218 protein-coding genes, 5 tRNA genes, 1 pseudogene and 1 riboswitch (1 of these 225 only partly in view) are annotated in these 225,281 nt (G+C 69.0%); of the genes and pseudogenes, 56 read left to right on the top strand and 168 right to left on the bottom strand.

Annotation, left to right across the window (positions count from 1 at the left end):
- Window positions 1–260 precede the first annotated feature (260 nt).
- Both flhA and Q9R27_RS02400 read left to right on the top strand, forming a co-directional pair.
- Complete coding sequence (gene flhA / locus Q9R27_RS02405; protein WP_311250720.1) at window positions 261–2,321, top strand: flagellar biosynthesis protein FlhA; 2,061 nt, start codon at window positions 261–263, stop codon at window positions 2,319–2,321.
- Window positions 2,318–2,584 (top strand): hypothetical protein, encoded by a 267-nt coding sequence (locus Q9R27_RS02400; RefSeq protein ID WP_311250719.1) that lies wholly within the window; start codon window positions 2,318–2,320, stop codon window positions 2,582–2,584. The genes flhA and Q9R27_RS02400 overlap by 4 nt, the downstream gene beginning before the upstream one ends.
- Window positions 2,585–2,898: 314 nt before the next feature.
- Here Q9R27_RS02400 and Q9R27_RS02395 read toward each other — a convergent pair whose 3' ends face one another.
- From Q9R27_RS02395 to Q9R27_RS02380, 4 genes are read right to left on the bottom strand one after another with little or no spacing between them, the layout of a single operon-like run.
- Complete coding sequence (locus Q9R27_RS02395; RefSeq protein WP_311250718.1) at window positions 2,899–4,014, bottom strand: histidine kinase; 1,116 nt, start codon at window positions 4,012–4,014, stop codon at window positions 2,899–2,901.
- A gap of 9 nt (window positions 4,015–4,023) precedes the next feature.
- Window positions 4,024–4,416 carry a type II toxin-antitoxin system ParD family antitoxin gene (locus Q9R27_RS02390; RefSeq protein ID WP_311250717.1) on the bottom strand — a complete coding sequence of 131 codons (393 nt, stop codon included), beginning with the start codon at window positions 4,414–4,416 and terminating at the stop codon, window positions 4,024–4,026.
- A gap of 53 nt (window positions 4,417–4,469) precedes the next feature.
- Window positions 4,470–5,099 carry a pyridoxamine 5'-phosphate oxidase gene (gene pdxH, locus Q9R27_RS02385; protein WP_311250716.1) on the bottom strand — a complete coding sequence of 210 codons (630 nt, stop codon included), beginning with the start codon at window positions 5,097–5,099 and terminating at the stop codon, window positions 4,470–4,472.
- Window positions 5,100–5,141: 42 nt separating this feature from the next.
- A complete protein-coding gene (locus Q9R27_RS02380) occupies window positions 5,142–6,806 on the bottom strand; it encodes an AMP-binding protein (RefSeq protein ID WP_311250715.1) in 1,665 nt (554 codons plus the stop codon).
- Window positions 6,807–6,997: 191 nt separating this feature from the next.
- Here Q9R27_RS02380 and Q9R27_RS02375 point away from each other — a divergent pair, with 191 nt between their 5' ends.
- On the top strand, window positions 6,998–8,104 hold the full coding sequence (locus Q9R27_RS02375) for a citrate synthase 2 (RefSeq protein WP_311250714.1): 1,107 nt from the start codon (window positions 6,998–7,000) through the stop codon (window positions 8,102–8,104).
- Between the two features lie 148 nt (window positions 8,105–8,252).
- Window positions 8,253–8,381, top strand: a pseudogene (locus tag Q9R27_RS02370) (SDR family NAD(P)-dependent oxidoreductase); the annotation flags it as partial.
- A 559-nt stretch (window positions 8,382–8,940) separates the two neighbouring features.
- Here the strand turns inward: Q9R27_RS02370 and Q9R27_RS02365 are convergent.
- The gene (locus Q9R27_RS02365) at window positions 8,941–9,519 is read right to left on the bottom strand and encodes a GNAT family N-acetyltransferase (protein ID WP_311250713.1); all 579 of its coding nucleotides are present in this window, start codon (window positions 9,517–9,519) and stop codon (window positions 8,941–8,943) included.
- Between the two features lie 57 nt (window positions 9,520–9,576).
- Between Q9R27_RS02365 and serC the strand changes: the two genes are divergently transcribed.
- The gene (gene serC / locus Q9R27_RS02360; protein ID WP_311250712.1) at window positions 9,577–10,695 is read left to right on the top strand and encodes a phosphoserine transaminase; all 1,119 of its coding nucleotides are present in this window, start codon (window positions 9,577–9,579) and stop codon (window positions 10,693–10,695) included.
- A gap of 62 nt (window positions 10,696–10,757) precedes the next feature.
- On the opposite strand, the gene Q9R27_RS02355 is transcribed toward serC, so the two are convergent.
- Complete coding sequence (locus Q9R27_RS02355; protein ID WP_311250711.1) at window positions 10,758–11,003, bottom strand: hypothetical protein; 246 nt, start codon at window positions 11,001–11,003, stop codon at window positions 10,758–10,760.
- Window positions 11,004–11,009: 6 nt separating this feature from the next.
- On the opposite strand from Q9R27_RS02355, the gene Q9R27_RS02350 reads away from it, so the two are divergent.
- Entirely contained in the window at window positions 11,010–12,287 is a 1,278-nt protein-coding gene (locus Q9R27_RS02350; RefSeq protein ID WP_311250710.1) for an ATP-binding protein, read from the top strand.
- A 40-nt stretch (window positions 12,288–12,327) separates the two neighbouring features.
- Here the strand turns inward: Q9R27_RS02350 and Q9R27_RS02345 are convergent, their stop codons facing one another.
- The 9 genes from Q9R27_RS02345 to Q9R27_RS02305 form a co-directional block, all read right to left on the bottom strand.
- Window positions 12,328–12,825, bottom strand: a complete 498-nt coding sequence (locus Q9R27_RS02345; protein WP_311250709.1) for an O-acetyl-ADP-ribose deacetylase — start codon at window positions 12,823–12,825, stop codon at window positions 12,328–12,330.
- Between the two features lie 37 nt (window positions 12,826–12,862).
- Complete coding sequence (locus Q9R27_RS02340; protein ID WP_311250708.1) at window positions 12,863–13,858, bottom strand: hypothetical protein; 996 nt, start codon at window positions 13,856–13,858, stop codon at window positions 12,863–12,865.
- Window positions 13,858–15,072: an SAM-dependent methyltransferase gene (locus tag Q9R27_RS02335; protein WP_311250707.1), complete on the bottom strand. Its 1,215-nt coding sequence runs from the start codon at window positions 15,070–15,072 to the stop codon at window positions 13,858–13,860. Before Q9R27_RS02335 ends, Q9R27_RS02340 begins: the two co-directional genes overlap by 1 nt.
- Window positions 15,073–15,136: 64 nt before the next feature.
- The gene (locus tag Q9R27_RS02330; protein ID WP_311250706.1) at window positions 15,137–15,532 is read right to left on the bottom strand and encodes a hypothetical protein; all 396 of its coding nucleotides are present in this window, start codon (window positions 15,530–15,532) and stop codon (window positions 15,137–15,139) included.
- Window positions 15,533–15,779: 247 nt separating this feature from the next.
- Entirely contained in the window at window positions 15,780–18,590 is a 2,811-nt protein-coding gene (locus tag Q9R27_RS02325) for an FAD-binding and (Fe-S)-binding domain-containing protein (RefSeq protein ID WP_311250705.1), read from the bottom strand.
- Window positions 18,590–19,093, bottom strand: a complete 504-nt coding sequence (locus tag Q9R27_RS02320) for a DUF1648 domain-containing protein (protein ID WP_311250704.1) — start codon at window positions 19,091–19,093, stop codon at window positions 18,590–18,592. The genes Q9R27_RS02325 and Q9R27_RS02320 overlap by 1 nt, the downstream gene beginning before the upstream one ends.
- Window positions 19,093–19,581, bottom strand: coding sequence for a DUF1648 domain-containing protein (locus tag Q9R27_RS02315; protein WP_311250703.1), 489 nt, complete (start codon window positions 19,579–19,581; stop codon window positions 19,093–19,095). The genes Q9R27_RS02320 and Q9R27_RS02315 overlap by 1 nt, the downstream gene beginning before the upstream one ends.
- Window positions 19,578–20,843, bottom strand: a complete 1,266-nt coding sequence (locus tag Q9R27_RS02310) for a hydroxyacid-oxoacid transhydrogenase (protein WP_311250702.1) — start codon at window positions 20,841–20,843, stop codon at window positions 19,578–19,580. Before Q9R27_RS02310 ends, Q9R27_RS02315 begins: the two co-directional genes overlap by 4 nt.
- Window positions 20,844–20,865: 22 nt before the next feature.
- Window positions 20,866–21,744 (bottom strand): NUDIX domain-containing protein, encoded by an 879-nt coding sequence (locus Q9R27_RS02305; protein WP_311250701.1) that lies wholly within the window; start codon window positions 21,742–21,744, stop codon window positions 20,866–20,868.
- Between the two features lie 182 nt (window positions 21,745–21,926).
- Here Q9R27_RS02305 and Q9R27_RS02300 point away from each other — a divergent pair, with 182 nt between their 5' ends.
- Window positions 21,927–22,412, top strand: coding sequence for a hypothetical protein (locus Q9R27_RS02300; RefSeq protein ID WP_311250700.1), 486 nt, complete (start codon window positions 21,927–21,929; stop codon window positions 22,410–22,412).
- A gap of 166 nt (window positions 22,413–22,578) precedes the next feature.
- Here the strand turns inward: Q9R27_RS02300 and Q9R27_RS02295 are convergent, their stop codons facing one another.
- The 21 genes from Q9R27_RS02295 to Q9R27_RS02195 form a co-directional block, all read right to left on the bottom strand.
- The gene (locus Q9R27_RS02295) at window positions 22,579–26,403 is read right to left on the bottom strand and encodes a DNA-directed RNA polymerase subunit beta' (protein ID WP_311250699.1); all 3,825 of its coding nucleotides are present in this window, start codon (window positions 26,401–26,403) and stop codon (window positions 22,579–22,581) included.
- 97 nt (window positions 26,404–26,500) lie between these two features.
- Window positions 26,501–30,043: a DNA-directed RNA polymerase subunit beta gene (gene rpoB / locus Q9R27_RS02290; protein ID WP_311250698.1), complete on the bottom strand. Its 3,543-nt coding sequence runs from the start codon at window positions 30,041–30,043 to the stop codon at window positions 26,501–26,503.
- A 237-nt stretch (window positions 30,044–30,280) separates the two neighbouring features.
- Complete coding sequence (locus tag Q9R27_RS02285) at window positions 30,281–31,240, bottom strand: DnaJ domain-containing protein (RefSeq protein WP_311250697.1); 960 nt, start codon at window positions 31,238–31,240, stop codon at window positions 30,281–30,283.
- Window positions 31,237–31,782 carry a hypothetical protein gene (locus Q9R27_RS02280; protein WP_311250696.1) on the bottom strand — a complete coding sequence of 182 codons (546 nt, stop codon included), beginning with the start codon at window positions 31,780–31,782 and terminating at the stop codon, window positions 31,237–31,239. The genes Q9R27_RS02285 and Q9R27_RS02280 overlap by 4 nt, the downstream gene beginning before the upstream one ends.
- Entirely contained in the window at window positions 31,782–33,122 is a 1,341-nt protein-coding gene (locus tag Q9R27_RS02275; protein ID WP_311250695.1) for an MlaD family protein, read from the bottom strand. The genes Q9R27_RS02280 and Q9R27_RS02275 overlap by 1 nt, the downstream gene beginning before the upstream one ends.
- On the bottom strand, window positions 33,119–34,627 hold the full coding sequence (locus tag Q9R27_RS02270; protein ID WP_311250694.1) for an MCE family protein: 1,509 nt from the start codon (window positions 34,625–34,627) through the stop codon (window positions 33,119–33,121). The genes Q9R27_RS02275 and Q9R27_RS02270 overlap by 4 nt, the downstream gene beginning before the upstream one ends.
- Window positions 34,624–35,748, bottom strand: a complete 1,125-nt coding sequence (locus tag Q9R27_RS02265; RefSeq protein WP_311250693.1) for an MCE family protein — start codon at window positions 35,746–35,748, stop codon at window positions 34,624–34,626. Before Q9R27_RS02265 ends, Q9R27_RS02270 begins: the two co-directional genes overlap by 4 nt.
- Before the next feature lie 2 nt (window positions 35,749–35,750).
- Window positions 35,751–36,743 (bottom strand): MCE family protein, encoded by a 993-nt coding sequence (locus Q9R27_RS02260; protein WP_311250692.1) that lies wholly within the window; start codon window positions 36,741–36,743, stop codon window positions 35,751–35,753.
- On the bottom strand, window positions 36,740–37,771 hold the full coding sequence (locus tag Q9R27_RS02255; protein WP_311250691.1) for an MlaD family protein: 1,032 nt from the start codon (window positions 37,769–37,771) through the stop codon (window positions 36,740–36,742). Before Q9R27_RS02255 ends, Q9R27_RS02260 begins: the two co-directional genes overlap by 4 nt.
- Window positions 37,768–39,036 carry an MCE family protein gene (locus Q9R27_RS02250; protein WP_311250690.1) on the bottom strand — a complete coding sequence of 423 codons (1,269 nt, stop codon included), beginning with the start codon at window positions 39,034–39,036 and terminating at the stop codon, window positions 37,768–37,770. The genes Q9R27_RS02255 and Q9R27_RS02250 overlap by 4 nt, the downstream gene beginning before the upstream one ends.
- 1 nt (window position 39,037) lies before the next feature.
- Window positions 39,038–39,865: an ABC transporter permease gene (locus Q9R27_RS02245; RefSeq protein ID WP_311250689.1), complete on the bottom strand. Its 828-nt coding sequence runs from the start codon at window positions 39,863–39,865 to the stop codon at window positions 39,038–39,040.
- Window positions 39,866–39,869: 4 nt separating this feature from the next.
- Complete coding sequence (locus Q9R27_RS02240) at window positions 39,870–40,655, bottom strand: ABC transporter permease (RefSeq protein ID WP_311250688.1); 786 nt, start codon at window positions 40,653–40,655, stop codon at window positions 39,870–39,872.
- Window positions 40,656–40,668: 13 nt separating this feature from the next.
- On the bottom strand, window positions 40,669–41,625 hold the full coding sequence (locus tag Q9R27_RS02235; RefSeq protein ID WP_311250687.1) for an ABC transporter ATP-binding protein: 957 nt from the start codon (window positions 41,623–41,625) through the stop codon (window positions 40,669–40,671).
- A gap of 345 nt (window positions 41,626–41,970) precedes the next feature.
- A complete protein-coding gene (gene rplL / locus Q9R27_RS02230; RefSeq protein WP_311250686.1) occupies window positions 41,971–42,363 on the bottom strand; it encodes a 50S ribosomal protein L7/L12 in 393 nt (130 codons plus the stop codon).
- 94 nt (window positions 42,364–42,457) lie between these two features.
- Entirely contained in the window at window positions 42,458–43,120 is a 663-nt protein-coding gene (gene rplJ, locus Q9R27_RS02225; RefSeq protein ID WP_311250685.1) for a 50S ribosomal protein L10, read from the bottom strand.
- A gap of 260 nt (window positions 43,121–43,380) precedes the next feature.
- Window positions 43,381–44,226: a hypothetical protein gene (locus tag Q9R27_RS02220; protein ID WP_311250684.1), complete on the bottom strand. Its 846-nt coding sequence runs from the start codon at window positions 44,224–44,226 to the stop codon at window positions 43,381–43,383.
- Between the two features lie 746 nt (window positions 44,227–44,972).
- Window positions 44,973–45,686: a 50S ribosomal protein L1 gene (gene rplA / locus Q9R27_RS02215; RefSeq protein WP_311250683.1), complete on the bottom strand. Its 714-nt coding sequence runs from the start codon at window positions 45,684–45,686 to the stop codon at window positions 44,973–44,975.
- Between the two features lie 94 nt (window positions 45,687–45,780).
- Window positions 45,781–46,209 carry a 50S ribosomal protein L11 gene (gene rplK, locus Q9R27_RS02210; protein WP_311250682.1) on the bottom strand — a complete coding sequence of 143 codons (429 nt, stop codon included), beginning with the start codon at window positions 46,207–46,209 and terminating at the stop codon, window positions 45,781–45,783.
- A 118-nt stretch (window positions 46,210–46,327) separates the two neighbouring features.
- Window positions 46,328–47,131, bottom strand: coding sequence for a transcription termination/antitermination protein NusG (gene nusG / locus Q9R27_RS02205; protein WP_311250681.1), 804 nt, complete (start codon window positions 47,129–47,131; stop codon window positions 46,328–46,330).
- A 94-nt stretch (window positions 47,132–47,225) separates the two neighbouring features.
- Complete coding sequence (secE, locus tag Q9R27_RS02200) at window positions 47,226–47,474, bottom strand: preprotein translocase subunit SecE (protein ID WP_311250680.1); 249 nt, start codon at window positions 47,472–47,474, stop codon at window positions 47,226–47,228.
- 57 nt (window positions 47,475–47,531) lie between these two features.
- Window positions 47,532–47,604: transfer RNA gene (locus tag Q9R27_RS02195), tRNA-Trp, on the bottom strand.
- 187 nt (window positions 47,605–47,791) lie between these two features.
- Here Q9R27_RS02195 and Q9R27_RS02190 point away from each other — a divergent pair.
- The 4 genes from Q9R27_RS02190 to Q9R27_RS02175 all read left to right on the top strand — a co-directional run bounded on the left by Q9R27_RS02190 (window position 47,792) and on the right by Q9R27_RS02175 (window position 51,026).
- Entirely contained in the window at window positions 47,792–49,084 is a 1,293-nt protein-coding gene (locus Q9R27_RS02190; RefSeq protein WP_311250679.1) for an aminotransferase, read from the top strand.
- Window positions 49,085–49,174: 90 nt separating this feature from the next.
- Window positions 49,175–50,218: an adenosine deaminase gene (locus Q9R27_RS02185; protein WP_311250678.1), complete on the top strand. Its 1,044-nt coding sequence runs from the start codon at window positions 49,175–49,177 to the stop codon at window positions 50,216–50,218.
- Window positions 50,215–50,622: a DUF4190 domain-containing protein gene (locus Q9R27_RS02180; RefSeq protein ID WP_311250677.1), complete on the top strand. Its 408-nt coding sequence runs from the start codon at window positions 50,215–50,217 to the stop codon at window positions 50,620–50,622. The genes Q9R27_RS02185 and Q9R27_RS02180 overlap by 4 nt, the downstream gene beginning before the upstream one ends.
- Window positions 50,619–51,026 carry a DUF4190 domain-containing protein gene (locus Q9R27_RS02175; RefSeq protein WP_311250676.1) on the top strand — a complete coding sequence of 136 codons (408 nt, stop codon included), beginning with the start codon at window positions 50,619–50,621 and terminating at the stop codon, window positions 51,024–51,026. The genes Q9R27_RS02180 and Q9R27_RS02175 overlap by 4 nt, the downstream gene beginning before the upstream one ends.
- A 3-nt stretch (window positions 51,027–51,029) precedes the next feature.
- On the opposite strand, the gene Q9R27_RS02170 is transcribed toward Q9R27_RS02175, so the two are convergent.
- The 10 genes from Q9R27_RS02170 to Q9R27_RS02125 form a co-directional block, all read right to left on the bottom strand.
- A complete protein-coding gene (locus Q9R27_RS02170; protein WP_311250675.1) occupies window positions 51,030–52,058 on the bottom strand; it encodes a UDP-N-acetylmuramate dehydrogenase in 1,029 nt (342 codons plus the stop codon).
- Window positions 52,051–52,452, bottom strand: a complete 402-nt coding sequence (locus Q9R27_RS02165; RefSeq protein ID WP_311250674.1) for a MaoC/PaaZ C-terminal domain-containing protein — start codon at window positions 52,450–52,452, stop codon at window positions 52,051–52,053. The genes Q9R27_RS02170 and Q9R27_RS02165 overlap by 8 nt, the downstream gene beginning before the upstream one ends.
- The gene (locus Q9R27_RS02160) at window positions 52,449–52,856 is read right to left on the bottom strand and encodes a MaoC family dehydratase N-terminal domain-containing protein (protein WP_311250673.1); all 408 of its coding nucleotides are present in this window, start codon (window positions 52,854–52,856) and stop codon (window positions 52,449–52,451) included. The genes Q9R27_RS02165 and Q9R27_RS02160 overlap by 4 nt, the downstream gene beginning before the upstream one ends.
- A 181-nt stretch (window positions 52,857–53,037) precedes the next feature.
- A complete protein-coding gene (gene rpmG / locus Q9R27_RS02155; protein WP_109510176.1) occupies window positions 53,038–53,208 on the bottom strand; it encodes a 50S ribosomal protein L33 in 171 nt (56 codons plus the stop codon).
- A 38-nt stretch (window positions 53,209–53,246) separates the two neighbouring features.
- Window positions 53,247–53,320: transfer RNA gene (locus Q9R27_RS02150), tRNA-Met, on the bottom strand.
- A gap of 49 nt (window positions 53,321–53,369) precedes the next feature.
- Window positions 53,370–53,442, bottom strand: a tRNA-Thr gene (locus Q9R27_RS02145).
- A 98-nt stretch (window positions 53,443–53,540) separates the two neighbouring features.
- Entirely contained in the window at window positions 53,541–54,944 is a 1,404-nt protein-coding gene (locus Q9R27_RS02140) for an amidase (protein WP_311250672.1), read from the bottom strand.
- A 181-nt stretch (window positions 54,945–55,125) separates the two neighbouring features.
- Window positions 55,126–55,833, bottom strand: coding sequence for an LrgB family protein (locus Q9R27_RS02135; RefSeq protein ID WP_311250671.1), 708 nt, complete (start codon window positions 55,831–55,833; stop codon window positions 55,126–55,128).
- The gene (locus Q9R27_RS02130; protein ID WP_311250670.1) at window positions 55,830–56,183 is read right to left on the bottom strand and encodes a CidA/LrgA family protein; all 354 of its coding nucleotides are present in this window, start codon (window positions 56,181–56,183) and stop codon (window positions 55,830–55,832) included. Before Q9R27_RS02130 ends, Q9R27_RS02135 begins: the two co-directional genes overlap by 4 nt.
- 24 nt (window positions 56,184–56,207) lie before the next feature.
- Window positions 56,208–56,426: a flavin reductase gene (locus Q9R27_RS02125; protein WP_311250669.1), complete on the bottom strand. Its 219-nt coding sequence runs from the start codon at window positions 56,424–56,426 to the stop codon at window positions 56,208–56,210.
- Between the two features lie 30 nt (window positions 56,427–56,456).
- On the opposite strand from Q9R27_RS02125, the gene Q9R27_RS02120 reads away from it, so the two are divergent.
- The 3 genes from Q9R27_RS02120 to Q9R27_RS02110 all read left to right on the top strand — a co-directional run bounded on the left by Q9R27_RS02120 (window position 56,457) and on the right by Q9R27_RS02110 (window position 58,979).
- Window positions 56,457–56,648, top strand: coding sequence for a hypothetical protein (locus Q9R27_RS02120; RefSeq protein ID WP_311250668.1), 192 nt, complete (start codon window positions 56,457–56,459; stop codon window positions 56,646–56,648).
- Between the two features lie 119 nt (window positions 56,649–56,767).
- A complete protein-coding gene (locus Q9R27_RS02115) occupies window positions 56,768–57,763 on the top strand; it encodes a pirin family protein (RefSeq protein WP_311250667.1) in 996 nt (331 codons plus the stop codon).
- A 121-nt stretch (window positions 57,764–57,884) separates the two neighbouring features.
- Entirely contained in the window at window positions 57,885–58,979 is a 1,095-nt protein-coding gene (locus Q9R27_RS02110) for an alkene reductase (protein WP_311250666.1), read from the top strand.
- A gap of 30 nt (window positions 58,980–59,009) precedes the next feature.
- On the opposite strand, the gene Q9R27_RS02105 is transcribed toward Q9R27_RS02110, so the two are convergent.
- Together Q9R27_RS02105 and Q9R27_RS02100 are read right to left on the bottom strand one after the other, a co-directional pair.
- Window positions 59,010–59,552 carry a hypothetical protein gene (locus Q9R27_RS02105; RefSeq protein WP_311250665.1) on the bottom strand — a complete coding sequence of 181 codons (543 nt, stop codon included), beginning with the start codon at window positions 59,550–59,552 and terminating at the stop codon, window positions 59,010–59,012.
- Window positions 59,553–59,583: 31 nt separating this feature from the next.
- Window positions 59,584–60,780, bottom strand: coding sequence for a homogentisate 1,2-dioxygenase domain-containing protein (locus Q9R27_RS02100; protein ID WP_311250664.1), 1,197 nt, complete (start codon window positions 60,778–60,780; stop codon window positions 59,584–59,586).
- 73 nt (window positions 60,781–60,853) lie between these two features.
- On the opposite strand from Q9R27_RS02100, the gene Q9R27_RS02095 reads away from it, so the two are divergent.
- From Q9R27_RS02095 to Q9R27_RS02075, 5 genes are all read left to right on the top strand, one after another.
- Window positions 60,854–61,756: a hypothetical protein gene (locus Q9R27_RS02095; RefSeq protein ID WP_311250663.1), complete on the top strand. Its 903-nt coding sequence runs from the start codon at window positions 60,854–60,856 to the stop codon at window positions 61,754–61,756.
- Entirely contained in the window at window positions 61,753–62,967 is a 1,215-nt protein-coding gene (gene fahA, locus Q9R27_RS02090) for a fumarylacetoacetase (RefSeq protein WP_311250662.1), read from the top strand. The genes Q9R27_RS02095 and fahA overlap by 4 nt, the downstream gene beginning before the upstream one ends.
- A gap of 56 nt (window positions 62,968–63,023) precedes the next feature.
- Window positions 63,024–65,432: an AfsR/SARP family transcriptional regulator gene (locus tag Q9R27_RS02085; RefSeq protein WP_311250661.1), complete on the top strand. Its 2,409-nt coding sequence runs from the start codon at window positions 63,024–63,026 to the stop codon at window positions 65,430–65,432.
- A complete protein-coding gene (locus tag Q9R27_RS02080) occupies window positions 65,429–66,127 on the top strand; it encodes a maleylpyruvate isomerase family mycothiol-dependent enzyme (RefSeq protein WP_311250660.1) in 699 nt (232 codons plus the stop codon). Before Q9R27_RS02085 ends, Q9R27_RS02080 begins: the two co-directional genes overlap by 4 nt.
- Window positions 66,128–66,238: 111 nt before the next feature.
- On the top strand, window positions 66,239–67,459 hold the full coding sequence (locus Q9R27_RS02075) for a DUF1524 domain-containing protein (protein ID WP_311250659.1): 1,221 nt from the start codon (window positions 66,239–66,241) through the stop codon (window positions 67,457–67,459).
- On the opposite strand, the gene Q9R27_RS02070 is transcribed toward Q9R27_RS02075, so the two are convergent.
- The 4 genes from Q9R27_RS02070 to Q9R27_RS02055 all read right to left on the bottom strand — a co-directional run bounded on the left by Q9R27_RS02070 (window position 67,350) and on the right by Q9R27_RS02055 (window position 71,707).
- Window positions 67,350–68,642 carry a glycosyltransferase 87 family protein gene (locus Q9R27_RS02070; RefSeq protein ID WP_311250658.1) on the bottom strand — a complete coding sequence of 431 codons (1,293 nt, stop codon included), beginning with the start codon at window positions 68,640–68,642 and terminating at the stop codon, window positions 67,350–67,352. The genes Q9R27_RS02075 and Q9R27_RS02070 overlap by 110 nt on opposite strands.
- Complete coding sequence (gene mptB / locus Q9R27_RS02065; protein ID WP_311250657.1) at window positions 68,639–70,120, bottom strand: polyprenol phosphomannose-dependent alpha 1,6 mannosyltransferase MptB; 1,482 nt, start codon at window positions 70,118–70,120, stop codon at window positions 68,639–68,641. The genes Q9R27_RS02070 and mptB overlap by 4 nt, the downstream gene beginning before the upstream one ends.
- 29 nt (window positions 70,121–70,149) lie before the next feature.
- On the bottom strand, window positions 70,150–71,499 hold the full coding sequence (locus tag Q9R27_RS02060; protein WP_311250656.1) for an MFS transporter: 1,350 nt from the start codon (window positions 71,497–71,499) through the stop codon (window positions 70,150–70,152).
- A 127-nt stretch (window positions 71,500–71,626) separates the two neighbouring features.
- Window positions 71,627–71,707 (bottom strand) — tRNA-Tyr (locus tag Q9R27_RS02055).
- 111 nt (window positions 71,708–71,818) lie between these two features.
- Here Q9R27_RS02055 and Q9R27_RS02050 point away from each other — a divergent pair.
- The 3 genes from Q9R27_RS02050 to Q9R27_RS02040 all read left to right on the top strand — a co-directional run bounded on the left by Q9R27_RS02050 (window position 71,819) and on the right by Q9R27_RS02040 (window position 73,267).
- Window positions 71,819–72,310 carry a YajQ family cyclic di-GMP-binding protein gene (locus Q9R27_RS02050; protein WP_311250655.1) on the top strand — a complete coding sequence of 164 codons (492 nt, stop codon included), beginning with the start codon at window positions 71,819–71,821 and terminating at the stop codon, window positions 72,308–72,310.
- Between the two features lie 125 nt (window positions 72,311–72,435).
- Window positions 72,436–72,786, top strand: coding sequence for a VOC family protein (locus Q9R27_RS02045; RefSeq protein ID WP_311250654.1), 351 nt, complete (start codon window positions 72,436–72,438; stop codon window positions 72,784–72,786).
- A 4-nt stretch (window positions 72,787–72,790) separates the two neighbouring features.
- Entirely contained in the window at window positions 72,791–73,267 is a 477-nt protein-coding gene (locus tag Q9R27_RS02040; RefSeq protein ID WP_311250653.1) for an SRPBCC domain-containing protein, read from the top strand.
- Here the strand turns inward: Q9R27_RS02040 and Q9R27_RS02035 are convergent.
- The 4 genes from Q9R27_RS02035 to Q9R27_RS02020 all read right to left on the bottom strand — a co-directional run bounded on the left by Q9R27_RS02035 (window position 73,236) and on the right by Q9R27_RS02020 (window position 77,067).
- Window positions 73,236–74,237, bottom strand: coding sequence for a sulfate ABC transporter ATP-binding protein (locus tag Q9R27_RS02035; RefSeq protein WP_311250652.1), 1,002 nt, complete (start codon window positions 74,235–74,237; stop codon window positions 73,236–73,238). The two genes, Q9R27_RS02040 and Q9R27_RS02035, sit on opposite strands and share 32 nt — an antisense overlap.
- Before the next feature lie 70 nt (window positions 74,238–74,307).
- Window positions 74,308–75,204: a sulfate ABC transporter permease subunit gene (locus Q9R27_RS02030; protein WP_311250651.1), complete on the bottom strand. Its 897-nt coding sequence runs from the start codon at window positions 75,202–75,204 to the stop codon at window positions 74,308–74,310.
- On the bottom strand, window positions 75,197–76,042 hold the full coding sequence (gene cysT / locus Q9R27_RS02025; RefSeq protein WP_311250650.1) for a sulfate ABC transporter permease subunit CysT: 846 nt from the start codon (window positions 76,040–76,042) through the stop codon (window positions 75,197–75,199). The genes Q9R27_RS02030 and cysT overlap by 8 nt, the downstream gene beginning before the upstream one ends.
- Complete coding sequence (locus Q9R27_RS02020; protein WP_311250649.1) at window positions 76,039–77,067, bottom strand: sulfate ABC transporter substrate-binding protein; 1,029 nt, start codon at window positions 77,065–77,067, stop codon at window positions 76,039–76,041. The genes cysT and Q9R27_RS02020 overlap by 4 nt, the downstream gene beginning before the upstream one ends.
- A 388-nt stretch (window positions 77,068–77,455) precedes the next feature.
- Here Q9R27_RS02020 and Q9R27_RS02015 point away from each other — a divergent pair, with 388 nt between their 5' ends.
- The 3 genes from Q9R27_RS02015 to rarD are packed head-to-tail and all read left to right on the top strand — an operon-like array spanning window position 77,456 to window position 81,384.
- Entirely contained in the window at window positions 77,456–79,315 is a 1,860-nt protein-coding gene (locus Q9R27_RS02015) for a 2-oxoacid:acceptor oxidoreductase subunit alpha (protein ID WP_397219638.1), read from the top strand.
- A gap of 1 nt (window position 79,316) precedes the next feature.
- On the top strand, window positions 79,317–80,420 hold the full coding sequence (locus Q9R27_RS02010) for a 2-oxoacid:ferredoxin oxidoreductase subunit beta (protein ID WP_311250647.1): 1,104 nt from the start codon (window positions 79,317–79,319) through the stop codon (window positions 80,418–80,420).
- Between the two features lie 37 nt (window positions 80,421–80,457).
- The gene (gene rarD / locus Q9R27_RS02005) at window positions 80,458–81,384 is read left to right on the top strand and encodes an EamA family transporter RarD (RefSeq protein WP_311250646.1); all 927 of its coding nucleotides are present in this window, start codon (window positions 80,458–80,460) and stop codon (window positions 81,382–81,384) included.
- 208 nt (window positions 81,385–81,592) lie between these two features.
- Here rarD and npdG read toward each other — a convergent pair whose 3' ends face one another.
- The 18 genes from npdG to Q9R27_RS01915 all read right to left on the bottom strand — a co-directional run bounded on the left by npdG (window position 81,593) and on the right by Q9R27_RS01915 (window position 101,388).
- Window positions 81,593–82,270: an NADPH-dependent F420 reductase gene (npdG, locus tag Q9R27_RS02000; protein WP_311250645.1), complete on the bottom strand. Its 678-nt coding sequence runs from the start codon at window positions 82,268–82,270 to the stop codon at window positions 81,593–81,595.
- Between the two features lie 191 nt (window positions 82,271–82,461).
- Window positions 82,462–83,472 (bottom strand): polyprenyl synthetase family protein, encoded by a 1,011-nt coding sequence (locus Q9R27_RS01995; RefSeq protein WP_311250644.1) that lies wholly within the window; start codon window positions 83,470–83,472, stop codon window positions 82,462–82,464.
- Window positions 83,469–85,052 (bottom strand): NADH-quinone oxidoreductase subunit NuoN, encoded by a 1,584-nt coding sequence (gene nuoN / locus Q9R27_RS01990; RefSeq protein ID WP_311250643.1) that lies wholly within the window; start codon window positions 85,050–85,052, stop codon window positions 83,469–83,471. Before nuoN ends, Q9R27_RS01995 begins: the two co-directional genes overlap by 4 nt.
- On the bottom strand, window positions 85,052–86,602 hold the full coding sequence (locus Q9R27_RS01985) for an NADH-quinone oxidoreductase subunit M (protein WP_311250642.1): 1,551 nt from the start codon (window positions 86,600–86,602) through the stop codon (window positions 85,052–85,054). The genes nuoN and Q9R27_RS01985 overlap by 1 nt, the downstream gene beginning before the upstream one ends.
- A complete protein-coding gene (gene nuoL / locus Q9R27_RS01980; RefSeq protein WP_311250852.1) occupies window positions 86,599–88,497 on the bottom strand; it encodes an NADH-quinone oxidoreductase subunit L in 1,899 nt (632 codons plus the stop codon). The genes Q9R27_RS01985 and nuoL overlap by 4 nt, the downstream gene beginning before the upstream one ends.
- 52 nt (window positions 88,498–88,549) lie before the next feature.
- Complete coding sequence (gene nuoK / locus Q9R27_RS01975) at window positions 88,550–88,849, bottom strand: NADH-quinone oxidoreductase subunit NuoK (protein ID WP_311250641.1); 300 nt, start codon at window positions 88,847–88,849, stop codon at window positions 88,550–88,552.
- Complete coding sequence (locus Q9R27_RS01970; protein ID WP_311250640.1) at window positions 88,849–89,673, bottom strand: NADH-quinone oxidoreductase subunit J; 825 nt, start codon at window positions 89,671–89,673, stop codon at window positions 88,849–88,851. Before Q9R27_RS01970 ends, nuoK begins: the two co-directional genes overlap by 1 nt.
- Complete coding sequence (gene nuoI / locus Q9R27_RS01965; RefSeq protein ID WP_311250639.1) at window positions 89,670–90,263, bottom strand: NADH-quinone oxidoreductase subunit NuoI; 594 nt, start codon at window positions 90,261–90,263, stop codon at window positions 89,670–89,672. Before nuoI ends, Q9R27_RS01970 begins: the two co-directional genes overlap by 4 nt.
- On the bottom strand, window positions 90,260–91,519 hold the full coding sequence (nuoH, locus tag Q9R27_RS01960; RefSeq protein ID WP_311250638.1) for an NADH-quinone oxidoreductase subunit NuoH: 1,260 nt from the start codon (window positions 91,517–91,519) through the stop codon (window positions 90,260–90,262). Before nuoH ends, nuoI begins: the two co-directional genes overlap by 4 nt.
- A complete protein-coding gene (locus Q9R27_RS01955; protein ID WP_311250637.1) occupies window positions 91,516–93,978 on the bottom strand; it encodes an NADH-quinone oxidoreductase subunit G in 2,463 nt (820 codons plus the stop codon). Before Q9R27_RS01955 ends, nuoH begins: the two co-directional genes overlap by 4 nt.
- Entirely contained in the window at window positions 93,975–95,285 is a 1,311-nt protein-coding gene (gene nuoF / locus Q9R27_RS01950; protein ID WP_311250636.1) for an NADH-quinone oxidoreductase subunit NuoF, read from the bottom strand. Before nuoF ends, Q9R27_RS01955 begins: the two co-directional genes overlap by 4 nt.
- Window positions 95,282–96,001, bottom strand: a complete 720-nt coding sequence (gene nuoE, locus Q9R27_RS01945; RefSeq protein ID WP_311250635.1) for an NADH-quinone oxidoreductase subunit NuoE — start codon at window positions 95,999–96,001, stop codon at window positions 95,282–95,284. The genes nuoF and nuoE overlap by 4 nt, the downstream gene beginning before the upstream one ends.
- Window positions 95,998–97,320: an NADH-quinone oxidoreductase subunit D gene (locus Q9R27_RS01940; protein WP_311250851.1), complete on the bottom strand. Its 1,323-nt coding sequence runs from the start codon at window positions 97,318–97,320 to the stop codon at window positions 95,998–96,000. Before Q9R27_RS01940 ends, nuoE begins: the two co-directional genes overlap by 4 nt.
- A gap of 17 nt (window positions 97,321–97,337) precedes the next feature.
- Window positions 97,338–98,021 (bottom strand): NADH-quinone oxidoreductase subunit C, encoded by a 684-nt coding sequence (locus Q9R27_RS01935; RefSeq protein WP_311250634.1) that lies wholly within the window; start codon window positions 98,019–98,021, stop codon window positions 97,338–97,340.
- An 85-nt stretch (window positions 98,022–98,106) separates the two neighbouring features.
- The gene (locus tag Q9R27_RS01930; RefSeq protein WP_311250633.1) at window positions 98,107–98,661 is read right to left on the bottom strand and encodes an NADH-quinone oxidoreductase subunit B family protein; all 555 of its coding nucleotides are present in this window, start codon (window positions 98,659–98,661) and stop codon (window positions 98,107–98,109) included.
- A 3-nt stretch (window positions 98,662–98,664) separates the two neighbouring features.
- Window positions 98,665–99,024, bottom strand: a complete 360-nt coding sequence (locus Q9R27_RS01925) for an NADH-quinone oxidoreductase subunit A (RefSeq protein ID WP_311250632.1) — start codon at window positions 99,022–99,024, stop codon at window positions 98,665–98,667.
- A 30-nt stretch (window positions 99,025–99,054) separates the two neighbouring features.
- Window positions 99,055–100,347: a geranylgeranyl reductase family protein gene (locus Q9R27_RS01920; protein ID WP_311250850.1), complete on the bottom strand. Its 1,293-nt coding sequence runs from the start codon at window positions 100,345–100,347 to the stop codon at window positions 99,055–99,057.
- A 351-nt stretch (window positions 100,348–100,698) separates the two neighbouring features.
- Complete coding sequence (locus Q9R27_RS01915) at window positions 100,699–101,388, bottom strand: demethylmenaquinone methyltransferase (protein ID WP_311250631.1); 690 nt, start codon at window positions 101,386–101,388, stop codon at window positions 100,699–100,701.
- 123 nt (window positions 101,389–101,511) lie between these two features.
- Between Q9R27_RS01915 and Q9R27_RS01910 the strand changes: the two genes are divergently transcribed.
- Together Q9R27_RS01910 and Q9R27_RS01905 are read left to right on the top strand one after the other, a co-directional pair.
- Window positions 101,512–102,642: a peptidoglycan-binding protein gene (locus Q9R27_RS01910; protein WP_311250630.1), complete on the top strand. Its 1,131-nt coding sequence runs from the start codon at window positions 101,512–101,514 to the stop codon at window positions 102,640–102,642.
- 91 nt (window positions 102,643–102,733) lie between these two features.
- The gene (locus Q9R27_RS01905; RefSeq protein ID WP_397219636.1) at window positions 102,734–103,981 is read left to right on the top strand and encodes an isochorismate synthase MenF; all 1,248 of its coding nucleotides are present in this window, start codon (window positions 102,734–102,736) and stop codon (window positions 103,979–103,981) included.
- A gap of 146 nt (window positions 103,982–104,127) precedes the next feature.
- On the opposite strand, the gene Q9R27_RS01900 is transcribed toward Q9R27_RS01905, so the two are convergent.
- On the bottom strand, window positions 104,128–105,030 hold the full coding sequence (locus Q9R27_RS01900) for an NAD(P)/FAD-dependent oxidoreductase (protein ID WP_311250629.1): 903 nt from the start codon (window positions 105,028–105,030) through the stop codon (window positions 104,128–104,130).
- Between the two features lie 76 nt (window positions 105,031–105,106).
- Between Q9R27_RS01900 and Q9R27_RS01895 the strand changes: the two genes are divergently transcribed.
- Together Q9R27_RS01895 and Q9R27_RS01890 are read left to right on the top strand one after the other, a co-directional pair.
- Window positions 105,107–105,508 carry a MerR family transcriptional regulator gene (locus Q9R27_RS01895; RefSeq protein WP_311250628.1) on the top strand — a complete coding sequence of 134 codons (402 nt, stop codon included), beginning with the start codon at window positions 105,107–105,109 and terminating at the stop codon, window positions 105,506–105,508.
- The gene (locus tag Q9R27_RS01890) at window positions 105,505–106,983 is read left to right on the top strand and encodes an NAD(P)/FAD-dependent oxidoreductase (RefSeq protein ID WP_311250627.1); all 1,479 of its coding nucleotides are present in this window, start codon (window positions 105,505–105,507) and stop codon (window positions 106,981–106,983) included. Before Q9R27_RS01895 ends, Q9R27_RS01890 begins: the two co-directional genes overlap by 4 nt.
- A gap of 28 nt (window positions 106,984–107,011) precedes the next feature.
- On the opposite strand, the gene Q9R27_RS01885 is transcribed toward Q9R27_RS01890, so the two are convergent.
- From Q9R27_RS01885 to Q9R27_RS01785, 21 genes are all read right to left on the bottom strand, one after another.
- Window positions 107,012–107,650 (bottom strand): MBL fold metallo-hydrolase, encoded by a 639-nt coding sequence (locus Q9R27_RS01885; protein ID WP_311250626.1) that lies wholly within the window; start codon window positions 107,648–107,650, stop codon window positions 107,012–107,014.
- Between the two features lie 199 nt (window positions 107,651–107,849).
- Window positions 107,850–108,500: a helix-turn-helix domain-containing protein gene (locus Q9R27_RS01880; RefSeq protein ID WP_311250625.1), complete on the bottom strand. Its 651-nt coding sequence runs from the start codon at window positions 108,498–108,500 to the stop codon at window positions 107,850–107,852.
- A 59-nt stretch (window positions 108,501–108,559) separates the two neighbouring features.
- Window positions 108,560–110,137 (bottom strand): AMP-binding protein, encoded by a 1,578-nt coding sequence (locus Q9R27_RS01875; RefSeq protein ID WP_311250624.1) that lies wholly within the window; start codon window positions 110,135–110,137, stop codon window positions 108,560–108,562.
- Window positions 110,138–110,219: 82 nt separating this feature from the next.
- Entirely contained in the window at window positions 110,220–110,753 is a 534-nt protein-coding gene (locus Q9R27_RS01870) for a PaaI family thioesterase (RefSeq protein ID WP_311250623.1), read from the bottom strand.
- 116 nt (window positions 110,754–110,869) lie between these two features.
- Entirely contained in the window at window positions 110,870–111,625 is a 756-nt protein-coding gene (locus Q9R27_RS01865; RefSeq protein ID WP_311250622.1) for an SDR family NAD(P)-dependent oxidoreductase, read from the bottom strand.
- A gap of 39 nt (window positions 111,626–111,664) precedes the next feature.
- Window positions 111,665–113,209, bottom strand: coding sequence for a long-chain-fatty-acid--CoA ligase (locus Q9R27_RS01860; RefSeq protein WP_311250621.1), 1,545 nt, complete (start codon window positions 113,207–113,209; stop codon window positions 111,665–111,667).
- 127 nt (window positions 113,210–113,336) lie between these two features.
- The gene (locus Q9R27_RS01855) at window positions 113,337–114,506 is read right to left on the bottom strand and encodes a helix-turn-helix domain-containing protein (RefSeq protein WP_311250620.1); all 1,170 of its coding nucleotides are present in this window, start codon (window positions 114,504–114,506) and stop codon (window positions 113,337–113,339) included.
- Between the two features lie 52 nt (window positions 114,507–114,558).
- Complete coding sequence (locus tag Q9R27_RS01850) at window positions 114,559–115,407, bottom strand: enoyl-CoA hydratase (RefSeq protein ID WP_311250619.1); 849 nt, start codon at window positions 115,405–115,407, stop codon at window positions 114,559–114,561.
- Window positions 115,404–116,231 (bottom strand): SDR family NAD(P)-dependent oxidoreductase, encoded by an 828-nt coding sequence (locus Q9R27_RS01845; protein WP_311250618.1) that lies wholly within the window; start codon window positions 116,229–116,231, stop codon window positions 115,404–115,406. The genes Q9R27_RS01850 and Q9R27_RS01845 overlap by 4 nt, the downstream gene beginning before the upstream one ends.
- Window positions 116,232–116,306: 75 nt before the next feature.
- On the bottom strand, window positions 116,307–116,717 hold the full coding sequence (locus Q9R27_RS01840) for a MaoC/PaaZ C-terminal domain-containing protein (protein WP_311250617.1): 411 nt from the start codon (window positions 116,715–116,717) through the stop codon (window positions 116,307–116,309).
- Window positions 116,714–117,175, bottom strand: coding sequence for a MaoC family dehydratase N-terminal domain-containing protein (locus Q9R27_RS01835; RefSeq protein WP_311250616.1), 462 nt, complete (start codon window positions 117,173–117,175; stop codon window positions 116,714–116,716). Before Q9R27_RS01835 ends, Q9R27_RS01840 begins: the two co-directional genes overlap by 4 nt.
- A 1-nt stretch (window position 117,176) precedes the next feature.
- Window positions 117,177–118,370, bottom strand: coding sequence for a lipid-transfer protein (locus tag Q9R27_RS01830; protein WP_311250615.1), 1,194 nt, complete (start codon window positions 118,368–118,370; stop codon window positions 117,177–117,179).
- A 59-nt stretch (window positions 118,371–118,429) separates the two neighbouring features.
- The gene (locus Q9R27_RS01825; protein WP_311250614.1) at window positions 118,430–119,515 is read right to left on the bottom strand and encodes a CaiB/BaiF CoA-transferase family protein; all 1,086 of its coding nucleotides are present in this window, start codon (window positions 119,513–119,515) and stop codon (window positions 118,430–118,432) included.
- Window positions 119,512–120,318 (bottom strand): enoyl-CoA hydratase/isomerase family protein, encoded by an 807-nt coding sequence (locus Q9R27_RS01820; RefSeq protein ID WP_311250613.1) that lies wholly within the window; start codon window positions 120,316–120,318, stop codon window positions 119,512–119,514. Before Q9R27_RS01820 ends, Q9R27_RS01825 begins: the two co-directional genes overlap by 4 nt.
- A gap of 7 nt (window positions 120,319–120,325) precedes the next feature.
- Window positions 120,326–121,852, bottom strand: a complete 1,527-nt coding sequence (locus Q9R27_RS01815) for an AMP-binding protein (RefSeq protein ID WP_311250612.1) — start codon at window positions 121,850–121,852, stop codon at window positions 120,326–120,328.
- 48 nt (window positions 121,853–121,900) lie between these two features.
- Window positions 121,901–123,055 carry an acyl-CoA dehydrogenase family protein gene (locus Q9R27_RS01810; protein WP_311250611.1) on the bottom strand — a complete coding sequence of 385 codons (1,155 nt, stop codon included), beginning with the start codon at window positions 123,053–123,055 and terminating at the stop codon, window positions 121,901–121,903.
- Between the two features lie 123 nt (window positions 123,056–123,178).
- Window positions 123,179–124,234, bottom strand: a complete 1,056-nt coding sequence (locus tag Q9R27_RS01805; protein WP_311250610.1) for a branched-chain amino acid ABC transporter permease — start codon at window positions 124,232–124,234, stop codon at window positions 123,179–123,181.
- Window positions 124,231–125,115: a branched-chain amino acid ABC transporter permease gene (locus Q9R27_RS01800; RefSeq protein ID WP_311250609.1), complete on the bottom strand. Its 885-nt coding sequence runs from the start codon at window positions 125,113–125,115 to the stop codon at window positions 124,231–124,233. The genes Q9R27_RS01805 and Q9R27_RS01800 overlap by 4 nt, the downstream gene beginning before the upstream one ends.
- 9 nt (window positions 125,116–125,124) lie before the next feature.
- Window positions 125,125–125,829: an ABC transporter ATP-binding protein gene (locus Q9R27_RS01795; RefSeq protein WP_311250608.1), complete on the bottom strand. Its 705-nt coding sequence runs from the start codon at window positions 125,827–125,829 to the stop codon at window positions 125,125–125,127.
- Window positions 125,826–126,647, bottom strand: coding sequence for an ABC transporter ATP-binding protein (locus Q9R27_RS01790; RefSeq protein ID WP_311250607.1), 822 nt, complete (start codon window positions 126,645–126,647; stop codon window positions 125,826–125,828). The genes Q9R27_RS01795 and Q9R27_RS01790 overlap by 4 nt, the downstream gene beginning before the upstream one ends.
- 4 nt (window positions 126,648–126,651) lie before the next feature.
- Window positions 126,652–127,863, bottom strand: coding sequence for an ABC transporter substrate-binding protein (locus Q9R27_RS01785; protein WP_311250606.1), 1,212 nt, complete (start codon window positions 127,861–127,863; stop codon window positions 126,652–126,654).
- Between the two features lie 458 nt (window positions 127,864–128,321).
- Between Q9R27_RS01785 and Q9R27_RS01780 the strand changes: the two genes are divergently transcribed.
- Window positions 128,322–129,389, top strand: coding sequence for an oxygenase MpaB family protein (locus tag Q9R27_RS01780; protein WP_311250605.1), 1,068 nt, complete (start codon window positions 128,322–128,324; stop codon window positions 129,387–129,389).
- On the opposite strand, the gene menD is transcribed toward Q9R27_RS01780, so the two are convergent.
- From menD to Q9R27_RS01765, 3 genes are read right to left on the bottom strand one after another with little or no spacing between them, the layout of a single operon-like run.
- Entirely contained in the window at window positions 129,382–131,019 is a 1,638-nt protein-coding gene (gene menD, locus Q9R27_RS01775) for a 2-succinyl-5-enolpyruvyl-6-hydroxy-3-cyclohexene-1-carboxylic-acid synthase (RefSeq protein WP_311250604.1), read from the bottom strand. The two genes, Q9R27_RS01780 and menD, sit on opposite strands and share 8 nt — an antisense overlap.
- A complete protein-coding gene (locus Q9R27_RS01770; RefSeq protein ID WP_311250603.1) occupies window positions 131,016–131,975 on the bottom strand; it encodes an o-succinylbenzoate synthase in 960 nt (319 codons plus the stop codon). The genes menD and Q9R27_RS01770 overlap by 4 nt, the downstream gene beginning before the upstream one ends.
- 7 nt (window positions 131,976–131,982) lie before the next feature.
- On the bottom strand, window positions 131,983–133,041 hold the full coding sequence (locus Q9R27_RS01765) for an AMP-binding protein (RefSeq protein WP_311250602.1): 1,059 nt from the start codon (window positions 133,039–133,041) through the stop codon (window positions 131,983–131,985).
- Window positions 133,042–133,077: 36 nt separating this feature from the next.
- On the opposite strand from Q9R27_RS01765, the gene Q9R27_RS01760 reads away from it, so the two are divergent.
- From Q9R27_RS01760 to Q9R27_RS01745, 4 genes are read left to right on the top strand one after another with little or no spacing between them, the layout of a single operon-like run.
- On the top strand, window positions 133,078–133,566 hold the full coding sequence (locus tag Q9R27_RS01760; protein WP_311250601.1) for a GNAT family N-acetyltransferase: 489 nt from the start codon (window positions 133,078–133,080) through the stop codon (window positions 133,564–133,566).
- A gap of 10 nt (window positions 133,567–133,576) precedes the next feature.
- Window positions 133,577–134,452, top strand: coding sequence for a 1,4-dihydroxy-2-naphthoate polyprenyltransferase (locus Q9R27_RS01755; RefSeq protein ID WP_311250600.1), 876 nt, complete (start codon window positions 133,577–133,579; stop codon window positions 134,450–134,452).
- 34 nt (window positions 134,453–134,486) lie between these two features.
- Complete coding sequence (locus Q9R27_RS01750) at window positions 134,487–135,332, top strand: acyl-CoA thioesterase domain-containing protein (RefSeq protein WP_311250599.1); 846 nt, start codon at window positions 134,487–134,489, stop codon at window positions 135,330–135,332.
- A gap of 12 nt (window positions 135,333–135,344) precedes the next feature.
- Complete coding sequence (locus tag Q9R27_RS01745; protein WP_311250598.1) at window positions 135,345–135,479, top strand: hypothetical protein; 135 nt, start codon at window positions 135,345–135,347, stop codon at window positions 135,477–135,479.
- A gap of 6 nt (window positions 135,480–135,485) precedes the next feature.
- Here the strand turns inward: Q9R27_RS01745 and Q9R27_RS01740 are convergent, their stop codons facing one another.
- Window positions 135,486–136,571: a PLP-dependent cysteine synthase family protein gene (locus tag Q9R27_RS01740; protein WP_311250597.1), complete on the bottom strand. Its 1,086-nt coding sequence runs from the start codon at window positions 136,569–136,571 to the stop codon at window positions 135,486–135,488.
- Window positions 136,568–136,840: a DUF4229 domain-containing protein gene (locus Q9R27_RS01735; protein ID WP_311250596.1), complete on the bottom strand. Its 273-nt coding sequence runs from the start codon at window positions 136,838–136,840 to the stop codon at window positions 136,568–136,570. Before Q9R27_RS01735 ends, Q9R27_RS01740 begins: the two co-directional genes overlap by 4 nt.
- Window positions 136,841–136,903: 63 nt before the next feature.
- Here Q9R27_RS01735 and Q9R27_RS01730 point away from each other — a divergent pair, with 63 nt between their 5' ends.
- The gene (locus tag Q9R27_RS01730; RefSeq protein WP_311250595.1) at window positions 136,904–137,155 is read left to right on the top strand and encodes a hypothetical protein; all 252 of its coding nucleotides are present in this window, start codon (window positions 136,904–136,906) and stop codon (window positions 137,153–137,155) included.
- A gap of 6 nt (window positions 137,156–137,161) precedes the next feature.
- Here Q9R27_RS01730 and Q9R27_RS01725 read toward each other — a convergent pair whose 3' ends face one another.
- The 7 genes from Q9R27_RS01725 to hemL all read right to left on the bottom strand — a co-directional run bounded on the left by Q9R27_RS01725 (window position 137,162) and on the right by hemL (window position 143,474).
- Complete coding sequence (locus Q9R27_RS01725; protein ID WP_311250848.1) at window positions 137,162–137,434, bottom strand: hypothetical protein; 273 nt, start codon at window positions 137,432–137,434, stop codon at window positions 137,162–137,164.
- 91 nt (window positions 137,435–137,525) lie between these two features.
- Entirely contained in the window at window positions 137,526–138,578 is a 1,053-nt protein-coding gene (ccsB, locus tag Q9R27_RS01720) for a c-type cytochrome biogenesis protein CcsB (RefSeq protein ID WP_311250594.1), read from the bottom strand.
- Window positions 138,575–140,122, bottom strand: a complete 1,548-nt coding sequence (locus Q9R27_RS01715; protein WP_311250593.1) for a cytochrome c biogenesis protein ResB — start codon at window positions 140,120–140,122, stop codon at window positions 138,575–138,577. The genes ccsB and Q9R27_RS01715 overlap by 4 nt, the downstream gene beginning before the upstream one ends.
- A complete protein-coding gene (locus tag Q9R27_RS01710; RefSeq protein WP_311250592.1) occupies window positions 140,122–140,871 on the bottom strand; it encodes a cytochrome c biogenesis protein CcdA in 750 nt (249 codons plus the stop codon). Before Q9R27_RS01710 ends, Q9R27_RS01715 begins: the two co-directional genes overlap by 1 nt.
- Window positions 140,864–141,466, bottom strand: coding sequence for a TlpA disulfide reductase family protein (locus Q9R27_RS01705; RefSeq protein WP_311250591.1), 603 nt, complete (start codon window positions 141,464–141,466; stop codon window positions 140,864–140,866). Before Q9R27_RS01705 ends, Q9R27_RS01710 begins: the two co-directional genes overlap by 8 nt.
- Complete coding sequence (locus Q9R27_RS01700; RefSeq protein ID WP_311250590.1) at window positions 141,463–142,143, bottom strand: histidine phosphatase family protein; 681 nt, start codon at window positions 142,141–142,143, stop codon at window positions 141,463–141,465. Before Q9R27_RS01700 ends, Q9R27_RS01705 begins: the two co-directional genes overlap by 4 nt.
- The gene (hemL, locus tag Q9R27_RS01695; RefSeq protein ID WP_311250589.1) at window positions 142,143–143,474 is read right to left on the bottom strand and encodes a glutamate-1-semialdehyde 2,1-aminomutase; all 1,332 of its coding nucleotides are present in this window, start codon (window positions 143,472–143,474) and stop codon (window positions 142,143–142,145) included. Before hemL ends, Q9R27_RS01700 begins: the two co-directional genes overlap by 1 nt.
- A 252-nt stretch (window positions 143,475–143,726) precedes the next feature.
- Between hemL and Q9R27_RS01690 the strand changes: the two genes are divergently transcribed.
- On the top strand, window positions 143,727–145,007 hold the full coding sequence (locus Q9R27_RS01690; protein WP_311250588.1) for a lytic transglycosylase domain-containing protein: 1,281 nt from the start codon (window positions 143,727–143,729) through the stop codon (window positions 145,005–145,007).
- 149 nt (window positions 145,008–145,156) lie between these two features.
- On the opposite strand, the gene hemB is transcribed toward Q9R27_RS01690, so the two are convergent.
- The 8 genes from hemB to Q9R27_RS01650 form a co-directional block, all read right to left on the bottom strand.
- The gene (hemB, locus tag Q9R27_RS01685) at window positions 145,157–146,131 is read right to left on the bottom strand and encodes a porphobilinogen synthase (RefSeq protein WP_311250587.1); all 975 of its coding nucleotides are present in this window, start codon (window positions 146,129–146,131) and stop codon (window positions 145,157–145,159) included.
- 3 nt (window positions 146,132–146,134) lie between these two features.
- Window positions 146,135–147,826, bottom strand: coding sequence for a uroporphyrinogen-III synthase (locus Q9R27_RS01680; RefSeq protein ID WP_311250586.1), 1,692 nt, complete (start codon window positions 147,824–147,826; stop codon window positions 146,135–146,137).
- Window positions 147,823–148,776, bottom strand: coding sequence for a hydroxymethylbilane synthase (gene hemC, locus Q9R27_RS01675; protein WP_311250585.1), 954 nt, complete (start codon window positions 148,774–148,776; stop codon window positions 147,823–147,825). The genes Q9R27_RS01680 and hemC overlap by 4 nt, the downstream gene beginning before the upstream one ends.
- Complete coding sequence (locus Q9R27_RS01670) at window positions 148,773–150,071, bottom strand: glutamyl-tRNA reductase (RefSeq protein ID WP_311250584.1); 1,299 nt, start codon at window positions 150,069–150,071, stop codon at window positions 148,773–148,775. Before Q9R27_RS01670 ends, hemC begins: the two co-directional genes overlap by 4 nt.
- A gap of 85 nt (window positions 150,072–150,156) precedes the next feature.
- Window positions 150,157–150,870, bottom strand: a complete 714-nt coding sequence (locus Q9R27_RS01665; protein ID WP_311250583.1) for a redox-sensing transcriptional repressor Rex — start codon at window positions 150,868–150,870, stop codon at window positions 150,157–150,159.
- A 163-nt stretch (window positions 150,871–151,033) separates the two neighbouring features.
- Window positions 151,034–151,276, bottom strand: coding sequence for a glutaredoxin family protein (locus tag Q9R27_RS01660; protein ID WP_311250582.1), 243 nt, complete (start codon window positions 151,274–151,276; stop codon window positions 151,034–151,036).
- Window positions 151,273–152,829, bottom strand: coding sequence for an AMP-binding protein (locus tag Q9R27_RS01655; RefSeq protein WP_311250581.1), 1,557 nt, complete (start codon window positions 152,827–152,829; stop codon window positions 151,273–151,275). Before Q9R27_RS01655 ends, Q9R27_RS01660 begins: the two co-directional genes overlap by 4 nt.
- 185 nt (window positions 152,830–153,014) lie before the next feature.
- Window positions 153,015–153,560: a hypothetical protein gene (locus Q9R27_RS01650; RefSeq protein ID WP_311250580.1), complete on the bottom strand. Its 546-nt coding sequence runs from the start codon at window positions 153,558–153,560 to the stop codon at window positions 153,015–153,017.
- 345 nt (window positions 153,561–153,905) lie between these two features.
- Between Q9R27_RS01650 and Q9R27_RS01645 the strand changes: the two genes are divergently transcribed.
- The 3 genes from Q9R27_RS01645 to Q9R27_RS01635 all read left to right on the top strand — a co-directional run bounded on the left by Q9R27_RS01645 (window position 153,906) and on the right by Q9R27_RS01635 (window position 157,008).
- Complete coding sequence (locus Q9R27_RS01645; RefSeq protein ID WP_311250579.1) at window positions 153,906–154,793, top strand: HAD-IB family hydrolase; 888 nt, start codon at window positions 153,906–153,908, stop codon at window positions 154,791–154,793.
- A gap of 282 nt (window positions 154,794–155,075) precedes the next feature.
- A complete protein-coding gene (locus Q9R27_RS01640; RefSeq protein WP_311250578.1) occupies window positions 155,076–155,729 on the top strand; it encodes a sigma-70 family RNA polymerase sigma factor in 654 nt (217 codons plus the stop codon).
- Between the two features lie 94 nt (window positions 155,730–155,823).
- Window positions 155,824–157,008, top strand: coding sequence for a DUF5667 domain-containing protein (locus tag Q9R27_RS01635; RefSeq protein ID WP_311250577.1), 1,185 nt, complete (start codon window positions 155,824–155,826; stop codon window positions 157,006–157,008).
- 81 nt (window positions 157,009–157,089) lie between these two features.
- Here Q9R27_RS01635 and Q9R27_RS01630 read toward each other — a convergent pair whose 3' ends face one another.
- From Q9R27_RS01630 to Q9R27_RS01610, 5 genes are all read right to left on the bottom strand, one after another.
- Complete coding sequence (locus Q9R27_RS01630) at window positions 157,090–158,229, bottom strand: lysophospholipid acyltransferase family protein (RefSeq protein WP_311250576.1); 1,140 nt, start codon at window positions 158,227–158,229, stop codon at window positions 157,090–157,092.
- A complete protein-coding gene (locus tag Q9R27_RS01625) occupies window positions 158,222–159,259 on the bottom strand; it encodes an NAD-dependent epimerase/dehydratase family protein (RefSeq protein ID WP_311250575.1) in 1,038 nt (345 codons plus the stop codon). Before Q9R27_RS01625 ends, Q9R27_RS01630 begins: the two co-directional genes overlap by 8 nt.
- A gap of 21 nt (window positions 159,260–159,280) precedes the next feature.
- Window positions 159,281–159,382 carry a 30S ribosomal protein bS22 gene (locus Q9R27_RS01620; RefSeq protein ID WP_008356322.1) on the bottom strand — a complete coding sequence of 34 codons (102 nt, stop codon included), beginning with the start codon at window positions 159,380–159,382 and terminating at the stop codon, window positions 159,281–159,283.
- Window positions 159,383–159,736: 354 nt separating this feature from the next.
- Window positions 159,737–159,937, bottom strand: coding sequence for a helix-turn-helix domain-containing protein (locus Q9R27_RS01615; RefSeq protein WP_311250574.1), 201 nt, complete (start codon window positions 159,935–159,937; stop codon window positions 159,737–159,739).
- A gap of 148 nt (window positions 159,938–160,085) precedes the next feature.
- Window positions 160,086–161,288 carry an acetoin utilization protein AcuC gene (locus Q9R27_RS01610; protein ID WP_311250573.1) on the bottom strand — a complete coding sequence of 401 codons (1,203 nt, stop codon included), beginning with the start codon at window positions 161,286–161,288 and terminating at the stop codon, window positions 160,086–160,088.
- Window positions 161,289–161,511: 223 nt separating this feature from the next.
- Here Q9R27_RS01610 and trpS point away from each other — a divergent pair, with 223 nt between their 5' ends.
- Window positions 161,512–162,465, top strand: coding sequence for a tryptophan--tRNA ligase (trpS, locus tag Q9R27_RS01605; RefSeq protein WP_311250572.1), 954 nt, complete (start codon window positions 161,512–161,514; stop codon window positions 162,463–162,465).
- A gap of 95 nt (window positions 162,466–162,560) precedes the next feature.
- Window positions 162,561–163,301 (top strand): lipoyl protein ligase domain-containing protein, encoded by a 741-nt coding sequence (locus tag Q9R27_RS01600; protein WP_311250571.1) that lies wholly within the window; start codon window positions 162,561–162,563, stop codon window positions 163,299–163,301.
- A gap of 31 nt (window positions 163,302–163,332) precedes the next feature.
- On the opposite strand, the gene proC is transcribed toward Q9R27_RS01600, so the two are convergent.
- From proC to Q9R27_RS01575, 5 genes are read right to left on the bottom strand one after another with little or no spacing between them, the layout of a single operon-like run.
- Complete coding sequence (gene proC, locus Q9R27_RS01595) at window positions 163,333–164,136, bottom strand: pyrroline-5-carboxylate reductase (protein WP_311250570.1); 804 nt, start codon at window positions 164,134–164,136, stop codon at window positions 163,333–163,335.
- Window positions 164,137–164,145: 9 nt separating this feature from the next.
- Window positions 164,146–165,090, bottom strand: a complete 945-nt coding sequence (locus Q9R27_RS01590; protein ID WP_311250847.1) for a proline dehydrogenase family protein — start codon at window positions 165,088–165,090, stop codon at window positions 164,146–164,148.
- A 52-nt stretch (window positions 165,091–165,142) separates the two neighbouring features.
- Window positions 165,143–166,792, bottom strand: coding sequence for a fatty acid--CoA ligase (locus Q9R27_RS01585; protein WP_311250569.1), 1,650 nt, complete (start codon window positions 166,790–166,792; stop codon window positions 165,143–165,145).
- Window positions 166,793–166,839: 47 nt separating this feature from the next.
- Window positions 166,840–167,646 carry a sugar phosphate isomerase/epimerase gene (locus tag Q9R27_RS01580; protein WP_311250568.1) on the bottom strand — a complete coding sequence of 269 codons (807 nt, stop codon included), beginning with the start codon at window positions 167,644–167,646 and terminating at the stop codon, window positions 166,840–166,842.
- A gap of 1 nt (window position 167,647) precedes the next feature.
- Complete coding sequence (locus Q9R27_RS01575) at window positions 167,648–168,622, bottom strand: Ppx/GppA phosphatase family protein (protein ID WP_311250567.1); 975 nt, start codon at window positions 168,620–168,622, stop codon at window positions 167,648–167,650.
- A gap of 45 nt (window positions 168,623–168,667) precedes the next feature.
- Here Q9R27_RS01575 and Q9R27_RS01570 point away from each other — a divergent pair, with 45 nt between their 5' ends.
- The 4 genes from Q9R27_RS01570 to Q9R27_RS01555 all read left to right on the top strand — a co-directional run bounded on the left by Q9R27_RS01570 (window position 168,668) and on the right by Q9R27_RS01555 (window position 172,173).
- A complete protein-coding gene (locus tag Q9R27_RS01570) occupies window positions 168,668–169,429 on the top strand; it encodes a hypothetical protein (protein WP_311250566.1) in 762 nt (253 codons plus the stop codon).
- A 100-nt stretch (window positions 169,430–169,529) separates the two neighbouring features.
- A complete protein-coding gene (locus Q9R27_RS01565) occupies window positions 169,530–170,168 on the top strand; it encodes a VOC family protein (RefSeq protein ID WP_311250565.1) in 639 nt (212 codons plus the stop codon).
- 20 nt (window positions 170,169–170,188) lie between these two features.
- Entirely contained in the window at window positions 170,189–170,896 is a 708-nt protein-coding gene (locus tag Q9R27_RS01560; protein WP_311250564.1) for a class I SAM-dependent methyltransferase, read from the top strand.
- A gap of 206 nt (window positions 170,897–171,102) precedes the next feature.
- Window positions 171,103–172,173: a 3-deoxy-7-phosphoheptulonate synthase gene (locus Q9R27_RS01555; protein WP_311250563.1), complete on the top strand. Its 1,071-nt coding sequence runs from the start codon at window positions 171,103–171,105 to the stop codon at window positions 172,171–172,173.
- A 57-nt stretch (window positions 172,174–172,230) separates the two neighbouring features.
- Here Q9R27_RS01555 and Q9R27_RS01550 read toward each other — a convergent pair whose 3' ends face one another.
- Both Q9R27_RS01550 and Q9R27_RS01545 read right to left on the bottom strand, forming a co-directional pair.
- The gene (locus Q9R27_RS01550; RefSeq protein ID WP_311250562.1) at window positions 172,231–172,548 is read right to left on the bottom strand and encodes a type II toxin-antitoxin system RelE/ParE family toxin; all 318 of its coding nucleotides are present in this window, start codon (window positions 172,546–172,548) and stop codon (window positions 172,231–172,233) included.
- A complete protein-coding gene (locus tag Q9R27_RS01545; RefSeq protein WP_311250561.1) occupies window positions 172,545–172,781 on the bottom strand; it encodes an addiction module protein in 237 nt (78 codons plus the stop codon). Before Q9R27_RS01545 ends, Q9R27_RS01550 begins: the two co-directional genes overlap by 4 nt.
- A gap of 175 nt (window positions 172,782–172,956) precedes the next feature.
- On the opposite strand from Q9R27_RS01545, the gene radA reads away from it, so the two are divergent.
- Entirely contained in the window at window positions 172,957–174,378 is a 1,422-nt protein-coding gene (gene radA, locus Q9R27_RS01540; protein ID WP_311250560.1) for a DNA repair protein RadA, read from the top strand.
- A gap of 57 nt (window positions 174,379–174,435) precedes the next feature.
- Window positions 174,436–175,494, top strand: a complete 1,059-nt coding sequence (disA, locus tag Q9R27_RS01535; RefSeq protein ID WP_311250846.1) for a DNA integrity scanning diadenylate cyclase DisA — start codon at window positions 174,436–174,438, stop codon at window positions 175,492–175,494.
- A gap of 195 nt (window positions 175,495–175,689) precedes the next feature.
- On the opposite strand, the gene Q9R27_RS01530 is transcribed toward disA, so the two are convergent.
- The gene (locus tag Q9R27_RS01530) at window positions 175,690–176,439 is read right to left on the bottom strand and encodes a hypothetical protein (RefSeq protein ID WP_311250559.1); all 750 of its coding nucleotides are present in this window, start codon (window positions 176,437–176,439) and stop codon (window positions 175,690–175,692) included.
- Between the two features lie 91 nt (window positions 176,440–176,530).
- Between Q9R27_RS01530 and Q9R27_RS01525 the strand changes: the two genes are divergently transcribed.
- A complete protein-coding gene (locus Q9R27_RS01525) occupies window positions 176,531–177,418 on the top strand; it encodes an A/G-specific adenine glycosylase (RefSeq protein WP_311250558.1) in 888 nt (295 codons plus the stop codon).
- A 215-nt stretch (window positions 177,419–177,633) separates the two neighbouring features.
- Here the strand turns inward: Q9R27_RS01525 and Q9R27_RS01520 are convergent, their stop codons facing one another.
- From Q9R27_RS01520 to Q9R27_RS01485, 8 genes are all read right to left on the bottom strand, one after another.
- Complete coding sequence (locus Q9R27_RS01520) at window positions 177,634–180,219, bottom strand: ATP-dependent Clp protease ATP-binding subunit (RefSeq protein ID WP_311250557.1); 2,586 nt, start codon at window positions 180,217–180,219, stop codon at window positions 177,634–177,636.
- A 246-nt stretch (window positions 180,220–180,465) separates the two neighbouring features.
- Complete coding sequence (locus tag Q9R27_RS01515; RefSeq protein WP_311250556.1) at window positions 180,466–180,792, bottom strand: Lsr2 family protein; 327 nt, start codon at window positions 180,790–180,792, stop codon at window positions 180,466–180,468.
- Window positions 180,793–180,867: 75 nt separating this feature from the next.
- Entirely contained in the window at window positions 180,868–181,656 is a 789-nt protein-coding gene (locus Q9R27_RS01510; RefSeq protein WP_311250555.1) for a type III pantothenate kinase, read from the bottom strand.
- The gene (gene nadC / locus Q9R27_RS01505) at window positions 181,653–182,567 is read right to left on the bottom strand and encodes a carboxylating nicotinate-nucleotide diphosphorylase (RefSeq protein ID WP_311250554.1); all 915 of its coding nucleotides are present in this window, start codon (window positions 182,565–182,567) and stop codon (window positions 181,653–181,655) included. The genes Q9R27_RS01510 and nadC overlap by 4 nt, the downstream gene beginning before the upstream one ends.
- Complete coding sequence (locus tag Q9R27_RS01500; RefSeq protein WP_311250553.1) at window positions 182,564–184,282, bottom strand: L-aspartate oxidase; 1,719 nt, start codon at window positions 184,280–184,282, stop codon at window positions 182,564–182,566. The genes nadC and Q9R27_RS01500 overlap by 4 nt, the downstream gene beginning before the upstream one ends.
- A gap of 9 nt (window positions 184,283–184,291) precedes the next feature.
- Window positions 184,292–184,711 carry an aspartate 1-decarboxylase gene (panD, locus tag Q9R27_RS01495; RefSeq protein ID WP_311250552.1) on the bottom strand — a complete coding sequence of 140 codons (420 nt, stop codon included), beginning with the start codon at window positions 184,709–184,711 and terminating at the stop codon, window positions 184,292–184,294.
- Window positions 184,711–185,595, bottom strand: a complete 885-nt coding sequence (panC, locus tag Q9R27_RS01490) for a pantoate--beta-alanine ligase (RefSeq protein ID WP_311250551.1) — start codon at window positions 185,593–185,595, stop codon at window positions 184,711–184,713. Before panC ends, panD begins: the two co-directional genes overlap by 1 nt.
- Window positions 185,595–186,536, bottom strand: coding sequence for a DUF2520 domain-containing protein (locus Q9R27_RS01485; protein ID WP_311250550.1), 942 nt, complete (start codon window positions 186,534–186,536; stop codon window positions 185,595–185,597). The genes panC and Q9R27_RS01485 overlap by 1 nt, the downstream gene beginning before the upstream one ends.
- Window positions 186,537–186,718: 182 nt before the next feature.
- On the opposite strand from Q9R27_RS01485, the gene Q9R27_RS01480 reads away from it, so the two are divergent.
- Both Q9R27_RS01480 and ispD read left to right on the top strand, forming a co-directional pair.
- On the top strand, window positions 186,719–187,462 hold the full coding sequence (locus tag Q9R27_RS01480) for a hypothetical protein (protein ID WP_311250549.1): 744 nt from the start codon (window positions 186,719–186,721) through the stop codon (window positions 187,460–187,462).
- A complete protein-coding gene (gene ispD / locus Q9R27_RS01475) occupies window positions 187,459–188,157 on the top strand; it encodes a 2-C-methyl-D-erythritol 4-phosphate cytidylyltransferase (protein WP_311250548.1) in 699 nt (232 codons plus the stop codon). Before Q9R27_RS01480 ends, ispD begins: the two co-directional genes overlap by 4 nt.
- A 188-nt stretch (window positions 188,158–188,345) precedes the next feature.
- Here the strand turns inward: ispD and Q9R27_RS01470 are convergent, their stop codons facing one another.
- The 12 genes from Q9R27_RS01470 to dacB form a co-directional block, all read right to left on the bottom strand.
- Entirely contained in the window at window positions 188,346–188,936 is a 591-nt protein-coding gene (locus Q9R27_RS01470; protein WP_311250547.1) for a hypothetical protein, read from the bottom strand.
- Between the two features lie 80 nt (window positions 188,937–189,016).
- Window positions 189,017–189,544, bottom strand: coding sequence for a DUF3180 domain-containing protein (locus Q9R27_RS01465; protein WP_311250546.1), 528 nt, complete (start codon window positions 189,542–189,544; stop codon window positions 189,017–189,019).
- On the bottom strand, window positions 189,541–190,110 hold the full coding sequence (gene folK, locus Q9R27_RS01460; RefSeq protein WP_311250545.1) for a 2-amino-4-hydroxy-6-hydroxymethyldihydropteridine diphosphokinase: 570 nt from the start codon (window positions 190,108–190,110) through the stop codon (window positions 189,541–189,543). Before folK ends, Q9R27_RS01465 begins: the two co-directional genes overlap by 4 nt.
- Window positions 190,107–190,478, bottom strand: a complete 372-nt coding sequence (folB, locus tag Q9R27_RS01455) for a dihydroneopterin aldolase (protein ID WP_311250544.1) — start codon at window positions 190,476–190,478, stop codon at window positions 190,107–190,109. Before folB ends, folK begins: the two co-directional genes overlap by 4 nt.
- Window positions 190,478–190,909 (bottom strand): nuclear transport factor 2 family protein, encoded by a 432-nt coding sequence (locus tag Q9R27_RS01450; RefSeq protein WP_311250543.1) that lies wholly within the window; start codon window positions 190,907–190,909, stop codon window positions 190,478–190,480. Before Q9R27_RS01450 ends, folB begins: the two co-directional genes overlap by 1 nt.
- Before the next feature lie 5 nt (window positions 190,910–190,914).
- The gene (gene folP / locus Q9R27_RS01445) at window positions 190,915–191,733 is read right to left on the bottom strand and encodes a dihydropteroate synthase (protein WP_311250845.1); all 819 of its coding nucleotides are present in this window, start codon (window positions 191,731–191,733) and stop codon (window positions 190,915–190,917) included.
- Window positions 191,734–191,759: 26 nt separating this feature from the next.
- Window positions 191,760–192,374, bottom strand: a complete 615-nt coding sequence (gene folE, locus Q9R27_RS01440; protein ID WP_311250542.1) for a GTP cyclohydrolase I FolE — start codon at window positions 192,372–192,374, stop codon at window positions 191,760–191,762.
- A complete protein-coding gene (ftsH, locus tag Q9R27_RS01435; protein WP_311250541.1) occupies window positions 192,371–194,413 on the bottom strand; it encodes an ATP-dependent zinc metalloprotease FtsH in 2,043 nt (680 codons plus the stop codon). The genes folE and ftsH overlap by 4 nt, the downstream gene beginning before the upstream one ends.
- Window positions 194,414–194,506: 93 nt before the next feature.
- The gene (gene hpt, locus Q9R27_RS01430) at window positions 194,507–195,058 is read right to left on the bottom strand and encodes a hypoxanthine phosphoribosyltransferase (protein WP_311250540.1); all 552 of its coding nucleotides are present in this window, start codon (window positions 195,056–195,058) and stop codon (window positions 194,507–194,509) included.
- 117 nt (window positions 195,059–195,175) lie between these two features.
- The gene (gene tilS, locus Q9R27_RS01425; RefSeq protein ID WP_311250539.1) at window positions 195,176–196,153 is read right to left on the bottom strand and encodes a tRNA lysidine(34) synthetase TilS; all 978 of its coding nucleotides are present in this window, start codon (window positions 196,151–196,153) and stop codon (window positions 195,176–195,178) included.
- Entirely contained in the window at window positions 196,150–197,268 is a 1,119-nt protein-coding gene (locus Q9R27_RS01420; RefSeq protein WP_311250538.1) for a zinc-dependent metalloprotease, read from the bottom strand. Before Q9R27_RS01420 ends, tilS begins: the two co-directional genes overlap by 4 nt.
- A gap of 36 nt (window positions 197,269–197,304) precedes the next feature.
- Window positions 197,305–198,837, bottom strand: a complete 1,533-nt coding sequence (gene dacB, locus Q9R27_RS01415; protein ID WP_311250537.1) for a D-alanyl-D-alanine carboxypeptidase/D-alanyl-D-alanine-endopeptidase — start codon at window positions 198,835–198,837, stop codon at window positions 197,305–197,307.
- 121 nt (window positions 198,838–198,958) lie between these two features.
- On the opposite strand from dacB, the gene Q9R27_RS01410 reads away from it, so the two are divergent.
- Window positions 198,959–199,459, top strand: a complete 501-nt coding sequence (locus Q9R27_RS01410; RefSeq protein ID WP_311250536.1) for an inorganic diphosphatase — start codon at window positions 198,959–198,961, stop codon at window positions 199,457–199,459.
- 79 nt (window positions 199,460–199,538) lie between these two features.
- On the opposite strand, the gene Q9R27_RS01405 is transcribed toward Q9R27_RS01410, so the two are convergent.
- The 6 genes from Q9R27_RS01405 to Q9R27_RS01380 form a co-directional block, all read right to left on the bottom strand.
- Window positions 199,539–201,542, bottom strand: coding sequence for an acyl-CoA dehydrogenase (locus tag Q9R27_RS01405; RefSeq protein WP_311250535.1), 2,004 nt, complete (start codon window positions 201,540–201,542; stop codon window positions 199,539–199,541).
- A 46-nt stretch (window positions 201,543–201,588) separates the two neighbouring features.
- Window positions 201,589–202,926 (bottom strand): C40 family peptidase, encoded by a 1,338-nt coding sequence (locus Q9R27_RS01400; protein ID WP_311250534.1) that lies wholly within the window; start codon window positions 202,924–202,926, stop codon window positions 201,589–201,591.
- A gap of 316 nt (window positions 202,927–203,242) precedes the next feature.
- Window positions 203,243–204,286, bottom strand: a complete 1,044-nt coding sequence (locus tag Q9R27_RS01395) for a phosphatase PAP2 family protein (protein ID WP_311250533.1) — start codon at window positions 204,284–204,286, stop codon at window positions 203,243–203,245.
- 57 nt (window positions 204,287–204,343) lie between these two features.
- A complete protein-coding gene (locus Q9R27_RS01390) occupies window positions 204,344–205,342 on the bottom strand; it encodes an ABC transporter ATP-binding protein (RefSeq protein WP_311250532.1) in 999 nt (332 codons plus the stop codon).
- 18 nt (window positions 205,343–205,360) lie between these two features.
- Entirely contained in the window at window positions 205,361–206,989 is a 1,629-nt protein-coding gene (locus tag Q9R27_RS01385; protein ID WP_311250531.1) for an ABC transporter permease subunit, read from the bottom strand.
- Between the two features lie 10 nt (window positions 206,990–206,999).
- Window positions 207,000–208,052, bottom strand: a complete 1,053-nt coding sequence (locus Q9R27_RS01380; RefSeq protein ID WP_311250530.1) for a thiamine ABC transporter substrate-binding protein — start codon at window positions 208,050–208,052, stop codon at window positions 207,000–207,002.
- Window positions 208,043–208,153, bottom strand: a riboswitch (TPP riboswitch). (Overlaps the previous gene by 10 nt.)
- A gap of 360 nt (window positions 208,154–208,513) precedes the next feature.
- On the opposite strand from Q9R27_RS01380, the gene Q9R27_RS01375 reads away from it, so the two are divergent.
- The 3 genes from Q9R27_RS01375 to Q9R27_RS01365 are packed head-to-tail and all read left to right on the top strand — an operon-like array spanning window position 208,514 to window position 210,512.
- Window positions 208,514–209,227: a DUF6801 domain-containing protein gene (locus Q9R27_RS01375; RefSeq protein ID WP_311250529.1), complete on the top strand. Its 714-nt coding sequence runs from the start codon at window positions 208,514–208,516 to the stop codon at window positions 209,225–209,227.
- A 9-nt stretch (window positions 209,228–209,236) separates the two neighbouring features.
- Window positions 209,237–209,863, top strand: a complete 627-nt coding sequence (locus Q9R27_RS01370) for a class F sortase (RefSeq protein WP_311250528.1) — start codon at window positions 209,237–209,239, stop codon at window positions 209,861–209,863.
- A gap of 28 nt (window positions 209,864–209,891) precedes the next feature.
- A complete protein-coding gene (locus Q9R27_RS01365; RefSeq protein WP_311250527.1) occupies window positions 209,892–210,512 on the top strand; it encodes a class F sortase in 621 nt (206 codons plus the stop codon).
- On the opposite strand, the gene Q9R27_RS01360 is transcribed toward Q9R27_RS01365, so the two are convergent.
- Window positions 210,513–211,688 carry an NADH:flavin oxidoreductase gene (locus Q9R27_RS01360; RefSeq protein ID WP_311250526.1) on the bottom strand — a complete coding sequence of 392 codons (1,176 nt, stop codon included), beginning with the start codon at window positions 211,686–211,688 and terminating at the stop codon, window positions 210,513–210,515. It abuts the gene before it with no gap.
- A 94-nt stretch (window positions 211,689–211,782) separates the two neighbouring features.
- Here Q9R27_RS01360 and Q9R27_RS01355 point away from each other — a divergent pair, with 94 nt between their 5' ends.
- A complete protein-coding gene (locus Q9R27_RS01355; RefSeq protein ID WP_311250525.1) occupies window positions 211,783–212,445 on the top strand; it encodes a hypothetical protein in 663 nt (220 codons plus the stop codon).
- Between the two features lie 5 nt (window positions 212,446–212,450).
- On the opposite strand, the gene Q9R27_RS01350 is transcribed toward Q9R27_RS01355, so the two are convergent.
- From Q9R27_RS01350 to Q9R27_RS01315, 8 genes are all read right to left on the bottom strand, one after another.
- On the bottom strand, window positions 212,451–213,461 hold the full coding sequence (locus Q9R27_RS01350) for an MBL fold metallo-hydrolase (RefSeq protein ID WP_311250524.1): 1,011 nt from the start codon (window positions 213,459–213,461) through the stop codon (window positions 212,451–212,453).
- Window positions 213,462–213,473: 12 nt separating this feature from the next.
- Window positions 213,474–214,271 carry an SDR family oxidoreductase gene (locus Q9R27_RS01345; protein WP_311250523.1) on the bottom strand — a complete coding sequence of 266 codons (798 nt, stop codon included), beginning with the start codon at window positions 214,269–214,271 and terminating at the stop codon, window positions 213,474–213,476.
- Window positions 214,268–215,368 carry a diacylglycerol kinase gene (locus Q9R27_RS01340; RefSeq protein WP_311250522.1) on the bottom strand — a complete coding sequence of 367 codons (1,101 nt, stop codon included), beginning with the start codon at window positions 215,366–215,368 and terminating at the stop codon, window positions 214,268–214,270. The genes Q9R27_RS01345 and Q9R27_RS01340 overlap by 4 nt, the downstream gene beginning before the upstream one ends.
- A 107-nt stretch (window positions 215,369–215,475) precedes the next feature.
- Window positions 215,476–216,720 carry a threonine ammonia-lyase IlvA gene (ilvA, locus tag Q9R27_RS01335; RefSeq protein WP_311250521.1) on the bottom strand — a complete coding sequence of 415 codons (1,245 nt, stop codon included), beginning with the start codon at window positions 216,718–216,720 and terminating at the stop codon, window positions 215,476–215,478.
- Window positions 216,721–216,739: 19 nt separating this feature from the next.
- The gene (locus Q9R27_RS01330; protein ID WP_311250520.1) at window positions 216,740–218,005 is read right to left on the bottom strand and encodes an FAD-dependent oxidoreductase; all 1,266 of its coding nucleotides are present in this window, start codon (window positions 218,003–218,005) and stop codon (window positions 216,740–216,742) included.
- Window positions 218,006–218,161: 156 nt separating this feature from the next.
- The gene (locus tag Q9R27_RS01325; RefSeq protein WP_311250519.1) at window positions 218,162–219,310 is read right to left on the bottom strand and encodes a helix-turn-helix domain-containing protein; all 1,149 of its coding nucleotides are present in this window, start codon (window positions 219,308–219,310) and stop codon (window positions 218,162–218,164) included.
- Window positions 219,311–219,444: 134 nt separating this feature from the next.
- A tRNA-Thr gene (locus Q9R27_RS01320) sits at window positions 219,445–219,517 on the bottom strand.
- 68 nt (window positions 219,518–219,585) lie between these two features.
- Complete coding sequence (locus Q9R27_RS01315) at window positions 219,586–219,759, bottom strand: hypothetical protein (protein WP_311250518.1); 174 nt, start codon at window positions 219,757–219,759, stop codon at window positions 219,586–219,588.
- 100 nt (window positions 219,760–219,859) lie between these two features.
- Between Q9R27_RS01315 and Q9R27_RS01310 the strand changes: the two genes are divergently transcribed.
- On the top strand, window positions 219,860–220,807 hold the full coding sequence (locus Q9R27_RS01310; protein ID WP_311250517.1) for a LysR family transcriptional regulator: 948 nt from the start codon (window positions 219,860–219,862) through the stop codon (window positions 220,805–220,807).
- 84 nt (window positions 220,808–220,891) lie between these two features.
- On the opposite strand, the gene Q9R27_RS01305 is transcribed toward Q9R27_RS01310, so the two are convergent.
- The 4 genes in view from Q9R27_RS01305 to topA are tightly spaced (at most 37 nt apart) and all read right to left on the bottom strand, a layout consistent with a single transcriptional unit that may run on beyond the window.
- The gene (locus Q9R27_RS01305; protein ID WP_311250516.1) at window positions 220,892–222,475 is read right to left on the bottom strand and encodes an alpha/beta hydrolase; all 1,584 of its coding nucleotides are present in this window, start codon (window positions 222,473–222,475) and stop codon (window positions 220,892–220,894) included.
- 34 nt (window positions 222,476–222,509) lie between these two features.
- The gene (locus Q9R27_RS01300) at window positions 222,510–223,658 is read right to left on the bottom strand and encodes a DNA polymerase III subunit delta' (RefSeq protein WP_311250515.1); all 1,149 of its coding nucleotides are present in this window, start codon (window positions 223,656–223,658) and stop codon (window positions 222,510–222,512) included.
- On the bottom strand, window positions 223,655–224,314 hold the full coding sequence (tmk, locus tag Q9R27_RS01295) for a dTMP kinase (RefSeq protein ID WP_311250514.1): 660 nt from the start codon (window positions 224,312–224,314) through the stop codon (window positions 223,655–223,657). The genes Q9R27_RS01300 and tmk overlap by 4 nt, the downstream gene beginning before the upstream one ends.
- Before the next feature lie 37 nt (window positions 224,315–224,351).
- Window positions 224,352–225,281: the final stretch of a type I DNA topoisomerase gene (gene topA, locus Q9R27_RS01290; RefSeq protein ID WP_311250513.1), read on the bottom strand. 1,809 nt of this gene lie beyond the right edge of the window; the window shows 930 of its 2,739 coding nt (coding positions 1,810–2,739); its start codon lies beyond the right edge, outside the window; its stop codon occupies window positions 224,352–224,354.

The following is a 225,281-nucleotide window of genomic DNA, read 5'->3' as shown; positions in this document are numbered from 1 at the left end:
CCGTACGACGCCGCGACGGCACGCTTCGGCGCACATGCACCGTTCCGGCCCCGAATCCCCGGAATCCGGGGCGCCTCGGGCGCACATGCACCACTTCCGCCCCCGCCCGCCACGTCAACACGTGCCGCCTCGACGCAAATCCCTCAGATACGCCGCGACCCGGCCGATGGACCGGGTGACGCCAGGACGGCGTCACCCGCAGGTGCCACGGACGGCACGACTCGATCGAGTCGCATCGACCCGTCCGGAAGGCAGCATCCATGAAGCGGATCACCCAGCTCGCGGTGCCGGTAGGCATCGTGTTCATCGTGGTGATGCTGGTGGTCCCGCTGCCGCCCATGGTCCTGGACCTGCTGATCGCGCTGAACATCACCGGCGCCCTGCTCATCCTGCTGACCGCGATGTTCGTCAACAAGCCGCTCGAGTTCGCCGCGTTCCCCGCGGTGATCCTGGTGATGACGCTCTTCCGGCTCGCGCTGAACGTGAGCGCCACCCGGCTGGTGCTCCTGGACGGTTATGCCGGCAAGGTGATCGACACCTTCGGCCACTTCGTGGTCGGCGGCTCGCTGATCGTCGGCATGATCATCTTCGTCATCCTGCTGGTCATCCAGTTCGTCGTGATCACCAACGGTGCCGGCCGGGTCGCCGAGGTCGGGGCACGCTTCACCCTCGACGCCATGCCCGGCAAGCAGATGGCCATCGACGCCGACCTCAACTCCGGACTCATTGACGAGGAGGAGGCCCGGCGGCGACGCGCCGAGGTGCACGCGGAGGCCGATTTCTACGGCGCGATGGACGGCGCCTCCAAGTTCGTCAAGGGCGATGCGATCGCCGCGATCGTGATCACCCTGATCAACCTGATCGGCGGCTTCGCCGTCGGCGTTGCCCAGCTCGGGATGCCGATGGGCGACGCGGTGGAGACCTACAGCCTGCTCACCGTCGGGGACGGTCTCGTCTCCCAGATCCCCGCCCTGCTGCTGTCGGTGGCGACCGGCCTGATCGTCACCCGCTCCACCGCGGACGAGGACATGGGCTCGGACATCCTCAAGCAGATCGGTCGGCGTCGGATGCCGCTGCAGGTCGCTGGCGGCGCCGCGATCGCGCTCTGCCTGATCCCGGGCCTGCCGAAGCTCCCCTTCCTGATCGCCGGGGGCCTGATGCTGGTCTTCTCCGCCCGCCTGGAGAAGGAGTCTGCCGAGGACGAGTCGCTGCCCGAACTGGCCGCTGCCGCACCGGCGCCCGCGGAAACGCCGGAGCAACTGGTCGCCGAGATCCAGGTCGATCCGCTCGGACTCGAACTGTCGGCCGACATGATCGACCTGGTCGACGCGAGCGCTGGCGGGGACCTGCTGGACCGGGTCAAGGCGCTGCGCCGCAAGGTCGCCGGCGACCTGGGCATCGTGATCCCCCCAGTCCGCACCCGCGACAACCTGGAACTCCCCTCGGCGACGTACGCGATCAGGCTCTTCGGCGTTGAGGTGGCCCGCGGCACCGCACCGTCGGGCACCGTGCTGGCCATCGGCGACGTGCTCGCCTCCATGCCCGGCGAAGCCACCAAGGAGCCGGTCTTCGGCCTCGACGCGAAGTGGATCCCGGCCGGGCTGCGGCACCAGGCGGAGCTCTCCGGGGCCACCGTGGTCGACCGGGCCTCGGTGATCACCACCCATCTGGCCGAGGTCGTCACCCAGCACGCGGCACGCCTGCTCGGGCGCGAGGACGTCCGGATGCTCACCGACGTACTCAAGGGCACCCACCCGGTCGTGGTCGAGGAGCTCACCCCCAGCCAGCTCAGCCTGGGCGAGGTGCAGCGAGTGCTGCAGGGCCTGCTCGACGAGGGCATCGCGGTCCGCGACCTGGCCCGGATCTATGAGGCGCTCTCGCTCAAGGCGCAGGCCACCAAGGAGCCGGAGGCGTTGATCGAGGCCGCCCGTACGGCGTTGGGCCCGGCCATCGTCGCGCCGTACGCCGTCGGGGGCACCGTCCACGTGATCAGCTTCGAGCCGCTGCTGGAGCAGAAGATGCTCGAGGCGCTGCGGATGACCGAGGGTGGCGCGGTGATCGCGCTCGACGCCGACCTGGGCCAGCACGTCGTCACCGAACTGCTCCGGCTGACCACCGAGGCGGAGAACCAGGACCTGCGTCCGGTGCTGGTCTGCTCGCCGCAGGTGCGCGCGGGCGTACGCCGGATGGTGCAGCCAACCATCGAGCGGCTCCCGGTTCTCTCCTATTCCGAACTCATCTCGACGGCAAGTGTCCGATCCGTCGGTGTCGTCTCCGCCTCGCGGAGCGGCGCTGACCAGACCCTGGCGGTGACCGCATGAACGAAGTGAACCCTGCCTCTCCCCCGGTGCTGCTCGCTGCGGCCCTGGTCGTCTCGCCCGCCCTGTGGCAGGCCTTCGTCGTGGGCGACCTGCCGATGGGCACGGCTCTGACGCGGTTTCTGCTCGCCGTGGTCGCCAGTTGGGTAGTGCTCTCGGTTGCGATCTCGCTGCTGCCGGAACGGAAGCCTGCGCACCGGGAGAAGGACTCAGCCGCCGAGCCGACGCCGGTGCCCGTCAACCCGGGTGGTCCGACCACGTCCTGAAACGACAGAGGACCGCTGTCGCATGCTTGCCCCGGGGATGACGGCGCCCTCAGGGACCCAAGAGCGCACGTGCTACGACGGCGACGCCGTCTGGGCGTCGGTATGCGTGGGGTCCAGTGGTGATCATCACCTTGTCCGCGAGCCGGCCGCCAAGCGCTTCACCGAGCCAGTTCAGGTGCCGAACGTCGCTGTTCGCCACTGCTGTCCAGAACGGAGTCGATCACTCGACGTCGATCATCCATGCCTTCAATCCAACAGATCTCGGACTTCCTACTGGGCAAAAATAGGTCTTCCAATCATCAAGAACTAGGCGCTCAGGGCGCCAGTGGGACCTGCCAGACCAGGCGTGTCCCACCTGCCTCCTCGCCGGCATGGGTCAAGGTGCCGCCGAGGTCCTGGGCGCGACGGCGCGCGTTGCGCAGGCCCGACTCGACCACCTCGCCGTCGATGCCGGTGCCGTTGTCGATGACGGCGAGCCGGACCCGCCCGGGCGCCTCGTCACGGCGTACGTCGACCTCGACGCGGCAGGTCGTGGCGCCGGCATGGCGGGCCACGTTGGAGAGCGCTTCGCGCAGCACGGCCAACAACTGGGCTGCCACCGGGTCGGGCACCAGCGCGTCGACCGCACCCGTGATCCGCACCAGCGGCGTGAACCCGAGCACCGGGACATATTCGCGCACCAGCTTGCGTACATCGGCGCGCAACGAGACCCGGCCGCGATACTGCAACTCGAAGATGGTGGTCCGGATGTCGCGGATCGTGGTGTCCAGGTCCTTGACCGCACTGGCCAGCAGTTCGGTCACTGCCGGGTCGTCGACCTTGCCCCGCACCCCCTGCAACTGGAGGCCGGTGGCGAAGAGCCGCTGGATCACCACGTCGTGCAGGTCGCGCGCGATCCGGTCGCGCTCGGCGACCAGCATCAGTTCCTGGCGCTCGGCCAGGGCGACGGTGCGGTCGATGGCCAGGCCTGCCTGCTCCACGAACATCCCCAGCAGTTCCGCGATCTCCTCATCGACACCGGGCGCAGGATCGGCGCCAGCATGCTCCGGCAGGGAGGCCACGATCAGCCTGGGCTCGGCCAGCACCGCATGCAGCGGGGCCAGCACCAGCACACGGCCGGCACCCTGGACGACGCTCATCTCGCGGCCGTCCGTGAGCAGGGAGACCACCTCGTCCTCCACCGCAGCCAGCATCGCTGGCAGGTCCCGCTCCCCCGGTCCGTCAACCGCGACGATCGTGGGCACCTGGTCGCGCACCCACAGCAGTGCCGCCACCTCCCCGCCGACCAGGGTGCGTGCACCGCGGGCGATCTCTTCGACGACGTCCTCGGCATTGGCCGGGTCGTGCAGGCGTGCGGTGAGCGCGACGATCGCCTCCAGCGCCAGGCGCCGACGCTCGCCGGCCTGGTCCTCGGGGCGGCGCGGGTTCACCCGCTCAGGCTAGTGCCCATGGAGGCCGGCGATGCGGCTTTCGCACGTGCTGGCTGCACCCAAGGTTGTCACACCCAACCGGCCTCGGGAGCAGCGTGACGCTTGGGTTCCATGACCTCGCTTGGCAGCACGAGCGTCCAGTTCGGTGCGCACAGCATCCCAGAATTCTTCGCGCGCGTGCGGAGTACTGATGTCGAGGTAGTTTCCTGCATCAACATCATCGAACCCGGCTCTCACAGCCTCCTGTAGCGCTGCGTGCTGATCGGCGTGGTCCCGCCGCTCCTTTTCGATCCTCCGCAGTCCGTCGGCAACCGCCTCTGCCGCGCTCCTGTAGACACCCTCCGCGATGAGGGAACTGATGAGCGCCTGCTGGTCACCGCTGAGCTCGACCTGCTGGGTCATGGGTCGCACCTCCTGGTTGATCGATTCTAGTCGACTCGGCCGACGCAAACGCCTCACGGCGCCAGCCGCTCGCGCTCCCAGCCAGGTGTCGCCCGACGGAACCGGATCCGGTCGTGCATCCGGTTGCCGCGTCCCTGCCAGAACTCGATCGCGTCGGGCACCACGACGTACCCGCCCCAGTGCGGCGGCACCTCGACCGCATCGGGCATCCGGGCATCAGCCTCGGCGAAGCGCTCATCCAGCCCGGCACTGGTGGTCACGCGCGACTGCGGTGAGGCCCAGGCGCCGAGTTGGGCGCCCCGGGGCCGGGTCGCGAAGTACGCCGCCACCTCGTCGCGCTCGAGAAGTTCCGCGCGGCCGGTGACCCGCACCTGCCGCTGCAACGGATGCCACGGGAAGAGCAGTGCGCAGCGTGGGTTCGCAGCCAGGTCCTCACCCTTGGCGGAATCGAGGTTGGTGAAGAAGCTGAACCCGCGCTCGTCGAGTCCCTTCAGAAGCACCATCCGGGCCGAGGGCTGGTCGTCGTCCCCGGTGGTGGCCAGCACCATCGCGTTCGGCTCGGGCAACACCCGCGCCTGGTCGAACCAGTCGCGGAAGAGGGCGATCGGATCGGCGCCGGCCTCGTCCTCGGACAGCCCGGCAGCGGTGTATTCGGCGCGCAGCGCAGCGAACTCGTCGACCATGGCCCCACCGTATCCGCGTGCCGGACCAGCAGCTCGATCCGCTCAGCGTGCTGCGGGGTTGCGGTGCCGGGCCGCCTCCTCGTCCAGTACGGCGGCACGCTCAGCGCCGACGGACTGGTAGGCGCCGTCGATGCACTCGAAGACATCGACGCCGTGCCACCCGGCGCGGCGCAGCGTCGCCTTGTCGGTCTTGCGGGTGGCTGTGACCGGGATCGGGTCGCAGAGCCGGACGAACCGCGGCACCGCCTTCGCACTCAGGTCGGGCTCGGCCGCCAGGTCGGCGGCGAACGTCTTGAGCGAGAAGTCGCCGTCCACGTCCAGTGCCGCCATCACCGCATCCCCGGTGTGCGGGTCGGGCACCGGATAGACCGCGGCAGCGTGGACACCGGTGAACCGTTCCAGGATCACCTCGATCGGGCGGGCAGCGAGGTTCTCCGAGTCCACCCGCAACCGGTCCGCAGTCCGGCCGGCGAAGTAGAAGAATCCGTCAGCATCGCGATAGGCAAGGTCGCCGGTGTGGAAGTTGCCGTCGCGCAGCCGTTCTGCGGTCGCAGTCGGATTGCGGTAGTAGCCCTCGAACCGGGCGGCGCCGCCCAGGGCACGGATCTCGCCGATCGCCTCCGCAGGGTTGAGCACGTTGCCGTGCTCGTCGAGCTCGGCCGGCGGGCACACGTTGCCGTCCTCGTCGACGACGTCCGCGTCGTACCCGATCTGTGGCTTGCCCAGCGCGGCCTCGGGGGTGTCCGGCGTACGCACGATGTGGATCGCGCCCTCGGAGGATCCGTAGGACTCGAAGAGCATGCATCCGAAGCGGCGCTCGAACTCGGCCCGATCCGCGGCCGACGCTTCGGTGCCGAACGCGAAGCGGAGCCGGTTGTCGGCCTCACTGGGATGCTCCGGCTGGGCCAGCACATAGGCCAGTGAGCGGCCGACGTAGTTGAAGAAGGTGGCGCCGAACCTCTGCAGATCACCGCGGAAGTTGGAGGCGGAGAACTTGCGCCGGATCGCGTACGCTGCCCCGTTGGCCAGGCACGGGCCCCAGGCCGCCATCAGCGCATTGCCGTGGAAGAGCGGCATCGCGTTGTAGGCGACGTCGTCGGGGGTGAACTCGATCGGGTTCAGCTGGCACAGCGCCGCGAACCGACCGCTGGAGCAGATCACCGCCTTGGGCGCACCGGTGGATCCGGAGGTGAAGAGCAGCAGCATCCGGGCGGTCGGGTCCAGCGCGGCCGGGCGGATCGACGGCGCGCCACCGGCGTGGGCCGCCAGCAACCCGTCGTACGCCGTGGTGCCCACCGTCCAGACCGGGAGCCCGTCGGGGACTGCCGCGGCAAGCACCTCGCGGTCCTGCTCTTCGCAGACCATCACCCTCAGGTCGGTGCCGGCGATGTCGCCGGCGAGTTCCGCGCCACGGCGGGTGCGGTTCACCCCGACCAGGGTGGCGCCGGCCAGGATCGAGGCGCCCAGCCAGAACATGTATTCGTCGGTGTTCTCCATCATCACGCCGATGTGCAGCGGCTGGCCCTCAGGCCGGGCCGCTGCCCCGAACTCCGCCTCGACCAGGCGCGCCCGGGTCTCGGACTCGGCGACGAACTCGCGCCAACTCCAGCGCTTCTCCTCGAAGAGCAGGGCGGTGTTGTCGTCCTCGGCGCGGGCCAGCAACAGTTCGGCCGTGGTCGCGACCATCGGGGGTGTCTCGGCGCTCATCGGATCCAGCCCACCACTGTCGCGTCCCGTGAGCCACGTCACTCCAGCTGAGTGGGACCGTTCCGGGGCACTCGGGACACCGCTCCAGCACTCGTCTTGCCGAGGCGGGTGTGCGCCCGGGCGCGACGAGGGGCAGAATGCGAGATTGGAAAACATCCAGCGCAGCTGTCGAGAGCAAGAGGAGCTTGTCCATGACCGAGGTTCACCACGGCCTTGAGGGCGTCATCGCATTCGAGTCCGAGATCGCCGAACCGGACAAGGAGGGCTCTGCACTGCGTTATCGCGGCGTCGACATCGAGGACATCGTCGGGCGGGTGCCCTTCGAGAACGTGTGGGGCCTGCTGATCGACGGCGCCTACACCCCCGGTCTTCCGGCCGCCGAGCCCTACAACCTCCCCGTCCACACCGGCGACGTCCGGGTCGACGTGCAGGCTGCGGTGGCCATGCTGGCCAAGTCGTTCGGCTTCGGCCAGACCTATGACATCTCCGATGAGCAGGCCCGCGAAGACCTCGCCCGGGTGGCCGTCATGGTGCTCTCGTACGCCGCGCAGTCGGCGCGCGGACTGCACCTGCCGGTGGTGCCGCAGAAGACCGTCGACGAGGGCAGGACGCTGGCCGAGAAGTTCCTGATTCGCTGGAAGGGCGAGGCCGACCCCAAGCACGTCAAGGCGATCGACGCCTACTGGTCCTCTGCCGCCGAGCACGGGATGAACGCCTCCACCTTCACCGCCCGGGTGATCACCTCCACCGGTGCCGACGTGGCCGCCGCCTTCTCCGGCGCCATCGGCGCGATGTCCGGCCCGCTGCACGGCGGCGCCCCGTCCCGCGTGCTCGGGATGATCGAGGAGGTCGAGAAGCGCGACGGGGACGCCGCCTCCTACGTCAAGCAGTTGCTGGACAACGGCGAGCGCCTGATGGGCTTCGGCCACCGGGTCTACCGCGCCGAGGACCCGCGCGCCCGCGTGCTGCGGCGTACCGCGCGGGAACTGGACGCGCCCCGCTACGAGGTCGCCGAGGCCCTGGAGAAGGCCGCCCTGGCCGAGTTGCGCGAGCGCCGCCCGGACCGCGTGCTGGAGACCAACGTCGAGTTCTGGGCCGCGATCGTGCTGGACTTCGCCGAGGTCCCGGCGCCGATGTTCACCTCGATGTTCACCTGCGCCCGCACCGGCGGCTGGTCGGCACACATCCTGGAGCAGAAGCGGACCGGTCGCCTGATCCGGCCGTCCGCGCTCTACGTCGGCCCCGACTCCCGTCCGGCCGACTCGGTCGAGGGCTGGAACGCTGCCTGGGCCGAGTGACCGGCACCTCCCCACTGCGCACAGGCGTCCCGCGTCCTCGCTGCTCCGGCAACCAGGATGCGGGACGTCCTGCATTCCCCGCCAGATCATTTCGTTGATCTTTCAATTATTCTGCCTGAGGTTGGGGCTGAACCTATTCACATCGACCATGAAGAGAAGTGAGACGGCGCAGCGAGTTCTGATCACAGCAGGCGCCGGCGGGATTGGCCTGGCCATCGCCAAGGCCTTCGTTGCCGACGGTGCCCGCGTGCACATCGCCGACATCAACGAGGAAGCAGTCCGGGCCGCGACCGGCCCCGAGCTGGGCGTGGCCCAACTGGTGACCAGCCAGATCGCCGTCGGCACCGCTGTTCTATGCGATGGCATCGCTCAACACCTACGGCATGCTGGCGTGGATGCCGACGCTGCTGCAGGACTCCGCCCTGACCAAGGACAGCGCCGCGGCCGCCTTCTCCGTCTTCACCTTCATGACCCTGCCGATGGCCTTCCTGACGCCGATGATCGCCAGCAAGATGCGCGACCCACTGCCGCTGGTGGTGCTGCTCAGCGCCGTCGCCCCGATCGGCTACCTGGGGATCGTCGTCAACACCGACCTCGCCCTGGTCTGGGCATTCATCGCCGGACTGGGCGGCGGCTCCTTCCCGCTGGCGATCACCATGTTCAGCATGCGCACCCGGACCACGGCCGGCACCGCGGCCCTCTCCGGGTTCGCGATGGACGTCGGCTACCTCTTCGGCCCTCGGACCCTGATGGGTGGCGCACTGTTCTCCGCCACCGACGGGTGGACCGTCCCCCTGCTGGCCCATGCGGTGACCGGCCCAGATGCTCATCGGTGGCTACTGGATGGCCCGCCCCGACCGCAACCTCGAGGACAAGTTCGCCTGATCCTGGGCGCCAGGGGCCGCCAGGTCCTTGGCGAAGCAGCGCGAGAGCGGCGAGTCGCGGTAGTGCCCGAACCCGTCGATGCGCTGATAGCCGAACGACTCATAGAGCGCGATCGCTTCCGGCTGCTTCACCCCGGTCTCCAGGATTGCCACGCGGGCGCCAGCCGCGTACGCCGTCGCTTCGAGGTGGGCGAGCATCCTGCGCGCCAGGCCGGTGCGCCGCACGATGGCGGCGACGTACATCCGCTTGATCTCGGCGGTGTCAGTGGAGCCGAGCGCCCGTACGTCGTTGCGTCGGCGCCAGGCGCCCGTTGCCGCGGCCACGCCGTCGACGTACCCGACGAAGAACGACCCCGACGGCTTCTCGAACATCTCGGGGGTCAGCGGGGTGTCGTCCGGGCCGCCGTAGCGGGCGACGTACTCGGCCTGCACCTCGGCGACCAGCCGCAGCGCATCGGGATGGCCGTAGGGCACCCGCTCGATGCGGATCACCGGGCGGGCCGGCCCATCGACCGGCGTGTGTTCTGGCACCGGCTCAGGATATGGGGTTGCCGGAGCCACCCTGGGCCCAAGTGAGAGAATGCCGGTGTGACCGACATCAAGATCCCCGCAGACCTGTTGCCCGCTGATGGTCGCTTCGGCGCCGGACCGTCGAAGATCCAGACCTCCCACCTCGACGCGCTCGCCGCGACCGGCGACAAGCTGCTCGGTACGTCGCACCGCCAGGCCCCGGTCAAGGACACCGTGGGTCGGGTCCGCGAGGGCCTGGCCGCGCTCTTCGGCCTGCCGGAGGGCTACCAGGTCGTGCTCGGCAACGGTGGGGCCACGGCGTTCTGGGACATCGCCGCGTTCGGCCTGATCCGGAACAAGTCGCAGCACCTCACCTTCGGTGAGTTCTCCTCCAAGTTCGCCACCTCGGTGAAGAAGGCGCCCTGGCTCGCCGAGCCCAGCGTGGTCGCCTCCGACCCGGGCTCGCGCCCGGACGCGGTCGCCGAGGACGACATCGACGCCTATGCGTGGGCGCACAACGAGACCTCCACCGCCGTGATGGCCCCCGTCGTCCGCCCGGTCGGTGCCGCCGATGACGCGCTGGTGCTGGTGGACGCGACCTCGGGTGCCGGTGGCCTGCCGGTGGACCTGAACGAGGTCGACGTCTACTACTTCGCGCCGCAGAAGTGCTTCGCCTCCGACGGTGGCCTGTGGATTTCGATCATGTCGCCGCGGGCCCTGGCCCGGGTCGAGGAGATCGCCGCGACCGACCGCTACGTGCCGCCGTTCTTCGACCTGCCGACCGCGATCGACAACTCCGCGAAGAACCAGACCTACAACACCCCCGGTGTTGCGACGCTCTTCCTGATGGCCGAGCAGCTCGACTGGATGAACGCGAACGGTGGCCTGGCCGGCATGGTCGAGCGGACCACGGCATCGTCGAACGCGCTCTATGGCTGGGCCGAGAAGACGTCGTACACCGCGCCGTACGTCGCCAACCCCGAGCACCGCTCCCTGGTGATCGGCACCATCGACTTCGACGACTCGATCGACGCCGCGCAGATCGCCAAGGTGCTGCGCGCCAACGGCGTGGTGGACACCGAGCCGTACCGCAAGCTCGGCCGCAACCAGCTGCGGATCGCGATGTACCCGGCGATCGACCCGAGCGACATCGAGCAGCTCACCCGCTGCATCGACCACGTCGTCGGCGCCCTCTGACCCACGAACGCTTACTCGTTGCGTCGCGAACGCTCACTCGTTGACGTTGCGACCCTGATCGTTCAGGAACGGAGCGCCTGAGCGATCAGCTCGTACGCCGAACGGTTGAAGGCGACCATCCGCGCCGCGGTGACCTGCGTCGGCGTGGCGCGAAGCGTCTCGATCGCGGCAGCCGCGGCATCCTCGCGCGGCCAGCCATAGACCCCCGCGCTGACCAGCGGAAAGGCGAACCGCTCACCAACATCGATTCTTGGTCCTTCATAGTCCTCGAATTTTGGTAATTTGATGCCCTCGAATTGTGGTAGCATCTATCTGTGTCCGCGCCATTGGCTGGCATAGTTGCCCGCCGAATCACACCGCTCCTCAACACCCTGAGCGCCGAGGAGCCCGTCATCGCGCTGCACGGCCCTCGGGCGGTCGGAAAGTCGACGATCCTGCACACCTTCGCTAAGACCCGCGGCGTTCCGGTAGTTGATCTTGACGACCCGGCAGTGCGCGAAGCGGTGCTGGCCAGCCCGGCCGCCGCTGTGGGACAGCACACCCCGCTGTGCCTGGACGAGTACCAACATGCGCCCGACCTCCTCGACGCGCTCAAGGCGCGCCTGAACCGGGAGGGTTCCCGGCCAGGCACCGCAGTGCTGACTGGCTCCACCCGCCAGGACGCCCTTCCTCGAACGGCGCAGGCGTTGACTGGGCGGCTGCACTCGATGAAGATTTGGCCGCTGTCCCAGGGCGAAATGGCCGGGGTGGTCGAGAACCTACTCCCAGCATTTCGCGAGGATCCCGAGGCCACGGTGCTGGCCCACCCTTCGTCGTCCACGACCCGCAGCGACTACATCAGTCGAGTCTGCGCGGGCGGTTTCCCGTTGGCGGTCAGTCGGACCCCGGCAGCACGGAACCGGTGGTTCGACGACTATGTGACCCAGTCCGTCGAGCGTGACGCTCTGGAACTGGTGCGCATCCGGCAACGACAGGTCTTGCGTGAACTATTGAACCGCTTGGCCGGTCGGACCGGTCAGGTCTTGAACCTGAGCAACGCCGTGGACGGTCTCGGGGTGGAGCGCAAGACCGCCGATGAGTACACCAAACTCCTTGAAGACCTGTTCCTGATCGCTCGGCTCCCGGCATGGGGCAAGACGCTACGAGCACGGGCAACGTCCAGTCCCAAGGTTCACGTAGTCGACTCTGGCCTTGCGGCACGATTGCTGCGGCTAACCCCAGAAAAAATGGCCAGCCTGGACCCGACCGCACTCACCGAGTTCGGCAACCTGCTAGAAACGTTCGTGGTCGGCGAGTTGCGCAAGCAGGTCTCGTGGCTTGAGGAGCAGGTCACCGTGGGCCACTGGCGCACACACGACGGCGACGAGGTCGACTTTGTCGTCGAGTTCGACGACGGGACTGTGCTGGCTTTCGAGGTCAAGGCCGCTGAGCGCATTCCAGGGAAAGACTTCGCCGGACTCCGCAAGCTCCGCAATGCACTCGGAGACCGCTTCATCGCCGGAGTGGCTTTGTCCGCTGGCCAGCGGTCGTTCAACTACGAGGACCGGCTCTACGTCATGCCCATCGACCGGTTATGGACCCCGATTGACTGACCCACGAACGCTCACTCGTTGACGTCGCGACCCTGATCGTTCAGGAACGGAGCGCCTGAGCGATCAGCTCGTACGCCGAACGGTTGAAGGCGACCATCCGCGCCGCGGTGACCTGCGTCGGCGTGGCGCGAAGCGTCTCGATCGCGGCAGCCGCGGCATCCTCGCGCGGCCAGCCATAGACCCCCGCGCTGACCAGCGGAAAGGCGACGCTCCGCGCGCCGAGTTCATCGGCGACCGCCAGCGCCCGGGCATAGCAGGAGACCAGCAGTCCGCGGTCGCGCTCACCGGCGGTGAAGTTTGGGCCGACCACGTGGATCACCCAGCGAGCCGGCATCGCACCAGCCGTGGTCCAACCCGCATCCCCGGTTGCGAGCCCATCAGGGAAGCGCCGCTTGCAGTCCTCCAGCACGTCCGGCCCACCGGCGGTGTGGATCGCCCCGTCGACGCCTCCCCCGCCACGCATCCGGCGGTTGGCGGCGTTGACCACCGCATCGACGTCCTGGGTGGTGATGTCTCCGGTGACGACGGTGATCTCCATGGCCCCAGTGTGCACTCCACACCGGAGCGGCGACTCCTCAGCGCGGCCGGAGGGAGCGGACCAGGACCACGACGAGCACCAGGCCGGCCAGCCCACCAATCACCCACGGCATCACCGCCGGGTCGTCAGCACCGGCGGTGGTGTCCTCGACCCCCGGCAGGTCACCGGCCGGGTCATCCGACGTTCCCGCCTCCGGGGAGTCAGGCTCCTCGACCGTCCCGGCCACCACCGCAGCCAGGTCCGGCGGCAACTCGACCCGGACCACGTCGGTGTTGATCCCCTCGGTGCTGATCCACATCTCGCCATCGGGGGTCACCGCGATCCCCTCCCCCTGCTGCTGGGAGGGCAGGTCCACATCACCGACCTGTCGCATGGTCGCGGTCTCGAAGATGAAGACCCGTCCATAGTTGCGCAACACGAAGTGCGCCCCATCGGGGAAGAACGCGCCGTCGGTGACCAGTGCCGGCGCCTCGGCGACGGGCGTGAACACATTGGGCTGGGTCGCGGACAACTCCGCCGGGGCGCGGAGGATCTCGCCGCCAACGACTGCCTTGGTCACGGCGTACATCTGGCCGCTCACCGGGTGCACGAGCAATGCCTCGGCGTCGTCGGCCCCGCCCTCCCAGGCCACCTCGTACCGCTCGCCGGGCACCGTGGTCGTCGTCGCGGAGACCGGCACCTTGGTCACCGCCAGGTCGTCGCGGCGGCGCAGGTTGTCGCCGATGTCACCGACCCAGACCGCGGCCTCGCCCCCGGCCGCCGGGGCCAGGGCCTCCACATCGACCGCGGGTCCGTCGTAGGAGACCACGCCGAGGGTCTCGCCGGTCTCGGGTGAGACGACGAAGACGCGTGCCGCATCGCCCGAGTCGTTGACCGTGACGGCGAAGTCGTCGAGGGCGACCAGCCCACTGGACTCGTTGATCTCGCGGTCGGCGAAGGTGAAGACGGTCTCGCCGGCCGGCGCGGTGGCGGCCATCGCGACCCCCACGGCGAACGGTGCCGCAATCAGCGCCCCGACGACGAGCCGTTGCATCACAGGTCCACGAGCTCGGCGAGCTTCGGCGCGACGCCCCACATCGCGGTGAGCTCGTCGTACTCCTTGCGCACGCTGCCGCCCTTGACCCGCCCACCGGCGCGGACCGCACGGAGCAGGGTGTTGCGTGGGGTGTGCTCGCTGCCGACGAACTCCACCACGTCCACCTTGTAGCCGCTGATCCGCAGGATCGATGCCCGCAACGCGTCGGTGAGCGTGTCGGCGAACCGCTCGCGCAGGATGCCGTGCCGGGTGAGCATCGAGTACGGCGTCGGGGTCGGGTTCTTGCGCAGCTGTGCGGAGATGTCGTGGTGGCAGCACGGGGCGGCCAGCACCAGCGGCGCCTGCCAGGCCAGTCCGCGGGCCAGCGCCTCGTCGGTGGCGGTGTCGCACGCGTGCAGCGCGAGTACGACGTGGGGTGGCTGGTCCAGGGCGGCCGCGGCGATGGTGCCGACCACGAAGTCGGTCGAGTTCGCCACCCCGAGCCCGGCCGCGACGCCGGTGTTGTGATCGGCCGACTGTTGCTTGACGTCGACGCCGGTGACGTGGACCGGGAGCCCGCGCACGTGGGAGAGGTAGCGGTGCGCGGCAAAGGTCAGGTAGGCGTTGCCGCAGCCCAGGTCGACGATCCGCAGCGGTTCGCTCGCCGTCGGCTTCGGCAGGGCACCGCTGGTCAGCGCGTCGGTGATCGAGGTGTCGAGCAGGCGCAGGAACTCCTCGACCTGGCGATACTTCGCCTGGCGGGTCGGCTTGATCCGGCCTTGTGCGTCCGAGATCCCGAGCGCGACCAGGACGGGGTCGTCCTCGGGCAGCAGCCGCTGCTTGGCCTGGTCGTGGTCGCGGGAGACCTCGACCTCGGCGGCGCGGGCGGTGGTGTGCACCATCGCCTCAAGCTTCTTGGTCACCCGCACCTGGTGCTGTTCAGTGGTGGTCTCCACGTGCCAGTTGCCAAACGGCATGTCGAGCAGGTCGTCCACCGCGTCGCGGGCCGCGTCCCCGGCTGCGTGGTTGGAGGTGTGCGCCTGCGTCTCGTCGTACGCCGTGACCTGCAGGTGGCGACCGGCCTTGAGGTCGACGTAGCGCAACTCGACCCGCTTCCATCGCGGCGTCTCCCCGCGCTGGCGACCCGACGCGACGGCCCGCACGAGCGTCTCGTCGTCGAGGATGATCGCCCGCATCCGCGACAGCGCCCGGAGCAGTGGTTCGGCGGTCATCAGCGCGATCGCAGGTGTTGGGGAGTCATGGCGTCGATCCTATCCACGCCACTGAGGTGGGTGATCAGCCCTCATCGAGCCAGAAGGCCCGCGCGTCCGCGACCAGGCCCCGGTCCGGATGGTCGACGTTGAGCCGGTCCAGGCTGGCGACGGCGCCCTCGGTTCCACCGTCCGTCTCATGGACCACCAGCACCGGCACGGCGCCGGCATCGGCGAAGACCTCCCGGATCTCGGCCGAGTCCAGGGTCTGGATGATCAGCTCCACGACCGCGGCGCGTCCCGCGTGCCACTGGTCGTCGGGGAGGTTCTGCTCGTCGTCCAGCCAGGCCTTCAGGTCCGCCAGCAGCTTCTCCACCACGGGCAGCGGCGGTGGCGTTGGGCTGGTCCACTCGTCGGGGAACCAGCACAGGTAGCGGGCGTCCACGTCGGTCTCGGCCGCGGAACTCCTCGGCGAGCGCATCCCGGATCCGGGTCCCGAAGGCCGCGGTGAGCGCCGCGGTCAGGTCGGCATCGCTCATCGGATGATGGCGGCGACGACGACCACGAGGAGGAGCGCCACCAACGCCAGCGGGATGATCGGTCGGCGGTAGCGAGGATTCATGCCCCCGACTCTATCCGCCCATGTAACGCGGAGTCCGTGGTGGTTCGCACCCCGCCGGCAGGGTGCAAACCCTCCGGAAGAGCGCGGTAGACGCGCGGGGAAACGGTCACGGCAGCCGGGAGGCGAGGAGTTGCGCCAGGTGCAGTGCCGGCACCCCGGCCAGGTCATCGAGCTGGATCCGGCACGACATCCCGTCGGCCAGGACCACTGCCCCCGGCGAGGCGGTCCGCACTGCCGGCAACAGGGCATGCTCGGCGATCGCCACGGAGGTCTCGTAGTGCCCCTTCTCCACCCCGAAGTTGCCGGCCAGCCCGCAGCATCCGCCGACCTTCTTCACCGTCGCCCCGGCGCGCCGCAGCAGCGCCTCGTCGGCCTCCCAGCCGAGCACGGAAGCGTGGTGGCAGTGCGGTTGCGCGACGATCTCGACACCGGTCAGGTCCGGCGGGCTCCACTCGCCCAGCGTGGCCAGGAACTCGGCCAGGGTCAGCATCCGCTCCCCCACGGCGCCGGCGCCGGGCACCAGTTCGGCCGCGTCGCTGCGCAGCGAGGCAAGGCAGGAGGGCTCCAGCCCGATCACCGGCACCCCCGATTCGACGTACGGCGTCAGCGTGGCCACTGCCCGGGTGACGATCTTCCGCGCCGCGGTCAGTTGCCCGGTGGTGATCCAGGTCAGGCCGCAGCAGGCGCGCTCGTCGATCACCCCGACCCGCAACCCGGCCGCCTCCAGCACCTCGATCGCGGCCCGCCCGGTCTCCGGGACGAAGTGGTCGGTGAACGAGTCGGCCCACAGCCACACATCGACATCAACGAGTGAGCTTTCGGACATCAACGAGTGAGCGTTCGTGGGTGTGGAGCGGCGCAGGGTCCGGCGGGCGAACTGCGGCAGCCCGCGCCGCTGGTCGATCCCGGCGACCGCCTTGGCCAGCCGGGCCAGTGGCCCCACCCGCAGGGCCGCATTGGCCGCCGGCGCCAGGCGCGCGGTCATCCGGGCCCACCGCGGCAGTTGCCCCAGCGCGTAGTGGCTGCGCGGGCGCCGCTTGCCGGCGTACGTCTGGTGCAGCACCTCCGACTTGTACGTCGCCATGTCGACGCCGGTGGGGCAGTCGCGGGCGCACCCCTTGCAGGAGAGGCACAGGTCGAGCGCCTCGGCTACCTCGGGGGAGGCGAGCCCTGCCACCAGCGATCCGTCGAGCGCTTCCTGGAGCACCCGGGCCCGTCCCCGGGTGGAGTCCTTCTCGTCGCGGGTCGCGGCGTACGACGGGCACATCACGCCACCGGACGGCGCGTTGTCGGCGACGCACTTGCCCACCCCGGTGCAGCGGTGCACGGCCGCGCCGAGGAAGCCGCCGTCGTGGGCCAGCGCCAGCAGGGACCGGACCGGCGCCACCGGGCGCGCCGGGCGCAGGTCGGCATCCAGCGGCGCCGGGTCGACGAGGACTCCCGGGTTGAGCAGGTTGTCGGGGTCGCACACCTGCTTGATGGCGCCGAAGAGGGCCAGGGATCGCTCGTCGTACATCAGCGGCAGCAGTTCCGAGCGGGCCCGGCCGTCGCCGTGCTCTCCCGACAACGACCCGCCGTACGCCGCCACCTGGGTGGCCGCATCGGTCAGGAACCTGCGGAACCGCGCACCCCCGTCGTCGAAGTCGAAGTCGATCCGGACGTGGACGCACCCGTCGCCGAAGTGGCCGTAGGGCACGCCGTCCAGGCCGTGTTCGCCGAGCAGTTGCTCGAAGTCGCGCAGCCAGGCGCCGAGGTGTTCCGGTGGCACCGCGGCGTCCTCCCATCCCGAGTACGCCGGACGGGCCAGGCTCCGGGCGGCGAGGCCGGCACCGTCCTCCCGGATCCTCCACAGCGCGGCCTGCTCGGCGCGTGCGGTCACGATCCGCGCCTCCAGCGGACCGGCCGCTGCCACCAGCCGCGCGGCCGATGCCTCGGCCTCGGCCAGGTTGTCGGCGGCCACCTCGACGAAGAGCCACCCGGCTCCCCGCGGCAGGTCGGGGACGCTGCGACCGGCACCCCGGAGTACGTCGACGATCCGGGCGTCCAGCCCCTCGCAGGCGATCAACTCACCCGTGGATCCGGCCGCCAGCACCGCCGGTACGGCGTCCGCGGCGCTGGCCATGTCCCGATAGCCGAGCACCGCGAGCACGGTGGCCGGCGGGTCGACGACCAGGTCGACGGTCGCCTCCAGGACCACACCCAGGGTCCCTTCCGAGCCCACCAGGAACCGGTCCAGCCGGCGTCCGTTCTCGGGCAGCAGGTGTTCCAGCCCATAGCCGCTGACCTGGCGGGAGAAGCGCCCGAAGTGGGTCCGCACGTGCCCCAGGTCCGCGTCGACCAGGGCGGCCAGGTCCGTGCCCGCACGCGAGGTGCTCCCCGGCCCGAGCCGCACTTCCTCGCCGGTGCCGAGCACCACGTCCATCCCGGCGACGTTGTCGACGGTGCGCCCGAAGCCGAGCGCGCGGGATCCGCAGGCGTTGTTGCCGATCATCCCGCCGATGGTGCAGCGGGTGTGCGTGGACGGGTCCGGGCCGAAGCGGAGTCCGGCAGCGAGCGCCTGCCGTTGCACGGTGGCATGGACGGTGCCGGGTTGGACGACGGCGGTCCGCGCCTCGGGGTCCAGGTGGAGCACCTGGCCCAGGTGGCGTGCGGTGTCGATGACCAGGCCGGCACCGACCGCGTTGCCGGCGATCGACGTACCGGCGCCGCGCATGGTCACCGGGGTCCCGGTCCCGCGGGCAACGGCGACGCAGGCCAGGAGTTCGTCGCGGGAGCGCGGGCGGGCCACGGCCGTGGGCACCACCCGATAGAGCGAGGCATCGGAGGAGTAGAGCGCCCGGTCCAGGGTCGCCGCGGAGGCGTCGGTGACACCGGCGCGGCGGAGCGCGGCCAGCAGGTCCTGGGTGTCCGGGCCCATCACGCGTCCCTCGGGGTGCGATAGCGGCGCAGCACCAGGAAGGCGCACCAGGCGATGGTGAAGGCCAGGTAGGCACCGAAGGTGAGGAAGAACCACCACGGCAAGGATGGTTCGGCGTCGTGGGCGGTGTGGATCATCACCGCCTCGACGGCAATCAGGAGCACCATCGTGGCGGCGGCGATGACATGGAGGTCGACCTCGAGGCGGCGGCGCAGTTCGGCCTCGCGCTCGGGCGTGGCCAGCCACCACCGCTTGTCGCGGGCGTTGATGTTGAGCAGCGTCTCGGGGACCCGCGGTGTCCAGTGCGCCAGGGCGGCGAAGAGCAGCGCCATGGCAGCGCCGAGGATGCCCATCGTGACCAGCGCCTCGGTGCGCGACCCCCAGCGGTCCACCTCCCCGATGGCCCCGAAGTGGAGCGGCACCCGCTCCGGCAGCGTTGCGGCAGCAACGCCCCACAGCCCGGCATAGGCGAGCACCGAGAGCCAGAAGACGAGCCGGGCCATCACGACCTCCGCGGGGGACGGTAGCGGCTGGTGAACATCCAGGTGAGCCGGATCAGCACCGCCATCGCGAAGGCCAGCACGGCGATCGTCCCGCCGGAGCCGAGGGTCACCCGCGTCGCCTCGACGGCGCGCACCCCCTGGTGGACCAGGGCGACCAGCAACAGCAGCATCGCGGCGCCGACGAAGGCGACGTCGTCGCGGACCTTGGACCGGAAGCCGGGCAGGTTCTCGGCCCGGGTCCAGTATCCGTGGTGGGGCAGGCCGAGGCGGTCGGCCCGGGCCGGCAATTTGCGCAACAACACCTCCACGGCCGCGACGGCCAGGAGCCCGATCACGACGAAGACGGTCACGACAAACGCCAGCGACCGCCACTGGGTCGGCTCCCCGTCGTCATCGAAGCGGACCGGGATCTGCTCCGGGAGCCTCCACCACGCCCAGGCCAGGGCCGCCAGGTAGGCCACGATGCAGGTCCGGTAGAGGCCGATCACCAGTGTTCCATCGACGCCCGGAAGACCCCGGCCAGGTCGTCGCCGGTCACCTCCCGGGGCGCGGTGGCCAGCAGCCGCTGCTGCTTCAGGGATCCGTCGACCAGGTCGTCGACGTCGCCGTCGCCATAGCCCACCTCGGCCAGGCCGTTGGGCAGGCCGATGTCGCGCATCAGCGCGCTGAGTACGTCGGGGAGCAGGCCGGCCCCGTCGGTTCCCCCGTGGCGCGGGTCGAGCAACCGGGCGGCGCGCAGGTGCCGCTCGGGAGCGGCGTCGAAGGTGAACCGGAACGCCTCGGGCGCGGTCAGCGAGACCGCCATCCCGTGCGGCACCATCGGCTCGGCGTCGGGATATCCGGCGGGGCGATAGTCGCGGACCCGGCCGGCGATCGGATAGGCGTTCGCATGCGGGATGTGCACCCCGGCGTTGCCGAACCCCATCCCGGCGAACGTCGCGGCCAGGGCCATCTGCTCGCGCGCCGCCACGTGGGACCCGTCGGCCACTGCGGTGCGGAACGAGCCGGCCAGCAGCGAGAGCGCCTTCTCCGACCACATGTCGGCGATCGGGTTGGCCCCGCAGTAGGGCACCCGCTCGGCGGCCTGCTTGGCCGGGAAGTCGGCGTACCAGCGGGCGGTGTAGCTCTCCAGCGCGTGGCACAGGATGTCCATGCCCGCGGCCGCGGTGACCATCGGCGGCTGGGTGAGGGTGAGCGCCGGGTCGATGACCGCCAGCGTGGGGCGCAGGCGCGGGTGGCTGATCCCGGTCTTGACCTGGAGGGAGAGGACGTCGAGGACGCAGATCGTGGTGGACTCGCTGCCGGTGCCGGTGGTGGTCGGCACCGCGATCAGCGGCTTGAGCGGGTGCGCCGGGGCGAGCGCGCGGCCTACCGGGGCGTTGATGTAGTCCATCAACTCACCCTCGTTGGTGCCGAGCAGGTTGACCGCCTTGGCGGTGTCGATCGCGGAGCCGCCGCCCACCGCGACGTACGCATCGAACGGCCCCTCGCTGCGGCCGAACTCGACCGCGTTGGCCAGGCTCTCGTCGGTCGGCTCCACGTGCGCATCGGCGAAGACGACGACCTCGACGCCGGTCGCGGCGATCTGTTCGGCGATCCGGTCGGGGTGCCCGGTCGCGGCGACCCCGGGGTCGGTGACCAGCAGCACCCGGCGGCAGTCGAACTGGGCCAGGTCGTGCCCGATCTCGGCTGAGGCGCCGGATCCGAACTTCAGCCCCGGTGCGCCATAGGTGAAGATCGTCTCGCTCATGGATCCAACCTAGCCCCCGGTCTCATGGTTGTGTCGACAGCGCGTGGCGGACCACGTCGAGCACCTCGATGCGACCGGCCTCGATGTCGGCCACCGGCACCCAGGCCACCTCATCCGTGGTGCCGTCGGTCTCGGCCACCCGGGGTTCCGCATCAGCGGCCACGGTGGCGGCGAAGACCAGGTGTACGCCGTGGAAGTCTTCCTGGCGCCCGTGCGGTGCGGTGCCGGTGAAGTGGACGTCGTGGACGTCGAGCAACCCGCCCACGGTGCACTCGATCCCGCACTCCTCACGCACCTCGCGCACCAGTGCCTGCGCCGGCGGTTCGCCGTGCTCGACGCCACCGCCGGGCAGCGTCCACGAACCGGCATGGTGGCCGAGCGGCGAGATCCGGGTGAGCAGCACGGTGTCGTCGCGACGGATCAGCCCGTACGCCGCGAGGCGCTGCCGCTGGAAGGCGGTGTGGTCGGCGAGCGCCTCGCGGACCAGGGTGGTGACCGAGACGGTGCCGTCTGCCACGTCGGCCAGCGGGATCCACGCGGCCTCGCTGGTGGAGCCGTCCACCTCGACCACCCGCGGGGGCGGCGAGTCGACGGGCACCCATCCCTCGAAGACGATGCGCAGTGCGTGGTAGTCAGCGAGTCGTTCGCCGTGGGTGGCATGCGGGTTGTGCAACGAATAGACGCGGGCCTGTTCGGAGACGGTGGCGTCCAGTCCGGTCTCCTCGTGCACTTCGCGGACCACCGCCGTGCGCGGATCCTCGCCGTGGTCCAGCCCACCGCCGGGCAGGGTCCACAGCGGCGTACGGGAGATCCGCGGGGCGAGCCGCGAGAGCAGGATGGAGTCGCCCCGTTCGATCACGGCGTACGCCGCGACCCGCTGCCGCTTCGGTAGTCGACCCATGAAGACCCACTCTAGTGTCGTGCCCCTCCGACCGGGCACCGACGCCCCGGCGAGCGCGGAGCGGCCAACGGGCGTACCATGAAACGTCTTGTGAAGAACGTGACCTATGCATGCTTCTGGTCGTTTCACGAGGAGAACCCGCCGCACGAACAGGGTGGCGAGTCTGGGAGAGTTCACCACTGATGTCCGGTTTGACCAACTTGCGCGTCCTGGCGCTGGCAATCCTCGCGACCCCTCTCGTTGTCCTCGGGGTGTTGTGGCTCGCCCTCCCCTCCGATGACGCGGCCACCACGCCCCATCGGGAGACCCTGCTCCTCGTCGCCGCGACCGGCCTGGCCGGGCTGGCGCTGATCTGGCTGGTCGGCTACCGCTGCCGCGCCTACCGCGAGGGGATCCCGCGGCGGGTCGCGGTCGAGCGCGGGGCGCGCGACTTCGTCTCGATGACGGTACGGCGAACGGCACTGGCCGAGGTCCCGTTCCTGGTGGGCATCGCGATGGCCTTCCTCGCGCCGTACGGCGGCCTGCTCGCCCTCGCCGCCGGGGCTGGCATCACCATGGTGCTGGTGCTTCTCCACGTGCTGCCCAACCGGGCGCAGGTACGCCGCGTGCAGCGCTCCCTGGAGCGCAAGGGCGCCCGGGTGCCCCTCGTCGACGCCTACGCCAAGTAACACGCCGGGTCGGCACGAGTCGACGCGTTCCTGCGTCGAGTCGGCACGTGTTGACGCCGTACGACGCCCAGTCGGCACGAGCTGACGCCATACGACGCCCTGAAATGCCGGAGGCGGCGCGAATCGACGCTCCTTCGCGTCAACTCGCGCCGCCTCGGCGACTGACTCAGTTCTGGTAGGTACCGAAGTCGAAGTCGTCCAGCGCGACGGCCTGGCCGCCGGTGCCACCGAACTCGTAGTCGTAGTTGTCGTAACCGGTCACGGAGTACGCCGCGGCGCGGGCCTCCTCGGTCGGCTCCACCCGGATGTTGCGGTACCGCTCGAGGCCGGTGCCCGCCGGGATCAGCTTTCCGATGATCACGTTCTCCTTCAGGCCACGCAGGGAGTCACTGCGACCGTTGATCGCGGCGTCGGTGAGCACCCGGGTGGTCTCCTGGAAGGAGGCCGCCGAGAGCCACGACTCCGTGGCGAGCGAGGCCTTGGTGATCCCCATCAGCTCGGGACGACCGGAGGCCGGCTTGCCACCCTCGGAGAGCACCCGGCGGTTCTCCTCCTCGAAGTGGACGCGGTCGACCAGGTCGGAGGGCAGCAGGTTGGTGTCGCCCGACTCGAGCACGGTGACCCGGCGCAGCATCTGCCGCACGATGATCTCGATGTGCTTGTCGTGGATCGACACGCCCTGGCTGCGGTACACGTCCTGGACCTCGTCCACGAGGTGCTGCTGGGCACGGCGTACACCGAGGATCCGCAGGACCTCCTTGGGGTCCTCGGTGCCCTGGGTGAACCGGTCACCGACCTCGACGTGGTCACCGTCGCCCACCAGCAGGCGCGAACGCCGGCTGACCTGGTATTCGATGACCTCGGAGCCGTCGTCCGGGGTGACCACGACAACCCGTGCCTTGTCACCGTCCTGGATCTCGACCCGACCGGCGACCTCGGAGATCGCGGCGACACCCTTGGGGGTGCGCGCCTCGAAGAGCTCCACCACGCGGGGCAGGCCCTGGGTGATGTCGTCGGCCGAGGCCACACCACCGGTGTGGAAGGTACGCATGGTCAGCTGCGTGCCGGGCTCACCGATGGACTGGGCGGCGATGATGCCAACCGCCTCACCGATGTCGACCAGCTTGCCGGTGGCCAGCGAACGGCCGTAGCACTTGGCGCAGGTGCCGGTGCGGGCCTCGCAGGTCAGCACGGAGCGGACCTTCACCTCGGTGATGCCGGCCGCGATCAGCTCGGCGATCTTCACGTCACCCAGGTCCTCGCCAGCAGCAGCCAGGACCTCACCGGTCTCCGGGTGCTCGACGTCGGAGGCAGCGGTGCGCGCGTACGCCGCGGTTTCGGCGTTCTCGTGCTTGACCACCGCGCCGCTCTCCAGCTTCTCGCCGATGACCTTGGGCAGGCCACGCTCGGTGCCGCAGTCGTCCTCACGGATGATGACGTCCTGCGACACGTCCACCAGGCGTCGGGTCAGGTAACCCGAGTCGGCGGTCCGCAGCGCGGTGTCCGCCAGGCCCTTGCGAGCACCGTGGGTGGCGATGAAGTACTCCAGCACCGTGAGGCCCTCACGGAAGTTGGACTTGATCGGCCGCGGGATGATCTCGCCCTTGGGGTTGGCCACCAGACCACGCATGGCCGCAACCTGCCGGATCTGGTTCATGTTTCCGGACGCACCCGAGTCGACCATCATGTAGATCGGGTTGGCCTTGTCGAAGTTGGCCTCCATGGCCTTCCCGACCTCGGTCGCCGCGTGGGTCCAGATCTCGATGAGCTCCTGGCGGCGCTCCTCGTCGGTGATCAGACCACGCTCGAACTGGGTCTGGATCTTGGCGGCACGCTCCTCGAAGGAGGCCAGGATCTCGGGCTTGTCCTTCGGGGTGGTGACGTCGTCGATCGACACGGTGACACCCGAACGGGTGGCCCAGTGGAAACCGGCGTCCATCAGGGCGTCCAGGGACGCCGCGACCTCGACCTTGGTGTAGCGCTCGGCCAGGTCGTTGACGATCGCGCCGAGCTGCTTCTTGCCCACCTCGTAGTTCACGTAGGCGTAGTCGGCCGGAAGCGTGTCGTTGAAGAGCGAGCGGCCCAGCGTGGTCTCGACGGACTCGCCGTCGATGCGCAGCTGGATCGGCGACTGCAACGTGATCTCGCCGCGGTCGAACGCCATGATCGCCTCGCCCTGCGAGGTGAAGGCGCGACCGGCACCGGGCTGGTCGGGACGCTCGGTGGTCAGGAAGAACAGACCGATGATCATGTCCTGGGTGGGCATGGTGACCGGACGTCCGTCGGACGGCTTGAGGATGTTGTTGGTCGACAGCATCAGGATCCGGGCCTCGGCCTGCGCCTCCGCGGAGAGCGGCAGGTGGACGGCCATCTGGTCACCGTCGAAGTCGGCGTTGAAGGCCGAGCAGACGAGCGGGTGGATCTGGATGGCCTTGCCCTCGATCAGCTTCGGCTCGAAGGCCTGGATGCCGAGGCGGTGCAGCGTGGGTGCCCGGTTGAGCAGCACCGGGTGCTCGGTGATGACCTCTTCGAGGACGTCCCACACGACCGGACGCGCGCGCTCCACCATCCGCTTGGCGGACTTGATGTTCTGCGCGTGCGAGAGGTCGACCAGGCGCTTCATCACGAACGGCTTGAAGAGCTCCAGCGCCATCTGCTTGGGCAGGCCGCACTGGTGCAGGTTCAACTGCGGACCCGAGACGATGACCGAACGACCCGAGTAGTCGACGCGCTTGCCGAGCAGGTTCTGGCGGAAGCGGCCCTGCTTGCCCTTGAGCATGTCGGAGAGCGACTTGAGCGGGCGGTTGCCCGGGCCGGTCACCGGACGGCCACGGCGGCCGTTGTCAAAGAGCGAGTCGACGGCCTCCTGCAGCATCCGCTTCTCGTTGTTGACGATGATCTCCGGCGCACCGAGGTCGAGCAGGCGCTTGAGCCGGTTGTTCCGGTTGATCACCCGGCGGTAGAGGTCGTTCAGGTCAGAGGTGGCGAAGCGGCCACCGTCGAGCTGAACCATCGGGCGCAGGTCCGGCGGGATCACCGGAACGGCGTCGAGGACCATGCCGATCGGCTGGTTGCCGGTCTTGCGGAACGCGTCGACGACCTTGAGCCGCTTCAGGGCACGGACCTTGCGCTGGCCCTTGCCGGTGGCGATGGTCTCGCGCAGGCTCTCCACCTCGGCGGCGATGTCGAAATCCTCCAGGCGCTTCTGGATCGCCGCGGCGCCCATGAAGCCCTCGAAGTACTTGCCGAACCACATCTTCATCTCGCGGTAGAGCAGCTCGTCACCCATCAGGTCCTGGACCTTCAGGTTCTTGAACGTGTCCCAGACCTGGTCGAGGCGGTCGATCTCGGTGTCGGATCGCTTGCGGAGCTGGTTCATCTCCTTCTCCGCCTCGTTCTTCACCTTCCGCTTCGCGTCGGCCTTGGCGCCCTCGGCCTCGAGGGCCTCCAGGTCGTCGGCGAGCCGCTTGGTGCGGTCCTCCAGGGCCGTGTCGCGACGGTTCTCCAGGCGCTGGCGCTCCAGCTGGACCTTGCCCTCCAGCGAGGAGAGGTCGCGGTGGCGGGCCTCCTCGTCGACGGAGGTGATCATGTACGCCGCGAAGTAGATGACCTTCTCCAGGTCCTTCGGCGCCAGGTCGAGCAGATAACCCAGGCGGGACGGCACACCCTTGAAGTACCAGATGTGGGTCACCGGGGCGGCGAGCTCGATGTGGCCCATCCGCTCACGGCGGACCTTGGACCGGGTCACCTCGACGCCGCAGCGCTCGCAGATGATGCCCTTGAACCGGACTCGCTTGTACTTGCCGCAGTTGCACTCCCAGTCCCGGGTGGGGCCGAAGATCTTCTCGCAGAAGAGCCCGTCCTTTTCCGGCTTGAGGGTGCGGTAGTTGATGGTCTCCGGCTTCTTGACCTCGCCGTGGCTCCACCCGCGGATGTCCTCCGCGGTGGCCAGGCCGATCTGAAGCTGGTCGAAGAAGTTCACGTCGAGCACGTTGGCTTCAATTCCTTCGTTTCGTTAAGTCTGTGGGTGGAGGCTGTTGACGTCGGGAGGGGCGGTACGCCATGGGGCACGGCGTACCGCCTCGCCGTCAGACTTCTTCGACTGAGCTGGGCTCGCGCCGGGACAGGTCGATGCCCAGCTCCTCGGCGGCGCGGAAGACGTCTTCCTCCGCGTCACGGAGCTCGATCGAGGAGCCGTCCTGGGACAGGACCTCCACGTTGAGGCAGAGCGACTGCATCTCCTTGACGAGCACCTTGAACGACTCCGGGATGCCGGAGTCAGGGATGTTCTCGCCCTTGACGATCGCCTCGTAGACCTTGACGCGACCGGGCACGTCGTCGGACTTGATCGTGAGCAGCTCCTGCAGGGCATAGGCGGCGCCGTACGCCTCCATCGCCCAGACCTCCATCTCACCGAACCGCTGGCCACCGAACTGGGCCTTACCGCCCAGCGGCTGCTGCGTGATCATCGAGTAGGGGCCGGTGCTGCGCGCGTGGATCTTGTCGTCGACCAGGTGGTGCAGCTTGAGGATGTACATGTAGCCGACCGAGACCGGGTCCGGGAACGGCTCACCCGAGCGACCGTCGAAGAGCGACGCCTTGCCGTTCTCCTTGATCATCCGTACGCCGTCCCGGTTGGGGCGGGTCGAACCGAGCAGGCCGGTGATCTCGTCCTCGCGGGCACCGTCGAAGACCGGGGTGGCCACCTTGCTGTCCGGCTCGGCGGACTCGGCACCGATCTTGGTCAGGCGCTGGGCCCACTCGGTGTCCTTGAGGTCGGCATCGATGTGCCAACCCTGCTTGCCGAGCCAGCCCAGGTGGAGCTCCAGGATCTGGCCGATGTTCATCCGTCGCGGCACGCCCAGCGGGTTCAGGATCACGTCGACCGGGGTGCCGTCCTCCATGAACGGCATGTCTTCGACCGGCAGGATCTTGGCGATGACGCCCTTGTTGCCGTGACGACCGGCGAGCTTGTCACCGACCGAGATCTTCCGCTTCTGGGCAACGTAGACGCGGACCAGCTGGTTCACGCCCGGGGGCAGCTCGTCGCCCTCCTCGCGGTCGAAGACCCGGACGCCGATGACGGTCCCGGACTCGCCGTGCGGCACCTTCATCGAGGTGTCGCGGACCTCGCGCGCCTTCTCGCCGAAGATCGCGCGGAGCAGGCGCTCCTCGGGGGTCAGCTCGGTCTCGCCCTTGGGGGTGACCTTCCCGACGAGGATGTCACCGTTGGTGACCTCGGCCCCGATCCGGATGATGCCGCGCTCGTCGAGGTCGGCCAGCATCTCGTCGGAGACGTTCGGGATGTCCCGGGTGATCTCCTCCGGACCCAGCTTGGTGTCGCGGGCGTCGACCTCGTGCTCCTCGATGTGGATCGAGGTGAGCACGTCGTCGGTCACCAGCCGCTGGCTGAGGATGATGGCGTCCTCGTAGTTGTGGCCCTGCCACGGCATGAACGCGACCAGCAGGTTGGTGCCCAGCGCCATCTCGGCGTCGTCGGTGCACGGCCCGTCAGCGATCGGCGTACCGGCCAGGCCCTTCTCGTGGTCCGGGCCCTCGACCCGGTCACCCTCGTCGACCAGCGGGCGCTGGTTGATGCAGGTGCCCTGGTTGGAGCGCTTGAACTTGGAGAGCCGGTACGACGAGTAGGTGCCGTCGTCGTTCATGACCTCGATCAGGTCGGCGGTGACCTCCTTGACCACGCCACCCTTGAGGGCGGTGACGACGTCACCGGCGTCGACGGCGGCACGCAGTTCCATGCCGGTGCCGACGATCGGGGAGTCGCTCTTGATCAGCGGCACGGCCTGGCGCTGCATGTTCGCACCCATCAGGGCGCGGTTCGCGTCGTCGTGCTCGAGGAACGGGATCAGCGCCGTCGCCACCGACACCATCTGGCGCGGGGAGACGTCCATGTAGTCGACCTCGTCGGCCAGGACCTCGGAGACCTCGCCGTCGCGCTGGCGGACCAGGACGCGCTCCTCGGCGAAGCGCATCTTGTCGTCGAGCTTGGCGTTGGCCTGGGCGATGACGTACTTGTCCTCGTCATCGGCGGTCAGGTAGTCGACGCGGTCGGTGACCTTGCCCTTCTCGACCCGGCGGTACGGCGTCTCGACGAAGCCGAACGGGTTGATCCGGGCGAAGGAGGCGAGCGAGCCGATCAGACCGATGTTGGGACCTTCGGGGGTCTCGATCGGGCACATCCGGCCGTAGTGCGAGGTGTGGACGTCACGGACCTCCATGCCGGCACGGTCACGGGAGAGACCACCCGGGCCGAGCGCGTTGAGGCGCCGCTTGTGGGTCAGACCGGCGATCGGGTTGGTCTGGTCCATGAACTGCGAGAGCTGCGAGGTGCCGAAGAACTCCTTCAGCGCCGCGACCACGGGGCGGATGTTGATCAGGGACTGCGGCGTGATCGCCTCGACGTCCTGGGTCGTCATCCGCTCGCGGACCACGCGCTCCATCCGCGCCAGGCCGGTGCGGAGCTGGTTCTGGATCAACTCTCCGACGGTGCGGATCCGGCGGTTGCCGAAGTGGTCGATGTCATCCGGCTGGACCTGCAGGTCCTTGTTGTCGGCGTCGACCAGGACGGTGCCCTCGGCGTCGGTGAGGACCTCGTCGCCGTTGTGCAGGCGGACCAGGTAGCGGATCGCGGCGACCACGTCGGCCAGGGTCAGCGTCTGCTGGTCGAAGGCCTCGGCCTGGCCGAGCTTCTTGTTGATCTTGTAGCGACCGACCTTGGCCAGGTCATAGCGCTTCGGGTTGAAGTAGTAGTTCTTCAACAGGGTCAGCGCGGCCTCACGCGTGGGCGGTTCGCCCGGGCGCAGCTTGCGGTAGATGTCGAGCAGCGCGTCGTCGGGGCCCTGGGTGTTGTCCTTCTCCAGGGTGAGCTGGATCGACTCGTACTGCGACAACTCGGCCATCACGGCCTCGTAGTCGTACTCCTCGCCGATCTCCTCGGCGACGGCGACCAGCGCCTTGAGCAGCACCGTGACGTTCTGCTTGCGCTTGCGGTCCAGACGTACGCCGACCAGGTCGCGCTTGTCGATCTCGAACTCGAGCCAGGCACCCCGCGACGGGATGACCTTGGCCGAGTAGATGTCCTTGTCGGACGTCTTGTCGGCCGAGCGCTCGAAGTAGACGCCCGGCGAACGGACCAGCTGGGAGACGACGACGCGCTCGGTGCCGTTGATGACGAAGGTGCCCTTGTCGGTCATCAGCGGGAACTCGCCCATGAAGACCGTCTGGCCCTTGATCTCACCGGTGTCGTTGTTGGTGAACTCGGCCGAGACATAGAGCGGCGCGGAGTAGGTGAAGTCCTTCTCCTTCGCCTCGTCGACGGTGTACTTCGGGTCGACGAACTCGGGGTTCTCGAACGAGAGCGACATCGTCTCGGAGAAGTCCTCGATCGGGGAGATCTCCTCGAAGATCTCGGTCAGGCCCGACTTGGTCGAGACGTCCTCGCCGGCCTCCTTCCGAGCTTCGACTCGGGCACGCCACTTCTCGTTGCCGACCAGCCAGTCAAAACTGTCGGTCTGGAGCGCCAGGAGCTGGGGAACTTCCAGCGGCTCGGAGATCTTTGCGAAGGAGATGCGACGGTGGTTGTTGCTTGCTGCGTTGCTGCGCGCGGCCAAGAGGGTGTCCTTCTACAGGTTCGCTCTGGGAGATGGCGCCAACCCACCACAAACCGGCCACCGGACAGGCAGGAAGCATTTGAGGGCAGGCGCAAAGAGTGAGCCTAGCGCCAAATGGCTCGCGTCACAAGCCCTCGTTCCCCGACGGGGAACTTCGACGCCTAGATCATGAACCTGTGCGGCTCGCAGGTCAAGCCACGAACGCTCAATCGTTGTCTCGTGGGACTCAGGATGGGCTCAGGAGGGGGACTCGGACGGTGAAGTTGGCGTCGGGGCAGCCGGCTCGGCTGGGTCGGTCGGATCAGTCGGCTCGGCTGCGTCGGGCTCCCAGAGGTCCGACTTCTCGATCAGCCACTGGCCGTCGACCTCCACCATGGTCACCGTCAGCGGCAGCGTGACCGGGACGGACACGTTGGCATTGCCCGCCGTGCTCGCCAGGACGACCAGGATCTCGACCCGCTTGCCGTCATCAGAGGCCCGGATCAGCCCGGTCGACAGCACCTCGGAGGCCGCACTCCCCTCGGTCGCCGCCAGGTTTGGCTCAATGACCGTCCGCCACAACTCGTCGTACTCGGCCTTGAGGTCGCCGGTGATCACCTGCATCGCCTGGGTGTGGTACTTCTCCGGCTCGACGTGGTCATAGGTGAAGAGCTTGGCGACGTTGTCCTCGGCTGCAGTGCGGGCCTGGGCCATCGCCGTCTCGACGGCTTCCTCGTCGGTCTTGGTGAAGTGGAGCCCGGCCGCGACCGCGGCTATCAGCAGGGTGGCCAGCGCCAGCGCCAGCAGGACCCATCGGGCCGCGCCCCGCTCCGCGGCGTACGCCGGACCAGCAGCGTCGGCGGGCAGGGCGTCGGCGTCCGCCCCGCCCTCCGGCTCGTTGCCGGACATGTCACTGGGCTCCGGCGGGCTGTCCGCGTCGCCGTCGGGGTCGTCCACCTCCGCCGCGCCGACGAGGTCTGCAGCGTCACCATCGACGTGCGTCGTGGTCGGGACGCCCGTGGCATCGCCGGCAGCGAGTTCCGCGTCGTACGCCGCCCGCTTCTCGTCGTCCAGCAGCACCGCTGCGGCGTCATTGAAGAAGGCGAAGCGCCGGTCACTGGGGTCGAGGTCCTCGATCGAGGAGCGCCAGGCTGCGCGGATCTCCTCCGCGCTGGCATCGGAGGCCACGCCCAGGATGTCGTAGTTGCTGGCGCTCACTCGGCGCTCCCGAAGCTGTTGAAGTCATCGACGCGCCACTGGCCGTTGACCTTCACCAGATCGGCTCGCCACAGATAGCCGGAGGCCCCCTGCGATGCCCCGGCAACCGTGGGCGTCAACTGGCCGCCAATGATCACCGTCGCCCGGTCCGCGTCGATCGACTCGACGCCCACCCGGTCGACCGTGGCCGCCATCGAGATCTCGGATTCGGCCATGTTTGCCTCGAGCAGGGCGAGGGTGTTGTCGAAGTCCGCGCGGAAACTGGTGGAGATCAGTGGGTAGACCCGGTCGGCGTACGCACTCAGGGTGCCGTCATCGCCCAGGTCGTCAGGCCCATAGTTCCAGGCCTCGACCATCCACTCGCGCGCCCGGAGCATCACCGCGTCGCGCTCGGACTGGGCCGAATTCTCCTCCCCGACTCGGTCCCGGACCTCGATCACCAGCCAGGCCACGGACGCGAGCAGCGCCACCACCAGTACGCCGAGCAGCACCGCGCGCAGCGTGCGCGCCCGGTCGCCCGTGGTGGAAGCGTCCGGCCCCACTACGGGGTCGTCTGCTGGGCGTCGAGCAGCAGTGGACGGACCAGCAACCACTTCCACGACTCCTCTCCGACGGCGGGAGTGGTCACTGTACCCGCCGGGGTGGAACCCGTTGCCGGGGTCGCGTCGCCCGACGGAGCAGCCAGCGTGGTCGGGTCATCGAGCCAAGTGATCTCGCCGGTCTCGGTGTTGATCTCCGCGACGATCGGCGAGGTGGCGCCGCCCAGGCCGGTGCGGTTCAGGATGTTCTGCGCACCACGGGCATTCGAGTCCCTGGCAGAGTCCTCGCACGTGATGTCGGTCTTCAATGGCCGCGTCTCCCCGTCGAACGGGTTGCGCCGGTCGGTCTCCTCATAGCCCGCGTGGCACAGCGAGTGCGGCGTGACCACCAGGCCGAAGTGCGCGTCGTAGTTGCCGGTCTCCGGGTCCTTGGCCACGACGGTGAAGCCTGCCTCGACCACGACTGGGTAGATCGAGAGCAGGTGCTCGACGCCGTCGAGGTTCTTGACCACGACCTCGCTGACGGTGACCAGGTTGTTGAGCAGGGAGGCCAGGTCGACCTCGTTGGTCTCGATGAACTCGCGCAACTCGTTGACCGCTCCTGAGCCCTGGTCGATCACGCCGCGCAGGTCCGCGTCGGCGCCGGCCAGCGTGGTGGCGAAGAGATCGAGGTTGGTGGCGAAGGTGCGGATCGAGGACGCCTCGGCCAGTTGGCCACTGAGCACCGTGTTGGCTCCCCGGATCAGGTCGCGCGTGGTGGTGAAGTTGGCATCGGCGGTCTCGATGAACGCGTTCGCGGTGTCGATGATCTGGGCCAGGTCCTCGCCGGTGCCGTTGAACGCCAGACCGAGTTCCTTGATCACCGTGACCAGGTCGTCGGTGTCCACGCTGGCCACGGTGGTGGAGATGCTCTCCAACAACTGGGAGGTGGGCACCGGGAGTTCGGTGTTGGTCCGCACGATCTCGGACCCCTCCTTGAGGAAGGGACCGTCATCGACCTTGGGCTGGAGCTCGACGTACTGCTCACCGACCGCCGAGCGGTTGCCGACCAGCGCCTTGGTGTCAGCAGGAATCGAGTCCCACTCCTTGTCGATGTCCAGGTGGACGTCCACCCCGTCCGAGGTGAGAACCATCTTGCCCACCCGGCCGATCGTGGTGCCGCGGTAGGTCACCTCCGCGCCCGCGAAGATGCCGCCGGAGTCCGCGAAGTGCGCAACCACGGTGTAGTCGGTGTCCAGGAAGACCCGATCGAGGCGCGCATAGCGTGCTCCGACGAACGAAACCCCGACCAGGGTGATCACCAGGAAGACGACCAACTGGACCTTCGTACGACGTGTGATCACTGGGCCACCCCCGGGACGAGCAGGTAGACGAGGCTCGGGTTGTAGACCTTCGCCAACTCCGCCACCGACGCGGTGCCCTGGATGGCAGGTCCCCCCGGTGCGGTCCGGTTCAGTTTCAGACCGGGCAGGCCGAGCAGGCCCAGGTCCTCGACGAGCTTCTCGATCGGGTTCGTCGGGGCGCTCGGCTTCGGCGTGGCCTGACCGGAGGCCGGCGGTTGCGCCCCGGACTGTCCGGATGACGTGCCCGGCAGTCCGTCGCTCAGGCCCAGGCCACCGAACAGGCCGCTGACCACCTGGCACACCGGCTGGTTGCGGTAGAGGTCGTCGTCACACAGGTCCCCGATCGCCAGCAGGTTGCCGGGGTAGTTCAGGATGCCCTCGCACGCGTCGCTGTTCTCACCGGCGCTTGTGATGCAGGCCAGTAGGTCGCCGACGGCCGCCACCGGGTCGGTCCCGTCCGGGAAGCCCAGGAACGGAGTGAGCAGGTCGTTGGTGTGGATGTCGAGCTTGATGGCCAGGTTGACGTAGTCACCCATGTGCAGGTTGCGCGCCACCTGCGGGTCACGACCGATGCTCTCGTCCACGAATGGATAGGTGAGGAAGACGCTGAAGGCGTTGGCGAAGTCGTCGCCGCTCTTGGCCAGCTCGGTGAGGACCGGTTGCAACTGGGTCAGTGCCTCGATGGTGACGTCCTTCGAGGCGTCGATCACCCGGACCCCGACGTCGCTGAGCTCCTCCAGGGAAGCCAGCATCTTGACCAGGTCCTCGCGCTGGGAGTCGAGCGAGGCCACCGCTTCGGGAAGCTTGTCGAGGGCCAGGGTGATGTCGGCCATCTGGTTGTTGGCGGTGATCGAGAGCTGGTTCAGCGCCTCGATCGCGTTGACGATGTCACCCTTGCTCTCATCCAAGTCGCCCATGAACGACTCGAGCTGGGTGAGCACCGACTTCACGTTGGCGGACCGGGAGGACCGCAAGTCGGGGTCGTCGCCGCCCAGCACCTTGTCCAGCTCGACCGTGATCGTCTTCAACTGGGCCACGCCACCACCGTTGAGGACCAGGCTGAGTGCACCCAGCACTTCCTCGACCTCGGGGTTGCGGTTGTCACTGGCCGTTGCGATCGTGTCCCCGTCGGCGAGCAGTTCTCCCGACGGCTGGGCGGGCAGGTTCAGGGAGAGGAACTTCTCCCCGAGCAGGCTCGTCTGCCGGATCTCGGCAGTGGAGTTGGCGGGCAGCTTCGCATCACGGCGCACCCGGATCGTGATCCGGGCCTCCTGGTCGACCAGCTCGATGTCGGTCACCTTGCCAACGTTGACATCGGCCAGTTTCACCGTCGACTGAGGCACCAGGTCGAGCGCGTCGGGCACCATCACCGTCAACTCGATCGGGTCATCCCCCAGGTCGGGACCGCCGGGCAGCGGCATCTTGTCCACCGAGAAGCCGCAGCCACTGAGCAACAGGGCGACCAGGGTCGCCACCAGGACCAGTCCGCGACTCCTCGCGTTCATCGGGCCACCTCCAGCAACGCCTGGAAGGTCGGGTCGGTGACCGCGGCAGCGCCGAAGGTTCCGGTCCGGGGCAGCGGCAGGGAACCGAGCAAGGTGTCGATGACGGTGCACAGCTGGCCGGTCGGGTCCGCCTGACCCACGATGGAGCACAGGAAGAGCGCCGGGTTGTTGGTGAGTTCGTGGGCGGCATTCTCCAGGTTGGCCGAGGTGTCCAGGGTCCCCGAAACTGGGTTGTAGGTCAGCGCCAGGTTGTTCAGCGCCACCGGAGCCACCCGCAGGATCTCGTCGAGCTCCCCGCGACGCTTCACCAGCGTCTGCGAAATCCGCTCGAGGCCGTCGATGTTCGTGGCCAGGAGCGTCTTGTTCTCCTTCACGAAGGTCTGCACCGCGCCGAGCGCGGTGCTCAGGTTCGACAAGGTGCTGGCCAGTTCGTCACGCTCACCGGCGAGCAACTCCGAGACCGAGGCCATCGCCTGGTTGAAGTCGCGGACCACCTGGTCATTGGTGGCCAGGGTGTTGATGAAACCCTCGAGTTCGGCGGCGCTCTCGAAGAGCTCGTCCTTGTTGTTGGCCAGCGTGCCGGTCAACTTGCCCAGGTCCTGGATCGTCTGGTTGAACTGCTCGCCCTGCCCCTCGAAGTTGTCGGCGGCGGTGGCCAGGAGCTCGGTCAGCGCACCGTTGCTGTTGGCGCCATCCGGCCCCAGGGTCACCGCGAGCTCATCGAGGCTGGCATAGATCTCGTCCAGCTCCAACGGGGTCTGGGTCTCGTCCAGCCCCAGGTTCGCATTGTCCGGCAATTTCTCGCCCCCGGTATAGACCGGGTGCAGCTGGATGTAGCGGTCTCCCACCACGCTCGGCGAGACGATCAGGGCAGACACGTCCGCCGGCAGGTCGACGTCGGCGTCATAGGAGATGGTCACCTTGACCGACGTCCCGTTCGGCTCGATCCGGTCGACGGTGCCGACCGGGATCCCCAGCACCCGTACGTCGGATCCTTCATAGATCGAGACGGTGCGCGGGAACTCGGCAGTCAGGGTCTTGCGCTCATCCGCGGTGAACATGGTCAGTGCCGCGACGACCAGCAGGGCCACCACGAGGGCGGGGACGATCAGCCTCTTCATGATCAGCCCACCTCCAGGCAGTTCGGCAGCTCGGCCGGATTGCAGATCGGGGGCATGTTGGTGATCGTCGTGTCGAACCAAGGACCGTTGCCCAACGTGCTGGCGAAGTAGCGGTAGAACGGGGCCATCAACCGCAGGCTCTCGTCCAGGTTCTCCTGGTTCTTCAACAACACCTTGACCACACCGTCGAGGTTCTGCAGCGCCGGCGCCAGGTCAGCCCGGGTCTCGTCGACCAGCGCGGTCAACTCGGTCGACATCGTGGACGAGGCCACCAGCAGGTTGTGGATCGCATCACGGCGGGCCACCAGTGCCGTGAAGAGCACCTCCGCGTCCCGCATCAGCGCGATGATGTCCTGGTCACGATCCCCGAGGACACCGGAGACCTTGCGCAGGTTGACCAGCAGGGTGTTGATCTGCTCGTCACGGGCGGCCAGGTTCTCCGACAGCTCCGAGACACCCGTCAACGCGGCCCGGAACTCCTCGGGGGTGTTCTCGGTCAGGTCGGCCAGCGTGGTCAGTGCACCGCGCAGGTCGTCCAGTTCGACGTCGTCGACCGTCTCGGCCAGGCCCTCGAAGGCGTCCACCACGTCGAAGGGCGAACTGGTCCGCTCGATCGGGATCGTCGAGTCGGCCTCCAGCTGTCCACTCCCCGCCGGCACGAGCTCGAGATACATGGCACCCAGCAGGGTCTTCACCTTGATCTCTGCCCGGGTCTGGGGGCCGAAGTCGGCGGCCTCCTGGAGCTGGAAGGTCACCTTGACCTTGCCGTCGTCCAGTTCGAGGTCCTTGACCTTGCCCACTCGGACGCCAGCGATGCGGACCTCGTCGTTCGCCTTGAGGCCACCTGCCTCGGAGAAGTGGGCGTAATAGGTGTCACCGCCACCGATCAGGGGCAGCGAGTCGGCGCGGAAGGCAGCCAGGATCAGTGCCGCAATCACGGCCAGGCTGACGGCGCCGATGATGACCGGGTTGCGCTCGCGGAAGGGCTTGCTCATGGCAGCGAGCACCTCGCGTTCTTGGTGTCGTACAGCACCGGCAGGGCGGGCAGGTCACCAATCTTGACCGAGCCCTCGAAGCTGCACAGGTAGAAGTTGAACCACGACCCGTACGTCGCGGTGCGGCCGATCTTGTTCAGCTTGATCGGCAGCACCTGCATCGCCCGGTCCAGCTCGGCCCGGTTGCGGGTCAGGTTGCCGGCCACCGTGTTGAGCTCCTTGATGTCGGCCACCAGCGGTTCCCGCAGGCCCTCCACCAGGTCGGCCGTGGTCACGGCAAGGTCGGAGATCTGGTCCAGCGGACCGAGCAGGGCGTCCCTGTCCTCGGCCAGGCCATTGACCAAGGTCTTCAGGTTCACGATCAGGGCGCTGAGCTCCTGGTCGCGGTCCCCGACGGTGACCAACACGTCGGTGAGGTTGTCGATCAGGTCCCCGATCACCTGGTCACGATCGGCCAGGGTCTGGGTCACCGATGCGGTGTGGGAGAGCAGGCCCTCCAGCGTCCCGGCCTCCCCCTGGAAGACCTCCACGATGGAGGCGGAGAGCTTGTTGAGGTCTTGGGGCGAGAGCGCCTCGAAGAGGGGCTTGAAGCCGTTGAAGAGGACGGTCAGGTCGAGCGCCGGGTGGGTCCGGGCGACCGGGATGGTCTCGCCCGCGGGCAGGGTGGAACCCTCCCCTTCCTGGGTCAGCGTGATGTAGCGCTGGCCGACCAGGTTGCGATAACGGATCGTGGCGTGCGTCGCCGTGGTCACGGTGGCCTCGTCGGCCACCGAGAAGGTGACCAGGGCACGGGTGCGGTCCTTGATCTCGACGTCGCTGACGGTGCCGACCTTGACCCCGGCGATGCGGATGTCGTCTCCCTTGACCACACCCGTGGCGTTGGTGAACTCCGCCTTGTATTCACGGCTGGACGCGAACGACCAGTTGCCGATCACCGCGGCGAGCAGACCGGTGGCCAGCGCCGTCACCACCATGAAAAGGACGAGCTTCCAGGTGGCGGAGAGGGTCTTTGCGTCGAGGAACTTCATTCCATCGTCACCTCCGCCCCACGCATCAGCGGTGCCACCAGCAGCACGCTCAGATCGGAGCCGGTGTGGCCCGACGAGGCGAGCAACCCCCGGACCAGGTCGGCCTCGGCGCGACTTCCTGCCTCGGCGCCGAACTCGTAGTCGCCCGGAACGGTACGCCGGGTGCCCTTGCCGGTGTCGCGGGTGACGCCGTCGTTGAAGTCAGGCGGCGTACGGAAGGGGTCCTCCTGGGTGAACGGCGGGTCGGGCAGCGTGCCGCAGTAGGGGCCGCGCTTGTCCTGGGTGATGGGGCGGTCGCCCTCGTCGTACTCGCGCGGGATGTTGGGCAGCAACTCCAGGTTGATGTGCAGCGTGAAGCCGCGGAACGCCTCGGCCTGCAGGGAGCCCGCCTTGACGATGCCGCCCAGGAGGCAGGGGAACTGCGGCGCATACTCGGCCAGGAGTTCGAGCTGCTCGGCGCCGAGCTCGCCGACACGGACCAGGTTCTGCTCGTTCTCGTCGAGGAACCGGCCCGCGACGTCGGAGAAGCTGGAGACGTCGGAGAAGAGCTGGTTGAGCCGCGCCTCGCGCGAGACCAGGGTCTCGCCGGTGGTGACCGTGTTGCGCAGGGTGCTGGCGATCTCGGGGAGCACGTCGGCGTACAGGTCGGAGACCTCGGCGGTCAGCCGCAGGTCCTCGATCAGGCCGGGGATCTCCGGGTTGATCCGGGTGAGGTAGCTGTCGAGCCGCTCCAGGTTGTCGCCGAGCGCATCGCCGCGCCCCTCGAGTGCGGTCGCGATCGCGGTCAGCGTCTGGCTCAGGTCGGCCGGCTGTACGGCGCGCAGCAGCGGGTAGAGGTCATTGAGTGTCTCCTCGACCTCGGTGGCCAGCACCGACTTCTCGATGTTGTCACCGACCTGCAGCGCCTCGGTCGACGCCGAGTCGGGCACCTGGAGGGCGACGTACTTCTCACCGAAGAGCGTCTTCGGCTCGATCCGGGCGGTGACGTTGCGCGGGATGGTGTCGCGCTGGTCGGGATAGATCCCGAGCACCAGCCTGGCCCCGTCCGCATCGGCCCGGACCTCGAGCACCTCCCCTACCTGTACGCCGCGGATCTTCACGTCGGCGCGAGCCGGGAGCTGCAGGCCCACCCGGGAAGCATCCATGGTGACCCGGTCATAGGAGACGAAGGTCTTGTTGTAGATCGCGGCGGTGAGCCAGACACCACCGGCCAGCATGGCCAGGAAGACCAGGCCGATCAGCTTCTTGTTCCGCAACACCGACATGTCAGCCCGCCAACCTGACCGTGGTCGTGGTGCCCCAGATCGCCATCGAGAGGAAGAGGTCGACCACGCTGATCGCCACGATCGAGGTCCGTACGGCGCGACCGACCGCCACGCCCACCCCGGCCGGGCCGCCACTGGCGTTGTAGCCGTGGTAGCAGTGGATCAGGATCACCGTGACCGCGAAGACCATCACCTTGCCGAACGACCACAGCACGTCGCCGGGTGGCAGGAAGAGGGTGAAGTAGTGGTCATAGGTGCCGGCGCTCTGGCCGAAGAACTGGGTGAGCGTCAGCCGGGTCGCGAAGTACGACGACAGCAAGCCGACGACGTACAGAGGGACCACCGCGATCAGGCCGCCGATGATCCGGGTGGTGACCAGGAAGGGCAGCGACGGGATCGCCATCACCTCGAGCGCGTCGATCTCCTCCGAGATCCGCATTGCGCCCAGTTGTGCGGTGAACCCGCAGCCGACTGTCGCGGCCAGGGCGATGCCGGCCACCAGCGGTGCGATCTCGCGGGTGTTGAAGTAGGCCGACAGGAAGCCGGAGAAGGCCGCGGTGCCGATCTGGTTCAGCGCCGCATAGCCCTGCAGGCCGACCTCGGTGCCGGTGAAGAAGCACATCGCCAAGATGACGCCGACGGTGCCACCGATCACGGCCAGCGAGCCCGAGCCGAGGGTGACCTCGGCCAGGATCCGCAGGATCTCCTTCTTGTAGCGCGCCAGCGTGCGCGGCGTCCAGGCGAGCGCCTTGAGGTAGAAGCTCAGCTGGTCACCGAGGGTGTCCAGGAACTGTGCGGGCCGCTCGTAGGCGGCTTTCAGGTTGGCCACGGCGTCAACCTGTCTTCGGGGGGACGAGCTGCAGGTAGATCGCGCTCATCACGAAGTTGACGACGAACAGGAGCAGGAAGGAGATGACCACGGACTCGTTGACCGCGTCGCCGACGCCCTTCGGGCCGCCTCCGGCGTTCATCCCCTTGTAACAGGCGACGATGGCGGCGATCAGCCCGAAGACCAGCGCCTTGGCCATCCCCTGCCACAGGTCTGGAAGTTGTGCGAGCGCGGTGAAGCTCGCCAGATAGGCGCCTGGGGTCCCGTCCTGGAGCACCACGTTGAAGAAGTAGCCGCCCATCACGCCGACCACCGAGACCAGTCCGTTGAGGAAGAGCGCGACCAGCATGCAGGCCAGCACCCGCGGCACGACCAGGCGCTGGATCGGGTCGATGCCCAGCACCATCATCGCGTCGAGTTCCTCGCGGATCTTGCGCGCCCCCAGGTCCGCGGCGATGGCGGATCCGGCAGCGCCGGCGATCAGCAGCGAGGTGGCGATCGGGCCCGCCTCGCGGACCACGGCCAGGACCGAGGCGGACCCGGTGAAGGACTGTGCACCGAACTGCTTGATCAGGCCGCCGACCTGCAGCGCGATCACCGCGCCGAACGGGATCGCGACCAGGGCGGTCGGGATGATCGTCACTGACGCGATGAACCAGGCCTGCTGCAGGAACTCCCGCAGCTGGAAGGGTCGCCGGAAGAGCGCGCGCACGACATCGAGGGCGAAGGCAAAGAGCTTGCCCGCGGTCCCGATGGGCGCGAACACCCGGGAGCTGGTCAGTGAGGACATGGTGGAGCTCAGGTCAGGAACCCGGAGCCAGGCCGGCGTTGGTGGTCTGGAAGGAGCCGGGAGGAGGGGTGATGCCGTTGGCGCGGCACCACTCACCGGGCGCACGCTGGCTGCGGCGCGGGATGCCGTTGGACGGCTCGAGCTGGAGCGGGATCGGCGGCAGCGGCGGCATCTCGATGTCCTTCTCCGCAGCCAGTTCGTCGGCGTCCTTTTCCTCGGACATGCCGATCGGGCCGACCGTCTGCGCGTTGAGGAACTGGCGGACCACCGGCTCCTCGGAGGAGAGGAGCATCTCGCGGGGACCGAACATGGCCAGGTGCTTGTGGTAGAGCAGGCCGATGTTGTCCGGCACCGTCCGGGTCGAGTTGATGTCGTGGGTCACGATCAGGAACGTCGCGTCGATCTGCGCGTTCAGGTCGATGAAGAGCTGGTTGATGAACGACGTACGGACCGGGTCCAGGCCGGAGTCCGGCTCGTCGATCAGCAGGATCTCGGGGTCGAGGACCAGCGCGCGGGCCAGGCCGGCACGCTTGCGCATACCACCCGAGATCTCGCCGGGCAGCTTGTCCTCGGCGCCCAGGAGACCGACCAGGTCCATCTTCTCCATGACGATGTTGCGGATCTCGGTCTCGTTCTTCTTCGTGTGCTCACGCAGCGGGAACGCGACGTTGTCGAAGAGGTTCATCGAGCCGAACATGGCGCCATCCTGGAAGAGGACGCCGAAGAGCTTGCGGATCTCGTAGAGGTCCTTCTCCGAGCAGGAGGCGATGTCGGTGCCCTCGATCAGGATCGAGCCGGAGTCGGGCTTGATCAGCCCGATCAGCGCCTTGAGGAAGACCGACTTTCCGGTTCCGGACGGCCCGAGCATGACCGAGACCTCACCTGCGGGGATGGTCAGCGTGACGCCGCCCCAGATCAGTTGCTTGCCGAAGGACTTGGTCAAATCGTTGATGTTGATCTCAACGCCCATGGTGTTCGTTTCTCCCTCTCGCGCGTTCGGGACGTGTGTCGCCGGGCCCGGCGCACACGTCTTTGCGCCAACCTCGCAGGCACAACGGATGCGTGCGGGATAAGTTACGGCGTTTTGCGACCGCCGTCACGTGGCGACCGAGGGGCGACCAGGGATTTCTACTCTCGAGTAGGCCTGCTGGCGACCCACCCCTCGTCGAGTCGGCGTCAGTTGACGCCCACTCGACGGCGTACGGCGTCAACACGTGCCGCCTCGGCGAAATGCACGACTGGCGGCCTCCCGTGTCGGGGAGACCGCCAGTCGAGTGACCCCGGCGCCGCGCTCAGCGCGACGCCGGGGTCGGCATCACTTGAGGGTGACGGAGGCGCCGGCGCCCTCGAGGGCTTCCTTCGCCTTGTCAGCGGTGGCCTTGTCGACCTTCTCGAGGATCGCCTTGGGGGCGGACTCGACGAGGTCCTTGGCCTCCTTCAGACCGAGGGAGGTCAGCGCCCGGACCTCCTTGATGACGTTGATCTTCTTGTCGCCGGCGGCGTCGAGGATCACGTCGAACTCGTCCTGGGCCGCAGCGTCGTCGCCACCGGCACCGCCAGCGGCCGGCGCACCGGCAGCGGCAACGGCAACGGGGGCAGCGGCGGTGACGCCGAAGGTCTCCTCGAACTGCTTCACGAACTCGGAGAGCTCGATGAGGGTCATTTCCTTGAACGCGTCGAGCAGCTCGTCAGTGCTGAGCTTCGCCATGGTGGCGCTTCCTTTCAGTTCTGGTCCGTCCTCGGGTGCTGAGGGGACCGGGTTTCAGGTGGTGTACGTCGGTCTGTTCCGGCAGGTGCCGGGATCAGGCCTCGGTGGTTGCCGGAGTCTCGGCGTCTTCGGCCGATGCCGGTGCCTCGGCGGCGTCCTCGGAAGCGGGGGCTTCCTCGGCTGCTGCCGGTGCTTCCTCAGCGGCGGCCGGCTCACCGGCACCACCTGCGAGGATCGAGGGGTCGCTCTCGGCCTTCGCCTGCAGGGCGCCGGCGAGCCGGGCAGCCTGCGAGAGCGGGGCGTTGAGCAGGTAGACGGCCTGGGAGAGCGAAGCCAGCATTGCGCCGGCCAGCTTGCCCAGGAGCACCTCGCGCGACTCGAGGTCGGCCAGCTTGGCGACCTCCTTCGCGTCGAGGAACGCACCGTCGAGCACGCCGCCCTTGATGATCAGGGCGGGGTTCGCCTTGGCAAAGTCACGCAGACCCTTGGCCGCCTCGACCACGTCGCCCTCGATGAAGGCGATGGCGGTCGGGCCGGTCAGCAGGTCGTCGAAGCCTTCGATGCCGGCCTCACGGGCGGCGATCTTGGCCAGCGTGTTCTTGACCACGGCGTAGTTGGCGTTCTCGCCGAGGGAGCGCCGCAGTTGCTGCAACTCACTCACGGTGAGACCGCGGTAATCGGTCAGCACAGCACCGGCGGCGTTGTTGAACGAGTCAACGACCTCCGCGACGGCTGCTGCCTTGTCTGGCCGCGCCATGTGGTCTCCTTCCGAACTACGTCAGCGAGACCACCGGTTCGGCGGACACCGGGCCCGGAAACGACGAACGCCCCGGCACAGGCTGCCAGGGCGGGGCCGGGATCCGGCTGATGCTCTGTCACCTGCGCAGGCCGCCCGCTGTCGCGGACCTTCGGACGACTCCTCCGACTGTTGTCGGGCTCGTCGACCACCGGCGGTCTCTGGTTACGGTGCAGGAGTCTAGGCCCGCGCCGTGGACGCGGGCAAATCGGCCGCCGCTCTCACTGCCTGCCGGCCAGTTCCGGCGGCGTCTCGGTGGTCACCTGGTCGGCCGGAGGTGCCTCGATGTCCACCTTCTCGCCGTACAGAACATAGAAGAGCGTCGTCTCCAGCCGCTGTCCCCCACCCTCCACGGCGGTCTCCACCCGGACCGGCCGGTCATCGGCGTCGACCCACATGTCCATCTCCATCGGCGTGGCCTCCGTGCCAGCCACGTTTTCCCCGGGCGGGTCGAGCGTGAGCCGATAGTGGACCGCGGTGACGGTGGTCCCCTCCTCCGCCGTGGCGACATCCTCGACACCCACCACCTCGAAGGAGCGGAACTCCTTCAGGGAGGAGAGAAACCGGGTCGGGTCGGCGGCTTGGGCCAGCCAGGTGACCAGTTGCCCGGCCTCGCCGTCCGGCTCGACCTTCCACCACGGCGTCTCGGTGCCGCTGAAGCCCTTCACATAGAAGTCACCACCGATGTAGAGCGCCTCGACCGTGCCGACACCCGAGTCGAAGACCGTCCGGATCGCGGGATCGTCGCCAGCCAGGGAGACCTGTTGCACCGAGGGCTGCATCGAACGGCCATCCACCGTGGAGACCGAGAGGACGTTCCAGGTGCCGGCCGCACGTTGCGCCGCGATGACGGTCTCGAAGAACTCGTCCGAGGCGATCGAGGTCATCCCCTGCTCGAGCTCGCGGGCCGGGACGGAGACCGGGCCGCCCTCCTCGTTGCCGGCGTCGTCGCCGGAGCCACCCTGGAGGACCAGGAGCAGCAGGACACCGAGCACCAGGACAGCGGCGGCCGCGGCTTGCAGGGCCGTCGAGCGCGGGAGGGCGGACTGGCGTGGGCGTGCTGGCATGCGGGTAAGTGAAGCATGCGCCCCACACACCGAGCGACATGCAGTTCCGACGTACGATGCCTGCTCCCCCGCTCAGCGCGGGCCGGCGCGTGGCGAACTGCATGTCTTTCGGTACGCCACCCCGCGGGCCAGCGCCTCGATGACCTCCTCCGGGGCGAACATCACGTCCTCCCAGACGAAGCGCAGCACCAGCCATCCCCGCTCGTCAGCCAGGCGCAGCGCCGGGTGTCGGAGCGGAACATCTGCTTCGGAGCCTGGAGGTGGAGGACTCGACCTCGACCACCATCCGCAGGTCCGGGTCGCAGCAGTCGCAGGCTGAGCTCCCAGAAGAGCGCAGCGCTGCGCCTCGGCACCACCCCGCTGAGCCGATGGGCCTCCTGCCATCCCCCGGCCAGGCCCGGGACGGCGTACCTGCCGCCCCCGCAACGGACGATCGCGCCACGTGCCACCGCCCGGTCCGGGTCCGGGCGTGAGCAGTGGCCAGCAGTTCGGCGGTGCTGGCACAGCCGCCGAGGTGGAGCAGTACGTCGCGGGGGTCCATCGTTCGAGTCTGGTCGGTCGCGGCGGCCGGCGCGGTGGTTCTCCACTGGGGTGCGGGCGCCGAACGACATGCCGTTCCGACGTGCGACGGGTGCTCACCTGCTCAGCACGGGCCGGCCGAACTGCCTTCGGCGCGCGGTCCCCCGCACACAAATGCCGACAGGGGCGGAACCCTCGCGGGTCCCGCCCCTGTCAGGAGGAACGGATCAGGCCTCGTCCTCGACGGCCACGTTCCGGGTCCGGTTGGGGTCAACCTGGATGCCGGGGCCCATCGTGGTGGAGACGGTGACCTTCTTGATGTAGCGGCCCTTGGAGCTGGCCGGCTTCAACCGGAGCACCTCGTCGAGCGCCGCGGCGTAGTTCTCCGCAAGCTGGACCTCGGTGAAGGAGGCCTTGCCGATGATGAAGTGCAGGTTCGCGTGCCGGTCGACCCGGAACTCGATCTTTCCGCCCTTGATGTCGGCAACGGCCTTGGCCACGTCGGGGGTGACGGTGCCGGTCTTCGGGTTCGGCATCAGGCCACGGGGACCGAGCACGCGACCGAGGCGGCCGACCTTGCCCATCATGTCCGGCGTCGCGACGACGGCGTCGAAGTCGGTCCAGCCACCGTTGACCTTCTCGATGAGCTCGTCGCCACCGACGATGTCGGCGCCGGCCTCACGGGCGGCCTCGGCCTTGTCGGCGTTCGCGAAGACCAGGACCTTGGCGGTCTTTCCGGTGCCGTGCGGGAGGTTGACCGTGCCACGGACCATCTGGTCCGCCTTGCGCGGGTCGACACCCAGGCGCATGACGACGTCCAGGGTCTCGTCGAACTTCTTCTTGCTGGTGTCCTTGGCGATCTTGATCGCGGCCAGCGGGGCGTGGAGTTCGTCCTTGTCGAACTTCTCCGCCGCCGCGCGGTAGGTCTTGCTGCGCTGCATGTGCTTCTCGTTTCTGTGCGAAGTCGTGGTGATCGGGCCAGCGCGGCCCTGCCACTCGAAGTGCTGGTCTCACCGATGCCCGGGAGGGGCCGGATCAGGGAGTCTCGACGCCCATCGAGCGGGCGGTGCCGGCGACGATCTTCATCGCGGCGTCGATGTCGTTCGCGTTGAGGTCGGGCAGCTTGGTCTGCGCGATCTCACGGACCTGGTCGGCGGTCAGCTTGCCGACCTTCTCCTTGAGCGGGGACCCGGAACCCTTCTTCAGGCCAGCGGCCTTCTTGATCAGCTCGGCAGCCGGAGGGGTCTTGGTGATGAAGGTGAACGTGCGGTCCTCGTAGATGGTGATCTCGACGGGGATGACGTTGCCGCGCATCGACTCGGTCTGCGCGTTGTAGGCCTTGCAGAAGTCCATGATGTTCACACCGTGGGGACCGAGTGCGGTACCCACCGGCGGAGCCGGAGTTGCTGCGCCAGCCTGCAGCTGCACCTTGACCAGCGCAGCGATCTTCTTCTTGGGAGGCATTGCTCTTCTCTTTCTTCGTGTGGTCATGACGGGGGTTGGACCCCCTGCCACTCTTACCTGTTGTCACCCGGCCCGCACTGGCACCGGATTTCCCGTCCCCGGACTCCCGGGGTCGGGCTCAAACCTTCTGGATCTGGTTGAAGCTCAGCTCGACCGGGGTCTCCCGGCCGAAAATCTCGACCAGGGCCTTGACCCGCTGCGACTCGCCGTTGATCTCGGTGATCGTGGCGTGCAGCGTGGCGAACGGACCATCGACGACCATCACCGAGTCCTGGACCGCGAAGTCCACGACCTCGACGGTCTTGCGGGCCGGGGCCGCACCACCAGTGGCCGGTGCACCCGACTCGGAAGCAGCAGCCTGGGCCTCGGCCGCGGCGATCACGGCGGGGGCCAGCATGTTCTCCACCTCGGTCATGCTCAACGGCACCGGTTGGTGGCTGTGGCCGACGAACCCGGTCACCGACGGGGTGTGGCGCACGGTGGACCAGGACTCGTCGGTCAGGTCCATCCGGACCAGGACATAGCCGGGGAGGACGGTGCGCTTGACCAGCTTGCGCTGCCCGTTCTTGATCTCTGCGACCTCTTCGATGGGGACCACGATCTCGTGGATGTAGTCCTCCATGTTGAGGGAGATGATCCGGTTCTCCAGATTGGCCTTCACCCGGTTCTCCATGCCGGAGTAGGTGTGTACGACGTACCACTCGCCCGGCTTGGCCCAGAGCGCGCGACGGAACTCCTCCAGCGGATCGTCCTCGGTCTCGGCGTCCCCGGCCGGCTCGTCCGTCTCGACCGCAGCGTCACCGTCGACGGCTTGGTCGACTACCTGGTCCGACTCGTCCGTGGGGCCGACGACTGGGTCGACCTGCTCGACAGCCTCAGCTGCTGCTTCGTCGTACTGCTCCGACACGTGATGCTCCGTCATTTTCGTAGTGCTTGCGGACCCGCCCACCCGGTCTTCGGCGGGGCGATGCTGCGGGCCGCGGCCTGCAGCATGACCCACCGGGTGGTGCGTCGTGCTATTGGGTGGTGTTCCTTGCGAAGATCCTGAACACGAGTTCACCGAAGCCCAGGTCCAGCAACGACACCAACGCCATCACGGCGCACACGAAGACCAGGACCACGATGAAGTAGGTGACCAACTCCTGCTGGGTCGGCCAGACCACCTTGCGCAACTCGGCGACGACTTGCTTGAGGAAGGTCAGGACACCCGCCCGCTCCCGCTTGTCGCTGGAGCCGCGCGCTGCGTCACTGTCCGACACGCTCATCACCCTTCGTCGTGCATCAGTTCTTCATCGTGCTCGGTGTTGCCATTGATCATCGTGCAGGGCACGAGGGACTTGAACCCCCAACCTTCGGTTTTGGAGACCGATGCTCTGCCAGTTGAGCTAGTGCCCTCCGGTGGCCCGTGACAGCCGGCGCCGGTCCGCGAAACTTCCGCGAGGGCATGGCTGAGCATGGGTGGGATCCACCAAACGAGGAGTCTACGCGGAAGGACAACCCATCGTCCAAACGGGCAGTGCCACCCCTGCCCGGCACCCGGAACCCGGGCGCTCGCGCGGAGCCGGCATGGAACACTGTGCGCGTGACCGAGACGAACCAGCCCTCCACCCCCCTGGCCGCGCGTACGCCCGAGGAGATCGCCGATTTCCTGACTGCCCAGCGCACGGCGTACGAGCAGTTGAAGGAGGCCGGGCTGAAGCTGGACCTGACTCGCGGTAAGCCCGCCCCGGCCCAGCTCGATCTCTCCGACCGGCTCCTGTCCCTGCCCGCCGACCCGATCACGGCCTCGGGCGTGGACACCCGCAACTACGGCGGGCTGGAGGGCATCACCGAGTTGCGGGAGATGTTCGCCGACCTGCTCTGGGTCGAGCCCGAGCAGGTCGTCGCCGGCGGCAACTCGTCGCTGGTGATGATGCGCGAGGTGCTCGTCGACCTGTGGCTCAAGGGCGCGGTCGACGGCGAGCGTCCCTGGAGCCAGGAGGAGAAGGTCACCTTCATCTGCCCGGTCCCCGGTTATGACCGCCACTTCACCCTGCTCGAGTGGTTCGGCATAGGCATGGTCACCGTGCCGATGCACGAAGACGGGCCCGACGTGGAGGCGGTGGCCCGCCTGGCCGCCGAGGACCCGAGCATCAAGGGCATCTGGATCGTCCCGACGTACGCCAACCCGAGCGGCTCCATCGTCAGCCAGGAGGTCGCCGAGCGGCTCGCCTCGATGCCGACCGCGGCGCCGGACTTCAAGATCTTCTGGGACAACGCCTATGCGTTCCACCACCTGACCGAGGACGAGGCGAAGAGCGCCGACGTCCTCTCCCTCGCCTCCGCTGCCGGGCACCCGCACCGGCCGATCATGTTCGCCTCCACCTCCAAGATCACCTACGCCGGCGCCGGGGTCGCCTTCCTGGCCGCCTCGACCGAGAACGTGAAGTGGTACACCTCCCACCTGGGCAAGGGCGCGATCGGCCCGGACAAGCTCAACCAGTTGCGCCACCTCGAGTTCTTCGGCACCCCCCAGGGCGTGCGCAACCACATGGGACGTCACCGCGAGATCATCGCCCCCAAGTTCGCCGCCGTGGACGAGGCGCTCACCGCCCGGCTCGACGGGCTCGAGGTGGCGACCTGGACCCGGCCCACGGGTGGTTATTTCGTCAGCCTGGACGTGCTCGACGGCACCGCCTCGCGGGTCGTGGAACTGGCCCGGGAGGCCGGGATCGCGCTCACCCCGGCGGGCTCGTCCTTCCCGCACGGCGAGGACCCCCGGGACCGCAACATCCGCCTCGCGCCCACCTTCCCGAGCCTCCAGGACGTCAGCACCGCCATGGACGGCGTCGCCACCTGCGTGCTCGTCGCCGCGGCCGAGTCGCTCCTGGGCTGAGCCCGCGGGGGCGCGGCGCGGGCGCGGCCCGGGCACGGCGAGCGGGCATGCGTACGCCGCCAGCACCGCACCGGCGCTAGCCTGCACCCTGTGCGAGACCAACGGCGCGACCTGACCAGCCTGCCCAAGGCGCACCTGCACCTGCACTTCACCGGATCGATGCGCCACGGCACGTTGCTGGAACTGGCCGAGCGCGACGGGATCGCCCTGCCCGACTCGCTGGTCACCCAGTGGCCACCGCAGCTCTCCGCGGCGGACGAAAAGGGGTGGTTCCGCTTCCAGCGGCTCTATGACGTGGCCCGCTCCGTGCTGCGCACCCCCGACGACGTACGCCGGCTGGTCCTCGAGGCTGCCGAGGACGACGTGCGCGACGGCGGACGGTGGCTGGAGATCCAGGTCGACCCCAGTGGGTACGCCGCGCGCTTCGGCGGGATCACCGCCTTCACCGACCTGGTCCTGGACTGCGTGCGCGACGCCAGCGAGCGCACCGGCCTGGGCATCTCACTGGTGATCGCGGCCAACCGCACCCGCCATCCGCTCGATGCCCGCACCCTGGCCCGCCTGGCAGCGCAGTACGCCGGCCGCGGGGTGAGCGGATTCGGGCTCTCCAACGACGAGCGCCGAGGCGACACCGCCGACTTCGCACCCGCCTTCGCGATCGCCGAACGCGCCGGCCTGCTCCTGGTCCCGCACGGCGGCGAACTGGCCGGGCCGTCCAACATCCGCCTCTGCCTGGACCAACTCCACGCGGGGCGCCTGGGCCACGGCGTACGGGTGGTGGAAGACCCTGCCCTGCTCGACCGGGTCGCTGCCGACGGCGTGGCCCTGGAGGTCTGCCCCGTCTCGAACGTGGCACTGGGCGTCTACAGCGACCTCTCCTCGGTGCCGCTGCCCCAGCTGATGGCGGCGGGGGCCACGATCGCGCTCGGCGCGGACGACCCGTTGCTCTTCGGTTCCCGGCTGGAGGGCCAGTACGCCACGATGCGCGCGGCCCACGACCTCAGCGATGCCCAGTTGGCCGAACTGGCCCGGATGTCGTTCCGCGCCTCACGCGCCCCGTCGGACGTGCTGGACCGGGCGCTTGTGGATATCTCGCGCTGGGAGTCGACATCACCTGACACGATGGAGCCATGAGCACCCCGAACGATCCGGACGAGCAGGGCGCATTCGAGCCGCCGGCCGCCGCCTGGCCCCCGCCACCCCCACCGGGCTGGGGCGTCCCGCACCAGCCCGGCTACGCGCCGTACCAGTACGTGCCGCCGCCCCCGCCGCACCCGGCCGCCTCCACGTCGCTGACGCTCGGCCTGATCAGCCTGATCGGCGGGATGCTCTGCTACGTGCCGATCCTGATGGCCCCCTATGCGCTGATCCACGGGCGGCGGACGGTCCGCGAGATCGACGCCGAGCCGGGGCGCTGGTCGGGGCGCGAGAGCGCCAGCGCCGGCTACATCCTGGGGATCATCGGCACCGTCATCCTCGCCCTCGGCATCCTGGTCACCGTGGGCGTGGTGACCCTGCTGGTGGTGATGGACGCATGAGCCACGACGAACCCACCCGCCAGCACCAGCCGGGATACGGTCCGGGCGCTCCGCCGTACGGCGCACCCCAAGGCTTCTACCCGGGCTACGGCTACACCGGCTACGCCTACCTGCCGCCACCCGCACACCCGTCCGCAGGGACCGCTATGGGACTGGGCCTGACCGGCCTGGTCGGTGGCATGCTCTGCGGATTCCTGTTCGTGGTGGCCCCCTTCGCCTGGGCGACCGGCGCCAGGGTGGTCCGCGAGATCGACGCCGAGCCCGGTCGTTGGTCGGGGCGCGACTCGGCCCATGCCGGGATGGTGATGGGGATCGTCGGCACCGTGCTGCTGCTCCTGGCCGTGCTGGCGGTGATCGCCGTGATCGTGCTGGCCATCACGATGCCGGAACTCTTCGAGGAGTGACCGTCAGAGCGAGCAGCCCACCAGGACCGGCTCGTTGACCAACCGGACGCCGAAGGCGAGTTCCACCCCGTCGCGCACCTCGAGCGCCAGGGCCAACAGGTCGGCGGTGCTCGCCCCGCCGCGATTGGTCAGGGCCAGGGTGTGCTTGGTGGAGAGGCTGACCCGCTCGTTGCCGTGTCCCTTGGCGAAGCCGGCGTGCTCGATCAACCAGGCGGCGCTGGTCTTCACCCGGCCGTCCGGATGTTCCCAGCGCGGGGCGTCCTCCGGCAGCGCGCGTGCTGCTGCGGGGTCGAGGATGGGGTTGGTGAAGAACGAGCCGGCACTCCAGGTGTCGTGGTCTGCCGGGTCGAGGACCATCCCCTTGCCGCGGCGCAGGCGCAGCACCTCACGTCGTACGTCGCCGAGCAAGGCCTGCTGGCCGACCTCGACGCCGAGCGCCCGGGCCAGTTCGGCGTACCCGATCGGGGCTCCGTGGCGCCCCCGCGGCAGCCGGAAGGTGACGTCGAGGACCAGGTGGCGGCCCGGGTCGGCCTTGAACCGGCTGTGGCGGTAGCCGAACGAGCACTCGGCGGTCGGGAAGACCCGCACCCCCTTGAGCTTGCGGTCCCAGACGCGCACGTGGCTGATCGTGGTGGCCACTTCCTGGCCGTAGGCGCCGACGTTCTGGATCGGCGTCGAGCCGACGGCTCCGGGGATGCCGGAGAGTGCCTCGACCCCGACCCAGCCAGACTCGACGCAGTGGTTGACGAAGTCGTCCCAGGCCTCTCCCGCCGCTGCGGTGACCAGGACGTGGTCGTCGTGCTGTTCCAGGCCGATGCCACGGGTGGCGACCTTGACCACGGTGCCGGAGAACCCCGCGTCACCGACGACCAGGTTGCTCCCGCCCGCGACCAGGAGCAGCGATTCGCCGGCGGCATCAGCAGCGGTGACGGCATCGATGAGTTGTTGCTCGGAGGTGGCCATGACGAAGCGGCCCGCGGGCCCGCCCAGGCGCAACGTGGTGTGGTCGGCGAGCAGCACCGGCTCAGACACGGACGATCGCCTTGGGCAGGCCGAGCACCTTGGTCCCCTCGCACGTGACGGTGAGCGCGATCGTGGCGAGCCCGTCGGCGACCTCCTTGACGGTGCCGGCGACCTCCAGCCGGGTGCCCTGGTCATCGTCGGGAACCACGACCGGGTTGGTGAACTTGCCACCGAGCTCGACGGTGCGCCCCGGGCCGGTCCACGTGTCCACAGCCCGGGCGACCAGGGCCATGGTGAACATGCCGTGGGCGATCACTCCGGGCAGGCCGACGGCGGTGGCGACCCGGTCGGACCAGTGGATCGGGTTGAAGTCACCACTGGCGCCCGCATAGCGGACCAGGTCGGCGCGGGTGATCGTGAAGGCCTGGGGGTCCAGTTCCGCGCCTGCCTCGAGGAGGCTCATGCTGTCGCCTCCTCGCCGCGGTGGACCAGCGTGGCCGTCGTAGAGCAGACCAGGTGGCCCTCGGCGTCGGTGACCTCGCTGCGGGTGCCGATGATGTCGTTGCCGCCGATCTGGCGCAGCGACGCGACGGTGAGGGTGGCGGTGAGCACATCGCCGGGCACGATCGGCCGCTCGTAGGCGAAGCGCTGCTCGCCGTGGACGATGCGGTGCAGTTCGACCTGCTCGGCTGCCAGGAAGGCGTTCATCGCCTCGAAGGCGAGCACGATCGGGAAGGTGGTCGGCACCGGCCCCCCGTCGTACGACGTCCCCGCGGCGGCGGCGAACTCGCGCACCTTCTCCGTGGTGACGGTGTAGGGCCGGGTCGGGGGAAACTCGCGCCCCACCAGCGACGGGTCAACAGGCATGGTCGAACGCTAGCAGCGCCGCCCCAGCCCGGGACTCGTGCGGTGGTGTTGACGGGAATGGGGCGCACAGCACTACTCCAGTGACGATAACCCCGCATTGCAGCTGGAACGGGGCGCTGGGAAAGCGCTGAGGGCGGCCCCCGTCAGGGAGGCCGCCCTCAGGCGAGGTACCGCGCTGGGATCAGCGGGTTTCCTTGTGCTCGGTGTGCTTGCGGCAACGCGGGCAGAACTTCTTCATCTCCAGGCGGTCCGGGTCGTTGCGCCGGTTCTTCTTGGTGATGTAGTTGCGTTCCTTGCAGTCGACGCACGCAAGCGTGATCTTCGGGCGAACGTCAGAGCTCTTGCTGGCCACGGCTAGTCCTTCTTTGGTGGTTGGTGCGTCGATCAGAGTAGCGGGGGCGGGACTCGATCCCGCGACCTCACGATTATGAGTCGTGCGCTCTAACCAGCTGAGCTACCCCGCCTCGGGAGGGAGTGCCCGCCGGTCTTGCGACCGACGGTCCTCAAACCCAGAGCCCCTTTACGGAATCGAACCGTAGACCTTCTCCTTACCATGGAGACGCTCTGCCGACTGAGCTAAAGGGGCGCAGCGACAGTGAAGAATACACAGCACCCCGCAGGAAACAGAAATCGGGTCCACGGGGTCTTCCTCACACCACCGCCAGGCGCCTGACGCAGCCGCGATCAGGCCCCCTGGATCCGGGCGAACGGACGTGCTTCCTCCAGTTCCAGGGCCAGTTCCAGCAGGGTCGCCTCACGGCCCCGACCAGCCCCGAACATCATCCCGATCGGCATGCCGGTCGACGTGATCGCCAGCGGCAGCGAGATCGCCGGGTCGCCGGTGGCGTTCTGCAGCGGCGTGAACGCGACCCAGTCCATCAGCCGCTCGATGATCTCCTCATAGGAGTTGGTCGGGTCGAGGTGGCCGACCTGCGGGGTGGTGTGCGCGACGGTCGGGGTGAGCACCACGTCGTACTGCTTGTGGAAGCGTGCCGAGACCTTCCCCGAGGCGGCGACGCGGGCGATCGCCAGCGGCAACCGGTACAGGTTGCGCGCGCAGTGGCGGTCCAGGCCGCGGGTGAGGTTGTCCAGCTGGGCCTTGTCCCAGGTCTTGCCGTGGGTACGCCGTCCGGTGCGGACGATGAAGAAGGCCAGCAGCGACCAGTAGAGCAGGAAGTCGTCGGCGAAGTAGTCGGGCACGGGCGGGGTGATCTCCTCGACCTGGTGGCCGAGTTCCTCGAGCAGCGCGGCCGTCGCCCGGGTCGCCCCGGCCATCTCGGGGCTGGCCACCCGCCCCACCGATTCGGTGGTGAAGGCGATCTTCAGCCGCTTCTTGCCGGGGCGGGTGATGTCACCGATCGGGGCCAGCTTGAGGTTGCGATAGACCTTCTCCGCCTCGCGGTAGAACGCCGCGGTGTCACGCACCGACCGGGTCAGTACGCCGTCGGCGACGATGCGCACCGGCATGTCGCGCATCAACTTGTCCTGGGCGAGGCGGTTGCGGGTCGGCTTGAGCCCGACCAGGCCGGTGGAGGCAGCCGGGATCCGGATCGATCCACCTCCGTCGTTGGCGTGCGCGATCGGCAGCGCACCAGCCGCGACCAGCGCTGCGGAACCGGCCGAGGAGGCCCCCGCAGTGAAGTCGGTGTCCCACGGGTTGCGCACTGCGCCGAGGCGGGCGTGCTCCGCCGAGGCACTGAACCCCCATTCGGACAGTTGCGACTTGCCGAGCACGACCAGGCCGGTGGCGCGATACATCCGGGCAAAGTCCCCATCAGCCTTCGGCGGCTTCGCGACGAAGGCGTCACTGCCGTGCTGGGTCGGCATCGCGGCGACGTCGGCGTTGTCCTTGACCAGGGTCGGGATGCCGGAGAAGAAGCCGCCGCGGGGTGCCGCGGCCTCCGCGCGGGCCGCGTCGTACGCCGGGTGGGCCACCGCATTCACCGCGGGGTTGACCGCCTCGATCCGGGTGATGGCGGCCTCGACCACCTCGGCCGGCGAGATATTGCCTGCCCGGAGTTGTTCGACCAGTCCGACGGTGTCGTGGTCGCCCAGGGCGTCGTCGGCGAAGGAGTGCACACGTGTCATGCGGGCCAAATTACAGGCAGGTCGCCGGCTGCGGCAGGGTGTCCGTCCCTAGCCCGGCACACCTCGTTCCTCGGCGTACCTCCAGCTCACTCCTCGCTCAGTCCGCACCACCGCGGCCGAGCCTGCGGGGCTCGTCTCCGGCACACCTCGTCCCTCGGCGTACCTCCAGCTCACTCCTCGCTCAGCCGAGCAGGTGGATCACCAGCGGCACCAGCAGGCTGGTGGCCAGCGCGCTGAGCCCCATCGAGAGCCCGGAGAAGGCCCCCTCCACCGGATGCTCGGCCAGCGCCCGCGAGGTGCCGATCCCGTGCGAGACCGCGCCGATCGCCAGCCCGCGGGCACGGCGGTCGCGGATCCGGAGCAGGTTCAGGATCGAGGGGCCGGCGACGGCTCCGATGATGCCGGCCACGATGGTGAAGACCGCGACCAGCGCAGCGACACCGCCGACCTGCTCGGTGATGGCGATGGCGATGGGGGTGGTGGCCGACTTGGGCGCCATGGTCAGTTCCAGGTCACGGTCCCCGCCGAGCGCGCGGACCAGGAGTACGCCGGCACTGATCGAGACGAAGGCACCGAGCGGGATCGCGACCAGCATCGGCACCACCAGTTCCTTGAGGTGATGTGCCTGTCGGTGTAGCGGGACGGCCAGTGCGACCGTGGCCGGGCCGAGGAAGAACGCGATGACCGACCCACCGATCAGGTACTGCTCGTAGTCGATGTCGAGCAGCCACAGGGCAGGGCCGATCAGCAGGATCGCCACCAGGACCGGCTGCACCAGGGGATGGTCACCGCTGAGCCGTTTGAGTTCGCGTCCGATCCGGTAGCCGAGCAGGGTCAGGAAGACGCCGGTCAGTGGCGAGGTGCGCAGGTAGTCGAGGACCTCGCTCATCGCACCGTCCCCTTGCGCCGGGTGAACAGCACCACGGTCCAGCCGACCACGGCCAGTCCGGCCAGCCAGGAGAGGAAGAGTCCGCCGATGATCGGCAGGGCGTCCGAGCGGAGCACAGCGAGATAGGTCACCACGCCGACGCCGGCCGGGACGAAGAGGAGTTGCAGGTGGCGCAGCAGCGCGTCGGAGACCCGGAAGACGTTCGCCGACTCCGGCGGCTTGACGATGGAGAGCGCGATGAAGAGGAGGACCATCCCGATCACCGGGCCGGGCACCGGCAGCTCCAGCCCGCGGGCGATCACCTCGCCGACCAGTTGGCAGCCGACCAGCCACAGGATCCCGTTGAGCACGGCGGCAACCCTAATATGCCGGGTTCAGGAGGGGCGCTTCACCGAGATCGCCTCGGGCGGCAGGCCCCACTGGCTGCCGCCGAGCCGGGTCAACGGAGCCAGCCGGTCGATGCGTGGCCGCCCCTCCACGAAGGCCTCCGCACGCACGGTGATCGCCACGACACGGCCCAGGACCAGGGTGCTGTCGCCGACCTCGATCGTGGAGTGCAGGACGCACTCGATGGAGGCGGGCGCGTCGGCCACCGCCTGACGGCGACCCGTTCACTCGGCTCGGTGGCGATCTCCAGGGCCTGGGCCTCGTCGACGTCGGCCGGGTACGTCGCACTGGTGGCGTTGACCTGTTCCAGTTGGGCGAGGATGTGCTCGGCGACGCGGACCTCACCGCTGGCGAAGCGCAGCGGCTTGCAGTACGGGATGGCGAAGGGAATCGCCTCGATCCGGCTGATCTTCATCGGTTCTCCATGACCTGGCTCACGTCTGGTTGCCTGCGCAGGCTAGGTCTCCCGATTGATACAACACAATGACTTCTTTCCTCGCCATTGAGACATGCTGCGTCATTGTCTGTGCCGGGGCACACTGTCCCCATGACCAACCCGGAGCCGGATCCCCAGGAAGTGATCTGCACCAGCCATGACGGCGGAGCAGCGGTCGAGGTGCTCACCCCACGCGACGTACCGCTGGGCGGCCCCCGCGCGATGCTGGTGCGTCGTACCCTCCCGCAGCGGCAGCGCACCCTGATCGGCGCCTGGTGCTTCGTGGACCACTACGGCCCCGACCACGTGGCCGACAGCGGCGGGATGACGGTGACCCCGCACCCGCACACCGGCCTGCAGACGGTGAGCTGGCTCTTCACCGGCGCCATCCGCCACAAGGACAGCGTCGGCAGCAACGCACTGGTGCTGCCCGGCGAGGTCAACCTGATGACCGGCGGCCGCGGGATCAGCCACTCCGAGATCTCCACCCCGGAAACCGACATCCTGCACGGGGTGCAGCTCTGGGTGGCGCTGCCCGAGCACGCCCGCCACACCGAGCCCACCTTCGAGCACTACGCCCCCGGGGAGCTCACCGGCGATGGGTGGCACGGTCGGGTCTTCCTCGGCTCCCTGCTCGGCGACACCTCACCCGTGGTGACCCACACTCCCCTGCTCGGCGCGGAACTCCATCTCGACGCCGGCACCACCCTGGACCTGGACGTCGACGCCACCTTCGAGCACGGCGTGCTGGTCGACACCGGATCGCTGACGGTGGCTGGCGAAGAGGTCAAGCAGGGAGAACTTGCGTACGTCGCACCCGGCTGCGCCACGCTCGCGCTCACCGCGCATGACGACGTACGCATCGTGCTGCTCGGCGGACCCCCGTTCGGCGAGTCGATCGTGATGTGGTGGAACTTCATCGGCCGCAGCCACGAGGAGATCGTCGGCTACCGCCAGGAGTGGCAGGACCAGATCACCCGCGACGGCGCTGTCGTCGTCGACAGCCAGGACGTCGCCCCGGGACGCTTCGGCACCGTCATCGACGACCACACGACTCCGATCCCGGCCCCGCCGATGCCGAACGTGCGCCTGCGCGAACGGGGCTGAGTCCGCGCCCGGGGTTGTCGTGTCGGTTGCTGGCATGGGGTGACGGTGGACGACACGTCAACGGCACCCTCCGACGCGTCGCTACGGGAATAGCGACCGGACACGCGGGGTTGGCAACGGCGTGACCCCTGGACTCTTCGATCCCCTCGACCTCGGCGCCGTGCGCCTGCCCCACCGTGTGCTGATGGCGCCGCTCACCCGGATGCGGGCCAGCCAGCCCGGCGACGTGCCGAACGAGATCATGCGCGACCACTACGCCCAGCGCGCCGGCGCCGGCCTGGTGATCAGCGAGGGCACCCAGGTCTCGCCGGAGGGCAAGGGGTACGCCGACACCCCCGGCATCCACAGCGCCGACCAGGTGGCCGGATGGCGGGCAGTCACCGACGCGGTCCACGCCAACGGTGGCCTGATGGCCGCCCAGTTGTGGCACACCGGCCGGGTCAACCACGAGTCCCTGCACGGCGGTGAACTGCCGGTCTCGGCGAGCGCGATGGAGTTCCGGTGCCGCACCTCGCTCAAGGACGCGGACGGCACCGTGGTGCGCGCCAACTGCCCGACCCCACGTGCCCTCGACACCGAGGAGATCCCGCGCCTGGTCGAGGACTACCGCCGTGCTGCCCGCAATGCGATGGACGCCGGTTTCGACCTGGTCGAGGTGCACGGCGCGCACGGCTACCTGCTGCACCAGTTCCTGGCCGCACCGAGCAACCAGCGCACCGATGCCTATGGCGGCTCGCTGGAGAACCGGGCCCGGTTGCTGCTCGAGGTTGTCGACGCGATCGCGGCCGAAGTGGGGGCGGACCGGGTCGGCGTGCGCCTCTCCCCGTTCGGCACCTTCAACGGCCTGGACCCGGCCGATGACGGCGAGTCCGGCCTGTACGCCGCCAACGCACTGTCCAGCCGTGGCCTGGCGTTCCTGCACCTCTCCGAGCCGGACTGGACCGGGGCTCCCGCGCTCGACGACGACTTCCGCAAGCAACTGCGGGCGGCGTACGACGGGGTGATCGTGGGCGCCGGTGCGTACGACGTCGCGAAGGCGGAGCGCCTGCTGGCCGACGGGCTCATCGATGCGGCTGCGTTCGGGCGGCCCTTCATCGCCAACCCGGACCTGCCGCACCGCCTGGCCAACGGCCTGCCGCTGGCGGAGCCGGACAAGACCACCTTCTATGGCGGTGGCGCTCGCGGCTACACCGACTACCCGGCGTACGACGGCTGAGCGCGACGCACCTCCACCGCACTCCTCGGATCAGTCGGTGCTGACCTCCACCGAGTCGATCACCTGGTCGGCGACATCCGATCCGGGCTCGCCGATCGCTGTCACCCGCGCCTGGCTGCCGTCGTCGAACTCGGCCACCAGAACCCGTAGGCTGCGCTCGGCCTCGACCCCGTCGGGGCCAGCCATCGTCGCCTCGAACTCGACGAGCCATGCGTCGACCGCGCCGTCGAGTTCGAACTGCTCGGGCTCGACCTTGCCGGTCTGCATCGTGGCCATGGCGCTGATCGCGACTGACTTGGCGTTCTTCTCTGCTGACTGACCCGACGTCTCCGCGACGAGCACTTCCAGCCCGCCCATGGCGGCGCCGTCGATCTCCTCCGAGCGCCACAGGTAGCCGCCCTCGGTGTCGGGCTCCGCCTCGGTCCAGTCCGGCGGGATGGCGATGCTGAGCGGACCGGCCTCGACCCGCTCCCAGCCATCCGGCGTCTCGTCGTCGCTGCCGGAGCAGGCCGCGAGTCCGAGCAGGGGGAGCAACAGCAGGAGGATGAGGTGTCGTCGCTTGGGGGCCATCATCGCTGGGAAGCCCCCGGGCCAAACCCGCTCCTCACCCGGGTGGGGTGTCCTCGGCCCAGGTCCAGGCATAGGCGTCGTCCTCGCAGGCGCGTCCGCCCTCACCGATCTCGAGCGGGGCGAAGGTGTCGACCATGACCGCGGATTCGTCGAACGCTTCGGCTCCCAGCGAGGCCTCGATCGCGGACGGCTGCGGGCCGTGGGCGTGGCCGCCCGGGTGGAGCGAGACCGAGCCGATCCCGATCCCGGAGCCCTTGCGCGCCTCGTAGTCGCCGGCGACGTAGAACATCACCTCGTCGGAGTCGACGTTGGAGTGGTAGTAGGGCACCGGGATCGCCAGCGGGTGGTAGTCCACCTTGCGCGGCAGGAAGTTGCAGATCACGAAGTTGTGGCCCTCGAAGACCTGGTGCACCGGCGGCGGTTGGTGCACCTTGCCGGTGATCGGCATGTAGTCCTCGATGTTGAACGTCCACGGATAGAGGCAGCCGTCCCAGCCGACCACGTCGAAGGGATGCGTCGGGCAGGTCATCCGGGTGCCACCGATCCCACCGGGCAGCCCGGGCACCCGGTGCTTGACCAGCACCTCGACGTCGGTGCCGGCGCCCTCCACCAATTCGGTCGGCCCGTGCAGGTCGCGCTCGCAGTACGGCGCGTGCTCGAGGAACTGCCCGAAGCGGGACAGGTAGCGCCGCGGCGGGGTGATGTGGCTGTTCGCCTCGATCACGTAGAGGCGGCTGGGCTCCGCCGGCAGCCAGCGGTGGGTGGTCGCCCGCGGGATCAGCACGTAGTCACCGGCGCGGTAGTCGAGGCGGCCGAAGACCGTCTCCACGGCCCCCGATCCGCTCTCCACGAAGGTGCACTCGTCGCCGATCGCGTTGCGATAGAGCGGGGAGGTGGCGGCAGCGACGGCGTACGAGATGCGGACGTCGTTGTTGCCCAGCACCAGCCGTCGCCCCTGCACCGCGTCTGTGGTCGCCGGGTCGAAGTCGAGGTCGTGCAGCCTGAGGTGGCGCGCCTTGAGCGGATGGTTCGGCGTACGCGCCTGGTCGGGCAACTCCCACACCTCGGCGTCCCGCAACGCCGACGGTACGCCGCGGTGGTAGAGCAGCGAGGAGTCGGAGGAGAACCCCTCCTCCCCCATCAGTTCCTCGCGGAAGAGGCGCCCGTCCGCGTCGCGGTGCTGGGTGTGCCGCTTGCCCGGGACCGAGCCCATCCGTCGGTAGTGCGCCATCGCCACCCTCCTTGAACCGTTCGATCATCGGACATTATTGTCCGCTCAGGTTGCTCTGCGCTACCCTCCCACCGTGTCCGACTCGACCGCAACCCCCATCAGTCCAGCCTTTGCCGGGATCGTCGACGACGCCGCGATCTTCCCGCCGGGCAACACCCCCCTCGACCAGGCCGTCGCCGCCCACCTGGCCCGCCGCGACGAGCCGCATGCCGCACTGGCCGGCCCCTTCGTGGTCAGCGACCACCGCCTGGCCGAACTCCGCGGCCTGCTCCCCGAAGGAGCCGAACCGATCGCGGTCAGTATCGTGATCGGCGCCGGGGCTGGGGGCATCGCGCCCGCCGCGAGCACCGCGCGCCACCTCGACGAGGTCACCCTGGCCGGCCTGGAAGTGGCGCTGCGCGACCCGGCGGACCTGGTCGGCAACGCCCGGCGCGTGATCGCCGGCCTGGACCAGGCACTCGACCTGGGACTGGTCGACGACGAGGTGCCGATCTTCGTGGAACTGCCGCAGATCGCCCCGACCGCTGACTGGCTCGCCGCCGTCGACGAACTGGCCGCCCGGGAGTTGCCGTTGAAGTTCCGCACCGGCGGGGTGGAGGCCGACCTCTTCCCCGACTGCGACCAACTCAGTGCCTGGATCACCGCCGCGCTGGACCGCGAGTCACCGTTCAAGTGCACCGCCGGGCTGCACGAGGCGGTCCGGCACACCGACCCGGAGACCGGCATCACCCACCACGGGTTCCTCAACGTCCTGCTCGCCACCCGGGCCAGCCTGGACGGCAATGACCCGGTCCAGGTGCTTGCCGAGGAGTCCGCCGACGCGCTGGCCGCCCTGGCTCGGGAGCACGGCGCCGACACCCTGGCCCGGACCCGACGCTGGTTCACCTCGTTCGGCTCGTGCAGCTTCACCGAACCGCTCGACGACCTGCATGCGCTGGGCCTGCTCACTGCCGATGGCAACGGGTGGTCCTCGTGAGCGCGGCGACCTGGGTGCCCGGCGCCGCCGGATCGGCGTACGACGTGGACCACCTGCCCTGGGGCGTCTTCACCCATGGCGACGACACCGCGCGGGTCGGCGTACGGATCGGGGACCACGTGCTCGACCTGGCCCCGGTGGCAGCGGCCGACATGCGCCCCGAGGCCGCCCTCTTCGAGGCCGCCACGCTCAACCCGCTGATGGGGCAGGGACGCACCGTCCATGCGGAACTGCGCCGCTGGATCACCGACCTGCTCACCGTCGCCGAGGAGCGCAGCGACGTGGAGCCGCACCTGCTTGCCATCGACGAGGTGGCGATGCAGATGCCGGTCGAGGTCGGCGACTACGTGGACTTCTACGCCTCCGAGCACCACGCATCGGCCGTCGGCACCATCTTCCGCCCCGACCAGGAGCCGCTGTTGCCGAACTGGAAGCACCTGCCGGTCGGCTACCACGGCCGCGCTGGCACGGTGGTGCCCAGCGGCACCGGCATCGTCCGCCCGATGGGGCAGCGGAAGAACCCCTCCGACGCCGCCCCCGTCTTCGGGCCGAGCGGGCGCCTGGACATCGAGGCGGAACTGGGCTTCCTGGCCGGTACGCCGAGTGGTCTCGGGGAGCGGATCGCGGTCGGCGACTTCGCCGACCACTGCTTCGGCGTGGTCGGGCTCAATGACTGGTCCGCGCGTGACATCCAGGGGTGGGAGTATGTCCCGCTCGGTCCGTTCCTGGGCAAGTCGTTCGCCACCTCGATCTCGACCTGGGTGACGCCCCTGGCCGCACTCGACGCGGCCTGGGTCGACCTGCCCGGCCAGGATCCGGCGCCGCTGCCCTACCTCGCCGTCGACGGTCCTGCCGGTCTGGACATCGACATCGAGGTGGTGCTCAACGGGCACGTGGTCAGTCGTCCGCCGTACCGGACGATGTATTGGTCACCGGCCCAGATGCTGGCCCACATGAGCGTCAACGGTGCCTCGGTGCGCACCGGGGACCTGTGGGCCTCGGGCACCGTCTCCGGCCCCGTCCGCGAGGAGCGTGGCTCCTTCCTGGAGTTGAGCTGGGGCTGGCGCGAACCGTTCTCCGTCGGGGGCGAGGAGCGCGTTGCCCTGGAGGACGGCGACGAGGTGGTGTTGCGCTACACCGCGCCGGCGACCGGCGGCGGGCGGCTGGCGATCGGCGAGGTGACCGGGACGGTGCTGCCGGCCCGGCCCTGAACGCCCCTCGCCGCCTGGGTGCTGCATCACCGCGCCCGTGACGCCATACTTGACGGGTGCGTGTTCAGGTTCTCGGCCCCCTGAGTGTCGTTGACGCCTCGGCGCCCGTGCCCAGCGGGGAGGTGGCCCGGCGGGTGCTGTCCGTCCTTGCCGCCGAGGCCAACCGCCCGGTGCACCCGAGCCGCCTGGCCGACCTGGTCTGGCCGCACGCGAACCGGCCGGCAAGCAACAGCCTGCAGGCGCACGTGTCCCGGTGGCGCAGGGTCCTGGGCGCCCACCGGATCGGCTACGGTCCTGCCGGCTACACGCTCCGCCTGACCTCCGACGAACTCGATGCGCTGGCCTTCGAGGAACTCGTCGCCGCCGCGACCCACCAGCGCGAGCGCGGCAACCTGGACCGTGCCCTGGCGACGTACGACGAGGCGCTGGTGTTGTGGCGCGGTCCTGCGTTCCAGGAGATGGCCGATGACGATTGTGTCCGGAACCGGGCGCTGGAACTCGAGGCGCAGCGCACCAATGTCCGCCTGGCCCGGATCGAGACCTGGTGCCAGAGCGGCGCCCACGACCAGGTGCTCGAGGACGGAGGACACCTGGCTCGTGACGAGCCCTGGAACGAGCCCGTCCATCGAGCACTTGCCCGCGCGCACTACGGTCGCGGCGACCAGGTGGCGGCGCTCGAGGTGTTGGCGGAGTTGGAGCGCCGGCTCCGTGACGACCTCGGACTCGACCTCGGCGTGCCTACGCAGTTGCTGCGCGGGCAGATCCTCCGTCAGGAGCCCGCCCTCGACGTCCGCCCGGACGCAGCCGGCGAGCAGGGTCTGACGACGCGCCGCCTGACCGAGCGGATCGACCAACTCGGACCGCGGACGCGTCAGGTCCTCCTCGCCGCCTCCCTGTCCGGCGACGCCGTGGACACGGCGCAACTCAGGGCCGCGCTGGAGATGAATGGCCCCGGCCTGGCCGACGCCCTCTCGCCGGCGCTGGCCGCAGGTCTGCTGATCCGATCCGAAGACGGCATCCGTTTTCCGCCCAAGTTGCGTGAACACGTCGCCGGGCTCGTCGGAGCCGGTCAAGCATTGGACCTGCACCGTCGCCTGGGTGAGAGCCTGCTGTCCCGAGCCGGACGGACGGAGTTGCTGCGGCGGGCCGCCGATCACCTCGCCAAGGCCGCGCCGGGCGACTCCCATTCGGCGCGACTGGCCATCGAGACCGACCGCCGGCTCACCACGATCGCACTCTCCCAAGGGCGGCACGACGACGCCGTACGCCATGCCCGGCGCGCGGTGGATTGCGCCCAACAGATGAGCACCGATGAGGTCGCACATGCCGAGCTGTGGTTCTCCCTGGCGCAGGTCACCCATCGCGCCGGCCTGCTCGACGAGGCCATGGATCACTACCGCACCGCCGCTGCACTGCCGAGCGCCCCCGCCGGGATCATCATCGACAGCGCACTCGCCCACGAGGAGTGCTCGCTGCATGCGCGACGCCATCGCACCGGAGTCCACGACCCCTCGGTGGAACTGCTCGAACGAGCCCTGGCGCTGGCCCCCGAAGGGCCGACCAGCGTCCGGGTGCGCGCCTCGCTCGCGCAGGCGCTCTCCTTCAGCGGAGCAGCCGAGCGGGCGTCGGGTGCGGCCGAGGATGCGGTGGCCGCCGCCCGTCGGGTCGCCGAGCCGACTCTTCTGGCCGCCACGTTGCTGCGGGCGATGGCAACCCATGTCCCGGATGCGGGCGCTCACGAACGCTTCGCCCTGGCCGACGAGGCCGCGACGCTGGCGCGCGAAGCCCAGGCGGACGAGTTGGAACTCGAGGCGCTGGCGGCCCTGGTGCCCGAGGCAATGCGCGAGGACGACCTGACCACCGCGGAGGCGGTGATCACGCGCGTGGAGCATCTGGCCGATCTCCAGGCGAACGTCCTGCATCACTGGAAGGTGCCCATGTGGCGGGCGACGCTGGCGCTGGCAGCGGGTCGCCACGACGAGGCCGAGGTGCTCATCGAGGACTTCCGGCTCGCCGCGGCCGCGGATGGCTACGACGACGCACCGCGGATCCACGCCTTCCAGTCGATCCTGCTCGCCCTGGGCCGCGGCAAGCTCGATGAGGCCTCCTCGATCCTGCACGAGTTCGACCACGACGCCGCCTTCGAGCCGTGGCTCGCGGCCCGACTCGCGGTGGCGTACGCCACGGGCGACCATGGCGAGGCACGGGAACTACTGGTCCCGTGGGCCGCCCGGCGCTTCACCCTGTCCCGGCCGTTCGCCGGCGTACGGACCTTCTGCGCGTGCTTGGTCGCCGACGCGGTCCTCCATCTGGGCGACGCGGCCACCCAGTCGCGCCTGGCCGAGGTGGTGGCACCGGCCGCCGGGCAGCGTCCGGTGCTCGGCGCGGGCGCTGCCATGCTCGCCGACCCGGCCGATGTGCTGAACCGGTTGCAGGCCGCATGCGATCCCGGGGACCTGCTGTGACTGGGCACCTGACGACGGCCATCACGGCGTACCGCCGGTTCGCCGCGCACGCCTCTTCGGCGGACCCCACCGTGGACACCCGGCTGGCCGGGTGGAGGGTCGATGATCTCGTCGAGCACGTCACCTGGGGAGCGGCGATGGAGGCCGACGCACTCGGGGCGGCCCTCGGTGAGGCGCCGGGTCCTGCCCCAGCACCCGACCTGCCCGGTGCCGTCGCTGCCTTCGCCGACGTCGCCGCGCGGGTGGCCGGGGCCAACCTCGACCCGGAGTCGCCGGTGGCGCTGCCTGCCGGCACCGTCCCGATGGCCTACGCCGCTCCCCTCTTCGCCTTCGAGGCCGCGCTGCACGCCAGCGACCTTGCCCATGCCCTCGGCGAGGACGACACCCTGGGTGCCGCGGAGCTCGCGGCCTGTGCCGTGGTGGTCGGCCCGATGCTTGACCTGCTCGCTACCGGCTCCCCCGCCGAGCCGACCGTTATCGACCTGATCGGCCTCGGGGACCCGATCCGGCTGAGCGCGACCGGTCGAGCCTGGCGCCGGAGTACGCCGGACAGCAATCCGGCGACCACCACGATCCGCGGCACGGCCCACCAGATCACTCTCTTCGCCTGTGGCCGGATTGGTGCCGACGACCTGCACGTCGACGGCGATCCGGGTCCGGCTCGCCGGTTCAAGGAATTCTTTCCCGGACCCTGAGTGGAACCAGGGCGCGGCTCTGTGCCCGACAAGTTGGTTCGCATGGTCCTTTCGGGCCATCTTGGGCTGAAACGACCGCGCGGGCGGTGGATCCAGCCCAGACTCACCACCATGAGCAGACGACGTCGCGATGCGGGCGGCCTGGTTGCCCTCCTGGTTGCTGCCGTCCTGGCCATCACTGGCTGCGAGGAGGCCGAGCAGGGCGGAACGGTCCTGGCCACCGCACCCTCCGGTGCCGCTACGGGCGATGCCTTTTCGGCAGGAGTCAGTACCGCGGCCGATGACGCCACCGCAACCGCCGACGACGATTCCCCCGCCACTGGCACAGCGGGCGGAGCGCACGCGGATGCATCGTCCGTGGACAGCTCGAACTCCAACGGTGGAGGGGCGGGATCCTCGGCGGGCAAGAAGAGTGACGCCACCCCGGACCGAACCAGCACCCTCGCCGTCCTGTCCACCCTGGCGATCAAGGGACGCTCGGCGAAGACCGGCTATTCGCGCGACCAGTTCGGCCCGGCCTGGCTCGATGCCGACCGCAACGGCTGCGACACCCGCAACGACATGCTGCGCCGCGACCTTGCCCAGATCACCGTCAAGTCCGGCACCAACGGATGCGTGGTGCTCACCGGCGTACTGGACGACGACTACACCGGCAAGCGGATCGACCACGTGCGCGGCAACAGCAAGATCGACATCGATCACCGGGTGGCCCTCTCCAACGCGTGGCAGACAGGGGCCAGCCAGTGGTCCCTGGCCAAGCGGGCCGCGTTCGCCAACGATCCGCTCAACCTGACCGCGACCGATGCCGGCGCGAACCGCTCCAAGGGCGACGGCGATGCGGCGACCTGGCTCCCGCCGAACAAGGCATACCGCTGCGACTACGTGGCCACCCAAGTCGCGGTGAAGGCGAAGTACGGCCTGTGGGTGACCCAGCCGGAGTACGACGCGATCGTGCGCGTGCTGACCGCCTGCCCGGGGCACCAGTTGCCGGCAGATGCGACCCGGGCGCCGACCGAGGTCGACCACAACCTCAAGCCCGTGGCGACCTCGACCCCGCAACCCAAGGCGACAGCCAAGGCGAGCCCCAAGCCGAAGGCGACCCAGGCCCCGAAGCCCAAGGCAACTTCGAAGGCGAGCCCGAAGCCCAAGCCGAAGGCAACGCCGACGCCCAAGCCCAAACCCAAGCCGAAGCCGACACCCACCCCGACGGTGCCGAAGGTCTTCAAGAACTGTACGGAGGCTCGAGCTGCCGGCGCGGCTCCGGTGTATCGCGGGGATCCGGGTTATGGCAAGCATCTGGATCGGGACGGGGACGGCATCGGCTGCGAGTGAGCCACGCCCGCACTGCCAGGCCGACGACCAGCACCAGGGCGGCCCACACGTAGGCGTTGCCGACGGCCTGCTCGACCGGTGACCAGGCGAACTCCCGGCCCTCCTGCCGCGGGGGCCACATCGGGCTCCGCGCCACGAAGACCGCCACCCAGACCGCGGCGAGCCACCACAGGCCCGGGCCGAGCCGGTTCGCACCGATACGGCTCGCGCCCATCCGGACCAGCGCCACCGCCACCGGGATCACCCACACCCAGTGGTGCCACCACGAGATCGGCGATGCGAGCAGCATCGCCAGCCCGGTCAGCGCGACGGCGAGGTCTCGGTCCCCGATCCGCCAGTGGTACGCCGCCAACACCACCACGCCCAGAGCGATGGCGCCGGCGACCAGGAACCACAGGATCGTGGGCGCGGGCTCCCCCAGCAGCCGGGCAAGCACCCCGTTCACCGACTGGTTGGACGCATACTCCACGCCGCCGATCCGGTCGGAGGACCACAGCACCTCGGTCCAGTAGGCCTTCGACTCCGACGGCAGCAGCATGACACCGACCGCCACTGTGGCCATGAAACCCAGCAGGGCATTGATGGCTTCGCGGATCCGCCCGGTGAAGACCAGCAGGGCGATGAAGATCAACGGGGTCAACTTGATGCCGGCAGCGACACCGATCAACGCGCCGCGCCACCGGCGATCGCGGCCCAGCAGATCGGCCACGATCGCCCACATCAGCAGCAGGTTCACCTGGGCATAGAGGGTGTTCGACCAGACCGGCTGGATCGCAAAGCAGGCAAGTGCCAGCATCGGTACGGCGTACGTCGTCCAGGACTCGGGCAGGTTGCGCCAATCGGTCAACAGGATCCGCAAGGTGCGCCCCAGCGCCCAGGTGCTGGCCGCGGTCCACGCACCCACCGCGAGGGTGAACGGGATCCAGACGAGGCCCGCCATCAGCAGCCCGGCGAAGGGCGGATAGGTGAAGGGCAGCCAGATGATCTCGGCAGTGGTCGCCCCGTAGAGATCCGCGCCCGAGAGCACGGCATCGCCGCCCCAGCGGTAGACCTGCAGGTCCAGGAAGTCGCGACCCCGCTGTACGGCGACCATCGCCACCAGGCCAGCGCACATAGCCACGGCCGCCAGCAGCCAGGCTCCTCGATCCCGTCCGACCGCGCCGGGCTGATGCGTCGCCCTCACGCCGGCACTTCCTCCGACTCGGCGATCTCCACGAAGACCTCGCGGGGGCCGGGACGCAGGAAGTTGAGCAGGGTCAAGGCCAGGCAGCCGACCGCGATCGTGGTGGTGCCGAGCAGGCTGCGCATGGTTGGGTCGAACGGCGCGATCAAGCCGGCCAGCCCGGTGAGCACCAGGAGCAGGACGATGCCGAACCGGGTCATCCGCAGCACCGCCACGAAGGGCACCAGCCACAGGAAGTACCACAAATGGACGACCGGGCTGAGCAGCAGCAGCGTCGCCACGATGACCACCGCCGCACGGATCGCGTCGTACCGATCGCCCGTGCGCCAGCGCAACGCGACCCAGGCCATCACCACCACCGTGGCCACCGTGGCCAGGTCACGGACCACGCCGATGAAGAGTTCCGGCGCCAGGTCCAGCCCGACCGCCGCTGCAGCACTGTCCAGGGCCTTGCCCAGGACAGTCGCGGCCGAGAGCGGCGTGTTCACCGTGCCGGGCACGGTCAGCGCCTCGAGCCAACCGATGCCCAGGCCCCAGACCAGGCCCAGCCCGGCCAGCGTGGCCAGCGAGATCGCGCCCACCGCGACCAGGCGGCGTACCCGTTCCCAGAGCGAAGCCGCCACCGGCAGCGACACCAGTGCCACCGCGATGCAGATCAACCCACCGGGCACCTTCACCGCAGCAGCCAGCCCACCCAGCACGGCCGCGGCACACCAGTTCCGCTCCGCGGCAACGACGAGCGCGGCGGACATCAGCCCGACCATCAGCAGGTCGTTGTGCAGTCCCCCGACACCCGTGGTCAGCATCAGCGGCGAGGCGATGACGATCCCCGCCGACAGCGCCGGGTTGACCCCACTCCACCGGGCCATCCGCGGCACCGCCCAGGCCAGCAGCACCAGGCCCACCACCGCGGCACACCGGTGCAGCATCACCAGCGCCCACGGATCAGTGGTGATGCGGGCAGCGAGATCGCCGAAGATCAACGGCAACGGCCCGTACGGCGTCGGCGTGGCCAACCAGAGCGGATCCACGGTCTCCACGATCGGGCCATGCAGCACGGCAGGACCCGAGTCGTAGGGCGACAACCCCACCGAGGTCATCATCCCCTGCGCGGCATAGCTCCACCCGTCGCGGGAGAAGAGCGGCGGCGCCAGCATCAGCGGCGCCGACCAGATCAGCGTCGCCCGCTGGACCAGGCCCACAGCCTCCCCGGTGGCCCGACCGACCGCGCTGACGTGGCGGCACAGCATCAACCAGGAGTGGGCCAGCAGCGCTACCCCGAGCATCACCGCGAAGGTCGCGGCGTACCTGCCCGGATTGGCATCACGCAGGTCGACCAGCCACGCCAGGTCCAGGATCCTGGCGCTGCGGGGCAGCGGGGAGACGACCAATCCACCGAGCAGGACCAGGAGCGAGCCGACGACGCCGCGCAGGATCAGTCCGCCAGCCGATCGGGCGGGCTCGTCAGGGGTCTCCATGGCGCGGCCATCATCGCACGCGGGACCGCTCAGACTCCTTCCCGATCGTTGAAGCCGGGATGCACGAACGGCTCGCCGCGCTTCATCGCCTCGACCGCGCCCGGGTGCAGGCGCTCCAGGTGGGCGACCGCGCTGCGCCGGTAGCGCAGGATCTGGACCACGCCGAGCGCCCAGAAGGCGTACTGGGCACAGAGCGCGACCCGGAAGTCCGCCAGCGTGTAGAAGTCCGCGCCGCGGGGCTCGAGCAGGTCCAGGATCACGCCGATCGCAGCCATCGTGGCCAGCGAGGCAACGAACCCGCCGATGTTCACCAGCCCGTTGGCGCGCCCCAACGACTCGGCCGGGGTGAACGAGCGGGCCAGGTCGAAGCCGACCATCGAGGCAGGCCCGCCCGAACCCGTGACGCAGACCAGGACCACGAGCAACCACATCGGCGCCGGACCGGGCCAGAGCAGGACCACCGACCAGGTGGTGGCAATGGCCAGCACGATGCCGACCACGATCCACGACCGATAGAACGGGACCACCGAGACCAGCCGGCCCAGCACCACCCCGCTCACCATCACCCAGGCCGTCATCACGGTCAGCAACACACCTGCCTCGCGCGAGGTCAGGCCCTGGCCGGCGACCAGGAACGGATAGCCCCACAGCAACGCGAAGACGGTCATCGAGAACTGGCTGGTGAAGTGCGACCACATGCCCAGCCGGGTGCCCGGGTTGCCCCACACCAGCCGGACCGAGTTGGCCAGGGCGCGCACCTTGACCCGGACCACCTCGCTCCGCTCGTACGGCGAATCCTTGACCAGGCAGGCGGTGGCGACCAGGAGCGGTACGCCGATCATCGAGACCCCGGCGAACGCCTTCGTCCAGCCGAACTCGTGGAGCACCAGCGACAGGGGCGCCGCGGCGATGATCGCGCCCATCTGTCCGACCAGCCCGGTGACCTGGGCCAGCATCGAGCCCTGCCGGACCAGGAACCAGGCCGAGACCAAGCGCAGGACGCTGACGAAGACCATCGCGTCCCCGGCACCCACCAGCGCCCGCGCAACCACGGCCGCGCCGAAGCTGGTGGTGAAGGCGAAGGCAAGCTGGGCCAGCGTCATCATGACCAACCCGGAGATGAGCAGGGCCCGGGAGCCGTAGCGGTCCAGGAGCACCCCGACCGGCACCTGCATCCCCGCATAGACGACCAGTTGCAGCACCGTGAAGAATGCAAGCTCGGTGCCGGTGATGGAGAACCGGTCCAGCGCGATCAGGCCAGCCACGCCCAGCGAACTGCGGTGGAAGACCGCCAACATGTAGACGGTGACCGCGACCACCCAGATCACCCATGCCCGACGTCCGCCGATGTCGTGCAACTGGGCGCGGGCAGTGGTCATGGAGACATCGTCCTCCCTCGGTGCAAGATCCGCTCGACCCGCCCGGTCAAGGGCGCTCAACACCGGCATGCCCGGGACCGGGGAATGCCGAAGGGCCCGGTCTCCCGGGCCCTTCGGTGCTGTTGCGTGGCAGATGAAGGATTCGAACCTTCGAAGCTTTCGCGACGGATTTACAGTCCGCTCCCATTGGCCGCTCGGGCAATCTGCCGTGCATCACACCCCGGGTTGGCGGGGCGACAGCAAGACGAAAGAATAGCGCAGCAGACCCACAGACAAAAACTGCCACGGGGCCCGGCCCCGGGCGAGCAGAGGAGAAGCCATGGCCGACTCGTCGTTCGACATCGTCAGCAAGATCGACCGCCAGGAGGTCGACAACGCCCTCGGACAGGCGGCACGCGAGGTTGCCACCCGTTTCGACTTCAAGGGCACCGGCGCCAGCATCGAGTGGCAGGGCGAGCACGCGATCGAGATCAGCGCTTCCGCCGACGACCGCGCCAGCGCAGTGCTCGACGTCTTCAAGGACAAGCTCGTCAAGCGCAAGCAGAGCCTGAAGATCCTCGACGCGAGCGAGCCGCGCCCCTCCGGGCAGGTCTCGAAGATCTCCGTCGCCCTCAAGGAAGGGATCAGCTCGGAGAATGCGAAGAAGATCTCCAAGCTGATCCGCGACGAAGGCCCCAAGGGCGTCAAGGCGCAGATCCAGGGTGACGAGCTGCGCGTCTCGTCCAAGAAGCGCGACGACTTGCAGGCCGTCCAGCGCCTGGTCAAGGAGCAGGACTACGACTTCGCGGTCCAGTTCACCAACTACCGCTGAGCCAACGAACGACCCTTCCAGGCCCCTGAACGGCTGCGACACGCCGTACTGACGGCGTGTCGCACCGATCACGGACGGAGTTCGGGTCGTTCCGGTTGAGATCGGCCCGGACTAGTGTGTCGTGCATGCCTGTATCCATCGAGATGATCACCGTGGACTGTCGCGACGCCGAGGCGCTGGGCGCCTGGTGGGCCGAGCAGACCGGCGGCAGGGTGGTCGAGGAGAACGACGGGTGGTTCGTCGTGGTGAAGATGGCGGAGGGCCAGCCTGTGTTGGGATTCCAGCGGGTCGACGATCCGACTCCGGGCAAGAACCGGATGCATCTTGACGTCACCTCCGACGACGTGGACGCCGAGGTCTCCCGACTGGTCAGCGCAGGTGCCACCCACGAGTCCGAACACACCATGGGCGAACTCCGCTGGGTCACGCTTGCCGACCCCGAAGGCAACCTCTTCTGCGTCGGCGGGGGTCACTGAGCCGATGGGGCACCGCAACCCCGAGGCCCAGGCCGAGATCGACGCCCCGCTGGAGACCGTGTGGCAGGTGATGCTCGACGTGGACGCCTACGGCGAGTGGAACCCGTTCGTCGTCAAGGCCGAGTGCCCCACCCCGCCCGCGGTCGGCGACCCGATCCTGCTGCATGTCGTGTGGGCCAACGGCAAGGGCGTCACCTCGCCCGAGCGGATCAAGCAGGTCGACGGTCCGGTCACCGACGCGGCCGGTACGACGCGGGCCACGCTGGCCTATGTCTATGAGGGGCTGCCGGCCAAGCTGGGCCTGGTCCGCGGCACCCGCTACCAGCGCCTCGTCCAGGAGCCCGGCGGCCCTACGACGTACACGACGGCCGAGGAGTTCTCCGGGCCCCTGGTCAAGCTGGCCGGTCCGGGGCGGGTCGCCGAGGGATTCGCCCGCCACGCCCGCGCCCTCAAGGAACGGGCTGAATCGCTGGCAGGCTGAACGGCGTACCGCCGCCGACCGGCACGGTGAGGGCTCCGGTGGTGGCGCGGAGCCACACCTGGGCGCCCGCCTTGAGGGCGAGGGAGCGGGCGTGGGTGCGGGAGAGCACCACGGTGACCGGTGCGTCCCCGGTGCACACCGAGACGCGCACCTCGAAGCCGACCCGGAGCACCCGGTCGACCTCACCGGCGACCCACCCCGGCTGGGCGTGGGTGGCCAGATCGATGTCGTGCGGGCGGACCAGGCGCCCACCGAGGTTGGTCACCTCGCCGAGGAAGCCCATCACGAACTCGTTGGCCGGCTCGTCGTAGAGCTGGTCGGGCGTGCCGACCTGCTCGACGCGGCCCTGGTTGATCACCACGATCTCGTCGGCCACCTCGAGTGCTTCCTCCTGGTCATGGGTGACGAAGACGGTGGTCACGTGGACTTCGTCGTGGAGGCGGCGCAACCAGTCCCGCAGTTCCTTGCGCACCTTGGCATCCAGGGCTCCGAAGGGCTCGTCGAGGAGCAGCACGCTGGGTTCGACCGCCAGCGCCCGGGCCAGCGCCATCCGCTGCCGCTGCCCGCCGGAGAGCTGCGAGGGCAGCCGGTGCGCGAACTGGGAGAGGTGGACCAGGTCGAGCAGCTCGGCGACCCGCTCGGCGACCTCCTTCTTCGGGCGCTTGCGGATCTCCAGGCCGAAGGCGACGTTCTTCGCCACACTCAGGTGCTTGAAGACCGCGTAGTGCTGGAAGACGAAGCCGACGTTCCGCTTCTGCGGCGGCAGCCGGGTGGCGTCGGCGCCCTCGATGCGCACCGTTCCGGAATCTGCACTGTCGAGTCCGGCGATGATCCGCAGCAGGGTCGACTTGCCACCGCCGCTGGGGCCGAGCAGGGCAGTCAGTTGCCCGGTGGGGATCGAGACGTTGACGTCGTCGAGTGCCACGAAGTCGCCGAAGCGCTTGCTCACTGATCGAACTTCGATGCTCATCTGAGGGGACCTTTCTCGGGGACGGGACCAGGGGATGCCGGCGCTGGCGCGATGCCGCGGACCGGGGCGCTCACCGGTCACTCCTGGGGCGGATCAGGGCGACGACCACGATGCAGGCCACCGAGACCATCGCGAGCAGGAAGGCGGTGGCATAGGCGCCCTGCTGGTCGAAGTTGAGGTACTTCTCCTCCACCACCAAGGTGGCCGTGCGGGTCTCCCCGAGCACGTTGCCGGAGACGACCTTGACCGCGCCGAACTCGCCCAGCGAGCGGGCCAGGCTCAGCACCACGCCATAGACCACCGCCCACTTGATCGCCGGGAGCGTGATCCGCCAGAAGGTCTGCCGACCGTTGGCACCCAGGCTGCGTGCCGCCTGCTCCTGATCAGTGCCGATCTCCTTGAGGACCGGCACCACCTCACGAATCACCAGGGGCAGCGCGACGAACGCCGTGGCCAGGACCAGCCCCGGGGTGGCAAAGATGATCTGCAAGCCGTTGGCTTCCAGCGTCGGCCCGACCCAACCGTCACGTCCGCCGTAGACCAGCACCAGCGCGAGGCCGACCACGACCGGGGAGACCGAGAGCGGCAGGTCGATGAGCGCACTGAGCAGTCGCTTGCCCGGGAACTCATAGCGCACCAGCAGCAGGGAGACCCCGACGCCGAAGATCGTGTTGATCACCACGGCGACCACGGCCACCACCACGGTGAGGCGCAGCGCCGATACGGTGTCCGGGTCCTCGAAGAGCAACCGGATCCCGGTGAGGCCGTCCTCGAAGGTGTGGGTGACCACGAACGAGACCGGCCAAGCCACCAGCAGGAACAGGTACGCCGTCACGACCAGCCGCAACAGGTAGGTGACCGGCCCCTTGCGCGGACCGGACCTGACGGCGCGCGATCGGCTGGGGACGTCCTGGTCGGCACCGTCCTCGGCGAAGGCCGGGGCGACCTCTTCGATGACTTCAGCCACGACGAGCCACCCTTCTCTGGATGATGTCCAGGACGACGATCACGGCCAACGAGATGGCCAGCAGCACGACGGCGACGCTCGCAGCCCCGGCTGCGTTGTCGTTCTCGATGCTGCCGAGGATGCGGACCGAGGTGACCTCGGTCCTGTAGGGCAGGTTCCCCGAGAGCAGCACCAGGGAGCCGTATTCACTCACCCCACGGGCGAAGGAGAGCGCGGCGCCGGCAGTGATCGCGGGGGCCAGGCTGGGCAGGATGATCCGGCGGAACGTGGTGAACCGACTGGCGCCCAAGGAGAAGGCAGCCTCCTCGACGTCGTGCTCGAGCTCTTCGAGGACCGGCTGCACCATCCGCACCACGAACGGCAGCGTCACGAAGAGATAGGCCAGGAAGACCGACGACGGCTGGTTCGCCACGTCGAAGCCCAGGGGCGAGTCGATGCCATAGAGGGAGAGCAGCACCAGGCCGGCGACGATGGTGGGCAGGGCGAACGGGATGTCGATGAGCACCTCGAGGAATCCGCGTCCCCAGAACCGGTCGCGGACCAGCACCCAGGCGATCAACGTCCCCATGAAGACGTTGACCACGGTGACGGCGACCGCCGTGAAGACGGTCAACCGGATTGCGTGCGCCGTCTGCGGATTGGTGACCGTGGTGACGAAGTTCGACCAGCCGCCCTCGCTTGCCGTGATCACCACGGCGCAGAGCGGGATCAGCACCAGCAGGCTGAACCAGATCATCGCGATGCCGAGCCCGATGCCCGACGAGAGGTTCAGATTGGTCGACAGGATCGGCCGGCGGGAGACCGCCGGCCGATCGCTGGTGATGGTGGACGTGCTCACTGCGCCTTGCCGGACTTGGCGATGGCCTGGGTGACGATCCCGTCCTGCTCGTCGAAGAACTTCTTGGACAAGTCACTCCAGGAGACGAAGTCCTTCTCGACGGTGAGCAGGTTCGTCACCGCGGGGAACGGGTTCTTCGGGTCAGCCGCACCCGGGACCTCGCCACCGAAGTCGACGTCGTCACGGATCGGACGGAAGCCCTTGAGGGCGAACTGCTTCTGCCCCGCGTCGCTGAGCACGAAGTCGAGCCACTGCTGGGCCAACTCGGGGGCGTCCTTGAGCACGGCACCCGGGTTCTCGATGAGCAGCGTGGTCTCGGGGATGATGTATTCGAAGCCCTGGCCGTTCTGTGCCGCGAGGATGGCCTCGTTCTCATAGGCCATCAGCACGTCGCCGGTCCCACCGAGGAAGCCCGTGGTGGCGTCGCGGCCGCTATTGGGCAGCGAGACCACGTTCGCGAAGAACTTCTCAAGATATTCGGCGGCTTCGGCCTCGGTCCCGCCGGCAGTGATGACGGAGCCCCAGGCCGCGAGCGCGTTCCAGCGCGCGGCTCCCGAGGAGGCCGGGTTGGGCGTGACGATCTCGACGCCGGGCTTGATCAGGTCTTCCCAGGTCTGGATGTTCTTCGGGTTGCCCTCGCGGACCCCGAAGACCACGATCGAGCTGGACACGACGCCCTTGTTCTCACCCTGGTCCCAACTGGGGTCGACGAGTCCTTCGTCGACCAGGCGGGTCACGTCACTGGCCACGGAGAAGTGCACATAGTCGGCCTTCAGCCCGGAGACCACGGCCCGGCTCTGGTCGCCCGATGCGCCGTACGACGTGCGGAACTGGACGCCCTCGCCAGCGTCGGTCTTCTTGAACTCGTCGCCGATCGCCTTGTTGGCCGCCTCGGGCACGGCAAATCCGACGATCGAGATCGTCTCCCCCTCGCCCGCGTTGCTGGAGCATCCCGTCACGGCCACTGCCGCCAGCGCGGCGAGCACCGCCACCGCTCGCTTGCCGAACCCTCGCTGCTGCTTCATCGGTTTCTCGCTTCCCTACCCCGGAGCACCCGGGCGTTTCTAGTAGTAGTGAATGTCGAGAAGATTAGGAGTCTTTGTTGATTTACTACTTTTTTGTCCACGATCTGGGACCAGGTGCCCGTCGGGCCTGCTGGCTTGCGTGATCGGGCGTACGCCGGTCGCCCGTGAGATCGCGCCGGCGCGCCACCGATGGCGGACTATGGTGGAAGGCGCAGCACGCCCAGTCAGAAGTTGTCGCCGGACAAGACTGGAACGTGTTTCAGTTTTGCCATACCCTCGGTATGGACACTCCGGACATTCACGCAGGAAGTAGGTAGGAGCGGTGGCCAAGCAGGTCAGGCGGTTGGACCGCGTCATCATCCGTTTTGCTGGGGACTCCGGGGACGGGATGCAGCTGACGGGTGATCGGTTCACTGTGGAATCGGCCGCGTTCGGCAATGACCTGGTGACGTTGCCGAACTTCCCTGCCGAGATCCGGGCACCGCAGGGCACGATCCCGGGTGTGTCGTCGTTCCAGGTGCACTTCGCGGATCACGACATCCTGACCGCTGGGGATGCGCCGGACGTGCTGGTGGCGATGAACCCGGCCGCGTTGAAGGCGAACCTGGGTGACCTGGCCAAGGGCGCGTCGATCATCGTGGACACCCACGACTTCACCACGCGCAACCTGACCAAGGCCGGTTATGCGGAGAACCCCCTCGATGACGACTCCACCGAGGGCGAGCTGGCCGGTTTCGACGTACATCCGGTGGACCTGACCGGAATGACCGTCGAAGCGGTCAAGGAGTACGGCCTCTCCCGCAAGGACGCGGCACGGGCGAAGAACATGTTCGCGCTCGGGTTGCTGTCGTGGATGTACGGGCGCCCCACCGAGACCACGATCGAGTTCCTGGCCAAGAAGTTCGCGAAGGTCCCCGACATCCGCGACGCCAACATCACCGCGTTCAAGGCGGGCTGGAACTTCGGCGAGACCACCGAGACGTTCATCGTCCAGTACGAGGTCGCACCGGCAGCGATGGCACCGGGCACCTACCGCAACATCTCCGGCAACCTGGCCCTGTCCTACGGCCTGGTCGCCGCCGGGGTGCAGTCGGGCCTGCCGGTCTTCCTGGGGTCCTACCCGATCACCCCGGCCTCCGACATCCTGCACGAGTTGTCCAAGCACAAGTCGTTCGGTGTGACCACCTTCCAGGCCGAGGACGAGATCGCCGGCGTCGGCTCGGCGATCGGCGCATCGTTCGCCGGACACCTCGGCGTCACCACCACCTCCGGGCCCGGTGTCGCGCTCAAGGGAGAGGCGATCGGGCTGGCGGTGATGACCGAACTGCCGCTGGTGGTGATCAACGTGCAACGCGGTGGCCCCTCCACAGGCCTGCCGACCAAGACCGAGCAGTCCGACCTGCTCCAGGCCATGTTCGGACGCAACGGCGAAGCACCCGTGCCGATCGTGGCGCCCCAGTCACCCGGTGACTGCTTCACCGCCGCCGTGGAAGCCGCCCGGATCGCCATCACCTACCGCACCCCCGTCATGCTGCTCTCCGACGGCTACCTGGCCAACGGCTCCGAACCGTGGTCCATCCCCGACATCGCCGACCTCCCGGTCATCGAACCGAACTTCGCCACCGGACCCAATGACGTCGACGCCAAGACCGGCGAAGAGGTGTTCTCCCCCTACAAGCGCGACGAAGCCACCCTGGCCAGGCCCTGGGCGATCCCCGGCACCCCCGGCCTGGAGCACCGCATCGGTGGGCTGGAGAAGGGCGACGGGCACGGCAACATCTCCTACGACCCCGCCAACCACGACCTGATGGTCCGCACCCGCCAGGCCAAGGTCGACGCCATCGCCGACTCCCTGCCACCCCTGGTCGTCGACGACCCCTCCGGAGCAGCGAAGGTGCTGGTCCTCGGCTGGGGATCGACGTACGGACCGATCGGCGCCGGATGCCGCCGCGTGCGCAAGGCCGGCTACAACGTCGCCCAGGTCCACCTGCGCCACCTCAACCCGTTCCCCAAGGACCTCGGCGACATCCTGAAGCGTTACGACAAGGTCCTCATCCCCGAGATGAACCTCGGCCAACTCTCCATGCTGATCCGCGCCAGATACCTCGTCGACGCCGTCGGCTACAACCAGGTCCGCGGCCTCCCCCTCAAGGCCGCCGCCCTCGCCGACGCTATCGCCGACCTCGTCTCCGAGGCCGAGGGGACCCCCGTGGATCTCACCGCAGCAGCCGCACAGGAAGCGATCTGACATGACCACCAACCAGACTGCAGACCTGCCGTTCCCCGGGCTTGCCGGCGTACCGACGCTGGGCGAGGGCGAGAAGCTGACCGGGAAGGACTTCACCAGCGACCAGGAGGTGCGCTGGTGCCCCGGGTGCGGTGACTACGCCGTCCTCAAGGCCGTCCAGTCCTTCCTGCCCACCCTGAACATCCGCCGCGAGAACGCCGTCTTCATCTCCGGCATCGGCTGCTCGAGCCGTTTCCCGTACTACCTCGACACCTACGGGATGCACTCCATCCACGGCCGCGCACCCTCGATCGCCACCGGTCTGGCCACCGCCCGCGAAGACCTCTCCGTCTTCGTCATCACCGGCGACGGCGACGCCCTGTCCATCGGCGGCAACCACCTCATCCACGCCCTGCGCCGCAACGTCAACATGACGATCCTGCTGTTCAACAACCGCATCTACGGACTCACCAAGGGCCAGTACTCCCCGACCTCCGAGATCGGAAAGGTCACCAAGTCCACCCCCGTCGGGTCCCTGGACCACCCCTTCAACCCCGTCTCCCTGGCACTCGGCGCCGAAGGCAGCTTCGTGGCCCGCACCATCGATTCGGACCGCAAGCACCTCACCAGCGTGCTCACCGCGGCCGCGGCTCACCGCGGCACCAGCTTCGTGGAGATCTACCAGAACTGCCCGATCTTCAACGACGGCGCCTTCGACGCCATCAAGAACCCCGACACCAAGGCCGAGGCCATCATCACCCTCGACCACGGCCAACCGATCACCTTCGGCGCCGTCGACGAGGAAACCGGCCACGGCGCCCTGGGCCTCGTCCGCTCCGCCAACGGCGGCGTCGAGGTCACCCAGACCGCCACGGCAGGCATCGAGAACATCCTCGTCCACGACGCCCACAACCCCGACCCCTCCACCGCCTTCGCGATCTCCCGGCTCACCGACTCCGGCTACCTCAACCAGACCCCCATCGGCATCTTCCGCCAGGTCGAACGCCCCTCCTACGACCACGAAGCACGCCAGCAGATCGCCACCGCCCAGGCCAGCACCACCACCAGCCCCACCCAGCGCCTGGAAGCACTGATCAACGGCGGGGACACCTGGACCGTGGTCTGAGGGCTCTGGACCGTGGTCTGAGGACTACAGTGCGCTTGTGAAGAGCAGGCCACCGCGCACCGAGTCCCAGACAGGCTTCGCCCTCGGCGTCGCGGCGTACGGGATCTGGGGCCTGTTCCCGCTGTACTGGCCGCTGCTGGAGCCTGCCGGTGCAGTCGAGATCCTGGCGCACCGGGTGCTCTGGTCGCTGGTCACGATCGGCGTGCTGATCGTCGCGCTGCGCCGAGTCACGCACCTGCGGGCGATCCTGCGCAATCCCCGGGTGCGCACGCTGCTCACCGTCGGTGCCGTGGTGATCGCGATCAACTGGGGCACCTACATCTGGGGGGTCAACAACGGCCACGTTGTCGAGGCGTCGCTGGGCTACTTCATCAATCCGCTGGTGACCATGCTGATGGGCGTGCTGATCCTGCGCGAGCGGCTGCGTCCCCTGCAGTGGGCTGCCCTGGGCGTCGCCGCCGCAGCCGTGGTCGTGATCACCGTGGACTACGGCCGCCTGCCGTGGGTGGCACTGGTCCTCGCGTTCTCGTTCGGCACCTATGGCCTGGCCAAGAAGCAGGCCAACACCGGCGCCGTGGAGAGCCTCGCCTTCGAGACCGTGGTGCTCGCACCGGTCGCGATCGGATACATCGCCTGGCTGGTGGCCACCGGGTCATCCAGCTTCGGCACCGAGGGGGCCGGGCACGCGCTGCTGATCACCTCCAGCGGTGCGATCACCGCCGTACCGTTGATCTGCTTCGGCGCCGCGGCGATCAGGCTGCCGATGGTGACCCTGGGCCTGTTGCAGTACCTCGCCCCGATCCTGCAGTTCGCCCTTGGCGTCTTCCTCTTCAACGAGGACATGCCGACCGGGCGCTGGATCGGCTTCGCGATGGTCTGGGCCGCCCTGATGGTCTTCACCTTCGAGGCGGTCCGACACCGGCGGCGCCAACTCCGGCTCACCGCCGAAGCCGCCGCCCTGTAACCCACCCTGTAACACACGAACGCTCAAGCGTTGATGCTCGAAAGCTCACTCGTTGATGTGTGGGCCGTCGATCCTTTGACGGATCCACCCGTCGGGTCCGGCAACGCTCGGCGCGGGGGCTTGGCGTCATCGCGGCGTACGACGTCAACGAATGAGCGCTCACACGTCAATGATTGAGCGTTCGCGACACAACGATGGAGCGTTCGTGTCAGACGTCGGTGATGCGGATGCCGGCGTGGGCCTTGTAGCGGCGGTTCGCGCTGATCAGGTTGGCGGTCAGCGCCTCGACCTGGTGGGCATTGCGCACCCGGCCGCCGTAGATTCCACGTACGCCGGGGATCACCGAGGCGAGCGCCTGGACGGTGTCGGTGGCCTCGCGGTCGTCACCCAGGACGAGTACGTCGGTCTCGATGGAGGCGACCTCCGGGTCCTCGAGCAGGACGGCGCTGACGTTGTGGAACGCACCCACCACGCGGCTCTGCGGCAGCAGGCCGAACGCCTGCTGGGTGGCGGAACCCTCCTCGACGTGGAGCGCGTAGGCGCCCTGCTTGTCGAAGCCCAGCGGGTTGACGCAGTCGACGACGATCTTGCCGGCCAGTTCACCCTCGAGGCTCTTCAGCAGTTCGCCGTGGCCGTCCCAGGGCACCACGACCAGGACGATGTCGCCCTGGGCCGCAGCACCGGCGTTGTCACTGCCGGTCACGGTGGCGCCGATCGCCTCGCTGAGTTCCGCGGCCGCTGCCGCGCCCTTCTCCTCGGTGCGGCTGCCGATCACGACGCGGAGTCCGGCCTGCGCGAAGCGGCGGGCCAGGCCACGGCCCTGGGGGCCGGTGCCGCCGAGCACGGCGATGGTGCGGTCGGTCAGGTCAATGGTGGATTCGCTCATGAGCGGGATGCTATTCCGTTACTCGCGAGTCACATTCATCGGTCCATCCGTGGACGGCACTACCGCTCCCCTGTGGTGGGTTTGCACCCTGCCGGCGCGGTGCACAGCCGCATGGACCGGGCTTTACAGCGGAGGAGGCGGGCACGGAGGGAGCGGGGCGCAGGGGCGGGCGGGGTGGGGCGTGTCCGGGGTCAGGAGGTGCGGGTGGCGACCACGTCGGCGAACGCCTCCAGCGCCTCGCGGACCGGGCCCCGCGGGAGTACTCCGAGCAGCTGCTTGGCCTCCTCGGCCCGCTGCACCACATAGGCACGCGCCTGATCCATGGCCGGGTGCTTGCGGAGCAGGTCGAGTGCCTCGGCATGCAGGGCGTCGTCGGTGAGGTCCAGCCCGAGCAGTTCCTTCAACCGGGCGTCCGCGGGGTCCTCCGAGGCCCGGGCCAGCAGGACCGGCAGGGTCGGCACGCCCTCACGCAGGTCGGTGCCCGGAGTCTTGCCGGACTCCTCGGACTCCGAGGCGATGTCGAGGATGTCGTCGGAGAGCTGGAAGGCGGTGCCGACCAGTTCGCCGTACGCCGCGAGCGCGTCCTCGATCTCCTGGCTCGCGCCGGAGAAGCGTGCGCCATAGAGCGCCGAGGTGGCGATCAGGGAACCGGTCTTGCCGGCCACCACGCGCAGGTGGTGCTCGACCGGATCGGTCCCCTCCGGCGGCGGTACCGTCTCCAGGATCTGGCCCTCGACCAGGCGGGTGAACGTCTGCGCCTGGACCTTCACCGCGGCAGCACCCAGGTCCGCGGTCAACTCCGACGACTTCGCGAAGAGGAAGTCACCGGTCAGGATCGCCACGTGGTTGTCCCAGCGGGCGTTGGCCGAGTCCGCGCCACGGCGCAGGTCCGCCTCGTCCATCACGTCGTCGTGGTACAGCGAGGCCAGGTGGGTCAACTCCACCACGCAGGCCGCGGTGACGACGTCCTCGGAGTCGGCACGAGGCCCGGTCTCCGCGGCGAGCAGCACCAGGAGCGGACGGAACCGCTTGCCCCCGGCGTGCATCAGGTGCCGGGCCGCGGTGGTGACGTACTCGGTCTCGCTGCGGATGTGCCCGCCCAGCGCCTCCTCGACCTCGACGAGGCGGGACTTCAGACGGGCCGCCAGCTCCTCGTCGAGGACGGGCAGCGCCAGCGCGGGGCCGGGGTTCTGGTCACTCACCTGAGGAATTCTCCCGCATGGGCCGCGAGATCCAGCACCGGGCCGGGCATGATCCCCAACACGACGGTGACCAGGACGCCGAGCACGATGGCGGCGCTGGTCAGCACGCTCGGCAACGCGACCGAGGGACCTTCCCCGGTGGGCTTGGCGAAGTACATGATCACGATGACCCGGATGTAGAAGAACGCGGCCAGCGCCGAGGTCAGCACGGCGATCACCACGACCAGCCACGCCCCACCCGACATCGCGGAGGCGAAGACCGCCCACTTGCCGGCGAATCCGGCAGTCAGCGGGATCCCGGCGAAGCCGAGCAGGAAGAGCGTCATCGCCCCGGCCAGCAGCGGCGACTCCTTGCCCAGCCCGGCCCAGCGCGACAGGTGGGTCGTCTCGCCGCCGGCGTCACGGACCAGGGAGACGATGGCGAACGCACCGACCGTCATGAACCCATAGGTGACCAGGTAGAACAGCACCGAACTGGTGGCGGTGATCTGTCCGCTCGCCCCTTCGTCCAAAGCCCGTACGCCGATCATGCCGGTGAGCAGGAACCCGGTGTGGGTGATCGAGGAGTAGGCGAGCAGGCGCTTGATGTCGCTCTGCGCGATCGCCAGCACGGCACCGATCACCATCGAGGCGACCGCGATCACCGCAAGCATCGGCTCCCAACTCCACCGCTCGGCACCGAAGGCGACGTAGAAGAGGCGGAGCAGTGCGCCGAACGCTGCGATCTTGGTGGCCGCCGCCATGAACGCGGTGACCTGCGTCGGGGCCCCCTGGTAGACGTCGGGCGTCCAGGAGTGGAACGGCACCGCGCCGACCTTGAAGAGCAGGCCGACCGCGATCAGGCCCATGCCCATCAGCAGCAGGCTGCGCGACTGGGTGCCATTGGTGATGCCCTCGGCGATCCCGGCATAGGTGAACGTGCCGGCATAGCCGTAGACCAGCGCGATGCCATAGATCACGAACCCGGAGGAGAACGCACCAAGCAGGAAGTACTTCAGCGCGGCTTCCTGGCTCAGCAGGCGACGGCGCCGGGCCAGGCCGGAGAGCAGGTAGAGCGGCAGCGAGAGGACCTCGAGGGCCACGAAGAAGGTGAGCAGGTCGTTCGCGGCGCAGAAGAGCATCATCCCGCCGAGGGCGAACATCATCAGCGGATAGACCTCGGTGTGGTCCAGTCGCTTGTTCACGGCCTCGCGCTCGGCCTCGGTGCCGGGCAGGGCGGCGGCCTGGCCGGCGAAGGCGGAGAGCCCGCCCTCCAGGCGCCGCTCGGCGAAGAGCAGCACCCCGGCGAAGCCGATCACCAGCAGCAGGCCCCACAGGAAGATCGCGGGTCCGTCCACGGCGACGGCACCCTCGGCGCCGATCAGGCCGCGGCCGGCCCCGTGGTCGTCCAGGCCGATGCCGACCCAGATCACGGTGCCCAGGGCGGCCAGGGTGCCGAGGCCGGCCAGGGTGGCCTGGACCGGGTAGCGCAGGGAGCGGGGCAGGAACGCCTCGAGGGCGATCCCGAGCAGGGCGACACCGAAGACCACCAGCAGCGGTGAGAGTTCGGCGTACTCGATGACGGGCTTGGTGAATTCCATCAGCGCTCACCCTCCATCTCGACGGGGCCCACCGTGGGCGGGGCGTCGGTCACCCCGACGTACTGCATGGTCGACTCCACGGCCGGGTTGATCACGTCGAGCATCGGCTGCGGATAGAACCCGAGGAGCACCATGACCAGCACCAGCGGAGCGATCGCGCCGATCTCCCTCGGGCCGACGTCGGTGAACGACTCGACCTGCGGGTGCGTCGGGCCGGTCATCACCTTCTGGTACATCCACAGCACGTAGATCGCGGCCAGCACGATGCCGGTCACCGCGAAGGCGCCGACCACCCAGTGGTGCGCGAACCCGCCGACCAGGACCAGGAACTCGCTGACGAAGGGCGACAACCCGGGCAGGCCGAGCGTGCCGAGGCCACCGATCAGGAAGAGCCCGGCCAGGATCGGGGCCTTCTTCTCCACTCCCCCGTGGTCGCTGATCAGCGCCGAACCGCGCCGGCGGATCAGGTAGCCGGCGACCAGGAAGAGGATCGCGGTGGCGACGCCGTGGTTGAACATGTAGAAGGTCGCCCCGGACATGCCCTGGGAGTTCATCACGAAGATGCCCAGCACGATGAAGCCGAAGTGCGACAGCGAGGTGAGCCCGATCAGGCGGAGCATGTCGTCCTGGCCGATCGCGAGCAGGGCGCCGTAGATGATGCTGATCACCGCGAGCGTGATCACCACTGGCGTGGCCCACTGCGATGCCTCGGGGAACATGCCCAGGCAGAACCGGAGCATGCCGTAGGTGCCGATCTTGTCCAGCACGCAGATCAGCAGCACGCTGGTGCCCGGCGTCGCGGCGGCCGTGGTGTCCGGCAGCCAGGTGTGCACCGGGAAGAGCGGCGCCTTGATCGCGAAGGCGATGAAGAAGCCGAGGAAGAGCCAGCGCCCCACGTTCTGGTCCAGGTCCAGGGTTGCCAGCTCCGCGATCAGGTACGTCGGGTGGCCGGCGTCGGCGGAGACGGCGTAGAGCCCCACCACGGAGGCCAGCATGACCAGGCCACCAGCGAGCATGTAGAGCAGGAACTTCACCGCCGCGCGGGCCCGCTGCGCCTGCTCCACGTGGCCGTAGTGGCCGATCAGGAAGTACGCCGGGATCAGCGTGGCCTCGAAGGCGACGTAGAAGAGGAAGACGTCCTGGGCCATGAAGACGACCAGGGCCATCGCCTGCATCGCCAGCATCCAGCCGAAGAAGGAGCCGGCCCTCGATGTCCCATCCTCGGCGTCCGCGTCGTTCCACGACGCCAGGATGACCACCGGCACCAGCAGCGTGGTGAGCAGGACCAGGGTGAGCCCGATCCCGTCCACGCCCAGGGCGTAGTGGGCACCGAAGGCGGGGATCCACTCGTGTAGTTCGACGAACTGCATGCCGCCGTCGGCGACGTACTTGACGGCCACCACGACCGAGAGGGCCAGGGCGACCAGGGAGGCGGCCAGGGCGACCTGCTTGGGCAGTTCCGAGCCGGGGCGGGCCGGGACCAGCGGGGCGGCGATCGCGCCGAGCAGCGGCACCAGGGCGATCAGGGTGAGCCAGGGGAACTCGTTCACAGCGCGCTCACCCCCATCAGCAGCACGACCAGCAGCGTGGCGCCGCCGAGCACCCAGACCGCATAGGAGCGGACGAACCCGTTCTGCAGCTTGCGGGCGACCCCGGCCAGGCCGCCGACGGCGTCTGCCTGGCCCATCACGGCGCCGTCGATCAGGCCGTCGTCGACGGCGGTCAGGCCGGCGACCAACTGGCGGCCGGGGTGGACCACCAGGGTGTCGTTGATGGCGTCACCGTAGAGGTCAGCACGGGCTGCCCTGGTGAACACGGAGACGTCCGTGGGTGCGACGCGGGGCACCGGGTTCCTTCCGATCGTGAGCCAGGCGACGGCCACTCCGAGGGCGACCACCGCGACCACGATGAGCGTGAGCGCGATGACCGGGAGCGGCAGGTCGTGGTGGTGCATCTCGCCGACCACCGGAGTGAGCCAGTCGACGATCCAGTTGCCGAGGAGCAGGAAGCCGCCGAGCACGGAAAAGGCAGCCAGGACGATCAGCGGGACCGTCATCACCTTCGGTGACTCGTGCGGGTGTACGTCGTCGGCCCAGCGCTTCTCGCCGAAGAACGTCATCAGCATCAGCCGCGTCATGTAGAACGCCGTGACACCGGCACCGATCAGGGCACAGACACCGATCAGGATGTTCTCCGCGAAGGCGGCCTCGATGATCTTGTCCTTGGACCAGAACCCGGAGAAGCCCGGGAATCCGATGATCGCCAGATAGCCCATCGCGAAGGTCCCGAAGGTGACCGGCAGGGCCTTCTGCAGGGCGCCGTAGTGGCGCATGTCGACGTCGTCGTTGGTCGCATGCATCACTGACCCGGCCCCGAGGAACATGTTGGCCTTGAAGAAGCCGTGGGTGATCAGGTGGAAGATCGCGAACGCATAGCCGGCCGGGCCGAGGCCGGCGCCGAGCATCATGTAGCCGATCTGGCTCATCGTGGAGCCAGCGAGCACCTTCTTGATGTCGTCCTTGGCGCAACCGATCACCGCACCCCACAGCAGGGTGACCACGGCGACCACGACCACGGCGGTCTGGGCGACCGGGGCGAACTCGTAGATGAAGTTGGACCGGGTGATCAGGTAGACCCCGGCGGTCACCATGGTGGCCGCGTGGATCAGCGCCGAGACCGGGGTCGGGCCCTCCATCGCGTCCAGCAGCCAGGCCTGCAGCGGGACCTGGGCGCTCTTGCCGCAGGCGCCGAGCAGGAGGAGCAGGCCGATCGCGGTCATCGTGGACTCGCTGGCGCCCTGGGCGGCGGCGCTGACGCCGGCGAAGGAGACGGTGCCGAAGGTGACGAAGATCAGCATGATCGCCAGCGACATCCCGATGTCGCCGACCCGGTTGATCACGAACGCCTTCTTGGCGGCCGCCGCGGCGCTGGGCTTGTGCTGCCAGAACCCGATCAGCAGGTACGACGCCAGGCCGACGCCCTCCCAGCCGAGGAAGACGACCAGGTAGTTGCCGGCCAGGACCAGGGTGAGCATGGCGGCAATGAAGAGGTTGAGGTAGGCGAAGAACCGGCGCCGCCGCTCGTCGTGCTCCATGTAGCCGATCGAGTAGATGTGGATCAGCGACCCGACCCCGGTGATCAGCAGCACGAAGAGGATGGAGAGCTGGTCGACCAGCAGGTCCATGCCGACCTCGAACCCACCGACGTCGATCCAGGTGAAGAGGTGCTGCAGCACCTGCCGGTCGTCACCGTCGCGGCCCATCAGGGCGAAGAACGTTGCCAGTCCGAGCGCGAAGGAGCCGAGCGCGGTCGCGGTGCCGAGCCAGTGGCCCCAAGGGTCGGTACGCCGTCCCCCCAGCAGCAGGATCGCGGCGCCGGCCAGCGGCAACGCGACCAGCAGCCAGGACAGCGAGAAGATGCCCTCGCTGGCCGCCGGGGTGATCACCGGGACCTCGGCTGCGAGCAGGGTGATGGATTCGAAACTCACGTCAGTCACCTCAGTACTTCAGCAGGCTCGCGTCGTCGACCGAGGCCGAGCGGCGGGTCCGGAAGATGGTCATGATGATCGCCAGCCCCACCACGACCTCGGCCGCAGCGACCACCATCACGAAGAAGGCGGCCACCTGTCCGTCCAGGTTGCTGTTGGCCTTGGCGAAAGTGACCAGGGCCAGGTTCGAGGCGTTGAGCATCAACTCGACGCACATGAAGACGACCAGGGCGTTGCGGCGGACCAGGACACCGACGCAGCCGATGGTGAACAGGATCGCCGAGAGGATGATGAACGGTTCGGTCTCCATCAGGACTCCTCCCCGTCCGCGCCCTGCCGGGTGTCACCGGGCGTCTCCTCGTCAGCGGCCGGGTCGGCCTCCGTGGCGATGCCGAGCTGTCGGCGGATCTCCTCGATGTCGCCGGCCATCGCCGGTCCCGAGCGCCCCACGCCACGCACTGCCAGGACCCGGGAGATCGAGGCCTCCGAGGCACTACCGTCGGGCAGCAGGGCGGGGGTGTCGACGGCGTTGTGCCGGGCGAAGACTCCGGGTGCCGGCAGCGGACCGGGGTGCTTGCCGGTCTCGGCGTACTCGCGCATCCGGCGTGCGGCCATGTCGGCCTGGCCCTCGCGGGGGGTGAGGCGCTCGCGGTGGGCGAGGACCATCGCGCCGAGTGCGGCGGTGATCAGCAGGGCTGCGGTCACCTCGAAGGCGAGGACGTACTTGCTGAACAGCAGGCTGGCCAGGCCCTCGACGTTGCCGCCGGCGTTGTCGTCGGCCAGATTGCCCATCGCGCTGAACGAGACCTGGGAGAGGGCGATCACCATCGTCAGGCCGAAGAGCAGACCGAAGACCCACGCGATCACCCGCTGCCCGCGGATGGTCTCGACCACCGAGTCGGAGGCGTCGACCCCGACCAGCATCACCACGAAGAGGAAGAGCATCAGGATGGCGCCGGTGTAGACGATGATCTGCACCGCGAAGAGGAACGGCGCCTCCAGCACGGCGTACAGCACGGCCAGCGACATCATCACCACGGCCAGCAGCAGGGCCGCGTGGACGGCCTTGCGCACGAAGAGGACGCCGAGGGCGGCCAGCACCATCACCGGAGCCAGGATCCAGAACGCGGTCACTGGCCGGCCCCCTGCTCGCTGGGGCGGGCCTTGAACTCACCGCGGTAGTAGTCGCCGTCGTCGTCGCCGATCAGCATCGCGTGCGGCGGCTGCTCCATGCCGGGCAACAGCGGCGCCAGCAGGTCGGACTTCTCATAGATCAGGTCGGCCCGGTTGTCGTCGGCGAGTTCGTATTCGTTGGTCATCGTCAACGCTCGGGTCGGGCAGGCCTCGATGCACAGCCCGCACAGGATGCAGCGCAGGTAGTTGATCTGGTAGACGCGGCCATAGCGCTCCCCGGGCGAGAACCGGCCCGAGTCGTGCTCGACACCGTCCTCGTCGACGACCGGGCCGTCCACGTTGGAGGCACCCTCGACATAGATCGCATCCGCCGGGCAGGCCCAGGCACAGAGCTCGCAGCCGATGCACTTCTCCAGCCCGTCCGGATAGCGGTTGAGCTGGTGGCGGCCGTGGAAGCGTGGCGCGGTGGGCAGCTTCTCGAAGGGGTACTGCTCGGTGACCACCTTGCGGAACATGGTCCGGAAGGTCACCCCGAACCCGGCGACCGGGTCCCACAGGCTGGCCTTCAGACCACGAGGCTCGTCAGTCATCGGTTCTCCTCCTCGAAGACGAGTGGTTCGGCACTGCCGCGCACGGCACCGGTGGCCGGCATCGGCGGCACCGGGAAGCTGCCCGGACGTACGTCGTCCCCGCCGTCGACGGGCTCCTGCGGCTCGGGCCGCTTCTCGGGGATGAACATCACCACGACGAAGACCGCCAGCATGACACCGGCCAGGATCAGCCACTGCTGGGTCTCCAGGCCGCCCTGCAGGTCGATCATCCGGACCACGGCGACCATGGCGACCCAGGCCAGGGCGACCGGGATCAGCACCTTCCAGCCGAACGCCATGAACTGGTCATAACGCAACCGCGGCAACGAACCGCGCAGCCAGATGAAGAGGAAGATGAAGCAGAAGACCTTGCCGAAGAACCACAACAGCGGCCAGTAGCCCTCGTTGGCGCCCTCCCAGAGGTGGGTGACGCCCCACGGGGCGCGCCAGCCGCCGAGGAAGAGGGTGGTCGCCAGGGCGGAGACGGTCGCCATGTTGATGTATTCGGCGAGGAAGAAGAGGGCGAACTTCAGCGAGGAATACTCGGTGTGGAAGCCACCGACCAGTTCACCCTCGGCCTCCGGGAGGTCGAACGGCGCCCGGTTGGTCTCGCCCACCATCGCGATCACGTAGATCACGAAGGAGGGCAGCAGCGCGATCACGAACCACCGGTCGGCCTGCGCCGCGACGATCTCGGAGGTCGACATCGAGCCGGCGTACAGGAAGACGGTGACCAGGGCGAGGCCCATCGCGACCTCGTAGGAGATCATCTGGGCGCTCGAGCGCAACCCGCCGAGCAGGGAGTACGTCGATCCCGACGACCACCCGCCGAGCACGATGCCGTAGATCCCCATCGAGGCGATCGCGAGCACGAAGAGCACCGCGACCGGCATGTCGGTCAACTGCAGCGGGGTCCGCTCGCCGAACATCGAGACCTCGGGGCCGAACGGGATCACCGAGAACGTCATGAAGGCGGCGATCGCGGCGATCACCGGGGCGATCACATAGACGACCTTGTCGGCCGCCTTGGGGATGATGTCCTCCTTGAACGCCAGCTTCACCCCGTCGGCCAGCGACTGCAGCAGCCCGAAGGGGCCGTGCACGTTGGGGCCGATCCGGTGCTGCATCCGGGCCACCACCCGGCGCTCCCACCAGATGTTGAACAGGGTGAGCAGGACCAGGACGACGAAGATCAGCACGGCCTTGACCAGGAGCAGCCACCACGGGTCGTTGCCGAACATGGCGAGACCGTTCATCGCGCCGCTCCCTTCTGCGTGCCGGGCTTGACGGCCTTGACCGTGACCGCGGAGCCGGGCGAGGCGAGGTCGACCAGGACCCCGTTGCCGTGGCTGTTGGCTGGCATCCAGACCGTGTCCTCGGGCAGGTCAGGGGCCGCCACCACCGGCAGCGTCACCTCGCCGCGGTCACCGGTCAGGGTGACGTGGGTGGCGCCGGCCAGCACGTCGTACGTCGCCTGCGGCACCGCCACCACCGCCGGGCGGGCGGTCCGGGCCAGCGCGCTGTCGCCCATCTGGAGGGTGCCGTTGTCCAGCAGGTGCTTCCAGGTGGAGAGCCAGAACTTGTTGCGGGCCAGGCGGCGCGCCTTCACCTTCGGCTCCGGACCGGCCGGGGCACGGTCACCGTCCCACGGGCCCATCTCCTCCATCTGGCGGCGCACCTCGGGCACCGTGCGGAACCCGAGCGCGAGCCCGGACTCCTCCGCGATCCCGGCCAGCACCCGCAGGTCGGGCAGGGAGCCGGGGTTGGTGAAGACCGCCTCGAAGGGACGCGGGCGCCCCTCCCAGGTGACGAAGGTGCCGGCCTTGTCGCTGACCGGAGCCACCGGGAAGACCACGTCCGCGGCGCGGGTGACGTCGGTGGCGCGCTGCTCCAGGGCCACCACGAAGCCGGCCGCGTCGATCGCGGCACGGGCCGCGGCCGGGTCGGCCAGGTCGTCGGGGTCGACACCGCCGATGACCAGCCCACCGAGCTCACCGGCAGCGGCCGCCTTGACGATCGCGTCGCCGTCGCGTCCCGGGACCTCGGGCAGGGCGTCGACGCCCCAGGCCGTGGCCGCGTCCACCCGGGCCGCGGCATCGGCGACGGGGCGTCCGCCGGGCAGCAGGTTGGGCAGGCAGCCCGCCTCGAGTGCCCCACGGTCACCGGCCCGGCGCGGCACCCAGGCCAGCCGGGCGCCGGTGGTGCGGGCCAGCTCGGCGGCAGCACGCAGGGCACCGGGCACCGTCGCGAGCCGCTCCCCGACCAGGATCACCGCACGCCCGTCGAGGGCCACCTCGGCATCGTCGGCCAGTGCGGCCAGGGCAGTGCCCTCGTCACCGGCGGAGGTGGGCACCACCCGGGCGCCGAGCTTGGCCAGGCCACGGGTGGTGAAGGGGGCCAGGGCGACCACCGACAGGCCCTTGCGCGCGGCCTTGCGCAGGCGCAGGAAGATCGTGCCGGCCTCGTCCTCGGGCTCGAGCCCGGCCAGGACCACGACGCTGGCCTGCTCCAGGTCTGCATAGGTGACCGGCATCCGCAGCACCACCTCGGAGGCGAGGAAGTCCGCCTCCTCGGCCGAGTGCGGGCGGGCCCGGAAGTCGATGTCGTTGGTGCCGAGCACCACCCGGGCGAACTTGGCGTAGGCGTAGGCGTCCTCGGCGCTCAACCGGCCGCCGGTGAGGACCCCCACTCCCCCCGCGGCGCGGGCCGCGGCCAGGCCGCGGGCAGCCACCGTGAACGCCTCGGGCCACGACGCGGCGCGGAGTTCACCGGTGCCGCCGTCCTCGACCCGGTCGCGGACCAGCGGGTGGGTGAGCCGGTCCGGCGTACGGGCATAGCCGAAGGCGAACCGGTCCTTGTCGGTGATCCACTCCTCGTTGACCTCCGGATCGTCGCCGGAGAGGCGGCGCATCACCTTGCCGCGGCGGTGGTCCACCCGGATCGCCGCGCCACAGGCGTCGTGCTCGCCCACGGCCGGCGTGGAGACCAGGTCGAAGGGGCGGGAGCGGAACCGGTAGTCGACGCTGGTCAACGCCCCCACCGGGCAGATCTGGATGGTGTTGCCGGCGAAGTAGGAGAGGAACGGCGCGTCCTCGGCGATGCCGATCTGCTGCTGCGCGCCGCGCTCGACCAGCGAGATGAACGGGTCACCGGCGATCTCGTCGGCGAAGCGGGTGCACCGCTGGCACACGATGCAGCGCTCCCGGTCCAGCAGGATCTGCGGGGAGAGGTTGATCGGCTTGGCGAAGGTCCGCTTCACGCCACCGCCCTCGGGGCCGGAGAAGCGCGACTCGCCACGGCCGTTCGACATGGCCTGGTTCTGCAGCGGGCACTCGCCGCCCTTGTCGCACACGGGGCAGTCGAGCGGGTGGTTGATCAGCAGGAACTCCATGATCCCCTGCTGCGCCTTGTCCGCCACCCCGGAGGTGGCCTGGGTCTCGACGACCATGCCCTCGGCGACCGGCAGGGTGCACGAGGCCTGCGGCTTCGGCATCCCGCGGCCGTTGCCGGCGTCGGGGACCTCGACCAGGCACTGGCGGCAGGCCCCGACCGGGGCCAGCAACGGGTGGTCGCAGAATCGCGGGACCTGGACGCCCATCTGCTCGGCGGCACGGATCACCAGGGTGTCCTTGGGGACACTGACCTGGACCCCGTCGATGGTCAGGGTGACGAGGTCGGTCTTCTCGACCTGGCCCTGCTGGGGCGTGGTGCTCACGCCGTCACCTCCTGCTCTGCCCACACGGCGCTCCGTGCGGGGTCGAAGGGGCAGCCGCCCCCGGTGAGGTGGGCGAGGTATTCGTCGCGGAAGTACTGGATCGACGAGGTGATCGGGCTGGTGGCGCCGTCACCGAGTGCGCAGAAGGCACGACCCAGGATGTTGTCGCACTGGTCGAGCAGCAACTCCAGGTCAGCCTCGGAGCCGTTGCCCTGCTCCAGGCGGGTCAGCACCTGGGCCAGCCAGTAGGTGCCCTCGCGGCACGGCGTGCACTTGCCGCACGACTCGTGCTTGTAGAACTCGGTCCAGCGGAGCACCGCGCGCACCACGCAGGTGGTCTCGTCGAAGACCTGGAGCGCGCGGGTGCCCAGCATCGACCCGGCAGCCCCGACGGCCTCGTAGTCCAGCGGCATGTCGAGGTGTTCGGCGGTGAGCAGCGGCGTACTCGATCCACCGGGGGTCCAGAACTTCAGCTCGTGGCCCTCGCGCATCCCGCCGCCGAGCTCGAGCAACTCACGCAGGGTGATCCCCAGCGGCGCCTCGTACTGCCCCGGCCGCTTCACGTGGCCCGAGAGCGAATAGATCACGAACCCCTTGGACTTCTCGGTGCCGAGGCTGGAGAACCAGTCCGCGCCGCGGCCGATGATCGCCGGGACCGAGGCGATCGACTCGACGTTGTTGATCACCGTCGGGCTGGCGTAGAGGCCGGCCACGGCGGGGAACGGCGGGCGCAGGCGCGGCTGGCCGCGGCGTCCTTCCAGGGAGTCGAGCAGCGCGGTCTCCTCACCACAGATGTAGGCACCGGCACCGGCGTGGATCACCAGGTCCAGGTCATAGCCCGAGCCGTGGATGTCCTTGCCGAGGTGGCCGGCGGCGTACGCCTCGCGGACCGCGTTCTGCAGCCGGCGTACGACGTGGAGCACCTCGCCACGCACGTAGATGAAGGCGCGGTTGGCCCGGATCGCGTAGGAGGAGATGATCACGCCCTCGACCAGGGTGTGCGGGCTGGCCATCATCAGCGGGATGTCCTTGCAGGTGCCCGGCTCGGACTCGTCCGCGTTGACCACGAGGTACTTGGGGTTCGGGTTGTCCTGCGGGATGAAGGACCACTTCATCCCGGTCGGGAAACCGGCACCGCCGCGGCCACGCAGGCCGGAGTCCTTCACTGCGGTGATCACGTCGTCGGGGCTCATCGCGAACGCCTTGTCGATCGCGGCGTACCCGCCCTGCGCCTGGTAGGAGTCGATCGTCCAGCTGCGCTCGGCGTCCCAGTTGTCGGTGAGGACCGGGGTCAACGTGTCACTCATGCCTTGCCCTCCTCGCTCTGCGGTGCGGCCTCGTCGGCGTTGTCCGCGGTCCAGCCACGCTCGCGGGCGATCTCCAGGCCTGCCAGCGATGCCGGGCCGGCCGCGGGGCCGTCGTCGGCGCGGCCGTCGGGGAAGCCGGCGAGCACCCGCTCCGCCTCGCGCCAGGTGCACAGCCGGGGACCGCGGGTGGAGTGGACCTCGTTGCCGGCACGCAGGTCGTCGACCAGTTGCGTCGCGGACTCCGGGGTCTGGTTGTCCATGAACTCCCAGTTGACCATCACCACCGGCGCGTAGTCGCAGGCCGCGTTGCACTCGACGTGTTCCAGGGAGACGGTGTGGGTGTCGCCCTCGCGGGCGGGTGCGGTCTCGTCGTTGCCGACCTCGAGGTGGTCCTTGAGCCGCTCGAAGATCAGGTCGCCGCCCATCACCGCACAGAGCGTGTTGGTGCAGACGCCGACGTGGTAGTCGCCGACCGGGCGGCGCTTGTACATCGTGTAGAAGGTGGCCACCCCGGAGACCTCGGCGGCGCTGATGCCGAGGATCTCGGCGCATGCCTCGATCCCCGCGGGCGTCACCTTGCCCTGGGCGCTCTGCACCAGGTGCAGCATCGGCAGCAGGCCCGATCGTGCCTGCGGATAGCGCGCCGCGATCTCGCGCAACTCGGCGTACGTCGTGTCGTCGAGGCGCTCGCTCACTGTGCCCTCCTGCTCGCTCACCGGTCCACCCCTCCCATCACCGGGTCGATGCTGGCGATCGCCACGATCACGTCGGAGACCATGCCGCCCTCGCTCATCACGCTCGTCGCCTGCAGGTTGGTGAACGACGGGTCCCGGAAGTGCGCCCGGAACGGTCGGGTGCCGCCGTCGGAGACCACGTGCGCGCCGAGTTCGCCGCGGGGCGACTCGACCGCGACGTACGCCTGGCCGGGCGGGACCCGGAAGCCCTCGGTGACCAGCTTGAAGTGGTGGATCAGTGCCTCCATCGACTCACCCATGATGTGGCGGATGTGGTCGAGGCTGTTGCCCATGCCGTCGGAGCCGATGGCGAGCTGGGAGGGCCAGGCGATCTTCTTGTCGCCCACCATCACCGGGGCGCCCTCGAGGCCGGCCAGCCGCTCGGCGCACTGCTCGACGATCCGCAGCGACTCCCACATCTCGTTGAGCCGGATCCGGAAGCGGCCATAGGAGTCGCAGGTGTCCCAGGTCTGCACGTCGAACTCATAGTCCTGATAGCCCGAATAGGGCTGGGTCTTGCGCAGGTCCCAGGCATAGCCGGTGGAGCGGAGCACCGGACCGGTCAGCCCGAGCGCCAGGCACCCCTCGAGGTCGAGGTGGCCGACGTCGACCAGGCGGGCCTTGAAGATCGGGTTGGCGTTGCACAGGTCGGCGTACTCCGGCAGGCGCTTCTTCATCAGCTTGATGAAGTCGCGGATCTCGTCCAGGGCGCCCGGGGGCAGGTCCTGGGCGACGCCGCCGGGGCGGATGAAGGCGTGGTTCATCCGCAGGCCGGTGATCAGTTCGAAGAGGTCGAGGACCAGTTCGCGCTCGCGGAAGCCGATCGTCATCACGGTCAGCGCGCCGATCTCCATGCCGCCGGTGGCGATGGCGACCAGGTGCGAGGAGATCCGGTTCAGCTCGGAGAGCAGGACCCGCATCACCTGGGCCTTCTCCGGGATGTCGTCCTCGATGTCCAGCAAGCGCTCCACGCCGAGGCAGTAGGTCAACTCGTTGTGGAACGGGGAGAGGTAGTCCATCCGGGTGCAGAAGGTGACGCCTTGGACCCAGGAGCGGAACTCCATGTTCTTCTCGATGCCGGTGTGCAGATAGCCGATGCCGCACCGGGCCTCGGTGACGGTCTCGCCCTCGAGTTCGAGGATCAGGCGGAGCACGCCGTGGGTGGAGGGGTGCTGGGGACCCATGTTGACCACGATCCGCTCGTGGTCGCCCTCGGCGATGCTGTCCGAGATCGAGTCCCAGTCCTGGCCGGTGACGGTGAAGACCTTGCCCTGGCTGGTCTCCGCACTGCCGGCGTACATGTCCTGCGTGGCTTCACTCACGAGTACGACCTCCGCTGGTCCGGCGGCGGGATGGTGCCGCCCTTGTATTCCACGCCGATCCCACCCAGCGGATAGTCCTTGCGCTGCGGGTGGCCGGGCCAGTCATCAGGCATCTGGATCCGGGCCAGGGACGGGTGGCCGTCGAAGATGATCCCGAAGAAGTCCCAGGTCTCGCGCTCGTGCCAGTCCAGGGTCGGGTACGTCGCGACCAGGCTGGGGATGTGCGGGTTCGCGTCCGGCACCGCCACCTCGAGGCGGATCCGGCGGTTCCAGGTCATCGAGGCCAGGTGGTAGACCGCGTGCAGTTCGCGTCCGGCGTCCTCGGGGTAGTGCACCCCGCTCACGCCGGAGGCGAACTCGAACCGCAGGTCCGGCTGGTTGCGCAGCCGCTCGGCCGCCTCCACCAGGTTCTCGGGGGCGATGTGGAAGGTGATCTCGCCGCGATGGATGACCACCTTGTCCACCAGGCCGTCCAGTCCGTCGGCCACGGTGTCGAACCATCCGCCGTACGGGCGCTGCGCCGCGCCGGGGAAGACGGTCGGCTTGACCAGGCCGCCGTAGCCGGAGGTGTCACCACTCCCCTTCACGCCGAACATCCCGGTCCGTACGCCGACCACGTCCGGCTGGGCGGGCCCGGTCGGGGCAGGCAGGTTCTCCGGGGACTGCTTCTCGTCGCTCATCGCTGTGCCCCCTGTGCGATGAGCCCTGCGGGGCTCACCTCCGGCACACCTCGTGCCTCGGCGTACCTCCGGCTCACTCCTCGTCTCATCGCATGAGCCCCTTCATCCGGGACGTCGGCAGCGCGTTGAGGCCCGCGTTCTCGAGCTCGGTGATCTGGGCGGCGCGGTTCTTGCCGAGCTTGGTGTTCTGCACCTGGTCGTGGAGCTTGAGGATCGCGTCGATCAGCATCTCCGGGCGGGGCGGACAACCGGGCAGGTACATGTCGACCGGCACCACGTGGTCGACGCCCTGGACGATCGCGTAGTTGTTGAACATGCCGCCGGAGCTGGCACACACACCCATCGCGAGCACCCACTTGGGCTCGGCCATCTGGTCATAGATCTGGCGCAGGACCGGCGCCATCTTCTGGCTCACCCGCCCGGCGACGATCATCAGGTCGGCCTGGCGCGGGCTGGCCCGGAAGACCTCCATCCCGAACCGGGCGAGGTCATACTTCGGGCCGCCGGAGGTCATCATCTCGATGGCGCAGCAGGCCAGGCCGAAGGTCGCCGGCCAGAAGGACGCCTTGCGCATGTAGCCGGCGAGTCCCTCTACCGAAGTGAGCAGGACACCGCTGGGGAGCTTCTCCTCGATACCCATGGGTCAGTCCCAGTCCAATCCGCCACGTCGCCACTCATAGACGTAGGCCAAGGTGATGTTGAAGAGGAAGAGGAAGACGGCGAAGAGGCCGAACCAGGCCAGCTCGTCGAAGTAGATCGCCCACGGCACCAGGAACATGATCTCGACGTCGAAGATGATGAACGTCATCGCGACCGTGTAGTACTTCACCGGGAACCGGCCACCGCCGTACGGCTGCGGCGTCGGGTCGATGCCGCACTCATAGGAGTCGAGGCGGGCACGGTTGTAGCGCTTGGGACCGGTGAAATAACTGATCGCGACCGAGAAGATCGCGAAGCCGGCGGCCAGCGCTCCCAGGTAGAGGACCGGGGTGTAGAGCTCCATCAGTCGATCGCCTCCAGGTCAGGCATCGGTTCAGGCATTGGGCGCCGCCTTGCTGAGCACGTTGATCACGCGGTCATGGAAGTCACCGTCGCGGGGGTCGGTCAGGTTCGCCATCAGCTTGAGGGTGAACCGCATCAGGCCCGGGCGGGGCAGTCCGTGCCGGGTGGCCTGCTTCATGAAGGTCGGGTTGCCGACCATCTTCGCGAAGACGCGACCCAGGGTGAAGTAGCCGCCGTACGCCGCGTCCATCGCCGCCGGGTAGGCCTCCAGCACCCGCTCACGCCCCGGTCCCGGCAGCCGGCCGAGCGCCTGCACCACGATCTCGGCTGCGGTCTTGCCGGCCTCGAGGGCATAGTCGATCCCCTCGCCGTTGAACGGGTTGACCATGCCGCCGGAGTCACCGACCAGGAGCATCCCGCGGCGGTAGTGCGGCTTGCGGTTGAAGCCCATCGGCAGCGCGGCCGAGCGGATCGGCGCGGTCAGGTTCTCGTCGCGGAAGCCGAACTCGGCCGGGGTCTGGGCCAGCCAGCGCCGCATCGAGTCCTTGTAATCCATGTTCTGGAAGGCCGGGCTGGTGTTGAGGATGCCGAGTCCGACGTTGGCGGTGCCGTCGCCGAGCGGGAAGATCCAGCCATAGCCGGGGAGCTTGTTGGACTCGTTCGGCTTGCCGTCCCACAGCTCCAGCCACGACTCCATGTAGTCGTCGTCGTGCATCGGCGTCTCGTAATAGGCGCGGCAGGCCACCGCCATCGGCCGGTTCTCGCGCCGCTCGATGCCCAGCGCGGTGGCCATCCGGGCGCTGACGCCGTCGCAGGCGATCACGATCGGGGCACGGAACTCGACCTCGTCACCGCTGCGACGTCCGTTGTCGTCGACCGGGCGGGCGGTCACGCCGACGACGCGGCCGGTGCGCGGGTCCAGGATCGGCCCGGTGACCGAGGTCCGCTCCATCAGGCGCGCGCCTGCCTTCTGGGCGTGGCGGGCGAGGAGTTCGTCGAGGTCCATCCGGGCGCGGGCCATCCCGAACGGGGGGTACGTCGTGAGGTCGGGCCAGGGCAGTTCGATGCGGTGGCCGGCGCCGATGATGCGCAGTCCCTTGTTCTTCTGCCATCCCGGGGCGTCGAGGTCGAAGCCCATGCCGAGCAGTTGCTTGACCGCGCGCGGGGTGAGTCCGTCGCCGCAGACCTTGTCGCGGGGGAATGCGGTCTTCTCGAGGAGGAGGACGTCGATGCCTGCCGAGGCGAGGTGATAGGCCGTGGCGGCACCGGCCGGACCGGCACCCACCACGATCACCTGTGCCACTCGCTCCGCTCCGGGAGCCATGGCGGCAGCGGTCATCGGGTCCTCAATTCCGTCGGAGTCTCGGTCACGCATGTGACTTTGTGAACTACTTCACATGGTGGCGTGCGCCACAGTCTAGGACTCCGGAATGACGGATGTGAACCGGGGTGGGGAACCAATCCGGATTGCCCGATTCGCCGCCTGACCTGCGGATTTAGGTCACAATCTCGTGTCGTAATTCGTCGGTGTCGGCGGTCGGAAAAATGCCCCTGCGTGCCGAAGGACATGCAGTCGAGCCGAGCTCGACGATCCGTGAGCGCGCCACCGCCGACAACGGTGCGCACTGCATGTCCGTTCGCACGGTCATCGCCGCCCTCCGGCTCGCTCCTCGGGTCAGGAGGTGGCCCGGTGGAGCGCGACGATGCCGCCACTCAGGTTCCGGATCTCGCAGTTCGTCCAGCCGGCCTTGTGGATCAGCCGGGCCAGGCCCTGCTGGTCGGGCCAGGCGCGGATCGACTCGGCCAGGTAGACGTAGGCGTCCGGCGAGGAGGAGACCGTCCGCGCGATCGACGGCAGCGCGCGCATCAGGTAGTTGATGTAGACCGCACGGAACGCCGCGTTGGTCGGGTGGCTGAACTCGCAGACCACCAGGCGTCCGCCCGGACGGGTCACCCGGCGCATCTCGCGCAGGCCCGCCTCGGTGTCGACGATGTTGCGCAGGCCGAAGGAGATCGTGGCCGCGTCGAAGGTGTCGTCGGCGAACGGGAGTTGGGTGCCGTCCCCGGCAGTGAACGGCAGGTGCGGCAGCGACTGCTTGCCGACCCGGAGCATCCCGATCGAGAAGTCGCACGGCACCACGGTGGCGCCCGCATCGGCGAAGGGCTGCGAGGAGGTCCCGGTGCCGGCCGCCAGGTCCAGGACCAGCTCCCCGGGGCGCGGCGCCACGGCGCGGATCACGTCCTTGCGCCAGCGCCGGTCCTGCCCGAGGGAGAGCACGTCGTTGGTGATGTCATAGCGGCGCGCGACCGCGTCGAACATGCGTCGTACGTCGTGGGGATCCTTGTCCAGCTCGGCTCGGGTCACGGAGCAAACCCTAACCAGCGACAATTGTGACCAAGATCCGGGCAACCAAATGCTGCATTGACGCGTCTAGCACTGTGAGACTGGTTGTTCACAGCAAGACTTGGAGGCATACGGATGCGCGCCGTGCGGATCTTTTTCATCACCCTGCTGACCGTGGCACTCATGTCCGCCGCGGCCTACGGCACCGGCGTGGCAGTCAAGCACTTCGGTGAGGAGGACACCGTCCCGGCGTCCTCCCCGCAGGATGTGCCGTCGGAGCCCTCCGATGCACCCACCTCCGAGTCGACCCCGGACGCCGAGCCGACCGAGGACCCGGCCCCTTCCGAGGAGCCCACCGAGACCGAGGCGCCGGAGCCCGAGCCGGTCCTGTCCCCCGGCGACACCGGTGAGCAGGTCCGCGAGTTGCAGCACCGCCTCTTCCAGACCGCGTGGCTGCCCGAGACCACCACCGGCACCTACGACGACGCGACCACCGCTGCGGTGAAGGGCTTCCAGGAGAAGCGCGACTTCGAGGCCACCGGCATCGTTGACCAGCAGACCTGGGACAAGCTCGTGGAGATGACCGAGACGCCCACCCACGACCAGATGTTCAACGTGCTCAAGCCGGGGCCGAAGCTGCTCGGCGAGGGCGACACCGGCGACAAGGTCCGCGACCTGCAGGCCCGCCTGAAGCAGATCGCCTGGTATTCCGGCAGCGTCACCGACACCTACGGCCCCGAGACCACCGCCGCGGTGAAGGGCTTCCAGGAGAAGCGGAAGATCCCGGCCACCGGCGAGGTCGACCAGCGGACCATGGACCGCCTGCTCGCGATGACCCGCAAGCCGACCCACAACGAACTGCACAACATCATCCCCAAGACCGGCAAGAACACCGACGCCCCGCTCGACGAGCGGTGCCTGAGCGGCCGGGTGCTCTGCATCGACAAGACCAGCAACTCGCTGCGCTGGGTGGTCGACGGCCAGGTGCTGACCGCCTTCGACGTCCGCTTCGGCAGCGCCGAGATGCCGACCCGCGAGGGAGCGTTCAAGGTCAACTCGAAGTCGCGCAACCACGTGTCGTCGATCTATCACACGTCGATGCCGTTCGCGATGTTCTTCTCCGGCGGCCAAGCCGTCCACTACTCGCCGGACTTCGCCGCCCGCGGCTACAACGGCGCCTCCCACGGCTGCGTGAACGTGCGCGACCGGGCCGGCATCGAGGCCCTCTTCGACCAGGTGAAGGTCGGCGACAAGGTCATCGTCTACCGCTCCTGAGCCCACCACGCGCGACGCGACCCACGGTCCTGCCCATGGCGGTCCGCCCGGAAAGCACGGGCTGGCCGCCACGGGCGTAGGCTGACCCCTCGTGACGATCCAGCAGAGCAGCGGCGAGCGGTACGTCGTACGCACGTCGCCCGTCGATCCGGCCGACGTGCCGGACCTGCTCGCCCTGCTGCCGGCCGACGCGCCGCTGAGCTGGATCCGTAACGGCGAGGGCTTGGTCGCCCACGGGGTCACTGCGATCGTGCGCACCACGGGGCACACCCGCTTCTCCGACGCCGCCAAGTGGTGGAAGGAGACGGTGGCCCGGATGGACGTCGTCGACGAGGTCGGCGAACCCGGGACCGGCCCGCTCTGCTTCGGCAGCTTCGCCTTCGCCGACGAACCCGGCACCTCGGTCCTGGTGCTGCCGCGGGTGGTGATCGGGCGCCGTGGCGACCTGGCCTGGGTCACCACCGTGGACGACGCCCGCGTCGACCTGGCGCCGGTCGCGCTGCCGCAGGCGCCGGTGGTCACCTTTGCCGACGGCGCCCGCAACGGCGAGGAATGGATGGGCGTCGTCTCCGACGCCGTGGCACGGATCAACCGCGGCGACCTGTCCAAGGTTGTGCTGGCCCGCGACCTGGTGGCGACCTCCGACACCGTCGTCGACCCTCGCTGGCCACTGCGCCAACTCGCCGCGACGTACCCGACGTGCTGGACGTTCCACGTCGACGGCCTCCTCGGCGCCACCCCGGAGATGCTGGTGCGGCGCGAGCGCGGCCTGGTCACCTCACGGGTGCTGGCCGGCACCATCCGGCGCACCGGCAACGACGAGCGTGACCTGGCCCTGGCCGCCACCTTGGCCCGCAGTTCCAAGGACCTCGAGGAGCACGAGTACGCCGTCCGCTCGGTCGCCGACGCCCTGGAGCCGCACTGCTCGTCGATGAACGTGCCCGAGGCGCCCTTCGTCCTGCACCTGCCCAACGTGATGCACCTGGCCACCGACGTGGCCGGGGTGGTCCACGACGCCGAGACCGTCTCCTCGCTCGACCTGGCCGCCGCGTTGCATCCCTCGGCCGCGGTCGGCGGCACCCCGACCGAGCTCGCCACCGCCCTGATCACCGAGATCGAGGGGATGGATCGCGGCCGCTATGCCGGGCCCGTCGGCTGGATGGACGCCACCGGTGACGGCGAATGGGGCATCGCGCTCCGCTCGGCCCACATCGACGGCGCGACCGTGCGCCTCTTCGCCGGCTGCGGCATCGTCGGCGACTCCGACCCCGAGGCCGAACTCGCCGAGTCGCAGGCCAAGTTCGTCCCGGTCCGCGACGCCCTCACCGCAGGCTCCTGAGCGCGCCCCTCTCCCCCTTGTAACGCGGGGTTGCCGTCGCTTGAGTAGCGCTACGACGCGCCGATTCGTCGACACCACCGCACAAGTGCCGCCGTACGCCGCCACCTCGCCACCCGCTTGAACCGTCCAGCACCGTGGCATCCAGGTCAGTGCGCGATCAGTTCCTGCACGCAGGCGCTGGCAGCGAGTTGACCAGCCGCGGCAGCCGCCAGCACCGAGGCCATCGGCATCGGGTACGCCGCACGGTGGGCCAGGTCGCCGGCCGCGAAGACGCCGGGGCGCGACGTACGTCCGAAGTCGTCGATCGCAATGCACCCGCTCGCTTGCAGGTCCAGGCCGAGTTGCCCGGCGAACGGCGCTGCCTGCACGAAGCGTCCGGTGGCGACGAAGAGCCCTGCCACCGTGACCTCTCCCCCAGCCAGCGAGACCCACACCCCATCGCCAGCGGCCTCGAAGCCCAGCAGGGCACGGTCGTCGACGGTTGCACCCGCACGCTCGATGGCGGCAAGCGCTTCGGGGGCCAGGTCCGCGCCGTCGGTGAAGACCGTCACCGCGCGCCCGATCGGTGCGAGCAACGCGACCAGGTGGAGGCCCGTCTCGGTGGCCAGGATGCCGATGTCGCGACCGGCCAGTTCGTGGCCGTGGCAGAAGGGACACGTATAGGCGTGCGTGCCCCACAACGCGGCCAGTCCGGGGACCTCCGGCAGTTCGTCACGCACCCCCGTGGCCAGGATGAGCAGACGGGCCGCGAGCACGCCGCCCTCCGTCGTCACCCGGTGTACGTCGTCGACGTGCTCGATCCGGGTCGCTGCGACGTCGCGGACCTCGACCGTGGCGTACGCCGCGAGTTCGGTGCGGGCCTGCTTCCGGAACTCCGCCGGCGGCGTGCCGTCGTGGGTGACGAAGTTGTGCATGTGCTCGACCCGGTCGTTGCGATACGTGCCGGAGTCGAGGAGCACGACGTCGCGGTGCATCCGGCCCAGGGTGAGGGCTGCCTGGAGGCCGGCAGGGCCGCCGCCGACGATGATCACGTCGTGGATGGTGGTCATGGGTCTTCCCCTTCGGTTCACTGCGCCGGAAGCGATCTGCCTTGACGCTGCAACCAGCGTGTGACTTCATGTCAGGATGAAGTCAAGCCAGTGGTCAGTGGGGCAGGTGGCGGAGCGGTTCGGCCTGGCGACGAACGTGCTGCGGCACTGGGAGTCGGTGGGGCTGCTCGAGCCGCAGCGCGATGCAGCGGACCGGCGGCGCTATGGCCCCGACGACGTGGTCCGGATCGCGGTGATCCAGCGCAGCAAGGCCGCCGGGATGAGCCTGGAGCAGATCGCGGTGCTGCTGGACTCGGAGTCGCCGGGGCGCCATGCACTCCTCGAGGAGCACATCGCCGCGATCGACCGGACCATTGCCGAGATGGAACTCTCCCGCGCGATGGCTGAGCACGCCTTCCACTGCGAGGCGCACGACATCACGAAATGTCCCCAGTTCCGTAGCCACCTCGACGACCTGCTGGCAGGCTTCGAGGCATGACACGCACGCGCGAGGCCATCATCGTCGGCGCCGGACTGGGTGGCATCGGGATCGCCATCCAGCTCAAGCGCCTGGGCATCGAGGACTTCGAGATCCTCGAGCGCAACGACGACCTGGGCGGCACCTGGCACGTCAACCACTACCCCGGCCTGGCCGTCGACATCCCGTCGGTGACCTATTCGTTCTCCTTCGAGCCGAACCCGCACTGGTCCCGGTGGTATGCGCCGGGCGCCGAGCTGAAGAGATACTGCGAGCACGTCGCCGACAGCTACGACGTACGCCGACACATGCGATTCGGCGTGGAGGTCACCGGCGCCCGCTGGGACGACGAGACCGGCGAGTGGCACGTGGCGCTGGCCGACGGCAGCGTGGAGCGGGCGACCTACCTGGTCGCGGCCACCGGCTTCCTCTCCCAGCCGAAGGTGCCGGACATCCCCGGGATCGAGTCCTTCACCGGCAAGGTCATCCACAGCACCGACTGGGACCATGACTATGACTTCACCGGCAAGCGCGCCGCGCTGATCGGGACCGGCGCGACCGGCGTCCAGCTGGTCCCGGAGGTGGCCCGGATGGCGGCCGAGCTGACCGTCTATCAGCGGACCGCGATCTGGGTGACCCCCAAGGTCGACTTCGCGATGCCGGGACCGGTGCAGAAGGCGTTCCGCCGGGTGCCGCTGACCCAGCGCGCGGCCCGGATCTGGAACTCGAGCGTGCTCGAGGCGCTGCTGGCCGGGGTGATCAACTACAAGGTGCTCAAGCCGGGCGCGAAGGCGGCAGAGGCGCTGGCCAAGCACCATCTGGCCCGCAGCGTCAAGGATCCCGAGCTGCGCCGCAAGCTGACCCCCGACTATGACTTCGGGTGCAAGCGACCGACCTTCTCCAACACCTACTACCCCACGTTCAACCGGGAGCACGTGCACCTGGAGACCAGCGGCATCGAGCGGGTCGAGGGCACCACGATCACCGCGGTGGACGGGACCTGCACCGAGATCGACGTCCTCGTCCTGGCCACCGGGTTCAGCCTCTGGGAGACGAACTTCCCGGCCTTCGAGATCCTCGGCCGGGACGGCCTGGACCTCGGCAAGCACTGGCGGGAGACCCGGTTCACCTCCTATCAGGGGATCACCGCGTCCGGCTTCCCGAACCTGATCGGCACCGCGTCGCCCTACTCCTATTCCGGGTTGTCCTTCTTCACCACCATCGAGGCCCAGATGAAGCACCTGGACCGGCTGGTCACCGAGATGCGTCGTCGCGGCGCCAGCCGGTTCGAGGTGAAGGAGTCGGCGGCCGAGGAGTTCACCGACCGGATGGAGGAACTGGTCGCGGACTCGGTCTGGGCACGCGGCGACTGCGCGACCTCACGCAGCTATTACTTCAACCAGGCCGGAGCGGCCACCCTGGCCCGGCCGACGACCACCTGGCACAACCACCGCGAGCAGGAGACCTTCCCGCTCGACGACTACACCTTCGGCTGATCAGCCCACGCCGAGTACGCCGTGCGGTTCAGGCGAGGTCTTCCCCGTCGGCCAGACGCAGGTACTCCTGCTCACGCGGCGCCAGGAAGCCCTGCATCTGGCTGGCCAGGATCCCGTGCGCGGCCTCGGTGTAGATCCGGTCATGGATCGCCAGGTTGCGCGGTGCGCCCACCTCCCGGACGAAGTCAATTGCCTCGGCCGCCTTCAGCCACGGCGCGCTGGACGGCGCCAGGAGTACGTCGACCTCCTCGCCGGGAGGCGTCAGCGCGTCACCCGGGTGATAGATCTTCGCGGCCCCGGCCGTCACGACGTACCCGGAGTTGTCGAAGCGGGGCAGTTCGGGGTGGATCACCGCATGCAGTTCGCCGACCACCCGCACCGGCAGTCCTGCATCGAAGGAATCCCCCGGTGCGACCACGGTGACCCGCTCGGCAACGTCCGGCGACTGGGCAGTGATCTGGCGGGCAACTGCGTCGATGGTGAAGACCGGCGCCTCGGTGGCACGCAACCGTTCGAGGTCATAGTGGTCCGCGTGCTCATGGGTGATCAGCACGGCACCGGCCCCGTCCACTGCCTCCAACTCGGTGAAGCACCCCGGGTCGATGACGATGACCGCGCCCTCGTGCTCGATCCTGACGCAGGCGTGCCCGAACTTGGTGATCCGCATGCGTTGAGCCTAGCCAGCCGACGCATGGCGCGAAATCGAAAGACGCCGCAACCGGGTCTCGGGTCCCGGTTGCGGCGTCGGTGATTAGTTTACGCATCAACAGCAAGAACGGAAGGTGAACTCCCGAGTAACAATGCGCCGACGGTGTGACACTGGGCACACTTGCGCGATTGTGGCGATTTCGCGCGTCGATCGGGCCTCACTGCGACGTCGATCCGGACGAACCGGTCTGGACCAGTGCCCCCACCACGAGTCGGACCGAGGCGTTCAACCGCTCCGCGCCGAACTGCTCCGGGGCCTCGAGAACGAGTCGGCCGAAGTGCTCGAGGATCGCCACCACGGCATGGCCGAGCACCTCCGCGTCGACCTCGGCACCGAGCGCCTCGCGGACCAGTCCCTGCACGGCGACGGAGATCCGCTCCCGGTCGGCGTCGATCCGTTCCCGCACCAGCGCCGGCGTCTGATGTGGCGAGAGCAGGATCGGCCGCCAGGTGTCCGGATCCTCCGCCAGGGTGGCCACCATCGCCTCGACGGCCCCACAGATCAGCGCGAGCGGGTCCGAGGTGTCCAACTCCTCGGGCAGGGCCGCGAGCAGTTGCGAGAAGGCACGCACCTGCTGCCGGTCCAGCAGCGCCATCAGCAACGCGCCGAGTCCGTCGTACGCGCCATAGACGACGGGGCGGGTGACCCCCGCCTCGCGGGCGATCGCCTCGATGGTGATCGCCTCGTACCCGTCGCGCAGCATCACCCGCAGGGCCGCGTCCAGCAGCTGCTCGCGGCGATCCTCGATCGGCACCCGGGCGGCGTACGGCCGGCGCCGAGCACGTGCCCTAGTAGAGGAAGTCTTCACATCCTCAGCCTAGAGGGCAAGGAGCGACACACGGACCCCTCAGGTTTCGGGCCAAGACTTCAGATGGCACGCGGATGACCCTGCCAGAACTGGGCCCGGATCACCTTCTTGTCGACCTTGCGAGCTGGGGTGAGTGGCAACTCATCGACGAAGTGGACCTGCTTGGGTGACTTGACCGAGCCGATGGCCTGCTTGCATGCAGCGATCAGGGCGTCGGCGTCACGGTCGCTGTCGAGGGTTGGCACGACCACGGCCGTGACCTCCTCGCCCCACCGATCGTGCGGGACCCCGATCACCGCGCACTGGGCCACGCCGGGGAGCTGCATCATCGCGGTCTCGACCTCGGAGGGATAGACGTTGAAACCACCCGAGATGATCATGTCCTTGAGCCGGTCGAGGATGTAGACGAATCCGTCATCGTCGATGCGGCCGATGTCACCGGTGTGGTGCCAACCGTGTTGGCGCACCTCGGCGGTCTTCTCCGGCAGGTTGTGATAACCGGGAGTCACCAGCCGACCACGAACCACGATTTCCCCGGTCTCACCGGTAGACAGCAAGTTGCCGTCGTCGTCCATGATGCCGACCTGCGTGCCCCACGTCGGTCGACCACAACTGGCCAGTCGGTCCAAGTCACCGGCACGGGCCGCGGCGCTGAGGTTCTCCGGCGTCATCCAGGTGATGAAGCCGGGAGCCTCTGCTTGGCCGAACGACTGGCCGATCCACGGCCCGAGCACCTCGACCGCTTCAGCGAGACGGTGTGTGGCGACCGGCGCAGCGGCCAGCCACAGCAGTTCCATCGTGGATAGGTCCCGCGGGTTCGCCCTCTGCGCGGCCACCAGGTCATACAGGGCCGTGGGCGGCATAAAGGTGTGGGTGATCTTCTCGGTCTCCATCGCATCCAGGACGGCGGCGGCATTGAACCCGGGCAGCACCACCGTGGTCGCGCCCTGCCCGGCGAGCAAGCAAGCGAGGATCCCGGCAGCGTGCGTCATCGGCGCCGAGACCAGCATCCGCGGCACCTCGACCCGCGGGAAGTGACGCGAGGTGAGGTCCATCATCACGGCCCAAGTGGCGTTGGTGAGCATGACTGGCTTGGAACTGCCGGTGGTGCCGCCGGTGGGGGCAAGCGCACAGAGGTCTTCAAGGCGGCCGTGGGCGTCATTCCAGTCCTCGAGCATGATCCCCTCCCCCTTGGTGACCAGAGCCGCAAGGGTGATCGTGTCCGGGATCTCCTCGGCCGGGTCATCGATGACCACTACCAACTCCAATGACGGCACCTGAGCACGCAGCGCGGGGATCCGATCGGCATAGACCGAGTGGACGAACAAGGTCCGCAACTCCACCTCCGCCGCGAACGCCGCGGTCGAGTCGACGGCGTTGTGCGGGTTCAACGGCACCCACACCCCACCGATGCGCCACAGGGAGAACGTGGTCAGCAACGCCTCGGCACAGTTGGGGGTGTAGACGCCGACCCGGTCGCCGCGCTCGTTGCCGAGCGCGACCAAACCACGAGCCACCTGTTCGGTGATTTCCTTGCCCTGGGCGAAGCTGAAGGCCTTGCCCGTCCCAGGCTCCTCCACCAGTGTCCGGTCGGGGTTCTCGTGAGCGGCCTGATCGAAGAAGTCGATGACACGCATTGCTGGATTCCTTTCAAAGATGGGGATCAGTGACCAGCCATGGCCGGCAGCCACGTGCAGCTCGTCGGGTGCGGGAGATTCGTCAAGGCTGCCCGTCCTTCAACTCGACCCAGAGACCGTCCGCATCGGCGCAGAGCACGTCGCCGTGATGCAAGGTCGCACTCAGAAAGCGTTTGCGGCCCTCGACCCGGTCCACCTGTGCACGGAAGACGAGGTCCACGTCCAGCGGTGTGACGGAGCGGAAATTGGTGTGCAGGTAGGCGGTCCTGGCCGGCGGTAGGCCCGTTCGCGCGAGGAAGTGCCCCAGCACGTCATCAAAAAGCGCGCACACCGCACCCCCGTGAGCCACCAGGTTCTCCCCCACATGGAACCGTCCGAACTTCACCGCCCCGTGCATCTCATGCCCCTCCACGCGCATGGTCCATGAGGGAACCAGCGCCTGGGCCCGGCCCGGCTCGTCGAGCCAACGTCCCCAGGATCGGTCCACCTCATCGACCTGCAGCGGCGTGAGGCCGGCAGTCAACCGTGCCAGTTCGGCCTGCAGATGTCCTGCTGCGGCGATGTCCAACCGTGCCCCGGCAACGCTGTCCAAGAATTCACGGAGGCCGGTCACCATGCCGCTGTAGGCAGCACCAAGCTCCGGTGGCCCCGGGGGGACCCCCAACGCCTCAAGGGCTGCCCGTCCATCGCGCCCCGTCGCTCGGGTCGCCCGAGCGCCTTGACCCGTGGCGCTCATTGGATCGCTGCCGGGGCTCGGAGACCTGCGTCGAGGCGAATCACATCGCCGTTGAGCATCGGGTTCTCCACGACATGGACCACGAGACTGGCCAACTCCTCAGGTTGACCGTGACGCTTCGGGTGGGCATGTCCGCCGACGGAACCCACAGCACCCTCGCTCATGGCCGCCACCATCGGTGTCTCGAAAATGCCGGGTGCGATCGTCATCACCCGAATGGCGCGGCTGGCGAGTTCGCGAGCCGCCGCAGCTGTGATCCCGACGACCGCGGCTTTGGAGCCCCCGTAGGCCACCGAAGCACTGTCGAGCCCTGCGGCCGAAGCGACCATCACCACCACGCCCCGATCCCCCTCCTGCGGTTCGTTCTCCGCCATTGCGAAGGCGGCCTGACCGAGGGTGGTGACGGTCCCGGTGAAGTTGACGTCCATGACTCGGCTGACTGTCTCCGCCGCCACCGGACCTCGCGATCCCAGCAACCGGCCCTGGTGACTGACCCCCGCGCAGGTCACGACAATGCGCAAAGGCGCCAGACCTTGGGCCGCCTGTACGGCGGCAACCACATCGACTTCACGAGTGACGTCGGTCGGCACGTAGGTGATGCTGCCGTCGAAGTCGGGAGGACGCTGCTCCCATGCCTGCGGCAAGTCCGCCACGACGACTGATGCTCCCATCGCCGCCAACCGTTGAGCAGTGGCGGCCCCCAGCCCTGAGGCGCCACCGGTGACCAGCGCTGCGCATCCTGCAATCTTCATCTCACGTGGCCTCTTTCGGCTCGGCAAAACCCGATGTGCTCATTGGACGAACCGATCGCCGACCCAGAATGCGGCGCGGAGTTCTCGTTTGAGCACCTTGCCTGCGCCGGAGAGCGGGAAAGCATCGACGACATCGATACTGCGAGGCAGCTTGTAGTTCGCGATGTGCTGCCGACACCAGTCTCGAACGTCCTCGACGGTGATCTCGGCACCCGGCTCAAGGATCAGGAAGGCGTGCACTCGCTCTCCCCATTGATCGTCGGGAACGCCGACAACAGCGGCTTGCAGGATCCGCTCATCCTTGACCAGTACGTTCTCGACCTCCACGGAATAGACGTTCTCTCCACCGGTGATGATCATGTCCTTGATCCGGTCGACGACGAAGAAGTATCCGTTCTCGTCCATGTACCCGGCATCTCCGGTGTGCATCCACCCACCTGCCAAGGCCTTGGCCGACTCCTCGGGCTTGTTCCAGTAGCCCTGCATCATGTGGTCGCCCCGGGAGACGATCTCTCCGACCTCGCCTGGCGGCAACAGTCGATCCTCGGCGTCGACCACGCGGACCTCGGCGTGTGCGGCAGCCCGTCCGCAGGAACGAGCCAATGCCGGGTTGTCATGATCATCCGGTCCTAGCAAGGTCGCCACCGGCGCGAGCTCCGTCATGCCGTATGCCTGGGTGAACCTGGCATTGCTGAAGACTTCCCTCGCGCGCGCCAACGTGCTCTCCGAGATCGGTGAGGCGCCGTACATGATGTGCTGCATGCTTGACAGATCTGCACCCTCCGACTCTGGTGAATCCACCACGGCCTGGATCATCGTGGGCACGAGCAACGCATCGGTGACGCGATGTCCCTCTATCGCGCGCACCACGCCCGCAACGGTGAACGACGGCACGATCACGTGTGTGGCCCCCGTCAGGTTCGCGATGTTCCAGGCTGCTCCGTCAGCGAGGTGGAACATCGGCGCGGCATGGAGGAGTACGCCGCCACGCGACAAGATGTCCGTGGTGACCAAGCTGCCCATCGCAGAGGTGAGGAGTGCCCGGTGGTCCAGCATCACGCCCTTCGGGTCACCCGTGGTGCCGCCCGTGTAGTAGACGCCGTAGAGATCGTCGTCGCTGCGCCGCGCGTCCTCCACAGGATCGTTGGCAGCCACGAGTTCTTCGTAGGGCAAGGTCCCCTCAGGGGCATCCCCCTCACCACAGAAGATGACCGTGTGCAGGTTTGGTGCCTTGGCCCGGAGCTCCGCCACAGTGCTGGCGAAGGCGTCATCGACCAACAGGATGTTCGTGCCGCAATCGACCAGCGAGTACGCCACTTCAGTCGCGCTCCAACGGCTGTTCACCGGGTTGACCGCTCCCCCTGCCCACGGCACGGCATAGAGGAACTCGTGGTAACGGTCACTGTTAAGCGCGTATATGCCGACACGTTCGCCGTCTGAGACACCGAGGTCGCGGAGAGCGCCGGCAAAACGGGCGACCCGATCAGTCGTATCGGCGATGGTGCGGACACGGTCACCGAAGATCGTAGAAACACGACCCGGTCCAGTTTGCATTGCGGTGTGCAGCGATTGCGTGATCTGCATGGTGGTTCTCCTCGTTCAGCCCTGGCACCGAGCCCATCAGGTGCTCAGCGATCGGTGATTGACTCTTCTTGCCGTGGCGACTCACAGAATTTTCGTCGAGGAATCGTCCTCGACAGTTCATGCCTGTTCAGGCAGAGGGGGCGACCGGATCGAGAAGAATCGTCATGATGACCTCGACCAGGTTCGTCTCGAAGTTCTCCCGCCGACGAAGGCTGGGCATGCGACGCAGGTCGGTGATCAGGAACAGTGCCAACTGGACTCGCACCCGGACCGTCTGTGCATCGACCTCCGGCAGGCACTGCTGGAGCAATGCTTCCCATTCAGCGACATACTCACGCTGGACCGAACGCCGCGCTTGCTGAACGTCATCCTCGTCCGAGGGCTCCTCCAGGACGATGGCCCAGGGGCCCACCAATTCGGAGTAATTGACCACGAGCAAACGCATCGCTTCCTCTGGCGACGCGGCTTCGGCGAATATCTGATGCAGGCCGAGCCAGAGCCCGTGGGTCCCTCGCTCGGTGACCGCGCGGAGCAGATCGGCCTTGCTGGCGAAGTAACCATAGATATTCGGGCCGGTGACGTCGGCCATCGCGGCGATACTTGCCATCGTCGCTTCCTGGTAGCCGCGCTGGGCGAACTGTTCCATCGCCGCCTGCAGCAACCGCTCACGCATTGAGACGACAGGCAAGAACGACTGCCGCGGCACGACCTCCGGACCGGTGGGCGCCAACCGGGCTTCCGGCAGTGCAAGCAACGCAGCGCGCACGATAGGCAACCGGGTAGCCACGGGCAAATGAAGTGCACGGCGACCGAGTCCCGACAGGAGCGACTGCATCGCCCAGACCACCATCCTCTGTTGGCCGGGATCGAGGTCCGAACGACGTTGTTGCAAAGCAGGCAGGAACGACTCGCTGTAAGCAGACATTCGTCGGCGAATATCTGCCGCGTGTTCCGGGGCGAGATAACGCAACTCATGTGCCCAGAAATCCGCCAAGTAGGGGCGGTCGGCGAGCCGCGCGATCGCGCTGTCCACGGCCATCGTGTAATCGAGGAAAGAGTTCCGCTCGTGGAGGACAGCGAAGTTTTCGTTCACGACCTCCTCCAGCATCACGGCCTTGTTCGAGAAGTGCCGATAGAGGGCTCCTGCGGTGATCCCTACCCGCTCGGCGATCTGCGCCATCGTGACGCTGGGGTAGCCGTGCTCCGCGAACAGGTCCCGCGCAGCAACCAAGATCTGCTGCTTGCGATCGCGCGGACGACGGCGCGGTCCATTCGCTTGCACAGCCGCCGTTGTCACGACCGCCATCCTAGGGGGAGCCGTCGCTCCTGACTTGAGGGACACATCGTTCTCAACCCGCCCCTGGTCCCGGACGCCTCGCGGCAGCACGGATCATGTCAGCGCCATCCGGATCGACGAAGGTCCCGTGCTTGACCAGGTTGTTCGCGTGACCCAGGTTGTGCACCGCGAGCGCTGACTCCAGGGATTGTCGCTGACCCATCGCATCGAGTTGCTGGTTGATGCTGAGTTTCGACAGTCGCAAGCCGAACTGAGGACGTGCTGCAATGCGCTCGGCCAGATCGAGAGTGAAGTCCTCCAACTGGTCCTCGGGAACCACGTGGTTGACCATGCCCAGGCGATGCGCCTCCGCGGCATCCACCGCATCACCGGTGTAGAGCATTTCTCGAGCCTTACGGATCCCGACCTCGTAAAGGTGGGTGAAATACTCCACACCATTGACTCCGAAAGCCGTCACCGGGTCGGAGAAGCTGGCGTTCTCGCCAGCAACGACGAGGTCCATTGGCCAGACAAGCATCAATCCCCCGGCAATGACACGGCCCTGCACCTGCGCAACGGTCGGTTTGGGGATGTCCCGCCATCTCAGGCACAGACCGAGGTAGAACTCGCACTCGAAGTTGAAATGACCCTCGATACCTCCTTGGTCCGAACGTGTGTGCATCGTGGCGATCGGATCGCCGTCGAGATCGAAAGACCCCTTGAGATCGTGCCCAGATGAGAAGTCCGGTCCTTCCGCCGCAAGAATGATCACCTTCACCGCTTCGTCGGCGACGGCTTCGAGGAAGGCGGCGTCCAGTGCTTTGAGCAGGGCAGGGTTCTGCGCGTTGCGTCGCTCGGATCTGGCCAGCACGACCCGGGCCACCCCGGGGCGGGGGCGCTCGAGCCGGATCCCCGTGTTCACCCCTCGAAACCTCCGCCGGTGACCAGCAGTTGTCCTGACACGTAGTCGGCCTCTGGGTAGGTCAACATGACCACCGAGCCGGCCGCCTCCTCGGGAGTGCCCGGACGCCCCAGGGGAATCGCCGTCTTCAATGCCTCGAGGACCTGTGGGTTTACCCCGACCTTGATCTCACGGCCCTCGACCTCGACCGTCGCGCCCTCTCCAGCAGGTGCCTCCGTCAAACGGGTCAAGATGAACCCAAAGGCAACGCAGTTGACGTTGACGTTGTAGCGGCCCCATTCCTTGGCCAATGACTTGGTCAGACCCACGACGCCTGCCTTCGCCGCCGAGTAGTTCGCCTGACCCACGTTGCCGAAGACTCCGGCCACCGACGAGATGTTGACGACCTTGCGGTGGACGATCCGACCCTCGGCCTTCTCCTGCTTGGCTGCGGCACTGATCACCGGCTGGGCAGCTCGGAGGATGTCGAAGGGAGCCTTGAGGTGCAGGTCCACGATCGCGTGCCACTGTTCGTCCGTCATCTTCTGGATGACCGCGTCCCACGTGTACCCAGCATTGTTGATGATGATGTCGACGCCACCGAACTGGTCGACCGCAGTCTGGACGAAGCGATCTGCGAATCCGTCCGCGGTGACGCTGCCGACCACGGCAACGGCTTCACCGCCGTTCTTCTGGATCTCCTCGACGACCTCGTTGGCCGGCTCCGCGTCCAGGTCATTGAGCACGATCCGTGCGCCCTCGGCCGACAACTGCAGGGCGATCGCGCGTCCAATTCCACGTCCTGCACCTGTGACAAGTGCAGATTTTCCGTCGAGCTTTCCCATGATCCTTCTCCATCTTCTCGATGTGGTAGTTCGTTGTCTCGTAGTGCCGATGGCCCACCATCGGCAGCAGCGGGCTCAGTTCAGCGCGACGACCGCTTCGCCGATGAGGGTCGTCGTGCCGTCCGCGAGGATCACGGTCAGATCGAGCGTGGCGAGACGCTCGCCGCTGGATTCATCCACCTCGCGGACGGTCGCTCGGCAGGTCGGTTGACCGTGTACCGGTGTGATCGAGGCGAAGCGGGTGCTGTAGGACCGCAGTGGCTCCAACCCGAAGTTGTCCGTCAGCAGGCGGCCCAGGTAGGCCATCGACAGCATGCCGTGGGCGAAGACGTCGTCGAGGCCAGCCGATTCAGCGACGTCCTGGTCGATGTGGATGGGATTGTGGTCTCCCGAGGCGCCGGCGAAGAGTGCCAGTGTCGTCCGACTGATCGGCTCGAGAACCAACTCGGCGAGAGCGTCGCCGACCTCCAGCGTGGAGTTCGTCATGCCGCAACCCCTTCCAGCCTGCGTACGACCAGCGTGTTGAGCATGGTCACCACCAGGTCCCCGCCCTGGTTGACGATTGGTGTCTCCGTCACCATGAACTGCAACGCCCCGCCCTTCTTGTCATAGACGTCGACCACCTTCGAGGAGGACGTGAGTTCGTCACCCGCATGGGCAGTCCGGTGGTAGGTGAACTTCTGTTCGCCGTGCAGGACGGCACGCAGGTCCACCCCTGCCTCTTCCAGATAGGCGAACGAGTCCGGAACTTCGAGATCGACGGCGAAGAAGAAGGTGGGCGGCACCGGCAGGTCCGGGTGCCCTGCCTGCTTGGCCGCTTCCAGGTCGATGAACACTGGGTCATGCTGACCGATGGCCTTTGCGAAGAGCCGCAGCCTGCTGCGGCTGACCAGCAGGGTCCCCCCTGCCCGCGTGGTCCCGATCAAGTCGGTCGACAAAGCCATCTCAGCCGTCCACCTTCTGATACATCGTGACCACGCAAGCGCCACCGAGCCCCAAGTTGTGCTGCAACGCGGCATCGAGCTTGCCTGCGACCTGACGGCCTTGCGCCTCACCGCGCAGCTGCCAGACAAGTTCGGCACACTGAGCGAGACCAGTCGCACCGAGCGGATGGCCCTTGGAGATCAGGCCCCCCGAGGGGTTCGTCACCACACGGCCGCCATAGGTGTTGTCACCCGAGAGGACGAACTTCTCTGCCGTACCTTCCGCAGTGAGGCCAAGGGCCTCATAGGTGATGAACTCATTGGTGGTGAAGCAGTCATGGAGTTCCACCACCCTCAGATCCTCGGGCCCGATGCCCGACCGCTCATAGACCTGATTCGAGGCGTTGACCGCCATGTCCCAACCAACGAGCTTCTTCATGTCACCCTCAAACGTCGATGGCTGATCGGTGGTCATCGCCTGCGCGGCGATGACCACGTCGGAGCGAATACCGTGCTTCCTCGCATATTCCTTCGACATCACCACCGCCGCAGCAGCGCCACAGGTCGGCGGACAACACTGGAATCGCGTCAACGGGCCATAGATGTGCGGTGAGCCCAGCACCTCATCCAGACTGAGCGGGTCGCGGAAGACCGCGTAGGGGTTGGCGGCGGCGTGCTTACGCGACTTGACGGTGATGTGGGCGAAGGTCGCGGGGTCGATGCCATGTTCATCGACATACTGCTGCCCGGCCGCGCCGAAGTACGTAGCAGCGTTGGGCACGGAGGCATCGGGGGCCCCGAAGGCCCTGTCACGTGCCTCGGAGAAACTCTCGAGTGCACCGGGACGGTCGGTGAAGATCTCGCCGATGGCACCCGGCACCATCTGCTCGAAGCCGAGGGCCAGGGCGACATCGACCACACCACTCTCCACTGCCTGCCGAGCCAGGAAGAGGGCTGAGGAGCCGGTGGAGCAGTTGTTGTTGACGTTGACGACAGGAATGCCCGGCTTCCCGACGTGATAGAGGGCCTTCTGCCCAGAAGTCGAGTCACCGAAGACGTAGCCGACATACGCCTGTTGCACCGCGTCATAGGAGATGCCGGCATCGGCCAGCGCGCGTCGGGCGGCCTCCGCCCCCATCACGTCATAATTGTCGCTCTTTCCGGGCTTGGAGAAGGGGATCATCCCCACTCCTGCCACTACTACCTGCTGCGTCATGTTCATCTCTCCTTCTCAAGTGTTCATTTCTCAGTGTCTGCGCCCGTACCACTGCCTGTTCAGGTCAGCCAAGCCATCTCGTCGACGTGTTCAGGTGCCGACGGTTCCTCCCATGGGGTGCGGGAGAAGCGCGGCGCCGGGCGCGGCTGGTCGACGCCACCAAGGGAGGTGAACGCCTTGCGCGCGACCAGGTGGGGGTGCTCCAGCGCCTCGGAGTACGTGAGCACCGGGGTGACGCAGGCATCGCTCCCGGCGAAGACGTCGGTCCATTCGGCCATCGTCCGGCTCCGGAACCTCTCCGTCAGTGCCTTGCGCAACTCATCGGAGCGCTCCTCGTCGTACTGCGGTGGAAGATCTTCAGCGCTGAGGCCGAGCAATTCGATCATCGTGGCGAAGAACTGCGGCTCGATGCATCCCACTGCCATGCTCCGACCATCTGCGCATTCATAGGTGTCGTAGTAGGGCCTGCTTCCGTCCAGGAGGTTCTTGCCGCGCTCGTCCGACCAGGCGCCCGTGTTCCGCATCGACCAGAGCATCTGGGTCAGAACGCTGGCGCCGTCGCACATCGCCGCATCGATCACCTGGCCGCGCCCTGATACTTGTCGCTCGTGCAGCGCGGCGAGTAGGCCCAGGAGCAGGAACATCGTCCCGCCCCCGTAGTCGCCGACCATGTTCAGCGGCGGGACCGGCCGCTCGTTGGGGCGACCGATGTTCTCCAGGATCCCGAGCAGGGAGATGTAGTTGATGTCGTGACCCGCAGACCGAGAGAGCGGTCCCTCCTGACCCCATCCGGTCATCCGGCCATAGATGAGCCTGGGGTTCCGTTCCAAGCAGGTGTCTGGACCGATGCCCAATCGTTCCACGACGCCGGGCCGGAACCCTTCGATGAGCACGTCTGCGTCCGCGATGAGGTCGAGTACGCGAGCCCTGTCCCCCGGATCCTTCAGGTCGGCGCCAACGATGCGACGGCTTCGCAACAAGTAGTCCACTGGAGCCCGCGGGTCACTTCCCGCATCCACCCGGTCGACACGCAGTACATCAGCGCCGAGGTCGGCAAGGATCATCGCAGCCAAGGGGCCAGGACCGATGCCGGCGAGCTCCACCACCCGGAGACCGGCGAGCGGCCCCCCACGGGACTTCGTCATTTCTTCTCCTTGGATCGCTGGGATGCCCGGTCCATCGCCTGCACGGCGTTCTTGGTCAGGGCGCCGATGACTTGGGCTCGCGCCTCGGAGTCGAGGTGATCACGCAGGGATGCGCCTGCACTCGCGTTGATCAGGGTCTTGCTGGACCGCACTCCGTAGCGCGGGAGCCCGCACAGGCGGTGGGCCATGTCCAGCGCATCGCCGAATGGATCCGCGCTGACCTCTTGGGCAAGCCCCCACTTCACCGCCGTCTCCGCATCGATGGTCCCTGCATCGAGGAACGTTCGGGTGGCCCGGCCATGGCCGATGAGTCGTGGGAGGAACCATGACAATCCCAGGTCACCTACCGTCATGCCCAGGTTCAGGAACGGTGCGGAGAACCTGGCATCTGCTGCGATCATCCGCAGGTCTGCCGCCGCGGCAAGTGCGAATCCGGCACCGACGGCGTGTCCTTGGATGACCGCTATCACCGGCTGAGGGACCGACCTGATCGCCCAGATCACCTCGACGCCCGCCACGAGCATGTCGTGGAACTCCTCGACCGGGTCCGCTGCGAGCGGGTTGACCCGTCCGTCCTTGAGATCCAGGCCGGCACAGAACGCACGGCCCTCCCCCCGCAACACGATGACTCCGATGTCGTCGCTGCGCCCCAGATCAACCAGGCTGTCGCGCAACTGGTCCATGGATTCGCCGGTCAAGGCGTTGAGACGGTCGGGCCGTCTCATGGTGACGATGCCGACCGAGCCCCGGGCGTCGGCCGAGACCACGGGGACGGCATGGTTCTCGGGGGTCTCGTTGGACACGGACATTTCAGGCCTTCGCCCCCATGGACCAATACGATTCCTTGAGACGCCTCTTGAACAACTTCCCACTGTCCTCACGGGGCAATTCGTCCTCAAAGACGACGACCTTCGGCGTCTTGTACTTCGCCAGGGTGGTGGTCACGTGATCCTTCACCTGCTGCTCGGTGAGAGAGGCCCCGGGAAGCAGCTGGACGTGCGCCGCAAGCACTTCGCCCAGGTCGGGGTCGGGAATACCGAAAACCGCGACGTCCGCAACTCCTTCCAGACCATGGAGCGCGGACTCGATCTCCGCCGGATAGATGTTGACGCCACCGGCGATCACCATGTCATTGACCCGGTCGTTGAGATACAGGAATCCATCCTCATCGACGCGACCGATGTCACCCACGGTGATGAAGCCGTCAGGGGCCTCGATCGCGCGGCGCTTCTCGTCGTTGCCGATGTAGGTGAAGTCGGGCCAGGAGTCCGAGCGGCCGTAGATGACGCCGCTCTGCCCGACAGGTACCTCTTCCAGGTTCTCGTCGAGGATGCGGATCGCGGTGTCGTCGAGGGCCTTGCCCACGGTTCCCGGGTGGGAGAGCCAGTCCTCGGAGGTGCTGTAGACCCAGGCGCCGCCCTCGGACCCGCCGTAGTACTCGTAGATGATCGGACCGAACCAGTCGATCATTGCCCGCTTGGTCTCCTCCGGGCAGGGGGCGGCGGCGTGCACGACGGCGCCCAAGGAGGAGAGGTCGTACTTGTCCCGGGTCGCCTGGTCGAGACGGAGCAAGCGATTGAACATGGTTGGCACCATCTGGACCGTGTCGACGCGGTACTCCTGGACCAGACGCAGGAACTCCTCGGGGTCGAACTTCGGCATGATCACCAGGTTCATTCCCAGGGCCGCACCGAAGGTCATGTTCACATTGGGGGCAGTGTGGTAGAGCGGGGCGGGAAGCACCGTGGTGAGGCCCGGCCCCATGCGCAGGAATTCGGAGATGAACTTGAGCAACTTCGGAGCATTCTCCGGCGCCACCGGGTCACGAAGGATGCCCTTGGCGAGCCCCGTGGTCCCCGACGTGTAGATCACGGCCAGGGGTGGGGCGTCCGGGGCGGAGTCAGGAACCGTTCCAGCGTCGATCAGGTCGTCGAGAACCGGGTAGCGTCCGGTGAGCGGCACCTCGGGGAGGCCGTAGGCCTGACGGATCTCCTCGGGGACCGCCGCCTCGATGATCTGCATCCCCTCAGGGCGCTGTGCCTCCACACCCGGGATCAGGTCGGAGTGAACGACGGCCACCTTCGCCCCCGAGTCGGTCAACAGGTGCTCGAGGTCCACTCCGGTCCAGTGCCAGTTCACCGGGACAGGTACCGCCCCGATGGCTGCTGCGGCGAGATTGACCTCCACGTAGGCGATCTCGTTCCGCATCACGATTGCGTAGCGGTCACCGTGCGCCATGCCCATTGTCTGCAGGGACCCTGCAAATCGCGCAGCACGCTCCTTGACCTCTGCCATGCTCCTGACCCGGTCTCCGGATCGGACGAAGGGTGCGTTCATGAATCTTCCTCTTCCTCTCGTTGGGTGCCGCTGGATGGTGGTGCTTCGTCACTCAAGGCTGCGGGCGATGATGGTCTTCATGACCTCGTTTGCACCGCCGTAGATCCGCTGGACACGGGCGTCCTGATACATCCGCGCGATCGGGTACTCGCGCATGTAGCCGTAACCGCCGTGGAGTTGCACGCATGCATCCACGACCAAGCCCTGTTGCTCGGTGAGCCACCACTTCGCCATCGCCGCGGCCGAGGCGTCCAGACGGCCCTCCAGGTGGCGTTCGACGCAGCTGTCAAGGAAGACCCTGGCGATATGAGTCGTGGTCGCCGCTTCAGCCAGTCGCATCTGGGTGTTCTGGAAGTCGAAGATCGTCTGGCCGAAAGCTTTGCGTTGCTTCGTGTAGGCGACCGTCTGCTCCACCGCTGCTTCCATCGACGTGACCGCGACCGCCGCCACGAGTAGACGCTCCTGGACCAACTGCTGCATGAGTTGTCCAAAGCCCTGCCCGGCCACCCCACCCAAGATGTTCTTTTTGGGGACACGGACCCCAGTGAACGAGAGCTCGGAAGTATCAGCGCCATGCTGGCCAACCTTGTCGAGGATTCGCCCTCGCTCGAACCCCTCGGCGTCGCGGGCATCCACCAGGACGATGGAGATGCCCCGGTGGCCAGCTGCCGGATCGCTCTTCGTCACCACCAAGAACAGGTCTGCCGTGCGTCCGTTGGAGATGAAGGTCTTGGCACCATCGATGACCAGGTCGTCACCGTCCAGGATTGCCTTGGTCCGGACCCCCTTCAAGTCCGAACCGGCCCCGGGCTCGGTCATGGCGATCGCGGCCACCACTTCGCCGGTGGCCATCACCGGCAACCACTGCCGCTTCTGCTCCTCTGTGCCATAGGCGACCAGGTAGTGGGCGACGATGCCACTGTGGACCATGTTGCCCCACGAGGTCTCCCCCGCGTGCCCCTGCGCTTCGCAGATCGCCATCTCGTGCGCGAAGGTCCCCCCGCCGCCGCCGTACTCTTCGGGCACGGAGCAGCAGAGGAGCCCCAGTTCCCCGGCCTTGCGCCACACGTCACGGTCGACGTGACGCTGCTCTTCCCACTTCTCGCGTCGCGCCATGACCTCGTCCTCGACGAACCGCGTCGCCGTAGCGAGGACTGCGTCGACCGATTCGTCCTTCCAGCGAGACTTGTACAGCGGAGCCATGATCGACCTTCCAATTGGTAAATTCCAATACACTTATAGACTTCTTGAGTTTGCTTCTGCGCTCAGTAGTGCACCTCACGCGCCCTGAAGCTCGAACTCATCGCCAATCCCTATGCTTATTGCTCATTTACTTAATGTCAAGGGGTCGAGGTCGGCGCTCTCTGACTCATCCACACCTGCAACTCGCTTTCCGTGCCCCGGCAGGTACCCGGCAAGCACCCTGAGCAGGCCGACGACGCCGGTCGGCAGCAGGAACATGAACAGCAGCAAGGTCACACCGAACGACAGACCGGCGATGGACTGATCCAGGTCAGCGGTCATGCTGGGCACGTAGACCACGAAGAGCGCGCCGAAGACGACTCCGGCCGTGGTTCCGATACCACCGACGATGATCAGGATGATGAAAGTGATGGCGAGGTGCAGACCGAAGGCGTCGGGCCCTACGAACTGAACCACCCAGGTATAGAGCACACCGGCAACCCCTGCCAGGGCCGCGCTGAAGGCAAAGATGTAGGTCTTGGTCACCGCGGGCCTGACCCCGAGCGTGGTCGCGACGGTTTCGTTGTCGCGGATCGCGATCAGACTCCGACCGACTCGCCCATGGGCGAGTCGATGGCAGACGACCAGGGTCAGGATCGCGGCCAGCAGGCACAGGTAGTAGACCCATTGGTCGCGCTCCAGGCCGACTGCCGTCGGTGCATGCGCCGTGTCGAGGATGATCCCCTCCTGGCCCTTGGTGATGTCGTCGAACGCTTTGATGATCGACGGCGTGATCAGGGCCAACGACAGCGTCACCAGTGCCAACTGCAGACCTGTGAGACGGAGCACTGGGCGACCGACCAGGTAGCCGAGCGCAAAAGCAGCCACAGCTGCGAACGGAACCACGGTCCAGTACTGCCACCCGTATTCGTTGACCAACGTCGCCGACGAGTAGGCGCCGAGGGCAAAGAACGCGCCGTGCCCGAGTGAGATCTGGCCGGTGAGACCGGTAAGGAGGTTGAGGCCGAGCCCGACCACCACATAGACGAACACCATCGATCGTTCGAAGTTGACGAACGGGGCAGAGACAAGTGGCTGGTAGGCGAACCAAGCGAGTAGTGCTACCAAGCCCACGACCGCCAGCGGCCGCGGCGTCTGCACTGGCAATTGCTGGGTGCGTAGCTTCGCAAAGATGTTCATACCCGAGCCACCTCCTTCTTTCCGAACAGCCCTTGTGGACGCACCACGAGGACGCCGATGATGATGACGAGAGCGATCGCCTGCTTGAAGTCATTGCCGATGCCGGGGATGTACGTGCCGGCGAGGTTCTCGACGACCCCCACGATGATTCCCGCGACGAGCGCTCCCGGCGGACTGTTCAGGCCACCGAGGATCATCGCCGCGAAGGCATAGATCAACGTGGTGAACAGCATGTTGGGTTGCAGGAAGAGCTGGGGAGCTGCGAGCGAAGCCACCAGCGTGCCAATGACGGCAGCCATTCCCCAGGTGATCGTTGTCAGGTTCGCGACACCGATCCCCGACAAGGTTGCCGACTCCGGGTTTCCGACAGCCGCTCGCATGGCCAGACCAACTCTGGTCCGCTGGAAGATCACGTAGAGGATCACGGCGATGATTCCCGCAGCGGCGATGATGGCAAAGGCTTGCCGGGAGAGCACCGCCGGGCCGATGTTGAGCACTGGACCGGACCAGATCTCCGGGAACGAACGCGTGCTGAAGTCCCACACCCAGCCCGCCCCATTGTTGAAGACCAGCATCAACCCCAAGGTGATGATGATCAGCGTGAAGTGTGAGGCGTTGCGACCCAGTGGCCGGACGAAGATGAGTTCCGCGGCAGCGCCCCCGAAGAAGGACAGGACCATGGCTGCGCCGATCGCCAGGAGGATCGGTGCTCCCCAGTCGTGGAACTGCCACGCCACGAAAGCACCCACCATCGCGAACTCGGCCTGGGCGAAGTTGATGATGCCCGAGGCCCGATAAACAAGAACCAGCGTGAGAGCCAATGCTCCGTAGAGTGATCCCCAAGCGATTCCGTCGACCATCTGTTGCATGAGCAGTTGCATGTCAATTCCTCATCCCAAGTAGGCGCGGCGGATCTCGTCGTCATCCCGCATCGAGGCGGCAGGGCCCGAGCGGATGATCCGTCCGGACTCCATGACGAAACCCTTGCTGGCGGCGGCCAGTGCCACCTTCGCGTTCTGCTCCACGACCAGCACCGTGATTCCGGTCTCGGCGTTGATCTCAGTCAGTACTCCGAAGACCTCGGAGGTGATCTTGGGAGCCAGACCCAGCGATGGCTCATCAAGCAGGAGCAATCGCGGCTGCGATATCAACGCTCGAGCAATGGCGAGCATCTGCTGCTCTCCCCCACTCATCCCGCCGGCCAATTGATCAGCCCGGTCGCCCAGGCGCGGGAAGAAGTCGTACCACCGTGCGATGGAGGACCGTAGTTCGTTCTCGGCGAGCCGATTCCCACCGACCCGAAGGTTCTCCTCGACCGTCAGATCCGTGAAGGTCCCGCGGCCCTGAGGTACGTGTGCGATTCCGAGTCGAGCAATGACATGAGGCTTGCGACCTGCGATCTCGACGCCTTCGAGCTGCACCGAACCACGTGGACGCAACATTCCGGTGATCGTCCTCATCAAGGTGGTCTTGCCTGCACCGTTGGCGCCAAGGATGACAGCGATGTCTCCTTCTTCGACAGCAATGTCGATGCCGTGGAGCACAGTGCCTTGGCCGTAGCCAGCAGTCAGCCCTGTTATCGCAAAGAACGTCATTCCGCACCTCCGAGATAGGCCTCGACCACGCGTGGATCACTGCGCACCTCATCCGCAGTCCCCACGGCGATCGTGCGTCCGAGATCAAGAACTGTCACCGCGTCGCAAAGGCTGGAGACCATGTCCATGTTGTGTTCGACCAGCAACACGGCGAGTTCGTGCTGGGCGCGCAGTCGACGGACCAGTTCGGCCAACTCCATGACCTCTTCGTGGATCAGCCCATTGGCCGGCTCATCCAGCATCAGCAATCGAGGCTGCATCATCAGCGCGCGCGCCAGTTCGAGCCGCTTGAGCGACCCGAAGGGCAGGTCGCCCGCCAACTCACCGGCGTGGCGATCCAACTCGAGTTCCTCGAGGAAGCCCATGGCCCGCTCGCGCTCCCTATGCTCCGTACGACGCACCGAGGGCAAGCCCAGCGAGGTGGCCCACATGCCTGCCCGGGTTCGGACATGGGCGCCGAGCATCACGTTGTCCAACACCGTCTCGCTGCCGAAGACGCCGACGTTCTGGAACGTTCGCGCGACACGCAGACCAGCCATCTGGTCCGGCCGCATGGCCAGGACTTCCGTCCCGAAGACCTCAATGCTTCCTGCGTTCGGCTGGTACAGCCGGCTGACGCAATTGAACAGGGTCGTCTTCCCGGCGCCGTTCGGGCCGATCAAGCCCATCACTTGGTCCTGCTCCACCGTCAGCACCGCAGAGTCGAGGGCGACGATGCCGCCGAACTCGACCCGGACCTGATCGATGCGGAGCGCCGGTACCGAGCCGGGGGCGGCTGCCGCAGCGGCGCCCCCGGACACGGTGTCGAGGTGGCTCACGGATTCAGTTCCCGCGGCTGATGACATCGCCGTAGACCCACTTCCCATCGACGAACTGCATCGTCGCCATGGAGGTGATCGCGTACGGGTAGTCCGGGTCGCCGCTACCAAAGGTGATCCCCTCGAGGCCGAGGTCCACGGACATCCCCTCCATGCCCCGGACGGTCTCGAAGAGTTCCTTGCGCGTGCAGCCGTCGAACTCCTGAAGCGCTTGGATGAGGAGTTGGGCGTTGGTGTAGCCCATCGCTGCGATCACGTTGTGGCTGTCAACCCGGTCCTTGTTGCGCTCCGCGAACTCGCGCCACTTGGTCACGCCTTCGACGGCGTTGTTCGCGTCATTGCTCACGTCATAGGTCCAAGCAACCGACCTGACCCCCTCGGCCGCGCCCGGGCCGGCAGGACCGAGCACCGTGGAGGCGTCGGTGGACGCGGAGATCACGAACTTCTCCACGTCCCAGTCGAGTTCGTGGGCCTTCTTCAGCGCTTGAGTCACGAAGGTTCCGGTACCGAAGTTGACGAAGACGTCCGCTCCGGAGTTGCTGAGGTTGACCACCTGGGAGTCGACCGTCGTCGAGGTCTGCTCGTAGGACTGCTCACCGACCACCTCCATGTCGGTGTCCTTGATCAACTCCTTGAGTCCGGCCAAGCTGCCCTTGCCCAGCCCGTCATTCGGATAGAGGACGGCGATCTTCGCATCCGCGTCGAGCGCCTCGATCCCAGCGACCATCACCTCGTTCTCGAACGAGACTTGCGGCAGCATGAAGGCGGTGATCATCGCACCCTCGTCACTCTTGGCTTGGAATTCGTCAGAACCCGTGGTGCCGAACATGATCGGAACCCCTGCTCCGGATGCGTAGTCGATGATGGCCAAGGTGGGCGAGGTCCCCGCAGCCTGGAAGATGGCGAAGACATTGTCCTTCTCGATGAGCTCTCGGGTGTTCTTCACCGTGCGGGCCGGGTCATAGGCGTCATCCATGCTGACGAATTCGATCGTGCGCTTTGTCCCGTCACCCATCAGGACACCGCCGTCCGCATTGATCTCATCGAAGAGGGCAAGCGAGGCCTGGGGCATCGCGCGGTAGGCAGCAGCAGCGCCAGACTGCATGGTGCTGGATCCGAACTTGATCGAGGTGTCGGTGAATCCGGGATCACATCCATCAAGCCCTTCGGCAGCATCGCGGCTGGAACCACAGCCCGCCAGGGCGAATGCGGCCAAGGATCCTGCAATCAGCGCGTGAACGAGACGACGATTCATGGCAAACCTCTCAGTAATGTGATTCGTGCAACATGACGTGCGTCATACACTAAATTGGGCTTTGCTTCTTGGCAAGAGTGGTCTAAAAAGCCTTGAAATAAGGGGTTTCGGTGGCTCAAGAGGGATCTGGGAGGCCTGAAGGATTGTTCACGTCAAGGAGCTTTGGTGCGACACCTACCCAACCGACCCGGAGTCCGGGCTCGTCGACTGACCCGCGTGCCCTCAATCCAGTCCAGGCATGACGCAAACCAAGGCCAGCAACTGTCGATTTTCAGTGGAGGACCTGAACTTCTCTTCACGCGCCGGCGAAGTGGGCATGGCCCGAAAGGCACCAAACTCACCTCAGGGAACATCGCCCCCTTCCCTAATTGCTACATCTGTGTAGTAATTAGGGAAAGTCATCGAGACAGGGAGGCCCCATGGCCATCGCGCTCAAGCAGGGCAAGGCCGTCGAACCACACGAGGACCACGGCTTCTTCGGCCCGGACTCCGTCACCTGGAAGGTGTGGAGCTATCCGACCTCACTCACCGTGGGCTTCCAGCGAGCCGTGGTGATCGAGGAACTCGACCCGGCCCTGGTCGCCGCTGTGGAGACCACCAACGACGTGCGCTATCGACCGCGGACCCGCTATGACCGCACCCTGCGCTATTTCGCGATGGTCGCCTTCGGCGACACCCGCAGCACCTCCAAGGCGGCCGACGTGCTGGTCCGGATCCATTCCAAGGCGATCGGCACCGACCCGGTCACCGGCATCCGGTACGACGCCAACGACCCCGACTCGCAGCTGTGGATCCACCTGACCGCCTGGCACTCGATCCTGAAGGCCTACGAGATGTTCGGGCCCGGCAAGCTCTCCGCCGCCGACGAGGCGCAGTACTGGCGCGAGTGCAAGATCGCCGCCGAGCTGCAGACCTGCGACCAGGCCGACATCCCGACCTCGCGAGAGGAGTTGCACGCCTACTACGAGAAGATGCGCCCGCAACTGCTCGGCTCGAAGATCGCCACCGACATGATGGCGCACCTGCTCGACGCCCGGGTGATGCTGCCGCCGGTGCCCAAGGTGCTCACCCCGGCATCCTGGGCAGTCGGCAGGTTGCTCCGGGCGGCCACGATCTCCACCATGCCGCGCTGGATGCGGGAGATGGGCGGCTGCCGGCAGTCCCGGCTGGTCGACATCGCCGTCCGCCCGATCATGCGCGTCGCGTTCTGGTCCGCCCAGGTGCATCCGCGCATCGAGCTCGCGCTCCTCGGCTACCTCTCCCCGGCCACGGTCCCGGTGGTGGCTCCGATCCTGCTCGGCATCGAACCGAGCAATCCGGAGACGCTGACTCCGGCCCAGGCAAGGGAGCGCTACGGCTACCAGCGGCCCCGCGAGGCTCATCTGGAGTTCCGGGCTCGCCAGGCCGAGCGCGTCTTCGGCAACGGCGGCAGGCCGAGCGACGAGGGCCTGCTGGAGTCGCAGGAGATCCTCGGCCCGGTCAGCTGAGCTGCGGGCCGGCCAGGGCCCTGAACCGGGCGTCGATCGCCCGCCGGTTGTCGCGACGTACCCGCACCTCGATCACCTCGACCCCGCCATTGGGCGAGGTCAGCGCCTGTTCCAACTCGGGCAGGGATTCAACCCGCCAGTGCGGGGTCCGGGTCGCCGCGCACAGGGCCGCGAGGTCGACGCCGTGCGGAGTGCCGAAGAGATCGTCGTACTGCGCGGCGTACTGCGCGGCCCCTTGTTCCAGCACCGTGAAGATCGAGCCGCCGTCGTCGTTGACCACCACGATGCTCAGGTCCGGACGCGCCTCGCGCGGGCCGGCGACGAGGCCGCCCGCATCGTGCAGGAAGGTCACGTCCCCCATCAGCGCGAGGTTGCGGGCACCGGGCGGGCGCGCCAGCGCGGCGCCGATCGCCGACGAGACCGTGCCGTCGATGCCGGCCAGGCCCCGGTTGGCGACCACCTTGCGCCGCTCGCCGACGGGCCAGGGGCGGGCCATCAGGTCCAGGTCGCGGATCGGGCTGGAGGCGCCCACGAAGAGCAGCCCACCCGGAGGTACGGCGCGCCCCACCGCGGCCGCGACGTGCCACGGGGTCAACTCACCCTCGTCGGCGAGCAGGCGGTCGACCTCCGCCGCGAGGACCCGGTCAGCGGCGCGCCACTCCTCCAGCCAGGCCGGGTCATCAGGTTCCGCGCTGAATGCCGCTGCCTCGGTCGCGACCGGGAACGGCCGCGCGCCCCAGAACCCGGGTTCGCGCACCGAGCAGACCTCGACGTCCGTGCGCCCCAGCAGCGCGGTCACCGGCCGGGAGAGGGTGGGGTGCCCAGCCACCACGACCCGTTCGATCCGCTCACCCAGCGACCCGTCGAGCAGGAGTCGGTAGGTGCGGATCGCATTGTCGCCGGTGCGGGCGCCGCTGGTCGGCTCAGCCAGCAACGGCCAGTTCCCGGCCTCGGCCAGCCGGCGTGCTGCCGGGCCAGCACCATCCCCGGCCACCACCACGGTCCGCGGACCCGGTGCCAGGGCGACAGGTGCGGGCGCCGGGGCGGACCGCGTGACGACCGGGCCCGGCGTCGAGGACTGCAGCGCCGAGGACTGCAGCCAGGGTTGGTCGGGCACCAGCGGCGGCGCGAACTGGACGTTGACATGGGTCGGCCCACCGCCCCGAGCCAGCGCCGACCGGACCGGCTCCAGGTCCGGTTCGGCGGCGACGTCGAAGAACTCCGCCGCGGCACCGAAGATCCGCACCTGGTCGGTGGTCTGGCTGGAGCCGGTGCCACGCAGCGACGCGGGCCGGTCCGCCGTGAGCAACACCAGCGGTACGCCGGCATGCGCTGCCTCCAGGACCGCCGGATGCAGGTTGGCCACGGCCGTGCCCGACGTACAGATCACCGCGGCGCGCGAGGTGGACGCGCCGAGCCCGAGGCCCAGCCCCAGGAACCCGGCACTCCGCTCGTCGATGCGGGTGTGCAACCGGCACCGTCCCAGCGAGGCGGCGTCCCAGGCAGCAAAGGCCAGCGGCGCATTGCGTGACCCCGGAGCCAGCACCAGTTCGCGGACCCCTGCGGCGAGCACGGCGTCGATCAAGGCGCGGGCCAGCAGCGTCGACGGGTTCGCGCGCGGGGGGCTCATGGATGCAGATCCTGCCGCGCCGCCCGCCATGCCTCCACCTCGGCTCGCCGGGCCGCCCAGTGCGCCACCCGGTCCGGGGGCGCCTGCACCCGGTCCAGCGCCTCGTCCAGCACGGTCGGACGGCCCACCGGCAGCATCCCGTCGACCGGGAGCAGCGGCTCGGCCACCACGTCATCACGGAGCATCTGCACCGTGGCCAGGCCACAGGCATGCGGCAACTCGGGCAGCGCCGCGGCCAGCGCGAGGCCGGTGGCGATCCCCACCGACGTCTCGATGGCGCTGGAGACCACCACCGGCAGCCCGATGTCCTCGGCGATCCGCAGGCAGGCCCGTACGCCGCCCAGGGGCTGCACCTTGAGCACGGCGATGTCGGCGGCATCGAGGTCACGGACCCGGTAGGGGTCGGCGGCGCGGCGGATCGACTCGTCCGCCGCGATCGCCACCTCGACCCGGCGGCGTACCCGGGCAAGGTCCTCCACGGAGGCGCACGGCTGCTCGACGTACTCCAGCCCACCGGCAGCCCGGTCCAGTTCCCGGATCGCGGCCACCGCCTCGTCGACGGACCAGGCCCCGTTCGCGTCGACCCGGATCAGTCCATCGGGTCCAAGCGCGTCGCGGACCGCCTCGACCCGGGCAATGTCATCGGCCAGCGCCTGGCCCGGCTCGGCCACCTTCACCTTCGCGGTGCGGCAACCGCCACCGGCCACGATCGCCTGCGCCCGGGCCGGGTCGGTGGCCGGCACGGTGACGTTGACCGGCACCCGGTCACGCACGAGGGCGGGGAGGTCGCCGTGCGCGCTCTCCTCGGCGCAGCGCAGCCACGGCTCGGCGACGGCGGCGTCGTACTCCAGGAACGGGCTCCACTCCCCCCATCCGGCGTCACCGCGGAGCAGCACGCCCTCGCGGTGAGTGATGCCGCGGAACCGGGTCCGCAGCGGGATCGACCAGGTCCTCATCGCGCCCTCAGATCCGGTCTGCCAGGGCACGGAGCAGGCCGCGGTCGGGCTTGCCGTTCTCCAACAGCGGGATCGCGTCGAGCACCACCAGTTGCCGCGGTGCCCACGTGCGCGGGTGCTCGGTGGCGACCCAGTCGCGCAGTGCGTCCAGGGTGAGCGCCCCGTCGAGCCCGGCGGCGGGCACCACGAAGGCGACCACCCGCTGGCCCCACTCCTCGTCGTCCACGCCGAGCACCTGGACGTCGTCGATGGCCACGTGGCGGCCCAGTCGTCGCGCCACAGCGGTGGCCGGGATGTTGGTGCCGCCGCTGATCACCACGTCGTCGAGACGACCCAGCACCTGCACGAGACCATCGTCGATCCGGCCGATGTCGGAGGTGAGGAACCAGCCGTCGACCAGCACCTGGGCAGTGAGCTCCGGGTCGTGCTGATAACCGTCGAAGAGGGTCGGGCCACCGATCCGGATCCGCTCGTCCTCGTCGACCTCCACCCGTACGCCGTCCAGCGGCCGTCCGTCATAGACGCAGCCGCCGCTGGTCTCGCTCGATCCGTAGGTGGCCACGATGGTGATGCCCCGGTCGGCGGCGCGCCGGCGCAGGTCCGGGTCGATCGGACCGCCGCCGAGCAGCACCGCGTCCAGCGTGGCGAGTGCGGCCAGGTCGCCATCGGACATCCGGTGCAGCTGGGTCGGCACCAGCGACGCATAGCGGCGCCCGGCGTCCATCGCGGCGACCGCGTCGGCCAGCGACGGGTGGTCATCGACGACCACCGGTTCGGCCTCCGCGGCCAGCGAGCGGACGATCACCTGCAACCCCGCGACGTACGCCGGCGGCAGCGCCAGCAGCCACTGCCCTGCGCCGCCGAGCCGTTCGTGGGTGGCGTGCGCCGAGGCGAGCATCGCGGCACGCGAAAGCAGCACCTGCTTGGGTGCGCCGGTGGAGCCCGAGGTCTCCACCACCAGCGACTCGGGCTCGGTCTCGGCGTGCAGCCAGCCGCGCACTGCCTCGATCACCTCGTGCGGGGAGCCGGTGACGGGTCGGAGCGGGTCGGTCGCAGGGGAACTCACACCCGTCACGCTATCGGTCGGTGCGAGAATCGTGGCGTGACCCTGACCTGGACCAGCCTCCACCACAGCGACGTCGACGGCCGGGCGATGCATGACCTGCTCCGGTTGCGCCACCAGGTCTTCGTCGTCGAGCAGGAGTGTCCCGACTATGTCGACATCGACGGACTCGACGTCACCGGCGAGACCCACCACGTGCTCGGCCTCGCCCCGGAGCCCGATGGCCGTGTGGTGGCCACTGCCCGGGTGCTGGCACCGGGCACGGCAGGCCCGCGGGCCCGGATCGGGCGGGTGGTGATCGACCCCGACCACCGTGGCGGCGGCTCGGGCCACGCCCTGATGCGCGAGGCGCTCGCCGTGTGCACCCGCGAGTGGCCGGACGCCGAGGTGCTGCTCTCGGCGCAGGCGCACCTGGCTGATTATTACGGCCGGCACGGGTTCGCGCCGGTCGGCGAGACCTACCTGGAGGACGACATCCCGCACGTCGACATGGTCCGGCCTGCCGGTGCCGGCGCCGGGCCTGCTTGAATCACTCCCCGTGACCACTCCTGCGCACTGGCTGGCCGGCGCCCGGCCGCGGACCCTGCCTGCTGCCGTTGCTCCGGTGCTCGCCGGCACCGGCGTCGCGGCGTACGTCGACGAGGTGGTGTGGGGCAAGGCCGCGCTGGCCATGGTGGTGGCGCTGGCGCTGCAGGTGGCGGTCAACTACGCCAATGACTATTCCGACGGCATCCGTGGCACCGACGAGGACCGGGTCGGTCCGATGCGCCTGGTCGGCTCCGGTGCGGCGTCCCCGCGGGCGGTCAAGATGGCCGCGTTCGCCGCGTTCGGGGTGGCTGCGGTGGCGGGCCTGGTGCTGGCGGCGACCACTGCCTGGTGGCTGGTCGCCGTCGGGGTGGCCTGCATCCTGGCTGGCTGGTTCTACACCGGCGGGGAGAAGCCGTACGGCTATCTCGGCCTGGGCGAGGTGATGGTCTTCGTCTTCTTCGGCCTGGTCGCGGTGATCGGCACGACGTACGTGCAGGTGGACGGGTTCGAACTGGCCGCGCTGTACGCCGGGTGCGCGATCGGTGCGCTTGCCTGCGCCATCCTGGTCGCCAACAACCTGCGTGACATCCCGACCGACCGTGAGGTGGGCAAGCGGACCCTGGCCGTGGTGCTGGGCGACGAGCGGACCCGCATCTTCTTCGTCCTGCTCACCGTGGCTGCCGCGATCGCGGTGGTGGGCGTCGCGCTGACGACGACGTGGTGGGCGCTGGTCGCCCTGGTGTACGCCGTACCGATGGTGGGCGCCTGCCGGGCCGTGATCGTGGACCGGGCGAATGGCCCTGCGCTGGTCCCGGTGCTCGGGCGGACCGGCGTCGCCGAGCTCTTGCTGGGACTGGGTCTCTTCGCCCCCCTCCTGCTGCAATGATTGGCCCAGACAACCGACCGAGGAGACTCCACCCATGCCCCTGGCCTTCTTCGTCCGCGACGGCGAGACCTTCGTGCCCCGCGAGCTCGCCCAGAGCCTGTGGAGTGACAAGCAGATGCACGGCGTCGCCGTCTCCGGCCTGCTGGCGTGGGGCGCCGAGCGGCTGCAGCACGAACTCGGCCTGGCCGACCTGGTGCCGGCGAAGTTCTCCGTCGACATGTTCCGCCCCGCCGCGATGGGCCCGACCAACGTCGAGGCGCGCGTCGTACGCAAGGGCAGCCGGATCCTGCTCGTCGACGCCCTCCTGGTCCAGGACGGGGAGACGGTCGCGCGGGCCGCGGCCACCTTCCTGAAGCCCGGCGGCGTCAGCCACGGCGAGGCATGGAGCCCCACCGAGCGACCGAGCCCGCCGCCACTGGAGATCGCCCCGGTCGGTGACGCGCCGCACGTGCCGTTCTTCCACAGCGAGGCCGGGTGGAGCCAGGACTTCACCGAGCACCAGAACCCGAGCCGCAAGACCACCTGGCAGACCGGCGTACCGATCATCGACGGCGAGCCGAACAGCCGCTTCACCTCCGCCGCGAGCGTTGCCGACGCGACCAGCATGGTCGCCAACTGGGGCAGCAAGGGCGTGGAGTTCATCAACTCCGACATCACGCTCTACCTGGCCCGCCTCCCCGAGGGCGTCCAGGTCGGCATCTCCGCCCTGGACCGCGTCGAGCACGACGGCCTGGTGGTCGGCACCGCCACCGTCTTCGACCGCTCCGGCCCGATCGGCACCACCGTGCTCACCGGCCTGGCCAACGCGAAGCGGACCGTGGACTTCGAGTCGATCGGCTACCTGGACAACGGCGAGCGCGCCACCTCCCCCGGCGTCTGAGACAGTGGAGCCATGACCACGTTCCTGATCATCCTCGCGATCCTTGCCGCAGGCTTCGTCGTCTACAAGTTGCGGGCGCCGATCCTGGCCAAGATCCTCGGCCAACCGACCTCGCGCATCGAGCGGCGCCTCAACCAGCGCAAGTAGGCCGACTCAAACTGCTGGTTCGCGCCACTCACCGGTGGTGGCGAACTGCTCCAGCGTCGCGGCGTACGGCGTGATGTCGATGCTCTGGGCCGCCAGCCAGTCGTCGTCGTAATAGGTGCGCGCATAACGGTCACCGCCATCGCAGAGCAGGGTGACCACCGAGCCGGTCTTCCCCATCGAGCGCATGTCGTCGATCAGTCGCAGCGCACCCCACAGCGCCGTCCCGGTGGACCCGCCGACCGAGCGGCCGGAGACCGCGCTGCACCAGCGCGCCGCGGCGATCGAGGCGGCGTCCGGCACCTGCATCATGTGGTCCACCACCCCGGGCAGGAACGACGGCTCCACCCGGGGGCGGCCGATCCCCTCGATCCGCGATGCACCACCGACGGCGTCCGGATCGCCCGAGGAGTACGCCGGATAGAAGGCGGAGTTCTCCGGGTCGACCACGCAGACCTGCGTCTCCAGCCGGCGGTAGCGCACATAGCGACCGATCGTCGCCGACGTGCCACCGGTGCCGGCGCCGACCACCACCCAGGCCGGAACCGGGTGCCGCTCGGCGGACATCTGCTCGAAGATCGACTCGGCGATGTTGTTGTTGCCGCGCCAGTCGGTGGCCCGCTCGGCGTGGGTGAACTGATCCATGTAGTGGCCGCCGGTCTCGACGGCCAGGCGGCGCGACTCGGCATAGATCGTGGACGGGTCGTCGACCAGGTGGCAGCGGCCGCCGTGGAACTCGATCAGCGCGATCTTCTCCGGCGAGGTGGAGGCCGGCATCACCGCGATGAACGGCAGCCCGATCAGCCGGGCGAAGTAGGCCTCCGAGACCGCGGTCGACCCCGAGGATGCCTCGATGATCGTGGTGTCGGCGTGGATCCATCCGTTGCACAGCGCGTGCAGGAACAGCGAGCGGGCCAACCGGTGCTTCAGCGAGCCGGTGGGGTGGACCGACTCGTCCTTGAGGTAGAGGTCGATGCCCCAGTCACCGGGGAGCCCGAAGGCGTGCAGGTGGGTGTCGGCCGAGCGGTTGGCGTCCGCCTCGACCTTGCGGATGGCCTCGTTGAGCCAGCTCCGGTCCCCGGCCCGATGGGTCATCGCGAGTCGTCGTCCTCGGCGGCCTTGCGCTCGTCGAACTTGCTCGCTGCCCGGGAGGCGCGCTCCTCGATCCGGTGCGCGAAACGGCGCCGGTAGGGATCCAGCACGACGTAGGAGACGATGCCGGAGACCAGGAAGGCGACGATCAGCGAGCCGAGCCAGAGCAGGTCGGCGTTGTCGGTGAAGAGGCTCCAGATCCCCATGGTGATGCCGAATGCACCGAGGAAGAGGCCGATGCGGAGCAGGGTGTAGATGGCGAAGTCCTTCACCTGCCCCACTCTAGTTGCCGGGACACAGACCCACGCGTTGGCCCGGAGGACTACCCTTGGGGCGTGGGCAAGTTCATCCTGGTCATCGTGGTCGTCGTACTGGTCGTCTACCTGCTGGTCCGACTGATCGAGACCCGTGGCGCCATCTTCCGGCGCGGCTTCGGTGGCTCGGGCGGTTCCGGAGCGGTACGCCGTCCCGGCCCCACGCGGCCGTCGGGCCCGATCGGCCCCGACGACGACCCGGAGTTCCTGCGCGACCTCAACCGGCGCACCAGGCGCAGGGACCAGGGCCGCGAACCCGGCAAGGACTCCTGAGCTTCCTCAGGAGGCGGCGTAGCGCTGCCTGACGGCTTCGCCGCTGGTCCCGATCGCTTCGCCCAGCTCGCGCCAGGAGAGGCGGGCCACTCGGGCCGCGGCAATCGCCTCCGCAAGTTCCTTCTCGGCGGCAGCACGACGGAAGGCTGCCAGCTTCACTGCCATCAAGGGCGGCAGGGGTGCGTCGAAATCTGCCTCGTCGGGCTCATGTCCTTCGAACGCGTCAGCAAGCCGGTCAGCGTTCTTGATCAGATCTTCGAGAGAAGGGCGCATCGTCATCACCTGAGGTATTTCTTGCGGGCAGGCCGTCTCCGGCTTGCCGCAAGGTTACTTGCCAAGCGGCTACTCGTGACGAGGGCGCCCTTGGCCCCTACGCACGCAGTACGTCGCCAGCCAGCGCCGGCCCGTGCACCGACGTCGGCGCCGGCGCGGCGTACGAGTGCTGCGAGCTGCCCCCGAAGAAGTAGTTGATCCCGACGAAGTTGAAGAGCAGGGTGGCGAAGCCGACCAGCGCGACCACCGCCGCCTTGGGGCCCTTCCAACCGGCCGTCGCCCGGGCGTGCAGGTATGCCGCATAGACGACCCAGGTGATGAAGGCCCAGACCTCCTTGGGGTCCCAGCCCCAATAACGCGACCAGGCCTGGTGGGCCCAGATCGGACCGGAGATGAGCACGGCGAAGGTCCACACCGGGAACGCGAACGCGTGCAGTCGGTAGGCCAGTCGGTCCAGCTGCTCGGGCATCGGCACCCGGGCCAGGACGCCTCGGGCGGCGGCAGGCGCGTCGGCGGCTGCCGAGCCGGCACCGGTCGCCACGTCGTCAGCGGCGGGACCGCCACCGGCGCCGACCAGTTCCGGCTGGCGAGCGGCGTCACGGGTCACCTGCCGAGCCTTGAACAGGTAGAGGATCGAGATCAGCCCACCGAGCGAGAAGACCCCGGTCGCCAACACTGCGGAGACCACATGGATCACCAGCCACGGCGAGCTGTTCAGCGACTCGGTGAGCGGCGCCACCGGCTCGTGCAGCCAGAGCACGTCCATCATCAGCACCACGAAGACGAAGCCGAGCACCCACGGTGCCAGCCAGCCGAGCCCGAACCGGCGATAGAGCACCAGATAGCCCAGCACCGCCACAAAGGTGGCCGAGAGGGTGAACTCATACATGTTCCCCCAGGGCACCCGGTTGGGGTCCGCGGCCATCCCGCGTCCCACCAGCGCCACGAGGTGGACGCCGCACGCGAGCGCGGTCAGCAACACCCCGAAGCGACCGAAGGTCGCCACACTGCCCGTGGTCGGGGTCTCGTCGGCGGGCAGCTTGCGCAGGCTGGCCCATTGGGCCGAGTGTGCGAGCAGTGCCAGGAAGTAGACGATGCCGCAGATGGTCACCGCCTGGTTGCTGAGGGTCTCCCACTCGGTGTTCGTCACGTCTTGCTCTCCTTCTCCGGCAGGTCGCCACGCAACGCGGCGACCAGGTCCACGATCTCACTTCCGGGTTCGCCCGCGCCGGAGCGGTCCAGCACCGCCACCTCGACCACGGTCCCACCGTCCTCCTCGCGCGCCCGCACCCAGGCCCGGCGGGGCCGGATGAAGAGCGATCCCAGCAGGCCCAGCAGCGCCAGTACGACGCCACCCAGCGCCACCATCATCCCCGGCGTCTTGCTCAACTGGATCCGCACCCACGGCTGGATCCCCTCGAAGGTGACCTCACCCGCACCGCCGGGCAATTCGACGCTCTCGCCGGGGAAGAGGTCGACGCGGAACATGGAGCCGTCGTCCTTCGTCACCTGGGTCATCTGCGACTTGTCCAGCACATAGACCGACTGCGAGGTGCCCTGGCCCAGGCCGAGGTCACCGGTGTAGGCGAGCAGGGAGAGGCGCGGGTTCCGGTCGTCGCCGAAGATCGACTGGGGGTCGCCGTCGATCAGCGCGAACGTCGGATAGAGATAGCCCTCCAGGCCGATCCCGTCGGGTTGTGCGTTGGGGGCCTTGATCACGCAGAACGAGCGGAAGGTGGCCATCTCCTCGGGCAGGCAGACCACCGGCCCGGAGAAGGTGATGTCGCCTTCTGCGTCGCGGACGGTCACCGAGGGCGCATAGCCGTGTCCGATCAGGAAGACGTCGGTGCCGCCGATCGAGAGCGGGTGGTTCACCCGCAGGTCATAGGTCCGGGGCTCGGCGCCGGGTTCCTCGGTGTAGGAGAGGCTCGCCACGAACCGCTGGGCCATGCCCTTGCGCGGCCCGGACTGGATCCAGTCCAGGTCGAAGTCGTCGAGCACCAGCGAGAACGGTTCCAGGTCGTCGACGGTGGTCATCGCACCGGGCGCGAAGTCGTCGTACTGGGAGAGGTTGTTGGAGAAGCCCTGCCCCTGGACGATGATCACGCCGCCGCGATAGCCGAAGAGCGAGCCGACCGCGAAGCCGGCCATCACGATCAAGATCGAGACGTGGAAGAGCAGGTTGCCGGCCTCGCGCAGATAGCCGCGCTCGGCGGCCACCGCGTCGCCATCGCCGGCCGGGTCGACACGGAAGCGCCGCTTGCGCAGCACCTGGTGGGCCTTGGCCAGCACCTCGTCGGCCGACGCGTCGCTGACGTACGTCGTGGAGTTGGGCAGCCGGAGCAGGTTGCGCGGGGCGCGCGGCGGCCGGGCCCGCATCGCCTGCCAATAGACCTTGCACCGGGGCAGGATGCAGCCCATCAGGGAGACGACCAGGAGCAGGTAGATCGCCGCGAACCAGACCGAGGAGAAGACGTCGAAGAGCCCCAGCCACTCATAGACCGGGGTCAGGTTCGGGTGCTGTTCCTTCCACCGTGCCACGGCGAAGGCGTCCACGTCGGTCTGCGGGATCACCGAGCCCGGCACGGCCGCCAGGGCGAGCAGCAACAGCAACACCAGCGCCGTACGCATGGAGCAGAGCTGGCGCCATGTCCAGCGCATCAGTTCGACGAAGTTGAGCTCGGGAGCAGCCATCACACACCCACCCGGAAGTCGTTGACGAGGTGGACCTGGACCCAGTTCACCGCGTGGTCCCACCATCCGGTGACCAGCAGCAGGCCGAGCACCACGAGCATCAGCCCGCCGGCCCGGGTCACCCACACCTGGTGGCGCCGGATCACCGCGAACGCACCGAGCGCGCGGCGATAGGCCAGCCCGGCCAGGATGAACGGGACGCCGAGCCCGAGCGCATAGACACCGGCCAGCACCGCACTGCGCGCCACGGTCGCCTCGTTGATGCCCAGGGTGAGGATCGCACCGAGGGTGGGGCCGATGCACGGCGCCCAGCCGAGGCCGAAGAGGAAGCCGAGGAAGGGGGCCGCCGCCAACCCGACGGCGGGCACCGCATGCACGCGTACGTCGCGCTGCAGGAAAGGCACCAGTCCGGCGAAGGCGAGACCCAGCCCGATCACCAGCACGCCCATCACCACGGTCACCGTGCGCCGGTGCTCCCACAGCGCCTCGCCGAACGCACCGGAGACGGCGCCCAGGCTGACGAAGACGACCGCGAACCCGAGCACGAAGAGCACCGATCCGGCCAGCATCCGGCCGCGGTGGGCGTTCTCCAGTTCGGCGCCGGAGAGCCCGGTGGCATAGGAGAGGTACGCCGGCAGCAGCGGGATCACGCACGGGGAGAAGAACGAGACCAGTCCGGCGACCAGGGCGACCGGCAGCGCGATGGCCAGTGAGCCGGACATGGCCGACTCGCGGAAGAAGTCACCCATCTTCGTTCACGACTTGCTCGATGACGGTGGTCAGCACCGCGGCGCTGGGGATCTCGCCGAGGATGACGGCCGCGACCCGACCCTGGCGGTCCAGGACCACGGTGCTGGGGGTTGCGTACGGCGTCAGGCTGCCGTGGAAGGCGAGCAGAGAACTGCCGGTGCTGCCGTCGAAGAACGACGGGAACGGCAACTCATAGCGCCGCACGAAGCTCTGCGCGGTCTCCCGGGACGGGTCACGGGTGTTGATCCCGAGGAAGGCGACCTGGTCGGGGTCGGCCCGGTTGGCGGCCTCGACGATGTCCTCGGCCTCCTCGTGGCACTCCGAGCACCAGTTGCCCCACACGTTGATGGCGACCACCTTGCCGCGGTAGTCCGCCAGCGAGAGCGCCTCCCCGTCCAGGTCGGTGCCGGTCAACTCCACCGGCGCCTTGCGGGCGTCGGGCGGCAGTTCGGTGATCTGCCCGTTGCCGGAGACATACCCCTTCTCCCCCGCCCCCTCCAGGTTGGAACAGGCGCTGGCCCACAGGAGGGCGGCCACGGCGAGCAGCGCCGCCAGGGCGCGCCAGGACCGGGCGCGGTGCGTCGTACGGCTCATGCGGTCGGCCGGTTCTCCTCGGGGGCGTTGCCGGCGGAGAAGGGCGCGGCCTTGTCCTTGACCGGGATCAGGTGGCCGGCCGGTTCCGAATAGGAGAGCGAGGTGAGCTCGTCGCCGGTGAAGTGGAGCGAGGTCAGCGAGCAGAGCGTGCACTGGCGCTTGCGCGGGTCGTGCAGGAAGGAGCGCTTCTCGACGTGGAGCCGGGTGGTCCAGATCGGCAACTGGTGCGAGACCAGGACCGCCTCGTGGCCCCGGGCGGCGTCGCGGGCGTCGTACACCGCGGCCATCATCCGGGCCGCGACCTCGGTGAACGGCTCGCCCCACGACGGCTTGAACGGGTTCCACAGGTGGCGCCAGTTGGCGGGGTTCTTCAGCGCGTTGGCGCCGGCCCCGAACCGCTCGCCCTCGAAGACGTTGCCAGACTCGATGATCCGCTCGTCGATGCGGACCTCCAGGCCCCGCGCCTCGGCCAGCGGCTGGCTGGTCTCCCGGGCCCGCTCCAGCGGCGAGGAGATCAGCAGGGTGATGTCGCGGTCGCTGATCGCGTCGGCGACGGTCTGCGCCATCTGCTTGCCCAGTTCGGAGAGGTGGTAGCCATCCATCCGGCCATAGAGCACGCCCTCGGGGTTGTGCACCTCGCCGTGGCGAAGCAGGTGGACGATCGTCTTCTCGGTCATCAGGACTCCGTTGTCATGGCGGCGGCAGCCGCGCGGGCGGCGTCGGGAAGGGCGTCGATCACGTGCTGCACCGCGCGGTCGTCGTGGGCGCTGGAGAGGAACCACGTCTCGTACGCCGAGGGCGGCAGGTAGACGCCCGCGTCGAGCATGGCGTGGAAGAACGCGGCGTACGCCGGGAGCGACTGGTCGTTCGCGTCGTCGAAGTCGTGGACCTCGCCGCCGCGGAAGAAGACCGAGAACATGGTGCCGGTGGCCTGGATCCGGTGCGGCACCCCGGCGGCGGTGAGCGCCTCGGCGGTGGCGGCCTTGATCGCGTCGCCGGCGGCGGTGATGTGGTCATAGACCTCGTCGGTGGCCAGCCGGAGCGTGGCCAGTCCGGCGGTGGTGGCGATCGGGTTCCCGCTCAGCGTGCCGGCCTGATAGACCGGTCCCTCGGGCGAGAGGTGGGCCATCACGTCGGCGCGGCCGCCGAAGGCCGCGGCGGGAAAGCCACCGCCCATCACCTTGCCGAAGGTGACCAGATCGGGTCGCCATCCCTCGACGGCGCCGTCGAGGCCCCACTGGCCCTGCCTGCTGGCGCGGAAACCGGTCATCACCTCGTCGGAGATGAACAGGGCGCCGTGCTCGCGGCAGGTCTCGGCCAGGAGTCGATTGAAGCCCGGCCGTGGCGGGACCACCCCCATGTTGCCGGGGGCGGCCTCGGTGATCACCGCGGCGATCCGGTCACCGTGGGTGGCGAAGACGTCCGCCAACGCCTCCGGGTCGTTGTAGCCGATCACCAGGGTCTGGGCGACGAACGCCTCGGGGACGCCCGGAGTGCTGGTCACGGCGTGGGTGGCCAGCCCGGAGCCGGCCTGGGCGAGCAACGAGTCCACGTGGCCGTGGTAGCAGCCGGCGAACTTCACGATGATGTCGCGGCCGGTGAAGCCGCGGGCGAGGCGGATCGCGGACATGGTGGCCTCGGTGCCCGAGGAGACGAAGCGGACCGCCTCGATCGGGGCACGCGCCACGATCTCCTCGGCCAGTTCGACCTCCGGCACCGTCGGGGTCCCGTACGACGTACCGCGCGCGACTGCCTCGGCGACCGCGGCCTGCACCTCGGGGTGGGCGTGGCCCAGCAGCATCGGGCCCCAGGAGCAGATCAGGTCGACGTACTCGTTGCCGTCGACGTCGGTGAGCCAGGCGCCGGCGGCGGAGCGGATGAAGCGGGGCGTGCCGCCGACGGCGCTGAACGCGCGCACCGGTGAGTTCACGCCCCCGGGAGTCACCGCCCGGGCCCGGTCGAAGAATTCGGCCGAGGCGGTCGTGGGCAAGGCGGTTGTGCGGGTCACCGGGTCATTGTCGCCGACCGGCCCAAGGCCGCGCACACCCGGGCGCAAATTGGTCGGTGATTGTCGCGTCATACCCCATCGCCCTGCCCGTCCCATCTGCGACAGGCCGGCGGCACGGGGCATCAATCCACGAGATCGGCGTCACACGGAAGTGGTGTGGCGTAACTCATCATGAGAGACTTCGTTGGTTGAATACCTGGGCTTGAGGGAGCAGCGGGTCAGCACAGACACCTATTGGGGAGACACACTCGCATGACGAAGAAACCATTCGGACGATTCCAGAGGGGCGCTGCCCTCGTTCCGTTGGCCCTGCTCTCGACCGCGTGGACCGCGAGCCTGCTCGGCGTCGGCGTTGCCGGCACCACCGCGGCCAGCGCCTCCGACCAGGGCGTCCTGCCTGACGGCACCTCGGTGCCGACCCAGGTCATCGAGGACCCGGCCAGCTTCTCCACCCCGGGCTCCATTGGCCTGGGCGTCCCGCAGGGCTCCACCGAGCGGATCGTCGCTGCTGCCTCCACCAACGGCGTACCGGACGCCGCACTGGCCGCCTACCAGCGGGCCGCGACGGTGATCAACGCCGCCGACGCCAGCTGCAAGCTGCCGTGGCAGTTGCTCGCCGCCATCGGTCGGGTCGAGTCCGACCATGGTCGCTACGGCAACAACACCCTCGGCAAGGACGGCGTCTCCCGTCCCGGTATCTACGGCATCCCGCTGGACGGCACCAACGGCACCCAGCGGATCACCGACACCGACGGTGGCCAGTACGACCGCGACACCGAGTTCGACCGTGCGGTCGGCCCGATGCAGTTCATCCCGTCGACCTGGTCGGTCGTGGGCGTGGACGCCGACGGCGACGGCCAGCGCAACCCGCAGGACATCGACGACGCCGCCCTGGCCGCGGCCGTCTACCTCTGCTCCGGCAAGGACGACCTGTCCACCGACTCGGGCCAGCGTGCGGCGGTCTACCGCTACAACCACTCCGAGAAGTACGTCGACCTGGTCCTCTCGATCATGAAGGCCTACCAGTCCGGCAACTACTCCACGGTGCCGAACAACACCACCTCGGCGCTCTACATCCCGCCGAGCTACAACTTCACCCGCCCCTCCAACGGCGCCATCCTAGGTGCTCCGGAGAAGGTGACCCCGCCGAGCACGTCCACCGGTGACTCCTCGACCGAGGGCAACGGCGGCAATGCGGGCACGGGTGGCCAGTCCGGCAACACCGGCGGCAACGGCAATTCCGACTCCGGCAAGAGCACGACCGGGCCGCTGGAGCCGGTCAAGGAGGCGTTGAAGCCGGTCACCGAGCCGCTCAAGCCGATCACCGAGCCGGTCGAGGAAGCCCTTGAGCCGATCGTGGAAGAGGTCATCAAGCCGGTCGACAACCTGATCTCCTCGGCCCTGGCCAGGACACTGTGCCTGCCGTTCAGCCTTAGCCCCAAGCATGCTGACTGCGTGGCCATGCTGACCGGCGCCAAGAACGACTCCGGCGTGATCACCGGCATCCTGCGGGCACTCGGCCTGGCTCGCTGATCTGACCGTTGCGGCGTTGAAGCCGCGCATATGCACCCGTTCGGCCCTCGGATCATCGATTCGGGGGCCGAACTGGTGCATGTGCACCATGCGCGCCCGGGGAAGGTCGAAAGGTCGCGCCCGGGGAAGGCCGAAAGGTCGCGCCCGGGTCAGCCGCGCAGCAAGCGAGCGGCCTCGGCCGCCCAATAGGTCAGCACCACGTCGGCACCGGCCCGGCGGATCGAGGTGAGCGTCTCCAGGATCGCCGCCTCGCGGTCGATCCAGCCGTTGGCCGCGGCGGCTTCGACCATCGAATACTCCCCCGAGATGTTGTAGGCAGCCACCGGGACGTCCACGGCGTCGCGGACCCGGCGCACCACGTCCAGGAAGCCCATTGCCGGCTTCACCATCACGATGTCAGCGCCCTCGGCGACGTCGAGCAGCGCCTCACGGACGCCCTCCAGGCCGTTGCCCGGGTCCTGCTGATAGGTCCGCCGGTCCCCGACCAACGATGAGTCCACGGCCTCGCGGAAGGGGCCATAGAAGGCGGAGGCATACTTCGCCGAATAGGCCAGGATCGCCACGTCGTGGTGTCCGGCCCCGTCGAGGGCAGCACGGATCACGCCGACCTGGCCGTCCATCATCCCGGACGGTCCGACCATGTGGGCCCCGGCAGCGGCGTGCGCCCGCGCCATCTCGGCGTACACCGCCAGTGTCGCGTCGTTGTCGACCCGCCCTTCGCCGTCCAGGACGCCGCAGTGGCCGTGGTCGGTGAACTCGTCCAGGCACAGGTCGCTCATCACGGTGAGCGCGTCACCCACCTCGGCGACTGCGTCAGTGATCGCGACGTTGAGGATCCCGTCCTCGGCCAGTGCCCCGGACCCGATGGCGTCCTTCCGCTCGGGCACCCCGAAGAGCATCACTCCGCCGAGCCCGAGTCCGGCCGCCTCGGCGACCGCCTGGCGCAGCGAGGACCGGGTGTGCTGGACGACGCCGGGCATCGAGCCGATCGGGACCGGTGCATCGATCCCTTCGCGGACGAAGAGCGGCAGCACCAGCTGGCGCGGCTCGAGCGAGGTCTCGCTGACCATCGCCCGCAGGGCCGCGGTGCCCCGCAGCCGCCGCGGGCGGATCGGCAGGTCCATCGGTCAGCTGCTGGTCGCGCGCCGGCGGGCCGACGGCTTCCGGTCCGACGGCTTGGTCACCGGCTGTCCGGCCTCGATCAGGTCTGCACGGCGGCTGGCACCAAACGCCGCGAGGGCGTCGACCAGGTCCTCGACCGACGGCTTGGCAGCCATCACGTCGACCCGCAGGCCGTGCTCCTCCGCGGTCTTCGCCGTGGCCGGGCCGATCACCGCGATCACCGTGGAGGCGTGCGGCTTGCCGGCGATGCCGACCAGGTTGCGGACCGTGGAGGAGGAGGTGAAGACGACGGCGTCGAACTTGCCGGTCTTGATCGCGTCGCGGGTCGGGGCCGGCGGCGGGGTGGCGCGCACCGTCCGGTACGCCGTCACGTCGTCGCACTCCCAGCCTAGGTCGATCAGGCCGGCCACCAGGTTCTCGGTGGCGATGTCGGCGCGGGGCAGGAAGACCCGGTTGATCGGGTCGAGCACGTCGTCGTACGGCGGCCAGTCGGCGAGCAGGCCGGCAGCCGACTGCTCCCCGGAGGGCACCAGGTCGGCCCGCAGGCCCCAGTCCGCGATCGCGCCGGCGGTCTTGTCGCCGACCGCGGCGATCTTCAGCCCGGAGAACGCCCGCGCGTCGAGCCCGTACTCCTCGAACTTCTCGCGGACCGCCTTGACCGCGTTCACCGAGGTGAAGGCGATCCACTCATAGCGGCCCTCGACCAGGCCGCGGACGGCCTTGTCCATCTGCTGCGGGTTGCGCGGCGGCTCGACCGAGATGGTGGGCACCTCTTCGGGCACCGCGCCGAAGGCACGCAGGCCGGCGGTCAGCGAGGCGGACTGCTCCTTGGTCCGCGGGACCAGGGTGCGCCAGCCGAAGAGCGGCTTGGTCTCGAACCAGGAGAGCGTCTCGCGCAGGTTGACCACGTCGCCGACCACGATCAGCGCCGGCGGCGCCACCTTGGCGGCGCGGGCGTCAGCGGCGACCCGCTCCAGGGTCGAGGTGAGGGTGCTCTGCCGGGTGCTGGTCCCGGACTGGGTGATCGCGACCGGGGTGGTCGCGGAGCGGCCGGCGGCGACGAGTTCCTTGGCGATCTCGCCGATGGAGCCGACCGCGGAGAGCAGGACCAGGGTCCGGTTGTCGGCGTACTTGGCCCAGTCGACCTTGTTGTCGCCGCAGGTGACCACGGAGACCTCCCGGCTGTTGCGGGTGGTCAGCGGGACCCCGGCGTACGCCGCGACGGCGGTGGCCGAGGAGACGCCCGGGACGATCTCGAAGCCGATGTCGGCCTTGGTGCAGGCCTGGGCCTCTTCGGGGCCGGAGGCATAGAAGAACGGGTCGCCGTTCATCAGGCGGACCACGCGCAGGCCGCGCTTGGCCTGCTTGACCACGACCTTGGCGCGGTTGGCGTGGGTCAGCGGCTGGCCGTCCTGGCCGAAGCCGCCGTCGACGAACTCCGGTCCGCCGACGTCGCTGAGCACCTCGTTGCCGTCCTCGTCGGTGACCAGGGTCGGCTCGGGGAGGCCGAGCACCGCCCGCACCATCTGCTCGTGCTCGGGGAGCTCGGTGACCACGACGTCGGCCTCACGGATCAGGCTCGCTGCACGCAGCGTGAGGAGGTCGGGGTCGCCGGGGCCACTGCCGACGAACGCCACCCACCCCTTCGCCTGTGCCGGGAGGGTCGCCATGCTCTTGGTCTTCGATCCAGTCGTCATGCCTGCTGCCTTCTACCTGGTGGGTCGATCAGTTCTGCTGCGCCTTCTTCGAGCATCCCGGCCGCGAGCCGGGTGCCCACTTCTTCTGCTTCCGCGAACGGGCCGTTCGCCGAGCGACGGATGCTCACCGAGCCGTCGTGGGCCAGGGCGACGGCCCGCAGCCACACCTCGGGGCCGTCCTCGTCGTCGACGACCTCGGCCAGCGCACCGACCGGGGCCGAGCAACCGGCCTCCAGGGTGCGCAGCACGGCGCGCTCGGCGGTGACCGCGGCCCGCGTCCACGGGTCGTCGAGGTGCTCGCGCAGTTGCGCGGCGAGCTCGGGGTCGTTGCTGCGGCATTCAATCGCGAGTGCTCCCTGGCCCGGGGCGGGGAGCATCTGGAGCGGGTCGATGCTCTCAGTGACCAGTCCCAGTCGGCCGATCCGGGCCAGTCCGGCACGGGCCAGGATCACGCCGTCGGCGTGGCAGTCGGTGACCTTGGCCAGCCGGGTGTCGATGTTGCCGCGCAGCCCGACCACCTCGAGCCCGAGGCCCAGCGCGTTCAACTGCGAGGCGCGGCGCGGGGATCCGGTGGCGACGACGCTGCCGGCGGGGAGCTCACCCAGGGTGAGTCCGTCGCGGGCGACGAGCACGTCGCGGGGGTCTTCGCGCGGCGGCACCGCGGCGAGTTCGATGCCCTCGGCCGGGGCGGTCGGGATGTCCTTGAGTGAGTGGACCGCGACGTCGACGGTGCCGTCGAGCAGGGCGTCGCGCAGTGCGCTGACGAAGACGCCGGTGCCGCCCAGGGTGTGCAGGGGCGCCCGGCTGGTGTCGCCCTCGGTGGTGACGTCGACGAGTTCCACCCGTACGCCGAGGCGTTCGGCGATCATGTCGGCGACCTGGCCGGACTGGGTGCGGGCCAGCAGGGAGGCGCGGGTGCCGATGCGCAGGGTCTTGGCGGTCGTGGTCATGGGTGGCGCTCCACACTGGTGACCGCGTCGACGGCCTCCGGGGCGAGGGCGAAGAGTTCGGCGAGGGCCGTGGCATAGGAGACGGTCCCGGCCTCGTTGACCAGTTCCTTGACCCGGGTGGTCGGCTGGTGCAGCAGCTTGTCCGCGACACGGCGTACGGCCATCTCCACCTCGGCGCGGGCGGTCGGGTCCAGGTCGGGCAGGCGGCCCAGCAGGCGCTCGATCTCGGCGTCGACGACACCGGTCGCCATGGTGCGCAGCGCGACCACGGTCGGGGTGACACTGGCCTGGCGCCGCGCGTGGGAGAAGGCGGCGATCTCCTCGCTCACGATCGCCCGTACGCCGGCCACCTCGCGGGCCCCGTCGCTGTCGGCGAGCTCGCCGGAGAGGCGGCGCAGGCCGATCACGGTGACGCCCGGCAGCGCCTCGACGGCCTCGTCGATGTCGCGGGGCAGGGCCAGGTCGATGAAGGCCAGCGGGGCGTCGTTCCCGGCGCGGGCGTCGGCGACCTGGTCGGCGGTGACCACGGTGCCGGCTGCGCCGGTGCAGGAGATCACCACGTCGGCGGTGGCCAGCACAGCGTCCAGTTCCGCCAGGGGCAGTGCCCGGGCCTGGTAGTCGTGGGCGAGCCGTTCGGCGTGCTCGAAGGTCCGGTTCAGCACCGTGGTGCGAGCCCCGAGGCGGGCCACGGTGGCGGTGGCCAGGCCGGCCATCGTGCCGGCGCCGACCACGGCGACCTGCTTGCCGCTGATCGCGCCGACCTCGACGACGGCCAGGTCCAGGGCGGCGGTGACCATCGACGGCGCGGCGCGGTCGATCTCGGTCTCGGCGTGGGAGCGCTTGCCGACCCGCAGCGCCTGCTGGAAGAGCGTGTTGAGTGCGGGGCCGACGGTGCCGGCCTCCTGCCCCTGGCGCAGGGCGTCGCGGGTCTGGCCGAGGATCTGGCCCTCGCCGACGACCATCGAGTCCAGCCCGGAGGCGACGTGGAAGAGGTGGGAGACGGCGCCGTCGCCGTAGTGCACGTAGAGGTTCGGCAGCAGTTCCTCGGTCGGTCGCACCGGTGCGCCCCGCTCGCACAGCAGCCGGGAGAGTTCCTCGACGCTGCCGTGGAAGCGCTCCACCTCGGCATAGATCTCGAGGCGGTTGCAGGTGGCGATCACGGTGGCCTCGGTGACGTGCTCGCAGGCCGCCACGTCGGCGATCAGCTTCTCGACGCCGTTGTGGTCGAGGGTGAGTTGCTCGAGCACGTCGACCGAGGCGGTGCGGTGGGAGATGCCGACGACAAGGATGCTCATGCTGTGCCCTCCTTGCCTGAGCACTGCGGTGCCTCGCTCCGGCACAGCTCGTACCTCGCCATACCTACGCTTCCTCTCCTCGTGCTCATGCCAGCGCCTCCGCCTTGCGGTGTTCGTGGTACGCGAGGATCTGCAGTTCCATGGAGAGGTCGACCTTGCGGACATCGACGCCCTCGGGCACGGCCAGCACGGTGGGCGCGAAGTTGAGGATGCTCGTCAGCCCGGCGGCGACCATCTGGTCCGCGACGTCCTGGGCTGCGGCGGCCGGGGTGGCGATGACGCCGATCGCGACGCCCTGCTCACGGACGACGCCGGCGAGTTCGGCGAAGGGGCGCACGGGCAGGCCGGCGACCTGGTGCTCGGCGAGCTCGGGGGCCGCGTCCAGCAGCCCGACGACGCGGAAGCCGCGGGAGCGGAACCCGGAATAGTTGGCCAGCGCCTGGCCCAGGTTCCCGATGCCGACGATCACCACGGGCCAGTCATGGGTGAGGCCGATCTCGCGGGCGATCTGGTAGTGCAGGTACGCCGCGTCGTACCCGACTCCACGGGTGCCGTAGGAGCCCAGGTAGGAGAGGTCCTTGCGGAGCTTGGCGCTGTTCACGCCGGCCGCGGCGGCGAGTTCCTCGCTGGAGCAGGTGTCGGTGCCGCGCTCGACGAGTCCGGTCAGGGCACGCAGATAGATCGGGAGGCGGGAGATCGTCGCCTCCGGGATCTCGCGGCCTCCCGGACGCTGGCCCGCGCTCGCGTCGGCGGTCGCAACCGGCTCAGGGCTGCTCGTCGCGGACGTCCGTGGGGTCAATTTTCTCGTCTCCAGTGGCCGCCGGGCACTCCTCATGGACCCACTGGAATGTGGGCCCAGATCCCTGCGACGCCGCTCACTTTAGGAGTTTGTGAACGGAAGAACAAAACGAGAGCGGGAGGCGGCTACCACAGGTGAGATGTCTCACTCACCCGGGGGTGGGTCAACCGGCGAGCGCGGCCCGCAGGCGACCTTCGTCGACGCGCCAGAAGTCGTGCTGGGCGCCGTCGACGAGGGTCACCGGGATCTCCTCGCCATAGCGCTCCAGGAGTTCGGGGTCGCTGTCGATGTCGACCTCGTCGAACTCCTCGCCCAGGTCCGCACAGACCCGGGCGATCACCACCCGGGCGTCGTCACACAGGTGGCAACCGGGCCGGGAATAGAGCCGCACCCGGGGCACGCTCACCGGGGCTCCTCGACCAGCGGTGCGGCCAGTCGGCGCGCGGCGGCACGGAGCCGTCCCCGCTGCACCTTGCCGGTGACGGTCAGCGGCAACTCGTCGACCACGTGGATGGTCGTCGGCTGCTTGAAGCGGGCGAGCCTGGTGGCGGCGTGCTCGCGGACCGCCTGCTCCACCTGGGCCGGGTCGCCGGTGGAGACGACGTACGCGACGACGGCCTCGCCGGTGGCCTCGTCGGGGGCGCCGACCACGGCCGCGGCACTGACCCCGGCGACCTCGCCGATGGCCTCCTCGACCTCGCTGGGATAGACGTTGAAGCCGGAGACGACGACCAGGTTCTTGCGCCTGTCGACCAGGGTCAGCGCTCCGTCCGGTTCAAGGAAGCCGACGTCGCCGGTGGGCCACCAGCCGTCCTCGTCGGGCGCCTCGTCGCCGTCGGGCCAATAGCCGCTGAACAGGTTGTCCCCGCGGATCTCCACATCGCCGGGGTCGGACCCCTCCGGCGGGTGGCCGTCCTCGTCCTTGAGTCGCAACCCCACCCCGGGCAGCACCGCACCGAGGGAGCCCAGGGTGGGCTCGGGCTGGCAGAGGGTGGAGGTGACCACCGGGGCCGCCTCGGTCAGGCCATAGCCCTGGTGGAGGGGCACCTTGGCCTTCGCCTGGAACTCCTCGACCGTCTCGGCCGGCATGGTCGCCGACCCGGAGAGCACCACCCGGACCGGGCCGAACCGCTCGGCAAGGTCGTCGAGGGCCAGCCAGGACGGGAAGACCGGCGGGGCGACCGGCAGCACGCTGATCGCCTCGTCCTCGACCAGGTCGAGGGTGCCGGTGGGGTGGAAGCCGTCGGTGAGCACGAGCCGGGCGCGCATCCGCAACGTGGCGCCCAGGACGGCGTTGAGGCCATAGACGTGGAAGAGCGGCAGCAAGCCCAGGACGACGTCGCCGGGAGCCAGCATCGGCGGCTCGACGGCAGCGATCTGCTCGATGTTGGCCAGCAGCGCCCGGTGGGTGAGCATCGCGCCGCGGGGGCGACCGGAGGCACCGCTGGTGTAGAGCAGGGCGGCCAACGCCTCGCGGTCCAGCGGCGCAGGCAGCGCGCCGGCCGACTCGACAGGCAGGTCGGCCCACGGACGCTCGTCCCCGACCGGGTCGGCATCGACGACGAAGACCCGCGGTGCCGGTACGTCGCCGCGCTCGGTCATCGCGTCACGCACCGCGTCCACGCAGGAGCCGTCGGCGAGGACCACGCGCGCACCGCAGTCGGTGAGCACGTGTGCGATCTCGGCGCCGGTGGAGCGCGGGTTGATCGGAACGGCCACCAGTTGCGCCCGCAAGGTGCCCAGGTACGCCGTGACGAACTCGATCCGGTTGCCCATCGCGACCACGACCCGATAACCGGCGACCAGGCCCTGCTCCCCCAGCCCGGCCGCGACCGCGTCGACGTCCGCGTCCAGTTCGCGCCAGGTGAGGCGTCGTCCGCTGGTGGCATCGACCAGGGCGGTCTCGTCGGGCAGGTCACGGGCGGCGTCGGCGAGGAGTTGGGCAACCGAGTTCGTCATGCACCGATCCTTCCACACGGTGTCGCATGCCGTGGCCGGATCAGAGGGTCGATTCCGCAGTCTCCTCAGCCCTCCGCGCGTTCGGGTGGCCTGCCTCGATCGCCACCCTGCCAGCCAGCTCCCAGGGTCCTGGGGAACTTCGTCCTCTTCGAGCGCAGGTCGACGAGAAGGATCCCGAAGTCAGGTCAGGATTGACGACGACCCGTATAGCGCGAAACGAACCCGATAATCGCGGAGCGAAATTCCTTTATTAAATTGAGCGGGGGAGCCGGATCTACGGCCTTGAACCAGAGTGCGTCAAATTCCGACCAAGAAAGGCTCGGAGGAGCCGCGTCGAACTCGGAAGCCCGGAAGGAACTGTTACCTTGATCAGGGATTGCCGCAGTGAACACTTCTGAATCTTCACTGAAGGTCAATATTCGGTGAATTGCGCCGTCTAAGTGCTCGAATACGACTCCCTCCGAACCCTCTATTGAAGCGAGAGACAGCTGCGACGGATGATACTTCTCGTCAACTTCAACACACAGCACAACCTCTAGGGACATGACTAACACACGGAAACGGCGCCCCTTGGAATCTCTAAAATCAGGAATGGGCTCAGAATTTCTAAACTCGCCCTCGATAACGAACTGCAGAGTCTGACCAAGTTCCGCTAGATTGTCGAAGACCTCATGCTCCTCCGCCCAGTGCATGTGAATAGGAAGCGAGGGGCCACTGCCTACTACTGCCATGGCCTATTCCTGCCTCTCTGGCTACCGGCCACCATCGGAAACGCCGACAACCCCGCCACCAACGACACCCCAGCAACCACCGGGACAGCACAACGAACTTCAGGACCACGCACGGCGCCCAGAACAAGACCCGCAGGGCCCGCTTCGTCCCGCCACACCAACAGAATTGAGCAGGAGCATAGACCCTGCACCTTCCCGGCGGCATAGCCCAAATGACTTTCCGGCGACGATCTGAAAGCACCGCCTCACAGCCTTCTCCGACTCCGCGAACGTCGACCAGATCGCGCGCCTCCCCGGACAGCGTGATGACATGCGTCAGCGCCTGCGGCTCGGTAGGCTGAATCCGTGACGGACAAACCCCGACCGCGCCCGGCCCGACGCGACCTGAAGCGCCGCTCCCAGCTTGCTGGGGAGGCGGCCGCGGCGAGCACCGAGGTGGAGACTGCGCTGGAGCATCCGGCCGACCCGACGGCCGCCGCCTTCTTCGACGTGGACAACACGGTGATGCAGGGCGCGAGCATCTTCCACTTCGCGCTCGGCCTCTATCGGCGCAAGTTCTTCACCACCCGCGACATTGCCGGGGCGGCGTACAAACAGGCCTACTTCCGCTTCTTCGGGGTGGAGGACCCCGAGCACGTGGCCGAGGCCCGCAACTCCGCGCTGAGCTTCATCGCCGGGCACACCGTCGCCGAACTGGAGGAACTGGGCGAAGAGATCTTCGACGAGGCGATGGCGCACCGGATCTGGCCCGGCACCCGCGCCCTGGCCCAGCTCCACCTGGACGAGGGCCAACGGGTCTGGCTGGTCACCGCCGCGCCGATCGAGATCGCCCGGATCATCGCCCGCCGCCTCGGCCTCACCGGAGCCATGGGCACGGTCGCCGAGCACGTGGACGGCGTCTACACCGGGCAACTGGTCGGCGACATGCTGCACGGTCCGGCCAAGGCCGAGGCGATCAAGGCCCTGGCCGAGCGGGAGGGCCTCGACCTCAGCCGCTGCTCGGCGTACAGCGACTCGGCCAACGACCTGCCGATGCTCAGCCTCGTCGGCGACCCGGTCGCCATCAATCCCGACGCCGCGCTCCGCGCACACGCCCGGGCCAACGGGTGGCGGATCCGCGACTACCGCACCGGGCGCAAGGCCGCCCGCGCCACCCTCCTGGTCGGCGCCGCAGCAGGAGCGGTCTCCGGGGCACTGGCCGCGGGAGCGGCGCTGCGCCGCAGCCGCTCCTGACCCGAAAGGACTATCCCGGCATGGCCCATCTGGGCCAGGGCACCGGCCGCACCGCCCGAGACGGGTTCCCAGAACCGCCGACCTCCCCTATTGTGGGTCGACGGATAGGGGAGATCCGCGGGAGGGAACGCCATCAAGCTGCAACGAGGAGACGCGCCACTGGCTCGAGGGCTCGACGCCCTGCGCCAGGCGATTCGCGATCTCCTCATCGCGGAGCCACACCTGGCCCACGCCTTCCCGCTGCAGCACGCGCCGTCGGCCCACGAGCAGGTCCTGGCCAGCGTGGCCGCCCACAACCGGCCCTCCGCCGACAACGACAAGGGCCCCGACACGTCGTACGGCGACTCCGGGCTGGCCGCCTCCTCGGAGGAGAACGAGGCCGACCGTGAGCGCCTGATCGCCCTGGTCGAGCTCGCCCGTGGGGGCGACAAGGAAGCCTTCGGGATGCTCTTCGACCACTACCACCCGGCGGTCTATCGGTTCCTCTTCTATCGGACCCGCTCGCAGACCCTGGCCGAGGACCTCGCCTCCGAGACCTTCTTCCGGGCCCTGCGCTCGATGAACAGCTTCCGCTGGCAGGGCAAGGACTTCGGCGCCTGGCTGATGACCATTGCCCGCAACCTCACCACCGACCACTTCAAGGCCGGCCGGACCCGCCTCGAGCTGACCACCGAGGACATGGGCGTCCACGACGACGCGACCGAGGGCCCCGAGACCGCGGTGCTCGCGGCGCTCAACAACGAACTCCTGCTCGAGGCCATGCAGCAACTCCCCAAGGAGCAGCAGGAGTGCCTGGTGATGCGGTTCCTGCAGGGGATGAGCATCGCCGAGACGGCCCAGGTGCTGAACCGTTCCGACGGCGCCGTGAAGCAGCTCCAGCTGCGCGGCGTACGGAACCTGGCCAAGCTGTTGCCAGCGGGAATGAGGGACCAGTGAGTCGTGCATCTCACCGCGTAACCTCCCGCTCCGGCCCGTCGTTGATCCGGTTGATGGACCACGAGACGAGCGAGGACGAGCGATGATCTCCTTCATGGCGGCACAGCGTCGCGCCGAGGAGTTCGCTGCCCTGGTGGACGGCGAGACCGGCACGCAGGATGCAGCGCGCCGCAACGCTGACCTGCTCGAGGTCGTCGGCGCCATGCGCTCGGTGGAGGCTCCCACTCCCCGCCCCGAGTTCGTCGCCAGCCTGCGCGAGCAGTTGCTGGTCGAGGCCGAGACCGCTTTGAGCGAGACCGGCCGCAAGCTCGTCATCGAGAAGCGGACACCGCAGCGCCGCGACCGCCGCATCGCCGTCCTGGCCGGTGCCGTGGTCGCCATCGGCGCCACCTCCTCGGTTGCCGTCGCTTCGCAGGGCGCCCTGCCCGGCGACACGCTCTACCCGATCAAGCGGGCCATCGAGGGAGCGCAGACCACGCTCACCATCAACGACGGCGCCAAGGCGAACGCGTTGATGAAGAACGCCGACGGACGCCTGGGCGAGATCGAGAAGATGGCCGGACGCCTGGACTCCAGCAACACTGCTCCGTTCAGCTCCACCCTCAACGACTTCTCCGAGGACGCGTCGCGGGCCGCCGAGTTGAGCTTCGCCAACTTCGCCGAGTCCGGTGACACGGCCCAGCTCGCCGAGTTGCGCGAGTTCGCCACCTCGTCGATGGCGCGCCTCAGCGCCCTTGAGTCGCTGCTGCCTTCCAGTGCGGTCGATGCGCTCAACAACGCCGTGCTGACCCTGGTCGGGATCGACTCGCGGGTCGCCAGCGCCTGCCCCGAGTGCGAGGGCGAACTGCTCGACATCCCGCTGCGCCTGCTCAAGGGGATGAGCGGCTTCCAGACCGCTCCGCAGGCCCTGCCCAGCACCGAGTCCGACGGCCCCAGCGCCGCCCCGACGCAGGAGCCGACCGAGTCCGCCGAGCCTGACCAGCCGATGCAGCCGGTCGGCAATGACGTGATCGACGTGGACGAACTCGAGCGGTTGCTCAACCAGGTCGACCCGGGTACGCCGTCCGACTCGCCCAAGCCGACCAACCGGGAGCGGGCGGAGAAGGCAGCCAAGGACCTCCAGGACGCGCTCACCGCCGGCGGGGAGGCCCTCCTCGGCAAGGACGGCCTGCTCGGCCCGGTGATCACGCCGCTGGCCCCGGTGGTCGAGGGGCTGCTCAGCCCGGTCACCGGCCTGCTCGGCGGCGGCAACAACACCGAGGACCCGTCCGGCGACTGACACGTGTCGTTGTCGTGTCGCCTGCAGTCACCAGGTGACTGTGATCGACACGTCAGCGCCCCCTGAATCGCAGCTCAGCCGTCAGAAGAAGACGGACTGGCGGTTCGTCAGCAGGCGGTAGAGCGTCTGCTGGATGGTCTCGCGGACCTGGTCGGTCACGTTGAAGACCAGCATCGGGTCATCGGCCGAGGACTCGTCGTATTCGTCGGTGCGGATCGGCTCACCGAACTCGAGGATCCACTTGGACGGCAGCGGCACCAGGCCCAGCGGGCCGAGCAGCGGGAAGAACGGCGTGATCGGGATGTAGGGGATGCCGAGAAGGCGGGCCAGCGAGGGCACGTTGCCGACCAGCGGATAGATCTCCTCCGCTCCGACCACGGAGAGCGGGATGATCGGCACACCCGTGCGCATCGCGGCGCTGACGAAGCCACCGCGCCCGAAGCGCTGCAGCTTGTAGCGCTCGGAGAACGGCTTCCCGATCCCCTTGAATCCCTCGGGCCAGACGCCGACCAGTTCACCCTGGCGCAGCATCCGCTCGGCGTCCGCGTTGCATGCCAGCGTGGCGCCGCCCTTGCGGGCCAGCCCGGCCACGATGGGGAGTTGGAAGACCAGGTCGGCGCCGAGCGGGCGCAGGGACCGGCCGGCGTGGTCGTGCAGGGCGACCATGGTCATCAGGCCGTCGACCGGAATGGTGCCGGAGTGGTTGGAGACCACGAGCGCGCCGCCATCGGTGGGGATGTTCTCCAGGCCACGGACCTCCACCCGGAACCACTTCTGCGCGATCGGGCGCAGCACGGCCATGAAGAACCGGCTGGTGATCTCGGCGTCGAAGCCGTATTCGTCGACCGTGTATTCGCCGGTGACGCGCCGACGCAGGAAGGCCAGGAACTCGGCCAGGCGGGGCTCCCAGTCGGCGCCGAAGACCTCGCGGGCCGCCTGGTTGAGGGCAGCCAACCAGTCGCCGATCGGGATGCCGTCCCGGGGCGACGGCTCTGCTGCTGCTTCCGCCGGGGGTCGGGTGTGCTCGATGACGGGCTCGACCGCGTCCGGGTCGGCCTGGGCGGTCTCGATCACCGGCTCATCCGACGGCTTCGGGGCGGGCGACTTCGCCTTGCGCGACGTGCCCGCGAGTTGGCGTGCCGCCGAGGACGGGCGCTGGCTGCCGCTGCCCCGACCGGGGCGTCCACGCGTGCCGATCGGGATGATCTCCGCGTCACCCACGAGCGCCTCCCTTGGTTAACTGGTTGGAGAGCCCGGCCAGGACGGTGTCGGGCGACGCAGGACGGCCCGGGGCAAGGATCCCGGCCGGCAGGGAGGAACTGAAGTCCGCGAACGCCGTCGCCGTGGTGTAGCGCGGCTCGAAGCCCAGTTCGGTGCGCATCCGCACGGTGTCGACACCGCGGCCATAGGTGAGGAAGGCCAGCTGCTCCGGCGAGAAGTCGGCCAGTCCCGCCCGGCGCAGCGCCGAGCCGAGTCCACCGACCGCGAACGGGGGCAGGGCAACCGATGCCCGTCCCATCCGGCGGATCGCCTGGGAGAGCATGATGATGCCGTCGCCGGCCACGTTGAAGGTCCCCGAGGCGTCACCGAGGACAGCATGGCGCAACACCGCGATCAGGTCGTCGACGTGCAGGAACTGCAGGCGAGGATCGAAGCCGAGCACCCTCGGGATCACCGGGAGCTTGAAGTATTGCGTGATCGGGCTGGTCACGTCGGGGCCGATCACGTTGGCCGCGCGCAGCGTGGCGACCCGGACGTCGGGGCGGCGGCGGGCGAAGCCGCGGACATAGCCCTCGACCTCGAACGCGTCGAGTGAATACCCGGAGCGTGGGGTGCGCTTCGGGTTCATCTCCTCGGTGAACATCGCCGGGTCGCGGCTGCTCGCGCCGTACACCGTGGTGGTCGACTTCACCACCAGGTGCTTCAGGCTCTCGGCGCGCTGGCAGGCCGCCATCAGCTGCATGGTGCCGATGACGTTGAGGTCCTTCATCGTCCCGCGACCGCCGACGCCACCGGGGGTGGCGATGACGCTCATGTGGACGACGGTCTCGACGTCCTCCTTGGCGATCACCTTGGCGATCACGGGATTGCGGATGTCGGCGCGGATGAAGTCGACCCCCGCCGTGTTGCCACGGGGCGGGACGACATCCACACCGATGACGCGCTCAACGGCCGGGTCGGACGCGAGATTCCGCGCAAGCCGCATGCCAAGGTCCCGGGAGACCCCGGTGACCAGCACGACCCTGCCCATGGCGTCGAGCTCCCTCGGGCCTTACTTGCCGAGCTTGCGACGCTGGACGCGCGTCTTCTTGAGCAGCTTGCGGTGCTTCTTCTTCGCCATGCGCTTGCGGCGCTTCTTGATGACAGAACCCACTGTTTTCCTTCCAGAGCCAACGGGTCGACCACGACATGGGGCCGCGGCGACCTGCACAGCCTATCGGTCAATGGGTGGACACCTGAAAATCGCGGTCGGATGCTCACGATGCGACCGCACGGCGTACCGCTGGATCAGCCGGCCCCCGCCACGGCTGACGGCCTGCGGGGCTCGCCAATCAGCCGGCGCCCATTACGGCTGACGTCCTGCGGGGCTCGCCTCCGGCACGCCTCGTTCCTCGGCGTACCTCCGGCTCACTCCTCGGATCAGCCGGCGCCCATTACGGCTGACGTCCTGCGGGGCTCGCCTCCGGCACGCCTCGTTCCTCGGCGTACCTCCGGCTCACTCCTCGGATCAGCCGGCGTCGAAGAAGCTCCGCTGCAGATATTCGTTGACGTCCTTCTCGGTGACCCGGAAGGACCGGCCGACCCGGACGGCGGGCAGGTCGCCACCGTGCACCAGGCGATAGACAGTCATCTTGGAGACCCGCATCGTCGTCGCCACTTCGGCGATCGTCAGGAACTTCACTTCGGAAATGTCTCCCGAACCGGCCATGTCACACCACAACTTTCCCCGCGCACGCCACCGGCTTCCCCACCGGTGCTTCACGTGCTCGTTCTCGTGAGAATAGAGCCTGATGTGACCAATGGGGAAGACTGGACAGGAAAAAACTCATGTTGCCCGGCGTGTCGCGTTGCGCGACTCACCAGGCGTCCGCCCACGGATCGATGCCATGCAGCGGGAAGATCGCCTGCCGCACCCCCCGGATGACCCGGTCGAGCGCATTGTCCGGGTTCATCCCCGAGCTCCAGTCGCGATGGGCCGGATTCCTCCCATCCCCCATCCGGTGCGGGGCAACCACGCCGAGCGTCGTGCGCACATGGTCACGCCACTCCGGCGGCGTGGCCAGGGCCGGGTCCAGCGGTTGGCCGGCGACGACGGCGAGCAGGTGCGTCCAGGCGCGCGGCACCACGTCGACCAGTGCATAGCCGCCGCCACCGGTCGCTACCCACCGTCCCCCGGCCAGTTCGTGCGCCAGGTCGTGGAGCGCCAGGGTGGCCGCGCGCTGGCCATCCAGGCTCAACTCGAGGTGGGAGAGTTCGTCGCGCAGGTGCGAGTCGCAGCCGTGCTGCGTGACGAGGACCTGCGGTTGCCAGGCCCGCAGCACCTGCGGCACGACGGCATGGAACGCGCGCAGCCATCCGCCGTCACCGGTCCCAGCGGGCAGGGCGACGTTGACCGCACTGCCGGGCGCCCGCGGCCCGCCCTGGTCCTGGACGAAGCCGGTGCCGGGGAAGAGCCTCTCCCCGGTCTCGTGCAGGGAGATCGTCAGCACCCGGGGGTCGTCCCAGAAGATCCGCTCCACGCCGTCGCCGTGGTGGGCGTCGACGTCGACATAGGCGACCCGCTCGGCACCGTTGTCGAGCAGCCACTGGATGCCCACGGCGATGTCGTTGTAGATGCAGAACCCGCTCGCCCGGTCCGGCATCGCATGGTGCAACCCGCCCATGATGTTCGCGCTGTGCAGGTCCTGGCCGGTCCACACCCGGCGTACCGCCTCCAGGGTCGCGCCGACCGCCATTTGCCCGGCCTCGTGCATCCCGGCGAAGACCGGATTGTCCTCGCTGCCCAGGCCGTGCTCCGGGTCCTGGCCCACCGGGTCGGCACCGAAACGGCGTACCGCGTCGATCAGGCCCTGCCCGTGCACGGTGCGCAACTGCGCGTCGGTCGCCGGGGCGGCACCCACCACGCGCAGCCCCTCCGGCCCGGTGACGCCCAGCCCCTCGGCCAGCCGCATGGTCAGGTCGATCCGCACCGGGGACATCGGGTGCTCGGGCCCGAAGTCGTACGCCGTGAAGCCGGGGTCGAGGACCACCGACGAGTCGGCACACCGGGGCGTTGGCATGCCCCGCAGGGTACGCCGTCGCGCGGCCGGCGCCGCGGATGTGGCACAGTGGTGGCGTGCTCACGACGTACTCGTCCCAGTGGTGGCCCGCCTGACCCGGCGGACCACCCCTCGACGCACACCCACATCGAATCGGCCGCCCACGGGCGGCCGTCGTTGATTTCGCGCGGCACTCCACCTCGGCTCACCGCCGGTCGCCCTGGGCCCACCCCAGGAGGAACCCGTGAACAAGCTGTCCCTGCTCAAGCCCACCGGCGACCCGCACCTGGGCAACCTGCTCGGGGCGCTCGCCCCGATGGCTGCGGGCCAGGACTCTGCCGACTGCTTCTATGGCGTGGCGGACCTGCATGCCCTGACCGTGCACCACGACCCTGCCCGGCTGCGCGACGCGACCCGCCAGCTGGCCCGCCTGATGCTGGCCGTCGGCCTGGACCGGAGCACCCTCTTCGTGCAGAGCCGGGTCCCGGCGCACAGCGAACTCGCCTTCCTGCTCGAGTGCACGGCGTACACCGGGGAGCTGAACCGGATGATCCAGTTCAAGGAGAAGGGCCGTGACCAGCCGACGACGCGCGTCTCGCTCTACACCTATCCGGCGTTGATGGCCGCCGACATCCTGCTCTATCGCACCGCCCAGGTGCCGGTCGGCGCCGACCAGCGCCAGCACGTGGAGCTGACCCGCGACCTGGCGCTGCGCTTCAACCGCACCTATGGCGAGGTGTTCACCGTGCCGGAGATCGTGGTGCCGCCGACGGGTGCGCGGGTGATGGACCTGGCGGACCCCACCACCAAGATGGGCAAGTCGAGCGCCTCGGACGCCGGGGTGATCCGGATCCTCGACACGCCTGATGCCATCCGCGCCACGGTGGCGCGCGCGGTGACCGACTCCGAGGTCGGCCCGGATGCGGTCCGCGCCGATCGCGAGGCCAAGCCGGGGGTGACCAACCTGCTGGAGATCCTCGGGGCGTGCGGCGGATCCGCGGAGGGGATCACCACCTATGGCGCCCTCAAGTCCGCGGTCACCGATGCCGTGGTGGAGACCCTGGCGCCGATCCGGGCCCGGTATGCCGATCTCGACGACGCGTCGGTCTCGATGGTGTTCGAGGAGGGTGCTGCCCGGTGCCGGCAGGTGACGATGCCGGTGCTGGCGGCAGCGCGGACCGCGATGGGGCTCACCTGAGCGGCCCGCGCGCCACAGCGCACCGGGATAATGTGCAGCTGGTGCACGTTTTCCGGTGCACTCTCGCTCGACCGGCCACCCGATAGGTTTTCGGCGTGGACCTGATCCGAGGACGTGTCGCCGACGGCGCCGATCCCGCGCTCGAGATGGCGGCAACCCATGCGCTGCTGCGGGCCGCGAGCAGCGGCGCTGTCGAGAGCGTGCTGCGCATCCATCGCCCCACTCCGATGGTCGCCTTCGGACGGCGCGACGCGAACCGGCCCGGCTTCGGCGAGGCGGTCCGTGCCTGTCGCGAGGCCGGCTTCACCCCCGTGGTGCGCCCGGCCGGTGGGCGGGCGGTGGCCTGCACCAGCCAGGCGCTCGTCGTCGAGCACGTGCAGCACGCGCCGGGCGTCTTTGCCGGCATGGAGGAGCGCTTCACTGACTACGGCGCCCTGCTCGCCGACGCCCTGCGAGGCGTGGGCATCGCGGCGCGCGTCGGCGAGGTGCCCGGGGAATACTGCCCCGGCGCGCACTCGATCAACGTCCGCGGCACCCAGAAGCTGATCGGGACCGCGCAGCGAATGGTCCGCGACGCCTGGCTCTTCAGTTCCGTGCTGATCCTCGACGACACGGCCGTCCTGCAGCCGCTGCTGGCGCAGGTCTATGCCGCCCTGGAAATGCCGTTCGATCCAGCTTCAGTCGGCTCCACTGCCGAGGAGGGTGCCAGCCCGCAGGACGTCGAGGACGCGGTGCTCGCGGCGTACGACGATCGGTTCGGGCTGGTGGAGGTGCCGGCGGACAGTGCGTTGCTGGACGCGGCGCTGGCGCTGGTCGGCGACCACCGGGTGGCGTGATCCCGGGGCGCAACGAGTGAGCGTTCGTGGGTCAGGAACCCTCGGCGAGTGCCTGGGAGCGGTTGCGGGCGGCCTCCATCGCGGAGAGGAAGGCGGCGCGCACCTTGTGCACCTCGAGTTCGCGGATCGCAGCGGCAGTGGTGCCGCCGGGTGAGGTCACCTGCTCGCGGAGCACCGTCGGGTGGGTGCCGGTCTCGCGGAGCATCTTGGCCGAGCCGAAGAGCGTCTGGATGACCAGTTCGGTGGCGGTCGCGCGGGGCAGGCCGAGGTGGACGCCGGCCTCGACCATCGACTCGACCACATAGAAGATGTACGCCGGGCCGGAGCCGGAGATCGCGGTGACCGCGTCCTGCTGCTTCTCCGGGACCCGCACCACCTGTCCGGTGGCAGAGAGCAGGCCCTCGGCCCGGGCGAGGTGCTCGTCGTCGCAGTGCGAGCCTGCCGAGATCGCGAACATCCCCTCGTCGACCAGGGCCGGGGTGTTCGGCATCACCCGCACCACCGCGACGGCGTCCGGGACCCGTGCCTCGATGAAGGCGGTGGTGATGCCGGCGGCCAGCGAAACCACGAGCTGCCCGGCTCGCAGGTGGGGCGAGATCTCCTCCAGCACGGTGGCCATGTCCTGCGGCTTCACCACCAGGGCAACAGTCTCTGCCCCCTGTGCCGCCTCGACGTTGGAGACCACCGTGACGGCGTACGTCTCCTCGAGTTCGCGCACCCGCGCCTCACGCTTCTCGCCGACCAGCAGCGAGTCCGGTGCGGCACCGGCACGGAGCAGGCCGGAGAGCAGGGTCTCCCCCATCACGCCGGCACCGATGATGGCAATCTGCGCCACGGGTTGCACCTACTTCTTCGAGACGAGCGACTTGACGAAGAATGACAGGTTCTGCGGCCGCTCCGCGAGACGTCTCATGAGATAGCCGTACCAGTCCTTGCCATAGGGCACGTAGACCCGGACCGTCTCGCCGGTGGCGGCCAGCCGCTTCTGCTCCTCGGGGCGGACCCCATAGAGCATCTGGAACTCATAGGTGCCCTGCTCGCGCCCGACCTCCGCAGCGATCGTGGAGGCGATGGCGATCAGCCGCGGGTCGTGGGTGGCGATCATCGGATAACCGCCCCCGTGCAGCAGCACCTTCAGGCAACGCACGTAGGAGGTGTCCACGTCGATCTTCTCGGTGAAGGCGACCGACTCGGGCTCCTCGTAGGCGCCCTTGCACAGCCGGACCCGCGAGCCCATGTGCGCCAGGCGGCGGCAGTCGTCCTCGGTGCGCCGCAGCGCTGCCTGCAGCACCGCACCCGTCTCCGGGAAGTCCTGGCGCAGTTCGCCCAGGATGGCCAGGGTGGAGTCGGTGGTGGTGTGGTCCTCCATGTCGAGGGTCACCGTGGTGCCGGCATTGCGGGCCGCGCGACAGATCTCGCGGGCGTTCTCCAGGGCGATCTTCTCCCCGCCGCCGGGCCCGGCCGAGTCCGGCAGCGCCTGGCCGATGGCACTCAGCTTGACCGAGACCTCCACCCTGCGGGCCAGGCCACGGCTGCTCAGTTGCCCGATCACCTCGACGTACGCCGCCACGTTGGCGCTGGCCTGCTCCGCGTCCGCGATGTCCTCACCGAGGTGGTCCAGGGTGACCGCGAGCCCCGCGTCGACCAGCGCGGCGGTGGCGTCGATCGCCTCCCGGGTGGTCTCCCCGGGCACATAACCCGCGACGATGTCGGAGGAGACGGGCAGGGTGCTGACGAGCTTCTTCACCTGCTCGCTGCGGGACAGGGCCAGGAGCGGCTGACGTAGCAAGGACATGGTCACAGGCTACTAAGCACCGTCACCCGCTGCGGGGTCATTCGCCTCACTCGACGGACTGGGCCTCCAGCTCGCCATCCGCGTAGGCCTTGCGCAGCACCTTCTTGTCGAACTTGCCCACCGAGGTCCGCGGGACCTGGTCGACGAAGGCGAACTTCTCCGGCAACTGCCACTTGGCGAAGTCGGCCGCGAGGTGTTCGCGCAGCTCGGCGGGCGTCACCTGGGCGCCTTCCTGCAGCACCACGCTGGCCAGCGGCCGCTCCTGCCACTTCTCGTCCGGGATGCCGACGACGGCGGCTTCCAGCACGGCCGGGTGCGCCATCAGCGCGTTCTCCAGCTCGACCGAGGAGATCCATTCGCCACCGGACTTGATCACGTCCTTGGCCCGGTCGGTGAGGGTGATGTAGCCGAGCTCGTCGATCGTGCCCACGTCGCCGGTGCGCAGCCAGTCGCCGTCGAACTTCGTGGCAGCCTCGGGGTCGTCGGAGTTGTAGTAGCTCGCCGTGATCCAGGGGCCACGGACCTCGAGCTCGCCCACGGAGGTGCCGTCGTTGGGCAGTGTGGCGCCCTGGTCGTCGACGATCCGGGCCCGTACGCCGCCCAGCACCCGCCCCTGGGTGCCGCGGTAGGCCCACTGGTCGTCGCCCTCGACACCGATCGGTGGGAAGCCGGCCGAGGCGACCGGGGAGGTCTCGGTCATTCCCCAGGCCTGGCGAACCACCAGCCCGTGCCGCTCCTGCAACGCCTGCTGCAGCGAGACCGGCACGGCAGAGCCGCCGCAGAGGATGAGGCGCAGCGAGTCCAGCGTGGTGCCGGGGTTCTTGTCCAGGTGCTGGAGCACGTCGTTCCACACGGTCGGCACCGCACCGGAGATGGTCGGTCGGGCTGCCTGGATGAACCGGACCAGCGGCTCGGCGGTGAGCCAGCGGTCCGGCATGCACAGTGATGCACCGCTGAGCAGGCCGGCATAGGCCAGGCCCCAGGCGTTGGCGTGGAACATCGGCACGATCGGCAGGATCCGGTCGGCGAAGTTGAGCGAGGCGACGTTGCCGGTGCAGACCGCCTGCGAGTGCACCCAGGCGGAGCGGTGGCTGTAGACGACGCCCTTGGGATTGCCCGTGGTGCCCGAGGTGTAACACATCGCGGCGGCGTCGCGCTCGTCCACCTCGGGCCAGTCGAAGGTCTCCGGCTGGCCGGCCAAGACGTCCTCATAGAGCAGCACTTCCTTGCCGGAGGCGCGCAGTGCATCGAGGTCGGCGCTGGCCGCGTCGGGCCCGGCGACCAGGACCCGCTCGACAGTCGCCATCTGCGGCAGGTGCGGGGCGAGCAGCCCGACCAGGGAGTCGTCGACGATCACGATCCGGTCCTCGGCGTGGTTCGCGATGTAGACGAGTTGCTCGGGGAAGAGGCGGATGTTCAGCGTGTGCAGCACGGCTCCCATCGAGGGGATTGCCAGGTAGGCCTCGAGGTGCTCGACGTTGTTCCACTGGAAGGTCGCCACCCTCTGGTCACCGTCGATGCCCAGGGAGCGCAGCCCGTTCGCCAGTTGCGCGACCCGCTTGCCCAGCTCGGCGTACGACGTGCGCCGGAAGCCGTCGGGGGTGGCCGTGAGCACCTCGGAGTCCGGGTGGATCGACGTGCCGTGCTGCATCAGGGCGCCGATGGTGAGCTGGTCGTCCTGCATCGTGCTGCGCATGGTTCCTCCTGGCCGGTTCGCGGGCTGTTCACGTGAGCGCCGTCACATTACTCCCGGTCGTTGCGCTGTTCGGCCGGGACGAAGTGGCGCCGCGCGAACTCCAGCGACGCGGCCAGGTCGTCGGTGCGTGCCTGCGTGGAGCCGGAGCGGCGGGTGTTGATCTCCAGGACGATGTGGCCGGCGAAGCCGGTGTCGGCCAGGTGGTGCAGCAGTTCCGCGACCGGCTGGTTGCCGCGCCCGGGGACCAGGTGCTCGTCCTTGGCCGAGCCCATCCCGTCGGTCAGGTGCAGGTGGCGCAGCCGGTCCCTTAGGCGCTTGGCCATCGCGACCGGGTCCGATTGTGCGGTGGCGGCGTGGGAGAGGTCGATGGTGGTGTTGGCATAGGTCTCCTCCGACGGGTCCCAGCCCGGCAGGTAGACCTCCAGCCCGCGCTTCTTGCTGGCCCGCCACGGATACATGTTCTCCACGGCGAAGGCGATCCCGGTCTCCGCCTCGAGATCGGCGATGCCGGCGACGAAGTCGCGTGCGTACTCCTTCTGCCAACGGAACGGCGGATGTACGACGACCACGTCGGCACCGACCTCGTGCGCCATCTCGGCGGAGCGGCGCAACTTCTCCCAGGGGTCCGTTCCCCAGACCCGCTGGGTGATCAGCAGGCACGGCGCATGGATCGCGCAGATCGGAATCTCGTGGTGCACGCTCAACTGCTTCACCGCAGCGACCTGCTGGCTCAGCGCATCGATGCCGACCATCACCTCGACGGCGTCGTACCCCAGCGATGCGGCATAGCCGAAGGCATGTGCGGTCGACTCCGGATAGACCGAAGCCGTGGAGAGGCCGACCAGGGCAGCCACCTCAGCGTTCCCCTTCACCGGCTGGCGGTCCCGGGACGATGCCGTCCAGGATGCTGATCTGGTCGAACCGTTCCAGGATCACGCCCTCGCGCAGCGCCCAGGGGCAGATCTCCAGCGCGGGCAGTTCGAAGATGTCCATCACCGCCTCGGCGACCAGTGCGCCGGGGACGATCTGGTGGGTGCGGCTGGTGGAGACGCCGGGCAGGCAGCCGAGTTCGTCCGGGTCCATCGCCATCAGCTTCGGCAGCCACTGCCCCAGCGCCTCGAGGGTGAGTTGGCGCGGCACCAGCGGTCCGTCGGCCGACGGTGCGGCGCCGCAGATCCGGGCCAGGGAGCGGAAGGTCTTCGACGTCGCCGCTGCACGGTCGGGGGCACCGGCCCGGAGCAGGTTGCCGGCGTCGCGGGCGATGTCGGTGCGGATCGAACGTCGCAACTCACGCACCCGGTCCTCGTCCGGGGCGCCCCCGGCGAACCAGTCCCGCGCCAACCGGGCGGCACCCAGCGGCAGCGACCACGCCACGTCCGGCGCCTCGTTGGGCCCGCCCGCGATCTCGAGCGATCCGCCGCCGATGTCGAAGACCGCCAGCCGTCCGGCCGACCAGCCGAACCATCGGCGTACGGCGAGGAAGGTCAACCGGGCCTCGTCCTCGCCGGGCAGCACCTCGATGTCGACGCCGGTGGCGACGCGGACCTGGTCCAGCACGGCGTCGGTGTTGATCGCGTCGCGGACCGCGGAGGTGGCGAAGGCGAGCGTCTCCTCACACCCCTTGTCCACGGCCTGTCGGATCGCGGTTCGGCAGAACGCGGCCAGGGCATCGATGCCGTCCTGGCCCACCGCGCCGTCGGCGTCGAGGTGCTCGGCCAGCCGGAGCGGCTCCTTGTAGGAGTACGCCGGGGAGGGTGCGGCGCCGCCGTGGGCATCGACGACCAGGAGGTGTCCGGTGTTGGAACCGATGTCGAGGACTCCCAGTCGCATGGGTTCCACGTTAGGCCATGAGCGGGCGCGACGTAGGGTTGTCCGGTGCCCGAAGTCTCCCTCGATTTCCCCCGCGCCTGGGTCGAGTTCCCCGACCCCGCCGACGCGGACCAGGTCTTCCGTTGCGACCTGACCTGGCTGACCTCCAACTACACCTGCATCTTCGGGGGCGGGTGCTCCGGCATCTACCGCGACTCCCCCGACGTCGGCTGCTGCACCTTGGGCGCGCACTTCGCCGACGCCGACGACGAGGAGCGGGTGGCCGGCTTCGTCGCCCAACTCGACGAGGAGACCTGGCAACTGCACCCGGGTCGTGCGACCAAGAAGAAGGACTGGGTCGACGTCGACGAGGACGGCGAGCGGAAGACGCTGGCCGTCGAGGTGGACGGGCAGAGTTCCTGCGTCTTCGCCAACCGGACCGACTTCGCGGCCGGCGCCGGCTGCGCGCTGCACCTGCTGGCTCTGCAGCAGGGACGCAACCCGCTGGAGACCAAGCCGGACGTGTGCTGGCAGCTGCCCATCCGGCGTACCTTCCGCGAGGTGGAGCGGCCCGACGGTACGACGTACACCGAGGTCAGCATCAGCGAGTACGACCGCCGTGGCTGGGGTCCCGGCGGCCACGACCTGGACTGGTATTGCACCGGCAACACCGAGGCGCACGTGGCGATGGTGCCGTTCTACGAGACCAACGCCGCCGAGCTGACCGAGCTGATGGGCAAGGCCGGGTACGACGCGCTGGCGGAGCATTGCGAGGCCCACCTGCGCTCGCGTTCCGCACTCGCCATCCACCCTGCGGACCCCCGCTGACCGCAGGCTGGACTGCTGTCCGCAGCCCGGAACTTCTCGACGTCAAGAGACCCGACCCCCGCTGTCCGGGCCCGAACTTCGTCGGACCACAATGCTTGGCATGCGCCTGGACCATGTCTCGTATGCAGCCGGACCCGACGGCCTCGCCGCCACCGCCCAGCGACTCGGTGAACTGCTCGGGGGTGAGTTCGTCGACGGGGGCATCCACCCGCGCTTCGGCACGCGCAACCGCACCATGGCCCTGGCCGACGACATGTACCTCGAGGTCGTCGAGGTGCTCGACCACCCCGCCTCCGACAAGGCTCCGTTCGGCCAGGCCGTCCGGGCCCGCTCCGCGCTCGGCGGTGGCTGGCTCGGCTGGGTCGTCGAGGTCGACGACCTGGCTGCGGTCGAGGCGCGCCTGGGCCGGATGGCCGTGGACGGCAGCCGCCATGTTCCTGATGGCCGCGAACTGCGCTGGAAGCAGATCGGGGTCAACGGCCTGATCGCCGACCCGCAGTTGCCGTTCTTCGTGCAGTGGCTCTCCGGGCGCGAGGACCACCCCAGCGCCGGCGCCAGCGGCGAGTTCTCCCTGGAGTGCCTGGAGATCGCCGGTGACCCGCACCGGGTCAGCGAGTGGCTCGGCGAGACCGTCGAGGCGCCGCTGGAGGACGTGAAGGTGGAGTGGGTCGCCCCGCACGGCACGCCCGGCATCATCGCCGCCCAGTTCCAGACCCCGAATGGGCTCGTCCGGCTCTGACCCCGGTGCCGGGCGCGACGGTGGTCAGCAGGGGCGCGATCCCCAGCCCCAACATCTGGAAGCACACGGCGACCTATGAGGTCGAGAACCATGCTGTGGACCGCGGGCAACTGATCGAGACCACGATGCGTGGTGTCGCCGACTGGTCGGGGCGGACGCTGCTCGACCTTGGTTGCGGCACCGGCTTCCACCTGCCGCGCTGGGCCGGTCGCGACGGAGACGGCGGTGCCGCCCGGGTGATCGGCGTCGAACCGCACCCCGACCTGGTCCGTCTGGCCACCCGGCGTACCCGGGCGTTGCCGGGGGTCACCGTGTTGCAGGGAGCCGCCCAGGACCTGCCGCTGCCGGATGCCTCGGTGGACGTCGTACAGGCGCGGTGGGCTTATTTCTTCGGCCCCGGCTGCGAGCCCGGCCTGCGCGAACTGGACCGCGTCGTACGCCGTGGCGGGACCGCCTTCGTGATCGACAACGACCCCACCCGCTCCACCTTCGGCGGCTGGTTCCGCGAGGGATATCCGGGCATCGACCCGGACGTGGTGGAGCGGTTCTGGTCGCGCCACGGGTGGCAGCGCCACCGCCTCGACATCGCCTGGGAGTTCGCCAACCGGGAGGACTTCGAGGCCGTCGTGCGGATCGAGTTCAACCCGACCACAGCCGAGCGGATCATCGCCGGCCACCTGGGCACCTCGGTCGACTACGCGGTGAACCTGTGGTTCCGCCACTTCTGAGACTCGCCCAGTCCGTGCTTGTCCCGGTGTCGTAGAGTGATCGGCATGACTCGTTGGTTTGCTTATTTTGCGTTGGCTCTGGAGGGGCCCGCGTCGACGTAGGCACGCACCAACACCTTCAGAGCCACGAGGGCGGAGAGAGATCTCCGTCCTTTCGCCATTTCAGGGCGGGTTCGCCGAAGGGGTCCGCCGAGAGAGGAAGAGCAATGACCACCACCACACCAGCCGGGCAGCGCACCACCGACCTGCGGGTCCGCGCCTTCGACCCGCTGCCCTCACCGGCGGACCTGGTCGCCACCACGCCGCTCACGCCCGAGCGCGCCACCACCGTGGCCCGGGCCCGCGACGAGGTGCGCGCCATCCTGGACGGGTTCGACGACCGGCTGCTCGTCGTGGTCGGGCCCTGCTCGATCCACGACCCTGACGCCGCACTGGAGTACGCAGCACGGCTGGCCGAGGAGGCCAAGCGCCACAACGACCGGCTGCTGGTGGTGATGCGGACCTACTTCGAGAAGCCGCGGACCACGATCGGCTGGAAGGGCCTGATCAACGACCCGCACCTCAACGGCTCCCACGACATCGCCGAGGGGCTGCGGGTGGCGCGCACGTTCCTGGCCGACGTGACCGACCTGGGCCTGCCCACGGCCACCGAGTTCCTCGAGCCGATCAGTCCGCAATACGTCGCCGACCTGGTCAGTTGGGGTGCGATCGGGGCCCGGACCACCGAGAGCCAGATCCACCGGCAGATGGTCTCCGGGCTCTCCATGCCGATCGGCTTCAAGAACGCCACCAACGGCGACCTGCAGGTCGCGCTCGACGCGTGCCGTGCCGCCTCGGCGGCGCAGGCTTTCCTGGGCATCGACTCCGACGGGCGCGCAGCCCTGGTCAGCACCGAAGGCAACCCGGACACCCACCTGGTGCTCCGCGGCGGCTCGGACGGCCCGAACTACTCCCCTGCCCACATCGCCGAGGCCCGGCAGCGGCTCACCTCCGCCGGGGTGAACCCGCGGGTGGTCGTCGACGCCAGCCATGCCAACTCGGGCAAGTCGCACCTGCGCCAGTCGGAGGTCGTGGTCGAGATCGCCGAGCAGATCAGTGCAGCCGACCCGAATTCCCAGATTGCCGGCGTGATGCTGGAGAGCTTCCTGGTGCCAGGCAACCAGCCGCACGACCCGGCGCGCGGCGCCGCGGGCCTGGTCCGCGGCCAGTCGATCACCGACGCCTGCATGGGTTGGGACGCCACCGTCGAAGCGCTGGAGGTGCTCGCCGGGGCGTGAGGCGAAGCGTTCGCTCACCACGGGGCGTCCGCCGACGCCGTTGTCCCAGGGATGTGCTCAGTCTGGCCGACGGTGAAGCCAGTAACCGGGTTCGCGGAGTTGATGCGCATAGGCGAGGATCAGGATCGCCTCTGCCTCAACGACGTACACGATCCGGTAGGGATATCCGCGAACAGCCTTGCAGCGGATCACGGTTCCATCGTCGGAGACGAGGAAAGGTGGAGCGGCGCTGGGCCAGTACGTGATGTCCTGGCGTGCTTGCTGCGCACGATCGATGAGTCGGAGCCCGATCCCCGGTTCCTGTTCCTCATACCAGCGCACGGCTGCGTCGAACTCGGCGGCGGCCTCAGGATGTTCGCGCTGGGCCAAGGTCATGCTGTGAAGGAGGCACGCAACCGGTCGTAGTGCTCATCGGCATCGATCAGGTCGACTGCGCCGTCACGTACCTCACCGAGCCTGCGAGCGGCCTCGGCTCGCCAAGCCATGTCGACCTCGCCCGTGCCGCTTGCATCCTCAAGGCTTCCGAGCAGCGCATTGGCGACGACCGCGCGCTGATCGGCATCAAGCGCGAGCGCGTCCCGGATCAACGTTGCGGTCTCTGGAGCCATGCGTCCAAGTGTACGTCGAACCATCGACAGGAAGCGCGGGCGCGCGAATGAGCGCGCGGATGGTGTTTCTGGACGTCAGCGGCGAGGCCCACATCAGCAAGATCAGAAGTGTGCGGCGATGGTCTCGGATGAGGACCTCATCCAACTGTCGGAGGGCTGCCCTAGTTTGGTCGTCATGAGTTCGAAGAGGCAGCGCACCACGTTCCGGTGCAGCGAATGTGGCTGGGAGACCGCGAAGTGGGTGGGCCGCTGCGGCGAGTGCCAGGCCTGGGGTGCGGTGGTCGAGGTCGGTACGACGCCGAGCCGGGCCACCAAGGCCGGGCCGGTCACCTCGGCCGCGGTCCCGATCGGCCAGGTCTCGGTCGACGAGTCGGCCAGCCGCACCACCGGCGTACCCGAACTGGACCGGGTGCTCGGCGGCGGCCTGGTGCCCGGTGCCGCCATCCTGCTCGCCGGCGAACCCGGAGTCGGCAAGTCCACGCTGCTGCTCGAGGTGGCCGCGCAGACGGCACGGACCAAGCGGCGCACCCTCTACATCACCGGCGAAGAATCCGCCTCCCAGGTGCGGCTGCGGGCCGACCGCACCCACGCGGTGCACGACGAGCTCTACCTCGCCGCCGAGACGGACCTCGGCGCGCTGCTCACCCACATCGAGGAGGTCCGGCCCGAGTTGCTGGTGATCGACTCGGTGCAGACGATCAGCGCCTCCGACGTCGACGGCGTACCGGGCGGGGTCAGCCAGGTCAAGGAGGTCGCCGCCGCACTGATCCGGGTGGCCAAGACCCGCAACATCGCCACCGTCCTGGTCGGCCACGTCACCAAGGACGGCTCGATCGCCGGGCCGCGGGTGCTCGAGCACGTGGTCGACGTGGTGCTCCACTTCGAGGGTGACCGCAACTCGCGGTTCCGGATGCTGCGCGCGATGAAGAACCGGTTCGGTCCCGTGGACGAGGTCGGCTGCTTCGACCTCGGCGCCGACGGCATCACCGCGGTCACCGACCCGACCGGCCTCTTCGTGGAGAACCACCTGCAGCAGGTCCCCGGCACCTGCGTCGCGGTGACCATGGAGGGACGTCGGCCGATGCTGGCCGAGGTGCAGTCCCTGGTCACCATGTCGATGGCGGAGAAGCCGCGCCGGGCCACCTCGGGGCTGGACAACGCGCGGGTGGCGATGGTGCTGGCCGTGCTGCAGCAGCATGCCGCGATCCGCACCCACCAGCGCGATGTCTTCGTCTCCACCGTGGGTGGCGCCCGGCTCAACGAACCGGCCTCCGACCTGGCGGTGGCGATCAGCATCGCCTCCGCGCTCCACTCCCGCCCCACCCCGTCCGGCATGGTCGCGATGGGTGAACTGGGGCTTGCCGGCGAGCTGCGCCGGGTCCGTGACCTGCCGCAGCGCCTGGCCGAAGCAGCCCGCCTGGGCTTCTCCTATGCCATGGTGCCCAGCGACCGGAGTGAGCGTGGTTCGCGCCAGGCGGGGCCGGCCAAGCGGATGGTCGACGGGATGGAGGTGATCGAGGTGCCATCGATCGGGGTGGCGGTCAGCATGCTCGGCTTCACCGGTCCTGCCGATCCCCATCCGCGCCCCCTAGACTGAGCGGCACTGTTCCAGGGAGATCGGGGAGAAGTGGCCAACATCGAACGGTCCGACGACATGCTGCGCCTGCGGGCGACCCTGGCGTCGATCGCACCGGGCACCGCGCTGCGTGACGGGCTGGAGCGCATCCTGCGGGGTCGCACCGGGGCCCTGATCGTGCTGGGCCACGACAAGGTGGTCGATTCGATCTCCACCGGCGGCTTCGTGATGGACGTGCCGTTCACCGCCACCGGCCTGCGCGAACTGGCCAAGATGGACGGGGCGATCATCCTCGACGCCGAGGTGTCGCGGATCCACCGGGCCGCGGTCCACCTGATGCCCGACCACACGATCCCCTCGGAGGAGACCGGCACCCGGCACCGCACCGCGGACCGGGTGGCGCGCCAGACCGGGTTCCCGGTGATCTCGGTCTCCCAGTCGATGCAGATCATCGCGGCCTACGTCGGGGAGACCCGGCACGTGCTCGAGGACTCGGCCCAGATCCTCTCGCGCGCCAACCAGGCACTGGCCACGCTGGAGCGCTACAAGCTCCGCCTCGACGAGGTCTCCAGCACGCTCTCCGCGCTGGAGATCGAGGACCTGGTCACCGTGCGCGACGTGACCGTGGTGGCCCAGCGGCTGGAGATGGTCACCCGGATCGCCCGGGAGATCGAGGATTACGTGCTCGAGCTGGGCACGGATGGTCGCCTGCTCTCCCTGCAGCTGGAGGAGCTGGTCACCGGGGTCGACACCGAGCGTGAGCTGGTGATCCGCGACTACCTGCCGACCGGGCGGCGGGCGAAGAAGCCGGCCGAACTGCTGGAGCGCCTGGAGCAGCTCTCCCCCACCGACCTGGTCGATCCCGCCTCGGTCGCCAAGGCACTGGGCCTGGGAACGGCCGAACACCTCGACGGTGCCGTGGCGCCTCGTGGCTATCGCCTGCTGGCCAAGGTACCCCGGTTGCCGGCGCCCGTGGTGGATCGCCTGGTTGACCACTTCGGCACCCTGCAGAAGTTGCTCTCGGCCGGCATCGATGACCTCCAGGCCGTCGACGGCGTCGGGGAACTCCGCGCCAAGAGCGTGCGTGAAGGACTCTCCCGGCTCGCCGAATCGAGCATCCTCGAGCGCTACGTCTGAGCGAGGAGTGAGGCGGAAGCGGGCCGACGGAGGAGGTCCGATGGAACCGAGCCCCGCAGCCCCAGACGACAAACGCACCGTCTGAGCGAGGAGTGAGGCGGAAGCGGGCCGACGGAGGAGGTCCGATGGAACCGAGCCCCGCAGCCCCAGACGTCAAGGGCACCGTCTGAGCGAGGAGTGAGGCGGAGGCGGGCCTCAGCCAGCCTGGCCAGAAGCCTTCTCGTCCGGCTTCGGCGTCTCGGTCTCGTAGACCTTCTTCGGCTTCGGGGCCAGCAGTTCGAACTGTCGATCCGACGGCTCACCGCCGAGCGCGGCCGCGGTCACGTGGTAGTAGCCGGGCAGTGCCCACTTGGCGGTGCGGCTGCAGTTGTCGTCCGAGCGGCGACCGTTCCAGACGAAGACGATCTCGACCGGCGCCTCGGAGCGGACCACGACGTCCTGGCTGGCGATCTTGGCGCACTCCTGGCTCGACCAGATGGAGTCCTTGCCGGAGGTGATCCGGATGACCATCGACTTGTTGGAGACCTGCCAGGTGCAGGCTGCTGCCTTGCCGGTGATCTCGAACGGGATCTCGATCTTGCCGTCGGCGTACTGGCGCTTCACCGTCGGCTTCACCGTGATGTCGGCGGGACGGCAGGGCCCGGACGGCTGCGCCAGTGGCTTCTCGGTGGGCGAGGCGGAGGGAGCGGCGCTCGACTGCTTTGCCTTCGGGCTCGGGTCGCCAGCGGAGGCGCTGGGGTCGTTCGAGGGAGCAGCCGAGGCGTCCTGGCTCGCCTGGCCGGCAACGATCTCTGCCGTTGCCTTGGGCCCATCGCCGTCGCTGCCACTGGAGAACAGGCGGGCGAAACCGACCACGAGCAGCAGCGCGGTGACCAACACGAGGGCGCGCCGCGTCCAGTAGACGCGGGCAGGGAGCCGACCCTGCGGGCGCACGACAGTGGACATGGCACCACGCTATCGAGACCGCGCCCCCGATCCCGGCAGCAACACACGCCTCACTGGCCACGTCGCCCGGCACCGTGCCTAGGATGCCCGGGTGCCGTCCTCGCCCGATTCCCTGCACCAGCCAATCCTGGCCTGGTACGACGAGCATGCCCGCGACCTGCCGTGGCGACGTACCGAGGCGAGCGCCTGGTCGGTGATGGTCAGCGAGTTCATGCTGCAGCAGACGCCGGTGGCGCGCGTGCTGCCGGTCCACGAGGCGTGGCTGGAGCGGTGGCCCACCCCGGCCGCCCTGGCAGCCGAGGAACCCGGCGAGGCAGTGCGCGCCTGGGGACGACTGGGCTATCCGCGCCGCGCCCTGCGCCTGCACGGTGCGGCCACTGCGATCTGCGAGCGCCACGGCGGCGACGTACCGACCGATCACGCAGCACTGCTGGACCTGCCGGGCGTCGGTGACTACACGGCAGCCGCGATCGCCTCGTTCGCGTTCGGCCAGCGCCATGTCGTCCTCGACACGAACGTACGCCGAGTCTTCGCCCGCGCCGTGGGCGGCGTGGAGTTCCCGGCGAACTCGGTGACCCGGGCCGAGCGTGACCTGGCCACCTCCCTGTTGCCCGACGACGCGGCAACCGCTGCCACATGGGCGGTGGCCGTGATGGAACTCGGTGCCCTGGTCTGCACTGCGAAGGATCCGCGCTGCCCGGCCTGTCCGATCAGCGCGCAGTGCGCCTGGCTCGCTGCCGGGAAGCCGGCATACGACGGCCCTCCGCGCAAGGTGCAGGGCTATGCCGGCACCGACCGGCAGGTCCGTGGCCGGCTGCTCGGTGTGGTCCGCGATGCGGAGCATGCGGTGCCGAAGGCGCACCTCGACCTCGTCTGGGACGAGCCCGTGCAGCGCGAACGTGCGCTGGCCAGCCTGCTCGACGACGGGCTGCTGGTGCGGGTGCCGGCCGGCGACGAGGAGTGGTACGCGCTGCCCTGAGCCGGGCGCAGCGCACGTCGCCAACCGACCGCTGGGGCAGCCAGCTTGCGATGTCGTGTGCAGTCGCCTGGTGCCCGCAGACGACATGCTGGTGAGGTCTGGTGCGCGCGTCCCGGGATGCACGGGACCAGGAGTGCGCAGAGTCCGGAAATGCGCGGAGCCGGCGCGTGCTCACGACGGGTTGTCGCGAACACGCGCCGGCTCGGTGGTGTGGCTCAGCCCTCGGCGCGGGGCAGGTCCTTGGGGCCGTCGCTGTCGTCAAGACCCTCGACGGACTCACCGAGCACCTCGCCACCGACGACATCGGCAGTCTCCAGGGGCAGCGAGTCCGGCAGCGCGCTGACCTTCTGGCCGGTGAAGGTGAAGGTCGCGGACGGACCCTCGCCCTCCACGTCGACCAGCACGATCTGCCCGGGGCCGACCTCGCCATAGAGCATCTTCTCGGCGAGCACGTCCTCGATCTCACGCTGGATGGTGCGACGCAGCGGACGCGCACCGAGCACCGGATCGAACCCGCGCTCGGCGAGCACGGCCTTGGCGGCCGGGGTCAGTTCCAGGGACATGTCGCGGTCCTTCATCCGCAACTCGACGGCGGCGATCATGTTGTCGACCATCGCCACGATCTGCTCCTGGGAGAGCGGCGGGAAGACGATGACCTCGTCGACACGGTTGAGGAACTCGGGGCGGAAGTGCTGCTTGAGCTCCTCCTGGACCTTGCCCTTCATCCGCTCGTAGGTGCCCTGGGAATCGGACGCGTTGCCGAACCCGAGGCTGACGCCCTTGCTGATGTCGCGCGACCCCAGGTTGGTGGTCATGATGATCACCGTGTTCTTGAAGTCCACGACCCGGCCCTGGGAGTCGGTCAGGCGACCTTCCTCCAGGATCTGCAGCAGCGAGTTGAAGATGTCCGGGTGCGCCTTCTCGACCTCGTCGAAGAGGACCACGGAGAACGGCTTGCGGCGGACCTTCTCGGTCAGCTGGCCGCCCTCCTCGTAACCCACGTAGCCGGGGGGCGAACCGAAGAGGCGCGAGGCCGTGTGCTTCTCACCGAACTCGGACATGTCGAGCTGGATCAGTGCGTCCTCATCACCGAAGAGGAACTCGGCCAGTGTCTTGGACAGCCAGGTCTTCCCGACCCCGGACGGGCCGGCGAAGATGAACGAGCCGCCAGGACGCTTCGGGTCCTTCAGGCCGGCACGGGTACGCCGGATGGCGCGGGAGAGTGCCTTGACGGCCTCTTCCTGACCGATGACGCGCTTGTGCAGCTCGTCCTCCATCTTGAGCAGACGGCTGGACTCCTCCTCGCTGAGCTTCACGATCGGGATGCCGGTGGCAACGGCGAGGACCTCGGCAATGAGCTCCTCGTCGACCTCGGCGACCTCGTCCATGTCGCCGGCACGCCACTGCTTCTCGCGCTCGGCCTTCTTGAGGATCAGTTGCTTCTCCTCGTCGCGCAGGGAGGCGGCTGCCTCGAAGTCCTGCCCGTCGATCGCGGCTTCCTTGCGCTGGCGCACCTCGGCGATCTTCTCGTCGTACTCGCGCAGGTCCGGCGGCGCGGTCATCCGGCGGATCCGCAGCCGGGAGCCGGCCTCGTCGATCAGGTCGATCGCCTTGTCCGGCAGGAAGCGGTCGGAGATGTAGCGGTCGGCCAGGGTGGCCGCGGAGACCAGGGCCTCGTCGGTGATGGTGACCCGGTGGTGCGCCTCGTAGCGGTCGCGCAGGCCCTTGAGCATCTCGATGGTGTGTGCGATCGACGGCTCGTTGACCTGGATCGGCTGGAAGCGGCGCTCCAGCGCGGCGTCCTTCTCCAGGTGCTTGCGGTATTCGTCGAGCGTGGTGGCACCGATGGTCTGCAGCTCGCCGCGGGCCAGCATCGGCTTCAGGATCGAGGCGGCGTCGATGGCGCCCTCGGCAGCACCGGCGCCCACCAGGGTGTGGATCTCGTCGATGAAGAGCACGATGTCGCCGCGGGTGCGGATCTCCTTGAGCACCTTCTTCAAGCGCTCCTCGAAGTCACCGCGATAGCGGGAACCGGCCACCAGTGCACCCAGATCGAGGGTGTAGATGTGCTTGTCCTTGAGCGTCTCGGGGACGTTGCCCTTGACGATGTCCTGGGCCAGGCCCTCGACCACGGTGGTCTTGCCGACCCCGGGCTCACCGATCAGCACCGGGTTGTTCTTGGTGCGCCGGGACAGGATCTGCATGACCCGCTCGATCTCCTGCTCGCGACCGATCACCGGGTCCAGCTTGCCCTCGCGGGCGGCCTGGGTCAGGTTGCGGCCGAACTGGTCGAGGACCAGCGAGGAGGACGGGGTCTCCGAGCCACCACCGGACGGGGCTCCAGCGGTGGAGCTCTCCTTGCCCTGGAAGCCGGAGAGCAGCTGGATGACCTGCTGGCGGACCCGGTTGAGGTCGGCGCCGAGCTTCTGCAGCACCTGGGCAGCGACGCCCTCGCCCTCACGGATCAGGCCGAGCAGGATGTGCTCGGTGCCGATGTAGGAGTGGCCCAGCTGCAGCGCCTCGCGCAGGGAGAGCTCGAGCACCTTCTTGGCGCGGGGGGTGAACGGAATGTGGCCACTGGGCGCCTGCTGGCCCTGGCCGATGATCTCCTCGACCTGCTCGCGCACGGCCTCCAGGGAGATGTCCAGTGACTCGAGCGCCTTTGCCGCGACGCCCTCGCCCTCGTGGATCAGGCCGAGCAGGATGTGCTCGGTCCCGATGTAGTTGTGGGAGAGCATGCGTGCCTCTTCCTGGGCAAGCACGACCACCCGGCGGGCTCGGTCTGTGAACCGCTCGAACATGTGCAGGACTCCTCAAACTTCAGGTACCGGTGTCCCGTGGACGCCCTCGGGTTGGGGGCGCGGACACCAGTTCCAACGTCTGCCTCCACCCTACGTGTTCCCGCCGCGAGGCGTATCCGCTCTCAGCGAACACCACAATCACCGAGTCGTCACAAACTTGCGGGCTGACCGGGCGTGGAATGCAAGTTTGCGCCGACTCGAGGAGCAGGAGTCCTCGAGTCGGCGCAAACTTGTGACGACTCGGCGTCAGTGGGCCTTGGCGTACGCCTCGCGCACCTCGGCCGGGATCCGGCCGCGCTCGGGCACCTCGATCCCGCTCTCCCGGGCCCAGGAGCGGATCTGGGCTGCGGACGGGCCACCGGCGCTCGCGCCGCTGGAACCGCCGCTGCGGCGACGGCCCGAGACCCGACGCCCGTGCGCGACATAGAGGGCCAGCGCCTCGCGCAGTTCGGCCGCGTGCGCGTCATTGAGGTCGATCTCGTAATTCACACCGTCAAGGCCGAAGGTGACGGTTTCACTTGCCTCGGACTCATCAATGTCGTCGATCAAGATTATGTTGACCCTCTGCGCCACGAGATACACCTTTTCGGTTGCCGGAATTCACTGTCCGGAGCAAACCCTATCGGAAAGCCAAAGCCGGGCGTCAAATCACTTTGACCGGGCGGAATTCCTCTGGAAAACCATGCCCAGCCCCAGAAGGGTCAGGAAGGGGGAATGGTCGGTGAAGACCGTGCATTCCTCCAGCACAGCCTCGGCCAGGTGCCCGGTGGCCACCACGGTGACGTCGGCCGGGTCCGCCCCCAGTTCGGCAATCATCCGCCCGGCAAGGCCGTCGACCATCGAGGCATAGCCGAAGAGCATGCCCGACTGCAGTGCCTCGACGGTGTTCTTCGCGATCACACTGCGGGGTCGGAGCAATTCCACCTTGCGCAATTGCGCGCCACGGCGGCCGAGCGCTTCCAGCGATATCTCCAGGCCCGGCGCAATCGCACCGCCGACATATTCACCACGGGCACTGATCACGTCACAGGTGGTGGCGGTGCCGAAATCGACCACGATCGTCGGCCCGGGAAAGAGGCTGGCCGCGGCCAGGGCATTGATGATCCGGTCGGCACCGACCTCACGGGGATTGTCCATCAATACCGGGACGCCGGTGCGAATTCCGGGTTCGACCACCACAGCCGGCACACCGGAGAAGTGCCGGGCCAGCATTTCGCGCCATTCGTGCAGCACCGCGGGCACCGTGGAGCAGACCGAGATCCCGTCGAGCCACTCCTCCTCGATCACCGCGCTGAAGAGTCCGCGCACCAGCACGGCCCACTCGTCCGCCGTACGCCGTTCGTCGGTGGCCACCCGCCAGTGCGCGGTGACCTCTCCGTCAGTGACCAGGCCGATCACGGTGTGGCTGTTGCCGATGTCGGCGGCGAGCAGGGTCATGGGCGCAGGTCCATCCCGATGTCGAAGACCTTGGCCGAGTGGGTCAACGCACCCACCGCAATGAAGTCGACGCCGGTCGCGCCGACGGCGGCAGCGTCGGCCAGGGTCAGCCCTCCGGATGCCTCCAGGGTGGCCCGGCCGGCGGTGATCGCCACCGCCTCCCGCAACGTCGCCGGGTCCATGTTGTCGAGCAGGATCTGGTCCACGCCGACTGCCAGGAGTTCGCGCAACTGGTCCAGCGAGTCCACCTCCACCTGCACCGGGACGCCCGGGAAGCGGGTGCGGACCAGTTCGTACGCCGCCACCACGCCGCCGGCAGCAAGCACGTGGTTGTCCTTGACCAAGCCCATGTCGGACAGGGAGTGGCGGTGGTTCACCCCGCCTCCGCAGCGCACGGCGTACTTCTCCAGGTCGCGCCAGCCCGGGAGCGTCTTGCGGGTGTCGCGGACCCGGGCGCCGGTGCCGTCCAGCGCCCGCACCCAGGCTGCCGTGCCGGTGGCGACGCCGGAGAGGTGGCAGGCGAAATTGAGCGCGGTCCGCTCGGCGGTGAGCAGCAGGGCTGTGGGTCCGGTGACGCTGAGCACCACGTCGCACTTGCTGACGGCGGTGCCATCCGCCACGGGACGCGCCACCGTGATCTCGTTGCCCATCACATAGCGGAAGACCAGTTCGGCGATGCCCAGACCGGCGACGGTGCCGTCCTCGCGGGCCACGAAGTCAGCGGTCTCGACCTGGTCGGCCGGGATCGTCGCCCAACTGGTGACGTCGGCCTCGGGCAGGTCCTCGGCCAGCGCATCGGCGACGGCACGGTGCACGGCGCGGGCGCTGAGACCGGCTTCCCCCAGTTCGGCGGCCAGCCCGGCGGGCATCGCGTCGAGTTCGAGCGCGACGATCCGCTCGACCCGCATCATCGCGGTGCCCCTGCCGCTGCGGGCACGGTGTCGGAGTCCGTGCTGGGTGCGGGATGGAACGCGAGTTCGAGGTTGCCGTCGACCAGGCGGGCGTCGAAGTGGCCGGCCATCGCCACGTCGTCGCGCTCGGGGTAGTCCTCGCGCCAGTGCGACCCGCGGGTCTCCTTGCGGCGCAGCGCGGCCTCGGTGAGCGCGGCCGCGATGACGAGCAGGTTGGTGGTTTCCCATGCCTCGACCCCGAGTTCACCGGCAGTGGTTCCCAGGCCGGGCAGCGCGGCCAGGGCCAGTTCCATGCCCTGCTCGGTGCGCAGTACGCCGACGTGGTCGGTCATCAGGGACTGCATCCCGGAGCGGACCGCGGCGTCGGCCAGTCCCGGCGTACGTCGGTCCGCCACCGGCTCGGCCCACGGGCGCAACTCGGTGGGAAGCACTTCGGCGATGCGCCGCGAGAAGACCAGGCCCTCCAGCAGCGAGTTGGAGGCGAGCCGGTTGGCGCCGTGCACCCCGGAGCAGGCCACCTCGCCGGTGGCGTAGAGGCCCGGCACGTCGGTGCGTCCGTCGAGGTCGGTGACGATCCCGCCGGAGGCGAAGTGGTGTGCCGGGGCGACCGGGATCAGTTCGGTGACCGGGTCGACGCCGTACGAGCGGCACACGGACAGGATGGTCGGGAAGCGGCGGGCCCAGAAGTCGGCGCCGAGGTGGCGGGCATCGAGCCACATGTGGGCCTGGCCGGTCTCGTGCATCCGGCGGGTGATCGCCTTGGCCACCACGTCGCGCGGGGCCAGGTCGGCCAGTTCGTGCTGGCCGAGCATGAAGCGGGTGCCGCCGTCCTCGGGCAGTCCGTCGACGAGGAAGGCCCCCTCCCCGCGCACGGCCTCGGAGATCAGCGGTTGCTGGCCGCGGCGGTCGGGGCCCAGGTACATCACCGTCGGGTGGAACTGGACGAATTCCAGGTCACGCAACCGCGCACCCGCGCGCAGGGCCAACGCCATCCCGTCGCCGGTGGAGACCGAGGGGTTGGTGGACTGGGCGAAGACCTGGCCGAGGCCGCCGCTGGCCAGGACCACGGCCCGGCACCGGACCGCGCCGACGCCGTCGCGCTGGCCCTCGCCGATCACGTGCAGGGTGACCCCGGCGACGGCACCGTCCCCGTCCAGGCACAGGTCGAGGGCCAGGGCGTGCTGGATCACCTCGATCCCGTCGGTGCCCTGGACTGCGGTGACCAGGGCGCGCTGGATCTCGGCGCCGGTCGCGTCGCCGCCGGCGTGCGCGATCCGGTCGCGGTGGTGGCCGCCTTCCCGGGTCAACGAGAGTACGCCGTCGTGGTGGTCGAAGTTGGTGCCGAGCGCGATCAGTTCGCGCACCGCTTCGGGCCCCTCGGTGACCAGTTGCCGCACCGCCGCCAGGTCGCATGCACCGGCGCCCGCGACCAGGGTGTCCCGCTCGTGCTGCTCGGGGGTGTCCCCCTCGCCCAGTGCTGCGGCGATCCCGCCCTGGGCCCACTGGGTGGAGCCGGCGTTGAGGACGTCCTTGGTGACCAGCAGGACGGTGGATCCGTCGTCACCGGGCCGCGCGCGCAGGGCGGCGTGGATGCGCAGGGCAGCGGTGAGCCCGGCAATGCCGGAGCCCACGACGACCACGTCGGATCGCGTGGTCCAGCCGGGTTCGGGTGCGGTGAGGCGTCCCGGGAACCCGGGGGGCGCGGTGGAGGTCATCGCTGGAGACTAGTGGCTGGCAGTCACGTCGCCGCGGAGCAGGCCCGATCCCTCGGGCGCCTCGGCCGGGTCGAAGCCGGTGGCGAGGATCTTGTTGCCGGCGTCGACGAAGACCACCGACGGCTGGTATTCGCGGGCCTCGGCGGTGTCCATCTGGCCATATCCGATCAGGATCACCACGTCGCCGGGGTGGACCAGGCGGGCGGCGGCACCGTTGATGCCGATGATCCCGGAGCCACGCTCACCGGCGATGGTGTAGGTCTCGAGCCGGGCGCCGTTGGTCACGTCGACGATGTGGACCAGTTCGCCGGAGAGGAGGTCGGCGGCGTCGAGGAGGTCCTCGTCGATCGTCACCGATCCCACGTAGTGGAGGTCCGCCTGCGTCACGGTGGCGCGGTGGATCTTGGACTTCATCATGGTGCGCAGCATCAGCTGTCTCCCTTGGTTGACGGGTCGTGGGGGCCCAGGTGGAGGGGCATGTTGTCGATCAGGCGCGTGGTCCCGACCCGGGCGGCGATCAGGATCCGGGCCTCACCTTCGGCCGGGGCGGGGCCGAGGTCGGGCGCCGTGATCACCAGGTAGTCGAGGTCCACCCCGGGCGAGGCGCGCAGTTCGGCGCGGGCCGCGGCCAGCGCCGAGTCCGCGCCGTACGACGCGTTCTCCCGCGCCCGGAGCAGGGTGCGGCTCAACGCCACGGCCTGGTCGCGCTCGGTCCCGGAGAGGTAGCGGTTGCGCGAGCTCATCGCCAGGCCGTCGTCCTCGCGGACGGTCTCGGCGCCGATCACCTCGACGCCCAGGCACAGGTCTGCGGACATCTGCCGGATCAGGGCGAGCTGCTGGTAGTCCTTCTGGCCGAAGACGGCAACGTCGGGGCGGACCAGTCCGAAGAGCTTCGTGACCACGATCGCGACCCCGGCGAAGTGGCCCGGCCGGGTGGCTCCCTCGAGCAGGTCAGCGATCGGGCCCGGGTCGATGGTGACGCTCGGCTCGGTCGGGTAGACCTCCTCGACCGCCGGGGCGAAGACGATGTCGACACCGTGCTCGCCGCACAGCACCAGGTCGTCGTCCAGGGTCCGCGGATAGCGGTCCAGGTCCTCGCCGGCGCCGAACTGGAGCGGGTTGACGAAGATCGAGACCACCACCGGGCCAGCGCCGACCTCGGACCGGGCGCGGTCCATCAGCGAGGCGTGCCCGGCGTGGAGGGCGCCCATCGTGGGGACCAGGGCGACCCGCTGGCCGGAGGCGCGGCGTTCGGAGAGCAGCGCGGCCAGTTCCGCACGGGTGCTGGCCAGCACCGGGGGCTGCGGTGCCATCAGTTGCCGACCTCGGTGCCCGTGGCCGGGTGGCCGGTGCCCGGGAGGCTGACGGCGCGGGGCTCGGCCTCGTCGAGCAGGCGGGCGATCTTGAGTGCGCGGATCGGCAGGAGCCTGCCGTCGGAGACCGCACGGGACAGGGTGGCGCGGGCCATCGCGACGTACGACGCGAGCGTCTGCGGTGCGTTCGCGGCCAGGTCGTCCAGGTGGGCGCTGACCGTGTTGGCGTCGCCGCGGACGATGGGACCGGTCAGGGCGGCGTCACCCTGGTGGAGTGCGTTGTCCAGGGCTGCTTCGAGCAGCGGGCGCAGGGTGTCGGCAGGGTTGTCGCCACCGGCGGCACGGAGCATCTCCATCGCCTCGGCGACCAGGGTGACCAGGTGGTTGGCGCCGTGGGCCAGGCCGGCGTGGTAGAGCGTGCGTCGCTCCTCGGAGACCCACATGATCCGGCCGCCGAGGTCGGCGACCAGGGACTCGGCCAGGGCGTGCTCGGCCTCGCCGGCGGTGGTGCCGAATACGATGCCGGAGAGCCGGCCCAGGTCGAGGTCGGTGCCGGTGAAGGTCATCGCCGGGTGCAGCGCGATCGGGCGCGCGCCCACGGCTGCGGCTGGTGCGAGCACCTCCAGGCCGTGGCGACCGGAGGTGTGGACGACGTACTGCCCGGGGCGGATCGCGCCACTGGCAGCGAGTACGTCGACGACGTTGGCCAGCATGTCGTCGGGGACGGTGAGGAGGAGGACGTCGCACTCGCGCGCCACGGCGCTCGGCTTGGCGATGGCCACGCCGGGCAGCAGCGCCTCGATCCGGCCGCGGGAGGCATCGGACTCGCCGGCGACCGCGGTGATCTCGTGCCCGGCGGCGCGCAGGGCAGCGGCCAGAACGGCACCGACCCGACCGGCGCCGACGACGCCGATCCGCGTGCGGATGCGTGTTGCAGTCATGCTCAGGCCTTTCGTTCCAGTCCCTCCGCTGTCCGCCTCGCTGGGCGAGTGGCCGGTGTGGGTACCAGACGTGTGCTCTGGAGTGCTTTCGACGTTCAACGGTACGCCTGTGCGGCGGTGGTGGAAACCGGAGCGCCCGGTGGGCTGCGTCACACCGGAGTCGGGCCGATACCCTCGGGCACATGAGCACCAGCCTCGGCATGCCCGCACTGCCTCCGCGGACTGCGGCGCCGACCTGGAAGGTTGCCTGGGACACCGCGCTCTATGGCGCCTCCGGCTTCCTGCGCAATCACCCGGTGCACCTGGAGCGCGATCCGGAGGAACTGGTCGACTTCCTGCTCCCGAGGCTCACCCGCCACGAGCACGCGGTCCTGCTCGGCGCAGCGGGACGGCTCGCTCCCACCCTGGCCTCCCTCGCTCCCGGTACGTCGCTGCGCCACGACGTACCGGCGGGCTTCCGCGGCATCGTGGTCGCGGTGGACTGGCTGGCCCACGTGCCCACCCATGTGGTGCAGGCCGATGACGACGACCGGCCGCGGGTGGTCCACGTCGACCCGATCTCCGGGCAGGAGACGCTCGGCCTCGTCGTCACCGATGCCGGCGTGCCCCCGTCGATCGCTGCCTGGCTGGAGGTGCACTGGCCCCTGGCCGGCGACTTCGCGCGGGCCGAGGTCGGCACCACTCGCGAGGCCGCCTGGCGCGACGTGCTGCGCACCATGGCCGACGGCGAGGCGATCGCCATCGAGCACGGGCACCTGCTCGGCGATCGGCCAGCGGCCGGTTCCCTGCGCAGCCCCACCGGACCGACGATCCCCGACGGCACCCGCGACCTGGTCGCCGACGTCGCCCTGGACGCCCTGGCCACCGCCTGCTCCGCCGAGGTGGTCATCGGGGACGGCCCGACCCGGATCGAGAGCCACCCGTGAGCACGGTCGCGGTGGTCCTCGCTGGCGGGATCGGCACCCGGATGGGCGCAGAGGTGCCGAAGCAGTTGCTGGAGCTGGCGGGTCGGCCGCTGCTCGCGCACACGCTGGCTTCCTTTGAGGCGCATGACGGCATCGACGAGGTGCTGGTGCTGATGGCGCCGGACTTCCTGGCGCGGGCCGAGGAGATCGCCGCGGGCTTCACCAAGGTGTCCCGGGTGCTGCCGGGTGCCGACTCCCGCCACGCCACCACCCGCGCGGCGCTGGCAGCGCTCGAGGGTGCCGGCCACGGCGAGGAGACGCAGGTCGTGCTCCACGATGCCGCCCGCCCGCTGGTGGGTGCCGCGGTGATCGACCGCTGCCTGGCCGCACTGGCGACGTACGACGCGTTGACCACCGCCATTGCCAGTGCCGACACGATCGTCGAGATCGCCGGCCCCGAGCCGCTGCTGGCCTCGACCCCCGAGCGGTCCACGCTGCGACGTGTGCAGACCCCGCAGTGCTTCCGGCTCGGCGTGATCCGCCGGGCGCATGCGCTGGCCGAGGCGGACCCGGGGTTCGCGCCGACCGACGACGCCACCGTGGTGCGCCGCTATTTGCCGCAGGTGCCGGTAGCGATCGTGGAGGGCGACGAGCGCAACCTCAAGGTGACCACCCCGACCGACCTGCTGGTCGCCGAGCGCCTGCTCGCGCAGTAACGCGCGCCCAACCCCCTTGTAAGCGCGCGCCCAATCCCCTCTTGAATGCGCGCGCCAACCCCCTTGTAACGCGGGGTTATCGTCGCTGGAGTAGGGCTGTGCGCCCCGTTTTCGTCAACAGCACCGCACAAGTGCCGCGCGTGTTCCGCAGTCCGTCAACAGCACCGCACAAGTGCGACGTTGTCGCCTCAGGCGTGCTTGCGGAGCGTGACCTGCTCCCAGGCAGCGAGTTCGGCCTTGAGGTCGGTGATCTCCTGCTCGAGTTCGGCAACCACCACGATCGCCTCGGCGGCGCGCATCTCGGCGTCTTCGAGGAGGGCCGACTCGCTGGCCAGGCGCTGCTCGGCCTGCTCGGCGCGACGCGCCTCTGCGCCCAGCTTGAGGTTGGTCTCGGCGAGCTTGCGCTGCGCGTTGGAGAGTTCACCCTCGAGTTCGTGGATGAGCTGCTGGCGGCTGGCGATCCGGCCGGCCATGCTCCGGGCGAACTCCTTGTGCTCGGCACTGCGCTGCTCGTCGAGCTTGCGGTAGTCCTGCGCTTGGCGGGCCCGGTCACGGGCGGCATCGCGGCGCGACTGGATGAGTTCGGAGTGGGTGATCTTGGTGGCGGCGGCCCCGAGCACGGTCGCAGCCACGGCGGCGAGGGCGACGAGGATCATCGAGCCGGCGATCAGGGCGCCCAGGACCAGGACGGCAGAGACCATGATGAGGGCAACGGCAACCGTGACTCGCGTGCTGCGCTGGCGGCGGCGCGAGGCGGGTGAAGCAGTCGGGGAAGCCATGCGAGTCACAGTAGTTGACATCCTTCACATTCCCCGGCAAGGCGCGCGCGAAATCCCTGTGTCGCACACCGCGCCTGGCTTCAGTTCCCCGGCGCCCCTGGCCCTGCCGCATCGGGGTCGTCCGCATCCGGCACCCGGCAGGCACGCTCCAGGAACAACGCCGCGACACACATGCCGACCGCCGCACCCGAGGCGAGGGCCGACCAGGTCATCCGCTCACCGGCAAGTTGCGCTGGTTCCCCGATCCAGCCGATCGCATAGCCGGCATAACCGCCGGCCACCGCCGCGCCGACCAAGGCGCATGCCTTGGCCAGGGCCAGCCGGTTCACCGCATGGCGCGGCTCCAGCCACTGCCGCTGCGCGATGGTACGCCGGGTGAGCCAGGCCGCTACGGCCAGAAAGGCCGCCACGAAGACCAGCGTGCCGAACTGGATCCAGCCCGGCGTCGGGGACGACGTCGCATACTGCTGCGACAACGGGCGCAGCGCCCACCCCCCGATCAGTCCGATCGACGCACAGGTCACCAATGCGCCGACCGGAGTCAGCCCGACATGCGGCTGCGGCTCCTCGGGATCCGACGGCCCCGGACCGGGCTCGGGTCGGGTCACTGCAGGTTGAGGGCGAGGTCCTCGCGCAACTTGATGCCGCTCTCGTCGAGGCCCGCGAGGATCTCCAGGACCGGCCCGGAGTCGAGCAGCACGGCGTCGGGCTCGAGGTCGGCCCACGGGCGCAGCACGAAGGGGCGCTCCTTGGCGCGCGGGTGCGGCAGGCGCAGGAAGTCCTCGTCCGAGCGGCGGTCGCCGACGACGATCAGGTCCACGTCCAGGGTGCGCGGCGAGTTCGGCTCCACGGGGCGCTCCCGGTGGAAGGCGTCCTCGATGGCCAGACAGCGGTCCATCAGCGTGGCCGCGGAGAGGGTGGTGTCGATGAGCACCACTGCGTTGAAGAAGTTGTCCGCCTCGACCGGGCTCCCGACCGGCTCGGTCTCATAGACGCCGGACACGCCGGTGACCCACACCTCGGGGGTGTCGGCCAGGGTGTCGACAGCGCCCTGGAGGGCGGCCAGCCGCTCCCCCAGGTTCGATCCGAGGGCGAGGACTGCCCTGCGGATCGGGTGCATCTCGCCGGTCAACGTGTCGGCGTCGATGATGTTCGGGTTTGGGGTTTCAGTCACGGCTGCAACGTCCTCTTCCGGGTGATCGTCAGCGCGACATCCGAGAAAGTCGCGTCAATGGGGGCGTCCGGCTTGTGCACCGTAACCCGCACCCATTCAACACGATGCTCCAAGAGGCAGACATTTGCCACCCTCTGGGCCAGCGTTTCGATCAGGTCGACCGGGTCACGCTCCACAGCGGCCTTCACCGCTTCCACGAGCGTTCCGTAATGCACCGTCTCGTGCAAGTCGTCGCTGGCCGCAGCGGGCCGGGTGTCGAGCCCGAGCACCAGGTCGATCACGAAGACCTGGCCGTCGCGGCGTTCGAAGTCGAAGACCCCGTGGTGCCCGAAGCACTCGAGGCCGGTGATGGCCAGTTCGTCGCTCATCAGCGCTCCACCTCGAAGAGCACCGGACCGGAGGCGTGGCTCCAGATCCGCCACCCGGCGTCGGTGTGCAGATAAGTGCTGCTCACCGCGATCCGGGCTGCCGGCAACTCGAACCCGTCGACGAACGCCTCGGGTCCGGCGACGTTCTCCACACAGGTCAGCCGGGCCACCTCCCCGTGCTCCACGACCCGCAGCTGTTCGAAGAAGAACTGGATGCCCCGGGTCAACCGGATCCCCTCGGCCACCTCGGCCCGGACCGCCTCACGGCCCCAGACCGGCTCCCCGCCGGGGAAGAGCACCGAGACGTCGTCAGAGTCGACCCACAGGTCCAGCGCAGCAGCGGCGTCACCCTGCTCCCAGGCGCTGTAGAAGGCGCGGTGCACCTCCTCGACCGACCCGCCCACCGGCTCCAGGGCCTGTGAGAACTCCACGCTGGTCACCATCCGTCCCCCGTCGACTGCTGGACCCGTCCGACGACGCGCAAGGCATCCACGGTCGCCCGTACGTCGTGCACGCGCAGCCCCCAGACACCGCGCAGGGCGAGGATAGTCCCCAGGGCGACGTTGGCGGCCTCCCGTTCGCCGACCGGACGGGGCTCCCCCTGCTCATCGGCCAGCAGCAGCCCCAGGAACGACTTGCGACTCGAGCCGACCAGGATCGGCAGGCCCAGCGCCTCCAGGGCGGCCAGGCCGGTGACCAGGTCCCAGTTGTGGTCCGCGGTCTTGGCGAACCCCAGGCCCGGGTCGAGGATGATCCGCTCCCGGGGAATCCCGGCCGCCTCGGCGTCCTCGACACGAGCACCGAGTTCGTCGGCCACGGCTGCCACCACCCCTCCGTGCCCGTCGTACGTCGCCAACTGCTGCATCCGGGCACTGTGCGCGCGCCAGTGCATCGCGACGTACTGTGCCTCGCTGTCGGCGACCACCCGCAGGATTGCGGGGTCGGCAAGCCCACCCGAGACGTCGTTGACGATCCGCGCGCCGGCCGCGATCGCGGCCGCGGCGACCTCGGCGCGCATGGTGTCCACCGAGACCAGCGCGCCCTCGGCGGCCAGCGCCTCGATCACCGGGACCACCCGGTCGAGTTCGTCAGAGACCAGGGGCCGGGTGGCGCCCGGGCGGGTCGACTCGCCACCGATGTCGAGGATGTCAGCACCCTGGGCGAGCAGGTCGTGGCCGTGCGCGATCGCGGCGTCCGTGGTCGCCCAGCGCCCGCCGTCGGAGAAGCTGTCCGGGGTGACGTTGACGATCCCCATCACCCTGGTCACGCCGCGGCCACCAATCACCGGGCGCTGTGGATCAGGGCCATGGCCTCGGAACGGGTGGCGGCGTTGTGCATGATGCCGCGCACGGCAGAGGTGATCGTGCGGGCACCGGTCTTGCGCACCCCCCGCATCGTCATGCACAGGTGCTCGGCCTCGATCACCACGATCACGCCCCGCGCCTCGAGGATCTCGACCAGGGCGTCGGCGACCTGGGTGGTCAGCCGCTCCTGCACCTGCGGACGCTTGGCATAGACGTCGACCAGGCGGGCCAGCTTGGACAGGCCGGTGATCTTGCCGCTCTCGGCGGGGATGTAGCCGACGTGCGCGACGCCGAAGAACGGCACCAGGTGGTGCTCGCACATCGACCACATCTCGATGTCGCGGACCAGGACCATCTCGTCATGGCCGAGGTCGAAGGTGGTGGTCAGGACGTCCTCGGGATCCTGGCGCAGTCCCTGGGTCAGCTCGGCGAACGCACGGGCGACGCGGGCCGGGGTCTCCCGCAGGCCCTCCCGGTCGGGGTCCTCACCGATCGCGTGGAGCAGTTCGCGGACGGCGGCCTCGGCCCGGGCGTGGTCGAACGCCGGTACGTCGGCAGCGGCCCGGCTCCCCGCAGAGATCGGGTCGGTCATGCCTGGTCACCGGGATAGGGGAATCGCGTCCCACCGGCAGGTGGCGCTGGGTCGTGCGGCGTGGCCAGGCCCGGGTCGGCGGTGCGGGTCTCCTCCTCGTCCTCCCCGGAGCTGCCCGGGATCTCCACCGGCGGCGTGGGCGAGGGACGGCGGTCGGGCGAACCGGTCCAGGCCGGGCGGGGCGGACGACGGCGCAGCGGCGCGAAGACCTCGGCCACCTCGGCCTTGTCCAGCGTCTCGCGCTCCATCAGCGCCAGCACCAAGGCGTCGAGGACGTCGCGGTTCTCCTCGAGGATGTCGAACGCTTCCTGGTGCGCCTCGTTGAGGAACTTCTTGGTCTCCTCGTCGACGATCGCGGCGATGTCCTCGGAGTAGTTGCGGGTGTGCCCCATGTCGCGGCCCAGGAACGGCTCGCCCTGGGTCTCGCCGAGCTTGATCGCGCCGAGCCGCTCGGTCATGCCGTATTGCGTGACCATCGCCCGGGCCAGGTTGGTGGCCTTCTCGATGTCGTTGCCGGCGCCGGTGGTCGGGTCGTGGAAGATCAGCTCCTCGGCGGCCCGCCCGCCCAGCATGTAGGCGAGCTTGTCGAGCATCTCCGAGCGGGTCTGGGAGTACTTGTCCTCGTCGGGCAGGACCATCGTGTAGCCCAGCGCCCGACCGCGCGGCAGGATCGTCACCTTGTGCACCGGGTCGGTGCCGGGCAGGGCCGCCGCGACCAGGGCGTGGCCGCCCTCGTGATAGGCGGTGATCAGCTTTTCCTTCTCGTTCATCAACCGGGTCCGGCGCTGCGGCCCGGCGATGACGCGGTCGATGGCCTCGTCGAGCGAGGTCGTGGTGATCACCTTCTCGTTGAGGCGAGCGGTGAGCAGGGCGGCCTCGTTGAGCACGTTGGCCAGGTCGGCGCCGGTGAACCCCGGCGTACGGCGTGCCACGTTCATCAGGTCGACGTCGGAGGCGATCGGCTTGCCGCGCGAGTGCACCTTGAGGATCTGATGGCGCCCGGCCAGGTCGGGGGCGTCGACGCCGATCTGGCGGTCGAACCGGCCCGGGCGGAGCAGCGCCGGGTCAAGTACGTCGGGACGGTTGGTGGCCGCGATCAGGATGACCCCGCCGCGCACGTCGAAGCCGTCCATCTCGACGAGGAGCTGGTTCAGGGTCTGCTCGCGCTCGTCGTGGCCGCCGCCCATGCCGGCACCGCGGTGGCGTCCGACCGCGTCGATCTCGTCGATGAAGACGATCGCCGGGGCGTTCTCCTTGGCCTGCTCGAAGAGGTCACGGACCCGGGAGGCACCGACACCGACGAACATCTCCACGAAGTCGGAGCCGGAGATGGAGTAGAACGGCACCCCGGCCTCACCGGCCACGGCACGGGCCAGCAGCGTCTTCCCGGTGCCGGGCGGGCCGTAGAGCAGCACGCCCTTGGGGATCTTGGCGCCGACGGCCTGGAACTTGGCGGGCTCCTGGAGGAACTCCTTGATCTCGCCGAGTTCCTCGATCGCTTCCTCGCAGCCGGCCACGTCGGCGAAGGTGGACTTGGGCATGTCCTTGGAGATCAGCTTGGCCTTGGACTTGCCGAACTGCATCACCCGGCCGCCGCCGCCCTGCATGCTGTTGAGCAGGAAGATGAAGATCAGGATGATCAGCGCGAACGGCAGCAGCGTGGCCAGCAGTTGCCCGAAGAAGCTGGGCTGCGGGTTCTCCGAGTTGGACTTCTCGATGGTGCCCGCCTCGATCTGCTCGCGGACCATCACGATCAGGTCGTGCTGCTGGTCGGTCACCCAGTGGGTGACGACCTTGTTGCCGCCCTCGCGCTCGACGTCGTCATCGAGCGTGGCGCGGATCTCCTGGTCGTTGTCCAGGAAGGTGATCTCCTTGACCTGGCCGGTGGTGATGTACTTCTCCATCTCCGACGTCGGCACCTCGTCGTACCCACCATCGGGCGCGAGGAACTGCAGGCCGAGTACGACGGCAATGACGGCAAGGAAGATCCAGAGCCAGGGACCCTTGAATATGCGCTTCACAGACTTCTCTCGGGACATCCCAGACGTGTGCCGGGGCGGTGACCATGTGACGTTTGACGGTACATGGTCCCAGAAAGCGGCCGGGCGCCCACATCCGCGCCCAGCGTGGGCTCAGGAGTAGACGTGCGGCGCCAGCGTGCCGATGTCACGCAGGTTGCGGTAGCGCTCCTTGAAGTCGAGGCCATAGCCGACCACGAACTCGTTCGGGATGTCCCAGCCGACGTACTTCGGCTCGACCGGCATCGCCAGTGCCTCCGGCTTGCGGAGCAGGGTGGCGATCTCGACGCTGGCCGGGTTGCGGCTGGACAGGTTGGAGATCAGCCAGCTCAGCGTCAGCCCGGTGTCGATGATCTCGTCGACCACCAGCACGTGGCGCCCGGAGATGTCGGTGTCGAGGTCCTTGAGGATCCGGACCACACCACTGGACTTGGTGCCCGAGCCATAGGAGCTGACCGCCATCCAGTCCATCTCCACGTGCCCACTGAGCGAGCGGGCCAGGTCGGCCATCACCATCACCGCGCCGCGCAGGACCCCCACCATGAGGAGTTCCTTGCCCGCATAGTCGGCCTCGATCTGCTGGGCCATTTCCTTCAACTTCGCCTGGATCTGCTCCTCGGTGAAGAGGACGTTGACCAGGTCGCTCTCGACATCGGAGGCATCCATGCGCGCCAGCCTGCCACACGCTCGCCACCGGCCAAATCACAGGCTCGCCTGTGAAACTGCCCGTTCGACGCGAAACAACATGTCGATCGGGCAGGAACGCACGGGCACCCCCAGGGCTCACGCCTCTTGCGACGACTCGAAGACGATCTCCCCGCCGGTACGCCGTCCCCGGAGGTGGCCCGGCAGGTCCACCCACTTCTGGCCGTGCCAGTCGGTGACCAGCCGGTCGAGCTCGGTGATGTGCTCGTGGAAGAGCTCATCGGGCAGCGCACCGGCAGCCAAGGCGGCCAGGCGGAGCACCCGGGTCCGGATCGGTGCGGCCAGGTCGGCCAGCGCCTCGACGGCGAGCGGTGGCCCGTCGCCGTACGCCGTAGCGGCCAGGTCGTCGAGGAACTCCATGTCGGGGCGGAGCAGATCCGCCGTGCGCGCCAGCGCAACGGCCACCCCGGGGCCCAGTTCGGCCTCCAGCACCGGCAGCACGGTGTGCCGCACCCGGACCCGGGTGAACCGCGGGTCGTCGTTGTGCGGGTCGGACCACGCCTCGATCCCCTCGGCGCGGCACGAAGCAGCGGTGTCGGCGCGGGAGACGTCGAGCAGGGGGCGGGCGAAGCGGTCGAAGCTGCGGCGCATCCCGGCGATCGAGCGGCCTCCCGAGCCACGGGCCAGGCCGAGCAGGACGGTCTCGGCCTGGTCATCGCGGGTGTGGCCGAGCAGGACGAGCGCGGCGGAGAAGTGGTCGGCCATCTGCTCCAGGACCGCGTAGCGCGCCTGGCGGGCGGCCGCCTCGGGACCGGGCCCACCGGGCAGCGCCGGGACCTCGACCCGCGCCGAGACGGTCTCGTCACAGCCGAGGGCCGCCATCTGCTCGACCACCGCCGCGGCGCGGTCGGCGGATCCCTCCTGGAGGCCGTGGTCGACGGTCGCCCCGATCACCCGCAGCGACGACCGGCGGGCCTCGAAGACGGTGGCGGCGACCAGGGCCAGCGAGTCCGCTCCCCCCGAGCAGGCGACGAGCACCGTCGCACCGGGGCCGAGCCCGCCAAGGGTGCGTCGGACCACGCCGCGGATCGCCGCCGTGGCCGGATGCAGGGTCATGCGTGGACCCGGGCGACCCAACTGTCCGGGTCGTGGATCTCGGCCTTGGACGGCAGGTTCTCCGCCGTGGCCCACACTGCGTTGAAGTCCTCCATGCCGACCTTGTCGACCACGTGGCGCACGAACGCCGCGCCGTCGCGATATTGCGCCATCTTGGCGTCGAGCCCGAGCACCCGGCGCAGCAGCCGGTCCAGGGTGCCGACGCCCTTGCGCCGCTGGTTGAACCTGCGCCGGATCCGGGCAACCGACGGGATCACCGTCGGTCCGACCCCGTCCATCACCACGTCGGCATGGCCCTCGAGCAGCGACATCACGCCGGTCACCCGGTCGATGATCTCGCGTTGCTCGGGGGTCGACATCAGGTCGAGGAGGCTCGGCCCGTCACCGCGCAGCGACCCGGCAACCCGCTTGAGCCCCTCCTCCAGGGTCTTGCCCACCTCGATCGAATCGGCCAGCGACGTCATCTGGGCATAGAGGTGCTCACGCATCCACGGCACCGCGGTGAACTGGACCCGGTGGGTCTCCTCGTGGAGGCAGACCCAGAGCCGGAAGTCGCCCGGATCGACCTCGAGTTCCTGCTCCACCTGGACCACGTTGGGCGCCACCAGCAGCAGGCGCCCGTGCTCGCTGGTGCCTGGCCCGGCTCCGTCGCTCCCTGCACCCGCGCGGCCCCTCGGTCGCTCACTCGTGCCTCGCTCGGCTCCGTTGAGACCGTAGAACGGATCGAACTGGCCGAGCACCTTCGACCCCATGAACCCGAGGACGAAGCCGAGTTCGGCCCCGGTGACCCGCGAGCCGACGGCCTTCCCGATCCCGGACGGGGCGCCCTTCTTTTCCGCCAGCTTGGTGACGATCGGGTCCAGGATCTTCTCGAACGAGTCGGCATTGGCACGGATCCAGCCGGCCCGGTCCACGACCAGGACCGGCGCGGTGTGCTCCGCCGCGACCAGGCCGGTGAAGTCGCGGACCAGCGCGGTGGACCGCTCGGCGCCCGCGCGCAGTTCGCGGACGGCCTCATCGGCGGCCGCCGCCGGGACCTGCGGCCCGTCCCCGGCGAAGCGGGAACCGAGGCGGATGGCGAGTTCCCAGTCGATCATCGAGGGCGCATCAGTCATGGGTGAACCCTACGTGCGCAGCAGAAGTCGGTCCGCTCAGGCAGAGCAGTGGCAGGCGGCCAGCGCGGCGGTCAGGTCCTCCAGTGCCGCCCGGGCATCCAGCGTCTCGGGGACCTCCACCCGGTCGGCCAGGAAGACGAAGACGAAGACGTTGCCGTCCAGGTCGGTGGTGGTGCCGGCCAGCCCGTGTACGCCGGTGAGCGTTCCGGTCTTGGCGCGCACCCGGCCCAGACCGGGCTCAGGCGAGTCGACGTATCGGCGGGCCAGCGATCCGGTGAACCCGGCGATCGGCAACCCGGTGAGCACCGGGCGCAGTTCGGGGTGCTCCGCGGAGCCGGCGAGCGCCATCACCTCCAGCAGGGTCGTGGCGGTGAGCAGGTTCTTGCGGGAAAGCCCGCTTCCGTCAAGGATCCGGTCGTCCGAGGTGTTCACGCCCAGCCGCTTGAGCACGGCGCGGACCGCGATCGAGGCGCCGGCGAAGGTGGGATCCGCCCCCTCGGCGATCGCCACGTGATGGGCGAGGATCTCGGCCCCCTCGTTGTCGCTGACGGCCAGGACGCGGTCCACGATCTGCCAGACCGGGGCGCTCTGCACGGCAGCGAGTTCCTGCCCGGGCACCAGGTCGGCGGGGGCTGGCGGCACGGACGGATCAGCGCTGGCCTGCGTCGGGGTCGGCGTCGGGGTCGGGGCTGCGGGGGCAACCCGCGCCGGGGCGATCGTGCGGCGCGGCGAACCGGTCACGGTGATCCCCCGCTTGGCCAGTTCGTCGGCGAAGATCCGGGCCGCGCCGAGCGCCGGGTCGGCCTCGAAGCCCCAGCCGTCCTCCTTGCGCCCCTGGTTGGCGTAGAGCGGGGAGATCGGCGAGACCACTGCATCCGGGATGTAGTTGGCCGGCCAGTCGGGGCTGACCCGGGGACCGGAGAAGAGCGAGTCGTCGAAGCCGAGGCGGACCTCGGTGGTCCCGGCGCCCTGCAGCGCCAGGGCGGTCTGCGTGGCCAGCGTGGCCAGGTCGGCCTGGGCCGGATAGGCGTCCGGGTCCGCGACCCGCATCAGGTAGGGGTCACCGCCGCCGACCAGGACGATCTCGTCCGGCGCTGCCCCGGCCCGTACGGCGGTGGTGAAGGTGGTCTCGGCGCCCAGCGACTCGATGGCGGCAGCGCCGGTGACGATCTTCATCGTGGAGGCCGGCACCGTGCTGGCCACGCCCTGCTGGAAGTGGACCACGCCGTCCATGCCGGCGACGACCAGCATCCGGCGCTCACCGAGCTCGGGGAGATCGGCGTACGGCGCGAGCGCTGCGGCAACCCGTTCGTCACTGATGCCGCTGTCGAGGTCCACGCCCTGCGCGACCGGTTCAGGAGTGGTCAGCTGGGGCAACTCCAGCCCCTCGGGCGGGGCGATCTCGGCAGGGTCAGCCTCGGCCGCAGCCCACCCCAGGCGCTCGGCCACGTCGTACTCGAAGGCGGCGAAGGCGGACGCGATCACGGCCAGCACCAGCACCACCGGACCCCAGGCCGCCAGGCGGCTCGGGCGCCCCGCGTCGCGGGCAGCCCTGCGTCGTGTTGGCACCGAAGCCCCTCCCCAAGTCCACGTTTTGGACCATTGTGCGCGAAGATGTCCCGAGCCCGTTCTTCGGGCCATGATCCTGTGCGGCCCGAACCCGGTCGTGTGTGAACTGATGAAGCGGAGGATGACAGTGCTCGAGTTCGACGTCCTGGTGGAGATCCCCAAGGGTGAGCGCAACAAGTACGAGGTGGACCACCACAGCGGGCGCCTGCGCCTGGACCGGCTGCTGTTCACCTCCACCCAGTACCCCGCCGACTACGGCTACATCGAGGAGAGCCTCGGCCAGGACGGCGACCCGCTCGACGCGCTCGTGCTGCTGCAGGCCCCGACCTTCCCGGGCTGCCTGATCAAGTGCCGCGCCATCGGGATGTTCCGGATGACCGACGAGGCCGGCGGCGACGACAAGGTCCTCTGCGTGCCCGCCGGCGACCCGCGCCAGGAGCACCTGCAGGACATCGGCGACGTGTCGCGCTTCGACCGCCTCGAGATCCAGCACTTCTTCGAGGTCTACAAGGACCTCGAGCCGGGCAAGTCCGTCGAAGGCGCCGACTGGGTGGACCGCGCGGCTGCCGAGGCCGAGGTCCAGGCCTCGTTCGCCCGGTTCAAGGAGAACGGCGGCTACTGAGCCCCTGCGACACAACGCATGACACAACGGTGTCGTCTGCGGTCATCACGTGACTGCAGACGACACCGTTCGTCTTTCCTCAGGCGTCCGTGCCCCAGGTGAGCAACTCGTCGGCGCGCATCATCTCGGCCGGGATGCCGAATGCGTCGACCAGGTCGACCGCGAGCGGGCGGATCTTGCGGCACAGGTCGTTGATCTCCCTGGTGATCGCCTTCGAGCGCTGCGTGGTGAGGCGGCCGTGCTCCATGTACCAGGCGCTGTTCGCCTCGATCGTGCTCAACGCATAGAGGTCGACGAGCAGGCCGAGGGCGACCTTGTTATCGGAGTCCGGCATCTCGGCGACCTTCTCCACGAAGGCGTCCAGGACCAGGCGCTCGACGTGGGCGTGGCCAATGGCGATGACGTGGTCCTGGACCCGCGAGAAGACCTCACCGGGCTCCATGCCCAGGTCCACGCCCCGCTTCAGCCGACGCGCCGCGCCACTGACCAGGTGCTCCTCGCGGAAGCGGAACATCGCCTCCTGGAAGTTGGGGTCGAGCAGGCCAGCCTCCTGGTCCCACTCGTCGCCGCCGGGCAGCAGGTCGCGCACCCGCTCGAGCAACTTGTGCACGTTGGTCCGCTCCACCACGGTCTCCACGGCCAGGCCGGCGACGAACTTCACCATGCCGAACTGGTCCATGTCGGAGAAATCGCTCGCATAGCCGGTCAGCAGGCCCTTGGCGACCAACTGCATCATCACCGTGTTGTCGCCCTCGAAGGTGGTGAAGACATCGGTGTCGGCCTTGAGCGCGGTGAACCGGTTGCGTGACATGTAGCCGGCACCGCCGCACGCCTCGCGGCACTCCTGGATGGTGCTGGTGGCATGCCAGGTGGCCATGGCCTTGGTCCCGGCCGCGCGTGATTCCAGCGCCCGGGTGGTCGCCTCGTCCACGTCACCCCAGAAGGCCTCCTGGGTGCGCGAGGTGAGGACCTCCTGGGCGAAGTGGAGCGCGTAGGTCTTCGCGAGCAGCGGCAGCAGGCGGCGCTGGTGCTGGCCGTAGTCGAGGAGCAGTTGCTCGGGCTGGCCGTCGCCGGACTCGAACTGACGGCGCCGGTCGGCGTACTTGATCGCGATGGCCAGGGCGACCTTGGCCGCGCTGGTCCCGGCGGCGCCGACGCAGACCCGGCCCAGGACCAGGGTGCCGAGCATGGTGAAGAAGCGGCGACCAGGACTCTCGATGCTCGACGAGTAGACGCCCTCGGGGCTGACGTCGGCGAACCTGTTCAGCAACGCGGTGCGCGGCACCCGTACGTCGTCGAACCAGAGCCGGCCATTGTCGACTCCGTTGAGTCCCATCTTCAGGCCGCTGTCCGCGATCCGTACGCCGGGAGCAGGCTCGCCATCGATCCGGATCGGCACGACGAAGGCGTGCACGCCCTCCGACTTGCCGTCGATCACGAGCTGGGCGAAGACCACGGCCATCTCCCCGTGACGGCCCGCGTTGCCGATGTAGTCCTTGTGGGCGGAGTCGGTCGGCGTGTTGATCACGAACTCCTGGGCCTGCGCGTCGTACGTCGCCACGGTCTCCAGCGCCTGCACGTTCGAGCCGTGCCCCGCCTCGGTCATCGCGAAGCAGCCGAGCAGCTTGCCAGAGATCACGTCAGGCAGGTACTTCGCGTGATGCTCCTCGTTGCCGAGGTTCTGGATCGCACCGCCGAAGAGGCCGAACTGGACGCCCATCTTGATCAGCACCGAGAGGTCGCCGAAGGCCATTGTCTCGAAGGCGGCGACGGCGCCACCGGTGCTCTCCTTGCCACCCTGGGCTGCCGGGAAGCCGAGGGCGGTCTGGCCGGTCTGGGCGACAGCGACGACGACGTCACGGACCCGGTCACGGAACTCCTCGTGCCCCATCGTCTCGGCGTCGGTCAGGACGTCGGCGTTCTCGACCAGGTTGCGCCTGACCAGGTCGCGGACCTCGGCGTAATCACCGTCGAGCAACTGGGCCAGCGCCGCGACGTCGACCTCGGGCTGGACATAGCCGTCGTCGGCTGCGGACTCGTCAGGCTCGGTGGATTCGGTCTCGGGGAACGTCTCAGTGGCCATGGTCGGAACGTTACCCGCCGCGCATCACGGCAGGGAACGCCCTGGCTCAGGGCCGGGAGAAGAAGTTCGGCGGGATCCAGTAGTACATCGACTCCTCGGTCACCGGGCGGCCGGTGCGCGGGGCGTGGATGATCTTGCCGTTCCCGGCATAGATGGCCACGTGGTAGATCGAACTGGGGCTGCTGGAGGAGCCCCAGAAGACGAGGTCACCGGGCTGCAACTGGCTCGACGAGACCGGCGTGGTCGACTGGTACTGCCCCACCGAGTAGTGCGGCAGCGACTTGCCGCCCTGGCGCCAGGCCATCATGGTCAGCCCGGAGCAGTCCCAGGCGTTCGGCCCGGCGGCCGCCCACACGTAGGGGTCGCCGATCTGCGCCCGGGCGAAGCTGATCGCGCCCTGGGCGCCGGAACTCGCCGGCGGCGGGGTGGGGTCGGGCTTGGGGTCCGGCTTCGGGTCGGGCTTGGGATCCGGCGTGGGGGTCGGCGTGGGCGTCGGGCTCGGAGTGTTGTTCTCGCGTTCCTCGCGCTCCTTGCGCTCGCGTTCCTCGCGCTCCTTCTTCGCCCGGGCCTCACGGGCGCTCCGGTCCGCGGCCTCCTGGGCGCGTCGCTCGGCAGCAGCCGCTTCGGCAGCGCGGCGCTGGGCCGCGGCCTCGAGGTTGGCCTGGCGCCGGGTGGCGAGCTCGACCGAGATGTTCTGCAGCTCGGCGAGTTCGGCGATCAGTTCGTCCTTGCGCTTGGCGACGGCGGTCGCCTCGTCGAGTGCTGCCTGCGACTGGGCGTCAGCGCTGGCCTTGGCCCCCGCAGCGGCCTCCTCCAGGCGGGCGGCAGCGGCCCGGGCGTCCTCGGCCTGTCCTGCGGCGAGGTCGGCGACCTGCTTGGCCGCCTGATAGCTCGCGGTCACGTCGCCCATCGACGAGTTCAGGTTGTAGAGGGTGTTCCCGTTCTCCAGGACGCCCTCGATGCCACCGTCACCGGTCATCGCGGTGATGCTGGTCAGCCCCGGGGCCGCTTCGTAGGTGGAGGCGATCAGGTCGAAGTACGCATCTTCGTACGTCGCCAGTTCAGCCTGGGACGCCTCGGCCTTCTGCTCGGCACCGGCCAGGCGCTCCAGTGCCTGGTCGAGTTCCCACCTCGCCGCGTTGTACGCCTCCCCCGCCTGCGCGGCGCGGATGCTGGCCTCGTCCAGGCGCTGGTTGGCCAGGACCAGGTCGGTCTGGACCGCGGCCACGGTGCGCTCGGCGTTCTCCGCGTTCTCCTGGGCCTGGGCGACTTCCTCGGCCGTCGGGTTCTCCGGGTCGGCCGATGCCGCCGGGACGCAGAGCCCCAGGGCCAGGACGCCAGCGACTGCAGCGACCAGTGGGCGTCCGGTGGTGGTCCGTCGCACGAGTACTTCCCCTTTGCGCTTGGAGACCTCGGGCGGCTTCCCCACCGCCCGAGGCACTTCCAGCACGCTAGTGGTCACGAGTCACATTGGGAACACTTTTCACAGATTTTTTTCGATTTAACGGCGTGTCGCCTTGACTAACTACACCGTTGTAATTCAGACACCGCTCCCATTGGGGCATCTTTGGGGTCACAAAAGGGACTGATTGCGACATTGCGGACAAGGACGGCAGGCAGGGTCGACGACAAGCGAGGCCCGCGCACGGATCGCCCGGGCCGCACCCAGGTGACGGGGCGCCCGACTGGGCAGGAATGGTTCAGGAAGCGCGGTCGATCGGGATCTTCGACGTCGTCGTCGTCGGATGCGACGAGAGTCGGTGCCGGTCGAACTTCTGCCCGGACGCCAGTCCACCCAGGTAGAAGGAGACCACCGCAATGGCGATGCCGGCGATGTCATCGGCGATGTAGTGCCAGCCGAAGTAGAGCGTGGCGATGATCGTCAGGCCGAAGTTGATCCACAGCACCCAGTGCACGACCTTGTTGCGCACCGTGTATTGCGCCATCAGCGCAACCAGCAGGGTGACGGCCGTGTGCAGGCTGGCAAACGCAGCCACCGACTGGACGCCGTCGAAGCCGCCCCACATCACCGCGACCCGGCCATAGGAGAGGCTCTCCATCAGGTCGGTGGTGGGCGTGTGGGCCAGGTCCGTGTAGCGCCAGGCGTACTGGAAGCCGGGGCCCTGGGCGGGGAGCGCGTAGTACGACGCCGTACCCAGGCTCCAGCAGATCGCCTGGGAGGTGGCGAACCAGTAGCCATAACTGATGTTGCGCGACCAGACCAGCCAGGCGGCCAGCAGCAGCGGCACCATCGGCAGGAACCAGAGGTAGATCAGGGAGAGCACGTGGGCGGTGACCGTCGTACCGAAGACGGTGTGCAGCACCACGGCCGGCTCCGCACCCAGGAAGAGGGCCTGGTCGAGCAGGTCGAGGGGGCGGTCGAACTTGGCGTCGTGCACCTGGGGCAGGAACGACTTGAGGTTCCGGTAGCTCACATAGGTGAGGTAGAAGCAGACGATGCCCAGCACGACCAGGGTGACGCGCTCCCGGTTCCAGTGGGAGCGCCAGCGGTCGGCGACGACCTGCTTCATCGCGCCCCAGCGGCACTTCCCGTGGTAGAGCGCCCGCGGCAGCATGTCGAGCAGGAAGGCGCCGAAGACCATCAGCGGCAGCCGCATCCATGCCGGCCCCAGGAAGCCCTCCGGGTCGCGCAGGCCCTCGCCCACGCTGATCGCAGTGATCGCGGCCAAGGCGCCCATCAACAGGGCAACTCCGATCAGGAGTACATAGGCGCGGCGGTACACGCCGGGCAGTCTAGACGAGAGGACCCGCTGGGCCGGTACGCCGCATCGGGTTGGCCCTCAGGAGTCGTCGCCGATCACGGCCAGGCGCTCGGGCCGCACCCGCAGCCGCACCTGGTGGCCCGGGCCCGGCGGGGGTACGCCGTCACCCAGCACGGCGGCCACCTGCCCGACCCCCTCCACCTCGACCTCGAGGCGGGTCGCCTCCGGGGTGAGCCGCGAGGAGAGCACCCGGCCGCGCAACGGTCCTTCGCGGACCACCTGCACTGCGGAGCGGCGCAGCGCCACCCGAGCCCCACCCGGCAGCCCGGCCGCACCGAGCACCAGGTCCGCTGCCGCGCCGGAGAGGACCGTGGCATAACCGATGAAGGCGGCCGCCTCCGCATCGCGCGGGTGCTCCCACACCTCGGCCAGCGTCCCGGCCTGCACCAGGCGCCCGGCACGCATCAGCGCGATCCGGTCCGCGACCGCGAACGCCTCGTCATGGTCGTGGGTGACGAAGAGGGCCGTCGTACCGGTGCTGGTGAGGATCTCGCGCAGGTCACCCGCGAGCCGTTCGCGCAGCGCCGCGTCGAGGGCGCTGAGTGGCTCGTCGAGCAGCAGCAACCTCGGCTCCACCGCCAGCGCGCGTGCCAGCGCCACCCGCTGCCGCTCGCCACCCGAGAGTGTGGCCGGTGCCCGGTCGGCGTACCCGGCCAGGCCGACGAGGCCGAGCAGTTCCTCGACCCGCTCGGTGATCTCGCGGCGCGGGCGGCGCCGGATCCGCAGCGCATAGCCGACGTTGGCGCCGACCGACTGGTGGGCGAAGAGCTGGCCGTCCTGGAACATCAACGCGAAGCCGCGGCGGTGCGTCGGCACCCCGGCCAGGTCCGCGCCGTCCCACCTGATCTGCCCCGCGGCGAGCGGTTCCAGCCCGGCCACGGCGCGCAACAGCGTCGATTTGCCGCAGCCCGATGGGCCGAGCACCGCCACCACCTCCCCACCGGGCAGGTCGAGCGAGACGTCGTCGACGGCACGCACCGGGCCGAAGTCGACACTGGCGTCGATGATCTCGAGCATCCTCAACTCCCCTCCATCTCAGAATCCGCCGACCCCGGGCACCCGCAGCCGTTCCACCAGCAGCATCACCGCAGCCGTGGTCGCCGCCAGCACCACCGCAGCCGCCAGCGCCATCCCGTAGTTGTGGCTGCCGGGCGTGCCGAGCAGGCGGAAGATCAGCACCGGCAGGGTCGGGTGGTCGACGCGGGAGAGGAACGAGGTCGCACCGAACTCCCCCAGCGAGATCGCGAAGGCGAACCCGCTCGCCGCCAGCAGCGGCCGGGTGATCACGGCCAGGTCGATGGTGAGCACGGTGCGCAGCGGGGAGGCCCCCAGGGAGGCAGCCGCTTGGCGTTGCCGGTCGTCGATGCCGGCCAGGACCGGGGCCAGGGTCCGTACGACGAGTGGCAGCGCAACCAGTGCCTGGGCGATCGGCACCAGCATCGGTGAATCGCGGAAGTTGACCGGCGGCTCGTCCAGGGTGATCAGGAACCCGAAGCCCAGGGTCACCGCGGAGACCCCCAGCGGCAACATGAAGAAGCCGTCCAGGCCGGCGCGCACGCGTCGTTCGGTGGGCGAATGGGAGCGGCGGGTGACGATCACCGAGACCAGCCCCCCGATCAGCAGCGCAAGCCACGTCGCGTCGAACGCCGTACGCAGGGAGTTCACCAGCGCCTCGATGACCGAGGCCTCGACCAGGCTGCCCTGGCCGACCTGGTCCAGGGCGCGATAGTTGGCCAGGCTCCAGTTGCCGTCGTGGCGCAGTGATCCGGTGACCAGGTCGAGCACCGGGAAGGCGATCAGCACCAGCGCCACGCCAGCGGCCAGCACCGCCGGCAGGTCCGTGCGCCGGATGCGGCGGGCGCCGGGCGCGCGGCGCTCCACCGGCACCGGCGCTGCGGCACGCGCCCGGTGGGCCGCATAGAGCAGGAGCGTCACCACGAACAACTGCAGCAGGCACAGCGCCGCCGCGGCCGGCAGGTCGAAGTGGGCCGTGGTGAGCAGGTAGATCTCGGTCTCGATGGTGGCGTAGCGCAGGCCACCGAGGATCAGCACGATGCCGAACGCCGTGGAGCAGAAGAGGAAGACCACGGTGGCGGCCGAGACGATGGAGGTGCGCAGCGCCGGCAGGGTGATGGTGCGGAAGACGCGCCAGCCCCCGGCGCCCAGCGCGGCAGCAGCCTCGGCGGGACGCGGGTCCAGCGACTCCCAGGAGGTGCCGACGGTGCGCACCACGACGGCGAGGTTGAAGAAGACCATCGCGGCGATGATCGGCACCGGGGTGCCGTCGAGTGCGAGCCCGGCCAGGGCACCGGCGAAGAGGTGCTTGAAGGCGATCCCGACCACCACCGTGGGCAGCACGAACGGCACCATGAACGCGGCGCGGAGCACGGTCCGCCCCGGGAAGTCCAGCCGGTGCAGCACGTACGCCGCGGGGATGCCCAGCAGCAGGGTGATCGCGGTGGCCAGCGCTGCAGCCCAGACGGTGAACCAGAGCACGCGGTGCACCCGGGCGCGGCCGAGGACCTCGAGCGCCTCGCCGGGTGCGAACCTGCCGTCGGAGACGAGGCCGAGGCCGACCATGCCGCTGACCGGGAGCACGAAGAAGACGCCGAGGAAGAGCACCGGCACGGCGGCCAGTGCGACCAGGGCGGCGGTGCGCTTCACGGCAGGCGCCTCAACGGCTGATGATCTCCGTCCACCGGGTCAACCAGTCGGCCCGGTTGGCCGCGATCTCCGCAGGGTCGACGTCCTTGGGGTCCGTCGGCTTCTCCGCGAACGCGGCCCAGTCCTCGGGCAGGGCGACCTCGTCGTTGACCGGGAAGACGTACATGCTGGTGGGCAGCGCGGCCTGCACCTCGTCGCTGAGCAGGAAGTCGATCACCCGCTGCGCGCCCTCGGGGTTCTTCGCGTTGCGCAACACCCCGGCGTACTCGACCTGGCGGAAGCAGGTGTCGAGCAGGGCCCGGGTGGTGGTGTTGCCGGCGTCGTCGATGGTGAACGCGGGCGAGGTGTCGTAGGAGACGACGATCGGTCGCTCGCCCTGCTCGGCCGCTGCGGTGAAGGAGCCGTAGTAGGCGTCCTCCCACCCCTCGGCGAGCTCGACGCCGTTGGCCACCAGCTTCTCCCAGTACGCCGGCCACTCGTCGCCGTACTCCGCGATCGTGGCGAGCAGGAAGGCCATCCCGGGAGTGCTGGTGGTGGCGCCCGGGGCGACGAAGAGGTCGCGGTACGTCGGGTCGGCCAGGTCGGCCAGCGACTCCGGCGGCGGCATCTCCCGCGCCGCGAACCAGGCCAGGTCGACATTGACGCAGACCGACGCCTGGTCGATCGGGATCATCCGGTTGGCGCCCTCGCCGTCGAGCCGCAACTCGTCGGCACCCGACGGCAGGTCGACGACGTACTCGGCGAAGACGCCCTCGTCGATGGCGCGGGAGGCGAACGTGTTGTCGACGCCGAAGGCCACGTCGCCGGTGGGGTTGTTGACGTTGAGGGCCAGGGCGTTGGTCAGCGAGCCGCCGTCGCCGCCCTCGGTGATCCGCAGGGTCAGCCCGCTCTCCTGCTCGAACTGCTCGACCAGTTCCGTGGGCAGGTCGAAGGAGCCGTGGACGACCAGGGTGACCGTGTCGTCGCCCGGGTCGTCACCTCCGGCGAAGAGTGAGCACGAGCTGAGCAGCGCGCTGGACAGCAACAGCGCGGTCACCGCGCCGAGGGTGGACACGTGCTTCATTTCCGACTCCCTTCGCCGGTGCTAACCGGATCAGGTCTTGAGGGTCTGCGGCGGTTCCGCACTCTCAGCGCTCCGTGTGGAGGGCTCCCCTGTCTCGTGGCAGACACTCTAGTGGGTATCGCCAGAAGTTCGTCGGGGGGTGACCCGTGCTCGGGGTGCGTGCATCGCAAGGCGGACGAGGGAGGCGATGCGGAGCATCGCCGACTGAGGACAACGCAGCGAGGTGCGTGCTCGGGGTGCGGGACACCCGAAGAACTTCCGATGTGCCCACTAGCCCCGCGTCCCTTCCGGCGCGTGCCCGGGCTGGACAGGCGGGAGTGACGGTTGTCACCTCCACGGATTGTCGATATGGTGACTGGCCTGGCTACTGCTCGGTAATGGGCGTGCCAGCGCAATCGGCCCGGTCGGGAGCCGAGCCGATCTTGAGGCGGTAGGGAGCCGCCTCGGGGAGGGAAAGCACTATGAAGAAGAAGGCTCTGGCCTGCCCGTTTGCGGCTGCCACCTTGATGGCTGGCTCGCTCCTGGCGTTCGCCAGCACCAGCCCGGCCAACGCGGTCTCGGGCACGCTGTCGTATGACTGCAACACCGCCCTTGGCCCCCAGGTGTTCACCGCAGTGGTGGACACCGACGCACCGGAGACCATGGAGGTGGGCGAGGGCGCACCGGTAAACGTGACGTCGACGGTGACCGTCCCTGCCGCGATGGCCGAAACGCTGTACGCCATCGGTGCTCGCAGCATCAGCGGCACGGCCGTGGTGACCTCGACCGTCGGTGGCGAAGAGGTGACTGCCAACCTGACCGTCCCCTCCACCCCGGTTGCTGCCACTGGCGCGCTGGACACCGTTGCCAGCGGCGCCGGTGCCCCGCTGGCACCGACCGAGGCCGGTGACCTGACGATCGAGGCAGGGAACTTCACCACCACGATCAGCGTGTTCAACGAGGCAGGCGAGGAGATCGTCCTCGACGGCCTGCTGCCTGCCGAGGTCTCCTGCGCCCTGCAGGCGGACCAGGACGCCGTGGTCGACACTGTCGCCGTGACCGCGCCTGCCGACGACGAGGATGACGCCGGCAACGAGGACGAGGGCACCGGCGACGAAGGCACCGAGGACACCGGCAACGAGGCGGGCAACGACGACGGGGCCGAGCTGCCCATCGGGTCCAACTCCGGTCTCTGAGGAGCCTGAGTGAGCCGGACCCACCGGCGCATCGCAGGAGCAGTGGCGGCCGTCGTGGCCGCCCTGCTCCTGTGGGCGTTCATAACCAATCCCTTCTCCGATCCGGAGCCCACCGCCACCGACGTCCCGGACCCGGCGGCGACACCGAGCGCCACCCCGACGCCCGAGCCGACACCGGAGCCCACGGCTCCAGCGGCGCAGGAGCCCGGGACCCCGAGCCGCATCATGATCCCCAAGCTCGGCGTCGACAGCGCGGTGGTGCCGATCAAGACCAAGGACCGGATGCTCGACCCGCCGGCGGACGCCAACGTCATCGGGTGGTGGGTCGACGGCGTACAGCCGGGCTCCGCCAAGGGGTCTGCGCTGCTCACCGGCCATTCCGTGCATGACGGGACCGGGGCGTTCATCGACCTGGAGAACCTCGCCGACGGTGACGAGATCGTGGTGCGCACCGACAACGGCGAACTGCACTATGCGGTCAGTGACGTGCAGGTGCTCACCAAGGACGAACTCGTCATGGCCTCCCCGGAGCTCTTCAGCCAGGAGAGCGAGGGGCGCATCGTGGTGATCACCTGTGAGGACTGGGACGGCACTGCCTGGCAGAGCAACGTGATCGTCACGGCGGTCCCTGCCTGACCCGGATACGATGGTGCCGGGAGGACTGATGAGAGGCCGGCATCTCGGGATCGCGCTGGCGGCGGCGGTGGCCGTCGCCCTTGTCGTGCTGTGCGCGAGCGCCCTCTCGGGGTGGCGCGAGAGCGCCGACCCGGCCGCACCACCCGCTGCTGCCAGTCCGGCGCCCACCATTGCACCGACCCCGTCCGTCACGCCGGTCGAGGCGAAGCCGCAGACGCCGGGCAACCCGTCGCGGTTGATCATCGAGGACCTCGGCGTCGACGCCCCGGTGATCCCGATCAAGGCCCCCAACGGCGTGCTCAATCCCCCCGCCAGTCCCTCGGTGATGGGCTGGTGGTCCGAGGGGGCACAGCCGGGCGCGGATCGGGGCTCGTCCCTGTTGACCGGGCACACGATGCGCGCCGGCGGCGCCCCGCTGCAGGACCTGGAGACCGTCGACGTGGGTGCCCGGATCTCGGTGCGCACCGACACCGGCACCCTCGACTATCGGGTCGTCGACGTGGTGGTGCTCTCCAAGGACGAACTCGCCGAGCAGTCGCCGGTCCTCTTCGACCAGGCCAGCGAGCACCGGCTGGTGGTGATCACCTGCGAGGACTTCGACGGGACCGAGTGGCTGAGCAACGTGGTGGTCACCGCGATCCCTGCCTGATCACTGCTCCGCGAGCACCGGACAGTGCGTCCCGCCGGGAGAATAGATCGTCGGCATGCACCGGTTGCAGTGGATGCAGGTGCCGCTGCCACCCGCTTCGGCAGCCAGCCGGTTGACCAGGCCGGGCTCGTGGAGCAGGGCACGGCCCATCACCACGAAATCGAAGCCGAGCCCCATCGCCCGCTCCATCGTGTCGCGCTGGTTGATCCCGCCGAGCAGCATCAACGGGATGGCCAGTTCCTTGCGGAACTCGAGCGCCTTGTCGAGGAAGTATCCCTCCCGGAACGGGTATTCCTTGAGGAAGCCCTTGCCGACCGTGCGCATCCCGATCCGCACCGGCAACGGCATCGAGGCGGCGAACTCCTTCACCGGCGCCCCGCCCCGGAAGAGGTACATCGGGTTCATCAACGAACTGCCACCGGTCAGTTGCAGGGCGTCCAGCGCCCCATCGGCCTCCAGCATGCGCGCGAGATCCAGCCCCTCGGCGGTGGTCAGGCCGCCCCGGAACCCGTCGGAGAGGCTGGTCTTGGCAATCACCGCGGCCTCGTCGCCGATCTCCTCACGGACCGCCCGGACGACCTGGCGGGCCAGCCTGGCCCGGTTCTCCAGCGAGCCGCCGAAACGGTCCCTGCGCCGGTTCAGGCCGGGAGCCAGGAACGAGGAGATCAGGTAGGAGTGGCTCAGGTGCACTTCGAGCACGTCGAATCCGGCATCGACCAGGGTGCGGGCCGCCGCGACGTACTGACGGGTGACGCGGGCCAGGTCGGCGCCCGTGGCGCTGCGGACCATCTGCATCGACAGCGGGCTCGGCATCCGGCTGGCCGCGATCGCCGGTACGCCGTTGGAGCGGCCGTTGGCGACCGGGCCGGCGTGGCCGAGCTGCGCCGAGACCTTTGCGCCCTGTGCGTGGACCGCATCGGCCAGCCGGGCCAGGCCCGGGGCGGTGCGTCGTCCGACCACGACCTGCTCGGCATGGGTGCGCCCCTCGGGCGCCACCGCGCAATAGGCGACGGTGGTCAGGCCGACACCACCGGCAGCGATGGTGCGGTGAAAGTCGACCAGCGCGTCGGTGACCACGCCGTACGGGGTCCGTGCCTCGAAGGTGGCGGCCTTGACCACGCGGTTGCGCAGCGTGACCGGACCGAGCGTGGCCGGGGCGAAGACGTCGGGTCGCATGCCCCCAGACTAGAACAGATTCTAGTTTCCTGGTCGGGAAGACCCTTGTTCCCTGGCCGGAGCGGGCGCACACTGGAATTCAGGCATCCGGGAGATGATCGCCATGCACGACCCACTGCTCCACACCGTCACCGCCACTCGTGAGGTCCTCGACGCCCGCCTGGGCACGGCCGAGTTCCATCGCGCGAACCTGCGCCATCCGCGGGACGGCCACCCGGCGATCGACACGTTCCTGGCCAGCACCAGCCGCCACGTCTCCGCGGCCGTGGAGGTTCTCCATGCCGAGGTGCGCCGACTCGTCCCCGACGGCACGGTCAGGGCACGGGCCCTGGTCACCCGGGCCCGGCGCCTCGAGTTGGCGATGGGCAGCGCCAAGGCGAAGCTGTACGGCGGGGCGCAGGCCGCCCATCTGCCCTGGTCCGAGGTCTGGGCGGGGTTGCACCGTGAGCTCGACGCGTTCATGGCGCTGGAGGAGGAACTGGTCCGCGATCTGGTCGCGCGCAGCACCGCGCTGGCCAGCGACCAGCTCGCCGAGCGGATGCACCGCGCCGAGGTGCGAGCTCCGACCCGACCGCACCCCTACGTCCCGCACCACGGCCCCGCGGGGTGGGTGGCGCGCCGGATCTGCCTGCAGGTGGACCACTTCTGGGACGCGTGCGAGGGCCGGATGGTCCCCGAGCCGGTGCGCCACCACGACCGGGCCAAGGACGGGCCGTTCACGCAGTATCTCCTGGCGGACCCGCACCTGGGCGACTGAGGACGTCAGGCGGTCGTGTAGACCCAGGCCCCGTCGACCAGTTCGCGGATGAACTCGCCCCGCGCGACCAGGAGTTCCAGGTGGGCCCGGGTCTCCAGGGTGGCCAGGGCGGAGTTGAAGACGTCCATCTCGGCGATCCGCCGGTTGCGCTTGGTCCAGGGCAGTTGCTGCGCCACGTCGTACGACGTACCCGGGTTCGCCGCGATCGCGGCACGGCACAGGTCCAGCCGTTCGTCGTGGAAGGCGAGCAGTTCGTCGACCCGGACATGGCTGGAGGCCGTGACCGGTCCGTGCGCGGGCAGCAGTTGCATGTCCGGCAATGCCCGCACCTTGGCCAGTGAGTCGAGGAAGTCGACCAGCGGCTGGTCGGCCAGGACAGGCTCGAAGCCGATCGACGGCGTGATCGTGGGCAGCACGTGGTCGCCGGCGAAGAGGAGGCGCTCGGCCTGGTCGGCGAAGACGAAATGGCCCTGGGTGTGGCCCGGCGTGGAGACCGCGTCGATGGTGCGCGCACCGACCGGGATCTGGTGGTCCTCCTCGAGCCAGGTGTCGGGATAGTCCCAGATGGAGAGGTCCGGAGTTGAGTCGGCAGTGAAGTCGCCCCACTCCTCGGCCAGCGCAGAGGCACCGGCCCGGCGCAGCATCTCGGTGTGCGGGTCCTCGTCGACGTCGGTGGCGTGGATCAGGTCCAGGGTCGGCTTGTCGCCGATGCCCAGCGAGACGTGCGAGCCGAACTCACGGCGTACGGTCACCGCCTGCGTGTAGTGGTCGCGGTGCACGTGGGTGACCAGGAAGCTGCTGATGTCGCTGACCTTGCGCTCGATCGAGGCCAGGGAGCGCTCCAGCAGGGAGCGTGCCTCCTCGATCGCCCAGCCGCCGTCGACCAGGGTGAGCCCGTCGCCGTTGTCGATCGCATAGACGTTGACGGCGCGCAGTCCGTCCATCGGCAGGGGCAGCGGGATGCGGTGTACGCCGGGGGCCACCTCGAAGGCGCCGGGCTCGGTCCAGTCGTCCATCGGTCCAACCAATCACATGAGGTCGGGAAGGTTCAGGTCAAGGTTCGGTGACTGGAGCCCGCCGTCGATCTCGAGGAGCTTCCCGGTGACGTACTGGCCCGCCGGCGAGGCCAGGTAGAGCACGCCGGCAGCGATGTCCTCGGCCTCGCCGACCCGGCCCAGCGGGGTCTTGGTCTCGAGTTGTTCCATCATCTCCGGCACCTGCGCCACGAACTCCAGGGCGCTGGTCATCACCGAGCCGACGAAGATGCCGTTGACCCGGATCCGCGGGGCGAGGTCGGTGGCGGCCAGCCGGCTCCAGTGGGCCAGCGCCGCCTTGGCGGTGCCGTAGGCGAGGTAGCCGCGACCGGCGGTGCGCCCCATCATCGAGGAGATCGAGGTGATCGACTTCTGCCCCTCACCCTTCAGCATCAGCGGGACCGCCGCCCGGGAGAGGGCGTGCGCGGTGCTGACGTTGAAGCGGAACGACTCCTCCAGATAGGCGACGTCGGTGTCGAGGAAGGCGTTGGGGATGGTGCCCCCGACGTTGTTGACCACGATGTCCAGTCGCCCGAGCCCGTCGTACGCCGCCTGGGCCAGGCTCGCTGCCGCGTCGGGGTCGCTGAGGTCGGCCGGCACCACGAGGGCGCTGCGCCCGGCTGCACGGATCGTCTCGGCGACCGCTTCGAGCTGGTCGGCGTGGCGGGCCGAGATGACCACGTCGGCCCCGGCCTGGGCGAGCGCGACCGCGGTGGCGGCACCGATCCCGCGGCCCGCGCCGGTGACCACGGCGACGTGGTCGGTGACACGGAACCGGTCCAGGATGCTCACGAGACCAGTCCGCGGCCGGTGACGTGCATCAGGTCGAGGGCGGTGACGATGCCGGATTCGGCGGCGACCACGTGCGGCACCGTGTTGACCAGTCGCTGGGCGGTGGTGATCATCCCGGAGTCATTGTGGTCGCCACCCTCGCCGCAGTGGGTGAAGTCGACGGTCATGTTCGGCTGGCCGGTGATCTCGACGCGATAGCAGCCGCCGCCCTCGGGCGGACTGGGCCACTCGGGCACCTGGTCGACAGCGGTGCGGGTGACGTGCTCGAGGATCACCTTGTCGACGCCGCCGACCCGGCCGATCACCCGGAAGCGGACCGCTCCCATGGTGCCGGCGGCGATCTCGCCGTTGACGGTGGTGGTGTCCACGGGTGCGGGCCGGCGATCCACCTCCTCGACCAGTGGTTCGTCGAGGACCAGGTCGAGGCCGGCTGCGATCTGGCGCACCACCGAGCCCCAGGCCATCGAGAGCACGCCGGGCTTCCACATCAGCACGTCGGCGTCCACCGGCTTGCCGAAGCCGAAGAGTTCACCGTTGACCACCGGTTGGTAATAGGTCGAGTAGTCGGCGATCTCGCTGACCTTGACGGTGTCGATCCGCTGCGAGAGCGAGGTCATCACCAGGGGCAGTACGTCGTTGGCGAACCCGGGGTCGATGCCGTTGACGTGCAGGCTGGCGTTGCCGCGGGTGCAGGCTTCCTCGACCTCACGCAGCGCGTCCTCCCACAGCACGCCCCACGGATACTGCAGCAGCACCGGGCCGCTGGAGACCACGTTGATCCCGGCGGCGAGGAACGCCTTGAGGTCGTCGATCGCCTCGAAGACCCGGTCGTCGGTCATCGCGGTGTGGATGATGGCGTCCGGCCTGAGGGCGAGCAGGGCATCGCGGTCGTTGGTCGCGACGACGCCGAGGTCGTGGCCGAGCCCGGCGAGGTCCCCGGCGTCGAGGCCGACCTTGTCGGGGTGGGAGACCCAGAGCCCGACGAGTTCGAGGTCAGGGTGGCGGTCGATGCCGGCGATGACGTGGCGGCCGACGGTCCCGGTGGACCAGCCGACGACGCGCAGCGGACGGCGGGCGGAGGTGGGGTGCGTGCTCATTGCAACAATCTAGAACACGTTCCATTTTTTCGGTAGCCCTCCGCGAGGCGGCACGTGTTGACGCGATTCAACATCGAGTCGGCGTCAATTGACGCCGACTCGGCGTCCTAGAGCAGGAAGCTGAAGGCCGGGGAGCCCGGCGGCACCAGTTCGATGGTCAACGGGCTGGCATCCATCCGGTCCAGCAGGCCGGGCAGGTCCCCGGCCGACTCCAGTTCGATGCCGACCAGGGCCGGGCCGGTCTCGCGGTTGTTCTTCTTGGTGTATTCGAAGAGCACGATGTCCGCGCCCTCGACCAGGACGTCGTCGAGGAAGTGGCGCAGCGCACCGGGTTCCTGCGGGAAGGTGACCAGGAAATAGTGGCGCAGACCCTCGTGGACCAGGGACCGCTCCACGATCTCGGCATAGCGGCTGACGTCGTTGTTGCCGCCCGAGACGATCGCGACCACCGGGCCCTCGCCGACCTGGATCCGCTTCGCCGCGGCGCTGGCCAGCGCTCCGGCCGGCTCGGCGATCACGCCTTCGACCTGGTAGAGCTCGAGCATCTCGGTGCAGACCGCGCCCTCGGGGACGCTGACCACCTCATCGACCAGGTCACGCACCACAGGGAAGGTCAACACGCCTGCCTTCCCGACCGCGGCCCCGTCGACGAACGTGTCGATCTCCTCCAGCACGACCGGCTCCCCCACTGCCAGCGCGGCAGCCATGCTCGCCGCACCGGCTGGCTCGGCGCCGATGATCCTCACGTCCGGACGGCGGGCACGCATCCACAGGGCCAGCCCGGAGATCAACCCACCCCCGCCGACCGGCACCACCAGAGTGGCCAGGTCGGGCAGCTGCTCGACGAGTTCGGGGGCGATGGTGCCCTGCCCGACGATGGTCCGGGGGTCGTCGAACGGATGCACGTGCACCGCGCCGGAGGCCTCGGCCAGCTCGTGGGCCGCCGCGGATGCCTGGTCATAGGTGCTGCCGGTGGTGACGAGCTCGACAAGCCCCTGGCCCAGGTCGAGGATCCGGCGCCGCTTCTGCCGCGGCGTGTTCTGCGGCACCACCACGGTGCCCCGGATGCCGAGCGCCGCGCAGGCATAGGCGAGCCCCTGGCCGTGGTTGCCTGCGCTGGCACAGATCACTCCGCGCTCGCGCTCGTCCGCACCCAGGCTCCTGATCAGGTGGTAGGCGCCGCGCACCTTGTAGGAGCGGGCGAGTTGCTGGTCCTCCCGCTTGAGCAGCACCGGCGTCCCGACCTCCGCGGTGAGCCGTGGCGAGGGCATCAGCGGGGTACACCGCACCACCGGGCGCAGCACGTCGGCGGCGCGGTCCACCGCATCGGCATTCAGTTCGGGCAGCTCCACCCGTCCAGCCTAGAACCCGTCAGCGCAACGGATCGAACGCGTCCAGCAACGGGTCACGGGTGCCCCCGGCAATCTGGTCGGCGAGCAGTTGCCCGGTCAGCGGGCCGAGCGCGATCCCCCACATCCCGTGCCCGCCGGCGACATGGATCCGGTCCGAACGCGTCCGCCCGACCAGGGGCAGCCCGTCGGCGGTGCACGGTCGCGAGCCGACCCATTCGTCGTGGCGCGCCTCCCAGTCGACGCCGCGCAGCATCGGGGTGGCCGCGTCGACGATGGCCCTGATCCGGCGCGGGTCCAGGGGCGCATCGGGGCTGCGGAACTCCATCATCCCGGCCACCCGCAGGCCCTCCTCCGGCCTGCCCAACGGCGTACACGCCACCCGCTGCGTCGGGAAGTAGACCGGGCCCGACGGCACCTGGTCGGGATGCACCGTGAAGCTGTAGCCGCGCCCGGCCTGCACCACCCGACGTACGCCGTGGGGCCGGGCCAGTGCGTCGAACCAACTGCCGCTGGCGATCACCGCGGCATCCGCCTCGAACGACTCGTCGGCGACGACCCGGACCCGGGCTCCGCGCTGCCCCACGGCAGTGACGGTGTGGCCATCGAGCACCTCCCCGCCGCGGCGGCGTACGGCATCGGCCAGGGCATGCACGAAGCGGCCGGGGTTGATGAACCGCTGGCCGTGCAGCCGTACGCCGCAGCGCACGGCGGCGCCCAGCCCGGGCTGGAGGGCGTGGATCTCGTCGTGGCCGAGCAGTTCGAACTCGGTGAGCCCGCCGGTCGCGGCGACGTGGGTGAACTCGTCGACCAGCACCTGCCGGTCAGCCTCGCTGGCGAAGGCAGCCAGGAACGGTTCGGCGGGGTTGACCGGCTCCTCGACCCGCCCGTCCCCGGCATGGTCGACCAAGCGCTGGTAGGCGTCCAGCGCGCGGGCGTTGGCCTGGTTGAAGACGGCGATGGCGCGGTTCCACCTGGCCGGGGTGCTGTGTCGCACGAAGCCGACCAGGAAGCGGATCAGCCGCGGGTCGGGGCGCAGCGGGACATAGACCGGGGAATCAGGGCGGAGGGTGGCCAGGATGCCGGACTTGAGGATCGCCGGCTCGGGCAGCGGCAGGGTCAGCGCCGGGGCGAGCCAGCCGGCGTTGCCCCACGAGGAGCCGGCCGCGACGCCGTCCCGGTCGATGACGGTGACCCGGACGCCCTTCTCCTGGAGGAACCATGCGGTGGCCAGGCCGACCATGCCGGCGCCGACGACCACGACGTGCTCGGGCTGCTTGACTGACATGCCTCCATCGTGGCCCGGACCCGGCCGGTCGTCAGTGCGGTTTCGGCCAGTCGGGTCGCCTCCGGGTTGTGGGATCGGCCAAGGTCGCGCTTGCGCACCGGAAAGTTTGCACCTGGTGACTGCGATCCGGTGCCATCTGCGATCAGGGCTGGGCGGTCACTGCCTGGGACGTCGCGCCCGCAGGTCGAGCATCAGCGCCAGCCGGGTCTCCGGGTCGGCCAGGTCGACCCCGCACTCGCGGGCCCTGCGGAGCCGGTTGCGGATCGTGTTGGCATGGACACCGAGGGCCTGGGCCGCGGCACTGACCTCACCCGCATCGAGGAAGGCATCGACCGCGGCGACCAGTCCGGCGTCCTTGTGACGGCGGTCGTGCTCGAGCAGGGTCGTCAGCGGGCTGGCGTCGGCGTGGGTCCGCAGGAAGCCGGAGAGGCGGTCAACGAGCACGTCGGTGAAGACCTCGTCCAGACTGGCCACCCGGCCCAGGGCACCACGGCGTACCAGCGCGTCGGCGACCTGGTCGGCCACCCGTCTCGACTCGGCCAGGTCGCTGGCCTGGCTGGCCGGGGCGCCGATCCCGACGGCCAACTGGGCGCGGCCGCCGAACCGGTTGAGGAAGTCGCCCAGGATCCGGCTCGCCGACGCCGCCGGCAGTACGCCGTACAGACCGCCCGGCAGGGGTGCGCTGAGCGCGCTCGGGGCGACCGCGCTCAGGTGCAGGGTGAGTGGCCCTGCTGCGCGATGGGCGAGCGCCTCCTCGGTGCCGCGGATGGCGACTGCTGCGAGCGGGCCGGCCATCGCACGCCGATCGACGATCTCCCCGGCCTCGGCCCCGCCGGCCAGCAGCGTGGCCACCTGGTCGATCCGCTCGCGGCGGTCCCGGTCGGTGCGCGCATGCTCGGCACGGAGTCGCAGCGTCACCACCGGCGCTGCGTCGCGCAGGATCGCCTCCTGCTCCGCGCTGGGGCCGCCGGGGATCGCTGCCCAGATCGAGCCGACCAGGACGCCCTTGTCGCGCAGGGCAACCGCAGCGCGGGTCACCATGTGCTCGTGCGGCAGGTCGACGGTGACCACGTCGTCGGTGCTGCGGAGCTTGTCGAAGACGCCCGTGGCGGCGAGCGCATCGCGGTAGTGGTGCGGCACCTGCCGGCCGAGGATGGTCCCGATCCGGGCCTCGTCGACGTCCTGCTGGCCGCCGGAATAGGCGAGCACGATGGTGTCGCGGTCCTCGATGGTCACCGGCGCCCCGAGCAGCCCGGCCAGCGCGTTGGCCAGGTCGAAGAGGTCGCCGTCGATGTCGAGGGACATGGGCCGAGCCTACGGCTTCGCGGGCAGCGGACGCGTTGTGATCTGGTGTATCGAATTTGATACAGCCGCTGCATGGCGCCAAGCACAACAGCCCCTGACCGTGCGTTTCCGCGGGCCAGGGGCTGTTCTCGGTGAGCCGCCTGTCGGAATCGAACCGACGACCTTCTCATTACGAGTGAGATGCTCTGCCGACTGAGCTAAGGCGGCGCGCTGCCCGGGAGACGTTCCCCGGGCAACCCGGGGAAGTATACGGCCGGCGCAGGGCGCCGTCGAAATCAGGCGTTGACGGGGGCCTGCTTGGCGTTGATGCCCTCGTACCAGAGCTGCTCCTCGCCGCACCAGCAGGTGTAGGTCATCGCGACGACGCCGTCGATCTTGGCCATCCCGGTGACCTGGCTCGGGAAGATCAGCATCTTCTTGTCGCAGTGCGTGCAGTGGTTGACGAACATGGTGACCTCCTCGGGGACTGGTTGATGTCTGTACCAATTGTCTCCGAAATCCAGGAATAGGAGTAGCCTTGCTTACCTCTGACAGACATAGGAGGATCCTATGCTTTCGCTGCACCAGCTCCGCTGCTTCCTGACCGTCTATGAGTTCGGGTCACTGACCGCAGCAGCCGAGGAACTCGGGCACGCGCAACCGTCGGTCTCCGGCCAGATCCGCGCCCTGGAGAAGAGCCTCGGCGTCGAACTCTTCGCCCGGATCGGCCGCGGCGTCACCCCGACCACCGCTGCCGAGGCGCTCCGGCCGCACGCCGAACGCACCCTGGAGGCCGCCGCCGAGGCACGCCGGGCCGTGATGGCGGTCAGCGCGATCGAGACCGGCACCATCCGGTTCGGGATGTTCGGCACGGCCCGCCTGTACGCCGGCGCGCAGCTGATCGCCGACGTCCTGGCCCGCCATCCCGGGGTCAGGGTGGAACTGGTCGGCCAGAACTCCTCCGACGTCTTCGACGAGCTGCGCCGCGGCCGCCTGGAGGCGGCGATGATCGCCGTACCGCGGGTGCTCAGCGAGGGAATGACCGTGGTCCCGGTCGCCCACGACGAACTGGTCTACATCTCCGCCGACCCGGAGCGGACCCGCACGCCGATCACCGCCGAACAGCTCGCCCACGCCAACATCGTGATGCCCGAGACCACCTTCCGCGCCGAGGACTCCACCCGGATCGTGCTGCGCCAGATGCTCCACGAGACCGGCCACAACCCGAAGACCCGGATCGAGGTGGAGGACGTGGAGACCGCCGTCGAACTCGTCGGGATGGGACTGGCCGACACTGTCATCCCCCGCGGCGCCGCCGACCAGTTGCTGCCCCGGCTCGCACCCAACGCGACCCTCGCCCCGCTGGAGCCGCGCCAGGTCGACACCATCGCCATCGTGCACCGCGCCAACGCGCGCCTCTCCCCCGCAGCGCGCCTGATGATCGAGCTGGCGACCAAGCGGATCCAGTCGATCGCCGAGCCGGTCCCCGGCGTACCGACCCCCTACCGGGCGCCCTGACGATCCGGCAGACAACCATGTCGTCTGCAGTCACCGGGTGACAGCAGACGACACGACAACCCCGCGCAACTCAGGAACAGCGGCTCAGGAACAGTCGACCATCCCGCTGGGCACCTCGCCATCGATCAGGTAGGCCTCGATGGTGTCGTCGATGCAGTCCGAGCCCATGTTGTACGCCGTGTGGCCGTCGCCGTCCCGCTTGAGCAGGATCGCCGGCTCCAGCTGGTCGGCCAGCGCCTCGGCCCACTCGTACGGCGTGGCCGGGTCGCGCGTCGTACCCACCACCAGCAACGGGTCGGCGCCCTTCGCGGTCAGCGGCGGACGCTGCTCGGCCGGCGGCACCTGCAGCCCCGCACACCCGTACAGGCCCCACGCGAAGATGTCACCGAACGTCGGCGAGACCTTGCGGAACTCCTCGATCTCGTCGGGGATGTCCTCGATCGGGGTGAACGTGTTGTCGTCGAGACAGTTGATCGCCCAGATCGCCTCGGAGCTGTTGTCGGTATAGCCGGAGTCCTCGCGCGATCCGTAGTAGTCCGAGAGCTGCAACAACTCCGCCGCGTCCCCCTCCAACGCATCCGAGAGCGCCGAGTCCAGCAGCGTCCAGTAGTCGTGGTTGTAGAGCGGCAGCACGATCCCGTAGAAGGCGTTGCCGACGTCCAGCACCCGCTCCCCGACCTGCATCGGCTCCTCGTCGACCTGCTCGATGAAGTCAGTGATCGTCTTCTTCGCCGCCGCGGTGTCCTCGCCCAGGTAGCAGTCGCCGCCGGCGACGCAGTCATCGAGGTACGCCGTCAACGCCCGCTCGAATCCCATCGCCTGCTGCAGGTCCTGCTCGCGCGAGCTCAGCGACACGTCGACCGCCCCGTCGAGGACCAGGCGCCCGGAGGATTCGGGGAAGAGATCGGCGTACGTCGCTCCCAGCACGGTGCCGTAGGAGGCGCCGAAGTAGATCATCTGCGGCTGTCGCAACGCGCCCCGGAGCACGTCCATGTCGCGCGCCGCCTCGACGGTGGAGATGTGGGCCGAGATGTCACCGCTGCGGGTGGCGCACCCCTCGCCCATCCGCGTCTCCCACTCCTGGAACTCGGCCAGTTCCTCCTCGTCGTCCGGCGACGGGTCGGCTGCCAGGTAGGCATCGAGTTCGTCATCGGTGAGGCAGTCCACCGGCGCAGACTCGCCGGTGCCGCGCGGGTCGAAACCGATGATGTCGAACCGCTCGCGCAGCGGCTCACCGAAGGCGAACTCCGCCTGGTCGGCGTACGACGTGCCCGGCGCACCCGGGCCGCCCGGGTTGACGATCAGCGGACCGACCACGTTCTCCTGGTCGTCGGCAGGGCGCTTGAGGAGCTTGATCTCGATCGTGGTGCCCTCGGGGTCGTCATAGTCCAGCGGCACCTCGAGCCAGCCGCACTCGCGACTCTCGCCGTACATGCCCTGGCAGGTGGACCACTCGATCTCCTGGTCATAGAAGGGCTGCAGTGCCGGGTCGGGGGCCTGCTGGTTGCCATTGCCCGGGTCGTCCTCGCCGGCGCCGGCCGGCGGGCCGACCACGCCGGACGATTCCGGGGATCCGGATCCGCCGTCGTCGAGCACGGCGACCACGGCACCGGCCAGGCCGAGCAGCACCAGGGCCACCACCAGCACCAGGGCAACGATTCGCTTCATGGGACCTGCTTCCTCCGGGACGTGGGTGCTGTGGTCAGGGGCGTTGCGGCAGTTGCAGTGCCACCATCATGGACTCCAGTGCCAACTGGGGCGGCACGTTGAACTCGAGCATCTGCTCGCGGGCAGCGAAGATCGCATCAATCCGAGCCAGGTTCGACTCCGGCGTGGTCACCTGCGCCAGGCGCTCCAGGTCATCGGCCATGTCGGCGTTGACCAGTCCCGCCGCGGCCTGGCCGGTGGTGGCCAGCAGGATGAGGTCGCGATAGACGGAGACCAGGTCCATCAGCCCCCGGTCCACCACGTCGAGGACGCGACGCTTGGCGCGGGTCTTCTGTCCCCGCTCCAGCGCGGCCAGTGCAGGGGAATACTCCCGCGGGCGGCGACCGCGCTCGACCACGCCGAAGGAGGCGTCCAGGTCGGCCTTCTCCTTCACGTCGAGTTCGCTGGTGATCGCCTCGGCCTCCTCCTTGGCCACGTCGTGCATGTTCGTCGCCGCGCCCAGGCAGGCACCGAGCGAGGTGAGCCGCATCGGCAAGGAGACGATCGCCCGGCGCCGGTTGCGGGTCGCCTCGTCGACGGCCAGCGCGCGGGCCCGGCCGATGTGCCCCTGGCTGGCCCGGGCCGCATGTGCGGCCAGCGTCTCGGGCACGCCCTGGGTCGCGACCAGGAAGTCGGCGACGTCGGCGGCCGACGGCGTGGCCAGGGTGACCAGGCGGCACCGGGAACGGATCGTGGGCAGCACGTCCTCGACCGTGGGCGCGCAGAGCATCCACAGGGTCCGCTCGCTCGGCTCCTCGATGGACTTCAGCAGCGCGTTGCAGGCCTGCTCGGTGAGCCGGTCGGCGTCCTCGACGATCAGCACCTGCCAGCGACGCCCGACCGGGGCCAGCGCCGAGCGGCGGACCAGTTCGCGCACCTCGTCGACGCCGATCGAGAGCTTCTCGGTGCGGATCACCGAGACGTCGGCGTGGCTGCCGGCCAGCACCGTGCGGCATGCGTGGCAGGTGCCGCACCCTGCCTGCTCGCACTGCAGCGCGGCAGCGAAGGCAACGGCCGCGTTCGACCGGCCCGACCCGGGCGGCCCGGTGAAGAGGAAGGCATGGCTCATCCCCTGCCCGCGCGCCGCCTCGTCCAGCGCCCGGATCGCGGGCCGCTGGCCGACCAGGGTGTCCCAGACGCTCACGGCGTGCCTGCCCCGGTGGTCCGTTCCAGCAACGGCGCGACCCGCTCCCGGATCGCGGCGGCGACCTCCTCGATCGAGCCACGCGCGTCCAGGACCAGGTAATGCGCCGGGTCGGCCGCGGCCAGGGCCAGGAAGGAGTCGCGCACCCGCTGGTGGAACTCCAGGGACTGGCCCTCGATCCGGTCGCGCTCCTCGAACCGGCCCAGGCCCTCGACAGGCGCCAGGTCGAGTACGACGGTCAGGTGCGGGCGCAGGTCACTGGTGGCCCAGCGGGCGATCCATTCCAGTTCGCCGGTGTCCACCTGGCGCCCTGCACCCTGGTAGGCGAGCGTGGAGTCGACGTAACGGTCCGTGATCACCACGCCGCCGGCGTCGAGTGCCGGCAGCACCACGGTGTCCACGTGCTCGGCCTTGTCGGCGGCATAGAGGAGCACCTCGGTGCGGTTGGACAGGTCGCCGGTGGCCGGGTCAAGCACGATCTCGCGCAGCCTGCGGCCCACGGCGGTGTCGCCGGGCTCGAAGGTGCGGGTCACCGCATGGCCCAGCGACTCCAGCCAGTCGGCCAGGGCCCGGGACTGGGTGGACTTGCCGGCGCCCTCCCCGCCCTCGAAGCAGACGAAGACCCCATGGTCGGAGAAGCGGCCCGGTGACGTCACGCCGTACACCCTAGGGGGTGGTGCCGACAGTGACCGATCAGGACTTCTTCGCCGCCTTCTTCGCAGTCGTCTTCTTGGCTGCCGTCTTCTTCGCTGCGGTCTTCTTGGTGGCCGCCTTCTTGGCGGTGGCCTTCTTCGCGGTCTTCTTCGCGCCGCGCTTGGCCGCCTTCTTCGCCGGCCCCTTGGCCCGACGCTCGGCGAGCAGTTCCGCGGCCCGCTCCGGGGTGATCGCCTCGACGGTGTCGTCCTTGCGCAGGGTGGCGTTGTATTCGCCGTCGGTCACGTAGTCGCCGAAGCGTCCGGACTTGACCACGATGGGCTGGCCGGAGACCGGGTCCGGGCCGAGTTCCTTCAACGGCGGTGCCGCCGCGGCCCGGCCACGCTGCTTGGGCTGGGCATAGATCGCCAGCGCCTCGTCCAGCGTGATGGTGAGCAGTTGCTCCTCCGAGGAGAGCGTCCGCGAGTCGGTGCCCTTCTTCAGGTACGGCCCGTAGCGCCCGTTCTGCGCGGTGATCTCGACGCCCTCGGCGTCCTCACCGACCACCCGCGGCAGCGAGAGCAACTTGACCGCGTCGGCCAGGGTCACCGTCTCCAGGCTCATCGACTTGAAGAGCGAACCGGTGCGCGGCTTCTGCTTCTTCGGCGCATCCTCGGGCAACTGCTCGGTGACATAGGGGCCGTAGCGGCCGTTCTTGGCGACGATGGTGAGTCCGGTCTCCGGGTGGACCCCGAGTTCGGTCTCCTCACCGGCCGGGTTCGCCATCAGCTCCCGGGCCTTGGCCAGGGTGAGCTCGTCGGGCGGCAGGTCCTCGGGCACGTTGGCGCGCTTGGGTGCGCTCGAGCCGTCGTCGTCGGGCCCGGGCACTTCCTCGATGTAGGGGCCGTAGCGTCCCACCCGCAACTGGATCCCCGAGTCGGGGCCACCGATCGGGAAGGTGGCCAGCTCCTTGGCGTCGATCTCGCCGAG

This window comes from Nocardioides sp. AE5 (assembly GCF_031844485.1).
In the GTDB taxonomy this organism is placed as follows: Bacteria; Actinomycetota; Actinomycetes; order Propionibacteriales; family Nocardioidaceae; genus Nocardioides.
This window is presented reverse-complemented; position numbering and strand designations above follow the sequence as displayed.

What these genes read in the sequence shown, in the direction of transcription:
- Q9R27_RS01380 (WP_311250530.1), bottom strand. Translation starts at nt 208,052, where the DNA reads ATGAAGCACGTGTCCACCCTCGGCGCGGTGACCGCGCTGTTGCTGTCC.
- Q9R27_RS01325 (WP_311250519.1), bottom strand. Translation starts at nt 219,310, where the DNA reads ATGTCCCTCGACATCGACGGCGACCTCTTCGACCTGGCCAACGCGCTG.
- Q9R27_RS02075 (WP_311250659.1), top strand. Translation starts at nt 66,239, where the DNA reads ATGAGCAGACGACGTCGCGATGCGGGCGGCCTGGTTGCCCTCCTGGTT.
- Q9R27_RS01870 (WP_311250623.1), bottom strand. Translation starts at nt 110,753, where the DNA reads ATGGTGACCGGCCTCCGTGAATTCTTGGACAGCGTTGCCGGGGCACGG.
- nuoI (WP_311250639.1), bottom strand. Translation starts at nt 90,263, where the DNA reads ATGACTGACGAGCCTCGTGGTCTGAAGGCCAGCCTGTGGGACCCGGTC.
- mptB (WP_311250657.1), bottom strand. Translation starts at nt 70,120, where the DNA reads ATGGAGACCCCTGACGAGCCCGCCCGATCGGCTGGCGGACTGATCCTG.
- nadC (WP_311250554.1), bottom strand. Translation starts at nt 182,567, where the DNA reads ATGATGCGGGTCGAGCGGATCGTCGCGCTCGAACTCGACGCGATGCCC.
- folE (WP_311250542.1), bottom strand. Translation starts at nt 192,374, where the DNA reads ATGACCGACCCGATCTCTGCGGGGAGCCGGGCCGCTGCCGACGTACCG.
- Q9R27_RS01690 (WP_311250588.1), top strand. Translation starts at nt 143,727, where the DNA reads ATGACGAAGAAACCATTCGGACGATTCCAGAGGGGCGCTGCCCTCGTT.
- Q9R27_RS01350 (WP_311250524.1), bottom strand. Translation starts at nt 213,461, where the DNA reads ATGGACGACTGGACCGAGCCCGGCGCCTTCGAGGTGGCCCCCGGCGTA.
- Q9R27_RS01900 (WP_311250629.1), bottom strand. Translation starts at nt 105,030, where the DNA reads ATGACCACCATCCACGACGTGATCATCGTCGGCGGCGGCCCTGCCGGC.
- Q9R27_RS01315 (WP_311250518.1), bottom strand. Translation starts at nt 219,759, where the DNA reads ATGTTCGTCAACCACTGCACGCACTGCGACAAGAAGATGCTGATCTTC.
- Q9R27_RS01885 (WP_311250626.1), bottom strand. Translation starts at nt 107,650, where the DNA reads ATGCGGATCACCAAGTTCGGGCACGCCTGCGTCAGGATCGAGCACGAG.
- panD (WP_311250552.1), bottom strand. Translation starts at nt 184,711, where the DNA reads ATGCTGCGCACCATGATGAAGTCCAAGATCCACCGCGCCACCGTGACG.
- Q9R27_RS02310 (WP_311250702.1), bottom strand. Translation starts at nt 20,843, where the DNA reads ATGAGCGAGACGATCTTCACCTATGGCGCACCGGGGCTGAAGTTCGGA.
- folB (WP_311250544.1), bottom strand. Translation starts at nt 190,478, where the DNA reads ATGAGCGACGAACTGGCCATCACCGGCCTCGAGTGCTTCGGGCACCAC.
- Q9R27_RS01840 (WP_311250617.1), bottom strand. Translation starts at nt 116,717, where the DNA reads ATGACGAACTCCACGCTGGAGGTCGGCGACGCTCTCGCCGAGTTGGTT.
- Q9R27_RS02010 (WP_311250647.1), top strand. Translation starts at nt 79,317, where the DNA reads ATGACCACCAACCAGACTGCAGACCTGCCGTTCCCCGGGCTTGCCGGC.
- Q9R27_RS01745 (WP_311250598.1), top strand. Translation starts at nt 135,345, where the DNA reads ATGACCACGTTCCTGATCATCCTCGCGATCCTTGCCGCAGGCTTCGTC.
- Q9R27_RS01895 (WP_311250628.1), top strand. Translation starts at nt 105,107, where the DNA reads ATGAAGTCAAGCCAGTGGTCAGTGGGGCAGGTGGCGGAGCGGTTCGGC.
- hemC (WP_311250585.1), bottom strand. Translation starts at nt 148,776, where the DNA reads ATGACCACGACCGCCAAGACCCTGCGCATCGGCACCCGCGCCTCCCTG.
- Q9R27_RS02235 (WP_311250687.1), bottom strand. Translation starts at nt 41,625, where the DNA reads ATGGGCGTTGAGATCAACATCAACGATTTGACCAAGTCCTTCGGCAAG.
- Q9R27_RS02180 (WP_311250677.1), top strand. Translation starts at nt 50,215, where the DNA reads ATGAGCACCCCGAACGATCCGGACGAGCAGGGCGCATTCGAGCCGCCG.
- Q9R27_RS02400 (WP_311250719.1), top strand. Translation starts at nt 2,318, where the DNA reads ATGAACGAAGTGAACCCTGCCTCTCCCCCGGTGCTGCTCGCTGCGGCC.
- Q9R27_RS01835 (WP_311250616.1), bottom strand. Translation starts at nt 117,175, where the DNA reads ATGGCTTTGTCGACCGACTTGATCGGGACCACGCGGGCAGGGGGGACC.
- Q9R27_RS02115 (WP_311250667.1), top strand. Translation starts at nt 56,768, where the DNA reads ATGACCAACCCGGAGCCGGATCCCCAGGAAGTGATCTGCACCAGCCAT.
- Q9R27_RS01565 (WP_311250565.1), top strand. Translation starts at nt 169,530, where the DNA reads ATGCGCCTGGACCATGTCTCGTATGCAGCCGGACCCGACGGCCTCGCC.
- Q9R27_RS01530 (WP_311250559.1), bottom strand. Translation starts at nt 176,439, where the DNA reads ATGTCCACTGTCGTGCGCCCGCAGGGTCGGCTCCCTGCCCGCGTCTAC.
- nusG (WP_311250681.1), bottom strand. Translation starts at nt 47,131, where the DNA reads ATGACGGAGCATCACGTGTCGGAGCAGTACGACGAAGCAGCAGCTGAG.
- Q9R27_RS01655 (WP_311250581.1), bottom strand. Translation starts at nt 152,829, where the DNA reads ATGACGAACTCGGTTGCCCAACTCCTCGCCGACGCCGCCCGTGACCTG.
- pdxH (WP_311250716.1), bottom strand. Translation starts at nt 5,099, where the DNA reads ATGGTCGACGAGTTCGCTGCGCTGCGCGCCGAATACACCGCTGCCGGG.
- Q9R27_RS01920 (WP_311250850.1), bottom strand. Translation starts at nt 100,347, where the DNA reads ATGGCTCCCGGAGCGGAGCGAGTGGCACAGGTGATCGTGGTGGGTGCC.
- Q9R27_RS01710 (WP_311250592.1), bottom strand. Translation starts at nt 140,871, where the DNA reads ATGGGTGACTTCTTCCGCGAGTCGGCCATGTCCGGCTCACTGGCCATC.
- secE (WP_311250680.1), bottom strand. Translation starts at nt 47,474, where the DNA reads ATGAGCGTGTCGGACAGTGACGCAGCGCGCGGCTCCAGCGACAAGCGG.
- Q9R27_RS01500 (WP_311250553.1), bottom strand. Translation starts at nt 184,282, where the DNA reads ATGACCTCCACCGCGCCCCCCGGGTTCCCGGGACGCCTCACCGCACCC.
- Q9R27_RS01485 (WP_311250550.1), bottom strand. Translation starts at nt 186,536, where the DNA reads ATGACTGCAACACGCATCCGCACGCGGATCGGCGTCGTCGGCGCCGGT.
- Q9R27_RS01680 (WP_311250586.1), bottom strand. Translation starts at nt 147,826, where the DNA reads ATGACGACTGGATCGAAGACCAAGAGCATGGCGACCCTCCCGGCACAG.
- Q9R27_RS02105 (WP_311250665.1), bottom strand. Translation starts at nt 59,552, where the DNA reads ATGATGGCCCCCAAGCGACGACACCTCATCCTCCTGCTGTTGCTCCCC.
- Q9R27_RS01860 (WP_311250621.1), bottom strand. Translation starts at nt 113,209, where the DNA reads ATGCAGATCACGCAATCGCTGCACACCGCAATGCAAACTGGACCGGGT.
- Q9R27_RS01330 (WP_311250520.1), bottom strand. Translation starts at nt 218,005, where the DNA reads ATGTCAGTCAAGCAGCCCGAGCACGTCGTGGTCGTCGGCGCCGGCATG.
- Q9R27_RS01770 (WP_311250603.1), bottom strand. Translation starts at nt 131,975, where the DNA reads ATGAGGACCTGGTCGATCCCGCTGCGGACCCGGTTCCGCGGCATCACT.
- Q9R27_RS01575 (WP_311250567.1), bottom strand. Translation starts at nt 168,622, where the DNA reads ATGCGACTGGGAGTCCTCGACATCGGTTCCAACACCGGACACCTCCTG.
- nuoK (WP_311250641.1), bottom strand. Translation starts at nt 88,849, where the DNA reads ATGGAGACCGAACCGTTCATCATCCTCTCGGCGATCCTGTTCACCATC.
- menD (WP_311250604.1), bottom strand. Translation starts at nt 131,019, where the DNA reads ATGAGCCCCCCGCGCGCGAACCCGTCGACGCTGCTGGCCCGCGCCTTG.
- Q9R27_RS01420 (WP_311250538.1), bottom strand. Translation starts at nt 197,268, where the DNA reads ATGACTGATGCGCCCTCGATGATCGACTGGGAACTCGCCATCCGCCTC.
- Q9R27_RS01780 (WP_311250605.1), top strand. Translation starts at nt 128,322, where the DNA reads ATGGCCATCGCGCTCAAGCAGGGCAAGGCCGTCGAACCACACGAGGAC.
- Q9R27_RS01555 (WP_311250563.1), top strand. Translation starts at nt 171,103, where the DNA reads ATGACCACCACCACACCAGCCGGGCAGCGCACCACCGACCTGCGGGTC.
- Q9R27_RS01750 (WP_311250599.1), top strand. Translation starts at nt 134,487, where the DNA reads ATGCCCCTGGCCTTCTTCGTCCGCGACGGCGAGACCTTCGTGCCCCGC.
- Q9R27_RS01405 (WP_311250535.1), bottom strand. Translation starts at nt 201,542, where the DNA reads ATGGCCACTGAGACGTTCCCCGAGACCGAATCCACCGAGCCTGACGAG.
- Q9R27_RS02220 (WP_311250684.1), bottom strand. Translation starts at nt 44,226, where the DNA reads ATGCCAGCACGCCCACGCCAGTCCGCCCTCCCGCGCTCGACGGCCCTG.
- nuoH (WP_311250638.1), bottom strand. Translation starts at nt 91,519, where the DNA reads ATGAACGGTCTCGCCATGTTCGGCAACGACCCGTGGTGGCTGCTCCTG.
- Q9R27_RS01930 (WP_311250633.1), bottom strand. Translation starts at nt 98,661, where the DNA reads ATGGGTATCGAGGAGAAGCTCCCCAGCGGTGTCCTGCTCACTTCGGTA.
- nuoN (WP_311250643.1), bottom strand. Translation starts at nt 85,052, where the DNA reads ATGGAATTCACCAAGCCCGTCATCGAGTACGCCGAACTCTCACCGCTG.
- Q9R27_RS02260 (WP_311250692.1), bottom strand. Translation starts at nt 36,743, where the DNA reads ATGAGCAAGCCCTTCCGCGAGCGCAACCCGGTCATCATCGGCGCCGTC.
- flhA (WP_311250720.1), top strand. Translation starts at nt 261, where the DNA reads ATGAAGCGGATCACCCAGCTCGCGGTGCCGGTAGGCATCGTGTTCATC.
- Q9R27_RS02320 (WP_311250704.1), bottom strand. Translation starts at nt 19,093, where the DNA reads ATGGCCCGGCTCGTCTTCTGGCTCTCGGTGCTCGCCTATGCCGGGCTG.
- Q9R27_RS01925 (WP_311250632.1), bottom strand. Translation starts at nt 99,024, where the DNA reads ATGGAGCTCTACACCCCGGTCCTCTACCTGGGAGCGCTGGCCGCCGGC.
- nuoF (WP_311250636.1), bottom strand. Translation starts at nt 95,285, where the DNA reads ATGAGTGACACGTTGACCCCGGTCCTCACCGACAACTGGGACGCCGAG.
- Q9R27_RS01700 (WP_311250590.1), bottom strand. Translation starts at nt 142,143, where the DNA reads ATGACCGAGAAGACGATCGTCCACCTGCTTCGCCACGGCGAGGTGCAC.
- disA (WP_311250846.1), top strand. Translation starts at nt 174,436, where the DNA reads ATGCTGCGCCTGCGGGCGACCCTGGCGTCGATCGCACCGGGCACCGCG.
- Q9R27_RS01935 (WP_311250634.1), bottom strand. Translation starts at nt 98,021, where the DNA reads ATGAGCGACGAGAAGCAGTCCCCGGAGAACCTGCCTGCCCCGACCGGG.
- Q9R27_RS01355 (WP_311250525.1), top strand. Translation starts at nt 211,783, where the DNA reads ATGATCGCCATGCACGACCCACTGCTCCACACCGTCACCGCCACTCGT.
- Q9R27_RS01615 (WP_311250574.1), bottom strand. Translation starts at nt 159,937, where the DNA reads ATGGCCGGTTCGGGAGACATTTCCGAAGTGAAGTTCCTGACGATCGCC.
- Q9R27_RS02340 (WP_311250708.1), bottom strand. Translation starts at nt 13,858, where the DNA reads ATGCAACGGCTCGTCGTCGGGGCGCTGATTGCGGCACCGTTCGCCGTG.
- Q9R27_RS01815 (WP_311250612.1), bottom strand. Translation starts at nt 121,852, where the DNA reads ATGAACGCACCCTTCGTCCGATCCGGAGACCGGGTCAGGAGCATGGCA.
- Q9R27_RS01310 (WP_311250517.1), top strand. Translation starts at nt 219,860, where the DNA reads ATGCTTTCGCTGCACCAGCTCCGCTGCTTCCTGACCGTCTATGAGTTC.
- rplK (WP_311250682.1), bottom strand. Translation starts at nt 46,209, where the DNA reads ATGCCTCCCAAGAAGAAGATCGCTGCGCTGGTCAAGGTGCAGCTGCAG.
- Q9R27_RS01810 (WP_311250611.1), bottom strand. Translation starts at nt 123,055, where the DNA reads ATGGCTCCGCTGTACAAGTCTCGCTGGAAGGACGAATCGGTCGACGCA.
- Q9R27_RS02250 (WP_311250690.1), bottom strand. Translation starts at nt 39,036, where the DNA reads ATGTCGGTGTTGCGGAACAAGAAGCTGATCGGCCTGGTCTTCCTGGCC.
- rplA (WP_311250683.1), bottom strand. Translation starts at nt 45,686, where the DNA reads ATGCAGCGCAGCAAGACCTACCGCGCGGCGGCGGAGAAGTTCGACAAG.
- Q9R27_RS01545 (WP_311250561.1), bottom strand. Translation starts at nt 172,781, where the DNA reads ATGGCTCCAGAGACCGCAACGTTGATCCGGGACGCGCTCGCGCTTGAT.
- Q9R27_RS02020 (WP_311250649.1), bottom strand. Translation starts at nt 77,067, where the DNA reads ATGAAGCAGCAGCGAGGGTTCGGCAAGCGAGCGGTGGCGGTGCTCGCC.
- Q9R27_RS02375 (WP_311250714.1), top strand. Translation starts at nt 6,998, where the DNA reads ATGACCGAGGTTCACCACGGCCTTGAGGGCGTCATCGCATTCGAGTCC.
- radA (WP_311250560.1), top strand. Translation starts at nt 172,957, where the DNA reads ATGAGTTCGAAGAGGCAGCGCACCACGTTCCGGTGCAGCGAATGTGGC.
- Q9R27_RS02335 (WP_311250707.1), bottom strand. Translation starts at nt 15,072, where the DNA reads ATGACCGCCGAACCACTGCTCCGGGCGCTGTCGCGGATGCGGGCGATC.
- Q9R27_RS01670 (WP_311250584.1), bottom strand. Translation starts at nt 150,071, where the DNA reads ATGAGCATCCTTGTCGTCGGCATCTCCCACCGCACCGCCTCGGTCGAC.
- Q9R27_RS01795 (WP_311250608.1), bottom strand. Translation starts at nt 125,829, where the DNA reads ATGACGTTCTTTGCGATAACAGGGCTGACTGCTGGCTACGGCCAAGGC.
- Q9R27_RS01520 (WP_311250557.1), bottom strand. Translation starts at nt 180,219, where the DNA reads ATGTTCGAGCGGTTCACAGACCGAGCCCGCCGGGTGGTCGTGCTTGCC.
- Q9R27_RS01550 (WP_311250562.1), bottom strand. Translation starts at nt 172,548, where the DNA reads ATGACCTTGGCCCAGCGCGAACATCCTGAGGCCGCCGCCGAGTTCGAC.
- Q9R27_RS02160 (WP_311250673.1), bottom strand. Translation starts at nt 52,856, where the DNA reads ATGCCTGTTGACCCGTCGCTGGTGGGGCGCGAGTTTCCCCCGACCCGG.
- Q9R27_RS02355 (WP_311250711.1), bottom strand. Translation starts at nt 11,003, where the DNA reads ATGCTACCACAATTCGAGGGCATCAAATTACCAAAATTCGAGGACTAT.
- Q9R27_RS01365 (WP_311250527.1), top strand. Translation starts at nt 209,892, where the DNA reads ATGAGAGGCCGGCATCTCGGGATCGCGCTGGCGGCGGCGGTGGCCGTC.
- Q9R27_RS02040 (WP_311250653.1), top strand. Translation starts at nt 72,791, where the DNA reads ATGGGGCACCGCAACCCCGAGGCCCAGGCCGAGATCGACGCCCCGCTG.
- Q9R27_RS01510 (WP_311250555.1), bottom strand. Translation starts at nt 181,656, where the DNA reads ATGACCCTGCTCGCCGCCGACATCGGCAACAGCCACACCGTGATCGGC.
- Q9R27_RS02345 (WP_311250709.1), bottom strand. Translation starts at nt 12,825, where the DNA reads ATGGAGATCACCGTCGTCACCGGAGACATCACCACCCAGGACGTCGAT.
- Q9R27_RS01410 (WP_311250536.1), top strand. Translation starts at nt 198,959, where the DNA reads ATGACAGTGCTCGAGTTCGACGTCCTGGTGGAGATCCCCAAGGGTGAG.
- Q9R27_RS02270 (WP_311250694.1), bottom strand. Translation starts at nt 34,627, where the DNA reads ATGAACGCGAGGAGTCGCGGACTGGTCCTGGTGGCGACCCTGGTCGCC.
- Q9R27_RS02165 (WP_311250674.1), bottom strand. Translation starts at nt 52,452, where the DNA reads ATGAGCCTCCTCGAGGCAGGCGCGGAACTGGACCCCCAGGCCTTCACG.
- Q9R27_RS02380 (WP_311250715.1), bottom strand. Translation starts at nt 6,806, where the DNA reads ATGAGCGCCGAGACACCCCCGATGGTCGCGACCACGGCCGAACTGTTG.
- Q9R27_RS02240 (WP_311250688.1), bottom strand. Translation starts at nt 40,655, where the DNA reads ATGTCCTCACTGACCAGCTCCCGGGTGTTCGCGCCCATCGGGACCGCG.
- Q9R27_RS01360 (WP_311250526.1), bottom strand. Translation starts at nt 211,688, where the DNA reads ATGCGACCCGACGTCTTCGCCCCGGCCACGCTCGGTCCGGTCACGCTG.
- Q9R27_RS01305 (WP_311250516.1), bottom strand. Translation starts at nt 222,475, where the DNA reads ATGAAGCGAATCGTTGCCCTGGTGCTGGTGGTGGCCCTGGTGCTGCTC.
- Q9R27_RS02135 (WP_311250671.1), bottom strand. Translation starts at nt 55,833, where the DNA reads ATGAGCGAGGTCCTCGACTACCTGCGCACCTCGCCACTGACCGGCGTC.
- Q9R27_RS01830 (WP_311250615.1), bottom strand. Translation starts at nt 118,370, where the DNA reads ATGACGCAGCAGGTAGTAGTGGCAGGAGTGGGGATGATCCCCTTCTCC.
- panC (WP_311250551.1), bottom strand. Translation starts at nt 185,595, where the DNA reads ATGGCACCGCAGCCCCCGGTGCTGGCCAGCACCCGTGCGGAACTGGCC.
- Q9R27_RS01705 (WP_311250591.1), bottom strand. Translation starts at nt 141,466, where the DNA reads ATGAGCCGTACGACGCACCGCGCCCGGTCCTGGCGCGCCCTGGCGGCG.
- Q9R27_RS02050 (WP_311250655.1), top strand. Translation starts at nt 71,819, where the DNA reads ATGGCCGACTCGTCGTTCGACATCGTCAGCAAGATCGACCGCCAGGAG.
- Q9R27_RS02045 (WP_311250654.1), top strand. Translation starts at nt 72,436, where the DNA reads ATGCCTGTATCCATCGAGATGATCACCGTGGACTGTCGCGACGCCGAG.
- Q9R27_RS01740 (WP_311250597.1), bottom strand. Translation starts at nt 136,571, where the DNA reads ATGACCCATCGGGCCGGGGACCGGAGCTGGCTCAACGAGGCCATCCGC.
- Q9R27_RS01650 (WP_311250580.1), bottom strand. Translation starts at nt 153,560, where the DNA reads ATGGCAGTAGTAGGCAGTGGCCCCTCGCTTCCTATTCACATGCACTGG.
- Q9R27_RS02140 (WP_311250672.1), bottom strand. Translation starts at nt 54,944, where the DNA reads ATGACACGTGTGCACTCCTTCGCCGACGACGCCCTGGGCGACCACGAC.
- Q9R27_RS01715 (WP_311250593.1), bottom strand. Translation starts at nt 140,122, where the DNA reads ATGGCTGCTCCCGAGCTCAACTTCGTCGAACTGATGCGCTGGACATGG.
- Q9R27_RS01875 (WP_311250624.1), bottom strand. Translation starts at nt 110,137, where the DNA reads ATGCGTGTCATCGACTTCTTCGATCAGGCCGCTCACGAGAACCCCGAC.
- Q9R27_RS02305 (WP_311250701.1), bottom strand. Translation starts at nt 21,744, where the DNA reads ATGGGTCGACTACCGAAGCGGCAGCGGGTCGCGGCGTACGCCGTGATC.
- Q9R27_RS01825 (WP_311250614.1), bottom strand. Translation starts at nt 119,515, where the DNA reads ATGACGAAGTCCCGTGGGGGGCCGCTCGCCGGTCTCCGGGTGGTGGAG.
- Q9R27_RS01635 (WP_311250577.1), top strand. Translation starts at nt 155,824, where the DNA reads ATGGCGGCACAGCGTCGCGCCGAGGAGTTCGCTGCCCTGGTGGACGGC.
- Q9R27_RS01625 (WP_311250575.1), bottom strand. Translation starts at nt 159,259, where the DNA reads ATGGGCAGGGTCGTGCTGGTCACCGGGGTCTCCCGGGACCTTGGCATG.
- Q9R27_RS02265 (WP_311250693.1), bottom strand. Translation starts at nt 35,748, where the DNA reads ATGAAGAGGCTGATCGTCCCCGCCCTCGTGGTGGCCCTGCTGGTCGTC.
- Q9R27_RS02300 (WP_311250700.1), top strand. Translation starts at nt 21,927, where the DNA reads ATGTCCGGTTTGACCAACTTGCGCGTCCTGGCGCTGGCAATCCTCGCG.
- Q9R27_RS02060 (WP_311250656.1), bottom strand. Translation starts at nt 71,499, where the DNA reads ATGACCACTGCCCGCGCCCAGTTGCACGACATCGGCGGACGTCGGGCA.
- Q9R27_RS02325 (WP_311250705.1), bottom strand. Translation starts at nt 18,590, where the DNA reads ATGGGCCCGGACACCCAGGACCTGCTGGCCGCGCTCCGCCGCGCCGGT.
- Q9R27_RS02015 (WP_397219638.1), top strand. Translation starts at nt 77,456, where the DNA reads ATGCAGCTGACGGGTGATCGGTTCACTGTGGAATCGGCCGCGTTCGGC.
- Q9R27_RS02035 (WP_311250652.1), bottom strand. Translation starts at nt 74,237, where the DNA reads ATGAGCATCGAAGTTCGATCAGTGAGCAAGCGCTTCGGCGACTTCGTG.
- hpt (WP_311250540.1), bottom strand. Translation starts at nt 195,058, where the DNA reads ATGGATGCCTCCGATGTCGAGAGCGACCTGGTCAACGTCCTCTTCACC.
- rplL (WP_311250686.1), bottom strand. Translation starts at nt 42,363, where the DNA reads ATGGCGAAGCTCAGCACTGACGAGCTGCTCGACGCGTTCAAGGAAATG.
- Q9R27_RS01805 (WP_311250610.1), bottom strand. Translation starts at nt 124,234, where the DNA reads ATGAACATCTTTGCGAAGCTACGCACCCAGCAATTGCCAGTGCAGACG.
- Q9R27_RS01940 (WP_311250851.1), bottom strand. Translation starts at nt 97,320, where the DNA reads ATGTACGCCGGCAGTGCGGAGACCAGCCAGGGCAAGGTCTTCACCGTC.
- Q9R27_RS01800 (WP_311250609.1), bottom strand. Translation starts at nt 125,115, where the DNA reads ATGCAACTGCTCATGCAACAGATGGTCGACGGAATCGCTTGGGGATCA.
- rplJ (WP_311250685.1), bottom strand. Translation starts at nt 43,120, where the DNA reads ATGGCGCGGCCAGACAAGGCAGCAGCCGTCGCGGAGGTCGTTGACTCG.
- Q9R27_RS02100 (WP_311250664.1), bottom strand. Translation starts at nt 60,780, where the DNA reads ATGGCGCACTACCGACGGATGGGCTCGGTCCCGGGCAAGCGGCACACC.
- Q9R27_RS02255 (WP_311250691.1), bottom strand. Translation starts at nt 37,771, where the DNA reads ATGAAGTTCCTCGACGCAAAGACCCTCTCCGCCACCTGGAAGCTCGTC.
- Q9R27_RS01585 (WP_311250569.1), bottom strand. Translation starts at nt 166,792, where the DNA reads ATGCGCAGCACGATGCAGGACGACCAGCTCACCATCGGCGCCCTGATG.
- Q9R27_RS02390 (WP_311250717.1), bottom strand. Translation starts at nt 4,416, where the DNA reads ATGACCCAGCAGGTCGAGCTCAGCGGTGACCAGCAGGCGCTCATCAGT.
- ftsH (WP_311250541.1), bottom strand. Translation starts at nt 194,413, where the DNA reads ATGTCCCGAGAGAAGTCTGTGAAGCGCATATTCAAGGGTCCCTGGCTC.
- npdG (WP_311250645.1), bottom strand. Translation starts at nt 82,270, where the DNA reads ATGAGCGAATCCACCATTGACCTGACCGACCGCACCATCGCCGTGCTC.
- Q9R27_RS01480 (WP_311250549.1), top strand. Translation starts at nt 186,719, where the DNA reads ATGAGCACCAGCCTCGGCATGCCCGCACTGCCTCCGCGGACTGCGGCG.
- Q9R27_RS01375 (WP_311250529.1), top strand. Translation starts at nt 208,514, where the DNA reads ATGAAGAAGAAGGCTCTGGCCTGCCCGTTTGCGGCTGCCACCTTGATG.
- Q9R27_RS01890 (WP_311250627.1), top strand. Translation starts at nt 105,505, where the DNA reads ATGACACGCACGCGCGAGGCCATCATCGTCGGCGCCGGACTGGGTGGC.
- folP (WP_311250845.1), bottom strand. Translation starts at nt 191,733, where the DNA reads ATGGGGATCGTCAACGTCACCCCGGACAGCTTCTCCGACGGCGGGCGC.
- Q9R27_RS02175 (WP_311250676.1), top strand. Translation starts at nt 50,619, where the DNA reads ATGAGCCACGACGAACCCACCCGCCAGCACCAGCCGGGATACGGTCCG.
- Q9R27_RS01725 (WP_311250848.1), bottom strand. Translation starts at nt 137,434, where the DNA reads ATGACGATGCGCCCTTCTCTCGAAGATCTGATCAAGAACGCTGACCGG.
- Q9R27_RS01340 (WP_311250522.1), bottom strand. Translation starts at nt 215,368, where the DNA reads ATGAGCACGCACCCCACCTCCGCCCGCCGTCCGCTGCGCGTCGTCGGC.
- hemB (WP_311250587.1), bottom strand. Translation starts at nt 146,131, where the DNA reads ATGGACCTGCCGATCCGCCCGCGGCGGCTGCGGGGCACCGCGGCCCTG.
- Q9R27_RS01845 (WP_311250618.1), bottom strand. Translation starts at nt 116,231, where the DNA reads ATGGGAAAGCTCGACGGAAAATCTGCACTTGTCACAGGTGCAGGACGT.
- Q9R27_RS02330 (WP_311250706.1), bottom strand. Translation starts at nt 15,532, where the DNA reads ATGCGCTCGCCGAGGAGTTCCGCGGCCGAGACCGACGTGGACGCCCGC.
- Q9R27_RS01470 (WP_311250547.1), bottom strand. Translation starts at nt 188,936, where the DNA reads ATGGCTTCCCCGACTGCTTCACCCGCCTCGCGCCGCCGCCAGCGCAGC.
- Q9R27_RS01865 (WP_311250622.1), bottom strand. Translation starts at nt 111,625, where the DNA reads ATGAAGATTGCAGGATGCGCAGCGCTGGTCACCGGTGGCGCCTCAGGG.
- tilS (WP_311250539.1), bottom strand. Translation starts at nt 196,153, where the DNA reads ATGACCCTGCATCCGGCCACGGCGGCGATCCGCGGCGTGGTCCGACGC.
- Q9R27_RS01390 (WP_311250532.1), bottom strand. Translation starts at nt 205,342, where the DNA reads ATGCTCGAGATCATCGACGCCAGTGTCGACTTCGGCCCGGTGCGTGCC.
- Q9R27_RS01610 (WP_311250573.1), bottom strand. Translation starts at nt 161,288, where the DNA reads ATGCCAACGCCCCGGTGTGCCGACTCGTCGGTGGTCCTCGACCCCGGC.